General features: G+C 66.5%; 216 protein-coding genes, 1 other RNA gene and 3 pseudogenes (2 of these 220 only partly in view). 122 read left to right on the top strand and 98 right to left on the bottom strand.

Annotation, left to right across the window (positions count from 1 at the left end):
- Window positions 1-957, top strand: partial view of a gamma-glutamyltransferase gene (gene ggt / locus QFZ83_RS18740; protein ID WP_307508936.1) — the 3' end only. The gene continues 1089 nt to the left of window position 1, outside the view; the window shows 957 of its 2046 coding nt (coding positions 1090-2046); the start codon falls outside the window, past its left edge; its stop codon occupies window positions 955-957.
- 42 nt (window positions 958-999) lie between these two features.
- Here the strand turns inward: ggt (QFZ83_RS18740) and QFZ83_RS18745 are convergent, their stop codons facing one another.
- Window positions 1000-2451, bottom strand: a complete 1452-nt coding sequence (locus QFZ83_RS18745; protein ID WP_307508938.1) for a M20/M25/M40 family metallo-hydrolase — start codon at window positions 2449-2451, stop codon at window positions 1000-1002.
- An 86-nt stretch (window positions 2452-2537) separates the two neighbouring features.
- On the opposite strand from QFZ83_RS18745, the gene earP reads away from it, so the two are divergent.
- The 3 genes from earP to QFZ83_RS18760 all read left to right on the top strand — a co-directional run bounded on the left by earP (window position 2538) and on the right by QFZ83_RS18760 (window position 5374).
- A complete protein-coding gene (gene earP, locus QFZ83_RS18750) occupies window positions 2538-3647 on the top strand; it encodes an elongation factor P maturation arginine rhamnosyltransferase EarP (protein ID WP_307508941.1) in 1110 nt (369 codons plus the stop codon).
- 182 nt (window positions 3648-3829) lie between these two features.
- Window positions 3830-4384, top strand: coding sequence for an elongation factor P (gene efp / locus QFZ83_RS18755; RefSeq protein WP_013540402.1), 555 nt, complete (start codon window positions 3830-3832; stop codon window positions 4382-4384).
- Between the two features lie 126 nt (window positions 4385-4510).
- Entirely contained in the window at window positions 4511-5374 is an 864-nt protein-coding gene (locus QFZ83_RS18760; protein ID WP_307508946.1) for a TIGR00730 family Rossman fold protein, read from the top strand.
- A 117-nt stretch (window positions 5375-5491) separates the two neighbouring features.
- Here the strand turns inward: QFZ83_RS18760 and QFZ83_RS18765 are convergent, their stop codons facing one another.
- The 8 genes from QFZ83_RS18765 to pncB form a co-directional block, all read right to left on the bottom strand.
- Window positions 5492-6172 (bottom strand): TetR/AcrR family transcriptional regulator, encoded by a 681-nt coding sequence (locus QFZ83_RS18765; protein ID WP_307508949.1) that lies wholly within the window; start codon window positions 6170-6172, stop codon window positions 5492-5494.
- A complete protein-coding gene (locus tag QFZ83_RS18770) occupies window positions 6159-6446 on the bottom strand; it encodes a hypothetical protein (protein WP_307508952.1) in 288 nt (95 codons plus the stop codon). The genes QFZ83_RS18765 and QFZ83_RS18770 overlap by 14 nt, the downstream gene beginning before the upstream one ends.
- A 14-nt stretch (window positions 6447-6460) precedes the next feature.
- Window positions 6461-7990, bottom strand: a complete 1530-nt coding sequence (locus tag QFZ83_RS18775) for a DHA2 family efflux MFS transporter permease subunit (RefSeq protein ID WP_307508953.1) — start codon at window positions 7988-7990, stop codon at window positions 6461-6463.
- Window positions 7991-8098: 108 nt separating this feature from the next.
- Entirely contained in the window at window positions 8099-9262 is a 1164-nt protein-coding gene (locus QFZ83_RS18780) for an MFS transporter (protein WP_307508955.1), read from the bottom strand.
- Complete coding sequence (locus QFZ83_RS18785) at window positions 9259-10629, bottom strand: DNA recombination protein RmuC (protein ID WP_307512759.1); 1371 nt, start codon at window positions 10627-10629, stop codon at window positions 9259-9261. Before QFZ83_RS18785 ends, QFZ83_RS18780 begins: the two co-directional genes overlap by 4 nt.
- 30 nt (window positions 10630-10659) lie before the next feature.
- Complete coding sequence (locus tag QFZ83_RS18790) at window positions 10660-11646, bottom strand: D-glycerate dehydrogenase (RefSeq protein WP_307508957.1); 987 nt, start codon at window positions 11644-11646, stop codon at window positions 10660-10662.
- Window positions 11647-11657: 11 nt separating this feature from the next.
- Entirely contained in the window at window positions 11658-13070 is a 1413-nt protein-coding gene (locus QFZ83_RS18795; protein WP_307508959.1) for a sodium:proton antiporter, read from the bottom strand.
- 47 nt (window positions 13071-13117) lie between these two features.
- Entirely contained in the window at window positions 13118-14338 is a 1221-nt protein-coding gene (gene pncB, locus QFZ83_RS18800; RefSeq protein ID WP_307508963.1) for a nicotinate phosphoribosyltransferase, read from the bottom strand.
- A gap of 182 nt (window positions 14339-14520) precedes the next feature.
- Here pncB and QFZ83_RS18805 point away from each other — a divergent pair, with 182 nt between their 5' ends.
- Window positions 14521-14754 carry a CsbD family protein gene (locus tag QFZ83_RS18805; protein WP_124961423.1) on the top strand — a complete coding sequence of 78 codons (234 nt, stop codon included), beginning with the start codon at window positions 14521-14523 and terminating at the stop codon, window positions 14752-14754.
- Between the two features lie 56 nt (window positions 14755-14810).
- Window positions 14811-15218: a hypothetical protein gene (locus QFZ83_RS18810; protein WP_307508965.1), complete on the top strand. Its 408-nt coding sequence runs from the start codon at window positions 14811-14813 to the stop codon at window positions 15216-15218.
- 72 nt (window positions 15219-15290) lie between these two features.
- On the opposite strand, the gene QFZ83_RS18815 is transcribed toward QFZ83_RS18810, so the two are convergent.
- Window positions 15291-15740 (bottom strand): thioesterase family protein, encoded by a 450-nt coding sequence (locus QFZ83_RS18815; protein WP_013540391.1) that lies wholly within the window; start codon window positions 15738-15740, stop codon window positions 15291-15293.
- Entirely contained in the window at window positions 15737-16663 is a 927-nt protein-coding gene (locus QFZ83_RS18820) for a histone deacetylase (RefSeq protein ID WP_373457507.1), read from the bottom strand. Before QFZ83_RS18820 ends, QFZ83_RS18815 begins: the two co-directional genes overlap by 4 nt.
- Before the next feature lie 178 nt (window positions 16664-16841).
- On the opposite strand from QFZ83_RS18820, the gene QFZ83_RS18825 reads away from it, so the two are divergent.
- Together QFZ83_RS18825 and QFZ83_RS18830 are read left to right on the top strand one after the other, a co-directional pair.
- On the top strand, window positions 16842-17393 hold the full coding sequence (locus tag QFZ83_RS18825; RefSeq protein ID WP_013540389.1) for a phasin family protein: 552 nt from the start codon (window positions 16842-16844) through the stop codon (window positions 17391-17393).
- Between the two features lie 236 nt (window positions 17394-17629).
- A complete protein-coding gene (locus tag QFZ83_RS18830; RefSeq protein WP_307508968.1) occupies window positions 17630-18388 on the top strand; it encodes a 3-hydroxyacyl-CoA dehydrogenase in 759 nt (252 codons plus the stop codon).
- Here QFZ83_RS18830 and QFZ83_RS18835 read toward each other — a convergent pair.
- Window positions 18336-19289, bottom strand: coding sequence for a YihY/virulence factor BrkB family protein (locus QFZ83_RS18835; protein WP_306877608.1), 954 nt, complete (start codon window positions 19287-19289; stop codon window positions 18336-18338). The genes QFZ83_RS18830 and QFZ83_RS18835 overlap by 53 nt on opposite strands.
- A gap of 86 nt (window positions 19290-19375) precedes the next feature.
- Here QFZ83_RS18835 and dnaG point away from each other — a divergent pair, with 86 nt between their 5' ends.
- Entirely contained in the window at window positions 19376-21367 is a 1992-nt protein-coding gene (dnaG, locus tag QFZ83_RS18840) for a DNA primase (protein ID WP_307508969.1), read from the top strand.
- A gap of 182 nt (window positions 21368-21549) precedes the next feature.
- Here the strand turns inward: dnaG and QFZ83_RS18845 are convergent, their stop codons facing one another.
- A complete protein-coding gene (locus tag QFZ83_RS18845; protein ID WP_307508972.1) occupies window positions 21550-21825 on the bottom strand; it encodes a hypothetical protein in 276 nt (91 codons plus the stop codon).
- On the opposite strand from QFZ83_RS18845, the gene rpoD reads away from it, so the two are divergent.
- Window positions 21818-24004 (top strand): RNA polymerase sigma factor RpoD, encoded by a 2187-nt coding sequence (rpoD, locus tag QFZ83_RS18850; RefSeq protein ID WP_307508975.1) that lies wholly within the window; start codon window positions 21818-21820, stop codon window positions 24002-24004. The genes QFZ83_RS18845 and rpoD overlap by 8 nt on opposite strands.
- 106 nt (window positions 24005-24110) lie before the next feature.
- Here the strand turns inward: rpoD and QFZ83_RS18855 are convergent, their stop codons facing one another.
- The gene (locus tag QFZ83_RS18855; RefSeq protein ID WP_307508978.1) at window positions 24111-25286 is read right to left on the bottom strand and encodes a hypothetical protein; all 1176 of its coding nucleotides are present in this window, start codon (window positions 25284-25286) and stop codon (window positions 24111-24113) included.
- 138 nt (window positions 25287-25424) lie between these two features.
- Between QFZ83_RS18855 and QFZ83_RS18860 the strand changes: the two genes are divergently transcribed.
- The 3 genes from QFZ83_RS18860 (at window position 25425) to sugE (ending at window position 28319) form a co-directional block, all read left to right on the top strand.
- Window positions 25425-26660 carry a multidrug effflux MFS transporter gene (locus QFZ83_RS18860; RefSeq protein ID WP_307508981.1) on the top strand — a complete coding sequence of 412 codons (1236 nt, stop codon included), beginning with the start codon at window positions 25425-25427 and terminating at the stop codon, window positions 26658-26660.
- Between the two features lie 175 nt (window positions 26661-26835).
- On the top strand, window positions 26836-27966 hold the full coding sequence (locus tag QFZ83_RS18865; RefSeq protein ID WP_307508984.1) for an HPP family protein: 1131 nt from the start codon (window positions 26836-26838) through the stop codon (window positions 27964-27966).
- A 32-nt stretch (window positions 27967-27998) separates the two neighbouring features.
- A complete protein-coding gene (gene sugE, locus QFZ83_RS18870; RefSeq protein ID WP_198787642.1) occupies window positions 27999-28319 on the top strand; it encodes a quaternary ammonium compound efflux SMR transporter SugE in 321 nt (106 codons plus the stop codon).
- 10 nt (window positions 28320-28329) lie between these two features.
- Here sugE and QFZ83_RS18875 read toward each other — a convergent pair whose 3' ends face one another.
- The 3 genes and pseudogenes from QFZ83_RS18875 to QFZ83_RS18885 all read right to left on the bottom strand — a co-directional run bounded on the left by QFZ83_RS18875 (window position 28330) and on the right by QFZ83_RS18885 (window position 31496).
- Window positions 28330-29316: a tripartite tricarboxylate transporter substrate binding protein gene (locus QFZ83_RS18875; RefSeq protein ID WP_307508986.1), complete on the bottom strand. Its 987-nt coding sequence runs from the start codon at window positions 29314-29316 to the stop codon at window positions 28330-28332.
- A gap of 34 nt (window positions 29317-29350) precedes the next feature.
- Window positions 29351-30552: pseudogene (locus QFZ83_RS18880) on the bottom strand (CaiB/BaiF CoA transferase family protein).
- Window positions 30549-31496 carry a hydroxymethylglutaryl-CoA lyase gene (locus QFZ83_RS18885; protein ID WP_307508989.1) on the bottom strand — a complete coding sequence of 316 codons (948 nt, stop codon included), beginning with the start codon at window positions 31494-31496 and terminating at the stop codon, window positions 30549-30551. Before QFZ83_RS18885 ends, QFZ83_RS18880 begins: the two are co-directional and overlap by 4 nt.
- 109 nt (window positions 31497-31605) lie before the next feature.
- Here QFZ83_RS18885 and QFZ83_RS18890 point away from each other — a divergent pair, with 109 nt between their 5' ends.
- The 3 genes and pseudogenes from QFZ83_RS18890 (at window position 31606) to QFZ83_RS18900 (ending at window position 34254) form a co-directional block, all read left to right on the top strand.
- Window positions 31606-32523, top strand: a complete 918-nt coding sequence (locus QFZ83_RS18890; RefSeq protein WP_307508992.1) for a LysR family transcriptional regulator — start codon at window positions 31606-31608, stop codon at window positions 32521-32523.
- Between the two features lie 115 nt (window positions 32524-32638).
- Window positions 32639-33532: pseudogene (locus QFZ83_RS18895) on the top strand (MBL fold metallo-hydrolase); the annotation flags it as partial.
- Window positions 33526-34254 (top strand): DsbA family protein, encoded by a 729-nt coding sequence (locus QFZ83_RS18900; RefSeq protein WP_307508993.1) that lies wholly within the window; start codon window positions 33526-33528, stop codon window positions 34252-34254. The pseudogene QFZ83_RS18895 and the gene QFZ83_RS18900, both read left to right, overlap by 7 nt.
- A 7-nt stretch (window positions 34255-34261) precedes the next feature.
- Here the strand turns inward: QFZ83_RS18900 and QFZ83_RS18905 are convergent, their stop codons facing one another.
- The 9 genes and pseudogenes from QFZ83_RS18905 to QFZ83_RS18945 form a co-directional block, all read right to left on the bottom strand.
- A complete protein-coding gene (locus QFZ83_RS18905) occupies window positions 34262-35962 on the bottom strand; it encodes a tannase/feruloyl esterase family alpha/beta hydrolase (RefSeq protein WP_307508996.1) in 1701 nt (566 codons plus the stop codon).
- 32 nt (window positions 35963-35994) lie between these two features.
- Window positions 35995-36699 (bottom strand): ABC transporter ATP-binding protein, encoded by a 705-nt coding sequence (locus QFZ83_RS18910; RefSeq protein ID WP_013540373.1) that lies wholly within the window; start codon window positions 36697-36699, stop codon window positions 35995-35997.
- On the bottom strand, window positions 36692-37465 hold the full coding sequence (locus tag QFZ83_RS18915) for an ABC transporter ATP-binding protein (protein ID WP_307508999.1): 774 nt from the start codon (window positions 37463-37465) through the stop codon (window positions 36692-36694). The genes QFZ83_RS18910 and QFZ83_RS18915 overlap by 8 nt, the downstream gene beginning before the upstream one ends.
- Window positions 37462-38463, bottom strand: coding sequence for a branched-chain amino acid ABC transporter permease (locus QFZ83_RS18920; protein WP_307509000.1), 1002 nt, complete (start codon window positions 38461-38463; stop codon window positions 37462-37464). The genes QFZ83_RS18915 and QFZ83_RS18920 overlap by 4 nt, the downstream gene beginning before the upstream one ends.
- 1 nt (window position 38464) lies before the next feature.
- On the bottom strand, window positions 38465-39337 hold the full coding sequence (locus QFZ83_RS18925; protein ID WP_013540370.1) for a branched-chain amino acid ABC transporter permease: 873 nt from the start codon (window positions 39335-39337) through the stop codon (window positions 38465-38467).
- Window positions 39338-39668: 331 nt separating this feature from the next.
- A pseudogene (locus QFZ83_RS18930) lies at window positions 39669-40854 on the bottom strand (ABC transporter substrate-binding protein).
- A 232-nt stretch (window positions 40855-41086) separates the two neighbouring features.
- Window positions 41087-42073 carry a PDR/VanB family oxidoreductase gene (locus QFZ83_RS18935; protein ID WP_307509003.1) on the bottom strand — a complete coding sequence of 329 codons (987 nt, stop codon included), beginning with the start codon at window positions 42071-42073 and terminating at the stop codon, window positions 41087-41089.
- A 39-nt stretch (window positions 42074-42112) separates the two neighbouring features.
- Window positions 42113-42886 (bottom strand): GntR family transcriptional regulator, encoded by a 774-nt coding sequence (locus QFZ83_RS18940; protein ID WP_013540367.1) that lies wholly within the window; start codon window positions 42884-42886, stop codon window positions 42113-42115.
- The gene (locus QFZ83_RS18945) at window positions 42883-43992 is read right to left on the bottom strand and encodes an aromatic ring-hydroxylating dioxygenase subunit alpha (RefSeq protein ID WP_307509005.1); all 1110 of its coding nucleotides are present in this window, start codon (window positions 43990-43992) and stop codon (window positions 42883-42885) included. Before QFZ83_RS18945 ends, QFZ83_RS18940 begins: the two co-directional genes overlap by 4 nt.
- Before the next feature lie 147 nt (window positions 43993-44139).
- Between QFZ83_RS18945 and QFZ83_RS18950 the strand changes: the two genes are divergently transcribed.
- Genes QFZ83_RS18950 through QFZ83_RS18960 form a run of 3 tightly spaced genes read left to right on the top strand, consistent with a single transcriptional unit; the run spans window position 44140 to window position 47368 of the window.
- Window positions 44140-45261, top strand: coding sequence for a 5-methyltetrahydropteroyltriglutamate--homocysteine S-methyltransferase (locus QFZ83_RS18950; RefSeq protein ID WP_307509008.1), 1122 nt, complete (start codon window positions 44140-44142; stop codon window positions 45259-45261).
- A gap of 27 nt (window positions 45262-45288) precedes the next feature.
- Entirely contained in the window at window positions 45289-45954 is a 666-nt protein-coding gene (locus QFZ83_RS18955) for a glutathione S-transferase family protein (RefSeq protein ID WP_013540364.1), read from the top strand.
- Between the two features lie 34 nt (window positions 45955-45988).
- Window positions 45989-47368: a phospholipase D-like domain-containing protein gene (locus QFZ83_RS18960; RefSeq protein WP_307509012.1), complete on the top strand. Its 1380-nt coding sequence runs from the start codon at window positions 45989-45991 to the stop codon at window positions 47366-47368.
- Here the strand turns inward: QFZ83_RS18960 and QFZ83_RS18965 are convergent.
- Complete coding sequence (locus tag QFZ83_RS18965) at window positions 47346-48059, bottom strand: CerR family C-terminal domain-containing protein (RefSeq protein ID WP_307509016.1); 714 nt, start codon at window positions 48057-48059, stop codon at window positions 47346-47348. The genes QFZ83_RS18960 and QFZ83_RS18965 overlap by 23 nt on opposite strands.
- A gap of 99 nt (window positions 48060-48158) precedes the next feature.
- On the opposite strand from QFZ83_RS18965, the gene QFZ83_RS18970 reads away from it, so the two are divergent.
- Genes QFZ83_RS18970 through QFZ83_RS18990 form a run of 5 tightly spaced genes read left to right on the top strand, consistent with a single transcriptional unit; the run spans window position 48159 to window position 54794 of the window.
- The gene (locus QFZ83_RS18970; protein ID WP_307509018.1) at window positions 48159-49175 is read left to right on the top strand and encodes an HlyD family efflux transporter periplasmic adaptor subunit; all 1017 of its coding nucleotides are present in this window, start codon (window positions 48159-48161) and stop codon (window positions 49173-49175) included.
- Entirely contained in the window at window positions 49175-50974 is a 1800-nt protein-coding gene (locus QFZ83_RS18975) for an ATP-binding cassette domain-containing protein (protein WP_307509021.1), read from the top strand. The genes QFZ83_RS18970 and QFZ83_RS18975 overlap by 1 nt, the downstream gene beginning before the upstream one ends.
- The gene (locus QFZ83_RS18980; protein ID WP_307509024.1) at window positions 50971-52107 is read left to right on the top strand and encodes an ABC transporter permease; all 1137 of its coding nucleotides are present in this window, start codon (window positions 50971-50973) and stop codon (window positions 52105-52107) included. The genes QFZ83_RS18975 and QFZ83_RS18980 overlap by 4 nt, the downstream gene beginning before the upstream one ends.
- 17 nt (window positions 52108-52124) lie before the next feature.
- On the top strand, window positions 52125-53243 hold the full coding sequence (locus tag QFZ83_RS18985) for an ABC transporter permease (protein ID WP_307509026.1): 1119 nt from the start codon (window positions 52125-52127) through the stop codon (window positions 53241-53243).
- Window positions 53244-53258: 15 nt separating this feature from the next.
- Window positions 53259-54794: an efflux transporter outer membrane subunit gene (locus QFZ83_RS18990; protein ID WP_307509029.1), complete on the top strand. Its 1536-nt coding sequence runs from the start codon at window positions 53259-53261 to the stop codon at window positions 54792-54794.
- Here QFZ83_RS18990 and QFZ83_RS18995 read toward each other — a convergent pair.
- Window positions 54778-55869: an ROK family protein gene (locus QFZ83_RS18995; RefSeq protein WP_307509032.1), complete on the bottom strand. Its 1092-nt coding sequence runs from the start codon at window positions 55867-55869 to the stop codon at window positions 54778-54780. The genes QFZ83_RS18990 and QFZ83_RS18995 overlap by 17 nt on opposite strands.
- Before the next feature lie 109 nt (window positions 55870-55978).
- Between QFZ83_RS18995 and QFZ83_RS19000 the strand changes: the two genes are divergently transcribed.
- Entirely contained in the window at window positions 55979-57538 is a 1560-nt protein-coding gene (locus QFZ83_RS19000; protein ID WP_307509035.1) for a glycine betaine ABC transporter substrate-binding protein, read from the top strand.
- A 3-nt stretch (window positions 57539-57541) separates the two neighbouring features.
- On the opposite strand, the gene QFZ83_RS19005 is transcribed toward QFZ83_RS19000, so the two are convergent.
- The 8 genes from QFZ83_RS19005 to QFZ83_RS19040 all read right to left on the bottom strand — a co-directional run bounded on the left by QFZ83_RS19005 (window position 57542) and on the right by QFZ83_RS19040 (window position 66071).
- Window positions 57542-58978: an aldehyde dehydrogenase family protein gene (locus QFZ83_RS19005; RefSeq protein WP_307509037.1), complete on the bottom strand. Its 1437-nt coding sequence runs from the start codon at window positions 58976-58978 to the stop codon at window positions 57542-57544.
- A gap of 52 nt (window positions 58979-59030) precedes the next feature.
- On the bottom strand, window positions 59031-60128 hold the full coding sequence (locus QFZ83_RS19010) for an SMP-30/gluconolactonase/LRE family protein (RefSeq protein WP_307509039.1): 1098 nt from the start codon (window positions 60126-60128) through the stop codon (window positions 59031-59033).
- A 114-nt stretch (window positions 60129-60242) separates the two neighbouring features.
- Window positions 60243-61601 (bottom strand): glucarate dehydratase, encoded by a 1359-nt coding sequence (gudD, locus tag QFZ83_RS19015; protein ID WP_307509042.1) that lies wholly within the window; start codon window positions 61599-61601, stop codon window positions 60243-60245.
- A 15-nt stretch (window positions 61602-61616) separates the two neighbouring features.
- Window positions 61617-62603, bottom strand: a complete 987-nt coding sequence (locus tag QFZ83_RS19020) for a tripartite tricarboxylate transporter substrate binding protein (protein WP_307509045.1) — start codon at window positions 62601-62603, stop codon at window positions 61617-61619.
- Between the two features lie 12 nt (window positions 62604-62615).
- Window positions 62616-63071: a nuclear transport factor 2 family protein gene (locus QFZ83_RS19025; RefSeq protein ID WP_307509048.1), complete on the bottom strand. Its 456-nt coding sequence runs from the start codon at window positions 63069-63071 to the stop codon at window positions 62616-62618.
- A gap of 63 nt (window positions 63072-63134) precedes the next feature.
- On the bottom strand, window positions 63135-64046 hold the full coding sequence (gene kdgD, locus QFZ83_RS19030) for a 5-dehydro-4-deoxyglucarate dehydratase (RefSeq protein WP_307509051.1): 912 nt from the start codon (window positions 64044-64046) through the stop codon (window positions 63135-63137).
- 53 nt (window positions 64047-64099) lie between these two features.
- A complete protein-coding gene (locus tag QFZ83_RS19035) occupies window positions 64100-65089 on the bottom strand; it encodes a tripartite tricarboxylate transporter substrate binding protein (RefSeq protein ID WP_306877659.1) in 990 nt (329 codons plus the stop codon).
- A gap of 124 nt (window positions 65090-65213) precedes the next feature.
- Window positions 65214-66071 carry a FadR/GntR family transcriptional regulator gene (locus tag QFZ83_RS19040; protein WP_013540347.1) on the bottom strand — a complete coding sequence of 286 codons (858 nt, stop codon included), beginning with the start codon at window positions 66069-66071 and terminating at the stop codon, window positions 65214-65216.
- A 172-nt stretch (window positions 66072-66243) separates the two neighbouring features.
- Between QFZ83_RS19040 and QFZ83_RS19045 the strand changes: the two genes are divergently transcribed.
- The 19 genes from QFZ83_RS19045 to QFZ83_RS19135 all read left to right on the top strand — a co-directional run bounded on the left by QFZ83_RS19045 (window position 66244) and on the right by QFZ83_RS19135 (window position 88099).
- Window positions 66244-67071 carry an NAD(P)-dependent oxidoreductase gene (locus QFZ83_RS19045; protein ID WP_307509053.1) on the top strand — a complete coding sequence of 276 codons (828 nt, stop codon included), beginning with the start codon at window positions 66244-66246 and terminating at the stop codon, window positions 67069-67071.
- On the top strand, window positions 67061-67951 hold the full coding sequence (locus tag QFZ83_RS19050) for an SMP-30/gluconolactonase/LRE family protein (RefSeq protein WP_307509056.1): 891 nt from the start codon (window positions 67061-67063) through the stop codon (window positions 67949-67951). The genes QFZ83_RS19045 and QFZ83_RS19050 overlap by 11 nt, the downstream gene beginning before the upstream one ends.
- A 66-nt stretch (window positions 67952-68017) precedes the next feature.
- Complete coding sequence (locus QFZ83_RS19055; RefSeq protein WP_013540344.1) at window positions 68018-68995, top strand: TRAP transporter substrate-binding protein; 978 nt, start codon at window positions 68018-68020, stop codon at window positions 68993-68995.
- Window positions 68996-69138: 143 nt separating this feature from the next.
- Window positions 69139-69627 (top strand): TRAP transporter small permease, encoded by a 489-nt coding sequence (locus tag QFZ83_RS19060; protein WP_013540343.1) that lies wholly within the window; start codon window positions 69139-69141, stop codon window positions 69625-69627.
- Window positions 69628-69635: 8 nt separating this feature from the next.
- Complete coding sequence (locus QFZ83_RS19065; protein WP_013540342.1) at window positions 69636-70931, top strand: TRAP transporter large permease; 1296 nt, start codon at window positions 69636-69638, stop codon at window positions 70929-70931.
- Between the two features lie 19 nt (window positions 70932-70950).
- Window positions 70951-72528, top strand: a complete 1578-nt coding sequence (garD, locus tag QFZ83_RS19070; RefSeq protein ID WP_307509062.1) for a galactarate dehydratase — start codon at window positions 70951-70953, stop codon at window positions 72526-72528.
- A gap of 20 nt (window positions 72529-72548) precedes the next feature.
- The gene (locus tag QFZ83_RS19075; RefSeq protein WP_013540340.1) at window positions 72549-73310 is read left to right on the top strand and encodes an SDR family NAD(P)-dependent oxidoreductase; all 762 of its coding nucleotides are present in this window, start codon (window positions 72549-72551) and stop codon (window positions 73308-73310) included.
- A 72-nt stretch (window positions 73311-73382) separates the two neighbouring features.
- Complete coding sequence (locus QFZ83_RS19080) at window positions 73383-74366, top strand: tripartite tricarboxylate transporter substrate binding protein (RefSeq protein ID WP_307509065.1); 984 nt, start codon at window positions 73383-73385, stop codon at window positions 74364-74366.
- Window positions 74367-74376: 10 nt separating this feature from the next.
- Entirely contained in the window at window positions 74377-75441 is a 1065-nt protein-coding gene (locus tag QFZ83_RS19085) for a beta-propeller fold lactonase family protein (RefSeq protein ID WP_307509068.1), read from the top strand.
- Window positions 75442-75495: 54 nt separating this feature from the next.
- Window positions 75496-76488 carry a tripartite tricarboxylate transporter substrate binding protein gene (locus tag QFZ83_RS19090; RefSeq protein WP_307509070.1) on the top strand — a complete coding sequence of 331 codons (993 nt, stop codon included), beginning with the start codon at window positions 75496-75498 and terminating at the stop codon, window positions 76486-76488.
- Between the two features lie 112 nt (window positions 76489-76600).
- Window positions 76601-77452, top strand: coding sequence for an archaetidylserine decarboxylase (gene asd, locus QFZ83_RS19095; RefSeq protein WP_307512761.1), 852 nt, complete (start codon window positions 76601-76603; stop codon window positions 77450-77452).
- A gap of 179 nt (window positions 77453-77631) precedes the next feature.
- Window positions 77632-78045 (top strand): helix-turn-helix domain-containing protein, encoded by a 414-nt coding sequence (locus tag QFZ83_RS19100; protein ID WP_306877669.1) that lies wholly within the window; start codon window positions 77632-77634, stop codon window positions 78043-78045.
- Between the two features lie 78 nt (window positions 78046-78123).
- Window positions 78124-78474 carry an FKBP-type peptidyl-prolyl cis-trans isomerase gene (locus QFZ83_RS19105; protein WP_013540334.1) on the top strand — a complete coding sequence of 117 codons (351 nt, stop codon included), beginning with the start codon at window positions 78124-78126 and terminating at the stop codon, window positions 78472-78474.
- Window positions 78475-78629: 155 nt separating this feature from the next.
- A complete protein-coding gene (gene grpE / locus QFZ83_RS19110) occupies window positions 78630-79196 on the top strand; it encodes a nucleotide exchange factor GrpE (RefSeq protein ID WP_080559369.1) in 567 nt (188 codons plus the stop codon).
- A gap of 121 nt (window positions 79197-79317) precedes the next feature.
- Window positions 79318-81255 carry a molecular chaperone DnaK gene (gene dnaK / locus QFZ83_RS19115; RefSeq protein ID WP_013540332.1) on the top strand — a complete coding sequence of 646 codons (1938 nt, stop codon included), beginning with the start codon at window positions 79318-79320 and terminating at the stop codon, window positions 81253-81255.
- A 108-nt stretch (window positions 81256-81363) separates the two neighbouring features.
- A complete protein-coding gene (gene dnaJ, locus QFZ83_RS19120; RefSeq protein WP_013540331.1) occupies window positions 81364-82503 on the top strand; it encodes a molecular chaperone DnaJ in 1140 nt (379 codons plus the stop codon).
- 720 nt (window positions 82504-83223) lie between these two features.
- Window positions 83224-85146: a PrkA family serine protein kinase gene (locus tag QFZ83_RS19125; RefSeq protein WP_307509074.1), complete on the top strand. Its 1923-nt coding sequence runs from the start codon at window positions 83224-83226 to the stop codon at window positions 85144-85146.
- 48 nt (window positions 85147-85194) lie between these two features.
- Window positions 85195-86487: a YeaH/YhbH family protein gene (locus QFZ83_RS19130; protein ID WP_307509076.1), complete on the top strand. Its 1293-nt coding sequence runs from the start codon at window positions 85195-85197 to the stop codon at window positions 86485-86487.
- 61 nt (window positions 86488-86548) lie between these two features.
- On the top strand, window positions 86549-88099 hold the full coding sequence (locus QFZ83_RS19135; protein WP_013540328.1) for a SpoVR family protein: 1551 nt from the start codon (window positions 86549-86551) through the stop codon (window positions 88097-88099).
- Between the two features lie 10 nt (window positions 88100-88109).
- On the opposite strand, the gene aroQ is transcribed toward QFZ83_RS19135, so the two are convergent.
- Window positions 88110-88550, bottom strand: coding sequence for a type II 3-dehydroquinate dehydratase (gene aroQ / locus QFZ83_RS19140; protein WP_307509081.1), 441 nt, complete (start codon window positions 88548-88550; stop codon window positions 88110-88112).
- Window positions 88551-88620: 70 nt separating this feature from the next.
- On the opposite strand from aroQ, the gene QFZ83_RS19145 reads away from it, so the two are divergent.
- From QFZ83_RS19145 to QFZ83_RS19205, 13 genes are all read left to right on the top strand, one after another.
- Window positions 88621-89307: a Rieske 2Fe-2S domain-containing protein gene (locus QFZ83_RS19145; RefSeq protein WP_307509084.1), complete on the top strand. Its 687-nt coding sequence runs from the start codon at window positions 88621-88623 to the stop codon at window positions 89305-89307.
- Window positions 89308-89317: 10 nt separating this feature from the next.
- Complete coding sequence (locus QFZ83_RS19150; protein ID WP_307509087.1) at window positions 89318-90181, top strand: aromatic ring-hydroxylating dioxygenase subunit alpha; 864 nt, start codon at window positions 89318-89320, stop codon at window positions 90179-90181.
- Complete coding sequence (locus QFZ83_RS19155) at window positions 90178-90828, top strand: glutathione S-transferase family protein (protein WP_307509088.1); 651 nt, start codon at window positions 90178-90180, stop codon at window positions 90826-90828. Before QFZ83_RS19150 ends, QFZ83_RS19155 begins: the two co-directional genes overlap by 4 nt.
- A 61-nt stretch (window positions 90829-90889) precedes the next feature.
- Window positions 90890-91996 carry an S-(hydroxymethyl)glutathione dehydrogenase/class III alcohol dehydrogenase gene (locus QFZ83_RS19160; RefSeq protein ID WP_307509091.1) on the top strand — a complete coding sequence of 369 codons (1107 nt, stop codon included), beginning with the start codon at window positions 90890-90892 and terminating at the stop codon, window positions 91994-91996.
- Window positions 91997-92015: 19 nt separating this feature from the next.
- Window positions 92016-92936 carry an alpha/beta fold hydrolase gene (locus QFZ83_RS19165; RefSeq protein WP_307509093.1) on the top strand — a complete coding sequence of 307 codons (921 nt, stop codon included), beginning with the start codon at window positions 92016-92018 and terminating at the stop codon, window positions 92934-92936.
- Window positions 92933-93811 carry an S-formylglutathione hydrolase gene (gene fghA / locus QFZ83_RS19170; protein WP_306877686.1) on the top strand — a complete coding sequence of 293 codons (879 nt, stop codon included), beginning with the start codon at window positions 92933-92935 and terminating at the stop codon, window positions 93809-93811. Before QFZ83_RS19165 ends, fghA begins: the two co-directional genes overlap by 4 nt.
- 46 nt (window positions 93812-93857) lie before the next feature.
- Complete coding sequence (locus tag QFZ83_RS19175) at window positions 93858-94352, top strand: GNAT family N-acetyltransferase (RefSeq protein ID WP_307509096.1); 495 nt, start codon at window positions 93858-93860, stop codon at window positions 94350-94352.
- A 24-nt stretch (window positions 94353-94376) separates the two neighbouring features.
- Window positions 94377-94766, top strand: coding sequence for a VOC family protein (locus QFZ83_RS19180; RefSeq protein ID WP_306877688.1), 390 nt, complete (start codon window positions 94377-94379; stop codon window positions 94764-94766).
- On the top strand, window positions 94763-95203 hold the full coding sequence (locus QFZ83_RS19185; protein ID WP_307509099.1) for a TfoX/Sxy family protein: 441 nt from the start codon (window positions 94763-94765) through the stop codon (window positions 95201-95203). Before QFZ83_RS19180 ends, QFZ83_RS19185 begins: the two co-directional genes overlap by 4 nt.
- Window positions 95200-95820: a 3'-5' exonuclease gene (locus tag QFZ83_RS19190; RefSeq protein ID WP_307509100.1), complete on the top strand. Its 621-nt coding sequence runs from the start codon at window positions 95200-95202 to the stop codon at window positions 95818-95820. Before QFZ83_RS19185 ends, QFZ83_RS19190 begins: the two co-directional genes overlap by 4 nt.
- Window positions 95821-96129: 309 nt before the next feature.
- Window positions 96130-98526 carry a type VI secretion system Vgr family protein gene (locus QFZ83_RS19195; protein WP_307509104.1) on the top strand — a complete coding sequence of 799 codons (2397 nt, stop codon included), beginning with the start codon at window positions 96130-96132 and terminating at the stop codon, window positions 98524-98526.
- 12 nt (window positions 98527-98538) lie between these two features.
- Entirely contained in the window at window positions 98539-100701 is a 2163-nt protein-coding gene (locus QFZ83_RS19200) for a hypothetical protein (protein ID WP_307509106.1), read from the top strand.
- Window positions 100688-101257 carry a hypothetical protein gene (locus QFZ83_RS19205; RefSeq protein WP_307509109.1) on the top strand — a complete coding sequence of 190 codons (570 nt, stop codon included), beginning with the start codon at window positions 100688-100690 and terminating at the stop codon, window positions 101255-101257. The genes QFZ83_RS19200 and QFZ83_RS19205 overlap by 14 nt, the downstream gene beginning before the upstream one ends.
- A 45-nt stretch (window positions 101258-101302) precedes the next feature.
- Here the strand turns inward: QFZ83_RS19205 and QFZ83_RS19210 are convergent, their stop codons facing one another.
- A complete protein-coding gene (locus tag QFZ83_RS19210; RefSeq protein WP_307509112.1) occupies window positions 101303-102031 on the bottom strand; it encodes an alpha/beta fold hydrolase in 729 nt (242 codons plus the stop codon).
- A 155-nt stretch (window positions 102032-102186) separates the two neighbouring features.
- On the opposite strand from QFZ83_RS19210, the gene QFZ83_RS19215 reads away from it, so the two are divergent.
- Genes QFZ83_RS19215 through arsH form a run of 3 tightly spaced genes read left to right on the top strand, consistent with a single transcriptional unit; the run spans window position 102187 to window position 103699 of the window.
- Window positions 102187-102516 (top strand): helix-turn-helix transcriptional regulator, encoded by a 330-nt coding sequence (locus QFZ83_RS19215; protein ID WP_307509115.1) that lies wholly within the window; start codon window positions 102187-102189, stop codon window positions 102514-102516.
- A 45-nt stretch (window positions 102517-102561) separates the two neighbouring features.
- Window positions 102562-102993: an arsenate reductase (glutaredoxin) gene (arsC, locus tag QFZ83_RS19220; protein WP_307509118.1), complete on the top strand. Its 432-nt coding sequence runs from the start codon at window positions 102562-102564 to the stop codon at window positions 102991-102993.
- Window positions 102977-103699, top strand: coding sequence for an arsenical resistance protein ArsH (arsH, locus tag QFZ83_RS19225; protein ID WP_307509121.1), 723 nt, complete (start codon window positions 102977-102979; stop codon window positions 103697-103699). Before arsC ends, arsH begins: the two co-directional genes overlap by 17 nt.
- Before the next feature lie 8 nt (window positions 103700-103707).
- Here the strand turns inward: arsH and QFZ83_RS19230 are convergent, their stop codons facing one another.
- Window positions 103708-104697, bottom strand: coding sequence for a helix-turn-helix domain-containing protein (locus QFZ83_RS19230; RefSeq protein WP_307509124.1), 990 nt, complete (start codon window positions 104695-104697; stop codon window positions 103708-103710).
- A gap of 140 nt (window positions 104698-104837) precedes the next feature.
- On the opposite strand from QFZ83_RS19230, the gene gnd reads away from it, so the two are divergent.
- A complete protein-coding gene (gene gnd, locus QFZ83_RS19235) occupies window positions 104838-106259 on the top strand; it encodes a decarboxylating NADP(+)-dependent phosphogluconate dehydrogenase (RefSeq protein WP_307509125.1) in 1422 nt (473 codons plus the stop codon).
- 4 nt (window positions 106260-106263) lie between these two features.
- Window positions 106264-106836 (top strand): GNAT family N-acetyltransferase, encoded by a 573-nt coding sequence (locus tag QFZ83_RS19240; protein ID WP_307509127.1) that lies wholly within the window; start codon window positions 106264-106266, stop codon window positions 106834-106836.
- On the opposite strand, the gene QFZ83_RS19245 is transcribed toward QFZ83_RS19240, so the two are convergent.
- Complete coding sequence (locus QFZ83_RS19245) at window positions 106825-107265, bottom strand: DUF2000 domain-containing protein (protein ID WP_307509131.1); 441 nt, start codon at window positions 107263-107265, stop codon at window positions 106825-106827. The genes QFZ83_RS19240 and QFZ83_RS19245 overlap by 12 nt on opposite strands.
- Window positions 107262-108020 carry a TetR/AcrR family transcriptional regulator gene (locus QFZ83_RS19250; RefSeq protein ID WP_307509134.1) on the bottom strand — a complete coding sequence of 253 codons (759 nt, stop codon included), beginning with the start codon at window positions 108018-108020 and terminating at the stop codon, window positions 107262-107264. The genes QFZ83_RS19245 and QFZ83_RS19250 overlap by 4 nt, the downstream gene beginning before the upstream one ends.
- 282 nt (window positions 108021-108302) lie before the next feature.
- On the opposite strand from QFZ83_RS19250, the gene QFZ83_RS19255 reads away from it, so the two are divergent.
- The 6 genes from QFZ83_RS19255 (at window position 108303) to QFZ83_RS19280 (ending at window position 118548) form a co-directional block, all read left to right on the top strand.
- A complete protein-coding gene (locus QFZ83_RS19255) occupies window positions 108303-111533 on the top strand; it encodes an efflux RND transporter permease subunit (protein ID WP_307512763.1) in 3231 nt (1076 codons plus the stop codon).
- A 4-nt stretch (window positions 111534-111537) separates the two neighbouring features.
- Window positions 111538-112791, top strand: a complete 1254-nt coding sequence (locus QFZ83_RS19260) for an efflux RND transporter periplasmic adaptor subunit (protein WP_307509137.1) — start codon at window positions 111538-111540, stop codon at window positions 112789-112791.
- Entirely contained in the window at window positions 112788-114200 is a 1413-nt protein-coding gene (locus QFZ83_RS19265; protein ID WP_307509139.1) for an efflux transporter outer membrane subunit, read from the top strand. Before QFZ83_RS19260 ends, QFZ83_RS19265 begins: the two co-directional genes overlap by 4 nt.
- 74 nt (window positions 114201-114274) lie before the next feature.
- The gene (locus QFZ83_RS19270) at window positions 114275-116437 is read left to right on the top strand and encodes an ATP-binding protein (RefSeq protein WP_307509140.1); all 2163 of its coding nucleotides are present in this window, start codon (window positions 114275-114277) and stop codon (window positions 116435-116437) included.
- Window positions 116434-117051, top strand: coding sequence for a response regulator transcription factor (locus QFZ83_RS19275; protein WP_307509142.1), 618 nt, complete (start codon window positions 116434-116436; stop codon window positions 117049-117051). Before QFZ83_RS19270 ends, QFZ83_RS19275 begins: the two co-directional genes overlap by 4 nt.
- A gap of 153 nt (window positions 117052-117204) precedes the next feature.
- Window positions 117205-118548 carry an MFS family transporter gene (locus tag QFZ83_RS19280; protein WP_307509145.1) on the top strand — a complete coding sequence of 448 codons (1344 nt, stop codon included), beginning with the start codon at window positions 117205-117207 and terminating at the stop codon, window positions 118546-118548.
- 69 nt (window positions 118549-118617) lie between these two features.
- Here QFZ83_RS19280 and QFZ83_RS19285 read toward each other — a convergent pair whose 3' ends face one another.
- On the bottom strand, window positions 118618-119715 hold the full coding sequence (locus tag QFZ83_RS19285; protein ID WP_307509147.1) for a PA0069 family radical SAM protein: 1098 nt from the start codon (window positions 119713-119715) through the stop codon (window positions 118618-118620).
- Window positions 119716-119833: 118 nt separating this feature from the next.
- Here QFZ83_RS19285 and QFZ83_RS19290 point away from each other — a divergent pair, with 118 nt between their 5' ends.
- The 6 genes from QFZ83_RS19290 to QFZ83_RS19315 all read left to right on the top strand — a co-directional run bounded on the left by QFZ83_RS19290 (window position 119834) and on the right by QFZ83_RS19315 (window position 124020).
- A complete protein-coding gene (locus QFZ83_RS19290) occupies window positions 119834-120427 on the top strand; it encodes a GbsR/MarR family transcriptional regulator (protein ID WP_013540298.1) in 594 nt (197 codons plus the stop codon).
- 61 nt (window positions 120428-120488) lie between these two features.
- A complete protein-coding gene (locus QFZ83_RS19295) occupies window positions 120489-120920 on the top strand; it encodes a thiol-disulfide oxidoreductase DCC family protein (protein WP_307509152.1) in 432 nt (143 codons plus the stop codon).
- A 59-nt stretch (window positions 120921-120979) separates the two neighbouring features.
- The gene (locus QFZ83_RS19300; RefSeq protein WP_307509155.1) at window positions 120980-121936 is read left to right on the top strand and encodes a cyclopropane-fatty-acyl-phospholipid synthase family protein; all 957 of its coding nucleotides are present in this window, start codon (window positions 120980-120982) and stop codon (window positions 121934-121936) included.
- Window positions 121937-121968: 32 nt separating this feature from the next.
- A complete protein-coding gene (locus QFZ83_RS19305; protein ID WP_307509158.1) occupies window positions 121969-123018 on the top strand; it encodes an SRPBCC domain-containing protein in 1050 nt (349 codons plus the stop codon).
- A complete protein-coding gene (locus QFZ83_RS19310; protein WP_307509160.1) occupies window positions 123015-123665 on the top strand; it encodes a DUF4166 domain-containing protein in 651 nt (216 codons plus the stop codon). Before QFZ83_RS19305 ends, QFZ83_RS19310 begins: the two co-directional genes overlap by 4 nt.
- 7 nt (window positions 123666-123672) lie before the next feature.
- Window positions 123673-124020 (top strand): DOPA 4,5-dioxygenase family protein, encoded by a 348-nt coding sequence (locus tag QFZ83_RS19315; RefSeq protein WP_307509163.1) that lies wholly within the window; start codon window positions 123673-123675, stop codon window positions 124018-124020.
- Window positions 124021-124036: 16 nt separating this feature from the next.
- Here the strand turns inward: QFZ83_RS19315 and QFZ83_RS19320 are convergent, their stop codons facing one another.
- Together QFZ83_RS19320 and QFZ83_RS19325 are read right to left on the bottom strand one after the other, a co-directional pair.
- A complete protein-coding gene (locus QFZ83_RS19320; protein WP_306877717.1) occupies window positions 124037-124420 on the bottom strand; it encodes a DUF427 domain-containing protein in 384 nt (127 codons plus the stop codon).
- Window positions 124421-124585: 165 nt separating this feature from the next.
- Window positions 124586-125242, bottom strand: coding sequence for a glutathione S-transferase family protein (locus QFZ83_RS19325; RefSeq protein ID WP_307509165.1), 657 nt, complete (start codon window positions 125240-125242; stop codon window positions 124586-124588).
- A 92-nt stretch (window positions 125243-125334) separates the two neighbouring features.
- Between QFZ83_RS19325 and QFZ83_RS19330 the strand changes: the two genes are divergently transcribed.
- Window positions 125335-126552 (top strand): polyhydroxyalkanoate depolymerase, encoded by a 1218-nt coding sequence (locus QFZ83_RS19330; protein ID WP_307509168.1) that lies wholly within the window; start codon window positions 125335-125337, stop codon window positions 126550-126552.
- A 12-nt stretch (window positions 126553-126564) separates the two neighbouring features.
- On the opposite strand, the gene QFZ83_RS19335 is transcribed toward QFZ83_RS19330, so the two are convergent.
- Entirely contained in the window at window positions 126565-127533 is a 969-nt protein-coding gene (locus tag QFZ83_RS19335) for a LysR family transcriptional regulator (RefSeq protein ID WP_307509171.1), read from the bottom strand.
- Between the two features lie 95 nt (window positions 127534-127628).
- Between QFZ83_RS19335 and QFZ83_RS19340 the strand changes: the two genes are divergently transcribed.
- Both QFZ83_RS19340 and QFZ83_RS19345 read left to right on the top strand, forming a co-directional pair.
- Window positions 127629-128720: an adenosine deaminase gene (locus QFZ83_RS19340; RefSeq protein WP_307509174.1), complete on the top strand. Its 1092-nt coding sequence runs from the start codon at window positions 127629-127631 to the stop codon at window positions 128718-128720.
- 8 nt (window positions 128721-128728) lie between these two features.
- Complete coding sequence (locus QFZ83_RS19345) at window positions 128729-129706, top strand: tripartite tricarboxylate transporter substrate binding protein (RefSeq protein WP_206178116.1); 978 nt, start codon at window positions 128729-128731, stop codon at window positions 129704-129706.
- Window positions 129707-129728: 22 nt separating this feature from the next.
- On the opposite strand, the gene QFZ83_RS19350 is transcribed toward QFZ83_RS19345, so the two are convergent.
- Entirely contained in the window at window positions 129729-130184 is a 456-nt protein-coding gene (locus tag QFZ83_RS19350) for a CBS domain-containing protein (protein ID WP_013540276.1), read from the bottom strand.
- Between the two features lie 151 nt (window positions 130185-130335).
- On the opposite strand from QFZ83_RS19350, the gene QFZ83_RS19355 reads away from it, so the two are divergent.
- Both QFZ83_RS19355 and QFZ83_RS19360 read left to right on the top strand, forming a co-directional pair.
- Complete coding sequence (locus QFZ83_RS19355; protein ID WP_307509178.1) at window positions 130336-131646, top strand: O-acetylhomoserine aminocarboxypropyltransferase; 1311 nt, start codon at window positions 130336-130338, stop codon at window positions 131644-131646.
- Between the two features lies 1 nt (window position 131647).
- The gene (locus QFZ83_RS19360; protein WP_307509181.1) at window positions 131648-132463 is read left to right on the top strand and encodes an alpha/beta fold hydrolase; all 816 of its coding nucleotides are present in this window, start codon (window positions 131648-131650) and stop codon (window positions 132461-132463) included.
- A 6-nt stretch (window positions 132464-132469) separates the two neighbouring features.
- Here the strand turns inward: QFZ83_RS19360 and QFZ83_RS19365 are convergent, their stop codons facing one another.
- Genes QFZ83_RS19365 through QFZ83_RS19375 form a run of 3 tightly spaced genes read right to left on the bottom strand, consistent with a single transcriptional unit; the run spans window position 132470 to window position 134599 of the window.
- A complete protein-coding gene (locus QFZ83_RS19365; RefSeq protein WP_307509184.1) occupies window positions 132470-133498 on the bottom strand; it encodes a tripartite tricarboxylate transporter substrate binding protein in 1029 nt (342 codons plus the stop codon).
- Window positions 133499-133545: 47 nt separating this feature from the next.
- The gene (locus QFZ83_RS19370; RefSeq protein ID WP_307509187.1) at window positions 133546-134208 is read right to left on the bottom strand and encodes an NAD-dependent epimerase/dehydratase family protein; all 663 of its coding nucleotides are present in this window, start codon (window positions 134206-134208) and stop codon (window positions 133546-133548) included.
- Between the two features lie 16 nt (window positions 134209-134224).
- Window positions 134225-134599 (bottom strand): thioredoxin family protein, encoded by a 375-nt coding sequence (locus tag QFZ83_RS19375; protein WP_307509190.1) that lies wholly within the window; start codon window positions 134597-134599, stop codon window positions 134225-134227.
- A gap of 112 nt (window positions 134600-134711) precedes the next feature.
- Here QFZ83_RS19375 and QFZ83_RS19380 point away from each other — a divergent pair, with 112 nt between their 5' ends.
- Window positions 134712-135050 (top strand): Mpo1-like protein, encoded by a 339-nt coding sequence (locus QFZ83_RS19380; protein WP_013540270.1) that lies wholly within the window; start codon window positions 134712-134714, stop codon window positions 135048-135050.
- A gap of 9 nt (window positions 135051-135059) precedes the next feature.
- Here the strand turns inward: QFZ83_RS19380 and QFZ83_RS19385 are convergent, their stop codons facing one another.
- Window positions 135060-136271: a YihY family inner membrane protein gene (locus QFZ83_RS19385; protein WP_013540269.1), complete on the bottom strand. Its 1212-nt coding sequence runs from the start codon at window positions 136269-136271 to the stop codon at window positions 135060-135062.
- Window positions 136272-136327: 56 nt separating this feature from the next.
- Between QFZ83_RS19385 and QFZ83_RS19390 the strand changes: the two genes are divergently transcribed.
- Together QFZ83_RS19390 and QFZ83_RS19395 are read left to right on the top strand one after the other, a co-directional pair.
- Window positions 136328-136741 carry a DUF2069 domain-containing protein gene (locus QFZ83_RS19390; protein WP_306877736.1) on the top strand — a complete coding sequence of 138 codons (414 nt, stop codon included), beginning with the start codon at window positions 136328-136330 and terminating at the stop codon, window positions 136739-136741.
- Window positions 136738-138174, top strand: a complete 1437-nt coding sequence (locus QFZ83_RS19395) for an FAD-binding oxidoreductase (protein ID WP_307509193.1) — start codon at window positions 136738-136740, stop codon at window positions 138172-138174. The genes QFZ83_RS19390 and QFZ83_RS19395 overlap by 4 nt, the downstream gene beginning before the upstream one ends.
- Here QFZ83_RS19395 and QFZ83_RS19400 read toward each other — a convergent pair.
- The 3 genes from QFZ83_RS19400 to nthA are packed head-to-tail and all read right to left on the bottom strand — an operon-like array spanning window position 138171 to window position 139875.
- Window positions 138171-138536 carry a nitrile hydratase accessory protein gene (locus QFZ83_RS19400; protein ID WP_306877739.1) on the bottom strand — a complete coding sequence of 122 codons (366 nt, stop codon included), beginning with the start codon at window positions 138534-138536 and terminating at the stop codon, window positions 138171-138173. The two genes, QFZ83_RS19395 and QFZ83_RS19400, sit on opposite strands and share 4 nt — an antisense overlap.
- A complete protein-coding gene (nthB, locus tag QFZ83_RS19405; RefSeq protein ID WP_306877740.1) occupies window positions 138533-139198 on the bottom strand; it encodes a nitrile hydratase subunit beta in 666 nt (221 codons plus the stop codon). Before nthB ends, QFZ83_RS19400 begins: the two co-directional genes overlap by 4 nt.
- Window positions 139195-139875: a nitrile hydratase subunit alpha gene (gene nthA / locus QFZ83_RS19410; protein WP_307509196.1), complete on the bottom strand. Its 681-nt coding sequence runs from the start codon at window positions 139873-139875 to the stop codon at window positions 139195-139197. Before nthA ends, nthB begins: the two co-directional genes overlap by 4 nt.
- A gap of 63 nt (window positions 139876-139938) precedes the next feature.
- Here nthA and QFZ83_RS19415 point away from each other — a divergent pair, with 63 nt between their 5' ends.
- The 4 genes from QFZ83_RS19415 (at window position 139939) to QFZ83_RS19430 (ending at window position 142849) form a co-directional block, all read left to right on the top strand.
- Window positions 139939-140781, top strand: a complete 843-nt coding sequence (locus QFZ83_RS19415) for a thymidylate synthase (RefSeq protein WP_257858733.1) — start codon at window positions 139939-139941, stop codon at window positions 140779-140781.
- A 23-nt stretch (window positions 140782-140804) separates the two neighbouring features.
- Window positions 140805-141326: a dihydrofolate reductase gene (locus tag QFZ83_RS19420; protein WP_307509201.1), complete on the top strand. Its 522-nt coding sequence runs from the start codon at window positions 140805-140807 to the stop codon at window positions 141324-141326.
- The gene (locus QFZ83_RS19425) at window positions 141323-142447 is read left to right on the top strand and encodes an App1 family protein (RefSeq protein WP_307509202.1); all 1125 of its coding nucleotides are present in this window, start codon (window positions 141323-141325) and stop codon (window positions 142445-142447) included. Before QFZ83_RS19420 ends, QFZ83_RS19425 begins: the two co-directional genes overlap by 4 nt.
- Window positions 142448-142609: 162 nt before the next feature.
- Window positions 142610-142849, top strand: coding sequence for a hypothetical protein (locus tag QFZ83_RS19430; protein WP_307509205.1), 240 nt, complete (start codon window positions 142610-142612; stop codon window positions 142847-142849).
- 13 nt (window positions 142850-142862) lie between these two features.
- On the opposite strand, the gene QFZ83_RS19435 is transcribed toward QFZ83_RS19430, so the two are convergent.
- From QFZ83_RS19435 to QFZ83_RS19445, 3 genes are all read right to left on the bottom strand, one after another.
- Entirely contained in the window at window positions 142863-143864 is a 1002-nt protein-coding gene (locus QFZ83_RS19435) for a lysylphosphatidylglycerol synthase domain-containing protein (RefSeq protein ID WP_307509208.1), read from the bottom strand.
- A gap of 23 nt (window positions 143865-143887) precedes the next feature.
- Window positions 143888-144082 (bottom strand): hypothetical protein, encoded by a 195-nt coding sequence (locus QFZ83_RS19440; protein WP_307509211.1) that lies wholly within the window; start codon window positions 144080-144082, stop codon window positions 143888-143890.
- A 116-nt stretch (window positions 144083-144198) separates the two neighbouring features.
- Window positions 144199-145131, bottom strand: coding sequence for a LysR family transcriptional regulator (locus QFZ83_RS19445; RefSeq protein WP_307509214.1), 933 nt, complete (start codon window positions 145129-145131; stop codon window positions 144199-144201).
- A 108-nt stretch (window positions 145132-145239) separates the two neighbouring features.
- Here QFZ83_RS19445 and QFZ83_RS19450 point away from each other — a divergent pair, with 108 nt between their 5' ends.
- Genes QFZ83_RS19450 through QFZ83_RS19465 form a run of 4 tightly spaced genes read left to right on the top strand, consistent with a single transcriptional unit; the run spans window position 145240 to window position 149121 of the window.
- The gene (locus tag QFZ83_RS19450) at window positions 145240-146178 is read left to right on the top strand and encodes a dihydrodipicolinate synthase family protein (RefSeq protein WP_307509216.1); all 939 of its coding nucleotides are present in this window, start codon (window positions 145240-145242) and stop codon (window positions 146176-146178) included.
- 52 nt (window positions 146179-146230) lie between these two features.
- A complete protein-coding gene (locus QFZ83_RS19455; protein ID WP_307509218.1) occupies window positions 146231-147199 on the top strand; it encodes a tripartite tricarboxylate transporter substrate binding protein in 969 nt (322 codons plus the stop codon).
- Entirely contained in the window at window positions 147189-147917 is a 729-nt protein-coding gene (locus QFZ83_RS19460) for an SDR family NAD(P)-dependent oxidoreductase (protein WP_307509222.1), read from the top strand. The genes QFZ83_RS19455 and QFZ83_RS19460 overlap by 11 nt, the downstream gene beginning before the upstream one ends.
- 37 nt (window positions 147918-147954) lie before the next feature.
- On the top strand, window positions 147955-149121 hold the full coding sequence (locus QFZ83_RS19465; protein ID WP_307509226.1) for a mandelate racemase/muconate lactonizing enzyme family protein: 1167 nt from the start codon (window positions 147955-147957) through the stop codon (window positions 149119-149121).
- Between the two features lie 4 nt (window positions 149122-149125).
- Here QFZ83_RS19465 and QFZ83_RS19470 read toward each other — a convergent pair whose 3' ends face one another.
- Both QFZ83_RS19470 and QFZ83_RS19475 read right to left on the bottom strand, forming a co-directional pair.
- Complete coding sequence (locus QFZ83_RS19470; protein WP_307509228.1) at window positions 149126-149803, bottom strand: alpha/beta family hydrolase; 678 nt, start codon at window positions 149801-149803, stop codon at window positions 149126-149128.
- 37 nt (window positions 149804-149840) lie between these two features.
- Complete coding sequence (locus tag QFZ83_RS19475) at window positions 149841-150575, bottom strand: AP2 domain-containing protein (protein ID WP_144298955.1); 735 nt, start codon at window positions 150573-150575, stop codon at window positions 149841-149843.
- A 226-nt stretch (window positions 150576-150801) separates the two neighbouring features.
- On the opposite strand from QFZ83_RS19475, the gene xth reads away from it, so the two are divergent.
- Both xth and QFZ83_RS19485 read left to right on the top strand, forming a co-directional pair.
- Window positions 150802-151587, top strand: a complete 786-nt coding sequence (gene xth, locus QFZ83_RS19480; RefSeq protein WP_307509232.1) for an exodeoxyribonuclease III — start codon at window positions 150802-150804, stop codon at window positions 151585-151587.
- Window positions 151588-151601: 14 nt separating this feature from the next.
- Window positions 151602-152132 (top strand): hypothetical protein, encoded by a 531-nt coding sequence (locus QFZ83_RS19485; RefSeq protein WP_307509234.1) that lies wholly within the window; start codon window positions 151602-151604, stop codon window positions 152130-152132.
- Window positions 152133-152162: 30 nt separating this feature from the next.
- Here the strand turns inward: QFZ83_RS19485 and ntrC are convergent, their stop codons facing one another.
- The 12 genes from ntrC to QFZ83_RS19545 form a co-directional block, all read right to left on the bottom strand.
- Window positions 152163-153710 (bottom strand): nitrogen regulation protein NR(I), encoded by a 1548-nt coding sequence (gene ntrC / locus QFZ83_RS19490; RefSeq protein WP_307509239.1) that lies wholly within the window; start codon window positions 153708-153710, stop codon window positions 152163-152165.
- 24 nt (window positions 153711-153734) lie between these two features.
- Window positions 153735-154814 carry a nitrogen regulation protein NR(II) gene (gene glnL / locus QFZ83_RS19495; RefSeq protein WP_306877766.1) on the bottom strand — a complete coding sequence of 360 codons (1080 nt, stop codon included), beginning with the start codon at window positions 154812-154814 and terminating at the stop codon, window positions 153735-153737.
- 4 nt (window positions 154815-154818) lie between these two features.
- On the bottom strand, window positions 154819-155331 hold the full coding sequence (locus QFZ83_RS19500; protein WP_307509242.1) for a hypothetical protein: 513 nt from the start codon (window positions 155329-155331) through the stop codon (window positions 154819-154821).
- A 133-nt stretch (window positions 155332-155464) separates the two neighbouring features.
- A complete protein-coding gene (gene glnA / locus QFZ83_RS19505; RefSeq protein ID WP_093434476.1) occupies window positions 155465-156880 on the bottom strand; it encodes a type I glutamate--ammonia ligase in 1416 nt (471 codons plus the stop codon).
- A gap of 146 nt (window positions 156881-157026) precedes the next feature.
- Window positions 157027-157827: a molybdopterin-binding protein gene (locus QFZ83_RS19510; RefSeq protein ID WP_306877767.1), complete on the bottom strand. Its 801-nt coding sequence runs from the start codon at window positions 157825-157827 to the stop codon at window positions 157027-157029.
- Entirely contained in the window at window positions 157824-158711 is an 888-nt protein-coding gene (locus QFZ83_RS19515) for an EI24 domain-containing protein (protein WP_307509245.1), read from the bottom strand. The genes QFZ83_RS19510 and QFZ83_RS19515 overlap by 4 nt, the downstream gene beginning before the upstream one ends.
- Before the next feature lie 41 nt (window positions 158712-158752).
- Complete coding sequence (locus tag QFZ83_RS19520) at window positions 158753-159727, bottom strand: sterol desaturase family protein (protein ID WP_307509248.1); 975 nt, start codon at window positions 159725-159727, stop codon at window positions 158753-158755.
- A gap of 10 nt (window positions 159728-159737) precedes the next feature.
- Entirely contained in the window at window positions 159738-160544 is an 807-nt protein-coding gene (locus QFZ83_RS19525; RefSeq protein WP_306877773.1) for a polysaccharide deacetylase family protein, read from the bottom strand.
- The gene (locus QFZ83_RS19530) at window positions 160528-161535 is read right to left on the bottom strand and encodes a YncE family protein (protein ID WP_307509250.1); all 1008 of its coding nucleotides are present in this window, start codon (window positions 161533-161535) and stop codon (window positions 160528-160530) included. The genes QFZ83_RS19525 and QFZ83_RS19530 overlap by 17 nt, the downstream gene beginning before the upstream one ends.
- A gap of 91 nt (window positions 161536-161626) precedes the next feature.
- The gene (locus QFZ83_RS19535) at window positions 161627-162376 is read right to left on the bottom strand and encodes a pseudouridine synthase (protein ID WP_307509253.1); all 750 of its coding nucleotides are present in this window, start codon (window positions 162374-162376) and stop codon (window positions 161627-161629) included.
- 56 nt (window positions 162377-162432) lie between these two features.
- Window positions 162433-164169: a gamma-glutamyltransferase gene (ggt, locus tag QFZ83_RS19540; RefSeq protein WP_307509256.1), complete on the bottom strand. Its 1737-nt coding sequence runs from the start codon at window positions 164167-164169 to the stop codon at window positions 162433-162435.
- Window positions 164170-164223: 54 nt separating this feature from the next.
- Window positions 164224-165819, bottom strand: coding sequence for a class I SAM-dependent methyltransferase (locus QFZ83_RS19545; RefSeq protein WP_307509259.1), 1596 nt, complete (start codon window positions 165817-165819; stop codon window positions 164224-164226).
- 472 nt (window positions 165820-166291) lie between these two features.
- Between QFZ83_RS19545 and QFZ83_RS19550 the strand changes: the two genes are divergently transcribed.
- Entirely contained in the window at window positions 166292-166570 is a 279-nt protein-coding gene (locus tag QFZ83_RS19550; protein WP_307509260.1) for a hypothetical protein, read from the top strand.
- A 9-nt stretch (window positions 166571-166579) separates the two neighbouring features.
- Complete coding sequence (locus tag QFZ83_RS19555) at window positions 166580-166792, top strand: hypothetical protein (RefSeq protein ID WP_307509264.1); 213 nt, start codon at window positions 166580-166582, stop codon at window positions 166790-166792.
- A gap of 64 nt (window positions 166793-166856) precedes the next feature.
- Here the strand turns inward: QFZ83_RS19555 and ssrA are convergent.
- The 4 genes from ssrA to ompA form a co-directional block, all read right to left on the bottom strand.
- Window positions 166857-167243: a transfer-messenger RNA gene (gene ssrA, locus QFZ83_RS19560) on the bottom strand.
- Window positions 167244-167255: 12 nt separating this feature from the next.
- The gene (locus QFZ83_RS19565; RefSeq protein WP_307509267.1) at window positions 167256-167924 is read right to left on the bottom strand and encodes an HAD-IA family hydrolase; all 669 of its coding nucleotides are present in this window, start codon (window positions 167922-167924) and stop codon (window positions 167256-167258) included.
- Window positions 167921-168649 carry a bifunctional 2-polyprenyl-6-hydroxyphenol methylase/3-demethylubiquinol 3-O-methyltransferase UbiG gene (gene ubiG / locus QFZ83_RS19570; RefSeq protein ID WP_307509269.1) on the bottom strand — a complete coding sequence of 243 codons (729 nt, stop codon included), beginning with the start codon at window positions 168647-168649 and terminating at the stop codon, window positions 167921-167923. The genes QFZ83_RS19565 and ubiG overlap by 4 nt, the downstream gene beginning before the upstream one ends.
- Before the next feature lie 128 nt (window positions 168650-168777).
- Window positions 168778-169428 (bottom strand): outer membrane protein OmpA, encoded by a 651-nt coding sequence (gene ompA / locus QFZ83_RS19575; RefSeq protein WP_013540232.1) that lies wholly within the window; start codon window positions 169426-169428, stop codon window positions 168778-168780.
- A gap of 225 nt (window positions 169429-169653) precedes the next feature.
- On the opposite strand from ompA, the gene gyrA reads away from it, so the two are divergent.
- The 21 genes from gyrA (at window position 169654) to mnhG (ending at window position 191978) form a co-directional block, all read left to right on the top strand.
- Window positions 169654-172299: a DNA gyrase subunit A gene (gene gyrA / locus QFZ83_RS19580; RefSeq protein WP_013540231.1), complete on the top strand. Its 2646-nt coding sequence runs from the start codon at window positions 169654-169656 to the stop codon at window positions 172297-172299.
- Complete coding sequence (locus QFZ83_RS19585; RefSeq protein WP_041942827.1) at window positions 172296-172886, top strand: DUF2059 domain-containing protein; 591 nt, start codon at window positions 172296-172298, stop codon at window positions 172884-172886. Before gyrA ends, QFZ83_RS19585 begins: the two co-directional genes overlap by 4 nt.
- A 69-nt stretch (window positions 172887-172955) precedes the next feature.
- Window positions 172956-174023, top strand: coding sequence for a 3-phosphoserine/phosphohydroxythreonine transaminase (serC, locus tag QFZ83_RS19590; protein WP_373424066.1), 1068 nt, complete (start codon window positions 172956-172958; stop codon window positions 174021-174023).
- 25 nt (window positions 174024-174048) lie between these two features.
- Entirely contained in the window at window positions 174049-175170 is a 1122-nt protein-coding gene (pheA, locus tag QFZ83_RS19595; RefSeq protein WP_013540228.1) for a prephenate dehydratase, read from the top strand.
- 16 nt (window positions 175171-175186) lie between these two features.
- Window positions 175187-176080, top strand: coding sequence for a prephenate dehydrogenase/arogenate dehydrogenase family protein (locus QFZ83_RS19600; protein WP_013540227.1), 894 nt, complete (start codon window positions 175187-175189; stop codon window positions 176078-176080).
- A gap of 5 nt (window positions 176081-176085) precedes the next feature.
- Complete coding sequence (locus QFZ83_RS19605; RefSeq protein ID WP_307509277.1) at window positions 176086-178098, top strand: bifunctional 3-phosphoshikimate 1-carboxyvinyltransferase/cytidylate kinase; 2013 nt, start codon at window positions 176086-176088, stop codon at window positions 178096-178098.
- 197 nt (window positions 178099-178295) lie between these two features.
- Window positions 178296-179984 carry a 30S ribosomal protein S1 gene (gene rpsA / locus QFZ83_RS19610; RefSeq protein WP_013540225.1) on the top strand — a complete coding sequence of 563 codons (1689 nt, stop codon included), beginning with the start codon at window positions 178296-178298 and terminating at the stop codon, window positions 179982-179984.
- A 1-nt stretch (window position 179985) separates the two neighbouring features.
- Window positions 179986-180393 carry an integration host factor subunit beta gene (locus tag QFZ83_RS19615; protein WP_373424065.1) on the top strand — a complete coding sequence of 136 codons (408 nt, stop codon included), beginning with the start codon at window positions 179986-179988 and terminating at the stop codon, window positions 180391-180393.
- Between the two features lie 49 nt (window positions 180394-180442).
- Window positions 180443-180784, top strand: a complete 342-nt coding sequence (locus QFZ83_RS19620; protein ID WP_013540223.1) for a lipopolysaccharide assembly LapA domain-containing protein — start codon at window positions 180443-180445, stop codon at window positions 180782-180784.
- On the top strand, window positions 180774-181952 hold the full coding sequence (gene lapB / locus QFZ83_RS19625; protein ID WP_013540222.1) for a lipopolysaccharide assembly protein LapB: 1179 nt from the start codon (window positions 180774-180776) through the stop codon (window positions 181950-181952). Before QFZ83_RS19620 ends, lapB begins: the two co-directional genes overlap by 11 nt.
- A 140-nt stretch (window positions 181953-182092) precedes the next feature.
- Window positions 182093-182413 carry a helix-hairpin-helix domain-containing protein gene (locus QFZ83_RS19630; RefSeq protein WP_307509280.1) on the top strand — a complete coding sequence of 107 codons (321 nt, stop codon included), beginning with the start codon at window positions 182093-182095 and terminating at the stop codon, window positions 182411-182413.
- Window positions 182414-182556: 143 nt separating this feature from the next.
- Window positions 182557-183525: a TRAP transporter substrate-binding protein gene (locus QFZ83_RS19635; RefSeq protein WP_307509283.1), complete on the top strand. Its 969-nt coding sequence runs from the start codon at window positions 182557-182559 to the stop codon at window positions 183523-183525.
- 21 nt (window positions 183526-183546) lie between these two features.
- A complete protein-coding gene (locus QFZ83_RS19640; RefSeq protein ID WP_306877798.1) occupies window positions 183547-184056 on the top strand; it encodes a TRAP transporter small permease in 510 nt (169 codons plus the stop codon).
- The gene (locus tag QFZ83_RS19645; RefSeq protein ID WP_306877800.1) at window positions 184049-185350 is read left to right on the top strand and encodes a TRAP transporter large permease; all 1302 of its coding nucleotides are present in this window, start codon (window positions 184049-184051) and stop codon (window positions 185348-185350) included. The genes QFZ83_RS19640 and QFZ83_RS19645 overlap by 8 nt, the downstream gene beginning before the upstream one ends.
- Window positions 185351-185360: 10 nt before the next feature.
- Window positions 185361-185738: a fluoride efflux transporter CrcB gene (gene crcB / locus QFZ83_RS19650; RefSeq protein ID WP_307509285.1), complete on the top strand. Its 378-nt coding sequence runs from the start codon at window positions 185361-185363 to the stop codon at window positions 185736-185738.
- A 77-nt stretch (window positions 185739-185815) separates the two neighbouring features.
- Entirely contained in the window at window positions 185816-188758 is a 2943-nt protein-coding gene (locus QFZ83_RS19655) for a monovalent cation/H+ antiporter subunit A (protein WP_307509288.1), read from the top strand.
- The gene (locus tag QFZ83_RS19660) at window positions 188758-189120 is read left to right on the top strand and encodes a Na+/H+ antiporter subunit C (RefSeq protein WP_013540215.1); all 363 of its coding nucleotides are present in this window, start codon (window positions 188758-188760) and stop codon (window positions 189118-189120) included. The genes QFZ83_RS19655 and QFZ83_RS19660 overlap by 1 nt, the downstream gene beginning before the upstream one ends.
- Entirely contained in the window at window positions 189117-190826 is a 1710-nt protein-coding gene (locus QFZ83_RS19665) for a monovalent cation/H+ antiporter subunit D (RefSeq protein ID WP_307509292.1), read from the top strand. The genes QFZ83_RS19660 and QFZ83_RS19665 overlap by 4 nt, the downstream gene beginning before the upstream one ends.
- Window positions 190823-191314: a Na+/H+ antiporter subunit E gene (locus tag QFZ83_RS19670; RefSeq protein ID WP_307509294.1), complete on the top strand. Its 492-nt coding sequence runs from the start codon at window positions 190823-190825 to the stop codon at window positions 191312-191314. Before QFZ83_RS19665 ends, QFZ83_RS19670 begins: the two co-directional genes overlap by 4 nt.
- Window positions 191311-191589 (top strand): K+/H+ antiporter subunit F, encoded by a 279-nt coding sequence (locus QFZ83_RS19675; RefSeq protein WP_013540212.1) that lies wholly within the window; start codon window positions 191311-191313, stop codon window positions 191587-191589. Before QFZ83_RS19670 ends, QFZ83_RS19675 begins: the two co-directional genes overlap by 4 nt.
- Window positions 191586-191978: a monovalent cation/H(+) antiporter subunit G gene (gene mnhG / locus QFZ83_RS19680; protein ID WP_013540211.1), complete on the top strand. Its 393-nt coding sequence runs from the start codon at window positions 191586-191588 to the stop codon at window positions 191976-191978. The genes QFZ83_RS19675 and mnhG overlap by 4 nt, the downstream gene beginning before the upstream one ends.
- A 47-nt stretch (window positions 191979-192025) precedes the next feature.
- On the opposite strand, the gene QFZ83_RS19685 is transcribed toward mnhG, so the two are convergent.
- The 7 genes from QFZ83_RS19685 to QFZ83_RS19715 are packed head-to-tail and all read right to left on the bottom strand — an operon-like array spanning window position 192026 to window position 199705.
- The gene (locus tag QFZ83_RS19685; protein ID WP_307509297.1) at window positions 192026-193039 is read right to left on the bottom strand and encodes an XdhC family protein; all 1014 of its coding nucleotides are present in this window, start codon (window positions 193037-193039) and stop codon (window positions 192026-192028) included.
- 13 nt (window positions 193040-193052) lie between these two features.
- The gene (locus QFZ83_RS19690; protein WP_307509300.1) at window positions 193053-193703 is read right to left on the bottom strand and encodes a CoxG family protein; all 651 of its coding nucleotides are present in this window, start codon (window positions 193701-193703) and stop codon (window positions 193053-193055) included.
- A gap of 29 nt (window positions 193704-193732) precedes the next feature.
- On the bottom strand, window positions 193733-194947 hold the full coding sequence (locus QFZ83_RS19695) for a VWA domain-containing protein (RefSeq protein ID WP_307509303.1): 1215 nt from the start codon (window positions 194945-194947) through the stop codon (window positions 193733-193735).
- 28 nt (window positions 194948-194975) lie between these two features.
- A complete protein-coding gene (locus QFZ83_RS19700) occupies window positions 194976-195878 on the bottom strand; it encodes a MoxR family ATPase (protein WP_307509305.1) in 903 nt (300 codons plus the stop codon).
- Between the two features lie 58 nt (window positions 195879-195936).
- Entirely contained in the window at window positions 195937-196728 is a 792-nt protein-coding gene (locus QFZ83_RS19705; protein ID WP_307509307.1) for a xanthine dehydrogenase family protein subunit M, read from the bottom strand.
- A gap of 27 nt (window positions 196729-196755) precedes the next feature.
- The gene (locus tag QFZ83_RS19710) at window positions 196756-199194 is read right to left on the bottom strand and encodes a xanthine dehydrogenase family protein molybdopterin-binding subunit (RefSeq protein WP_013540205.1); all 2439 of its coding nucleotides are present in this window, start codon (window positions 199192-199194) and stop codon (window positions 196756-196758) included.
- Window positions 199195-199207: 13 nt separating this feature from the next.
- On the bottom strand, window positions 199208-199705 hold the full coding sequence (locus QFZ83_RS19715; protein WP_013540204.1) for a (2Fe-2S)-binding protein: 498 nt from the start codon (window positions 199703-199705) through the stop codon (window positions 199208-199210).
- Window positions 199706-199884: 179 nt separating this feature from the next.
- Between QFZ83_RS19715 and QFZ83_RS19720 the strand changes: the two genes are divergently transcribed.
- On the top strand, window positions 199885-201021 hold the full coding sequence (locus tag QFZ83_RS19720) for a helix-turn-helix domain-containing protein (protein ID WP_306877815.1): 1137 nt from the start codon (window positions 199885-199887) through the stop codon (window positions 201019-201021).
- 22 nt (window positions 201022-201043) lie between these two features.
- Here the strand turns inward: QFZ83_RS19720 and QFZ83_RS19725 are convergent, their stop codons facing one another.
- The 10 genes from QFZ83_RS19725 to QFZ83_RS19770 form a co-directional block, all read right to left on the bottom strand.
- Window positions 201044-201421: a nuclear transport factor 2 family protein gene (locus tag QFZ83_RS19725; protein ID WP_307509311.1), complete on the bottom strand. Its 378-nt coding sequence runs from the start codon at window positions 201419-201421 to the stop codon at window positions 201044-201046.
- Window positions 201422-201517: 96 nt separating this feature from the next.
- Entirely contained in the window at window positions 201518-201889 is a 372-nt protein-coding gene (locus tag QFZ83_RS19730; protein ID WP_306877816.1) for a DUF2845 domain-containing protein, read from the bottom strand.
- A 57-nt stretch (window positions 201890-201946) separates the two neighbouring features.
- Complete coding sequence (locus tag QFZ83_RS19735) at window positions 201947-203419, bottom strand: M81 family metallopeptidase (RefSeq protein ID WP_307509313.1); 1473 nt, start codon at window positions 203417-203419, stop codon at window positions 201947-201949.
- Window positions 203416-204537, bottom strand: a complete 1122-nt coding sequence (locus tag QFZ83_RS19740; RefSeq protein ID WP_307509315.1) for an ABC transporter substrate-binding protein — start codon at window positions 204535-204537, stop codon at window positions 203416-203418. The genes QFZ83_RS19735 and QFZ83_RS19740 overlap by 4 nt, the downstream gene beginning before the upstream one ends.
- The gene (locus QFZ83_RS19745) at window positions 204534-205814 is read right to left on the bottom strand and encodes a Zn-dependent hydrolase (protein ID WP_307509318.1); all 1281 of its coding nucleotides are present in this window, start codon (window positions 205812-205814) and stop codon (window positions 204534-204536) included. Before QFZ83_RS19745 ends, QFZ83_RS19740 begins: the two co-directional genes overlap by 4 nt.
- A gap of 34 nt (window positions 205815-205848) precedes the next feature.
- Complete coding sequence (locus QFZ83_RS19750; protein WP_307509320.1) at window positions 205849-206562, bottom strand: ABC transporter ATP-binding protein; 714 nt, start codon at window positions 206560-206562, stop codon at window positions 205849-205851.
- Complete coding sequence (locus QFZ83_RS19755) at window positions 206559-207329, bottom strand: ABC transporter ATP-binding protein (protein ID WP_257858665.1); 771 nt, start codon at window positions 207327-207329, stop codon at window positions 206559-206561. Before QFZ83_RS19755 ends, QFZ83_RS19750 begins: the two co-directional genes overlap by 4 nt.
- The gene (locus QFZ83_RS19760; RefSeq protein WP_307509324.1) at window positions 207326-208285 is read right to left on the bottom strand and encodes a branched-chain amino acid ABC transporter permease; all 960 of its coding nucleotides are present in this window, start codon (window positions 208283-208285) and stop codon (window positions 207326-207328) included. Before QFZ83_RS19760 ends, QFZ83_RS19755 begins: the two co-directional genes overlap by 4 nt.
- A gap of 7 nt (window positions 208286-208292) precedes the next feature.
- Window positions 208293-209153 (bottom strand): branched-chain amino acid ABC transporter permease, encoded by an 861-nt coding sequence (locus QFZ83_RS19765; protein ID WP_307509327.1) that lies wholly within the window; start codon window positions 209151-209153, stop codon window positions 208293-208295.
- Between the two features lie 26 nt (window positions 209154-209179).
- Window positions 209180-210385, bottom strand: coding sequence for an ABC transporter substrate-binding protein (locus tag QFZ83_RS19770; protein ID WP_307509330.1), 1206 nt, complete (start codon window positions 210383-210385; stop codon window positions 209180-209182).
- Between the two features lie 260 nt (window positions 210386-210645).
- Here QFZ83_RS19770 and QFZ83_RS19775 point away from each other — a divergent pair, with 260 nt between their 5' ends.
- The gene (locus QFZ83_RS19775; protein ID WP_013540193.1) at window positions 210646-211410 is read left to right on the top strand and encodes a FadR/GntR family transcriptional regulator; all 765 of its coding nucleotides are present in this window, start codon (window positions 210646-210648) and stop codon (window positions 211408-211410) included.
- A gap of 12 nt (window positions 211411-211422) precedes the next feature.
- On the opposite strand, the gene QFZ83_RS19780 is transcribed toward QFZ83_RS19775, so the two are convergent.
- Window positions 211423-212382 (bottom strand): LysR family transcriptional regulator, encoded by a 960-nt coding sequence (locus QFZ83_RS19780; protein ID WP_307509333.1) that lies wholly within the window; start codon window positions 212380-212382, stop codon window positions 211423-211425.
- A gap of 106 nt (window positions 212383-212488) precedes the next feature.
- Here QFZ83_RS19780 and QFZ83_RS19785 point away from each other — a divergent pair, with 106 nt between their 5' ends.
- Together QFZ83_RS19785 and QFZ83_RS19790 are read left to right on the top strand one after the other, a co-directional pair.
- Window positions 212489-213844 carry an aspartate aminotransferase family protein gene (locus QFZ83_RS19785; protein WP_307509336.1) on the top strand — a complete coding sequence of 452 codons (1356 nt, stop codon included), beginning with the start codon at window positions 212489-212491 and terminating at the stop codon, window positions 213842-213844.
- Window positions 213845-213866: 22 nt separating this feature from the next.
- Entirely contained in the window at window positions 213867-215384 is a 1518-nt protein-coding gene (locus QFZ83_RS19790; RefSeq protein WP_307509339.1) for a CoA-acylating methylmalonate-semialdehyde dehydrogenase, read from the top strand.
- Window positions 215385-215399: 15 nt separating this feature from the next.
- Here QFZ83_RS19790 and QFZ83_RS19795 read toward each other — a convergent pair whose 3' ends face one another.
- The 6 genes from QFZ83_RS19795 to QFZ83_RS19820 are packed head-to-tail and all read right to left on the bottom strand — an operon-like array spanning window position 215400 to window position 220975.
- A complete protein-coding gene (locus QFZ83_RS19795) occupies window positions 215400-215555 on the bottom strand; it encodes a hypothetical protein (RefSeq protein ID WP_307509342.1) in 156 nt (51 codons plus the stop codon).
- A 6-nt stretch (window positions 215556-215561) separates the two neighbouring features.
- A complete protein-coding gene (locus QFZ83_RS19800) occupies window positions 215562-216950 on the bottom strand; it encodes an FAD-dependent oxidoreductase (RefSeq protein ID WP_307509343.1) in 1389 nt (462 codons plus the stop codon).
- A gap of 9 nt (window positions 216951-216959) precedes the next feature.
- A complete protein-coding gene (locus QFZ83_RS19805; protein ID WP_307509345.1) occupies window positions 216960-217529 on the bottom strand; it encodes a phosphonate degradation HD-domain oxygenase in 570 nt (189 codons plus the stop codon).
- An 11-nt stretch (window positions 217530-217540) separates the two neighbouring features.
- The gene (gene phnY, locus QFZ83_RS19810; protein WP_307509348.1) at window positions 217541-218989 is read right to left on the bottom strand and encodes a phosphonoacetaldehyde dehydrogenase; all 1449 of its coding nucleotides are present in this window, start codon (window positions 218987-218989) and stop codon (window positions 217541-217543) included.
- A 29-nt stretch (window positions 218990-219018) separates the two neighbouring features.
- Window positions 219019-220245: a phosphonoacetate hydrolase gene (gene phnA, locus QFZ83_RS19815; RefSeq protein WP_013540186.1), complete on the bottom strand. Its 1227-nt coding sequence runs from the start codon at window positions 220243-220245 to the stop codon at window positions 219019-219021.
- A gap of 1 nt (window position 220246) precedes the next feature.
- Window positions 220247-220975 (bottom strand): phosphonate utilization associated transcriptional regulator, encoded by a 729-nt coding sequence (locus tag QFZ83_RS19820; RefSeq protein ID WP_306877836.1) that lies wholly within the window; start codon window positions 220973-220975, stop codon window positions 220247-220249.
- A 157-nt stretch (window positions 220976-221132) separates the two neighbouring features.
- Between QFZ83_RS19820 and QFZ83_RS19825 the strand changes: the two genes are divergently transcribed.
- The 3 genes from QFZ83_RS19825 to QFZ83_RS19835 form a co-directional block, all read left to right on the top strand.
- Window positions 221133-222170, top strand: a complete 1038-nt coding sequence (locus QFZ83_RS19825; protein WP_373424046.1) for a putative 2-aminoethylphosphonate ABC transporter substrate-binding protein — start codon at window positions 221133-221135, stop codon at window positions 222168-222170.
- A 181-nt stretch (window positions 222171-222351) separates the two neighbouring features.
- Window positions 222352-223491: a putative 2-aminoethylphosphonate ABC transporter ATP-binding protein gene (locus tag QFZ83_RS19830; RefSeq protein WP_013540183.1), complete on the top strand. Its 1140-nt coding sequence runs from the start codon at window positions 222352-222354 to the stop codon at window positions 223489-223491.
- On the top strand, window positions 223488-224582 hold the 5' portion of the coding sequence (locus tag QFZ83_RS19835) for a putative 2-aminoethylphosphonate ABC transporter permease subunit (protein WP_373457508.1). It continues 642 nt past the right edge of the window; 1095 of the gene's 1737 nt are visible here — the first part of the coding sequence; the start codon lies at window positions 223488-223490; its stop codon lies off the right edge, out of view. The genes QFZ83_RS19830 and QFZ83_RS19835 overlap by 4 nt, the downstream gene beginning before the upstream one ends.

The following is a 224582-nucleotide window of genomic DNA, read 5'->3' on the forward strand; positions in this document are numbered from 1 at the left end:
GGCATCGCGGTGGTGCAGGCGCTGGGCATCCTGGAGACGTTCAACATGGGCCTGTACAAGCCCACTGCCATCGACATCGAAGGCGGCAAGCCGACGGTGATGGGCGTGCACCTGGTGAGCGAGGCGGAGCGCTTGGCCTACGCCGACCGCGACAAATACGTGGCCGACACCGACTTCATCCCCCTGCCGGGCGGCTCCCCCGATACGATGCTCAACAAGCCCTACCTGCAGCAGCGCGCGAGCCTCATCAGCCTGTCCAAGAGCATGGGCACGGCAACGGCGGGCAATCTGGGCAGCGTGCCCCTGGGCATCGACAAGACCGAGGAGCACGGCACCACGCACTTCACCGTGGTCGACAAACAAGGCAACGTGGTGACGATGACGACCACGGTCGAAAGCACGCTCGGTTCGTTCCACATGACGCAGGGCTTCATGCTGAACAACCAGCTGACCGACTTCTCGGCCGACCCGAACGACACCAAGGACCCAAGCATCAAGGTCGCCAACCGCGTCGCCCCGGGCAAGCGTCCGCGCAGCACGATGGCGCCGACGCTGGTGTTCAAGAAGAACGGCGGCGGCAGCATGGGCGAGTTCGTTATGGGTACCGGCTCGCCGGGCGGCGGCACGATCATCCAGTACGTGGTGAAGACCGTGGTCGGCGCACTCGACTGGGGCCTCGATGCGCAGCAGGCGACCTCGCTGGTGGACTTCGGTGCGACCAACAGCCCCAACACCAACGTGGGCGGCGAGCACCCGGCCATCGACACCTCGAACTCGGGCAACAACGATCCGCTGATCACCGGCCTGCGCGCACTCGGCCACACGGTGAACTTCGGGCCGCAGTCCAGCGGCATCAGCACCATCATCCGCACGAACGTCGGCGGCAAATCGGTGCTCACCGGCGGCGCGGACCCGCGGCGCGAAGGCATCGTGCTGGGCGATACCTTCACGCCTTGACCGAACGAGGGGCGCTGCGATCGCAGCGCCCCTTTTTTCCGCTTACTTCGCGACTTCCGAAACGAGCCGGTACAGGAACTCCCGTCCGTCGTACAGCCGCTGGATCTCGATGCGCTCGTCCAGCCCGTGCGCCCGCGCATCGGCTGGCTCCAGGAACATGCCGGTCACGCCGTACATCGGGATGCCTGCATTGCGCAGGAAGCGGCTGTCGGTGGCACCGGTGCTCATCGCGGGCACCACAGGCACGCCCGGCCACATCTGTTGCGTGAGCGATTCCACTGTCTTCACGAGGTCGCCGTTCAGCGGCGAGGCCGGGCTGCGCAGCGGCTTGCCCATGTTGCGCACCACGATCTTGTCGTTGCCCACCGCCTGGGTCAGCAGGCGCTCGACTTCCTCGGGATCGTCGTGCGGCAGGATGCGGCAGTTGACCGTCGCCTTGGCCGACTGCGGCAGCGCGTTCTCGGCATGGCCGGCCTGCACCATCGTCGCCACGCAGGTGGTGCGCAGTTGCGCGTTGTAGGCCGGGTTTGCCGTCATGCGTTCGAGCACGCCGGCGTCGGGATTGCCGGTGCCGATGGCGCGCATGTCGTCGGCGAGCTGGCCGGTGGCGAACGGGGCGCTGCGCGCGAAGTAGGTCCTGGTGACGTCCGCGAGCTTGATCGGGAACGCGTAGTTGCCCAGCCGCTCCAGCCCAGCGGAGAGCGCGTAGATCGGATTGGTCTTCGTCGGCACCGAGCTGTGACCGCCCACGTCGCGCGCCTCCAGCATGTAGGTCGTGTACATCTTCTCGGCAACCTGCATGCGGTGCAGGTTCGGCTTGCCGCCGCGCAGTTCGCCGCCGCCCCCTTCGTTGATGCCGAATTCGGCCTGCAGCAGCTCGGGCTTGTTGCTGATGAGCCAGAAGGCGCCGTTGCTGAGCGCGTCGCCACGCTCTTCGTCGGCGGTGAGCGCCAGGATGATGTCGCGGCTGGGCTTGAAGCCTTCCTGCTTGAGTTGCCCCAGCACCGACACCAGCGCCGAGGCCATGGCCTTGTCGTCGATGGAGCCGCGCGCGGTGAAGTAGCCGCCGGTTTCCTGCAGCTTGAACGGGTCGGTCTTCCAGTCTTCGCGCCGGGCCTCGACCACGTCGATGTGGGCCAGCAGGAGCAGCGGCTTCTTGCTGCCGTTGCCCTTGAAGCGCAGCACGAGGTTGCCCTTCTTCGGGAAGGGTTCGAAGATCTGGATGTCGCCGGGCGCGAAGCCCGATTCGATCAGGCGCTTTTCCATGGCGCGCGCGGCCAGCGTGTTGTCACCGGTCGAATGGGTGGTGTTGATCTCGATCAGCTCTTTATATATGTCGTGGAAGCGCTGCTGCTGCGGCGTGAGCGATGCCGGCGCGATGCTCGTCTGGGCCGACGCACCGGTCATGCCGGCGATGCCGCACAAGGCCAGCGACAGAGCGAGCACGGTCCTGGCGGAACGAAGGGAAAACTGCGAACGGGTCTGCATCCTCATGGTCTTTCTCTCTCCGGGGTTGTTGTGACGGCCAGCATAGCAAGCCGAGCCCTGAATTGCCTCCCGGCACAGGCACACTCGCGACCATGGGCACGCACATGCAATGGGACATCTTCTGCAAGGTCATCGACAACCACGGCGACCTCGGCGTCTGCTGGCGGCTGGCCAGGCAACTGGCCGCGCTGGGCGAACGAGTGCGGCTCTGGATCGACGACGGGACGGCGCTGAACTGGATGGCGCCCGCGGGTTGCGATGGCGTGAAGGTGATCGACTGGAGCGACCCCGTCGCAGTGCGAGCGGCCGTGGCCGGGCCGGTGCCGGATGTGCTCATCGAGGCCTTCGGCTGCGAGCCGGCGCCGGAACTCGTCGCACGCTTTGCCGCTGGGGCCACGGCTGAAGGCGAGCACCGGGCGTGGATCAATCTCGAATACCTGTCGGCCGAGCCGTATGTCGAGCGTCTGCACGGCCTGCCCTCGCCGGTGTTCAAGGGACCGGGCGCGGGGCTGACCAAGCGCTTTTTCTATCCCGGCTTCACGCCCGCCACCGGCGGACTGCTGCGCGAGCCCGATCTCGCGGAACGCCAGGCCGGTTTCGATCGCGCCTCCTGGCTCGCGGCGCAGCAGATTCCCTGGAAAGAAAACGAGCGCCTCGTCTCCCTGTTCTGCTACGAACCACCCGCGCTGGCGGCGCTGCTCGCGCAGTTGGCAGAAGGCCCCGAGCCCACCCGGCTGCTGGTGACGGCGGGCCGCGCAGCCACCGCGGTGAAGGCGCACTTTTCGAATATTTCGCCTGAGAACCCCACCCTCCATGGGCATGGCGCGCTATCGATTTCATACCTCCCCTATCTCACGCAGCCGGACTTCGACCACCTGCTCTGGTCCTGCGACCTGAACTTCGTGCGGGGCGAGGATTCGCTCGTGCGCGCGCTTTGGGCCGGCGCACCGCTGGTCTGGCAGATCTATCCGCAGGACGACGACGCCCACCACGCCAAGCTGAACGCCTGGCTCGACTGGCTCGGCGCCCCGCCCTCGCTGAGGCGTTTTCACCACGTCTGGAACGGCTTCGACGACAAGCCCCTGCCGCCCCTGGAAACGCAGGGTCCGTGGCGGCAAACGGCTCGGGCGGCGCGCGACAGGCTGTACGCACAGGACGATCTGGTCGTCCAACTGCGGCATTTGATCGCCCAAAAAAGCTAAAATAGCGGGCTTTGCGGATTTCGGCCCGGGCCCTCAGGACCCGAGATGCTCTCCGCCAAACCTGCAAAACCGCCGCAAGACCTGTACCTCGGGGCCCGCCACACCGGCAAAAACGTTTCGAACGTCGCCGGATGTCGCAGAAGGCCCCGTGCACCGAGCGGCCAACATCCAGAGAACCTGTTATGAAAATCGCTCAAGAAATCCGCGCCGGCAACGTCATCATGCACGGCAAGGACCCGATGGTCGTCCTCAAGACCGAATACAGCCGCGGCGGCCGCAACTCCGCCACCGTGCGCATGAAGATGAAGAGCCTGGTGGCCAACTTCAACACCGAAGTGGTCTTCAAGGCCGACGACAAGATCGACCAGATCGTGCTCGAGAAGAAGGACTGCACCTACTCCTACTTCGCCGATCCGCTCTACGTCTGCATGGACGCCGAGTACAACCAGTACGAAGTCGAAGCCGAGAACATGGGCGACGCGCTGAACTACCTGGAAGACGGCATGGCTGTCGAAGTGGTGTTCTACGACGGCAAGGCCATCTCGGTCGAACTGCCGACCAGCGTCGAGCGCGAAATCACCTGGACCGAGCCGGCCGTCAAGGGCGACACCTCGGGCAAGGTCATGAAGCCTGCCAAGATCGCGACCGGCTTCGAAGTCGGCGTTCCGCTTTTCGTGGCGCAAGGCGACAAGATCGAAATCGACACGCGCACCGGCGAATACCGCAAGCGCGTCTGAGCGTTCCCGGCCTTCCGGCCCGTCACCGTCTCTCTGAAAAAGGCTCCGCAAGGGGCCTTTTTCGTTGGTCGGGCACGGCGGTTGCAACACTGCACAATCCATCAGGTCCTTCTGTCCGAGTCCTTCATGAACAACACGCACGATCTTCACGACAAACGCCTCGCCGATGCCTGGGCCACGCTCCAGTCCCATTCCGAAAAAGGCCTTCCGCTCGATCCCGATCCCTCGCGCATCGCCTTCGCGGATCCCGAGTTCCTGCTGCGCCGCGAAACCCGCGGCATCCGCATGCAGCTGGAGCTGATGAAGCCCGACCTCGAGCAGCGCGCCCATGGCATCGAGAACACGGTGGTGGTTTTCGGCAGCGCCCGCTTTCGCAGCGAGGAAGACGCCGCCGCGCTGATCGCCCAGGCCGATGCCGCCGGCGACGCGGTGGCCGCCGAGCGCTGGCGCCGCCTCGCACGCAGCTCGCACTACTACGAGAAGGCGCGCACCTTCGGCAAGCTGGTCGCGCAGTACAGCAACGGCAAGGAGCCGCAGGACAAGCTCTTCGTCTGCACCGGCGGCGGCCCCGGCATCATGCAGGCGGCCAACCGCGGCGCGCACGAAGGCGGCGGCATCTCGGTGGGCCTCGCGATCGCGCTGCCGATGGAAGAAGAAGCCAACCCCTACGTCACGCCGGCGCTGAGCTTCAAGTTCCACTACTTCGCGATCCGCAAGATGCATTTCATGATGCGTGCGAAGGCGCTGGTGGCGTTCCCGGGCGGCTTCGGCACGCTGGACGAGCTGTTCGAAGTCATCACGCTGGTGCAGACCAAGAAGTCCAAGCCGGTGCCGATCGTGCTGTTCGGCTCGGACTACTGGAAGCGGATGATCGACTTCGACTTCCTGGTCGATGAGGGCGTGATCTCGCCGGGCGATGTGAAGCTCTTCGAATACGTCGACGCGCCCGAAGACGCGTGGGACTACATCAAGCGCTTCTACAAGCTGTAGCCCGCCCCCAGGCTGCGCGCACTTCGTGTCGCTTCGCCACCCCCCTACCGGGGGCAACACCAGAGGCCCGGCAAAGCCGGTTCCTCGGTGTTGCACAAAGGAACACGGTCAACTCCTTCAGATGTCGGGATCAACGACGTCCGGGTGCAGCGCCTGCTCGAAGAAGCGCGTGAGCGCGCGGGCGCGGCGGCGGCGGTCGGCAAGGCTAGCAGCAGGGTCGCCGGCCGGCCCCATGGCCACAGCATCGTCGGCCACGCCGTGCAGCGCATTGAAGAGGATCACGGCCGTGAGCGTCGCGTCCTCCACTTCCCACACCCCCGCGGCATCGCCCTCCTTGAGCAAGCCGACGAGCTGCGTGATGACCGCGTTGTCGTTGCGCATGCGCCGGTCTTCGGGCCGGTATTCATGGAACACCACGTCGTGCAGGGCGACGTTGTCGAGGTAGGTTTCCAGGCCCGTCTCCACCCAGGCCTTCAGGCGCGCATGGTGGTTGCCTGGGCGATGGCGGTCCATGGCGTTCTGCAGACGCTCGCAGAAGGTATCGACAAAGCGCTGCTGCAGCGCGCCGAGCATGGCTTCCTTCGACGGAAAGTAAAGGTAGAACGTGCCCTTGGCCACCTGCGCGCCGGCCGCGATGTCGTCGATGCTGGTGGCGGCGATGCCCTTCTCGATGAAGAGGCGCTCGGCGGCATCCATCAGCGCGACGGCGCGGATCTCGGGCGCCTTGGTGCGCCGTCGCGGCGCGACTTCGGCCTCGCCTGCAGGGACGGAATCGGCGATCGGGTCACTTCGTGTCATTGCAAATCTCGGTGAACGGAGGGGGCGCGGTGTCGATGACCGTGTCGAGCTGCGGAACGCGTGGCACAGGCGCCTGCTCGCCGAGACCTGTGAACGCGTTGTCGGTGGCGGCGAAGACGGCGAGCGGGAGGCCGGAGCGTTTCTCGATTGTCAACTTGCGGATTTTCTCGTATTGCTCGGCGGGCAGCGCGCGCGCAGGGGCCACTGGAAGAAGGTGATCAGGTGCCGATCGAATTCGCGTGCGCAAGCGCACGGGCACAAGGGCAGCGGGCATGGCGTTGTGTAGCCTCAAGCCCGAACAGGCAACGCGGCAGCGCGTGGCCTGACGCGCACCAGCAATCCCGCAGCCAGCAAGCCCGCCACTCCGGCGCAGGCCATGGCCGCGTGGAACCCGCCGGCGAGTGCGCCGGCCAGCAGCGTCTGCGCCGTGTCCGCATCGAGCGAAGCCAGTGCGCCAAGGTCGTGCCGCAAAACGGCCGCCACCGCAGCCTGTTGCGCATCACGCAGCCCGGCCTGTTCGAGCGCGGTGGCCAGCAGCGTGGTCGCCCGCGTGCTCATCAGCGTACCGAGCAGCGCGATGCCGATCAGCATGCCGGCCTGGCGCAGCGCGTTCATCGTGGCCGACGCCATGCCCGAGCGCTGCGCGGGCACGGACGCCATTACCGCCATGCTCGTGGACGGCACCGCCAGACCCGTGCCTGCGCCGAGGAACACGAACAGGAGCGCCAGCAGCACATAGGGCGTGTCGGCCGAGAACAGAGTCAGCAGCAGCATCGAACCGCCGATGAGCGCGTAGCCCGCGACCATGAGCGTGTGCACGTCGTAGCGCCGCGCCAGCCGGCCGAACTGCGAGGCGATGAGTCCGGTTGCGACGAACTGCGGCACGAGCCGCCAGCCGGTCTCGCTGGGCGACCAGCCCTGCACCTGCTGCAGCAAAAGCGAGAAGAAAAACAGGCTCGCGTACGACGAGAAGCCAAGCACGAACGAGGCGAAGTTGGTGGCCGAGAAGCGCGCATCGCGGAACAGCGCGAGCGGCAGCAGCGGCCGCGCCACGCGTGCTTCCACCATCAGGAACAGCGCGAGGCCGATGGTTGCCGCCACCAGCGCGGTCGCGGCGCGACTGGAGCCCCAGCCGTATTCGCCGGCCGCGATCAGTCCATAGGTCAGCGCGCCGAGCCACAGCACGCTGAGCACCTGCCCGAGCGGATCGAGCGCCGCATGCTCGGGGTGCGAACTCTCGCGAATGCCCCAGAGCCCGAGCCCCGCGGTCAGCACGCCGATCGGCAGGTTGATGAGGAAGATGCTCTGCCAGCCCGCGTGATCCACCAGCACCCCGCCCAGCATCGGCCCGAGGATCAGCGACAGCGCCGTGAACGACGACCAGCCGCCGATCACCCGCGCGCGGCTGGCCGGTTCGGGGAACGCGTGCGCCAGCAGCGAGAGCGCGCCGGGAATCATCAGCGCGCCGGCGACGCCCTGCACCGCCCGTCCGGCGAGCAGCATGAAGAGGTCGCCGGCCATCGCGCACATCGCCGAGCCCAGCGTGAACACGATCACACCGGCGAGCCAGGCGCGCTTGCGGCCGTAGCGGTCGCCGACCGGCCCGGCCGAGAGGATGAAGGCCGAGAGGCACAGCGCATAGATGTCGATCACCCACTGCAGCCCGGCGAGATCGGTGGACAACGCGCGCTGCAGCGTGGGCAGCGCGACATTGACGATGCTCACGTCGAGCGTGGCGATGAAGCTGCCGAGGTACACCGCCGCCACGAGCGCGATGCGGCGGCGCGGATCGGTCGGGGCAGGATTCGGGGAGTCCATGGACGCCTTCAAGTCGTTGAAGAAGGCGCCGATACTGACCATGAGTCAGTTAAATGTCAATTCAGATGAGAATTGATCTTATTTGGAACGTGGATTTCGCACCTGCCGCTAGAGCTTCAAACCCCAGGTCGCTCGCGCTCCCAGCGCTAGTACGCCGCCCACGACCCAGAACACACCCGCGATCCCGATCAGCGCCCCGAGCGAGCCGAACAGCATCGGCATCGCCACGCTCGACGCATTGATGGTCATCAGCCGCAGCCCCAGCGCCTCGCCGTGCCGCGCGTGCGGGGTGATCTGGTGCAGCATGCTCATGACCATCGGCTGCACCGCGCCGAGCGCGAAACCGAGGATCACCGAGCACATGCCCATGGTCAAGGCCGAGTCGAGCAGCGGGTAGACCGCGAAAATCGCCGCCGTGACGATGGTGGAGCTCAGGATCACGCTGCGCTCCGAGGCGCGCGAGGCGATGAGCGGCAGCACCACACGGATCGCCGCCGCCGCGATGGCGAAGGCACCGAGGATCGACCCGATCACCGAGGCGCTGATGCCGCGGTCGTGCCCCAGCACGGGCAGCACGAAGGCGTGCACGTCCCAGCTCGACGACTGCAGCCAGTTCACGAACAGCAGGCGACGGAACATCGGCTCACGCAGCAGGTCCCAGGCGCGTGTCGGGGCGGCACCGGGTGTCGGCGCGGCACGCGGCGGCTCGTGCGCGCCGCGCGCAAGCAGCCAGCACAGGACCGGCAGGAAAGCCATGACCGCGAAACAGACGCGGAACGCCAGCATGTCCGCTGGCGCGCGACCCGCATGATCGATCAGCATGCCGGCGAGGAAAGGCCCTACGAAGTTGGCCACCGCAGGCGCGATGGCCAGCCAACTGAACACCCGCTTGAGCTGCGTCGCGTTGGTGGCGGAACGCCCCACGTGCCGCTGCAAGGCGATGACGGTCGCGCCGGTGGCGCCGCCGGTCAGCAGCGCCGCGACGCACATGGCCGGAAAGGTCGGAAAGACCAGCACGAGCCCCGCACCACCCGCTGCCGCGATCACCGAAAACCAGAGCGGCCGCTTGAATCCGTGCCGGTCGGCGAAGCGCCCTGCTGGCAGGGCCAGGAACACCTGGGTCAGCGCGAACAGCGCGATCAGTACGCCGACTGCCGCTGCGCTGTAGCCCTGTTGCAGCGCCAGCAGCGGTGTGGCCAGGCGCATGCCGGCCATCGTGGCGTGCAGGCAGACCTGGGCGCCGATGACACGCAGCAGTTCGGAGCCTTTCACGGGGTGTCGTCGCCCTCGGAATCGGTGTTGGCGGTCGGCGGCAGCAGCACCTGCGCCTCTGCCTCCGGCAGCGCCTCGACCTTGCGCAGCGCCAGGCGCATCTGCTTGGCGCGCGTGTCGGCCTTGTCGAGCGTGTCGGAGGCCTTGGCCACCTGCTCCTTGATGCGCGCGACCCATTCGCCGTAGCGCTCGAACTCGGTCTTGACCGCGCCCAGCACCTTCCAGACCTCGGAGGCCTGCTGCTCCAGCGCGAGCGTGCGAAAGCCCATGTGCAGGCTGTTGAGCATCGCGAGCAAGGTGGTCGGGCCGGCCAGCGTCACGCGGTGCTGGCGCTGGATGGCGTCCATCAGCCCGGGGCGGCGCAGCACCTCGGCGTAGAGGCTCTCGACCGGCAGGAAAAGAATCGCGAAATCGGTGGTGTGCGGCGCGGCGAGGTAGTTCTCGGCGATCGAACGTGCCTCCAGGCGGATGCGCGCTTCGAGCGCCTTGGCTGCGAGTTCGGCGGCGGGCGCGTCGGCGCGCTCGTGCGCGTCGATAAGGCGCTCGTAGTCGTCGCGCGGAAACTTGGCATCGATGGGCAGCCACACCGGCGCGCCGTCGTCGCCGCGGCCCGGGAAGCGGATCGCGAAATCGACGCGCTGGCCGCTGCGCGGCTTGGTCTCGATCTGCTTGGCGTACTGCTCCGGCGTGAGCACCTGCTCGAGCAGCGCTTCGAGCTGCACCTCGCCGAACACGCCGCGCGTCTTCACGTTGGTCAGCACGCGCTGGAGGCTGCCGACACCGACGGCCAGCGTCTGCATTTCACCCAAGCCCTTGTGCACCTGCTCGAGCCGGTCGGCCACCTGCTTGAAGCTCTCGCCCAGGCGCGCCTCGAGCGTGCTCTGAAGCTTTTCATCGACCGTCTTGCGCATCTCGTCGAGCTTGGCGGTGTTGCTCTGCTGGAGCTGCGCGAGCTGCGTTTCCATCGTCGTGCGCACTTCAGCGAGGCGCCGCGCGTTCGACTCGCTCAGGCCCTGCAGCTGGGTGTTGAGCGTGTCGACCAGCGTCTTCTGCAGCGAGGCGAGCTGCAGCGAGAAGGCGTCGAGTTGCGCGTTCTGCGTGCGCGTGGCCTCGGCGCCCTGCTGCACCAGCGACTGCTGGAAGGTCGCGAAGGCCTGCGCGGTTTCCTGCCGCGTACCGCGCGAGTTCTCGCCGATCTCGCGGCGCAGCTCGCGCTCTGTGCGCTCGTTGGCCGCTCCCATTGCAGCCAGCACGCCGAGCATTTCGCTGTGGTCCGGCCTGGGCTGCCGGCGCGCAAGCAGCCAGATCACCAGCACGAGCTGCACGACGGCAAGCGCAGCCAGCGCGAGAAGAATCAACTCAGTCAGTTCCAAGGAGAGTCGCTGCGTGTCGGTTAGTTACTTCGTGGCCGCTGGAACGGGCGTGACCGGCGTCAGCGGCCCCTTGCCACTGAAGTACGCGATGAGGTTGTCGGCCGCGAGGTCGGCCATGGCGCGCCGTGTGGGCACCGTGGCGCTCGCGATATGCGGCGTGAGCACCACGTTCGGCACGGTCAGCAGGTCGGGATGAACCTTCGGCTCGCCCTCGAACACATCCAGGCCCGCCGCCGCGATGCGCTTCTCGCGCAGCGCCACGGCCAGTGCCGCGTCGTCGACGATGCCGCCGCGCGCGATGTTCACAAGCGTGGCGGTCGGCTTCATCAGCGCGATCTCGGCGGCGCCGATGGTGTGGTGCGAAGCGGGCGAATAAGGCACGACCAGCACGACGTGGTCGGCGGTCTTGAGCAGCTCTTCCTTGCTCACGTAGCTGGCCTTGCAGTCGGCTTCGAGCGTCGCATCGAGGCGCGAACGGTTGTGATAGATCACCTTCATGCCGAAGCCATGCGCGCCGCGCTTGGCGATGCCCTGCCCGATGCGGCCCATGCCGATGATGCCGAGCGTGGCGCCGTGGATGTCGGAGCCCGCGAACATGTCGTAGCTCCACTTCTCCCACTTGCCGGCGCGCAGGAAATGCTCGCTCTCGGTGATGCGGCGCGCGGTCGCCATGAGCAGCGCGAAGCCGAAGTCGGCTGTGGTTTCGGTCAGCACGTCGGGTGCGTTGGTGCCGAGCACACCGTGCGCGGCCATCGCATCGACGTCGAAGTTGTTGTAGCCGACAGCCATGTTGGCGCAGATCTTCAGGTCGGGATTCGCGTCGAGCACGGCGGCATCGATGCGTTCGCTGCCGGTGGTGAAGGCGCCCTGTTTGCCCTTGAGCTTCGCAATCAGCTGCTCTTTGCTCCAGCTCTCGTCGGACTGGTTCGATTCGACCTCGAAATGTTGCGACAGGCGCTCGATGGTCTCGGGAAAGATCGCGCGGGCGACCAGGATCTTGGGCTTGCTCATGGTGTATTCACTCAGCGAAAGAAGAGGAAGGTGGTGATGACGAACAGCGGAATCAGGATGGCCACGGACCAAGCCATGTAGCCGAAGAAGCTCGGCATGGGCACGCCGCGGCTCTCGGCGATGGCCTTGACCATGAGGTTGGGCGCGTTGCCGATGTAGGTGTTGGCGCCCATGAAGACGGCGCCGGCCGAGATGGCGGCCAGCGTGCTCGCGTAGGTGGTCATGAGCGCCGCCGGGTCGCCGCCGGCGGTGTTGAAGAACACGAGGTACGTCGGCGCGTTGTCCAGGAAGGAGCTCAGCACGCCGGTGGCCCAGAAGTACATCGCGGGATCGGGCTGGCCGTCGGGGCGCGTCACGGCCGAAACGACGGCGCCGAACGGCCCTTGCGTGCCGGCCTTGAGCATCGCGATCACCGGGATGATCGTGAGGAAGATCCCCGCGAAGAGCTTGGCCACCTCGGCCATCGGGCCCCATTCGAACTGGTTGTCGGCGTGCACCTTCGGCGAGGTGAGCTTGAAGGACACGAGGGCGATCAGCAACAGTCCGACATCGCGCACAAGCCCCGGCAGCCCGACCGGGGTGCCGAACACGTCGAAGCTGATCGGCGATTTCCAGAAGCCGCTGAGCAACACCAACGCGACCACGCCGCCGAGCAGCCAGAAGTTGGCGGCGCCGTCGAAGCCCAGGCGCGGCGTGTCGGGCGTCGGGTCAACCGGCAGCACGCCTTCCTTGCGGTAGTAATGGCGGTCGATGGCATAGAAGAGCGCCAGCAGCACGCCGACGATGAAGAGCGTGTCGGGCAGGATGTTCTGCATCGTCCAGAAGAAGCTCACCCCCTTCAGGAAGCCGAGGAACAAGGGCGGATCGCCCAGCGGCGTGAGCGAACCGCCCGCATTCGAGACGATGAAGATGAAGAAGATGACCACGTGCGCCCGGTGCACCCGGTTGTCGTTGGCGCGGATCAGCGGACGGATCAGCAGCATCGATGCGCCGGTGGTTCCCATGAAGCTCGCGAGCACCGCGCCGATAGCGAGGATCGCCGTATTGAGCCCCGGCGCCCCGTGCAGGTTGCCCCGGATGTGGATGCCGCCCGCCACGGTGAAAAGCGCCGTCAGCAGGATGATGAAAGGGATGTACTCGGCCACCAGCGCATGCACGAGTTGCGTGCCAGCCAGCCCCGCGCCATAAGTGGCGGCAAAAGGCAGCAGGAAAGCCAGTGCCCAGGCGGCGGAAATCTTGCCGTAGTGGTGATGCCAGAAAGAAGGTGCGAGCAGCGGCAGCAACGCGATCGACAGCAGGATCCCGGCGAACGGCACGCCCCACAGCGGCGAGAGCGCGGCACCGTCGAAATCAGCGGCGCGGGCCAGGGCCGGAAAGAGCATGGGCAGCGCTGCGGCTGCGGTCAGTCGGAGTGTCTTTTTCATGGGTGCCGTACCGTACCAGACCGGGGTCGGGCCAAGCCGGGCCGAGGTCAGGCGGCCGGCTGCTCGATCTCGAAAACCTGGCGCAGATAGGCCAGGTATTTTTCGTCCTCGCACATGTTCTTGGACGGCGTGTCCGACAGCTTGGCCACCGGTTGGCCGTTGCAGTTGATCATCTTGATGACGATCTGCAGCGGCTCGTAGCCCAGGTCGTTGGTGAGGTTGGTGCCGATGCCGAAGGCCAACTGGCAGCGGCCACGGAACTGCTGGTAGAGCTCGATGGTGCGCGGCACCGTGAGGCCGTCGCTGAAGATGAGCGTCTTGGTGAGCGGATCGACCCGGTTCGCCACGTAGTGCGCCAGCATGCGCTCGCCCCACTGGAAGGGGTCGCCACTGTCGTGGCGGGCGCCGTCGAAGAGCTTGCAGAAGTACAGGTCGAAGTCGCGAAGGAACGCGCTCATGCCGTACACGTCGGACAGCGCGATGCCCAGATCGCCGCGGTATTCGCGCGCCCAGCTCTCGAAACCGAAGATCTGGCTGTCGCGCAGCCGCGGGCCGAGGGCCTGGCAGGCCTGCAGGTATTCGTGTGCCATGGTGCCCAGCGGGATCAGGCCGAGCTTCATCGCATAGAGCACGTTGCTGGTGCCCGCGAGTTGCGGCAGGCGCGCGCCGGGCTTGGCCTGCATCGGCGGCGGCGTGACGGCGCCCAGGCGCGAGTTCAGGGTGCGCAGCACCTCTTCATGCCAGTCCTTCGAGAAGCGGCGGCGCGTGCCGTAGTCGGCGATCTTGAGGTCTGCGAGGCCCGCGTCCTGCAGCTGGGTGATCTTGGTCTCGAGCCGGCGGCGGCCCTCGTCGATGTCGGGTTTCTTCTGCGTGTTGCGGAAGTAGACCTCGTTGACGATGGCCAGCACCGGGATCTCGAACAGGATGGTGTGCAGCCACGGCCCCTGGATACGGATCTCGAGCTCGCCCGAGGGCTGGGGAATGATGTTGATGTACTTCTCGTTGAGCCTGAAGAGCCCGAGGAAGTCGACGAAGTCGCTCTTGATGAAGCGCATGGACCGCAGGTAGGCGAGCTCGGCGTCGCGGAACTGCAGCGAACAGAGGCTTCGCACCTCGTCGCGGATCTGGCCCGCGAACTGCGCCAGGTCGACCCCGGGGTTGCGGCATTTGAAGCGGTACTCGACCCGGGCGCCGGGGAAGTGATGCAGAACGACCTGCATCATCGTGAACTTGTAGAGGTCGGTGTCGAGCAGGCTGTGAATGATCATGGTCGTCGTCGGTGCGCGGTGTCTCAAACTTTTCGGCGTCCGTTCGATTATCACGGGCAGCGTCGGCCTCTGCCTACTCGGCCTGCACAGCACGTCCTACCGTCAGGGTGAATGGACCACGAGACATTGATTTCACGGCGGCGACACAGCCCGCCGAATCAACCTCTCAAAGGAGATTCGCAATGAACAAGGACACCATCGAAGGCAACTGGAAGCAGCTCAAGGGCAAGGTCAAGGAGCAATGGGGCAAGCTCACCGACGACGACTTCGACGTCATCGCCGGCAAGCGCGACCAGTTGCTCGGCCGCATCCAGGAACGCCACGGCATCAGCCGCGATGAAGCCGAGAAACAGGTGAAGGACTGGGAGTCGCGCGATGGCCGCACCCCCGATGCCCTCTGGTACGAAAAGTACTGACCGGCACACCCACCCACAAACACAAACGATTTCAACAACCTCGAAGGAAAACTCCAATGAAAAAACACCTGCTCATGCTCGCCCTCGCTTCCACCTGCTTCGGCGCCACGCAAGCCAGCGCGATGACCGGTGACGAACACAAGGTCGCGAAGGAAAAGATCGAGGCCGACTACAAGGTCGCCAAGGCGCAGTGCGACACGATGAAGGACAACGCCAAGGACGTCTGCCAGAAGGAAGCCAAGGGCAAGGAAGACGTCGCGAAGGCCGAACTGGAACAGCAATACAAGCCGAGCGACAGCAACGCACGCAAGGTGGCCGAAGAGAAGGTGAAGGCCACCTACGAAGTCGCGAAGGAAAAGTGCGACGACCAGAGCGGCGACGCCAAGTCGGCTTGCGTGAAGCAGGCCAAGGCGGACGAGGAAAAGGGCAAGGCCGACATCAAGGCCATGAAGAAGGCGATGTAAGCCTTCGCGGCCAGAAGGCCGCATGACAAAAGACGACGGCGCCATCGGGCGCCGTTTTTCATGGTGCGGCGGTCAGGCTTTCAGCGCATCGACCACGCGTTGCAGGGCTTCGGGCAACGGCATCGGCCGCTGTGTGGCCCGGTCGACGTACACATGAACGAAGTGGCCCTGCGCGGCGGCGGTGTCCGCGCCCTCGGCGAACAGCGCGATCTCGTAGCGCACGCTCGACCGCCCGGCCTGCGCGACGCGGATGCCCGCCTCCACCGTCTGGGGGAACGCGATCGGCGCGAAGTAGTTGCATTGAGTCTCCACCACGAAGCCGATGGTCTGGCCGTGGTGGATGTCGAGCGCACCGCGCTCGATGAGGAGGGCATTCACCGCCGTGTCGAACCAGCTGTAGTAGACGACGTTGTTGACGTGGCCGTACATGTCGTTGTCGGCCCAGCGCGTCGGGATGCTGCGGAACGCGCGGTAGCTGCTGCGGGAATTCGGCGTGGGTTTGGCGGCGGAGGAGGAGCTCATCGCGCGGCATTTTGCCAGCGGCGCCAGTAGTCGAAGGCCACTCGGAAGGTGCCCAGTTGCACCTGCACGGTCTCGGCGATATCGCTGGCGTAGCCGCCGGCCATGGCGAAGGCCACGGGAATGCGGCGCTGCCAGGTCCAATCGAAGACCCGACGGTCTCGTGCCTCCAGGCCGTCGAAGCTGAGTTTCAGGCGCCCGAGGCGGTCGCGCTCGAAGGGGTCGGCGCCGGCGAGATAGATGACGAGTCCGGGAGAGAAGCGGCGGTCGAGTTCGTCCAGAGCGTGCTCCAGGGCAGTGAGGTAGTCGGCGTCGCCGCAGCCATCGGGCAGTTCGACGTCCAGGTCGCTGGCCTCCTTGCGGAAGGGAAAGTTCTTCTGGCCGTGCATCGAGAGCGTGAAGACGCTCGGGTCATTGCGGAAGATGCTGGCGGTGCCGTTGCCCTGGTGAACGTCCAGGTCGATCACCGCGACCTTCAGTTGCCGGCCGGTGCGGCCGTGCTCCGCCTGCATCAGCCGGGCCGCGACGGCCGCGTCGTTGAAGACGCAGAAGCCGCCACCCTTGTCGGCATAGGCGTGGTGCGTGCCGCCTGCCATGTTTGCCGCGATGCCGCCGGCGAATGCGGCCCGGCAGGCGGCGATGGTGGCGCCTGTGGAGCGGCGCGAGCGCTCGACCATCGCCTCGCTCCAGGGAAAGCCGATCTCGCGCATCGCCTGCGGGCTCACGCTGTCGTCGTTGATGGCGGCGATCCACTGGGGGGTGTGGGCCAGCGCCAGCTCGCCGTCGCTGGCGCGCGGAGCCTGGTCCATCTCGACGGCGGGCAGGTGCTCCTCGAGGCGGTCGCGCAGCAAGGCGTAGCGCGACATGGGGAAGCGATGCCCCGGCGGCAGGGGCAAAACGAACTGGCCGGAATAGAAGGCGCGCATGTCCGGCATTCTGCGATGCGGGCCGATTTAGAAAGCGACCTCTAGATTGCTGCACAGCAGCAAAAACCCCTTGATCGCAGAACTCAGCTGCCTATACTTGAGGCCATGCTGCACCGCAACAAAGACGACGAGGCGCAGCGCAACGTGAATCGACCACCATCCCTTCTGGAGATCCCAAATGGCCCTGACCGCTGACCAAATCCTCGCCGCCCAAAAAGCAAACCTCGAAACCCTGTTCGGCCTGACCACCAAGGCTTTCGAAGGCGTCGAGAAGCTCGTCGAACTGAACGTGACCGCTTCGAAGGCTGCCCTGGCCGAAGCCGCCGGCACCGCCCAAGCCGCCCTGAACGTCAAGGACGCGCAAGAACTGCTGACGCTGCAAGCCAGCCTGTTCCAGCCCCTGGCCGAAAAGACCGCTGCCTACAGCCGTCACCTGTACGACATCGCTCAAGGCACCGGCGCAGAATTCTCCAAGGCTTTCGAAGCCAAGGCCTCTGAAGCCCAGCAAGCCTTCGTCGGCCTGGTCGACAGCGCTTCCAAGAACGCACCCGCCGGTTCGGAAACCGCCGTTGCCGTCCTGAAGAGCGCCGTGGCTGCCGCCAACAACGCATTCGAATCGGTCCAGAAGGCTGTCAAGCAAGCCTCCGACGTCGCCGAAGCCAACTTCAACGCCGTGTCGACGCAAGCCGTCGCCGCCGCCAAGACGGCCACCGCTTCGCGCAAGCGCTAAGCACCAGCCACACCAGTTGTCTCCTTGGGTCCTCACGGATCCAATTCAGGGCCTCATCTTCGGATGAGGCCTTTTTTTTGGAGCTTTGTTGCTCGCCCCCAGGCTTCGCGCACTTCGTCTCGCTCCTCCCTCCCCCTACCGGGGGCAACATCAGCGGCCCGGCAAAGCCGGTTCCGCGGTGTTTCTCGCCGTTCGGGTGTCTTCGATAATGCATGCCTTAATTCAGGAGACTCTTCATGCAGATCGACGGCAAGGTTTTTATCGTGACCGGTGGCGCTTCGGGCCTCGGCGAAGGTGCGGCGCGCATGCTGGCCGCGAACGGCGGCAAGGTGGTGATCGCCGACATGCAGGCTGACAAGGGCGAAGCCGTCGCCAAGGACATCGGCGGGGTTTTCGTCAAATGCGACGTGAGCCAAGAAGCTGATGGCCAAGCCGCCGTTGCGGCCGCCACGAAGCTCGGCAAGCTGGTCGGCCTGGTCAACTGCGCGGGCATCGCGCCGGCCGAGAAGACCGTCGGCAAGAACGGCCCGCACGCCCTGGCCGTCTTCAGCAAGACCGTCACGGTCAACCTGATCGGCAGCTTCAACATGATCCGCCTCGCGGCCGACGCGATGAGCAAGAACGATCCCGAAGCCACCGGCGAACGCGGCGTGCTGATCTCGACCGCCTCGGTCGCCGCCTACGACGGCCAGATCGGCCAGGCCGCCTACAGCGCCTCGAAGGGCGGCGTGGTCGGCATGACGCTACCGATCGCCCGCGACCTTGCGCGCAACGGCATCCGCAACATGACCATCGCCCCCGGCATCTTCGGCACGCCCATGCTCTTCGGCATGCCGCAGGAAGTGCAGGACGCGCTGGCCGCCAGCGTGCCGTTTCCGTCGCGCCTCGGTACGCCCGAGGACTACGCCAAGCTCGCCAAGCACATCATCGAGAACGACATGCTCAACGGCGAGGTGATTCGTCTGGACGGAGCAATTCGACTCCCTCCACGCTGACACCGGGCACCGCAGGCGGCACGGCCGTGCTGCCGGTGCGGTCCAGCCGCTCGTACTGGGCGATCACCTGGGCGCCCAGCAGTACGAGCGTGGCGGCGATCTCCAGGCTCAGCAGCACCACGATCGCCGTGGTGAGCGAGCCGTAGACCACATTGACCTGCGACAAGGTCGAGAAGTACCAGATCAGCACTCGCCGCGTCGCCTCCCAGAGCAGCGCGGCGGTCACGCCGCCCAGCAGCGCATGGCGCAGCGACATGCGGCCGGCCGGCATCACGAGGTAGAGCGAGGTCAGCATGAAGATCTCGCCGCCCAGTCCCAGCAGGTACAACAGCAGCCCCGACACGCCGGAGAGCGACCATTCGCGCCCGAACAGATCCACGCTCTCCTGCCCCACCAGTTGCAGCGCGCCCGACACCAGCGTGACCAGGAGCAGCCCCACGCAGAGGCACAGGATGTAGATATATGGCATGGCCACCGAGACCAGGAAGTGGCGCTTGTGGTCGGCCTTGCGGTGGTGAAAGATCACCGCCATCGCGCTTTCGAGGATGCTGAAGGCGAGCGAGCTGAAGAAGATCATGGTCACCAGCAGCACCGGGCCCATCACGTCGCGGTGGTCGAGAAAGCTCGACAGCTCCGTCACGATCGCCTTCGATTGCCCCGGCAGCAGCCACTCGAGATACCGGCCGATGGTGCGCAGCAGTTCCGCCTGCTCGATCACGTGCGACATCGCGATCACGCTCACGATCAGGAGCGGCACGATGGACAGCAGCGCGTAATACGCCACCGCCCCCGCGAGCAGCAACCCCTGGTTGGCGCGGAAGGCCTTCAGGGCGTCCCAGAAGAATCGGAGCGGGTGGCGCAGCAGCGGTGCGACGTGTTGCAATGGGTTGGGCGTCGTCATGCGTATGGGAATCCGGATCGCGTTCAGTATGCCGCCCACCCACAGGAGGCCGGCCGCTTGCGTATGATTTGCCGCTCTTCGCCTACATGACCATCCCCGCTTCATTTATCCAGGAACTCATCGCGCGCGCCGATGTGGTCGAGATCGTCGGCCGCTATGTGCCGCTCAAGAAGGCCGGCGCCAATTTCATGGGGCTGTGCCCCTTTCACGGCGAGAAATCCCCCTCTTTTTCCGTCAGCCCGACCAAGCAGTTCTATCACTGCTTCGGCTGCGGGGTGCACGGCAACGCCATCGGCTTTCTCATGGAGCACGCGGGCATGGGCTTCGTCGAGGCGGTGCACGATCTCGCCGGCCAATACGGCCTGCAGGTGCCCGAAGACGACGCCTCCCCCGCCGAGCGCGCCCGCGCCGCCAGCCAGCGCCAGAAGCAGGCCACGCTGACCGACGTGCTCGAAAAAGCCGGCGAGTCGTACCGCAAGTCGCTGCGGCAGGCGCCCGGTGCCATCGAGTACCTCAAGGGCCGGGGCGTCTCCGGCGAAGTGGCCAAGCAGTTCGGCATCGGCTATGCGCCCGCGGGCTGGCGGGCGCTGGCCAGCGTGTTCCCCGACTACGACGATCCGCTGCTCGCCGAGAGCGGCCTCGTGATCGTGAACACCGAAGACGGCCAACTCGAGGCCAGCGAGGCCAAGCGCTACGACCGCTTCCGCGACCGCGTGATGTTCCCGATCCGCAACGTCAAGGGCGAATGCATCGGTTTCGGCGGGCGGGTGCTCGGCGACGAAAAACCCAAGTACCTGAACTCGCCCGAAACGCCCGTGTTCAGCAAGGGCCGCGAGCTCTACGGCCTCTACGAGGCGCGCGCCGCCTTCCGCGACCGCGGCTACGCGCTGGTCACCGAGGGCTACATGGACGTGGTCGCCCTCGCGCAACTCGGCTTTCCGAACGCAGTGGCCACGCTCGGCACCGCCTGCACGACCGAGCATGTGCAGAAGCTCTTCCGTTTCACCGAATCGGTGGTTTTCAGCTTCGACGGCGACGCCGCCGGCCGCCGCGCCGCGCGCAAGGCGCTCGACGGCGCCCTGCCCTATGCCACCGACGTGCGCAGCATCAAGTTCTTGTTCCTGCCTGCCGAGCACGATCCCGACAGCTTCATCCGCGAACACGGCGCCGAGGCTTTCGCCCGCTTCGTGGCCGAGGCCACGCCGCTGTCGCGCTTCATGCTCGAAGCCGCCCGCGAAGGCTGCGACTTGACCACCGCCGAAGGCCGGGCTCACATGACCAGCAACGTGCGCCCGCTCTGGAGTGCGATGCCGGACGGCGCGCTCAAGCGGCAGTTGCTGAGCGAGATCGCCACGCTGGTGCAGCTCGACGCGGCAGCACTTTCGGACCTGTGGGCCTCCACGCCCGGCCCGCGCAAGGTGGCGGCCCCGCCCGCACCGCGCCATAGCGAATCGGCAGACGACGACGGCGGCTACCCGGACATGCCGCCGCCCATGGAATACGAGGCGCCGCGCTACGAAAGCGATAGCAAACCGCGCAAATTCGTCAAGGGTAAGCGCTGGGGTGGCAAGTTCGAAGAACCCATCGAGCCACTGCGCGGACGCGGCAAGCCGCCAAGCCGGCCCGACGTGGCGGTGCGGCTGCTGCTGTCGAACATGGCGCAGTGGGACGCGCTCTCGCACGAGTTGCATCTCATGCTGTGCGACCTGCCCGGCTTGCATGGGGCGCTCTTCACCTGGCTCGACAGCCAGTTGCACGAGCACGGTGTGCAACCCTGGGCGGCGCTCCGCGAAGGCATGCGAGGGCTGGATTTCGAGGCGCTGGCCGAGCGGCTCATGAGCGTCGCCGATGCGGCGCCGGTGCCCGAGGGCGAAGAGGAACAGCATTTGGCCGACGCGGCCAAGGAGCTTTCCAGCGTGCTCGATTTCATGCTGGACGACCGCCTCAAGGCTCAGCAGAGCGAAGCGATCGCTGCGGTCGGGAAAGACCCGAAAGCGCTGGAGCGCTACAAGGCGCTCGAAGCTCGGCGGTTGGAATTACGCAACCGCCTGAGTCCGCGCGGTTCAGAAACTGCTTGAAATTTGTGCAATACGCTATAATGTAGGGCTTCGCAACTGGCGAAATCAGACAAGAGCGACAGCAGCACCTCCGGGCCGACCCCTAGCGCAACGCACTCCAACGGTAAATTCCGGCGGAAAGGGTCAATAACCGCAAGGACTGCACACCAAATGTTCGCCCGACATCTTGTCTGCCGAGGAATTTAATTCCTCGTTCCCAATTGTTTTATGTCCGTGCCTGTGCGCGGGCCGTGGTGGCGCTGCCTGAATAGCAGTGCGCCTGTGATTTCCGCTTGTCCATTCTTGTCGTAACGAGGTCGTATGCCCAGTTCAAAGAAGCCTGCTATTTCACTCGCCAAAAGCGTCGCCAAAAAGCCTGTAGCAGAGAAACCGTTGAAAGCCGGCACGACGCCGGCATCTAAGACGGGTGCCGCCGCGTCCAAATCGGCATCCGCAACGAAAGTGAAAACCGTGCCCACGAAAACGACCACCCTCGACGATCCCAAGAAAGTCGCCGCTCCCGCCGCCAAAAAAGTCGGCCGTCCCCCCAAGGCTGCCGGCGCCGCCGCACCTGCCACCGGCGCCAAGCGCGGCCGCAAGCCCAAGGCCGGCAACGACGCGCCCGAGAGCGATGTCGACCTGTCGGACATCGAGGAAGACCTGGCCGGTGACGAGCCGGCGGTTGCCACGACCACCGAAGAGAAGGTCAAGCCGCTGCGCATGAAGATCAGCAAGGCGAAGGAACGCGCCTTGATGAAGGAGTTCGGCCTCGACGAGACCGTGCTCTCCGAAGAAGACCTGGCCAAGCGCCGCTCGCGCCTGAAGACCCTGATCACGCTGGGCAAGACCCGCGGCTACCTCACGCACGGCGAAATCTCCGATCACTTGCCCGACAAGCTGGTCGACGCCGAGACCATGGAAGTCGTGGTCACCATGCTCAACGACATGGGCGTGGCGGTGTACGAGCAAACGCCCGACGCCGAAACCCTGCTGCTGAACAACACCGCGCCCACCGCCACCACGGTGGAAGAAGCCGAGGAAGAAGCCGAAGCGGCCCTGTCCACGGTGGACAGCGAATTCGGCCGCACCACCGACCCGGTCCGCATGTACATGCGCGAAATGGGCACGGTCGAGCTGCTGACGCGCGAAGGCGAAATCGAAATCGCCAAGCGCATCGAAGGCGGCCTGATGGCCATGATGGAAGCCATCTCGGCCTCCCCCGCCACCATCGCCGAAATCCTGCGCCTGGCCAATGAAATCCGCGAAGGCAAGGTCGTCATCTCGACCATCGTGGACGGCTTCTCGAACCCCAACGAGGCCGACGACTACGTGGCCGAAGAAGACTTCGACGAATTCGACGAAGAAGACGACGACGACGGCAAGGGCGGCTCCAAGGCCCTCACCAAGAAGCTCGAAGAACTCAAGCGCGACGCGCTCGAGCGCTTCGACCGCATCGCCGGCATGTTCGAGAAAGTCCACAAGATCTACGACAAGGAAGGCTACGGCACGCCCGCGTACGTCAAGGCCCAGGAGGCCCTGTCCGAAGAGCTGATGACCATCCGCTTCACGGCCAAGACCATCGAGAAGCTGTGCGACTTGGTGCGCACGCAGGTGGACGACGTGCGCAAGAAGGAACGCGAACTGCGCCGCATCATCGTGGACAAGTGCGGCTTCCCGCAGGACGAGTTCATCCGCGACTTCAGCGGCTACGACAAGAACGGCAATCGCATCGCGTCGAACCTCCTGAACCTGAAGTGGGTCGAGAAGCAGGCCGCAGCCGGCAAGCCCTGGAGTGCCGTGCTCGCGCGCAACATTCCGCCGGTGCAGGAACTGCAGCAGCGCCTGGCCGACATCCAGTCGCGCGTGGTGGTGCCGCTCACGCAGTTGAAGGACATCAACAAGCGCATGAACGAAGGCGAATCGTCTTCGCGCGATGCCAAGAAGGAAATGATCGAGGCCAACCTGCGCCTCGTGATCTCTATTGCCAAGAAGTACACCAACCGCGGCCTGCAGTTCCTCGACCTGATCCAGGAAGGCAACATCGGCCTCATGAAGGCGGTCGACAAGTTCGAATACCGTCGCGGCTACAAATTCTCGACGTACGCGACGTGGTGGATTCGCCAGGCGATCACCCGCTCGATCGCCGACCAGGCGCGCACCATCCGTATTCCGGTGCACATGATCGAGACGATCAACAAGATGAACCGCATCTCGCGCCAGCACTTGCAGGAGTTCGGCTTCGAGCCCGACGCCGGCATCCTGGCCGCCAAGATGGAGATCCCGGAAGACAAGATCCGCAAGATCATGAAGATCGCGAAAGAGCCGATCTCGATGGAAACCCCCATCGGCGACGACGACGATTCGCACCTGGGCGACTTCATCGAGGACAGCAGCAACACGGCGCCCATCGAAGCCGCAATGCAGGCGGGCCTCCGCGATGTGGTCAAGGACATCCTCGACTCGCTCACGCCGCGCGAAGCCAAGGTGCTGCGCATGCGCTTCGGCATCGAGATGTCGACCGACCACACGCTGGAAGAAGTCGGCAAGCAGTTCGACGTGACCCGCGAGCGCATCCGTCAGATCGAAGCCAAGGCGCTGCGCAAGCTCAAGCACCCGTCGCGTTCGGACAAGCTGCGCAGCTTCATCGATACGCTCTGATGAGCCAACGGCTTTGTCTGGCAGCAATGCCGGACGGGCTCAAAAAAAGGCCCGGAACCGCACATGCGGTTCCGGGCCTTTTTTTTGGCCGATGCGTCGTTCGTTCTCAGAGCGCCGCGAGCCCCTCCACCAGCGCTTCCCGGTTCAGCTTGCGCTGCTCGCCGCGCGACCACGAGAAGATGTCGTAGCCGTTGCTGTAGAGCACCGTGCCGTCCGGCGCGAGATCGAAGTGCGCCACGTGCGAGGCGACCACGCGCGGGCTTGCGCGGCGGCCTTCCTGCGCGATCAACTGCCACGAGCCCGGCACGAGATTGCCTGCGTACTGCGGGTCGTTGCGCACCTTTGAGAGTTCGATCATCCGGCCGTGCAGCCAGAGCTGGCCCAGGTCCTGGTCGAGCTCTGGGGTGCGCGGCCCGCCGGCCGAACGCAGCGGCTCCTTGCCGTAGATCATCGAGAAGAAGTTGAGATACCCGAAGACCGCCTTGCCCAGGCGCAGCGGCATCATCAGCGTGTCTTTCACCGCGCCGCCCGCACGCTCGTGGGCGGGCTTTTCCACCGGGCGACGGATGGCGTAGAGCGTTCCGTCGGCCGCGATGCGCGGGGCGATGAAATCCCATTCGGGGTCGTCCAGCAGGCTGTCCATCTGCGCGCTCTTGTAGTCGAGCCAGTTCACCGTCGAATGCGCCATCGCGACGACGCCGCCGTGGGTTGGATGCCGCGCCACGCCGCACGACTGATAAACCAGCGTCGAGGCCGAGCCCGGCATCACGGCCGGCGCAGCGTCCAAGCTGTCGCCGCCGGTGATCGCGCCCTTGGCGTTGCCCTCTTCGTCGAACACCTCCAGTTGCGCGGTGCCGTCGGGCAAGCCGACGGCCAGCACGAGGTGGCGAGTCTCGGGCACGTAGGTGAGGCCGAGCACCGGCGTTTGTTGCCGGTGGAAGAGCCGGATCTCGCGCTTGTCGTCGAGTTCGTAGCGGAAAAGACCGATGCTGCGTCCCACCGTCAGCACGTAATAGATGCTGCGCGGCCCGCCGCGGCAGACGTGCAGGAAACGCGCCGGCGCCATCGCCCCGCCCGGCCCGCCGCGGCCCCAGAGCGATGCGCCCGAGAGCATGCCGGTGGACTCCTCGCGCTCCGCGTGCTTCCATGACGTGGTGCGGCGGCTGTCGGCCTCGCGCTGGAGCAGTTCGCGCGCAAATGGCGATTCGATCTGCACCGGCGGGGCATCGCCGCTGCGCAGCCAGAGTTCGCCGCGGGTGATCGACAGGAATTCCGAAATCATCTTTTCCCTCCTTCTTCTTCAACGCATGCAGGCGCGCAGTTTAGTGGCCGGCCGGCGCCAGCAGCCCTTCGGCGCGTCTGCTACGCTCGCACTCTTTCGGTGCGTACCTCGCGCGCCATTCTTCTCTCCCATCACGACATGAATCCCGACGCCGACAAACTCTGGCAGGCCCCGCGTTGGGCGCTGGCCGTCCTGCTGGCGGTGCTCGGCATGCTCGGGCCCTTTTCCATCGACACCTACATCCCGGCCTTCTCGGGCATCGCGCAATCCATCGGCGCGACGCCCGCCGAGATGCAGCAGACGCTCTCGGCCTACCTCTTCGGCTTTGCGTTCATGAACCTGTTCCACGGGGCGCTCTCGGACAGTTTCGGCCGCCGGCCCGTGGTGCTGTGGGGCCTTGCGGTGTTCACCATCGCCTCGCTGGGCTGCGCGCTGTCGCAGACCATCACGCAGCTCGTGCTGTTCCGCGGGCTGCAGGGGCTGTCGACCGGCGCGGGCATCGTGGTCTCGCGCGCGGTGATCCGCGACATGTTCCCGCCCGCCGAGGCGCAGCGGGTGATGAGCCAGGTGACGATCTACTTCGGCGTGGCGCCGGCCATCGCGCCGATCATCGGCGGCTTCCTGTTCGTGCATGCGGGCTGGCACGCGGTGTTCTGGTTCCTCGTGGCCGTGGGCGTGGTGCTGTTCGTCGCCAACTACAAGCTGCTGCCCGAGACGCTGCACGCCTCGCACCGCCAGTCGTTCCATGTGCGCCACCTGATGCACGGCTACTGGGACCTGTGCTCCGATCCGCGCTTCCTGCTGCTCGCGCTCGCGAGCGGCGTGCCGTTCAACGGCATGTTCCTCTACGTGCTGGCCGCGCCCGCGTTCCTCGGCGACCACCTCGCGTTGCAGCCGCAGCAGTTCTTCTGGTTCTTCCTTCTGACCATCGGCGGCATCATGCTCGGCGCGCGCGCCAGCGGCCGCATGGCCGGCAAGGTCACGCCCAAGCGCCAGATCCGCGACGGCTTCCTCATCATGCTGGTGACCTCGGTGGTCAACGTGGGGGCCAACTTCTTCTTCGACGCGCACGTGGCCTGGGCGCTGTGGCCGCTCGCGGTGTTCGCCTTCGGCTGGGCGCTGATGGTGCCGGTGGTCACGCTGCTCGTGCTCGACCTGCACCCCGAGCGCCGCGGCATGGCCTCGTCGCTGCAGGCGGTGATCGGTTCGACCGCCAACGGCGTCGTCGCTGGCGCGATCGCGCCGCTGGTGATGCACTCCACGCTGGCGCTTGCGGTCACCTCCACGCTGATGCTCGCCATCGGCCTGGTCGCCTGGGTCTGGCTGCACGGGCGCTGGCCGGAGATCGGGCGCAGCCTCGCCAACGAAACCTGAGAAGGTGTGAACGAATCCGCCATGCCCGCTCATCCCGCCCAGACACACCCGCTCGGCGTTGCAAATGCTCGCCATAGCCCGAGCTATGGCTGCGCTTTGCGCCTTGATCGGGCGCGCCTGGGCGGGCTGCTCGGGCACGCCGAATTCATTCACACCTTCTGAAAGGAACGTCTCGATGCGGCTCTCCGCAGTCCTGACCTACGCGCGCGCCTGGCTGCCAGGCCGCACCACCGTCGACATGCGCGAGCGCCTGCGCGCCGTGTGCGGCGCGGCCATCGGCCTCTTCGTCACCGCGGTGCTGTGCCGCTGGCTGGCCGGACCGCTGGGCAGCGCGGTGTGGCTGATCGCGCCGCTGGGTGCGAGCGCCGTGCTGGTGTTCGCGGTGCCTGCGAGCCCGCTCGCGCAACCCTGGCCAGTGATCGGCGGCAACACGCTGTCGGCCGTGGTCGGCATCGCGAGCGTGAGCTTCATTCCCGATCCGGCCCTCGCCGCCGCCATCGCGGTGGCCGGCGCCATCGGCGTGATGTTCTTCGCGCGCTGCCTGCATCCACCGGGCGGCGCGGCTGCGCTGCTCGCGGTGCTCACGCACACCACGCATTTCTCGTCGGCGCTCTTTCCGTTCTTCACCAATTCGCTGCTGCTGGTGCTGGCCGGCGTGGCCTACAACTCGCTCACCGGCCGGCGCTATCCGCATGTGCAGGTGGCGCAGCCGCCGCGCGCGGACGCCCGCTTCAGCCAGGCCGACATCGACGCGGTGCTGGCCCGCTACAACCAGGTGCTGGACATCAGCCGCGACGACCTCGAATCGCTGATCCAGCAGACCGAGCTCGAGTCATACAAGCGGCGCCTGGGCACGCTCGATTGCGGCGACATCATGTCGCCCAACCCGATCTCGGTGGAGTTCGGCACACCGCTGCAGGAGGCCTGGGCGCTGATGCACGAGAAGCGCATCAAGGCGCTGCCGGTGACCGACCGCACGCGCCGCGTGGTGGGCATCGTCACGCAGGCCGACTTCTTCCGGCAGCTCGACCTGCAGCACCACGAGGGCATTGCGGGCCGGCTGCGCGACCTCATCCGCGCGACGCGCACCGTGGTGTCGAACAAGCCCGAGGTGGTCGGCCAGATCATGACGCGCCAGGTGCGCGTGGCCAGCGCCGAGCGGCCGGTGGTCGACCTCGTGCCGCTTTTTTCCGAAGGCGGCCACCACCATATCCCCATCATCGACGGTGAAAAGCGCCTCACCGGCATGATCACGCAGTCCGATTTCGTGCGCGCCCTCTACCGTGCCGTGCGGCCGGAAAACTGAAACCTCTTTTTTGTTTTCACCAAGGAGCGCACATGGCCTGGGTCGTATTGCTGGTGGCGGGTCTGCTTGAAATGGGATGGGCCATCGGCCTCAAGTACACCGAAGGATTCACGAAGTTCTGGCCCTCGGTCGGCACCGTGATCTCGATGATCCTCAGCATCGTGCTGCTGGGCTGGGCGATGCGCTCGCTGCCCGTGGGCACGGCCTACGCGGTGTGGACCGGCATCGGCGCCGTGGGCACGGTGATCCTGGGCATCGTGCTGTTCCACGAGCCGGCCAATGCGGCGCGGCTCGCGTGCGTGGGGTTGATCGTGGCGGGCATCCTCGGGCTCAAGCTCACGAGCCCTGCGTGAATCCGCTGGCTTATTCCAGCACCACGTTCGCCTTCTTCACGAGCGCCGCATAGCGCGCGGCCTCGCTGCGGAAATAGCTCGCAGCCTCTTCGGCCGAGGTGGGCTTGATGACGTTGCCCTGCTTGTCCATCGCCTCGCGCACCTCGGCCGTGGTGAAGGCGGCCACCACGGCGTCGTGCACGCGCTTGATGTCGGCGGCCTGCATCTTCGGTGGGCCGATCACCGCGAACCAGCCTTCGACCACGTAGTTCGGCAAGCCCTGCTCCGCGATCGTCGGGATGTCCGGCGCGGCCGGCGAGCGTGCCGGCCCGCAGACGCCGATGGCACGCAGCGCGCCGCTCTTGATGTGCTGCTGCACCGCAGGCAGCGCGACCACGCCGATCTCGACCTGCCCCGCCATCATGTCGGTCACCATCGGGCCGGTGCCTTTGTACGGAATGTGGCGCGCCTTCACGCCGGCCTCGTCCATGAACATCTCGCCGGCCAAGTGGATGATGGTGCCGTTGCCCGACGAGGCGTAGTTGTAGCCCTCGGGCTTGGCGCGCAGCAGCGCCACGAGCTCCTTCACGTTCTTGGCGGGCAGCTTCGGATTCACCATCAGCACCAGCGGCGTCGCGCCCACCACGCTGATCGGCGTGATGTCGTTGATCGCGTCGAACGGCATCTTCTTGAACACGCTCGGGTTGATCACATGGTTGTTCGACACCATGCCCAGCGTGAGCCCGTCGGGCGCCGCCTTGACGATGGCCGCGGTGCCGGTGATGCCACCCGCGCCCGGCATGTTCTCGATCACCACCGGCTGGCCGAAGGCCTTGCCGAGCGCCACCGAGGCGGCGCGCACGATGTTGTCCACGCCCGAGCCGGCGCTGATCGGCAGGATGAAGCGGATCGGTTTGTCGGAGCCCTGCGCGAGCGCGGGGAATGCGGCGAGCGCCGCGGCGCCAGCGCCCAAGCTCAGCATCGCGCGGCGGTTCATCGGAAAAAGGTTCGGGGTCATGGTCTTGTCTCTCGTATTGTTTTTGATGAAGCTATCAGGCGATGGCCGCGTCGGCCTGCATCGCCGCGATCTGCGCGCCTTCGTAGCCCAGTTCGGCCAGCAGCTCGCGCGTGTGTTCGCCCAGCGTCGGCGGATGCAATCGCACGCCCAGGCGCTCGCCGCCGAGCGTGATCGGGAACAGCGTGGTCTGCGCCATCTCGCCGGCGCGCTCGCCGTCGGGCAGGCGGATGTCCGCCAGGCCGCCGGTGGCCTTCAGGTGCGGATCGGCATACAGGTCCTCGGGCCGTGTGATCGGTGCGAACGGCAAGCCACGCGCCTCGAAGATCGCCGACAGCTCGGCCGCCGAACGGTCGGCGAGCCGGGCGCGCAGGTCGGCCAGCAGCGTGGGTCGCAGGCGCACGCGGTCGTTGTTCGTGCGCAAGGCCGGGTCGGCCTTGAGGTCGTCGAAGCCCAGCGCGTCGCAGAACACCGTCCATTGCGCGTCGCTCACCGCGGCCAGGAAGATCTGCTCGCCGTCCTTCACGGTGAACACGTCGTACAGCGCCCAGGCCGAGATGCGCTCGGGCATCGGCGCGGCCGCCTGCCCCGTGATCGCGTACTGCAGCATGTGCTGGCCGACCAGGAACACGTTGTTCTCGAACAGCGCCGACTGCACCTCCTGCCCCTTGCCCGTTTCGGCGCGCTGCATCAGCGCGGCGATGGCGCCGATGGCGCCGAACATGCCGCCCATGATGTCGTTCACGCTCGTGCCCGCGCGCAGCGGATCGCCGGGGCGCCCCGTCATGTAGGCAAGACCGCCCATCATCTGCACCACCTCGTCGAGCGCGGTGCGGTGCTCGTAGGGGCCGGGCAAAAAACCCGTGTGGTTCACGTACACAAGCCGCGGATTGAGCTTGCCGAGCGCGGCGTAGCCCAGGCCGTACTTGTCCATCGTGCCGGGGCGGAAGTTCTGCGCCACCACGTCGGCGGTGGCGCACAGGCGCAGCGCCGCCTCGAGCCCCTGCGGATTGCGCAGGTCGAGCGCGATGCTCTTCTTGTTGCGGTTGAACATCGGGAAGAAGCCCGCGCCCGCGCCCAGCAGGTGCCGCGTGCGGTCGCCGTCGATCGGCTCGACCTTGATCACTTCCGCGCCCAGGTCCGCGAGGACCATGCCGCAGGTCGGGCCCATCACCATGTGCGTGAACTCGACCACACGCGGATGCCGGTGAGCGGCAGGCGTTTTTCTTCCGTGCTCATGCCGCGACGCCTTCCGCAGGTGCAAAGGTCTTCGGGAAACCCGCGCGCCACACCGTGCCCTGCAGCGTCTCGCCGTCGAGCCAGCCGGCCACGCGTTCTCTCAGGTCGAGCAGCTTCGGCAGGTCGACGCCGGTGGCGACGCCCATGCTCTCGAGCATGAAGACGAGATCTTCGGTATCGACGTTGCCGCTCGCGCCCGGCGCATGCGGGCAGCCGCCGATGCCGGCCAGGCAGGCGTCGAAGCGCGTGATGCCGACCTCCAGCGCCGCGTAGACATTGGCGAGCCCGAGGCCGCGCGTGTCGTGGAAATGGCCGCACCAGAGCCGGTCGCCCGCGATGCGCAGCGCGCGTTCGAACAGACTGCGCACCATCGCCGGATCGGCATAGCCCACCGTGTCCGCAAGGCTCACGCGGTCGGCGCCAGCGTCGAGCAGCGCCTGCATCAGGCGCAGCACTTCGTCGGGGTCGACATGACCCTGGATCGTGCAGCCGAACGCGGTGCCCACGCCGCCGTCGATCAGCGTCTTCGAGCCCGCCGCATCGCGCGCGGCGCGCATGCGGCCGACTTCGGCCACCACCTCGTCGGGTGTCTTGCGCAGGTTGGCGAGGCTGTGCGCGTGGCTCGCCGAGAGCGGCACCATCATCAGATCGGCCTCGCCCGCGATGGCACGCTCCGCACCCTTGAGGTTGGGCACGAGCACCGAGGCGAAAAGGCCCGGCAGCGTCTTGGCATACGCCAGCAATTCGGCCGTGTCCGCCAGCTGCGGCAGCAGGTGCGCCGGCACGAAGGAGCCCACTTCGATCTCGCGCTGGCCGGCCGCGTGCGCATCGCGGATCCATTCGAGCTTGCGTGCGGTGGGCAGCACGCGGGCGATGCTCTGGAGCCCGTCGCGCAGGCCCGCTTCGCGAATGACCGCGCGCGGCGGCAGGAAAGCGTGAATCAAGTTTTGTCTCCGTCGTGAGGGGTACGGCGCCGATGTTAGAAGTTCCGATTTGGTCCAGAATGTATATTTTGGAAGCCAATTGCTTCCCAAACGGAACACCACAAACACCATGAGAGACCTCGACCTGACCACCCTGCGGCTCTTCGTCGCCGTCTGCGAAACCCGCAGCATCGCGCGCGCCGGCGAGCAGGCCAGCATCGTCGGCTCGGCGATCAGCAAGCGCCTCGCGCAGCTGGAAGACACGGTCGGCACGCCCTTGCTGCTGCGCAAGCGACGCGGCGTGGTGCCGACGCCGGCCGGCGAAACGCTGCTCGAACACGCCCGCGCCATGCTCGGCAGCGCCCACCGCATCGAGCGCGACATGGCGGCCTACGCCGGCGGTGCGCGCGGGCATGTGCGCATCCTGGCCTCGGCCTCGGTGATGGCGGAATCGCTGGCCGAGGACGTGGCCGGTTTCCTTCAGGACCCCGCGCACCGCAACATCCGCGTCGACATGGAAGAGCGCGTGAGCCCCGAGATCGTTCGCGGCATCCGCGAGGGCATCGCATCCATCGGCCTGTGCTGGGACGCGGCCGATCTTGAGGGCTTGGAGCGGCGCGACTACCGCTCGGACCACCTGGCGATCGTTGCCCACCCGTCGCACCCCGTCGCCCGCCACGACGCGGTGCGCTTCGAGCAGGTGCTCGACCACGAATTCGTCGGCATGCCCGCGCTGAGCGCCGTGCAGCTGATGCTCGCGCGCGAGGCGGCCGTGGCCGGCAAGCCGCTGGTGTACCGCGTGCTGGTGTCCAACTTCGACGCGGCGCTGCGCGTGGTGCGCGCCGGGCTGGCCATCAGCGTGGTGCCGGCGGAAGTGGCGCGGCCTTTCGCCGATGCGTTCGGCCTGCGCCTGATGCCGCTCACCGACGACTGGGCGCGACGGCGCTTCGCGATCTGTTTCCGGGGCGAGGCGGCGCTGTCGCCCTCGGCGCAATTGCTGGTCACGCACCTCGAACGGTGCGCGACGGACCGCAAGGCAGACGCCTGATCTGACCGATAACAGAAACGATCCATTGCGGCGGCGGTGGTTTTTGTTTCGTTTTCCGCAACCTAACATCCGGTCTGTTCGCTGTCACCCTCATCCAACCGACCGAAAGACCGCCATGTTCCGCAGAGCCCTGATTTCCGCCGCCGCCCTTTCCGCCACCTTGGCGCTCGCGCCGCTGGCGGCCAACGCCGCCGGGCCGCTCAAGCTCGATGTCTACAACCCCGGCACCAAGTCGATGTTCCCGGTGTCGTCCGAGCTCGTCACCGGCCAGACCGATGCCGTGCTGATCGACGCCCAGTTCCAGCGCAACGACGCCGAGGCGCTGGTGCAGAAGATCAAGGCCAGCGGCAAGAAGCTCACCACCGTCTACATCAGCCACAGCGACCCCGACTACTACTTCGGCCTCGACGTGATCCAGACGGCGTTCCCCGACGCGAAGATCGTCGCGACGCCGCAGACCGTGGCCAAGATCCAGGCTTCCAAGGACGGCAAGCTCGCGTACTGGAGCCCGATCCTGAAAGAGAACGCGCCCAAGGCGCTGGTCGTGCCCCAGCCGCTGGCTGGCGACAGCATCGAACTCGAAGGCCAGAAGATCCAGATCGTCGGCCTCGACGGCCCCACGCCCGCGCGCACCTTCGCCTGGATTCCTTCGCTCAAGACGGTGGTCGGTGGCATTTCGGTGCTGGCCAACACCCATGTGTGGGTGGCCGACACGCAGACGCCGGAATCGCGCCGCGACTGGATCAAGACGCTGGGCCGCATCGAAGCCCTGCACCCCAAGGCCGTGGTGCCCGGCCACTATCTGCTGAATGCGGATGGCAGCACGCCCTATTCGCTCGCTTCGGTGAAGTTCACCCGCAGCTATCTGCAGGCCTTCGAGACCGAAGCAAAGAAGGCCAAGGACTCGGCCGCGCTCATCACCGCGATGAAGAAGCGCTACCCGAAGCTGGAAGGCGACTCGTCGCTCGAACTGAGCGCCAAGGTCATCAAGGGAGAAATGAAATGGCCGCAGTGAACGACGCCCCGAGCACGGCAGCCACGCTGCACTACATCTTCGATCCGATGTGCGGCTGGTGCTACGCGGTCGCACCGCTGGTCGAGGCGGCGCGCGACGTGCCTGGCCTCCAGGTCGAAATCCACGGCGGCGGCATGATGACCGGCGCCAACCGGCGCCCGATCAACACGCAATGGCGGGAGTACGTCAAGCCGCACGACCTGCGGATTGCCCAACTCACCGGCCAGCCTTTTGGCGAGCGCTACCTCGAAGGGCTGCTGCGCGACACCGGCGCGACGATGGACTCCGAACCGCCGACCACGGCGATCCTCGCGGCCGAAGCGCTGCGTGCGGGCGGCGGGCTGGACATGGCGCACCGCGTGCAGCAGGCGCACTACGTGGAAGGCCGCCGCATCGCGGATGTCGATGTGCTCAACGCGCTGGCGGTCGAACTCGGTTTCGATGCCGAGGCTTTCGCATCCGCGTTCGCGCGCTTGTCCGGCGAGGCGACCGCGCAGCACATCGCGGCGAGCCGCCAATTGCTCCAGCGCTCGGGCGGCCAGGGGTTTCCGACTTTCGTGCTGGCGCCAGCCGACGGCCCCGCAAGCCGTATCGACATCAGCCCGTGGTTCGGGCGCGCGGACGAATGGAAGGCGCAACTCGCCACCTTCGTCGCGCCACCGCAGGCCGCAGGAGCAGCACCCACCGCTTGCGGCCCCGACGGTTGCGCGATCTAGGCCTTCGCTACTTGGCGCACTGGAAGCTCGCCGCCTGCGACGCATCGCCGCTCACATAGCGCGGCCACAGCGGCCACTCGCACAGCGGTCGCGCGCGGATGGTCTTGAACGGCGGCTGCACTTCCTGCTCGACGAGCTGCAGCCCGCCCGGCGCACGGCCGCGCTCGACCCAGTCGGCCAGCGCGCCGAGCATGTCGACATTGGCCGGCGCGCCGCTGCCCACGTGGTCCACACCGGGCGCGGTATAGAGGCGCATGAAGCGGTCGACGTTGTCGCGGCCCATGCGCGCCACCACCGATTCGTAATAGCGGATGCCGGCGAACGGGCTCTGCGCGTAGTCGGCCATGTGCTCCAGCATCAGCAGCTTGCCGCCGCGCGCGTTGAAGGCGGCGAGGTCGGGGTTGGTCGAATCCATCAGCTGCGACACGGTGGCGATGCGCGCGGCGAAGTCTTCGGCGCGGTAGTTGCGCACGTCGAGCGACGGATTGCGCGCGTAGAAATACTGCAACGCCCCGCTGCCGTAGAACCATGCGATGCCGTTGCTCGGCTGCGGTGGCACGGTCGGCGCGGCGGTGCCGGTCCACCAGGCGTTCCAGCCCCCCATCGAGGCGAAGGCCGGCGTGCCTTCGCCACCGATGCCCCAGCCGGGATATTCGGTCACGCCGTTGGCCAGCGGCACGGGCGAACGCCATGGCGAGCGCAGCGTGCGCACCGCCTGCACCTGTGCATCGTTGAGGCAGTTGTCGCCGCTCGTGCCGGCCGCGCAACGCAGGCTGGCCGGATCGAAGCGCTGCAGGCACGCGACCGGGTTCGACACGATGCGGTCGGCCACGCCGTCCGCGGCATCGCATGACGCGAGCACCGCGTTGTGCACCAGTTGCACCTGCGCGGGCCGCAGCCACCCTTCGCCGAAGGTGGCGATGCCGTTGCGCGTGCCCGCATGCTGCAGACCCGTCCAGTTGATGACCGGCACGCGGCTGAAGATGCCGTCGAAATCCTGCGGATAGCGCTGCGCCATGGTGAGCGCCTCGCGCCCGCCTTCGGAGCTGCCCATGAAGTACAGCCTCTGCGGCGCCTGCCCGTAGGCGCGCTGCATCAGTGCCACCGCCACGTCGCGCACCTTCTTGTACGAGGCGTGCGCAAAGTTGGTCAGCGCCTCGTCGTTGAGCGCGAAGGCTTGCGGCGGCTGGCCCTGCACGTTCTGATGGCCCGAGTCCGTGCCGTAGGTCACGTAGCCTTGCGCGAGCGGCGTGGGCTGGTCGAAGCGGCCGGCCGGCACCAGCGAGAGGCCGGTAATCAGCGTGCCGTTGAAGCCACCGCCGCCGTACTGCACGCTGCGCCCGTTCCACGCGAGCGGCAGGTTGACCTGGAACAGGATCGGCGGCGCGCTCGCATCGAGCGGCGCGATGCGGCCGAGCACCTTGCAGTGCGCGGGCGTCACCGGCGTGATGCGCGACGCGGGGCTGGGCCCGCGCTCCGCGACCGCCAGCGGGGATGCAGCAACGAGCGTTGCCGAGTCGATGGTCGCCGCGCCGCTCGGCAGGCCGATCGCAGCGGGCGCGATCGGCGAAGCGAGGGCGGCGCAGGACGTTGCAGGCTCACCGCCGAGCGTGAGCGCCCTCGGCCCGGTGGGAGTGCCGCATGCGGCGAGCAACGCGGCGGCCGCCAGCATGGCGCCCCCGCAAAACACTGTCTTCGGGGTCGTCATCTGTCTGTCTCCTTTGTTGTTCGCTGCGGCCGCTACCGCGCCACGCCCAGCAGCCGCTCCAGCACCTGCGGCTGGCTGCGCAGTGCCGCCGCGCTGTCGGTGTGAACGATGGTGCCGTGGTCGAGCACCACCGCGTGATCGGAAATCGCGAGGATCGCCTGCGGGTGCTGCTCCACGATGATCGCGGCCAGCCCCTCGTCCTGCGTGATGCGGCGGATGGCGCGCAGCAGCTCTTCCACGATGATCGGCGCGAGGCCTTCGAGCGGCTCGTCGAGCAGCAGCAGCTTGGGGTTCAGCACCAGCGCGCGGCCGACGGCCAGCATCTGCTGCTCGCCGCCCGAGAGCTGCGTGCCGAGGTTGGTCTTGCGCTCGGCCAGGCGCGGGAACATCTCGTAGACGCGCTGCGGATTCCACTTGCCCGGGCGCTCCACGGCAGTGAGGTTCTCGTGCACCGTGAGCGACTTGAAGATGTTGCGCTCCTGCGGCACCCAGCCGATGCCAGCGGCGGCACGCTGATGCGGCGCGAGCTTGTGCAGCGCCTGCCCACCGAGCGCGATGGTGCCGCCGTGCTGTCGCGTGGCGCCGGCCAGCGTGTTGATGAGCGTCGTCTTGCCCGTGCCGTTGCGGCCGAGCAGTGCGAGCGTCTGGCCTTCGCCGAGCGCGAACGCCACGTCGTGCAGCACCACGGCCTCGCCGTAGCCCGCGCTCAGGTTCTCGATGCGCAGCAGTTCAGACATGGGCGTTCTCCGTGCCGTGGCCCAGATAGACCTCTTTCACCTTCGGATCGTTGGCGATGGTCTCGGGGTCGCCCTCGGTCAGGAGCGTGCCGTTGACCAGCACCGTCATGCGGTCGGCGAAGCTGAACACCAGATCCATGTCATGCTCGATCAGCAGGACCGACACGTCGGCCGGCAGTGCGGCCACGGTCTCGAGCAGCTCCTCGCGCTCGCCGGCGGGCACGCCCGCCACAGGTTCATCGAGCAGCAGCACGCGCGGCTCGCAGGCGAGTGCGATGGCGATCTCCAGCAGCCGGCGCTTGCCGTAGGCCATGAACTTCGTCTGCTGCTTCGCGACGTCGGCAAGGTGGAACTGCTCCAGCAGTTGCCCCGCCCGCTCCGCGATCCCCTTGGTGCCGCCGAGCGGCCGCCACCATTGCGCGGCGATGCCCTTCTGCTGCGACACCACGAGCGCCAGCGTCTCCAGCGGCGTCATCGAGTCGAAGAGTTGGTTGATCTGGAAGGTGCGCACCAGCCCGCGCGCCACGCGCTTGTGCGGCGCGAGCGTGGTGATGTCTTCGCCGAGCAGCGTGATGCGGCCTTCGGTCGGCGTGAGCACGCCCGTCAGCAGGTTGATCAGCGTGGTCTTGCCAGCACCGTTCGGGCCGATCAACGCATGGCGTGCGCCGCGTTTCAGTTCCATCGTGACGTTGTTGGTGGCCGTGATGCCGCCGAAGCGCATCACCAGGCCTTGCGTCGAGAGCACGGTATCGGCGGTGGTGGTCATGCCGCACCGCCCTTCTTCTTGCCCATGCCGAACCACGTCCACGGCTTGAGCAGCCGGTCGCGTCCCACGAGCACCAGCAGCACGAGGATCAACCCGATCCAGAACATCCAGTACTGCGGCGTCACGGCCGAGAGCCAGTTCTGCAGCAGCTTGAAGACGATCGCGCCCGCCACGCCGCCATAGAGCCAGCCCACGCCGCCGATCACCAGCATCAGCAGCACATCGGCCGAGCGGTCGAAGGCCAGCACATCAAGCGATGCGAAGCCGGTGGTCTGCGCGAGCAGCGCGCCCGCCGCGCCGGCAATGCCTGCCGCCACGGTGTAGATGACCGCGAGCCGCGACACCACCGGGATGCCGATGGCCATGGCGCGCAGGCGGTTGTCGCGGATCGCCTTCAACGTCGCGCCGAACGGCGAATGCACCAGCCGGCGCATCACGAGGAACAGCACCAGCATCACCGCAAGCGAGTACCAGGCGGCGGTGCGGCCGTACAGGTCGAACTCGAAGAGGCCGAGCACCGGTCCCATCACCACGCCCTGCAGGCCGTCGGCGCCGCCGGTGAGCCAGTCGAGCTTGTTGGCCAGTTCGAGCAACAGCAACGCGGTGCCGAGCGTGACCATCAGCCGCGTGAGGTCGCTGCCGCGCAGGATCGTCACGCTGGCCACGAGGCCGAGCAACGCCGACAGCACGGTCGCGAACACCAGCCCGACGGTCGGGTCCGGCATCACGAGCTTGGCGAACAACGCGGCCGCATACGCGCCGAAGCCGAAGAACGCGGCATGGCCGAGCGAGACGATGCCGGTGTAGCCGAGGATGAGGTCGAGCGACATCGCGAACAGCGCGACGATGGCGATCTCGTTGACCAGCAGCGAGTGCGAGGGCATGACCAGCGGCAGCGCGAAGGCGACCGCCCAGACCAAGAACTCCCAAGGCCGCCAGCGCGCGGTGCGCAGCAAGGCCGACTCGTAGGTTGCGGAAGAGGAGGAAGGTGCGTTCATTTCAGCGGCCTCCCTTGCGCGTGAACAGCCCCTGCGGCCGCCACATCAGGATCAGGATCATCAGCAGGTAGACGGTGAACGCGCCCATCTTCGGAATGAAGTACTTGCCCGCCACGTCGGCGATGCCGAGCAGCAGCGCCGCCGCGAGCGGCCCGGTGATCGACGAGGTGCCGCCCACCGACACCACGATCAGGAAATAGATCATGTACTTGAGCGGAAAGGTCGGATCGAGCCCGAGGATTTCCGCGCCCAGCGCGCCGCCCAGCCCCGCGAGCCCCGATCCCACGGCGAAGGTCATGAGGAACACGATGTTCACGTTGATGCCCAGGCCCGCGGCCACGCGCGGGTCGTCGACCGCGGCGCGCAGCCGGCTGCCGAAGCGCGTCTTCGAAAGGATGAGCTGCAGCACGACGGTGAGCACCGCGCACACGGCAATGATGAAGATGCGGTAGTGGCCCATGCCCAGAAGGAACGCGCCGTCGCCGAACTCGCTGCGTCCGCGCAGCCATTCGGGCAGTTGCAGGTTCTGCTGCGACGAGCCGACGAAATAGTCGACCGCCGACACGGCCATGAAGGCAAGGCCGATGGAAAAGAGCACCTGGTCGAGATGCGGCTTGCCGTACATCGGCCGGTAGAGCGTGCGCTCGAGCAGCGCGCCGGCCAGCGCAACGACGATGAACGCGAACGGCAGGCAGGCCAGGAACGGCATGCCGAGCTTCTGCATCGCGAACACGGTGAGGTAGCCGCCCGCCATGGCGAAGGCGCCGTGCGCGAGGTTGATGAAGTTCATCAGCCCGAGCGTCACGGCCAGTCCCACGGCGAGGACGAAGAGCAGCATGCCGTAGGCGATGCCGTCGAAAAGAATGGTCAGCATGTCTGTTGTCTGCGTCTTAGGTGCGTTCGTTCTGGATGCTGTTGTTCGGGGTGGGTGCACAGGCCACCGGGTACTCCCCTCCGCGAATGTCCTCCGGCCTGCGGCCTCCCCCTTGATTTCGCTGCGGGGAGCACCCGATGCCCTGCGCACTTGGGCGCTCTGCTGGCATATCGCTGATCAACGACTGCACTGAAAAACGAGCATGCCGATGGGGTGCCTTGCGCAGCGAAATCAAGGGGGAGCCCGAAGGGCGGAGGACATTCGCGGAGCAAGGTACCCCGTCGGCGGGATCGCCGCCCTGAACGGCAACGCCCCACCGCGAGGCGCCGAATTACTTCGCCTTGCCCGGGTCCTTCACACCTTTGATCACATCGAACTCGACGTTGTAGAGCTGCCCGTCCTTCTTCTCGACCTTGCGCAGGTACACGTCCTGCACGATGTCGCGGGTCTGCGCATCTATCAGCACCTGGCCGCGCGGGCTCTCGAAGACCTGGCCCTTCATGGCCGCCAGCAGCGCTTCGCCGCCGCCCTGGCCCTTGGTGGTCTTGAGCGCTTCGTAGATCACGCGCATGCCGTCATAGCCGCCCACGGCCATGAAGTTGGGGCGCATCTTGGGGTTGGCCTTCTGGAAGGCCTCGACGAACTTCTTGTTCATCGCGGAGGGGTGGGCGGCCGAGTAGTGGTGCGAGGTGACCACGCCCAGCGCGCCGTCGCCCATGTCGTTGAGTTGATCGTCGTCGGTCACGTCACCGGTGGCGATCAGCTTGATGCCGGCCTTGTCCATGCCCCGTTCAAGGAACTGCTTCATCACCGCCGCGCCCGCGCCCGAGGGCACGAAGACGAACAGCGCATCGGGCTTGGCGTCGCGCACCTTCTGCAGGAACGGCGCGAAGTCGGGGTTGCGCAGCGGCACGCGGAGTTTTTCGATGACCTTGCCGCCGTTGAGCTGGAAGCGCTCGCTGAAGAACTTCTCGGCGTCGTTGCCGGGGCCGTAGTCGGCCACCAGCGTCACCACCGTCTTCACGCCGTTCTTGGGCGCCCAGTCGCCCATGACCACCGACACCTGCGGCAGCGTGAAGCTGGAGCGCACGATGTAGGGTGAGGCCTCGGTGATGCTCGACGTGGCCGCGGCCATCACGACCTGCGGCGTCTTCGATTGCGTGGCCAGCGCGCGCGGCGGCCAGCGCGGCCGGCGTGACGCCGAAGCCAGCGATCACGTTCACCTTGTCGTTGACGATGAGTTCCTGTGCGAGGCGCTTGGTGACGTCGGGCGTGGCCACGTCGTCCTTGACGATCAGCTCGATCTTCTTGCCGGCCACGGTGTCGCCGTTCTGCGCCATGTAAAGGCGCGCCGCGGCTTCGATCTGCCGGCCGGTGGAGGCCTGCTGCCCGGTCATCGGCAGGATGAGGCCGATCTTGAAGGTGTTGCTCTGCGCGCTGGCCAGCGGCAGTGCGAAGGCGGTGGCGAGCGCGATCGCCGAGAGGCCCGCGGTCTGGATGAGGTGGCGTCTTTGCATGAGGTTTTCCTAGGAGGGACGGAATGCGAAACCGGGGCTATTTTCAACACTTTGCAACATTCGACGGAGCAGGCAATCACCTAGCCGGCCCCTCTCACGGGCCTTTGTTGCGCGATCAATAAATGAACTGCGCGATGATCGCGCAGCTCCATTGCCGCCGCCGCGGTTCGGGCCGGGCTTTCGAAGCCGTATGCAAGGCTTCGACTAGCTCCAGCCCGAACGCCCGGGTGCATCAGCTGTCGGCCCGATAAGCGGAATCGAGCGTGAGCGTACCCACGGCGCGTGACACGCAGGCGCAGATGCGGGTGGTGGCCGCTTTCTCGTGGGCGCTCAGGAACACGTCGCGGTGATCGACTTCGCCTTCGACCGAGAGCACGTCCATGGCGCAGAGGCCGCATTCGCCGCGCTTGCAGTCCGACAAGGTCTGCACGCCGGCGGCGTCGAGCGCATCGAGCAGGGTGCAGTCGGCGGGCACGGTGATCGACAGGTCGTGCCGGGGGATGCGCACCGTGAAGGCCTGCGTCGCGAGCCGGCCGCTGCTGCCGAAGGTTTCGAAGCGCAGGTCCGCCGGGGCGCGGCCGGCCGCCTCCCAGGCGCGCTTGACGGCTTCGAGCATCGGCACCGGGCCGCAGGTGTAGAGCTGGCCGCCGGGCGGCAGCTCGGCGATGGCGGCTGGGAAGTCGATCGGCGCCGAGCCTTCGTGCGCGATGACGTTCTCGCCGAGTGCCTCCTGCAGATGCGAGAGGTAACCGAACTCGCCGGCATGGCGTGCGCCGTAGAGCATCTTCACCGGCACCCCGCTGCGCTTCGCATGGGCGCCGAGGCGCTGCGCCATCAGCACCAGCGGCGTGATGCCGATACCGCCCGCCACCAGCAGGTAGCCGGGCGCGGAAAGGTCGAGCGCAAAGTGGTTCTGCGGCGCGCTCACCTGCAGCCGGTCGCCGGGCGCCAGTTGCCACATCGCGAGCGAGCCGCCGCGGCCATCGTCCAGACGCTTGACCGCGATGCGCCAGCACTGGCCGTCGCCCTCGCCGACCAGCGAATACGAGCGCGTCTGCAGCCTGCCCTGCGCCGTCATCACCTGCACCTGCAGGTGGGCGCCGGGTTCATACGACGCGGCAAAGCCCGACTCGGGCCGGAGCTCGAACTCGCGCACCGTGGGCGTGACATCGCACAGCGCAACCACCTGCGCCTGCATCCATTGAAGATCGCTTTTCATCGGGGGACACCAACAAGGAAAGAGAGAGAACGGTCGCGATCAGCCGCGGCGGCGGATTAGTTGCACGCCGGGCAGCGGGCGCTGCTCGGCGGTCGGCGTGCCGTGCAGCGCCTCGCGCAGGTTGCGCCGCGCGATGCGGCTGTGCTCGCGCATCAGCGCCTCGGCGCGCGAGCCCTCGCCGGACTCGATGGCATCGAGCACCTGCAGGTGCTGGTCCTGCGCGATCACGAGCATGTCGCGCGCGGCCGGCGAATTGGCCTGCACGATGACGAAGCCCGACGGCGAGGCGAACGGCAGGTTGACCACGCGCTCCAGTTGCTGCGCGATGACCGGGCTGCCGGCCATCTCGCACAGCAGCGCATGGAATTTTTCGTTGTGCGTCACGTAGCGGGAGAACGCCGCGTCGTCGAGCGCGGGCTCGCGCAGCAGTTCGTCGATGCGTTGCAGGCAGGCGCGCGCTTCACGCAACACGACGGGCGCCGCGCCGCGTTCGGCCGCGAGACGGGCGACCAGTCCTTCGAGCGTGCCGCGCAGCTCGATGGCATCGGCCACGTCGCGCTCGGAAAACGTGCGCACCGCGTAGCCGCCGTTGGGCAGCGCTTCGAGCAGGCCTTCCTGTTCGAGCCGCATCAGCGCGCTGCGCACCGGGGTGCGCGAGACGCCGAGCTGCTCGGAGATCGCGACCTCGGCGATGCGCGCACCGCCGGGCAGTTCGCCCGCAAGGATCATTTCGCGCAGCCGCAACTGCGCCTTCACGGCCTGCGAGCTGCCGGTGTCGCCGGGTTCGATGGGGGAAACCACGGCGGCCTTCATGCGGCCTGCTTCTGGTCGACGGGCCGGATCGGGATTGCGGCGCGCGCGGGCTTTTCCTTCTCGACCATGCGGTCGATCAGTCGCCGTGCCCACATCGAGCCGGCGTCGATGTTGAGGTTGTAGAACTGGTGGTCGGGGTGGTCGTCCATTGCCTTCTGCTGGGCTTCGAGCACCAATTCGTCTTCGCGGAAGATGCCGGCCACGCCTTCGCGCAACTCGTGGGTGAGGCGCTGCTCGCCGAGGCAGTAGTTGCGCGCGAACGCCCAGAAGTAGAGGCAGGTCTTGTCGGTCTCGGGCGTGATGGTGTTGAGCACATAGCCGTTGACGCCCTTGCTGCGGTCGCCGGGGTTGTCGCCATTCGGCACCGCGCCGCTGCCCGCCTCGGCCACGCCGACGTCGATGTTCACCGTGCACGGTCCCTCGAAGCGAATGATCTGCCAGCGATCGACCTTGCCCGTGTAGCCGCGCGCATGGCGGATCTGGCCGCCCCAGAACGGCGGCGCGTCGATGCCTTCCATCCAGCGCGTGACGGTGGCCGAGCGGTCGCCGTGCGTGGCGACGAAGGGCGCCTCGGCGACTTCGCGGTTACCGATGGAGGAGCCGTGCACGAAAGTCTCGTGCGTGAGGTCCATGAGGTTGTCGACCACGAGCCGGTAGTCGCAGTTGACGCGGATCATCTTGCCGTCGCCGGCCCAGGCGGGGTCGTCGTTCCAGTGCATGTCGGGCACCAGCGCCGGGTCGGCCTTGGCCGGGTCGCCGGGCCAGATCCACACGAAGCGGTGCTTCTCGACCACCGGAAAGCTGCGCACGCAGGCCGAGGGATTGAGCGTTTCCTGGCTCGGCATGTGGGTGCAGCGGCCCTGGCTGTTGTAGACGAGGCCGTGATAACCGCAGACCAGTTCGTCGCCTTCGAGGCGGCCGAGCGAGAGCGGCATGAGGCGGTGCCAGCAGGCGTCTTCGAGCACTGCCACCTGGCCGTCGGTGCGGCGGAACAGCACCACCTTCTGGTTGCAGATCGTGCGGGGCAGGAGCGCGTGGCGCACTTCGACGTCGTAGGCGGCGGCGTACCAGGCGTTCAGTGGAAAGGCGGTCGTGGGCGTTTTCATGAATACCCAATGTATACAGAAATCATGAAATAGCCAGCCTGAAACGCCTAATCCAAGGGTAAATACCGACATCAACGTATACACACAAGTCACTTTCCAAGGCGATAGGATGCTCCGTTCGTTATCAGCCACGACGGAGTTCACCCCATGTCCCAGCACGCCGCCCTGCCCGCACGCTACGACCACGTCGGCAGTTTCCTGCGCCCCAAATACCTGCTCGAAGCGCGCGAGCAGAAGGCCAAGGGCGAGATCACGCCCGAGCAACTGCGCACGGTCGAAGACAAGGCCATCACCGAGATCGTCCGCTTCCAGGAAGACATCGGCCTCAAGAGCATCACCGACGGCGAGTTCCGCCGCACGTATTTCCACATCGACTTTCTCGACCAGCTCGGCGGCGTGAAGACCGACATTCCGGTCACCATCCGCAAGCCCGACGGCACCGAGGAACTGGCGCCGCCCGCGATGCGCGTGCTCGACAAGGTGCGCCACGTCAAGGACATCCAGCTTGCCGATTTCCAGTACTTGAAAAGCCAGGTTTCCGCGGGCCGCACGCCCAAGGTGACGATCCCCTCGCCGACCATGCTGCACTTCCGCGGCGGCCGCGCCGGCATCAGCAAGGACGCGTACCCCGAGCTCGATCCGGTGTTCTACGACGACGTGGCCAAGGCCTATGGCGACGAACTGCGCTCGCTGGCCGCGGCCGGCTGCACCTACGTGCAGATGGACGACACCAACCTCGCCTACCTCTGCGACGAGCACATGCGCGAAGCCGCCCGCAAGCGCGGCGACGACCCGAACGAACTGCCGCATCGCTATGCCGCATTCATCAACAAAGTGGTCGCGCAGAAGCCGCCGGGCATGCTGCTCGCGATGCACCTGTGCCGCGGCAACTTCAAGAGCACGCACGCCGCGGCCGGCAACTACGAGCCGGTGGCCGAGGCGCTCCTGAAGGAGATGGACCTCGACGCCTACTTCATGGAATACGACGACGCCCGCTCGGGCGACTTCAAGCCGCTGCGCTACCTGCCCAAGGGCAAGACGGTGGTGCTGGGCCTCGTGACCACCAAGTTCGGCGAGATGGAAGACAAGGACGAGCTCAAGCGCCGCATCGAGGACGCCGCCAAGTACGCGCCGCTCGAGCAGCTCGCGCTGTCGCCGCAGTGCGGCTTCTCCAGCACGGTGCACGGCAACAACATCGCGGTGGAAGCGCAGCGCAACAAGCTGCGCTTGGTGGTCGAGACGGCGCAGGAGGTCTGGGGCTCGACCTGACGCGCCGTTTCTGGTGAAGTCGGGGGCATGACGACTCACATCTATTCCGGCCCCCTCAGCATGTTCGGCGCCAAGGTCGAGATCGCGGCACGCGAAAAAGGCGTCGCCTTCGACCTCGTCATGGTGCCGTTCACCAAGGACGACGCCTACGAGCCGAAGCACCCCGAGGTGCTTCGGGTCAACGCCGTCAAGCAGCAGGTGCCCGTGCTGGTCGACGACGCGGTGGCGCTGTTCGACTCGACCCAGATCTTCGAGTACCTCGAAGACCGCTACCCCACTCCCGCCCTGTGGCCCGAAGGCATCGCCGACCGGGCACGGGCGCGGCAGCTGGAGCAGAAGGCCGACGAGGTGTTCTTCCCGAACGTCATCAAGCTCTTCGGCCTGCAGAACGACATGCAGAGCGCGCCGGCCGTCGCCGCGTGCGCAGCCTGCGCGCGCTACTACGCCGAGATGGAAGGCCTGCTCGCCGGACGCGAATACCTCGCGGGCCCCTACTCCTTCGCGGACATCGCCTTCTACATGGCCTGCATCTTTGCCGACCGCAAGGGCGCCGGCATGACCGATGCCACGCCGCGCCTCATCGCCTGGCGCAACCGCGTGCGCGACCGGCCCGCGGTGCACGCGGTGGTCGACCCGATGATGAAGTTCCTCGCCTCCGAGGGCCGCGAGGTGCCCGCCTTCCTGCAGCGCTGATCCATTGCAGGCGCGCTGAGGCATCATCGGCCCCATGCCGAATACAGGGTTCGACTGGCTGCCTTCTCCCTCGCAGCATTTCCTCGTCGTCACTTTTGCGCTGCTCGTCTACGTACTGACCACCCGCGCGCGCCGCGAGCAGCGCGCCCCCACCACCGCCATCGCGTGGGTGATGGGGCTGGTGCTGATGCCCTACCTGATCCTCCCGATGTACCTGCTGTTCGGCCAGCGCAAGCTGCGCCCGGCCGGCTCGCCGCGGCCGCCGCGCTCGGTGCCGCCGGGGCACTGGGCGGCCGACCTCATCGAGAGCTTCGGCCTCGCGCCGCCGGGGCGTTGCGCGGTGCGCCTGCATGCCGACGGCGAGCAGGCGCGGCTCGCGTTGTTCGAGGTGATCGACGGCGCGCGCGAGCGCATCGACGTGTGCACCTTCATCATCGGCGACGACCCGCTGGGCCATGCGGTGCTGGCACGGCTCGCGCAGCGTGCGCGGGACGGCATCAAGGTGCGGGTGCTGCTCGACGGCTTCGGCGCGCTCTCGCTGCCGCGCCATCACTTCGACCTGCTGCGCGCGGCGGGCGGCGAGGTGGCGGTGTTTCGGCCCTTCTTCAGCCTGCGCCGCACCGGGCCGCGCAACCTGCGCAACCACCGCAAGTTCACCATTGCCGACGACGGCTGGCTCTGGTCGGGCGGGCGCAATCTTGCGGGCGAATATTTCACCGGCAACGACAAGCACCCCGAGGCGTGGCGCGATCTTTCGTTCGACCTGCGCGGCAGCGTGGCGGCCGCTGCGGCACGCCAGTTCGATCACGACTGGCGCTCGGTGCGCGTGCGCAAGGCGCGCGCCATCACCTGCGACGACCTGCTCGAAGCCCCCGGCACCGCGATGGCCCAGTTCCTGCCGAGCGGCCCCGACCAGACCGAGGACACCGCGCACGCGCTCCTGATCGACGCGTGCTTCCGCGCCGAGCACCGCATCCTCGCGATCACGCCGTACTTCGTGCCCGGCGACGGCTTGCGCGATGCGCTGCGGCTGGCGGCGCGGCGCGGCGTGCAGGTGACGATCGCGATGCCCGCGCAATCGAACCACCGCCTGGCCGACTTCGTGCGCGCCCGCGCCATGCGCGACCTGGCGCGCGCGGGCGTGAGCTTTCGCATGCTGCCCTTCATGGCGCACGCCAAGGCGGTGGTGGTCGACAACGAGCTGGCGATGTGCGGCTCGATCAACCTCGACCTGCGCAGCCTGCTGCTGAACCACGAGGCGGCGGTCGTGTTCTATGGCGCGAACGAGATCGACTGGCTGGCCGAGTGGATCGACACCACCGCCTCGGCCGGCGAGCCTTACCGCGCGCGGCGCCCGGGCCTCGTGCGCGACGTGGCCGAGGGGCTGCTGCTTACCGTCGCTTTCCAGCTTTAGCCGGCGCTGCCACGGACTCGGCGGGCTCGGAGGCCTTGGCTTCCTTCGCCACCGCATCGAGACCGGCAAGCACGTAGCGCATCAGGTCGTCGGCCAGGGCCTGGGTGTCCTTCAGCGCCGGCAGCACCTTGTTGCTCAGGTCCTTGGGCGCCACCATCATCACGATGCACGGCAGCACGGTGAACAGCAGTGCGCGCTGCACCGCCGGATGGTCGTCGGGCAAGCCCACGATGGCGCCGAGCAGGCCGCGCAGCAGCTTGGCCTTGGGCAGCACCGCGCGCTTGATCATCATCGGCAGCGCCGGCGACGGCGACAGGGCTTCCCGCAGCACCACGCGAAAGCCCCAGGGCGCCTTCGGCTGGCTGCCCATCTCGATCAGGTGCGTGAGAAACGCACGCAGCTTGAGCCGCGGATCGCTCGATGCGCTGGCGAGGCTGGCCAGCTCGTCGATGCTCACCACCTGTCGATGCGCCTCGATCAGCACGGCCTCGTAGAGCCCGTCGCGGCCGTTGAAGTGGTAGTTGATCGCGGCCATGTTGGTGCCGGCGCGGGTGCAGATTTCCTTGCTCGTGGCATCGGCGAAACCGCGCTCGGCGAACAGCTGGCCCGCGGTCTCCAGGATGTGCAGGCGCGTGGTGTTGCCGTCGGTGCGCTGCGTGCGCACGGAAGTACTGGAAGAGCTGGTGGCCATCCGCCGAGGTTAATCGAATTGAAAAATAACTTCAAATTCAAATTTGAATTTGATAACATCCGGCCGCATCCGAGTCCGCAAACCGGCAGGAAACACGCCATGAACAAGAAACCTCTCATCGCCGTCGCTGTCGTCGCGCTGCTGCTCGCCGCGGCCGGCGGCTGGTGGTACGCCCACCGCTCGGCTGCGCCGTCGGACCAGCTCGTGCTCTACGGCAACGTCGATGTGCGTCAGGTCTCGCTCGCCTTCAACGCCAACGACCGCGTGGCCGAGCTCGCGGTGCGCGAAGGCGACCACGTCCGGGCCGGCCAGGTGCTCGGCAAGCTCGACACCCGCACGCTCGCATTGCGCGTGGCGCAGTCGCAGGCGCGCATCGGCGTGCAGGAGCAGGCTCTGCTGCGCCTGAAGACCGGCAGCCGCCCCGAAGAGGTGGCGCAGGCCGGCGCGCAGGTGGCTGCCGCGCAGGCCGATGCCGACCTCGCGCAGCAGCAGCTCGCGCGCCTGCAGGGCATCAGCCAGACGACCGCAGGCCGCGCGGTCAGCCAGCAGGACCTCGACAGCGCGCAGGCCAGGCGCAAGGTCGCCCTCGCCCAGCTCGACAACGCGCGCAAGGCGCAGCAGCTCGTCGTCACCGGTCCGCGCAAGGAAGACATCGCGCAGGCGCAGGCCCAGCTCGAATCCGCGCGCGCCGACCTCGCGCTCATGATCCACCAGCTCACCGAAGCGGAACTGAAGGCGCCCATCGACGCCGTGGTGCGCGCCCGCCTGCTCGAACCCGGCGACATGGCCTCGCCGCAGCGTCCGGCCTTCACGCTCGCGATCACCGATCCCAAGTGGGTGCGCGCCTATGTGGCCGAGTCTGATCTGGGCCGCGTGAAGCCGGGCCAGGCCGCCAGCGTGAGCACCGACAGCCAACCCGGCGAGGCCATCGCCGGCAAGGTCGGCTACATCGCCTCGGTGGCGGAGTTCACGCCCAAGACCGTGCAGACCGAGGAGCTGCGCAGCAGCCTCGTCTACGAGATCCGCGTGATGGTCGAGGACAAGCAGGACCGCCTGCGCCTGGGCATGCCGGCCACCGTGCGGCTGCAGTTCTCCGACACCACCGGCAAGCCCTGATGTCCGCCACCGAGCCGGCGGTTGCCGGACGCTCCCTGCACAAGCGCTTCACGCTCAAGTCGTCGAAGCAAGCTGTGCACGCGCTCGACGGCGTGTCGCTCGAAATCCCCGCGGGGACGCTCACCGCGTTAGTCGGACCGGACGGCGCGGGCAAGACCACGCTGCTGCGCCTGATGGCCGGCCTCATGCGAGCCGACGAGGGCGAGCTGCGTGTGCTCGGCATCGACGTGTCGGCCGACCCGCAGGCGGTGCAGGACCGCATCAGCTACATGCCGCAGCGCTTCGGCCTCTACGACGACCTGAGCGTGCAGGAGAACCTGGACCTCTACGCCGACCTGCACGGCGTTTCGAAGGACAAGCGCCGCGAGCGCTATGCGCGGCTGATGGAGATGACCGACCTCGGCCGCTTCACCGACCGCCCCGCCGGCAAGCTCTCGGGCGGCATGAAGCAGAAGCTGGGCCTCGCCTGCACGCTGGTGCGCTCGCCCGACCTGCTGCTGCTCGACGAGCCGACCGTGGGCGTCGATCCGCTCTCGAGGCGCGAACTCTGGCAGATCGTGCAGCAGTTGGTGGACGACGAAAAACTGTCGGTGATCGTGAGCACCGCCTACCTCGACGAGGCCGAGCGCTGCAGCCATGTGTTCGTGCTGCGCGAGGGCAAGCTGCTGGCGCAAGGCGCGCCGGCCGAGATCCGCGACCATGCGGAGGGCCTGTGCTTCATCGCCGCACCGCCGGAAGGCGAACCGCCGCGCCTGATGCAGGCCCGCCTGCTCGATGCAGAGCAGGACATCGTCGATGCGGTGCCGCAAGGCGGCGAAGTGCACTTCATCCGTCGCAAGGACACGGACGATACGGCGCTCGCCACGCTGCTGGCTGGCGCGCACGCGGAGCCGGTGCCGCCGCGGCTCGAAGACGGCTTCATGACGCTGCTGCGCACGCAACAGACATCCGCATCGAACACCACCCCAGCTACAACGACCAGCCCTGCCAAGGGTGACTCCGACGAAGTCGTCATCGAAGTGAAAGACCTCGTGCGTCGCTTCGGCGATTTCGTCGCCGTCGCGAGCACCAGTTTCTCGGTGCGGCGCGGCGAGATCTTCGGCTTGCTTGGCCCCAACGGCGCGGGCAAGACGACCACCTTCCGCATGCTCTGCGGCCTCTTGCCTGCGAGCGGCGGCCAGTTGCGCGTAGCCGGCGTGGACCTGCGCCATGCGCGTGCAGAGGCTCGACAGCGCATCGGCTACGTCTCGCAGAAGTTCGCGCTCTACGGCAACCTCACGGTGCGCGAAAACCTCTCGTTCTTCGGCGGCGCCTACGGCCTGCGTGGGCAGCGGCTGCGCGACCGCATGGACACGGTGCTGCGCCAGTTCGACCTCGAACGGGAACTCGACACGCCCAGCGGCCAACTGCCCGGCGGCTACCGGCAGCGCCTCGCGATGGCCACCGGCCTCTTGCACGAGCCCGAGATCCTGTTCCTGGACGAACCCACGAGCGGCGCCGACCCGCTCGCGCGCCGCGAGTTCTGGCGCCGCATCACCGCGCTGGCCGAGGGCGGCACCACCATCGTCATCACCACGCACTTCATGGAAGAGGCCGAGTACTGCGACCGCATCGTGATCCAGGACGCCGGCAAGGTGCTCGCCATCGGCACGCCGCAGGAAGTGCGCGCGCAAGCACTCGACGGCGAAGACAGCGACAAGCGCATCGACATGGAGCAGGCCTTCATCGGCATCGTCGAGAAGGCGCGGCGCAGGGGCAAGGAAACCCCGGCGAAGCAACCCGAAGGAGCCACGGCATGAGCGGCTTCTGGTCACGCCTCATCTCCCTCACGCGCAAGGAATTCCGCCAGTTGCTGCGCGACCGCAGCAACCTCGCGATCGGCATCCTGCTGCCGATGGTGCTGATCCTGATCTTCGGCTACGGCATGTCGCTCGACGTGAAGAACGCGCCGGTGGCCGTGGTGATGGAAGACGCCTCGCCGACCGCGCACGAAGCCATCGCCGGCCTGCAGCTCTCGCCCACCATCGCGCCGGTGCTGTTGGGTTCCATGCACGACGCCGAGGAACTGATGCGCGAGCGCAAGGTCGACGGCATCGTGCGCATCCCGAGCGATTTCTCGCGCGCGCTGGCCGCGGGCAACGCGCGCGTGCAGCTGATCGTGCATGGCGCCGACGCGGGCCGCGCGACCATCATCCAGGCCTACGTGAGCGGCGCCCTCGCCCAGACGGCCGTGCGGCGGGCCGACCGCCTCGGCAGCACGACGGGCGCCGACGCGCCGCCCGTGGGCAACGTCACCGTCGAGCAGCGCATGTGGTTCAACGCCGCGAACACCAGCACCTGGTACCTGGTGCCGGGACTCATCGTGCTCATCATGACCCTGGTCGGCGCCTTCCTCACCGCGCTGGTGATGGCGCGCGAATGGGAGCGCGGCACGCTCGAGGCGCTGTTCGTCACGCCGGTGCGGCCGGTCGAGATATTGCTGGCCAAGATCATTCCGTACTTCGGCGTCGGCATGCTGGGCCTGGCGCTGTGCCTCCTGGCGGCGCGCTTCCTGTTCGCGGTGCCGATGTACGGCTCGCTCGTCGTGGTGGTGTTCAGCTCGATGCTCTACCTGATCGTGGCCGTGAGCCTGGGCCTCGTCATCTCGTCGGTCACGCGCAACCAGTTCCTCGCGAGCCAGATCGCGCTGATCGCGACCTTCATGCCCTCGATGATGCTGTCGGGCTTTCTCTTCGACCTGCGCAACGTGCCCACGGCCGTGCGCGTCATCGGCCATGCGCTGCCGGCCACCTACTTCATGGACCTGATCAAGACGCTGTTCCTCGCGGGCGACGTCTGGCCGCTCATCTGGCGCAACTGCGCAATCCTGCTTTGCTACGCCGTCGGGCTGCTGCTGATCGCACGTGCCGTCACGCGCAAGAGCCTCGACTGAGGCGCGAAGGAAACACGATGATCGACTTCCTGCTGCGCATCGCCAACCTCTGCAAGAAGGAGCTGCTCGCGATCCTGAAGGACCCGGCGACGCGCACCATCCTCTTCGCGCCCGCGCTGCTGCAGAGCCTCATCTTCGGCTACGGCGCCACCTACGATCTTGCGAACGTGCCCTATGCGCTGCTCGACCAGAGCCGCACCGGCGCGGCAACAGAACTCATCGCGCGCCTGGACAGCACCGGCGTCTTCCAACGCGTGGCCACGCTGCGCACGCAGGCCGACATCCGCGAGGTGATCGACACCGAGAAGGCGCTGCTGGTGATCCAGATCGCGCCCGACTTCGAGCGGCAACTCAGCGCGGGGCAGCCCGCCGCCATCCAGCTGATCCTCGATGCGCGCAACTCCAACACCGCGGGCTCGGCAGCCGGCTACGTGAGCGCGGTGGTCGAGCGCTACAACGCCGAACTGCGCACGCGCGCGGGCGCACCGCCCGCGCCGCTGGTCATCGAATCGCGCGCCTGGTTCAACCCGAACCTGGAGACGCGCTGGAACCTCTTGCCCGGCATGATCGCCGCGCTCAGCATGCTGCAGACGCTGCTGCTCACCGCGCTCTCGGTGGCGCGCGAACGCGAGCAAGGCACCTTCGACCAGTTGCTGGTCACGCCGATGTCGCCGCTCGAAATCATGATCGGCAAGGCGCTGCCGCCGGTGCTGGTGGGCCTTGCGCAGTCGTCGCTGATCCTCGTGGTGGCGCTCTTCTGGTTCGGCATTCCGATGGCGGGCTCGCTGGTCACGCTCTACACCGGGCTCATCTTCTTCACGGTCGCGAGCGTGGGCATCGGCCTGTCGATCTCGGCCGTGTCGGCCAACATGCAGCAGGCGATGCTCTACACCTTCGTGCTGCTGATGCCAATGATGCTGCTGTCGGGCCTCACCACGCCGGTGCGCAACATGCCGCATGTGCTGCAGGTGATCACCATGGCCAATCCGCTGCGCTTCGCCATCGACCTGGTGCAGCGCGTGTACCTCGAAGGCGTGGGGCTGGGCACGGTCTGGCACAACCTGATTCCGCTTTCGATCATCGCGGTCGTCACGCTGCCGCTGGCGGCGTGGCTATTTCGCAATCGTCTCGTCTGATAACGGGAGCACCTCATGCCTCTCACTTTCCATTTCACATGCAACGCGGCCGCCGCTGCCGCGCTTGCGCTTCTCGTCGGCGGTTGTGCTGTGGGTCCAGACCACAAGCCTTCGGAACCGCGCACGCCCGCGGACTGGTCGAGCTGGCACGGCGGCTCGCCCACGTTGCTCGGTGCAGAACGCGGTGCGGCGCCCGCGACGGCATCCATCACTTCCGGCGACTGGAAGGCCTTCAACGATCCGGTGCTCGACCGGCTGCAGGCGGTGGTGCTCGCCGCCAACCCCGACCTGCAGACCGCCGCGCTGCGCTTCGCGCAGAGTCGCGTGCAGCGCGCCACCGCAGCCGCCCAGCGCGGCCCGCAGGTCAACGCGAGCGCGGGCGTCACGCGGCAACGGCAAAGCGAGAGCGGCGCGGCCACGCGGATGATCGATGCGCTGGGCTCCTCGGTTGCCAACAAGGATCAGTTGATCCGCACGCTCAGCGAGCCCTACAACCTCTACCAGGCCGGCTTCGATGCCTCGTGGGAAATCGACCTCTGGGGCCGCGTGCGCCGCGCCATGGAGGCTGCCGACGCGGATACGGCCGCGTCAGCCGCGATGCTGGAGCAAGCCAAGCTCAGCGTGCAGGCCGAACTCGCGCGCAACTACTTCGAACTGCGCGGCACGCAGCGCGAACTGCGCATCGCGCGCGCCGACATCGCGGCCGCCGCCGAGTCCCTCGAACTCGTGCAGGCGCGCGCCGATGGCGGTCTTGTCACCGACCTCGACCCGGTGCGCCAGCGCACCCTGCTGGCCGAACTGCGCGCGCGCATTCCATCGCTGCTGCAGCAGGAGGCCGATGCGATGAACCGCATCACGCTGCTGATCGGTGCGCCACCCGGCAGGTTGAACACGGAACTTGCGGACGCCGCCACCGACAGCGTGGGCGATGCGCCACCGCTGCCCGACCTCGCGCTCGGCCTCCCCGCCAACCTCGCGCGGCGCCGCCCTGACATCGCTGCGGCCGAGGCGCAATTGCACGCCGCCACCGCGCGCGTGGGCGTGGCCGTGGCCGATCTCTATCCGCGCGTCACGCTGGGCGCGGGCTTCGGTTACGAGTCGGTCGGCAGCGAACGCTTCGGCGATTGGGGCAGCCGGCAATGGCATGTCGGCCCTTCGCTCAGCCTGCCGATCTTCGACAACGGCCGCCGCCGCAGCACTGTCGACCTGCGCGAGCTACAGCAGCAAGAAGCGGCCGTCGCCTTCCAGCAGACGGTGCTCAAGGCTTGGCACGAGATCGATACCGCGCTCAACGCCTACAGCGCCGAGCGCCAGCGCCGAGCCGAACTCATCGAGCGCGAGTGCCAGAGCCGCGATGCGCTCACGCTCGCGCATGCGCGCTATGCGAACGGTCTCACCGATTTCAGCATCGAACTCGACGCGCGGCGTGCGCTGCTGCAGGCGCGCCGCGACCATGCGCAGAGCACGAGCCGGCTCTCGGTGAACCTGGTGGGCGTTTACAAGGCGCTCGCGGGCGGCGTGCCGCCGAAGGAACTCAGCGCCGGTTCGTGAAGCTCGCGTTTCCGAGCCCGGTGCCGATCGTCAGCACGCCCCAGTGCTGCACGTCGCGCATGAAAGGCAGCTCGCTCAGGCCCTGTACGACAGCGTCGTTGTGCATCAGCACCAGGGTCGGGCCGGAGCCGATCATCGGCATGCGGCGCCACAGTGCGCTCGGCAGATGGAAGGCGTGGCTTTCCCAGTCGCCCGGCAGGTTCTGCGCACCGCGCGCGATCGAGCCGTCGGGGCGTATGAGCCCGGGGCATCCGATGCCGATGAAGGGCGCGAGCCGGATCTTCTTGCGCTCGCTGTAGCGCACCATGTCCTCGAGCATGTCTGCGATGTGCTCGACCATGTTGCTGCGGTTCGGCTCGTCGTCCGCATGGCGCCATTTCTCGCGCCGCACCACCTTCGCCAGCGAGAAGTCGCGCGCCTTGCGGTGGCGGGTCTTGACGATGCCGCAGCGCACGTTGGTGCCGCCGATGTCCACCGCGAGGATGGCGTCGTGCCCCTTGAGCATCTCGCGCGGCGCCAGGTGCACCCAGCCGATCAGGCCGCCGTCGTCGACGTTGTGCGAGAGGCGCCCGAGCTGCACATGAACGCCCAGGTCTTCGAGGATGGCCCCGGTCTGCAGGACCGCCCGCTCGCCCACATGGCTCTCCGGAAAGCCGCCGCCGACGACGATCCGCTGCACGTTGTGCCACGAGGGCTGGCGCAAGAAGCGCTGGATCACCGAGGCGAGTTCTTCCGAGAATTCCGAAACGGCCGCGTGCATCACGTAGCCGGCGTCGAACTCCTTTTTTTCCTGCAACGCGAGGTCGAGTTCGCGCTTGCTGAGATCACGCGAGTGCTGGCCGCCGAGCGGGTCCTTGCCGTTGTTCTTGCGGCTGCGCTTGCGCCAGCGTTCGAGCAGTTCCCTGAAGGCCGTCTGGCTGGCCTGGTCGCCGACGAAGCCGTCCTTGTCGCGCAGCTGGAGGCTGTAGCCCTCGACCGTCAAACCGGGCAGTTCGCGCAGTCCGTGAACGTCGGGGCCGGGCAGGTTCTCTTTCGAGGTGCGGGTCGATTTCTTCTTGGCGGTCTTGGGCTTCATGGCGTTCACTATGGCCCGCGCGCGCCTTGGCATGCATCGGCTCCGCACACCACGGCGTGTAGGAGAGCGGCGGGTACGCCGAACGAGGTGTTCTCTATACACTGCCCCGATGCTGCACCTGCCCCGCCGCCTCTGGCGCGCCGCCCTGTTGTTCTCGATGGCCTGGATGGCCGCGGTCTCCGGCCCCGCGCAGGCCGCGGACGAGCCGCTGCGCGTCGGCTCCAAGCGCTTCACCGAGTCGTACATCCTCGCCGAGCTGCTCGCGCAGACGGCGGCGCCGCACACCGCGTCGCCGCCCGTCGTGCGGCAGGGGCTGGGCAACACGGCCATCGTCTACGAAGCGCTGCGCTCGGGCGCCATCGATCTCTATGCCGAGTACACCGGCACCATCGCGCTCGAAATCCTCAAGGGCTCGCCGGCGGACACACGCGAGGCGATGAACGCAGCGCTTGCGCCGATGGGCCTGGGCGTGGCGATTCCGTTGGGCTTCAACGACGGCTACGCGCTGGCCGTGCGTGCGGCCGATGCGGAGCGGCTCGGGCTTCGCACGCTGAGCGATCTTGCGAAGCACCCCGAACTCAAGCTGGGCCTCTCGAACGAATTCCTCGGCCGCGCGGACGGCTGGAAGGGCCTGGCCGCACGCTACGGCTTCACGCAAACGCCGACCGGCCTCGACCATGGGTTGGCGTATGAAGCGGTGGCCGCCAAGCAGATCGACGCGATCGACATCTACACCACCGACGCGAAGATCGACCACCTGGGCCTGCGCGTGCTGGAGGACGACCGGAAGTACTTCCCACGCTACGACGCGGTGGTGCTTTACAAGCTCGATCTACCCACGAGGCTGCCGAAAGCATGGGCCGCGCTGCAGACGCTCGAAGGCAAGGTCGACGAGCACGCGATGATCGCGATGAATGCGCGCGCCGAGTTGCAGAGCGTGCCCTTCGACGTGATCGCGCGCGACTTCATCGCGAGCACCGGCAAGACAGGAGCGGCGCCAGCGCAGGACACCCGCCGCGGTTTCACCGCCAAGCTCTTCGGCCCCGACCTCTGGAAACTCGCGCGCCAGCACCTGCTGCTGGTGGCGGTGTCGGTGGGCATCGCGATCCTGATCGGCGTGCCGATCGCGATCCTCGTGTTCTCGCATGTGCGGCTGCGCGCCGTGGTGCTCGGCATCGCGAGCCTGATGCAGACGGTGCCTTCGCTGGCACTGTTGGCGGTGTTGATTTCGATGCTCGGGGCGATCGGCGCCCTGCCCGCGCTGATCGCGCTCACGCTCTATTCGCTGCTGCCGATCATGCGCAACACGGTGACGGGTCTGGCCGAAGTGCCGAACGGGCTGCGGCTGGCGGGCACTGCGCTCGGCATGACGCCCCCGCAGAGCCTTCAGCTCGTGCTGCTGCCGCTGGCACTGCCTACGCTGCTGGCGGGAGTGCGGACGGCCACTGCGATTGCCATCGGTACGGCGACGATTGCGGCATTCATCGGTGCGGGCGGATTCGGCGAGCGCATCGTGACCGGATTGGCGTTGAACGACCGCGAACTGCTGCTGGCCGGCGCTCTGCCGGCTGCGGCGATGGCGCTGATCAGCGAAGGAATTTTCGAACTGATCGAATGGACGATGCGCCGTCGCCGACGCGCACCGCCCAGTTCGCTCCCGCTGGCCTGAGGATCAAGCCAGCGTGTAGGCCGTCTTCACAGTGGTGAAGAACTCCTGCGCGTACTTGCCCTGCTCGCGCGGGCCGTAGCTCGAACCCTTGCGGCCGCCGAACGGCACGTGATAGTCCACACCGGCCGTCGGCAGGTTGACCATCACCATGCCAGCCTGGCTGTGGCGCTTGAAGTGCGTCGCGTACTTGAGCGAAGTCGTCGCGATGCCGGCGGAGAGGCCGAACTCGGTGTCGTTGGCCGTGGCCAGCGCTTCTTCGTAGTTCTTCACGCGGATCACGCTCGCGACCGGGCCGAAGATTTCTTCCTTGTTGATGCGCATGCCGGCCGCCGATTCGCTGAAGAGCGCGGGCGACATGTAGTAGCCGTCGGTCTCCAGCTTCAGCAGTTCGCCGCCGGCTGCCAGCGTGGCGCCTTCGCCCTTGCCGATGGCGATGTATTCCATGTCCTGGTTCAGTTGCGACTTCGAGGAGACCGGGCCCACGTCGGTGCCCTGCGCGAGCGCGTCGCCGACCTTGATCTTGGCCATGCGCGCCTTCATCGCCTCGATGAACTTCGGGTAGATGCCTTCGGTCACGATGAGGCGGCTCGATGCGGTGCAGCGCTGGCCGGTCGAGTAGAACGCGCTCTGCACGCTGAGCTCCACGGCCTGCGCGAGGTCGGCGTCGTCGAGGACGATTTGCGGGTTCTTGCCGCCCATTTCGAGCTGCACCTTCTTGTGGTTGGTGACGCACTGGATCGCGATGTTGCGGCCCACGCCCACCGAGCCGGTGAAGCTGATCGCATGAATGCCGGGGTGGCTGACCAGCGCCTCGCCGATCACGCTGCCGCGGCCCATCACGAGGTTGAACACGCCCGCCGGAATGCCCGAGCGGCTGATGATTTCAGACAGGGCCCAGGCGCTGCCCGGCACGAGGTCCGCGGGCTTGAGCACCACGCAGTTGCCAAAGGCGAGCGCGGGCGCGATCTTCCAGGCGGGAATGGCGATGGGAAAGTTCCACGGCGTGATGAGGCCGACCACGCCGACCGGCTCGCGCGTGATTTCCACGCCGATGTTCGGGCGCACCGAAGGCAGCAGCTCGCCCGAAAGACGCAGGCACTCGCCCGCGAAGAACTTGAAGATCTGGCCCGCGCGCGTGGCCTCGCCGATGCCTTCGGCCTTGGTCTTGCCCTCTTCGCGCGCGAGCAGCGTGCCGAGCTCTTCCTTGCGCGCGAGGATTTCGGTGCCGATCTTGTCGAGCGCGTCCGAGCGTGCCTGGATGCTGCCCGTGGCCCATGCCGGGAAGGCGGCGGTGGCGGCTGCCACGGCGGCATCGACATGCGCTGCATCGCCCTGCGTGTACTGGCCCAGCACGTCGGCCAGGTTGCTGGGGTTGACGTTGGGGCTGTAGCTGTTGCCGGCCAGCCATTCGCCATTGATGAGGTTGTTGAATTCAGTCATCGTCGATGTCCTTGTTTGCCTGTTGGTGTGATGGTTTTTTGAAGTCGAAAGGCTAGGTGGCGCCTTCGGACTCCACGTAGAGGGCGTACAGCGAATGGCTGGCCGCCATGTAGAGGCGATTGTTCTTGGGGCCGCCGAACGTGAGGTTAGCGCAGCGTTCGGGCAGGCGGATGAAACCGATGGGCAAGCCTCGCGAATTGAAGATCTTGACGCCATCGAGGTCTTCGGACTTCGCCTGCGGCTGATAGACCTTCATGCCGTTGCCGGCATCGGTGGGTTCGGACGCCAACGCGCCGTTCCAGCCCCAGCCCATCCAGATATTGCCGTCGCGGTCGACACGAAAACCGTCGAGCGCGGCCGCGCCCACGCCGTCGATCAGCTTGGCCTTGTTCGATACGCTGCCGTCGGCCGCCACGTCGTAGCTCCAGAGGCTGCGGTTGGGCGTGCCCTTCCATTCGATGACGTAGAGCTTTTTCTCGTCCGGCGAGAAGGCCAGGCCGTTCGGGTTCACCAGGTCGGTGATCACCGCGGAGAGCTGCCCGTCGGGCGTGAGGCGGTACACGTTGGTCGTCGCCTGCTCGGGCGTGGCCCGGTCGCCTTCCCAAGTACCCGAGATGCCGAAGAGCGGATCGGTGAACCACACGGTGTCGTCCGACTTCACCACCACGTCGTTCGGCGCATTCAGCCGCTTGCCCTGGAAGCGGTCGGCCAGCACGGTCATGCGTCCGTCGTGCTCGGTGCGCACCACGCGCCGCGTCAGCGAATGCTCGCAACTGATCAGGCGCCCCTGGCGGTCGCGCGTATTGCCGTTGCAGTGATTGACGTTCGACTTGTGGACCTTGAACTCGCCGGTCTTTTCCTCGTAGCGCATCAGCCGGTTGTTCGGGATGTCGCTGCAAATCAGCCAGCCCTCGCGCGGCATGTACACAGGACCTTCGGCCCAGCGCATGCCCGTGCCGACCTGCTCGAGCGTGCTGCTGTAGAGGCGGTACTTGGCGAAGCTCGGATCGAGGATCAGCACTGCCGGGTCGGGGTAGCGCTGCTGCGGCTTGTAGGGAAACGATTGAGCGCCCGCGGCGGCAGCCACCGCGCCGAGCGCCGAGCCGGCCGCTGCCTGGAGCAGGCGGCGGCGATCCATGTGGTTGTTCATGCAGTCTCCTTGACGATGTCTTTGCTTGCGGCGCGGGACCGCATCCGTTCACGCTGAGCTTGTCGACGCACCGCGCGAGGCTTCGACAGGCTCAGCCCGAACGGCTGGTGCCAATCAACGGACCATGCAGGGCCGCTTGTTGTCGAAGGTCCAGTTCGGAATCAGGTATTGCATCGCCTCTGCATCGTTGCGCGCGCCGAGGCCGTGCTTCAGGTAGAGCTGGTGCGCCTTCTCGACTTCGGCCATGTCGAGCTCGATGCCGAGGCCACCGCGCGTCGGCACTTTCACGAAGCCCTCTTCGATCTGCAGCGGCGCCTTCGTCAGGCGCTGGCCGTCCTGCCAGATCCAGTGCGTGTCGATGGCCGTGACCTTGCCGGGTGCGGCAGCGGCCACGTGCGTGAACATCGCGAGCGACACGTCGAAGTGGTTGTTCGAATGCGAGCCCCAGGTGAGGCCCCAGGCCTGGCACAGCTGCGCCACGCGCACCGAGCCTTGCATGGTCCAGAAATGCGGGTCGGCCAACGGGATGTCGACCGACTGCAGCGAGAGGCTGTGCACCATCTCGCGCCAGTCGGTGGCGACCATGTTGGTGGCGGTCGGCAGGCCGGTGGCGCGACGGAACTCGGCCATCACCTCGCGGCCCGAGAACACGCCTTCGGCGCCGCACGGGTCTTCGGCATAGGCCATCACACCGTGCAGGTCGCGGCACAGGCGGATCGCGTCGGCCAGCAGCCAGCCGCCGTTCGGGTCGAGCGTGACGCGCGCCTTCGGAAAGCGCTCGTGCAGCGCGCGGATCGCCTCGACTTCTTCCTCGCCGCGCAGCACGCCGCCTTTCAACTTGAAGTCGGTGAAGCCGTAGCGCGCGTGCGTGGCTTCGGCCAGGCGCACGATGGATTCGGGCGTCATCGCCTCTTCGTGGCGAAGGCGGAACCAGTCGTTGTCCGCACCCGGGTCGGTTTCGTACGCCAGATCGGTCTTCTTCCGGTCGCCCACGTAGAAGAGGTAGCCGAGCATCTGCACCGCGTCGCGCTGCTGGCCTTCGCCGAGCAGGGCCGCCACGGGCACTTCGAGGAACTGGCCCAGCAGGTCGAGCAGCGCGGCCTCGACGGCTGTGACCGCATGGATGGTCACGCGCAGGTCGAAGGTCTGCTGGCCGCGGCCGCCGCTGTCGCGGCCGGCGAAGGCGCTGCGCAGGCTGTTGAGCACCGCGTTGTGGCGGCCGATGGGCTGGCCCACGATGAGGTCGCGCGCGTCTTCGAGCGTCTGGCGGATCTTCTCGCCGCCCGGCACTTCGCCCACGCCGGTGTGGCCGGCGCTGTCGGTCAGGATCAAGAGGTTGCGCGTGAAGAACGGGCCGTGCGCGCCGCTCAGGTTCATCAACATGCTGTCGTGGCCCGCGACGGGCACCACGCGCATGCCGGTGACGACGGGCGCGCCCGACACGACTTTGGAAACGGATTCAGGACTTGTCATCTTCGGGCTGGGGCCTCAGTCGGCAGTGATGTGGCGGGTATCGATGAGCGTCTTCCATCGCGCCCATTCGCGCAACTGGAAGGCGGTGAAGTCTTCGGGCGTGCTGGCGACGATTTCGAGGCCCTGGTCGAGCATGCGCTTCTTCGTCTCGGGGTCCTGCATCGCGGCGATGACCGCGTCGCTCAGCTTCTTCTTCAGCGCAGGCGGCAGGCCCTTCGGCGCGGCCATGCCCTGCCACGAATAGACCTCCGCGCCCTTCACGCCCGCCTCGGCCAGCGTGGGCACGTCGGGCAGCACGGGCGAGCGCTTGTCGCCGGTGACGGCAATCGCACGCAGCTTGCCCGCGCGGATGTGCGGCAGCACGGCATTCACGTTCTGGAACGAAAAGTCGACCTGGTTGCCCAGCAGGTCGTTGACTGCCGGCGCACCGCCCTTGTAGGGCACGTGCACGCCTTCGGTCTTGGTCTGCTGCCAGAAGAGTTCGGCCGACAGGTGATCGGAGGAGCCGTTGCCCGAGCTCGCGAACGAGACCTTGCCCGGCGTCTTGCGCAAGAGCGCGAGCACGTCGGCCACGGTGTGCTCGGGCCGCGCGACATTCGCGACGAGCACGTTGGGCGCCTGCACGGGCACGCTGATGTAGTCGAAGTCCTTCGTCGCGTCGTAGGGCACGCTCTTCTGCAGGTGCGGCGTGACGACGAAGGCGCCGAGCGACGACACCAGCAGCGTGTAGCCGTCAGGCAGTGCGCGCTTGACGAAGCCGGTGCCGATGGTGCCCGTGGCGCCCGGGCGGTTGTCGACGACGAAGCTGCCGCCGAGCCTGGTCTGCAGTTGCAGCGCCAGCGCGCGCGCCACCATGTCGGTGGAGCCGCCGGCGGGGAACGGCACGATGATGGTCACGGGTTTCTGCTGCGGCCATGCGTCGGCTTGCGCCGAGGCATGCAGGGGCAGCATCGCGGTGGCGGCGAGCACGAGGCCCGCCGCAAGAAGCGCTCGTCTCTGCATCCGTGCTTCCGATCAGGAGGGAAGGCGAACGGCTTGGCGCGCGAGCAGCTTCCAGTTGCCGCCCTGCTTCTGCCAGACACCGAGGATCTTCAGCGCGACCTTGCCGGGCTTGCCCGAGTCGTTGGTGTCGGCCGCGAGCGAGTGGCGCACGATGGCCGTGTTGGCATCGACCACCTTGATGGTCTGGTCGGTGATCGTGATGGTCACGAAGTCCGACTTGCCGTCGAGCAGGTCGCTGATGAAGCTCGCCTTGGTGTCGACCTTGCCGCCCGAGTGGCCGTAGCTCAGGTCGTCGGCCACCAGCGCGCCGAGCGCGGCGGCGGTCGGGTCGACCATGGCGACGCGCAGGCGCTCGGCGGCCGCGGCCACCGACGCCTGGTCCGACGCGCCACCGCCCGCGGGCATCATGGCGCAGCCGGTGAACACGATGGCCGAGGCGGCGATGAGGAAGAGTTTCTTGATGAGCATGTCGTTATCTCCTGTTGTTGTGAATTGGTGTCGTCGACGGCAAAGCGAAACTTCCGAGGCTTCTTACTGCGGGCCGAGCGTGGCGATCAGCGCCTTCAGTTCTTCCATCTCGGCGGGCTTGAGGTCGGTGAGCGGTGCGCGCACCGGGCCCGCGTCGTGGCCGACGATCTTGGCGCCGGCCTTGACGATGCTCACTGCGTAGCCCGGCGTGCGGTTGCGCAGCTCGAGGTAGGGCATGAAGAAGTTCTTCAGCAGGCGGTGCTGCGTGGCCATGTCGTCGTTGGCGACCGCGTGATAGAAGTCCATCGCCGTCTTGGGGATGAAGTTGAAGACGGCCGACGAGTACACCGGCGTGCCCATGGCCTTGTAGGCCGCGGCATAGACCTCGGCGGTCGGCAGGCCGCCGAGATACGCGAAGCGGTCGCCCATCTTCTGGTAGATCGCGACCATCGCCTCGATGTCGCCCACGCCGTCCTTGAAGCCGACGAGGTTCGGGTTGCGTTCGGCCAGGCCCGCGAGCGTGTCGGGCTTCAGGCGGCTCGACGCGCGGTTGTAGACGATCACGCCGAACTTCACGCTCTTGCACACGGCCTCGACGTGCGCGGCCAGGCCTTCCTGGCCGGCTTCGGTGAGGTAGTGCGGCAGCAGCAGGATGCCGTGCGCGCCGGCCTTCTCGGCCGCTTGCGCGCACTGGATGGCAAAGCGCGTCGGGCCGCCGGCGCCGGCAATGATCGGCACCACGCCGCGGCAGGTGTCGACGGCCGTCTGGATGATGCCGGGGTACTCGTCGCCGGTCAGCGAGAAGAACTCGCCCGTGCCGCCTGCAGCGAACAGCGCGCTGGCACCGTACGGCGCCAGCCATTCGAGGCGCTCGACGTAGCCCTTCTTGTTGAAGTCGCCGTTGCTGTCGAAGTCGGTCAACGGGAACGAGAGCAGGCCGGAGCCCATGATGGTCTTGAGTTCTTGCGGGTTCATCGGGAAGAGTCCAGTGAAGATTGGGATGAGGAAAAGAGAGAGTGGATGGCCGGTCAGTCGAGCTTGACGTTGGCCTCTTTGATCACTTGCGCCCAGCGCGCGCGCTCCTTGGCGAAGAACTGGTCCTGCTCGGGCGCGGTCATGGTCACGACCTCGGCGCCCTGCCCTGCCAGGCGGGCACGGATGTCGGGGGTGCGGATGATGCGGACCAGTTCCTTGTTGAACCGGGCGACCACCGCATCGGGCGTGCCGCGCGCGGCGACCACGCCCTGCCAGGTGCCCGACTCGTAGCCGGGCACGCCCTGCTCCGAGATGGTCGGCACGTTGCCGATCAACGGCATGCGCGTGGGCTTGGACACCGCGATCAGCTTGAGCTTGCCGCTCTGCACATGCGGGTAGGTGGCGAGCATGCCGTTCATCAGCACCTGCGTCTGGCCGGCGACGGTGTCGAGCACGGCCTGCACGCCGCCCTTGTAGGGCACGTATTCCCACTTGGCGCCGCTCTTGCGCTGCAGTTCGACGCCTGCCAGGTGCGCGGTGCTGCCACTGGCGGTCACGGCGAAGTTGAAATCGCTCTTCTTGGACAGTTCGACCAGTTCCTTCAGCGTATTGGCCTGCACCGAGGGATGCACCACCAGGAGGTGCGGCGAGTAGGCCAGCATGGCCACGCTGCGCAGGTCCTTGGTCGGGTCGAACGGCAGCTTGGGGTACAGCGACGGGCTGATGGCCAGCGCGCCGAGGTCGCACAACATGAGCGTGTGGCCGTCGGCCGGGGCCTTGGCGAGCATGTCGGCGCCCAGGTTGCCGTTGGCGCCCGCGCGGTTCTCGATCACCACGGGCTGGCCCAGCGCGTCCGACAGCGGCTGGCTGATCGAGCGCGCAATGATGTCGGACGAGCCGCCCGGCGGGTACGGAACGATGAGCCGGATCGGCTTGGAAGGCCAGTTGCCGCCGCCGCTCTGCGCAAAGGTGCGCGCCGGCAAGCTGGCGGCCAGGGTCGTGGCAAGGGCGGCGCCCAGTGCGCCGCGTCGATTGATGGTCATGCGGATGCCTCCAGTTGTTCGATGTGTGCCATGGCTTCGCCCGAGGTCGGGGCGAGAGATCAGTCATCGTACAACTACAAAAACAAGTTGTCCAGACTTGGTCCCAAAAAATTCCGCGAAGGGGTTAGTTGTCGGACGAAGCGGCGTCGCCGCCGCCCTTGCCAGCCGCGCCCGAACCTTCGGCTTTCGCCTTTTGCTGCTGCGCGGCCTCTTGCGCCATGCGCAGGCGCTCGCGGCTGTTGGTCAGGTGGATGCGCATGGCGGCGCGGGCCGACTCGGGATCGCGGCGCGCGATGGCCGCATAGATTTCTTCATGCTCGCGATTGACGCGGCTCAGGTACGCGCCGCCGTCCTGGATGCGGATGGCGCTGATGCGCGTACGCGGAATGATCGTGGTGCCCAGGTGCCGCATGATGTCGGCGAAATACGGGTTGCCGGTCGACTGCGCGATCTGCAGGTGAAAGCGGAAATCGGGCGCGACGGTGTCGCCGGCGATCGTCACGTTGTGCTCGAAATCATCGAGTGCCTGGCGCATGGCGACCAGTTGCTCCTCGGTGCGCCGGCTCGCGGCAAGCCCGGCGGATTCCGTCTCGAGGCTGATGCGCAGCTCCAGCACAGCCAGCACGTCGACCGAAGCGGCAATTTCGCCCGGATCGAGGCGAAACACCCCACCCGGCCGCGGCTGCAAAACGAAAGTGCCCACGCCATGCAGCGTTTCGACCAGCCCGCCCGCCTGCAATTTGGAGAGCGCCTCGCGCACCACAGTGCGGCTGACACCGTAGGCCTGCATGATGGCCGACTCGGTGGGGAGCTTGTCGCCCGGGCGCAGCGACTGGCTGCGGATCTTCTCGCCCAGGTCTTCCACCAGCCCGTGCGCCAGACCGCGGGCACGCTGGCGCGGCCGCCCCACGAAGGGAGCGCCACCGGCGACTTCCGTCGCCGCATCGGTTACCAAGGGATTACCCGCAGTCGTCTGGACCATGGCCACGATAATAATCTCCAATTAGTTGTACGACAACAGATAACTCATCACCTGGATTGCTCTGACGGCCGTTTCGTGACGTATTGCGACCTGACTGCCCCGGCATCGTAACGGCGGCTCCGGCGAAAGCATTCCACCGCTTCACCCCTTCATCACACCCGAAAAAACGTCGATGTCCCCACAAGCTTCTAACAACAAGCTCGATCGGCTGCTGCTGACCGGCGCGGCCGGCGGCCTCGGCAAGGTGCTGCGCGAGCGGCTCAAGCCCTATGCGAACGTGCTGCGCCTCTCGGACATCGCATCGCTGGCACCGGCCGCCGATACGAGCGAAGAAGTCGTGCCCTGCGATCTCTCGGACAAGGCCGCGGTGCATGCGCTGCTGGAAGGCTGCGACGCGATCGTGCACCTGGGTGGCGTGTCGGTCGAGCGGCCGTTCGAGGAAATCCTCGAAGCCAACATCAAGGGCATCTTCAACGTCTACGAAGCCGCGCGCCGCCACGGCGTCAAGCGCGTGGTGTTCGCGAGCTCCAACCACGTGATCGGCTTCTACAAGCAGACCGAGCACATCGATGCGCACGCGGCGCGCCGGCCCGACGGCTACTACGGCCTGTCGAAGTCCTTCGGCGAGGACATGGCGCAGTTCTATTTCGACCGCTGGGGCATCGAGACGGTGAGCATCCGCATCGGCTCGTCGTTCCCCGAGCCGCTCAACCGCCGGATGATGAGCACCTGGCTCAGCTACCGCGACCTGACGACGCTGATCGAGAAGTCGCTCTTCACGCCCGATGTGAAGCACACCGTCGTTTACGGCATGTCGGCCAACCGCGACGTGTGGTGGGACAACAGCGCCGCCGCGCACCTGGGCTTCGTGCCGCAGGACGGCTCGGAGGTGTTCCGCGACAAGGTCGAGGCGCAGCCGCCGGTGGCGCCGACCGATCCGAACGCCATCTACCAGGGCGGCGCGTTCACAGCGCAAGGCCCCTTCGGCGATGCAAGCTGAGCTCGTCCTCGACGCGCGCAACGGCACCGGCGAAAGCCCGGTGTGGCATGCCGCGGAGCAGGCGCTCTACTGGGTGGACATTCCCGCGCGCGCACTGAACCGCTGGCATGCGAGCGAGGGCCACGCGCAGTGGCATGCGGACGAAATGATCGCCTGCATCGCACCGCGCGCCGACCTGCCCGGCGCATGGATCGCAGGCATGGAAAGCGGCATCTTCTCGCTGCAGCCGCAGGCCGACGGCACGCTTGCAGCCACCTCGCTCGCGCCCGTCGCGCACGCCGCACCGGCCATGCGCTTCAACGACGGCCGCTGCGACCGCCAGGGCCGCTTCTGGGCCGGCACGATGCTGCTGGACATGGCCGCGGGCGCACGCGTCGGCCGCCTGTACAGCTATGGCAAAGGCAGCGACACCGCCACCCTGCAGCTGGACGATCTCATCGTGCCCAACGGCCTCGCCTTCAGCCCCGACGGCCGCACGATGTACCTCTCGGACTCGCACCCGGGCGTGCAGGCGATCTGGGCCTTCGACTACGACACCGAGACCGGCACACCGAGCAACCGCCGCCTCTTCGTCGACATGAAGCCCCTGCCCGGCCGCCCCGATGGCGCGGCCATCGACGTGGACGGCTGCTACTGGATCTGCGGCAACGACGCCGGCCTCGTGCACCGCTTCACGCCCGACGGCCACCTGGACCGCTCGCTCGAAGTGCCGGTGAAGAAGCCCGCGATGTGCGCGTTCGGAGGCCCGGCGCTCGACACGCTCTTCGTCACCTCGATCCGCCCCGGCGGCATCGACCTGGCCGACCAGCCGTTGGCCGGCGGCGTGTTTGCCCTGCGGCCCGGCGTACAGGGCGTGCCGGAACCGACCTTCGGCAGCTGAGCTTTTTTCCTTCCGCTTCCCCTTTCCTTTTTCTTTTTCGATAACCACCACCAGAGGACGAGACAAATGAAGTTCCACAAGACCCTGATCGCACTTGCCGTGGGCGCCGCAGCCGCGCTCACCACGCTGGCTGCCAGCGCCACTGAATTCCGCTCGGCCGACATCCATCCCGACGACTACCCCACCGTGACCGCGGTGAAGTTCATGAGCGAGCGCCTGAAGGCGCTGTCGGGCGGCAAGCACACCATCAAGGTGTTCAACAACAGCTCGCTCGGCAGCGAGAAAGACACCATCGAGCAGACCAAGATCGGCGCGCTGCAGATGGTGCGCGTGAACATCGCCCCCATGAACAACATCTGCGCCGAGACGCAGGTGCCGACCATGCCCTTCCTGTTCCGCTCGGTCGATCATCTGCACAAGGTGCTGGACGGCCCCATCGGCGAGGAAATCCTGAAGTCGTGCGAGAAGCAGGGCTTCGTCGGCCTGGCTTATTACGACAGCGGCGCGCGCTCGATGTTCACCGCCAAGAAGCCGGTGCGCAGCTTCGCCGACATGAAGGGCCTGAAGGTCCGCGTGCAGCAGTCCGACCTGTGGGTCTCGATGCTCGAAGCCATGGGCGCCAACGCCACGCCGATGCCCATGGGCGAGGTGTACACGGGCCTGAAGACCGGCCTGATCGACGCCGCCGAGAACAACTACCCCACCTATGAAAGCGCCCGCGCCTTCGAAGTGGCCAAGTACTACAGCAAGACCGAGCACTCGATGGCGCCCGAGATGCTGCTGTTCTCCAAGCGCGTGTGGGACAAGCTCTCCGCCGAAGAGCAAGGCTGGATCCGCCAGGCCGCCAAGGAGTCGGTGCCCTACATGCGCAAGCAGTGGGAAGAGCGCGAGATCAAGTCGCTCGCCACGGTGAAGGCCGGCGGCGCCGAGATCATCGAAGTCGACAAGGCCCCGTTCCAGGCCGCGATGAAGCCGGTGTACGACAAGTTCATCACCGACGCGAAGCTCAAGGATCTGGTCAAGCGCGTGCAGGACACGAAGTAAGCAAGTCAGTCGGTTGAATTGGCTCCTTCCTCCGCTGGGGGAAGGCCGGGATGGGGGCATGACAGCGCTGGCATCGAGACGCCGCTTGCCCCCACCCCCGCCCTCCCCCGGAAGGGGAGGGAGAAAGACAAAGAAGAACTCACATGTACACCAAACTTTGCCGCACCCTCGCCCGTGCCTGCATGTGGTTGGGCATCCTCGGTCTCGTCGCGGTGATCTGCGCGGTGAGCTGGCAGGTGTTCGGCCGCTATGTGCTCAACAACACCCCGACCTGGGCCGAAAGCCTTGCGCTGCTGCTGGTGATCTACGTCACGATGTTCGGCGTGGCCGTCGGCGTGCGCGACGCGGGCCACATCGGCCTGGAGTCGTTCCTCGTGCTCGCGCCCGACTGGCTGCGCCTGAAGATGGAATACCTGATCCACGCGCTCATCCTCATCTTCGGCCTGGCCATGGCCTGGAATTGCGCCTCACTCGCCGAATCGGTGTGGGACTACCGACTGCCCACGCTGTGGATTTCGGAAGGCTGGAAATACGTGCCCGCGTCGATCGCCGGCGTCTTGATCGTGATGTTCTCGATCGAACACATCATCGCTTTGGCCCAGGGCCGCGAAGTAGAACCCGCCTGGGGCTGAACCGAATCATGACGATCCCTCTCCTCATTCTTTGCCTCTCGTTCACGGTCTTCCTGCTGCTGGGCGTACCGGTCGCTTTCTCGATCGGCCTCTCGGCCCTGGCCACGCTGCTCTATGAAGGCCTGCCGCTCGCGGTCGGCTTCCAGCAGATGACCTCGGGCATGGGCATCTTCTCGTTCCTCGCGATTCCGTTCTTCATCTTCGCCGGCGAGCTCATGCTCTACGGCGGCATCGCGGACCGCATCGTCAACTTCGCGCGCAACCTCGTGGGCCATGTGCGCGGCGGCCTCGGCATGTCGAACGTGGTGGCCTGCACGCTGTTCGGCGGCGTCTCGGGTTCGCCCGTGGCGGACGTTTCGGCCATGGGCGCCGTGATGATCCCGATGATGAAGAAGGAGGGCTATCACGCCGACTACGCGGTCAACGTGACGACCCACGCAGCGCTTGTCGGCGCGCTGATGCCGACCAGCCACAACCTGATCATCTATTCGCTCGCGGCGGGCGGCAAGGTGTCGATCGCGGCGCTGATCCTGGCGGCGCTGCTGCCGGCGGCCGTGCTCACCATCAGCAACCTCGCGGCCGCCTACCTGGTGGCGGTGAAGCGCGGCTACCCGGCCGGCAGCTTCCCGGGCTGGGCCATCGTGGCGCGTTCGTTCGCAGCGGCGCTGCCGGGCCTCTTCATCGTGGTGCTGATCCTCGGCGGCATCTTGTCGGGCATCTTCACGGCGACCGAATCGGCGGCGGTGGCTGTGCTCTATGCGCTGGGCCTCACGATCTTCGTGTACCGCACGCTGAAGTGGGAGCACTTCATCAAGGCCGCGTCGAAGGCGGTGCGCACCACCGGGGTGATCCTGCTGCTGATCGGTATCTCGAGCACCTTCGGCTACCTCATCAGCCTGTACGGGGTGGCCGAGCTCACGGGCCAGATGCTCTCGCAGATCACGACCACGCCGTGGATGATCTTCCTGCTCATCAACATCATCCTGTTCGTGCTGGGCACCTTCCTGGACATGGCCGCGACGATCTTGTTGTGCACGCCGATCTTCCTGCCGATCGCCCAGCACTACGGCATGACGTCGGTGCAGTTCGGTGTCGTGATGCTGATCAACTGCGCGCTCGGCCTGAACACCCCGCCGGTGGGCACCACGCAGTTCGTCGGCTGCGCGATCGGCGGTGTGTCGGTGGGCACGGTGATGAAGACCATCTGGCCGTTCTACGGCGCGCTGATCTTCGCCCTCGGCGTGGTCACTTTTGTCCCCGCGTTCTCCACCTGGCTCCCCGGCCTCTTCATGGTGGTGAAGTAAGAAAAGAAAGGGCCCCACGATGGCCGAGACGAACACCCGCCCCCCGCTCTACATCCGCATCCATGCGGCCGACAACGTCGCCATCGTCGCGAACGACGGCGGCCTGAAGACAGGCGCGACGTTCGCCGACGGCCTCGTGCTGGTGGACAACGTGCCTCAAGGCCACAAGGTGGCGCTCGCCGACCTGGCCGAGGGCGATGCCATCGTTCGCTACAACGTGGTGATCGGCTACGCCCAGAAGGCGCTGCCGCGCGGCAGCTGGGTGCACGAGCGCGTGATGCGCATGCCGACGGCGCCCGAGCTCGACGGGCTGCCCATCGCGACGGTCAAGCCCCCTGCCCTGCTGCCCCTGGAGGGCTACACCTTCGAGGGCTACCGCAACGCCGATGGCTCGGTAGGCTCGCGCAACATCCTGGCCATCACGCAGACCGTGCAGTGCGTGGCCGGCGTCACCGAGTTCGCGGTGCAGCGCATCAAGGCCGAGCTGCTGCCGAAATTTCCGAACGTCGACGACGTGGTGGCGCTGGAGCACAGCTACGGCTGCGGCGTCGCCATCGATGCGCCCGACGCGATCATTCCGATCCGCACGCTGCGCAACATCAGCCTCAACCCGAACTTCGGCGGCGAGGTGATGGTGGTGAGCCTGGGCTGCGAAAAGCTGCAACCCGAGCGCCTGCTGCCGCCCGGCACCATTCCGATCACGGACCAGCGCGGCGAAGGCGCGACCGATGCGCCGCTCGACGTCGTGTGCCTGCAGGACGACGCGCACGTCGGCTTCATGTCGATGATCGATTCGGTGATGCGCCAGGCCGAGGTGCACCTCGCACGGCTGAACACGCGCCGGCGCGAGACAGTGCCCGCGAGCGAACTCGTGGTGGGCGTGCAGTGCGGCGGCAGCGATGCCTTCTCGGGCGTGACCGCGAACCCGGCCGTGGGCTTTGCGACTGACCTGCTGGTGCGCGCAGGCGCCACCGTGATGTTCTCGGAAACCACCGAGGTGCGCGACGGCATCGACCAGCTCACCTCGCGCGCCTCGTCGCCCGAAGTGGCCGAGGCCATGATCCGCGAGATGGCCTGGTACGACGCCTACCTGCAGAAGGGCCGCGTGGACCGCAGCGCCAACACCACGCCGGGCAACAAGAAGGGTGGGCTCTCCAACATCGTCGAAAAGGCGATGGGCTCGATCGTGAAGTCGGGCTCCGCGCCGATCACGGGCGTGCTCTCGCCCGGCGAGAAGGTCAAGCAGAAGGGCCTGATCTACGCCGCCACACCGGCCAGCGATTTCATCTGCGGCACGCTGCAGTTGGCCGCCGGCATCAACCTGCACATCTTCACCACCGGCCGCGGCACGCCCTATGGCCTCGCCGAAGTGCCGGTCATCAAGGTCGCCACGCGCAGCGACCTCGCGCGCCGCTGGCACGACCTGATGGACGTGAACGCGGGCCGCATCGCCGATGGCGACGCCACCATCGAGGACGTGGGCTGGGAGCTGTTCCGGCTGATGCTCGACGTGGCCAGCGGAAAGAAGAAGACCTGGGCGGAGCACTGGAAGCTGCACAACGCGCTCGTGCTGTTCAACCCCGCGCCCGTGACCTGACACATCGAAAGGAAGCATCCATGGAAGACCTCAAGGACAAGACCGCGCTCGTCACAGGCGCCAGCACCGGCATCGGTGCCGCGGTGGCCATCGCCTTCGCCGCGCGCGGCATGCGCGTGGCGGTGCACTACAACAGCTCGGCCGACGCCGCGAACCAGGTGGTGGAAACCATCCGCGCCGCCGGCGGCACCGCATTCACGGTAAAGGCCGACGTGCGCGACACCGGTGCGATCCGCGCCTGCGTGAAAGAGAGCGCGGCGCAGCTCGGCCGCATCGACGTGCTGGTGAACAACGCCGGCAGCCTGGTCAAGCGCGTGCCCATCGCCGAGTTCGACGATGCGCTGTTCGACGAGGTGATGCACATCAACGCGCGCTCGGTGCTCGCCTTCTGCCGCGAGGTGGTGCCGCTGATGCGCACGCAGGGCGGCGGCAACATCATCAACGTGACCTCGGTCGCGGCGCGCACCGGCGGCGGGCCGGCCGCGTATCTGTATGCGGGATCGAAAGGCTTCGTGAGCACCGCGACGCACGGCCTCGCGAAGGAACTGGTGGGCGACCGCATCCGCGTGAACGCGGTCGCGCCGGGCGTGATCCAGACGCCCTTTCAAGACCGCTTTTCGACGCCCGCAATGCTGGAGAACTTCAGGGCGAGCATTCCGATGGGCCGCATCGGCGAGCCCGAGGAATGCGTGGGTGCCTTTCTCTATCTCGCCTCGGAGCAGCTCTCGGGCTATGTGACGGGCCAGGTCATCGAGGTGAACGGCGGGCAGTACATGCCCTGAGATTTTTTGGAGAGACGGCCCTCGCCAAGGGGCCGTTCGAGGATCAGATCAACAACGGAGACAAGAGACATCATGAAAAGAAGCACCCTCGTTCGCGGCCTTGCAGCCATCTCGGCCACCGCCGCGCTCTCGCTCGGGCTGGCCCCGGCAACCTTCGCGCAGGCCGCCAACGACTTCCCGAACCGCACCATCGAACTGCTCGTGCCCTACCAGCCGGGCGGCGGCACCGACGGCCTCGCGCGCGCTTTTTCGGAAGCGAGCCGCAAGCACATCTCGCAGAGCATCGTGATCGTCAACCGCCCCGGCGCGGGCGGCGCCATCGGCTGGACCGAGGTGATCAACGCCAAGCCCGACGGCTACAAGCTCGCGGTGCTCACGGTCGAGCTGCTCACGCTGCCGCATCTGGGCCTGGCCAAGTTCAATTACGACGACTTCCAGCCGATTGCGCAGCTCAATGCCGATCCGGCAGCGATCACCGTGAAGGCCGATGCGCCGTGGAACACCATCGAAGAATTCCTCGCCGCCGCGAAGAAGTCGCCCGAGAGCATCCGCGTGGGCAACTCGGGCAACGGCTCGATCTGGCACCTGGCGGCCGCGGCGCTCGAAGACAAGACCGGCACCAAATTCGGCCACATCCCGTTCCAGGGTGCGGCGCCCGCGGTGCTCGCCCTCCTGGGCGGCCACATCGAAGCCGTGGCCGTGAGCCCGGCCGAAGTGACGACGCATGTGCAGGGCGGCAAGCTCAAGGTGCTGATGGTGATGGCCGACAAACGGGTGAAGGGCTTCGAGAAGGTGCCGACCGCCAAGGAGCGCGGCATCGATTTGTCGATCGGCACCTGGCGCGGCATCGGCGCGCCGAAGAACACGCCGCCCGAGGTGATGGCCAAGCTGCGCGAGATCACCGCCAAAACGGCCGCCGAGCCGCTGATGCACGAGGTGATGGACAAGCAGAACCTGGGCTACGTCTACACCGACGGCGCCGTGTTCAAGGAGACGCTGGCCAAGGACAACGTCTACTTCAAGCAACTGATCACCAAGCTCAACATCAAGCCCTGAGCACGCGGTCATGAAAAAAACCATCGCATCGCTGCTGTGGCTGGCCGTCGCCGGCCAAGCCTCTGCCGCCACCTGGGTCTACGTGTCGAACGCCGACAGCCAGGAGATCTCGGTGCTCGCGCTCGACCGCGACAAGGGCACGCTCACGCCGGTGCAGACGCTCGCGGTCGGCGGCACGGTGATGCCGATGGTGGTGAGCCACGACAAGCGCGTGCTGTATGCCGCGCTGCGCTCGCAGCCGTTCCGCGTGGCGTCGATGTCGATCGACGCCGCCACCGGCAAGCTGCAGAAGCTCGGCGAGGCGCCGCTCGCCGACAGCATGGCCAACATCGACCTCGACGCGAGCGGCAAGTGGCTCTTCGCGGCCTCCTACCAGGGCGGAAAAATCTCGGTGAACGCCATCGGCAAGGACGGCGCCGTCGGCGCCATCCAGCAACTGGTGCAGACAGGACCGAACGCGCACGCGATCCATGCGGATGCCGCCAATCGCTACGTGCTTGCGACCAGCCTGGGCGGCGACAACATTTCCAGTTGGCGCTTCGACGCCGAGAAGGGCCTGCTGTCGCCGAACGATCCAGCGCTGACGACGACCGCCGCAAAAGCCGGACCGCGCCACTTCGTCTGGGACAAGGCGCAGCGCCATGTCTACCTGCTCGATGAACTCGATGCGGCACTGCACGTGTTCGCGTGGGATGCCGCGCGCGGCACGCTGAAGCTGGAACAGAGCACGACCACGCTGCCCGCCGGATTCAGCGGCAAGCCCTGGGCGGCCGACCTGCACCTAACGCCGGACGGCCGCTACCTGTATGCGTCGGAACGCACGTCGAGCACGCTGTCCGCGTTCAAGGTCGACGCGGCCACCGGACAACTGCAGCCGCTGGGCCAGACGCCGACCGAGAAAGGTCCGCGCGGTTTCGCGATCGACCCGAGCGGCCGCTACCTGATCGCGGCCGGCCAGGAGTCGCACAGCATTTCGCTCTACGCCATCGATGCCGCGACCGGCGCGCTCGGCAAGCCCGAGCGCCTGGCCGTGGGCAAGAACCCGAACTGGATCGAGATCGTGGATCTGCCTTGAACGGCTGAAGTCCGCCCATCGCCCATCGCCTATCAACACACTGGAGACAAAGACATGCAACGCCGCACATTGATTCAAACCGCCCTTGCCTCTTCCCTTGCCACGGCATTGCCCGCGTTCGCGCAGAGCAGCAACACCTGGCCCACGGGCAAGGCCATCACCTACCTCGTGCCCTTTCCCGCGGGCGGCACCACCGACGTGCTGGGCCGGCTGATCGGGCAGAAGCTGGGCACCGTGCTGGGCACGAGCGTGATCATCGACAACAAGGGCGGCGCCGGCGGCAGCGTGGGCTCGGAAGTGGGCGCACGCGCGGCGCCCGATGGCTTCACGCTGGTGGGCGGCACGATCAGCTCGCACGCGATCAACGTGAGCCTGTATCCCAAGATCGGCTACGACCCGCAGAAGTCGTTCGCGCCGGTGACACTGATCGGCACCAACCCGGTGGTGCTGGTGGTGAACCAGGCGAGCCCCTACAAGACGCTGAAGGACGTGCTGGACGCGAGCAAGGCGAAGTCGGGCGGGCTCTCGTCGGCCTCGGCGGGCACCGGCACCTCGCAGCACCTGGCGCTGGAGCTGCTGGCCTTCAAGTCGGGCGTGAAGTTCACGCACATCCCCTACAAGGGCAGCGGCCCGGCGATCCAGGACGTGATCGGCGGCCAGGTCGACATGATGTTCGACACGACCGTGGTGGCGGGCCCGCACATCCAGAGCGGCAAGCTGCGCGCCATTGCGGTCACCTCCGCCAAGCGCCTGGCCTCGATGCCCGACGTGCCGACGGTGGCCGAATCGGGTATCCAGGGGCTGAAGGATTTCGAAGTGGTCTCGTGGCAGGCGATCTTCGTGCCCGCCGGTACGCCGGCGCCGGTCGTCGAGCGGCTGCACACGGAGATCCGCAAGATCCTCGCAACGCCCGAAATGCAGGACAAGCTCAAGGGCTTCGGCATGGAGCCGGCGGATCTCTCGACGGCGCAGATCGCGGCGTTCCAGAAGGCCGAGGTCGAGAAATGGGCCGGGGTGATCAAGGCTGCCGGCATCAAGGCGGACTAAGTAGTTCGCCGCCGGCCGGCACCCACGCACAACCGAGGGAAGCTTCCTACGCTTCTTGGGGAGGGCGCTTTATAGAATGCCCCTCCGATCCGCATTCGAGGCTTCCCACAACGTGTCCGACCGCTCCGCAGTTCTGCCCCAATACCTGTTCCCCAAGCAGGCCCTGACCAATTTCGCCGGCTGGGTCGCGGGGAAGGAACGCGGTGCCGTCACGACGTGGATCATTCGCCGCTTCGTCGCCAAGTACGACGTCGACATGGGCGAGGCGCTCGAGTCCGACATCGAGCACTACAAAAGCTTTAACCAGTTCTTCACGCGCGCGCTCAAGCCCGGCATGCGCCCGCTCGCGCAGGCCGACCTGGTGTGCCCCGTGGACGGCGCCATCAGCCAGTTCGGCGCGATCGAGGGCGACCAGATCTTCCAGGCCAAGGGCCACAACTACACGACCACCGCGCTGGTCGGCGGCGACGCCACGCTGGCCGCGAAGTTCGCGCACGGCAGCTTCGCCACGCTGTACCTGAGCCCCAAGGACTACCACCGCATCCACATGCCGTGCGACGGGCGGCTCGTGCGCATGATCCACGTGCCGGGCGACCTGTTCTCGGTGAACCCGACCACCGCGCGCGGCGTGCCCGGCCTCTTTGCGCGCAACGAGCGCGTGGTGTGCGTCTTCGAATCAGCACGCGGGCCGTTCGTGCTGGTGCTCGTGGGCGCCACCATCGTCGGCAGCATGGCCACCGTGTGGCACGGCGTGGTCAATCCGCCGCGCGTGGGCGAGTTGCGCGAGTGGCATTACAACGACCAGCAGATCGACATCAAGAAGGGCGACGAGATGGGCCGTTTCTTGCTCGGCTCCACCGTCGTCATGCTGTTCCCGGCGCCTGCATTGGCGTTCAACCCCGACTGGTCGCCCACCCGCGCGATCCGCCTGGGCGAAGCCATGGCCGACTACACGAATTTGTGAGGCTTTGTCTCACAGCCCGCATGCAGCATGCCCTTACAGCTATAAAACTAGTAGCATCCACATCGTTTGCGCTATAGTCGCCGGCCCGCAGGACGGTCCACAACCAATCACAAACAAGAGCGCGCGGCATCGGCCAGCCACAGGCCCGCAGCCCGCCCAGCTTCGAGGAGATGATGTCGATGAGTACCAAGGAAAACGCAGCCGTCAGCCAGTTGCTCGCATTGCTCGAAGCCCGCTACGCGCTGCGTGTGCTCTGGGCCCTGCGCGACGGCCATGCCCAGACCTTCCGCCTGCTGCAGGACAGCGTGGGCGGCATCACTCCCAACACCCTGAACACTCGCATCAAGGAACTGCGCGAGGCCGGCATCGTGAGCCACGGCAGCGACGGCTATTGCCTCACCTTGAGCGGGCAGGATCTGCTCAAGCGGCTGTCCGACCTGCAGGCCTTTGCCGGCAAATGGCAGCTGGGGCAGCTCAAGAAGGCGGCTGCACCGGCCGCTCCCGCGGCCACTGCGCCAGCCGCTCCCGTTGCGCCTCCGGCCTCCTCGCCGCCTCCCCCGCCCCCCGCACCGCCCGCCGACACGACGAGCTGAAGAGGCCGTCAGCCGGCATCGGTAAACTCCGCGCCTTCGATCCAATTCATCATTCATCGACGCAAGGAGCGTTTTCCCATGCCTACCACTCCCTCCGGCCTCCAGTACGAAGACACCGAAGTCGGCACCGGCGCCGAAGCCAAGGCTGGCCAGCACGTGCATGTGCACTACACCGGCTGGCTCTACAACGACGGCGTGCAAGGCGCCAAGTTCGATTCGAGCCGCGACCGCAACGACCCCTTCGCGTTCTCGCTGGGCGCAGGCCAGGTCATCAAGGGCTGGGACGAAGGCGTCGCCGGCATGAAGATCGGCGGCAAGCGCACGCTGATCATTCCCGCATCGCTGGGCTATGGCGCCCGCGGCGCCGGTGGCGTGATCCCCCCGAACGCCACCCTCAAGTTCGACGTCGAACTGCTCGACGCGCACTGATCGCTCACTGGCCACGGTTGGCGCACAGGCCCGATTTCGGGCCTTTTTCATGCCTCCACGGCCCCTTTTTCCGCATTTTTTCGCTTGAAATGCCTCTGGCCAGCCCCAAGTGGCTGGCTATCGTTTGTTTTCCGGCGCACGCCGTTCTTTGAAAAATGTCTGACCCGCAACAATCCGCACAGAATTCGCAAATGCTGCAAGGCGAGCCCAGTCCCGAAGAACTGGAGGCCGCGCAGGCCGCCAATGAAGCCGACGCCTTGGCTGCGGCGCAAGGCGAGCTGGCCGCGCTGCAAGCCAAGAACGCCGAATTGGCCGATCAATACCTGCGCGCCCAGGCCGACGTTCAAAACGCTCGCCGCCGCGCCGACGACGAAATCACCAAGGCCCGCAAATTCGCGGTCGAGGCCTTTGCCGAAAGCCTGCTGCCGGTGACCGACAGCCTGGAAGCCGGCCTCGCCATCAAGGACGCCACCCCCGAGCAGATCCGCGAAGGCGCCGAAGCCACGCTGCGCCAGTTGAAGAGCGCGCTCGAACGCAACAAGGTGATCGAAGTGGCGCCCGCCGCAGGCACCAGGTTCGATCCGCACCAGCACCAGGCCATCTCGGTGGTGCCCGCCCCCGAGCAGGAACCCAACACCGTGGTGAGCGTGCTCCAGAAGGGCTACACGATCAACGAGCGCGTGCTGCGCCCGGCGCTGGTCACGGTCAGCGCGCCGAAGTAAGTCGTCCGCACATCCGCACACACGATTCCCACAGGAAATCCCCGCTCCATCCCCTTGAATCGAGCCGGGTTATCCACAAGTTCATAACAACATTTTTTTCAGGCTTTCAGGAGTAAAGAACATGGCAAAGATCATCGGCATCGACCTCGGCACCACCAACTCGTGCGTGTCGATCATGGAAGGCAACACCACGCGTGTGATCGAGAACTCGGAAGGTGCCCGCACCACGCCGTCGATCGTCGCGTACCAGGAAGACGGTGAAGTCTTGGTCGGTGCCTCGGCCAAGCGCCAGGCGGTCACCAACCCCAAGAACACGCTGTACGCGATCAAGCGTTTGATCGGTCGCAAGTTCGAGGAAAAGGAAGTGCAGAAGGACATCGACCTGATGCCCTACACCATCGCCAAGGCCGACAACGGCGACGCATGGGTCGAAGTGCGCGGCAAGAAGATGGCGCCGCAGCAAGTCAGCGCCGACATCCTGCGCAAGATGAAGAAGACCGCCGAAGACTATCTTGGCGAAACCATCACCGAAGCCGTGATCACGGTGCCGGCGTACTTCAACGACGCCCAGCGCCAAGCCACGAAAGACGCCGGCCGCATCGCGGGCCTGGACGTCAAGCGCATCATCAACGAGCCCACCGCTGCAGCCTTGGCCTTCGGCCTCGACAAGCAGGACAAGGCCGATCGCAAGATCGCCGTGTATGACCTGGGCGGCGGCACCTTCGACGTGTCGATCATCGAAATTGCAGACGTGGACGGCGAGAAGCAGTTCGAAGTGCTGTCGACCAATGGCGACACCTTCCTCGGCGGCGAAGACTTCGACCAGCGCATCATCGACTACATCATTGCCGAGTTCAAAAAGGAACAGGGCGTCGACCTGAGCAAGGACGTGCTGGCACTGCAGCGCCTGAAGGAAGCCGCTGAAAAGGCCAAGATCGAACTGTCGAACAGCGCGCAGACCGACATCAACCTGCCCTACATCACGGCCGATGCCTCGGGTCCGAAGCACCTGAACATCAAGCTTACCCGCGCCAAGCTGGAGAGCCTGGTCGACGAACTGGTCGAGCGCACCATCGCGCCCTGCCGCCTGGCCATCAAGGATGCCGGCATCAGCGTGAGCGACATCAACGACGTGATCCTGGTCGGCGGCATGACCCGCATGCCCAAGGTGCAGGAAAAGGTGAAGGCCTTCTTCGGCAAGGAACCGCGCAAGGACGTGAACCCCGACGAAGCCGTGGCCGTCGGCGCCGCCATCCAGGGCCAGGTGCTCTCGGGCGACCGCAAGGACGTGCTGCTGCTGGACGTGACCCCGCTGTCGCTGGGCATCGAGACCATGGGCGGCGTGATGACCAAGATGATCACGAAGAACACCACGATCCCGACGAAGTTCGCGCAGACCTTCTCGACCGCGGAAGACAACCAGCCGGCCGTGACGATCAAGGTGTTCCAGGGCGAACGCGAGATTGCCTCGGGCAACAAGGCGCTGGGCGAGTTCAACCTGGAAGGCATTCCGCCGGCAGCGCGCGGCACGCCGCAGATCGAAGTGAGCTTCGACATCGACGCCAACGGCATCCTGCACGTCGGCGCGAAGGACAAGGGCACGGGCAAGGAAAACAAGATCACCATCAAGGCGAACTCGGGCTTGAGCGAAGACGAGATCCAGAAGATGGTGAAGGACGCCGAGCTCAACGCCGAAGACGACAAGAAGAAGCTCGAGATCGTGCAGGCCCGCAACCAGGGCGAAGCCATGGTTCACAGCGTGAAGAAGTCGCTGGGCGAGCACGGTGCGAGCCTCGAGGCCGCCGAGAAGGAAGCGATCGAAGCCGCGATCAAGGACGTCGAAGAAGCCCTCAAGGGTGAAGACAAGGCCGTGATCGAGGAAAAGACCAACACGCTGATGACGGCCAGCCAGAAGCTGGGCGAAAAGATGTACGCCGAGTCGCAAGCCGCGGCGGGCGCCTCGGCAGCGAGCGGACCGGCTGGCGCGGAAGCTGCTGCGCATGCGCAGGCCGACGACAACGTGGTCGACGCCGAAGTCAAGGAAGTCAAGAAGGGCTGATCGCCAGCCGCTTGACCAAGGCTGGATCACCCCACGGGGTGCTCCAGCCTTTCTCGCTTCAAGCCACCCGAGTTCCCGCTGCCTCCCGAGCCCCCTGATCGACCTGCCATGGCCACCAAACGCGACTACTACGAAACCCTCGGCGTCCCCAAGAACGCGAACGACGACGAAATCAAGAAGGCTTATCGCAAGCTAGCGATGAAGCACCACCCCGACCGCAACCACGGCGACACCAGCAAGGACGCCGAGGCCAAGTTCAAGGAGGTGAAGGAAGCGTACGAAATGCTGTCCGACGGCCAGAAGCGCGCGGCCTACGACCAGTACGGCCACGCCGGCGTCGACCCCAACATGCGCGGCGGCCCGGGCGCGGAAGGCTTCGGCGGCTTCGCGGAAGCGTTCGGCGACATCTTCGGCGACGTGTTCGGCGGTGCGCGCGGCGGCCGCCAGAGCGGCGGGCGCCAGGTGTTCCGCGGCAGCGACCTGAGCTACGCGATGGAAGTCACGCTTGAGGAAGCGGCCGAGGGCAAGGAAGCCCAGATCCGCATTCCCAGCTGGGACAACTGCGACACCTGCAAGGGCTCGGGCGCCAAGCCCGGCACCAAGCCGATCACCTGCACCACCTGCCACGGCGCGGGCGCGGTGCAGATGCGCCAGGGCTTCTTCAGCGTGCAGCAGACCTGCCCCACCTGCCACGGCAGCGGCAAGATCATTCCCGAGCCCTGCACCGTGTGCCATGGCCAGGGCAAGATCAAGAACAACAAGACGCTCGAAGTGAAGATCCCCGCCGGCATCGACGACGGCATGCGCATCCGCAGCACCGGCAACGGCGAGCCGGGCACCAACGGCGGGCCCCCGGGCGACCTGTACATCGAGATCCGGCTGAAGAAGCACGAGCTCTTCGAACGCGACGGCGACGACCTGCACTGCGTGGTGCCGGTCAGCGTGACCACGGCGGCGCTCGGTGGCGAGATCAGCGTGCCCACGCTCAAGGGCGCGGCGGCCATCGACATTCCCGACGGCACGCAAAGCGGCAAGCAGTTCCGCCTGCGCGGCAAGGGCATCAAGGGCGTGCGCTCGAGCTATCCGGGCGACCTGTACTGCCACGTGCGCGTCGAGACGCCGGTGAAGCTCACCGAGCACCAGCGCAAGCTGCTGAAGGAACTGGACGAGTCTCTGAAGAAGGGCGGCGACAAGCACAGCCCGACCGACAAGGGCTGGTTCGACAAGGCCAAGGAATTCTTCAGCTGATCTGAGAGAGAGAAGACACGATCCCGCCCAGCACCAAGGGTGTGCGGGAACGATCAGGCCTCGAGCCTCTGCGAGCACCGGTTGCTTCAGGGCCTCGGGGCTTTTCTTCGTCTGCGGGGTCTGCTTTGCCGTCTTTCCTTGCGACGCGCAGCCGCGCTTCATCAAGCCGGTGCATCCAGACCCTTGCAAGCGCCGTAGAGCACAGAGCCGGTGCCCGCCGCACCGTGACGGTACGCACCGACCGGGCACTGCGCTGCTTTCCCACGCCGGCATGCGCCAGCCGCTCATGAAAAAGTGGCGCGAGGATTGCTTTTAGATAATTTTCGGATGTGCAATAAACCAAACGACAGATCGCGCGTTATTGCAGGAGGGCACATTTTTTATTGAGCTACTGCGCTCAATAGGCGTTGTGTTCTCGGGAAAACACCAATGCCGTTCGATATAGGTATTTCACCCGGAGAGAATTGCGCAAGCGAGCCTTTTAATTTATCTGAGATTTTGAAAACTAGTTTGTATTTTTTTGGAACTTTACTCAGGAGCGGGGTCCCCAATAAATAAAACATTTGCCGCTTTGAATGTTTGCTTTATCCTGATTGTTAGCAGAATGTTGTAGGGAGTTTTTCACCGCATGCAGCGGGGGCGGGCACCTTTAAATGCGCGCATTGCCTTTGCTGCAGGCTCCGGGGCCAAAAGCCCCACTGACCTGATGGAGGCGTGACCATGGATGTGATCAGCAACTTTGCCGCCCGCTACGAGCGCACCCGCGAGGAGGTGATCTCCCTGCAGGAATACCTCGATATCTGCAAGCGCGATCCCACCGCTTACGCCACCGCCTCCGAGCGAATGCTCAAGGCCATCGGCGAGCCCGAGCTGGTCGATACCCGCAACGACCCCCGGCTTTCCCGCATCTTCGCCAACAAGGTCATCAAGATCTATCCGGCGTTCAAGGAGTTCTATGGCATGGAGGACGCCATCGAACAGGTGGTGTCCTATTTCCGCCACGCCGCGCAGGGGCTGGAGGAAAAGAAGCAAATCCTTTACTTGCTCGGGCCGGTCGGCGGCGGCAAGAGCTCGATCGCGGAGCGGCTGAAGCAGCTCATGGAGCACGTGCCCTTCTATGCAATCCATGGTTCGCCGGTGAACGAATCGCCCCTCGGCCTCTTCGATACGCTCGAAGACGGCGAGATCCTTGAAAAGGAATACGGCATCCCGCGCCGTTACCTGAATCGAATTCTTTCCCCCTGGGCCGTCAAGCGCCTGGAGGAATACGGCGGCGACATCCGCCAGTTCAAGGTGGTCAAGCGCTTCCCCTCGGTGCTCCGGCAGATCGCGGTCGCCAAGACCGAACCGGGCGACGAGAACAACCAGGACATCTCCTCGCTGGTCGGCAAGGTCGACATCCGCAAGCTGGAGACCTACGCCCAGGACGACCCCGACGCCTACGCCTACTCCGGGGGCCTCTGCCTGGCCAACCAGGGCCTCTTGGAGTTCGTGGAAATGTTCAAGGCGCCCATCAAGGTGCTGCACCCGCTGCTAACGGCCACGCAGGAGAGCAACTTCAAGGGCACCGAGGGCTTCGGCGCCATCCCGTTCGACGGCATCGTGCTCGCGCACAGCAACGAGAGCGAGTGGAAGGCCTTCCGCAACAACAAGAACAACGAGGCTTTCCTCGACCGGATCTACATCGTCAAGGTGCCCTACTGCCTGCGCGCCTCGGAAGAAATCAAGATCTACGAGAAGCTGGTTCGCAACTCGTCGCTGGCGCAAGCGCCTTGCGCCCCCGGCACCTTGCGCATGATGGCGCAGCTCTCGGTGCTCACGCGCCTGAAGGAACCCGAGAACTCCAGCACCTTCAGCAAGATGCAGGTGTACGACGGCGAGAACCTCAAGGACACCGACCCCAAGGCCAAGTCGATCCAGGAGTACCGCGACTACGCGGGCGTCGACGAGGGCATGAGCGGCGTCTCCACGCGCTTCGCCTTCAAGATCATCTCCAAGGTCTTCAACTTCGACAGTTCCGAGGTGGCCGCCAACCCGGTGCACCTGATGTACGTGCTCGAGCAGCAGATCGAGCGCGAGCAGTTCCCGCCGGAGGTCGAGCAGAAGTACATCAGCTACATCAAGGAGCTGCTGGCGCCGCGCTATGCCGAGTTCATCGGCAAGGAAATCCAGACCGCGTACCTGGAGAGTTACAGCGAGTACGGCCAGAACATCTTCGACCGCTACGTGACCTACGCCGACTACTGGATCCAGGACCAGGAGTTCCGCGACGTGGACACCGGCGAAGTGTTCGACCGCGCCTCGCTCAACGCCGAGCTCGAGAAGATCGAGCGGCCCGCCGGCATCGGCAACCCGAAGGACTTCCGCAACGAGATCGTCAACTTCGTGCTGCGCGCACGGGCGGGCAACGCGGGGCGCAACCCGGCGTGGACCAGCTACGAGAAGCTGCGCGCGGTGATCGAGAAGAAGATGTTCTCCAACACCGAAGAGCTGCTGCCGGTGATCAGCTTCAACACCAAGAGCAGCGCCGACGAGCAGAAGAAGCATGAGGACTTCGTCACCCGCATGGTCGAGAAGGGCTACACCGCCAAGCAGGTCCGCCTCTTGTGCGAGTGGTACCTGCGCGTTCGCAAGAGTTCATAACGACGCACCTGAATCGTTCTCTTCTTTGCAAGGAGCTTTGACACCATCGTGGCCATCCTGCAGCAGATCATCGACCGCCGGCTATCGGGCAAGAACAAGTCCATTGGCAACCGCGAGCGCTTCCTTCGGCGCTACAAGGGGCAGATCCAGGAGGCGGTGCGGCGCGCCGTGAGCGGCCGCAACATCCGCGAACTGGAGCAAGGCGAAGACGTGACCCTGCCGCGCCACGACGTGTCCGAACCGGTGTTCGGGCACGCTCGCGGCGGCGACCGCGAGTACGTGCATCCGGGCAACCAGGAGTACCTGAAGGGCGACCGCATCGCACGCCCCGACGGCCAGGGCGGCGGCGGTTCCGGGAGCGGCGAGGCGGGCGACAGCGGCGAAGGCGAGGACGACTTCGTCTTCCGCCTCACGCGCGAGGAGTTCATGCGCGTCTTCTTCGACGACCTCGCGCTGCCGCACCTCATCCGCACGCAGATCGCCGACGTGCCCGAGTGGAAGAGCCACCGCGCCGGCTTCACGAGCGACGGTTCGCCCAACAACCTGCACGTGGTGCGCTCGATGCGCGGGGCGCTCGCGCGCCGTATCGCGCTGGGCGGCGAACCACGCAAGGAGCTCAAGCGGCTGGAGCTGCATCTCGAACACCTGAAGGCGCATCCGCAGGCCGCCTCGGCGCTGATCCAGACGGAGATCCGCGAAACCGAAGCGCGCATCGCCGAGCTGCGCCGCACGATGCGGCACGTGCCCTACATCGACCCGATCGACCTGCGCTACCGCAACCGCGTGAAGACGCCGGTGCCCAGCGCGAAGGCAGTGATGTTCTGCCTCATGGACGTCTCGGGCTCGATGGACGAGGCGCGCAAGGACATGGCCAAGCGCTTCTTCATGCTGCTGTACATGTTCCTCACGCGGCACTACGAGAAGATCGACCTCGTCTTCCTGCGCCACCACACGCAGGCGCAGGAAGTGACCGAGGAAGAGTTCTTCCACGCGACCGAAACCGGCGGCACCGTAGTCTCGAGCGCGCTGGTGCTGATGGACGAGATCATCAAGGCACGCTATCCGAGCGGCGAATGGAACGTCTACGGCGCACAGGCCAGCGACGGCGACAACTGGCACCAAGACAGCGGGCGCTGCCGCGAGCTGCTGGTCAACGACATCCTGCCGGTGGTGCGCTACTACGCCTACGTGCAGGTGGCCGAGACCGAGCAGAACCTCTGGCAGGAATACGCGCAGCTCGAAGGCGTGCAGCCCAACTTCGCGATGCGCAAGGTCGCTGACGCGCAAGACATCTACCCTGTGTTCCGCGACCTGTTCAAGAAGGAAGGGGTCACCTCATGAGCGCCGCGCCGGGCCGCCCCAAGCAAGCTCGCACCGCAGTGCGAAGCACGGAGGTACTCCAATGAACACCACTGCCGCCACTGACCGCCCGCCCTCGGGCCTGAGGCTGGAGCGCCTACCCAGCCCCTCGGACTGGACCTTCGAGCTGATCGAGCAGTACCACACCGAGATCGCCAAGACCGCCAAGGGCTTCGGGCTGGACGTGTACCCCAACCAGCTCGAAGTGATCACCGCCGAACAGATGATGGATGCCTACGCGAGCGTGGGCATGCCGATGATCTACCGCCACTGGTCGTACGGCAAACAGTTCATCGCGACCGAGAAGAACTACAAGCGCGGCCACATGGGCCTGGCGTACGAGATCGTCATCAACTCCGACCCGTGCATCGCCTACCTGATGGAAGAAAACACCATGGCCATGCAGGCCCTGGTGATTGCGCATGCGGCCTACGGTCACAACAGCTTCTTCAAGGGCAACTACCTGTTCCGCATGTGGACCGATGCGTCGTCGATCATCGATTACCTCGTCTACGCTCGCCACTACATCGCCGAATGCGAGGAGCGGCACGGCCTCGACGCGGTCGAGGAACTGCTCGACTCGTGCCATGCGCTGATGAACTATGGCGTCGACCGCTATCGCCGGCCGCAGAAGCGGTCGTTGGCGCAAGAAAGCGCGCAGCGCGCCGACCGCGAACGCCACATGCAGCAGCAGGTGAACGACCTCTGGCGCACGCTGCCCAAGCGCGCCGAGCAGGCGGCCGAGTCCGACGCCACGCGACGCTTTCCCTCGGAGCCGCAAGAGAACCTGCTGTACTTCATCGAGAAGAACGCGGCACTGCTCGAACCCTGGCAGCGCGAAGTGGTGCGCATCGTGCGCAAGATCGCGCAGTACTTCTATCCGCAGCGCCAGACGCAGGTGATGAACGAAGGCTGGGCCACCTTCTGGCACTACACGCTGCTCAACACCATGTACGAGCGCGGCCAGCTGGCCGACGGCTTCATGATGGAATGGCTCAGCTCGCACACGGGCGTGATCTTCCAGCCGCCGGTGGGCCACCGCGCCTACAGCGGCATCAATCCGTATGCGCTGGGCTTCAAGATGTTCACCGACCTGCGGCGCATCTGCGAGAAGCCTACCGAGGAAGACCGCCGCTGGTTCCCCGACTTCGCGGGCACTGACTGGGTCAAGACGCTCGACTACGCGATGCGCAACTTCAAGGACGAGAGCTTCGTCGGCCAGTTCCTGAGCCCGAAGACGATGCGCGACTTCCGGCTGTTCGCGATCCGCGACTACCAGAGCGAGGCCGAACTCGAGGTGTCCGCCATCCACGATGACAGCGGTTATCAGTCGCTGCGCGAATCGCTCTCACGCCAGTACGACATCAGCAGCCGCGAGCCCGACATCCAGGTGTGGAGTGTCGCCACGCGCGGCGACCGGTCGCTGACGCTGCGGCACACGCAGCGCAACAACCTTCCGTTGCACGACGGAGCGGAAGAGGTGCTCAAGCACGTTGCGCGGCTCTGGGGTTTCGATGTGCACCTCGAAAGCATCGACAGTGCGGGGCGCATCAGCCGCAGCTGGAAGGCTACGGCGCCCAAGCAGATGTACTAACGGGTCAGGGTCAGGGAACCAGCGCGGCAATCGCCAGCGGGTAGCCCTTCACCCCCAGCCCCACGATGATCCCGCGCGCCGCGGGCGAGATGTACGACTTGTGGCGAAACTCTTCCCGCGCATGCACGTTCGAGATGTGCAGCTCGATCAGCGGCACGCTCGCGCCCTTGATCGCATCGTGCAGCGCGATCGATGTGTGGGTGTAGGCACCGGGGTTCATCACCACGCCGAGCATGTCGCCCGCGGCCACTTCGCGGCCCGCTTCCTGGATCCAGTCGATCAGCACGCCTTCGTGGTTCGACTGGCGGCATTCGATCTCGACGCCGAGCTTCGCGCCCGTGTCCTTGCACAGTTGCTCCACATCGGCCAGCGTGTCGCGTCCGTATTGCTCGGGCTCGCGCGTGCCGAGCAGGTTGAGATTGGGGCCGTTGAGAACGAGGATTTTCTTCATGGTGAATCGGGGTCTGGTCGAGGCGGAGACGACAATTATGGTCGCCCGACGGCCCTGCGAAATCCACCCCATGAACACTGACCCTGCTCCCCACGACATGCCTCGTTGGCACCCCGTGGCCCGTTCGGCCGATCTGCGCCCCGGCGCCAACATCGTCGCCGGCTTCGCGGAAGGCCAGGAGCTCGCGCTCTGGCGTTCGGCCGACGGTACGGCGCAGGCCTGGGACAACCGGTGCCCGCACCGCAGCGTGCGCTTCACGCTCGGCCAGGTGATCGAAGACCGCCTCGCCTGCGCGTACCACGGCTGGCAGTACGCCGCGGGCAACGGGCAGTGCGTGAGCATTCCGGCGCATCCGGCGATGCAGGCGCCGCGCAACGTCTGCGCCAAGGTGTTCGGCGCGGTCGATGCGGCCGGCATGTTGTGGGTCAATCTTGTGGCGCAGGACGCGTCTGCTGCGCCGCCATCGCTGGCCGATGCCGTAGCGGCCGGCTGGCACTTCTGCCGCACGCTGACGCTGCGTGCCGGCGCGCATGACGTGCGTGACGCCCTCGCACAGCAGGGCTTTGCGGCCGACGCGGCACCGGGCGCATTTCGCGGTGCGCTCGAAGAAGTGCAATCTGTTGCGCTCGTGCTCGACGCGCAGCCGCAACTCACTTTCGTCCATCTGTGGACCGAGGCACCTCCGGGGTCCGACGCGATGAAGACCCTGCACACGGCCGCGCGCAACCTGCGCAGCGCCATCGAAACTCAAGGCTGAAGGAGTCGCGTTGCCCTTCGTCACCGACGATCCCAACATGCTCGACGACTGGCTCGTCGTTGGACCCGCAAGCGCGCTCGCCGGCGCCTCCGAACAACGGCCGTACACGACCCGCCTGCTCGGCGAAACGCTGGCGCTCTGGGCCGATGCCGACGGCACGCCGCAATGCCGCCTCGCCGCACAGCCGCTGGCGGTGCAATCGCGCTACGGCTACCTATGGGTCTGCCCGAGCGGCCGCCCCGCACGCCCGCTCTTCGCGTTCCCCGAGTACACCGAGCCCGGCCGCCGCACCGTCGATTGCGGCGGCATCGGCGTTGCGGTCTCAGGCCTGCGCGTGATCGAGAACTTCCTCGACATGGCGCACTTCCCCTTCGTGCACGCCGACTACCTCGGCAAGGTGCCGCACACCGAGGTGGCGCCCTACCAGGTGGACATCGACCCCGCCACCAACGAGATCTGGGCGACCGACTGCCGCTTCTGGCAGCCGCGCGCCTCGGCCGCGCACGACAGCGGCGCCGATGTGCTTTACAAGTACCGCGTGATGCAGCCCTTGTCGGCCATGCTCTACAAGTCGAGCGCACGCCCCGGCGCGCAGGACGCCATCGCCCTCTTCCTGCAGCCGATCGACGACGAGCACGTGATCGCGCACACGATGCTCGCCTGCTTCGACGAGGTATCGACCGACGCCGAACTCATCGCCTTCCAGCAGACGATCTTCGGGCAGGACAAGCCGATCCTGGAGAACCACGCTTTCAAGCGCATGCCGCTCGAAGGCCGCGCCGAGACGCCGACGCGCGGCGACACCTCTTCGGTCACCTACCGGCGCTGGTTGCGCGAGCGCGGCATGCGCTTCGGCACGAGGGCCGCTGCATGACGACGATGCTGAAGCTGTACGACTACCCGCTCTCGGGCAACTGCTTCAAGGTCCGCCAGATGCTGGCGTGGCTTGGCGTGGCCTACGAAGCGGTGCCGGTCGATTTCCATCCGGGCCGCGCGCATAAGTCGGCCGCGTTCCTCGCGAACGTCAACCCGCTCGGGCAGCTCCCGGTGATCGAAGACGACGGCTTTGTGCTGCGCGACGCACAGGCCATCCTGGTCTACCTCGCGAGCCGCCACGACGCGCAGCACCGCTGGTATCCGGACGACGCAAAGCTGCGCGGCCAGGTCGCGATGTGGCTCGCCACGGCCGACGAAATCACCCGCACCGCGTCGGCCGCCCGGCTGCACGACGCGCTCGGCTACCACCACCTGGACATCGACGCTTGCCGCAGCGGCGCGCGCGCCGTGTTCCGCGTGCTGGACGACCACCTCGCCGAACAGGCCAGCGCGGGCCTGCGATGGCTGGCTGCGGCGCCCGAGCCGACGATTGCCGACCTCGCCTGCTTCCCGTATGTCGCACTGGCGGGCGAAGGCGGCATCTCGCTCGACGAGTTTCCCGCCCTCCGGAACTGGGTCTGGGATTTCCGACACCTCCCTGGGTTCATCGGGATGTCGGGTATCTTCCCTGCTGGCCCTGCCTGAGTATTCTTGGGCCCTCGCCTCCCTCACCCCCCTCTTTCTCCCTCTTTCCCCCGAACCCGCCATGAAAACCAAAGCCGCCGTCGCCTGGAAATCCGGAGCCCCGCTCACCATCGAAACCGTGGACCTCGACGGACCGAAGTTCGGCGAAGTGCTGGTCGAGATCAAGGCCACCGGCATCTGCCACACCGACTACTACACGCTCTCGGGCGCCGACCCCGAAGGCATCTTCCCCGCGATCCTGGGCCATGAAGGCGCGGGCATCGTGGTCGACGTGGGCCCCGGCGTCACGACGCTGAAAAAGGGCGACCACGTCATCCCGCTCTACACGCCCGAGTGCCGCCACTGCAAGTTCTGCCTCTCGCGCAAGACCAACCTCTGCCAGCTGATCCGCGGCACGCAGGGCAAGGGCCTGATGCCCGACGGCACCTCGCGCTTCAGCCTCGACGGCAAGCCGATCGCGCACTACATGGGCACCTCGACCTTCAGCAACTACACGGTCGCGCCTGAAATCTCGCTCGCCAAGATCCGCGAGGACGCGCCCTTCGACAAGGTCTGCTACATCGGCTGCGGCGTGACCACCGGCATCGGCGCGGTGATCTTCACGGCGAAGGTGGAAGCCGGCGCCAACGTGGTGGTGTTCGGCCTCGGCGGCATCGGCCTCAACGTGATCCAGGGCGCCAAGATGGTGGGCGCCGACAAGATCATCGGTGTCGACCTGAACCCCGAGCGCGAAGCCATGGCCCGCAAGTTCGGCATGACGCATTTCATCAATCCCAAGGACACTGAAAACGTCGTCGATGCCATCGTGCAGCTGACCGATGGCGGCGCCGACTACAGCTTCGAGTGCATCGGCAACACCAAGGTGATGCGCCAGGCGCTCGAATGCACGCACAAGGGCTGGGGCCGCAGCATCATCATCGGCGTGGCCGAAGCGGGCGCGGAAATCAGCACGCGGCCGTTCCAGCTGGTCACCGGCCGCAAATGGGAAGGCTCGGCCTTCGGCGGCGCACGCGGCCGCACCGACGTGCCGAAGATCGTGGACTGGTACATGGAAGGCAAGATCAACATCGACGACCTGATCACGCACACCATGCCGCTCGAAGACATCAACAAGGGCTTCGACCTGATGAAGCGCGGCGAGTCGATTCGCGGCGTGGTTCTTTACTGATCGACAGGAGGCGTTCGCCATGAACCGCATGGAGCCCCTCCACAAGATCGAGGCGGGCGTCCTCGAAGTCGCGTACCACGAAGCCGGCCCCGCGGACGGGCCGCCCGTGCTGCTGATGCACGGCTTTCCGTACGACATCCACACCTACGCCGAAGTCGCGCCGATGCTCGCCGACCAGGGCTGCCGCGTCATCGTGCCGTACATGCGCGGTTACGGCGGCACGCGCTTCCTGAGCGACGCCACGCCGCGTTCAGGCGAACAGGCGGCGTTCGGCGCCGACCTGCTCGCGCTGCTCGACGCGCTGAAGATCGACCGCGCGGTGCTCGCCGGCTACGACTGGGGCGGCCGCGCCGCCTGCGTGGTCGCGGCGCTGTGGCCCGAGCGCTGCGCGGGCCTCGTCTCGCTCAACAGCTACAACATCCAGAACATCGCGAAGGCGATGGAGCCTGACACGCCCGAGAACGAATACAGCCTCTGGTATCAGTACTACTTTCACAGCGAACGCGGCCGTGCCGGGCTCACGAAAGACCGCAAGGCGATCGCGAAGCTGCTGTGGAAACTGTGGTCGCCGACATGGCAGTTCGACGACGCCACCTTCGAGCGCAGCGCCGCCGCCTTCGACCATCCGGACTTCATCGACGTGGTGATCCACTCGTACCGCCACCGCTTCGGCCTCGTGCCCGGCGACCCGGCGTATGCGGACATCGAACGTCGCCTCGCCGCGCAGCCCGCGATCACCGTGCCGGCCATCACCTTCGACGGCATCGACGACGGCGTGCGGCCGCCGGCCGATGCATCGGCCCATGCGCACCGCTTCGGCGGTCCGCGCTCGCACCGCCTCGTGCCCGGCGCGGGCCACAACCTTCCGCAGGAAGCGCCGCGCACCTTCGCCGATGCGGTGCTCGAACTGGTGCCCGCACTGCGCAACGAAAAGACATGACCGATCACACCCCCAAGACCCTTTCGGAACACCCCTGCTTCGGCGGCGTGCAGAGCTTTCACGAACACGCCTCGCAAGAGATCGGGCTGCCGATGCGCTTCTCGGTCTACCTGCCGCCGCAGGCTGCGAACGGGCCGGTGCCGGCGCTGCTGTACCTCGCGGGCCTCACCTGCAACGAGGAGACCTTCGCCATCAAGGCCGGCGCGCAGCGCATGGCCGCGAGCCTGGGCCTTGCGCTGATCGCACCCGACACCAGCCCGCGCGGCCCCGCCGCCGAGTGCGTGCCCGGCGCGAAGGACGACTGGGACTTCGGCATCGGCGCCGGTTTCTACCTCGACGCCACGCGCGAGCCCTGGGCCACGCACTGGCGCATGGAGAGCTGGATCGTCCACGAGCTGCTGCCGCTGGTCGCGCAGCACTTCGCGATCGACGGGCAACGCATCGGCATCTTCGGCCACTCGATGGGCGGCCATGGCGCGCTCACGCTGGCACTGCGGCATCCGGGGCGATTCAAGTCGCTCTCGGCGTTTGCACCGATCTGCGCGCCCACGCAGTGCCCGTGGGGTGAGAAGGCGTTCGACGGATATCTCGGCGCACCCGGCGTCGACCGCGCGCAGTGGCTCGCACACGACGCGAGCGCGCTCATGCGCTCGCAGACCGTCGCGCCCTACCCTCAAGGGATCCTCATCGACCAGGGGCTGGCCGACAAGTTCCTCGCCGAGCAGTTGCATCCGGAGGTGTTCGAGGCGGCCTGCTTCGCCGCCGGGCAGCCGCTCACGCTGCGCCGGCACGCGGGCTACGACCACGGCTACTACTTCATCCAGAGCTTCATGGCCGACCACATCGCGCACCACGCGCAATCGCTGCACGCTTAGCGAGTCCCAATCGACTGCGGCGTGCACGCGCCGTATCATGAAACGCATGTCCGCCGCCCAAATCCCCGCCTTCCACCTGCGGTCGCGCGATGGCACCGCCGAAGAGAGCATCGTGCTGGCCGGCATCTGGCGGCGCGCATGGATCTCGGCCAACCGCAACGCCGCCTTCACCGAACCGATCTCGCACTGGCTCAAGCGCGTGCAGACCGAATTCGTGCCGCCGGCCGAAGTGGTGCTCGCGGAGCGCGACGGCCAAGTGCTCGCGTTCATGGTGCTGCTGGAGCGGCGCGAGTACGTGGCGCAGCTCTTCGTCGAGCCGCACCTGCGCAACCAGGGCCTCGGGCAGGCGCTACTCGATGAAGCTTGCGTGCGCATACCGACGGGATGGCGGCTCCATGTGGCCACCACCAACACCGCCGCGCAGCGCTTCTACGAACGCTACGGCCTCGTGCGCGGCACGGTCGACCGGCATCCGACCAGCGGACGCGAACGCATCGCCTACCATTGGTCGCCCTCCCGGCCGCCGTGGCGGATTGACTGAGCGGCCTCACCTTCTTCATGTGTCATGCGCATCGATCACATCGCACTCTGGACCACCGATCTCGAACGCTGCAAGCGCTTCTATGTCGATTACTTCGGCGCGACGGCCGGCGCGGGTTATGTGAATCCGGCCAAGGGTTTCGCCTCGTGCTTCCTGAGCCTGGGCGATGGCGCGCGCATCGAGGCGATGACGACCAGCACGCTCTCGCCCGTCGCCGCCGAGGCCGGCGCGCAGCGCATGGGCTGGACGCACTTGGCCATCAGCGTGGGCTCCGATGCCGCGGTCGATGCGCTCACGCAACGGCTGAAGGCCGACGGCTATCCGCTGCTCGACGGCCCGCGCCGCACCGGCGATGGCTACTACGAGAGCGTGGTGCTCGACCCGGATGGCAACCGCATCGAGATCACCGCATGAGCGATTTCGTCCAGAGCCTGCACGAGGTCTTCGAGCGCCTCGGCCGCATCCAGACGCGCCGCATGTTCGGCGGCCACGGCGTGTGGCACGAGGGCCGCATGATCGCGCTTGTTTTCAAGGACACGCTGTACCTCAAGTCCGATGCCGGCAGCGCCGAGCATTTCGACCGGCTGAATCTGCCGCCCTTCACCTATGTGCGGCAAGGCAAGGAGATGCCGATGTCATACCGGCAAGCCCCGGCCGACTTCTTCGAAGACCGTGAAGAAGCCGCGCGCTGGGGCCGCCTCGCGTACGAAGCCGCCTTGCGTTCGGGTCAGCCTCCGAAGCAGCCAAAGCCCAAGGCCGCAGCGAAGAAAACCACCGCGAAGAAGGCGACCACAAAAAAGACACCCGCAAAGAAAGCCCCAGTGAAGACCAAGAAAGCAGCCCCTCGGTGAGCGACGACACCTCCTCCTCCTCGTCATTGCAGCCCCTCCCCGAACGCGAGCAGATCCTCCTGCTCGAGCCCTTCGAGGGCCTGGACCTGAAGGATATCGTCGTCGTCACCACGCTGCAGGAGGCCGGGCACGCAGCCGCCACCTTGCTGGCCGCCGGCGTCGCCGGCTTCGACACCGAATCCAAGCCCACCTTCGCGAAGAACGAGGTCTCGGGCGGACCGCACGTGGTGCAGTTCTCCACGCGCGACAGGGCCTGGCTGTTCCAGTTGCACCGCACCGAATGCAACCCGGTGGTCGCCGCGCTGATCGCCTCGACCGAATTGAAGAAGGTCGGCTTCGGCCTCTCGACCGATCTCACGCTGATCCGCAACCGCCTGAACATCGAGCCGGGCGCGGTGTACGACATCGACAACGAATTCCGCCGCCGCGGCTACCGCAAGTCGGTGGGCGTGAAGACGGCGGTGGCGCTGGTGTTCGACCGCCGCTTCATGAAGTCGCGCAAGGCGACCACCTCGAACTGGGCCAACAAGCAGCTGACGGAATCGCAGATCCGCTACGCGGCGAACGATGCCTATGCTTCGATCCGCGTGTACGACGCGCTCTTCGCCGGCGGCTGACCCTTCCGCTGATGGAGGGGAAACTGGTCGCTACCGCGGTAGCCTGTTAGGCGACTGCAACCTACAGCGCGGGTTGTGCCCTCTGCTCCGCTCTTTGCAGCGTCGATCACCAGTTCGCAGCACAGCGGAGTCTGCAAACTACTCCGCACTCTTTTTGGGTTTGTTCGGTGATTGCCGTCGGGCGACCATTGTTTGCAAAGGTGCTGTGCATACAGGCCTCAGACTTTTTGAACGATCACTCGTCAAGGTCTGTGCGTGCCCTCTTCCATCTTCACTGTCTCGCGAACCATCTCCGTTGGCAGCCCCGCCATGCCCAATCTGCTGGGCAGCCCTGCGTTGGAATTCAAATCACTCGACGGTCGCGAGGCGTTGGGTGAACTCTTCGAATACACCGTCCGCCTGCAGACCCCGGACAGCCCGGCGCTCACCGAATACATAACCGCCAATATTCCGGTCAAGCAACTGATCGGCAAGGAGTTCGGCATCTGCATCGAACTGGACGGCAAGGGCTTTGCGGTCCGCATGGGCGCCGGTACGCGGGAGATCAACGGCCTGGTGACCAGCGCCCGGTTCGTGCAACACGAAAACCGCCGAGGCATCTACGAAATCACTCTGCGGCCGTGGCTGGTGCTGGCTACACGTACCAGCGACTACAGGATCTTCCAGAACAAGACGCCGTTGGAGATCATCGAAGAGGTCCTTGCGGACTACAACTTCCTCACTGAAAAGCGAGTGACCCATCGCTATCCCCAGCGGGTGTTCCAGGTCCAGTACGGCGAGACCGACTTCGAGTTCATCACGCGGCTGATGCAGGAGTTCGGCATCTACTATTTCTTCGAACACAAGGAGGGTGCCCACAAGCTCGTGCTGGTAGACGATGCCGGCGCGCACATGAAATTCGAGAGCAAGGCCTATCACACCATTCGCTACGACCCGCCCGGGCACAAGATCGACGAGGAATATTGCGACAACTTCTGCAGCATCGAAAACCTCGAATCGGGCCAGTGGGTGACCGACGACTTCGATTTCACCAAGCCGCGCGCCCGGCTCCAGCAGACCTCCCGGATGCCGCGCAATACGGGCAACAGCACGCAGGAGATCTACAAGTGGCCGGGCGACTACAGCGACCCGGACGAAGGCCAGGACCTGGCGCGCACGTGCATGGAGGCAATCGGTGCACCCGGCAGCCGCGGGCGGGGAAGCGGCAACCTGCGGGCCGTGGTGACGGGATGCACCTTCTCGCTGGTCAACTATCCGCAGGATGCGGCGAACCAGGAATATCTGGTCATCGCCAGTACCCTGCACCTGCACGAAAGCGGGCATGCCAGCGGCCAGGAAGACTACGTCTGCCACACCGCCTTCGAGGTTCAACCCGCCAACAAGATCTTTCGCTCACCGCAGACCCAGCCCAAGCCCAGCACCACGGGGCCGCAAACAGCTATCGTCACCGGCCCGAGCGGCCAGGAAATCTGGACCGACGAGTACGGCCGCATCAAGGTCAGCTTCCACTGGAACCGCTACTGCACCAAGGACGAGAACGCGTCCTGCTGGATCCGCGTGGCCTCCCCTTGGGCCGGCTCCCAGTTCGGCGGCATGCACGTGCCTCGCATCGGCCAAGAGGTCATCGTCGACTTCGAGAACGGCGACCCCGACCGACCCGTCGTCACCGGCCGCGTCTACAACCGCCTGAACATGCCGCCGAGGCAACTGCCCGGGCAGAAGAACCTCTCGGGATTTCGCAGCCGCGAGCTGAGCGCAGATGGCAGCGGCCTGGGTGCACGAGGCAACCACCTGGAACTGGACGACCATCCCGGCAAGATTCAGGCGCAACTCAAGAGCGATCACCTGAGCAGCAGTTTGAGTCTCGGACACATCGGGCGCATCGAAGACACGGCGGGCCGGAAGGACGACCGGGGCCAAGGGGTCGAGCTACGCACCGACGGCCATGGCGCCGTCCGCGCCGCCATGGGCTTGCTGGTCACCACCGAGGCCAGGCCCAACGCGCAGGCACACATCACAGACATGGGCGAGACCATCGTCAGGCTCACGCAGGCGCGCGATCTGCACGAGAGGATGAGCGAGATAGCGCAACAGGCCAAAGCGCACAAATCGGGCGATCAGGATGCCGTCACGAGGGTTCTGAAGGAACACAACGACGCGATCAAGGGCAAGGGCGGCGACAGGCAGGGAGGAGCGTTTCCGGAACTCGCCGAGCCACATCTGGTGCTTGCCAGCCCGGCAGGCATTCACAGCACTGCCGGCACGACGACGCACATTGCGAGCATTGAGCACACCGCGCTGAGCAGCGGCGGGCACACCAGCATCAGCGCAGGCAAGAGCCTGTTGGCCAGCGTCAAGGACGCGGTGCGCTTGTTTGCCTACAAGGCCATTCGCCTGACGGCGGCCACGGCCGGCATCGACATCGTGGCGCTGCAGGACAGCATCAAGCTCATGGCCAAGCTCGATATCAAGCTTGAGGCCAACAGGATCAGCATCACCGCCAAGGAAGAGATCGTGATCAACGGGGGCAGCAGCTACACGCGCTGGAATGCCTCGGGCATCGTGCATGGCACTCAAGGTGTGTGGCTCGAGCATGCCGCTACGCACAGCTTTGCAGGGCCTGACAGGCTGCCAGTTCCGATTACTTCCTTCGACTCACCCCAAGTGCTGCCGAAGAAGCACGGCAAGTTTCCTTTTTCTGTCTGAAGCCAGACGCACATGATCATCAGCCCTCCTTTTCTCTCGCTAAGCGACGTCCCCGTTTACGACGGGCAGTGCGTCAAGGACGTCATGCCTGGTGGCATCGTTGGCAGTGGCGCGTACCCCATCAGTCAGGCCATGGGCTGGCACGGAGGGCTTCACATCCGCGCGCCAACCAACATGGAGCCCGTGCGCGCCATCGCTGACGGCACCGTGGTTTTCAGGCGCGACGCGGGTAACGCGCGCTACGACAACGAGGACCACTCAACCGGTTGCGTGGTGATCCGCCATGTGACCGAGATCGGCGCACAAGGCACCACGCCCGTCGCTGTCACCTACTACTCCATCACCCAACACCTCCGGCAACTGGATCGCGATCTGCCCGCCGTCGGCAGGGCCATCTATCGCAAGGACAGGCTCGGACTGGCCGGCACCATCCACGGTGAGAGCGACCGCATTCATCTGGAAATCATCGCGGGCGACGTCGATACCCTCAAGCTCGTCGGCCGCAGCACAGGCGAATTGGCAACTGGCAGCAACGGTCGCTCGGACGCGGTTTACGGCCAGATGTATGTGCTGGTGCCCGCCAAGAGCCCGTGCTACAGCGCTCAGCCAGTCGGCGTTACCGCTCCCGCGGCCGCGGGGGACACTGGCAACGACGACTTGATCGTTGGCATTCGGTATGAAGCGGGGAGCGCCACGCTCACCACTTACAAGCTCAACGGTGACATCGTCGGCACGGCACCCCAAGAGACCGGTGCCGAATACAACCTTTACACCGAAGCAATCACGCGTCATGGCCGCCTGAGCGCGGCCGACCAACTCATCAGCAGCCCCAGTGGTTGGTATGAGCTGCTGCGCTTCGGTCGCAATCTGGGCATCGACCCGCTTCCCGCAAATGCATCCCACTGGCGCAAGGTCGTCGTGCCGGGCCAGCCAGGCGGCGTCTGGGTCAATCTGAATGCCGCCAACACCAGGAAATTCAGCGACGCCGATTTCCCACATTGGGCAGGCTGGAAGCTAATCGACGACGACGTTACCGACGACAACAGCCGCTGCGACTCAGCCGCGATCAACGCGATGCTGACCTCGCCGCCTCAACCCGGCGCCACGACGGCCCTCACAACAGCGCAGAAGGCGGCCGATCGCATGCGAAACCTGTGCAAAACCGACGTGCAGGAGAAATTGGCCAAGACCGTTTGCAAGTTTCCGACCGAATGGGCAAAGGATGAGGTGCGCAAGCGCTGGGCGTGGACGAGGGAGACCGGCAATCCTTCTATGCCGTATCCGCTGGAAGACGAAACCGACTTCACGGAAATGACGGACTTCGCGCAGAAGCTTTGCTTCTGGGAAGAACTGCCTGCCGAAGACAAGAGCCGTTTGACGATCAAGCACTGGCACTTCCACCCAAGGGAATTCATCAAGCACTTCAGGATGTGTGGGTGGTTGAGCAAGGCAGAGCTTTCAATAGCGCTCAGTGCCGCGCCACCTGCGGGGAGGACTCGTGCAGCCGCATTACGCGTCCCCATGAATGAGATGCTGCGCAAATACCGTGCGGCGAGCAGTCGCCAACGAACAGCACACTTTCTCGCACAAGTAGGTCATGAGACTGGATGGTGGCAGTTTCGAGAAGAACTCGGCAATGACAGGCATTTTCGGACCATGTACGAGGTAATTACCGTCTCGGAAGCGGCGGCGGGCTATCGATCTGGAATCGCCCAACGCTTCAATCTTGTCCAGAGCGGGGAGAGTGAGCAAGCGTACGCAGCGCGCAGACCTGGTGTCGTTGTAATCAAGGCCCAAGGCATGGATAACGGATTGGCAAGCTCGGCAACGGGTGGGCAGGCAGGAGATGGCCCTAGATTCCGGGGGCGAGGATTTCTGCAGATTACCGGGCGACGCAACTACACAAGCTACAGCACTTTTCGCGGTCGCAATTTCACTACCGACCCGAACCCTCTATCGCTAGCCTCAGATGATTTGAATGCTTGTGACGCATCTGGTTTCTACTGGGGGAGAGAACGTGCAAACGCTGAAGCAGATGCGGGCGTCGCACCGCGAAACGTTACGCGCGTAGGTGGGGTTGTCAATCGCGGCAGTGCGAACAGAGTCCCTCTGCATGGAGCCGAACGGCAAGCTGCATTCACCAGCATTTGGAGTCGTTTGAATGATGCAGTTTGACAAGGTATTGCTTTGCTTTTCACTCGTTCTTGTGACGCGCGCAACCCTTGCCGATTCGCATCTTCCGGCGTGCTCAGCTCCCCCTGCTATTTTGATCGACGGGCTTAGTCGGACTACTTGCGAAATTGCTCGTTCGGTCACGGTCGAGCATTACTCAGGTCCGAAGCCAGCTTCTCCTTACGCCAGCGAGCTCGACCGGCGCGAGGTGGCGATTGCACTCGGAAAGAAAGCCGAATCCGTCACCACAGTCGCTGGGATCAGGGTCGGGCCTCACGTCGTCCAAGTGCAAACCAGCTTGCTTCACCCCCCATTTGTTGACCAGATAGCCAAGCGATATCCGACGCCAAAGGCGCGCAGATATAAACACTGGGTGATTGCGTATGAGCAAATTGAGTACGGCGCTCAAGGCTCGGAGCAAGGATTCCCCCTGGAATGCGCAACCGCCGTTCACTCGACGACGCATGCAACGAAGATCGTTGCGGAGTGCTTTCCACTTGAGGAACGAGCCCGTTTCTTGAAAACATTGGACGCTGTACAAGCACTGCCCGGGCCTTGATACACGCAAGTCTGGCTATCCAAGGACTGCCGGTGAGCAAGCGTCTCAGTCCCGCCCCGCCTCCAGGATCGCCTGCGCGAGCCGCGCGGGATTAGAGAAGAACATCTCGTGGCTGCCGGGGCACTCCACCAGCCTGAAAAGCCCCAGCCGCTCCGACAGGCGCGGATGCCATGGCAGGCTGTGCGGCAGTGCGATGTCCTGCTGGCAATTGACGTAGGACTTGCCGAGCGCAAGGGCCGCGAGCGGCTGCTTCAGGCTGATCTTGTCGGTGAAGGTGCGGTACGCGTGCGGGTTCAGCTTGTCGTAGGCGGCCTGCGCAAGCGCGAGGTCGGCATCGTTGATGAACGCCTCGCGCCAGACCTCGAACGGCAAGGTCACGGCATTGCCGTTCGCGCCGGCGATGGCATCGAACATCGCCACGTAATGCGGCGGCACCATGTCGTTGAGCGATTCGCCATCGAGCGGCACGAAGGCGTTGATGTAGACCAGCCGCTTCAGCCGCTGCGCGATGCGGTCGGCCACGCCCGAGATCACCATGCCGCCGTAGCTGTGGCCTGCCAGGCGCACCTCGGTCAGATCTTTCTCCTCGATGTAGCGCACGGCCGAGGCGATCGCGTCTTCGAGGTTGGTCGTCGCGCGGTCGTCGCCCGGCCGGTTGCCTGCAAGCGTCGGGCAATGCACCGTGTGGCCGGCTTTGCGCATGTGATCGGCCACGGCTTCGATTTCGGCGCCGGTGTGCCAAGCGCCGTGGACGAGAACGTAGGTGTCGGGCATGGGTGTCTCCTTCTTGGTTGGGGGTGTGAGGCAACGCGACTGTAGGAACGCGCATGCGCCATGGATGGCCGATCCGCGCCAGCGCAATGGCCGATTCATGTCACGCGCAGGGCTGCAGGGTTGCCGTCATTCAATAATTCAAAGATACTTGAATAATGGAAGAAAACGACGTCGTCCGATCGCTGGCTGCCCTCGCCCAGCCCATTCGCCTGCGGGTATTCCGCGCGCTCGTGGTGGCCGGCCCCGCGGGCCTTACCCCCAGCGCGCTGACCGAGGCGCTGGAGGTTTCCGCCACGGGCCTGTCCTTCCACCTCAAGGAGCTGGTGCACGCGAGCCTGATCTCGCAGGAGCGACAGGGCCGCAACCTCATCTACCGCGCATCGTTCGACCGGATGAATGCCCTGCTGGGTTACCTCAGCGAGAACTGCTGCGAAGGCGAGGCCTGCGCGGTCGACGGCAGCAAGGCCGCGGCCTGCGATTGCTGAAACGACGCTCGCGGCACTGGCCTTCCGGTTGAACCTCTCCCTGCCATGAACGACATCACCATCTATCACAACCCCGCCTGCGGCACGTCGCGCAACGTGCTCGCCTTGATCCGCAACACCGGCGACGAGCCCAAGGTCATCGAGTACCTGAAGACCCCGCCCGACCGCGCCACGCTGACAGGGCTGATCGCGGCGATGGGCGTGCCGGTGCGCGAGGTGCTGCGCCAGAAGGGAACGCCTTATGACGAACTCGGCCTCGGCGATGCGAAGTGGAGCGACGACGAACTGATCGACTTCATGCTGCAGCACCCGATCCTCATCAACCGGCCGATCGTGGTGACGCCGCTTGCCACGCGCCTGTGCCGGCCTTCCGAAGCGGTGCTCGACATCCTGCCGCGACCGCAGCAAGGCGCGTTCACCAAGGAAGACGGCGAAGCCGTCATCGACGCGAAAGGCCAGCGTGTCGCCAAGCCTTGACGATCTACCCAACCTCGACGCCGGGGCCTTTCTCCAACCCGGGTTGCAGCAGTTGCTGCCGGCAACGCGCGCAACGCATGCGCCGCGCATCCTGCTGCTCTACGGATCGCTGCGCGAGCGCTCCTACAGCCGCCTCCTGACCGAGGAGGCCGCGCGCCTGCTGCGCGCGATGGGCGCCGAGCCGCGCATCTACGACCCGCGCGGCCTGCCGCTGCCCGATGGCGAGCCCGAAGACCACCCGAAGGTGCAGGAGCTGCGCGACCTCGCGCAATGGTCCGAAGGCATGGTGTGGACATCGCCCGAACGCCACGGTGCGATGACCGGCATCATGAAAGCGCAGATCGACTGGATTCCGCTGGCCGTCGGCTCGGTGCGCCCCACGCAGGGCAAGACGCTCGCGGTGATGGAGGTGTCGGGCGGCTCGCAGTCGTTCAACGCGGTGAACCAGTTGCGCGTGCTCGGGCGCTGGATGCGCATGGTCACGATCCCCAACCAGTCGTCGGTGGCGAAGGCCTTTCTCGAATTCGACGACAACGGGCGCATGAAGCCTTCGCCGTACTACGAGCGCGTGGTCGACGTGATGGAAGAGCTGGTGAAGTTCACGCTGCTCACGCGCGACTGCGCGGACCACTTGGTCGACCGCTACAGCGAGCGGCGCGAGAACGCCGAAGCGCTGTCAAAGCGCGTGAATCTGCGCAGCATCTAGGCAACAGATCAGCGCTGTCGCCGCAGCTCGCCCGGCGTGCGCCCCAGGTGCCTCCGGCACTGCCGCACGAAATGCGAGGCATCGCGGAGCCCGACACGAAACCCGATCTCCGCGACGCTCAACCGGTCGAAGCGCGCATCGGCCAGCATGCGCTGCGCCACCTGCATGCGAAAGCCCGTGAGCGCGGTCGCGAAGGTGGTGGCGCCATCGGCCAGGCAGCGGTGCAGGCTGCGCTCCGAAATGCCCAGCTCGCGCGCCACGCCCGCGGCCGTGAGGCCCGGCTCGGCATGGCGCTCGCGGATGGCGTCGAGCACGCGCCGGCGCAGGGCCGCGCGGCCGCCCTGGTCAGACGCCACTGTCGCCCCCGGCGTCTGCTGCCCGAACGCCAACGAGAGCAGGCCACCCAACTGATCGGTCAGCAGCGCCGGCATCAGCGGCGGCCTCGCGGCCGCCTCGGGCGTCAGTTGCTGCGCGAAGGCACTGAGCACGCCGCCCCAGCCGCTGCGCCCGTCGATGCGGCGCGCCACGAGGTCACCGGCATCGGGCAGCCACGACTCGACCCAGGCGGTCGGCAACTCCAACGAAAGGGTGTCGGCCGATTGCAGGAAGTGAAACGCATAGCAACGTCGCGAGTCCACCAGCACCACGTCGCCCGGCAGCATGCGGGCGGAGCGCTCTTCCTGCACGGCCACCCACGGCGAATCGGTCTTGCAGAGCAGGTAGTAATAGTTGCTGCGGCTGTGGGCGATCGCTCGGCGGGTGCGGTAGACGTCCTGCGCGGTGCCGCGCACCCGGTTCACGCCGATGGAACCGAGCGGCGCGGATTCGAGCGTCGCGCCGAACGCGCCGGCCTCGGTGCTGGTCACGTCCATTTCGAGAAAGCCCTCGCAGACGGCGCCGATCCAGTAGTCCAGCCGCTGCGACGGCGGCACGGCGTCGGTCGACCAGGCGTGGATGGCGACGGGCGCGGAAGCAGCGGCGGTGGCGGCGGGTGTCATCCCGCCGAACATAGCCAGCCCGGGCCCGTTTGCCAAGCGGGTATAGACGCGCTCGGACGCCGCCCTCCGGTGGCCCCGGCACAATGACCGCCACATCCAACCGTCATCAACCGCATACCAAGGAAGGGCTCCGGGAAAACATGAGCAAGAAAAGCGATTTCGGACTGATCGGCCTGGCCGTCATGGGCCAGAACCTGGTGCTGAACGTGGAAAGCCGCGGCTTCCAGGTCAGCGTCTACAACCGCACCGAGGCCACGACCGAAGCCTTCATCGCCGATAACCCGGGCAAGAAGCTGGTCGGCGCGAAGACGCTCGAAGAGTTCGTCCAGAGCCTCGAGAAGCCCCGCAAGATCCAGATCATGGTCAAGGCCGGCGCGCCGGTGGACCAGGTGATCGAACAACTCATTCCGCTGCTGGAGAAGGACGACATCGTCATCGACGGCGGCAACAGCCTCTACACCGACACCGAGCGCCGCGACGCCTACCTTTCGAGCAAGGGCCTGCGCTTCATCGGCGCGGGCGTCTCGGGCGGCGAGGAAGGCGCGCGCAAGGGCCCGTCGATCATGCCGGGCGGCCCGCTCTCCACCTGGGAGGTGATGAAGCCGATCTTCGAGAGCATCGCGGCCAAGGTGGACGGCGAGCCTTGCGTCATTCACATCGGCCCGGGCGGCGCGGGCCACTACGTGAAGATGGTGCACAACGGCATCGAGTACGGCGACATGCAGCTCATCTGCGAGGCCTACAGCCTGTTCAAGGCGGCAGGCTTCACGACCGAAGAGATGGCCGCGATCTTCAACGAATGGAACGACGGCGAGCTGCAGAGCTACCTCATCCAGATCACCGCCAAGGCGCTGGAGCAGAAGGACCCCGAAACGGGCAAGCCCATCGTCGACCTGATCCTCGACAAGGCCGGCCAGAAGGGCACGGGACAGTGGACGCTCATCAACGCGGCAGAGAACGCGGTGGTGATCAGCACCATCAACGCCGCCGTCGAGGCACGCGTGCTCTCGTCGCAGAAGAAGGCACGCGTGGCCGCCAGCAAGGTGCTGCAGGGGCCGAAGGTCGAACTCTCTCTTGAGAAGAAGGCGCTGGTGGCCAAGGTGCACGACGCGCTCTATGCGTCGAAGGTCGTCAGCTACACGCAAGGCTTCGACCTCATCAAGACGATGGGCGACAAGAAGGAATGGAAGCTCGACCTGGGCGGCATCGCGTCGATCTGGCGCGGCGGCTGCATCATCCGCGCGCGTTTCCTGAACCGCATCACCGACGCCTTCCGCACCGATGCGGCGCTCGCCAACCTGATGCTCGATCCTTTCTTCAAGGACCTCTTGAACCGTACGCAGCAGAACTGGCGCGAAGTGGTGGCGCTGGCGGTGAGCAACGGCATTCCGGTGCCGGCGTTCAGCGCATCGCTCGCCTATTACGACAGCTACCGGACGGAGCGGCTGCCGGCGAACCTGCTGCAGGCGCAGCGCGACTTCTTCGGCGCGCACACCTACGAGCGCACCGACAAGCCCGAAGGCCAGTTCTTCCACACCGACTGGCCCGAAGTCATCGGCTGATGCCATGCCGGCCGTCGGCTACCCCAGTCACCTCATCGAGGACTGGCACCTCGCCGACGGCACGCACGTCCGCATCCGCCCGATCCACGCCGACGACCTGCCGATGCACACGGCGTTCGTCGCGGGCCTCTCGAACGAAACCGGCTATCACCGCCTGCTTTCGCCGCGCAAGCCCCAGCCCGACGAGCTCTGGCGCATGACCCACATCGACTACGACCGCGAGCTCGCGCTCATCGCGACCACCATGGTCGATGGCGCGGAGCAGCAGATGGGCGTGGTGCGCTATGTGCGCGGCGAAACGCCCGAGACGGCGCACGTCGCCGAATTCGCCGTCGTGATCGGCGATGCCTGGCAGCACCGCGGCGTTGCCATGAAGCTGATGCGCAAGCTGATCGACGCAGCCGCCGAAGCTGGCGTGAAGCAGCTGGCGGACATCACGCTCTACGACAACGTCGGCATGCTGGCGCTCGCGCGCAAGCTGGGGTTCAAGGTGCAGCGCGACCCGGGCAATCCGAACGTCACGCGGCTGCGGCTGGCGCTCGATACGCCCGCGCGCTCCTCGCTCCTAGCCAAGTAATCCGAGCTTCGACACCACCTTGCCCAGCGGCTTGCGCTCGCCGACGAGCGCCACCGCAACGTAGCGGAGCGCCTCCCCCGGCACCGCAGCCACGGCGTCGCCGAAGGCCGCGTAGTTGGTGGTCTGCTGACCCTGCACGGGAAAGTCGACCACGTCGCACTCGGTGGTCGCCATGGCCTTGTGGCGCACCGCGGCCAGCTCCTCCTGGCTCGCGCCGAGCACGGCGATGCCGGTGGGAATGAGGCCGGGATGCACGCCGCCCGACGCGTCGACCAGCGGTGCGCCGACCAGCCCCGGATGGCGCTGGCCCACGGTGAGCGCCACCACGGCCGCGGCGTTGGCGGCGAGCCCGGCGGGCAGTGCGTTGTCGACGACGATCACGCAGCGTTCGGGCACTGCGGGCGAAGCAGAAGGTACAGAGTCGTTCATGAAGAAGCCTTGCGAGGCGTGGGAGACGATGAAGGCGATGGCGGCGACGAAGGGACAGCCGCGTCGAGCCGCCGCAGCGCATGGCCGACCTCGGCGCGGAACTGCGAGAGCGCATGCAGCGACGCATCGGCGGGCACGAAGGCGCTCCACAGCAGGTCGGTGAGCTGCGACGCGGTCTCCTCGATGTCGGGCTTCTTGCCGGAGACGACGTAGTCCCAGAGCACGTGCTCCATCGAGCCGAAGACCATGTCGCGCAGCAGCCGCAGCGGCACGCCTTCGCGCAGCTCGCCGGCGTCGCGCGCAGCGGCCAGCGCATGCATGAACGGCGCGATGTAGCGGCGCTTGAGGTCGGCGATGACGCCGCCGAACGCCGCGTCGGCCGTGCGCCCTTCGCTCAGCACCAGCGCGCAGATGCCGGCGCCCTCGCCCATCAGGTTGACCAGGTGCTTGCGCACGACAAAGGCCAGTTGTGCGCGCAGGCCGTTGATCTGCGGCAGTTCGCGCTCGACCTCGCCGGAGATCTGGTCGTACCAGCGGCGGATGACCTCCAGGCACAGCTCGCGCTTGCTGCCGAAGTAGGTGAACACGGTGGCCTCGGAGACGCCCAGGCGCTGGGCGATCTCCAGCGTGGTGGCGCGCTCGAAACCCTTCTCGGCGAAGACCTCCCTGGCTACCGCGAGCAGGCTCTCGATGCGGCGGCCGGATTTCTCGGTGCGTGCGGAACGCGGCGCACTGGCAGTGTCGTCTCGGGGCATGTCGAATGAGTTTTTGAGTGTTGCTTAATCATATTTCACTCTTAATGTCATTGCACACCATAATAAATTGAGCCTCGCTTAGATATCCTGGACTCGCTGCCGAAGATGACCAACACGCCGAAAACTGCGGCCGGCGCTGCGCCCCCTGCACCTCGCAGCCACCAGCCGAACGCCGCCTACATGCGAGCTTTTGGTAAAGCGCCACACCAAAGAAATGGCGGGAGCAAACTTAAATCTACTTCCTTATGATGCGAAACCTTTTTCCGCCGGAAGCAGAGAGCCCTGTCCATGGTCCAGCTCGCGTTGCGTCGCCCTTACACCTTCATCGTCATGGCGATGCTGATCGTGCTGGCCACGCCTTTTGTCCTGGCGCGCATGGCCACCGACATCTTTCCGGAGATCAACATCCCGGTCGTCAGCGTCATCTGGAACTACACCGGCCTTCCGGCCCAGGAGATGGGCCAGCGCATCTCGGGCCAGGTCGAGCGGGGCCTCACCACCACGGTGAGCGACATCGAGCACATCGAATCGCAGTCGCTCGCGGGCGTATCGATCATCAAGGTGTTCTTCCAGCCCACGGCCAACATCGAGATGGCGATCTCTCAGGTGGTGGCCTCCATGCAGGCGCAGGTGCGGCAACTGCCGCCGGGCATCACGCCACCGCTGGTCATCAAGTATTCGGCCTCCAGCGTGCCGGTGATCCAACTGGCGCTCTCCAGCCCCACCCGCTCTGAAAATTCGCTCTTCGACGCCACCGTCAACCAGCTGCGCCCGCAGCTCATCACCGTGCCGGGCGCGGCGATTCCCTTTCCCTACGGCGGCAAGAACCGGCTGATCTCTGTCGACCTGGACACCCAGGCGATGCAGGCACGCGGCCTCGCGCCGTCGGACGTTGTGAACGCGATCAACACGCAGAACCTGATCCTGCCCTCGGGCACCGCCAAGTTCGGCGCCACTGAGTACGGCGTGCGCATGAACGGCTCGCCCGACGCCATCGCGGGGCTCAACGACCTGCCGATCCGCACCGTGAACGGCGCCACCGTCTACGTGCGCGACGTGGCCTACGTGCGCGACGGCTTCTCGCCGCAGACGAACATCGTGCGCCAGGACGGCGTGCGCGGCGTGCTGCTGTCGGTGCTCAAGAACGGCGGCGCCTCCACGCTGGACATCGTGGCGAACATCCGCGCCATGCTGCCGATCGCCACGCAGTCGATGCCGCAGGACATCAAGGTCACGCCGCTCTTCGACCAGTCGGTGTTCGTGAAGGCTGCCGTCAAAGGCGTGGTGTTCGAGGCCATCCTGGCGGCCGCGCTCACGGCGGCGATGGTGCTGCTGTTCCTTGGCAACTGGCGCAGCACGCTCATCATCGGCCTCACGATTCCGCTGTCGATCCTGGCTTCGATCCTGGTGCTGTATTCGCTCGGCGAAACGCTCAACCTCATGACGCTGGGGGGCCTCGCGCTCTCGGTGGGCATATTGGTGGACCAGGCGATCGTGACCATCGAGAACATCGAGCGCCACCTGCACATGGGCACGCCGCTGCGGGAAGCCATCGAGGTCGGCGCCGGGGAGATCGGCAGCGCCGCCTTCGTTTCCACGCTGTGCATCTGCATCGTGTTCGTGCCGATGTTCTTTCTCTCGGGCGTGGCGCGCTTTTTGTTCGTGCCACTGGCCGAGGCGGTGGTGTTCGCGATGCTGGCTTCGTACCTGCTCTCGCGCACGCTGGTGCCGACGCTGGTGATGCTGCTGATGGGCGGCGTGCATGCGCAGCCGGTCGACGGTGCCGCAACCAGGAAGCCCAGCGCACTGCAGCGCGTCTATCAAAGCTTCGACCGCCGCTTCGAACGCGTGCGCCGCGCCTACACGCTGCTGCTGTCGGTGGTGCTCTCCAAGCGCGGCGGCTTCATCGGCCTCTTCCTCGGTTTCTGCCTGCTCTCTTGCCTGCTGTACCCGGTGCTCGGCCGCGACTTCTTCCCGACCGTGGACGCCGGCCAGATCCGCCTGCACGTACGCGCCCCCACCGGCACCCGCATCGAGGAAACCGCGCGCCTGACCGATCGCGTCGAAGTCGCCATCCGCGAGCTGGTGCCGGCCGACCAGCTCGAGACCATCCTGGACAACCTGGGCATTCCCAACAGCGGCATCAACCTCTCGTACAGCAACGCCGGCACCATCGGCACCTTCGACGCCGAACTCCTGCTTTCGCTGAAGGATGGCCACCGGCCCACCGAAGAGTTCGTCACGCTGCTGCGTGCGGAGTTGCCCAAGCGATTTCCGGGCATCGAGTTCTTCTTCCAGCCCGCGGACATCGTCACGCAGATCCTGAACTTCGGCCTGCCCGCGGCCATCGACGTGCAGTTCAGCGGCGCCGACATCGCGGGCAACGCGGCGCGCGCGGCCGAGCTCACGAAGGCGATCAAGCAGATTCCCGGCGCGGTCGATGCGCACGTGCACCAGCGGCTCGACGGCCCCAGCCTCAACCTGCAGATGGACCGCACGCGGCTGCAGCAGTACGGGCTCACGGCCGCCAACGTAGGGCAGAACGTACTGATCGCGCTCTCGGGCAGTTCGCAGACGGCGCCTGCCTTCTGGCTCAATCCGGTGAACGGCGTGGTCTACAGCATCGCGGTGCAGACGCCGCAATACAACATCGACTCGCTCGATTCGCTGCTCAACATTCCGGTGGGCACGGGCGGTACAGCGGCCGCAAGCGGCGCCTCGCAGCAGCTCCTCGGTAACCTGGTCGATGCGCAGGCGGCGCGCCAGCCGGCCGTGATGTCGCGCTACAACATCGCGCCGGTCATCGACGTCTACGTGAGCGTGCAGGGCACCGACCTTGCGAGCGTCGCCTCCAAGGTGCAGGTGCTGGTCGACGAGATGCGGCCCAAGCTCTCGCGCGGCAGCCAGGTCACCATTCGCGGGCAGGTGCAGACGATGCAGTCGTCGTTCATCGGCCTGGGCGTGGGACTCGCGATGGCGATCGTGCTGGTGTACCTGCTGATCGTGGTCACCTTCCAGTCGTGGCTCGATGCGGCCATCATCATCACCGCCCTGCCAGCGGCGCTCGCGGGCATCGCGTGGATGCTCTTCATCACCGGCACCACGCTGAGCGTGCCCGCTCTCACGGGCACGATCATGACCATGGGGGTGGCTACGGCCAACTCCATCCTGCTGGTGTCGTTCGCGCGCGAACGGCTCCAGGCCGGCATTCCGCCGCTCTCGGCCGCGCTCGAAGGCGGCGCCACCCGCATCCGACCGGTGCTGATGACGGCGCTGGCGATGATCATCGGCATGATCCCGATGGCCCTCGGCCTCGGCGAAGGCGCCGAGCAGAACGCGCCGCTCGGCCGCGCGGTCATCGGTGGCCTGCTTTTCGCCACGGTGTCGACATTGTTTTTCGTGCCCGCCGTGTTTGCGGGGGTGCACAGTCGGCTTGCGCATCGCAAGGCGGCACGCGAAGAAGCCGGCCATTCGGGTCACACGCCAGCGGGCGCAGCGCCCCAGGAGAACTGATTTCATGACGGAGCAACGCCACTCGGCATTGGCCATCCACCCCATCGCCGTCGAAGAGGGCGAGGGCGAACTGCTGCGCCGCCGGCAGATCGTGAAGCGCACGCGCTGGCTCGTCGTGATCGTGCTCGTGCTGCTGGCGCTCGGTGCGGCGCGCACGGTGTTCGTGCGCATCGCCAACGCGCGTGCGCTCGAAGCGGGCACCTCGGAGCGCGCCAAGCTCCATGTGCAGACCGCCCTGCCGCGCACACCCACCGCCGGCCAGACGCTGGCGCTGGCGGGCACGCTGCAGGGCTTCGTGCAGTCGCCGATCTCGGCGCGCGCGAGCGGGTACCTCAAGCGCTGGACCAAGGACATCGGCAGCCGCGTCGAAAAGGGCGAGCTGCTGGCGGAAATCGAAACACCGGAAATCGACCAGCAGCTCTCGCAAGCCGTCGCCGCGCGCACACAGGCCGCCTCGGGCCTCGCGCTCGCGCAGAGCACGGCCGAGCGCTGGGAAAACCTGCGCAAGAAGGACGTGGTCTCGCAGCAGGACCTGGACGAGCGCCGCAGCGCCGTCGCGCAGGCCACCTCGAACGTGGCAGCCGCCGATGCCAACGTGCAGCGCCTGAAGCAGACCGAGGGCTTCAAGCGCATCGTCGCGCCGTTCGCGGGTGTCATCACGCGCCGCAACGTCGACGTGGGCGACCTCATCGATGCGGGCGCGGGCGGCGGCGCCGGGCGGGCGCTCTTCATGCTGGCGCAGACCGATCCGCTGCGCGTGTACATCAACGTGCCGCAGGCCTACGCGCAGCTCGTGAAGGCCGGCCAGCCGGTGGTGGTGACGCAGGCCGAGCTGCGCGGTCAGAGCTTCAAGGGCGAAGTGGCGCGCACCTCGGGCGCCATCGACGCGACCACGCGGATGATGCAGGTCGAGGTGTCGCTGCCCAACCGCGACGGCGCGCTGCTGCCGGGCGCCTATGTGCAGGTGTCGCTGCCGCTGGCCGCGGCCCGCACGATCACGGTGCCGGCCAATGCGCTCTTGTTCCGCGCCGAGGGCACGCGCATCGCGGTGGTCGATGCGCAGGGCCGCATCGGCCTGCGCCCCGTGACGCTGGGCCGGAACTACGGCGAGAACGTCGAGGTGATCGACGGCCTCGGCACCAACGACCGGATGGTGCTCAACCCCTCCGACTCGCTGGCCGAAGGCGATGTGGTGACGGTGGCACCCGACGCACCACCCGCGGACCCGAAGGCGCCCGCCAAGAAGGAACCGGCGTGAGACTGCTGGTCATTGCCGCCGCGGCGCTGCTGGCCGCGGGCTGCGCGGTCGGCCCCGACTACAAGGCACCCGAGACACCGCTGCCCGTTAGCTGGAAGCTCGAAGCGCCCTGGCGCCAGGCCACGCCTAACGACGTGGCCGACAAGGGCGCATGGTGGAAGCGCTTCAACGATGCGCAGCTCGATGCGCTGCAGGACAAGGCCCTCGCCGGCAGCCCGACGCTGGTCATCGCCAACGCGCGGCTCGCCCAGGCGCGCGCCAACCTCGATGCGAGTTCGGCCAGCCGCTTCCCGCAACTGGGCCTCGGCGCCCGCGCCTCGCGCTTGAAGATTTCCGCCAACCGGCCGCTCACGAACTACGCAACCACCAACGCATCGACGGTGCAGAACGACTTCGCGCTGTCGCTCAACGCCAGCTACGAGCTCGACCTCGCGGGCCGCGTGCAGCGCACCGTCGAAGGCGCGACGGCATCGGCCGAGCAATCGGCCGCGGATCTGGCGAACACGCGCCTCGTGCTCACCGCCGACGTGGCGAACAACTATTTCAACCTGCGCTCGACCGACATCGAACTCGATGTGCTCGCGCGCTCCATCGGCTTGCAGCGCCGCGCGCTCGAACTGGTCACCGCGCGGCACGACCTGGGTGCCGTGTCGGGCCTGGACGTCGCGCAGCAGCAAGCGCTGCTCGAGACCACGCTGACGCAGGTCGATGTGCTGAGGAAGCAGCGTTCGCAGTACGAGCACGCGCTCGCCACCCTCACCGGCACGCCCGCGCCCAGCTTCGCGCTGCCGGTGGACCTGCGCGAGATCCGCCCGCCCGCGGTGCCGCTCGGCGTGCCCTCGGAAATCCTCCAGCGCCGGCCCGACGTGGCGTCGGCCGAGCGCTCGATGGCCGCGGCCAATGCGCAGATCGGCGTGGCGACCGCGGCCTTCTACCCGAGCTTCATCATCTCGCCGACCGTGGGCGTGGACAGCCGGTTGATCGAGTCGCTGTTCAACGGGCCGAGCCTGTTGTGGTCGGTGGGTGTGTCGGCCACGCAGGTGCTGTTCGACGGCGGCCGCGTGCGCGCGAACGTCGACTTCGCCAAGGCCGGCTACGACGCGACCGTGGGCAACTACCGCCGCACGGTGCTCGTCGCGATGCAGGAAGTGGAAGACGGCATCACCGGCCTCTCCGCGCTCGACAGCGCCACCACGCAGGCGCAGGCCGCCGTCGCAGCCGCGCGCCGGGTGCTCGACATGGCGACCAGCCGCTACGAAGGTGGCGCATCGACGTACCTCGATGTGATCACCGCGCAGCAGTCGCTGCTGACGGTCGAGCGGCAGGCTGCGCAGTTGCAAGGCCAGCGGCTGCTGACCTCGGTGTTTCTCGTGAAGGCGCTCGGCGGCGACTGGGACGCGCCGGCCTGAGCGGTCGCGGCGCGCGAGCGCCAGCGGGCGCGCGTGCAGAATCTCATTCGCCGCGCCCGCCGGCCCCGCTTCCCATGCCGCCTCTCACGCCTGAACCGCCGACTTCCCGCGCCCGCTCCGGCCGCCGCGCGTTGTTCGCCTGGGCAACGGCCATCACGCTGACCGTGGCATTGATCGCCGCCGCGGGCCAGTGGGCCGCGAACCGCGAAACGGCCTTCCAGACGGATTCGATCCGCCGCGCGATGGAAGTCCACGTGCTGGGCCTTCGCGACACCGCCGGCAAGTACGGCTACCTGCCGCTCACCGCGGGCATGCACCCCGACGTGCTCGCCGCGCTCGCGCATCCGCAGGACGCGGCCGTGCGCCAGCGCGCGAACCGCTACATCGAGGAAGTGAACCGCGACGCAGGCTCCGACGTGCTGTACCTGATCGACCCGCAGGGCTTCACGCTGGCAGCGAGCAACTGGGCCACGCCGCAGAGCTTCGTCGGCCAGTCCTATGCCAACCGGCCCTACTTCATCGATGCGCTCGCGGGGCGCCAGGGCCTCTTCTACGGCGTTGGTCAGACCACCGGCGAGCCCGGGCTTTTCGTTTCCGCGCCCGTGCGTTCGGAGAGCGGCGCGGTGCTGGGCGTGATGGCGGCCAAGGTCGTCCTGCGCCAGGCGGCGTGGGCGTTCCTGCGCGACCCGATCCTCCTGACCGACGCCCACGGCATCGTGTTCCTGAGCTCGGTGCCTGCGTGGATGTACCGCGCCACAAGGGCGCTGAGCGATGCGGACCTGGGCGAGGTGCAGCGCCACCAGCAGTACGGCGACCGCAACCGCTTCCCGGCGGTGCCCTGGACCGTGGAACGCGGCGACAGCGAGAAGCCCGCCTACCTCGTGCGCACGGACATCGAGGGCCGGTCGCGCCGCTTCCTCGCGGTGGACGAGGCGCTGCCCGATCTCGGCTGGACCCTGACGGTGATGGCCGACCACGACGAGGTGACCGCCGCGCGCGAGCGCACCTGGATGCTCGGGCTGCTGGGTGCCGGCGTGCTGCTGCTGGGCGGGCTGTACTGGCAGTTGCGAGAGCGCCGCTTCGCCGAGCAGCGCGATGCACGGCGCGACCTGGAACAGCGGGTGCGCGAGCGCACGCGCGCGCTGGACGAAGCGCACGCCTTCCGCAAGGCGATGGAAGACTCGCTCCTGGTCGGCATGCGCGCGCGCAACCTGGAAGGCCGGATCATCTACGTCAACCCGGCCTTCTGCGAGATGGTCGGCTACGGCGCCGACGAGCTGCTCGGGCGGCTGCCGCCCTACCCTTACTGGCACCCCGACGACGTGGCGCAGCACTGGCGCCACAACGACACCATGCTGAGCGGGCAGACCGATCTCTCGGGTTTCGAATCGCGCCTGCGCCACCGGGACGGCCACGAGGTGATCACCATGGTCTACACCGCGCGCCTCATCGATGCCGGCGGCCAGCACAGCGGCTGGATGAGCTCGGTGGTGGACATCACCGCGCAGAAGCGCGCCGAACTGCGCCAGCGCGAGAACGACGAACAACTGCAGCATGCGCAGCGCCTGGCCAGCCTGGGCGAGATGGCCTCCACCCTCGCCCACGAACTGAACCAGCCGCTGATGGCGCTGAGCAATTTCGCGAGCGCCGCCAAGGCCTTCGCGGAGCAAGGCAACCAGGCGCTGCTGGCCGACAGCCTCGACGAAACCGTGGCGCAGGCCCAGCGCAGCGCCGAGATCGTGCGGCGCATCCGCGGCTTCGTGCGCCAGCGCACGGCCGGTGCCGAAGACTGCGCGGTGAGCGCGCTGGTGGCGAATGCGATGGCGCTGCTGCAGGGCGAGATGCGGCTGCGGCAGGTGCGCGCCGAGGTCCGCATTCCGCTCGCGCTGCCCACGGTGCGCGGCGATCGCGTGCTGCTGGAGCAGGTGCTGCTGAACCTGTTGTCCAACAGCCTGCAGGCCATGCAGGCCACGCCGCCCGAACAGCGGCTGGTGGAGGTCGAGGCCGAGGTGGTCGAAGGCCGCGTGCACATCCGCGTGGCCGACTGCGGCCCGGGCATCGATGCGGCGCTGGCCGAGCAGGTGTTCGCGCCCTTCTTCACGACCAAGGCCGGCGGGCTGGGGCTGGGCCTGAACATCTGCCGCACGATCGTGGAGGCGCATCGCGGGCGGCTGTCTTTTGCGGACCGGCCCGGCGGCGGCACGGTCTTCACCCTGGAACTGGAGGTATCGACGTGAATGGCACCCTTGCCAACAACCTGTGCGTGGTCGACGACGACGAGGCCGTGCGCCGATCGTTGGGCTTGTTGCTGCTGTCGCGCGGCTACGCGGTGCAGACCTTCGCCTCGGGCGAGGCGTTCCTGGCCAGCGCCGACATCCAGCGCGCGGGCTGCGTCGTGCTCGACCTGCGCATGGAAGGCATGAGCGGCCTGCAGGTGTTCGACGCGCTGCGCGCACAGGACAGCCCGCTGGTCGTGCTGTTCCTCTCCGGCCACGGCGACATTCCGATGGCCGTCGAGGCGGTGCAGAACGGCGCATTCGGCTGGCTCGAAAAGCCCTGCAACGACGAGCGCCTGCTCGAGAGCATCGCCAAGGCCTTGCAGCAGGCGCAGGACATCGCCGTGCGCCGCCAGGCCCGGCAGGCCGCGCAGTTGCTGTGGGCCAAGCTCACGCCGCGCGAGATGCAGGTGGCCCGGCTGGTCGCCGAGGGCAAGCCCAACAAGAAGATCGCGCTCGAGCTCGCGCCGCTGGAGCTGCGCACGGTGGAGACGCACCGCGCCCACGTGTTCGCCAAGCTGGGCCTGTCGAACAGCCACGAGCTCGACCGCTTCCTGCGAGAGCACGCGCTGTAGCTGTCGCAGGAGGCTTCTAGGTATTTACCCTTGCGTACACGTACGTAGCAGCGCGACGGGCGGCTACGGACGACGGCACGGCGGCGGCGAAAGAGACTCCGGGGACAAGCTTCAAGCGGTCCCACGGGCCGCGCCCAGAGACAAGGACCTCCAATGACCGCCATCGCCAGCGCCGGTGCCTCCAGCCCGGACGCATCCGCCCCCGACACGTCTTCCACGCCCTACACCTTCGAGGAAAAGCGCAAGCGCATCTTCGCGATCTTCGCGGCCTCGTCGGGCAACCTCGTGGAGTGGTTCGACTTCTACGTCTACGCGTTCTGCGCCATCTACTTCGCGCCCGCGTTCTTTCCCAAGTCGGACCCGACGGCGCAGTTGCTCAACACGGCCGGCGTGTTCGCCGCCGGCTTCCTGATGCGCCCGATCGGCGGCTGGATCTTCGGCCGGCTGGCCGACCGCAAGGGCCGCAAGACCTCGATGGTGGTCTCGGTGACGATGATGTGCGTGGGCTCGCTGGTCATCGCCTGCCTGCCCACCTACGCCAGCATCGGCGCGGCGGCACCGGTGCTGCTCCTGGCCGCGCGGCTGCTGCAGGGCCTGTCGGTCGGTGGCGAATACGGCACCACGGCCACCTACATGAGCGAAGTGGCGATGCGCGGACAGCGCGGCTTCTTCTCGTCCTTCCAGTACGTGACGCTCATCGGCGGCCAGTTGCTGGCCGTGGTGGTCGTGGTGGTGCTGCAGCAGTTCCTGGACGACGCCGAACTCAAGGCCTGGGGCTGGCGCATTCCCTTCGTGCTGGGCGCGGTGGCCGCGGTGGTGGCGCTCATGCTGCGCCGCTCGCTCACCGAGACCGCCAGCACGGAGACACGCGCCGTCAAGGGCGCCGGCACCATGGGCGAACTGTTCAAGCACCACAAGCGCGCCTTCTTCATGGTGCTGGGCTACACGGCCGGCGGCTCGCTGATCTTCTATACCTTCACCACCTACATGCAGAAGTACCTGGTGAACTCGGCCGGCATGTCGATCAAGACGGCCAGCAACGTGATGACGGCGTGCCTCTTCATCTACATGTGCATGCAGCCGCTCTTGGGCGCGCTGTCCGACCGCATCGGCCGGCGCAGCAACATGCTGCTGTTCGGCGCACTCGGCGCATTGATCACCGTGCCCGTGCTGACCAGCCTGCAGAGCGTGACCAGCCCGCTCTTGGCCGGCATCCTGATCGTCGTGGCACTGGCCGTGGTGAGCTTCTACACCTCGATCAGCGGCATCGTGAAAGCCGAGATGTTTCCGCCCGAAGTGCGCGCGCTGGGCGTGGGGCTGTCGTATGCGGTGGGCAATGCCATCTTCGGCGGCAGCGCGGAATACGTGGCGCTGGGTCTGAAGTCGATCGGCCACGAGTCGTACTTCTACTGGTACGTGACGGCCATGATGGCGGTGGTGTTCGCGGTCAGCCTGCTGCTGCCGCGCCGCGCGACTTACCTGCATCACGACAAGTAAGAACAGAACACAGAAACGGCCTGATGCTCGAACGGCGCCGAGCGAAGGCCGCCACCGCGCGCAGATCCGCTAGAACAGGTTGCCCTGCCCCGCCGCCCCCGGCGGCCGGAACGCGGTGGTGTCCATCGGAATGCGCTCTCGATTGAAGCCCAGGCGATTCGTCGCTTTCTGGAAGCGCTGGTGGATCAGGTCGGCCCACAGGCCCGAGCCCTTCATGCGCGTGGCGAAATCGGCGTCGTAGTCCTTGCCGCCGCGCATCTCGTGGATGCGCGCCATGATGCGGTCCGCGCGCTGCGGGTAGTGCAGCGCGAGCCATTCCTTGAAGAGCGGCGCCACCTCCCACGGCAGCCGCACCACCGTGTAGAACGCGCTGCGCGCACCGGCCTCCCAGGCGGCTTCGAGCACGTGTTCCATGTCTTCGGTCACGAAGGGAATCTGCGGCGCCACGCTCACGCCCACCGGCACGCCTGCTTCGGCCAAGGTGCGGATGGTGCGCAGCCGCCGGTGCGGCGCGGCAGCGCGCGGCTCGAGCTTGCGGGCGAGTTCGCCGTCGAGCGTGGTCACGGTCACATACACCGCGGCGAGGTGCTCGGCCGCCATCGGCGCGATCAGGTCGAGGTCGTGCTCGACGGCGCTCGACTTGGTGACCAGCGCGAACGGATGCCGCACTTCCTGGAGCAACTCGATGACCGAGCGCGTGAGCCGCAACTCGCGCTCGATCGGCTGGTAGCAGTCGGTGGCGGTGCCGATGGCGATCTGGCTCGGCCGGTAGCTCTTGCGCCCGAGTTCGGCGCGCAGCACCTCGACGATGTTGCGCTTGGCGATGAGCTTGGTCTCGAAGTCGAGGCCGGGCGAGAGATTGAGGTAACTGTGCGTGGGCCGCGCGAAGCAATAGATGCAGCCGTGCTCGCAGCCGCGGTACGGATTGAGCGCGCGATCGAAGTAGATGTCGGGCGAGTCGTTTTCGGTGAGCACCGACTTCACGTCCTCGAAGCGCACCTCGGTCGCGAGAGGCATGAGTTCCCCGGCCTCGGCCACGCCCTCTTCGAGCGTGCCCCAGCCGTCGTCGAACGCGTTGCGCTCGTCTTTGGAGAAACGGTGCGCCAGCCGGGTGGCCGCACCTCGGCCTTTGATGATGTGAATGGGAACGGGGGATGCGGGTGGCATGGCAAATCCTCTCGATGAATTTACTGTGTATTCATACAGTATTTCACTATTCATCAGCGGCCGGTGATTTTTCTATTTCTCTATTGACAGAAATTCAGGAAATCCTAGACTCGACGCCATGGAACTCACAGAAATTCAACGCAAGTTCGTCGTCCACTGGGGCGAAATGGGCTCCATGTGGGGCGTCAACCGCACCGTCTCGCAGATCCACGCGCTGCTCTTCGCGCACGGCAAGCCGATGCACGCCGAGGAACTCTCCGAAACGCTGGGCGTGGCCCGTTCCAACATCAGCAACAGCCTGAAAGAACTGCAGGCCTGGAACCTCGTGCGCATCACCCACATCCTGGGCGACCGGCGCGACTATTTCGAGACCAGCGTCGATGTGTGGGAGCTGTTCCGCACCGTGGTGCGTGAGCGCAAGGAGCGCGAATTCGATCCCACCATCCGCGTGCTGCGCGAGCTGGTCTCCAGCCCCGATTTCCAGAAGGAACCGGCCGATGCGCAAGACCGCATCCGCTCCACCATGGAGCTCATGGACAAGCTCGCCACCTGGGCCGACGAGATGCTGCGGCTCTCGCCCGGCACGCTCGACAAGGTGCTGACGCTCGGGGCCAGCGTGCAGAAGTTCGTGCGCGGCGATGCGGCTCCCGCAGCACCAACCGGCAAAGGAGAAGACCCCGACGCGCACCACGCGAGCCTGCCGATGATCTGAGTTCTCCTTTTTTTGCCCATCTATTTCTGTTTTGACTGAAATATCGAGAGCGAAGAACACCATGAGCCGCCTAGCCGTTGCCGCGTACCCGCTGACCGTCTACTACGACGCTACTTGCCCGCTGTGCGTGGCCGAAATGGGCGCCATGCGCGCACGCGATGCGGCCGGCCGACTGAACCTTGTCGACTGCTCGCCCCCCGGCTTCGCTGCCGGCCCGGCCCCACGCGAGGCGTTGATGACGGCCATGCACGCGGTCGACGCATCCGGGCGCGTGCTCTCCGGCGTTGCAGCGATCCGCGCCTGCCGCGCGGCCGTGGGCATGCCGGCGGGAGGCGCACTGCTCGACCTGCCCATCGTCGGCGCGCTCGCCGACCGCGCCTATGCCCTGCTCGCACGCAACCGCTACCGGCTGCCGCGCTGGCTTGTCGCACGCCTCGCGGGCCGCGGCGCCATCGCGCCCACCACCTGCGCCGACGACCACTGCCGCTTCTGAACCGATCACGCTGTCACGCCCCCAGGGAATCACAAGAACCAACGCCAGAAGGACCCTCGATGCCCAACGTCTTCCAGCCCGACTTCCGCATGCCGTCCACTGCGACGCACGCACCCGTGAACACCACGAGCGCTCCGATCACGGCCGAGGACACGCAGGACTACTTCACCGAAGTCGCGGTCGACTACAGCGCTTGGAGCCCGAGCTACAACATGCACTTCGGCTTCTGGCGCGCGGGGCTCAACCCGCTGCGCCGCGAAGGCATGCTGGTGGAGATGAACCGTGCAGTCGGCCGCGCGCTGCGGCTCGATGAATCGCAACCCGCCGCGAGCCGGCAACGCCGCTGCGTGATCGACATGGGCTGCGGCGCCGGCGCCACCGCGCGCACGCTGGTCGGCGACGACGCATCGCTCTACGCGGTCACCGTCACCAACGTGCCCGTGCAGAACCGCATCGCCGCGCGGCTCGATGCCGCTGCCGGCGTGGCCGACCGCATGGCCCACATCGAAGCCGACTACACCCGCACCGGCCTGCCTGCCGCGCAAGCCGACGGCGCCTGGGCGGTGGAGAGCGCCTGCTATGCCGAAGGCACCGCCAAGGCCGACTTCGTGCGCGAGGCCGCGCGCCTGCTCAAGCCTGGCGCGCGGCTCGTGGTGGTCGATGGCTTCCTGCTGTGCAAGAACCCCGGCCGCATCGCCGCCTGGCTGCATCGCCTCTGGGCCGACAGCTGGGCCGTGCCCACGCTGGCCGTGCGCGACGACTTCACCGCGGCGCTGCGCGACAACGGCTTCGAGGACATCGAATTCAAGTCGCTCCGCTGGCGCGTTGCGCCGAGCGCGCTGCACATCCCGGTGCTGGCGACGCGCTTCACGCTGGCCGAACTCTGGAAGGCGCGCGGCAGGCTGAGCCCGTGGCGCCGCAAGCACATCGTCGCGAGCTATTGCGCGCTCGCGCTGGGCATGTTCTGGCGCGACTTCGACTACTGCATGGTGACCGCCAGACGCGCCGGCTGCTGAAAAAACAAAACACACGAGGAGAAGACGTTTCCATGAGCACCGAACCCGAAGAAAGCAGGCTCTCCGAGCTCGCTCCTCTGGACGCCCATCCGGACGAGAGGGAAGACAAACCCCGCCGCCGCATGCCCTTCGCGTGGTTCTGGCCGATCCTGGTCGGCGCGGCCGCCGCGCTCGTGCTGCGCATCGCCTTCAGCGGCGGGCCAGGCCGACCGTTCTCGGCGATGCTCGGTGCCTTCATCTACCTCGCGCCCGCCGTGTGCGGCGCCGTCACGGTGTACATGGCCGAGCGCATGGAGCGGCGAAGCTGGGGCTACTACATCTGGGCGCCGTGGGTGTCGACCGCGCTCTTCGTCATCGGCACGCTGCTGGTCTTCATCGAGGGAATGATCTGCGCCGTCGTCATCGTGCCGCTCTTCGCGGTCATGGGCAGCCTCGGCGGCCTGGCGATGGGGCTGGTGTGCCGCGTCACGAATTGGCCCAAGCCCGCGCTTTACAGCTTCGCGATGCTGCCGCTCGCGCTCGGCGCCATCGAGCCGCACCTGCCCAACCCGGACCAGTTCTCGAACACCTCGCGCACGCTCTTCATCGCCGCGCCGGCCGAGCGCGTGTGGCACGAGTTGAACAATGCGCGCGACATCCGGCCCGACGAAGTCGGCGATGCCTGGGCCTACCGCATCGGCGTGCCGATGCCCGTGGCCGGCGTGACGCACGAAACGCCCGAGGGCCGCGTGCGCCAGGTGCAATGGCAGAAGGATGTGCACTTCGAGGAACTCGTCACCGAGTGGCAGCCGCAGCAGCACATGAAGTGGCAGTACCGCTTCGCGCCCAACTCCTTCCCTGCGGGCGCGCTCGACGATCATGTGGTGATCGGCGGCCATTACTTCGACCTGCGCGACTCGGCCTTCACGCTGACGCCCCGCGACGGCGGCACCGAGCTGCGCATCGACGTGTCGTGGCGCGTGAGCACGCGCTTCAACTGGTATGCGGACCGCGTCGCGCAGTTCCTGCTCGGGGATTTCTCGGAGCACATCCTGCACTTCTACAAGGTGCGCAGCGAAGGCGCCGTGGCGGTGGCGGGATGACGCGCAACCACACGCAGCCCGTCTTCCAGCAGGCGCTCGGAGCAACCTGGGAAAAGCTCGGCGACGTGATCCGCCGCCACTACACGATGACGCCGTTCTCCGACGACTACGTGTGCGTCCGCGGCACCATGAACGAAGTGCATCACGCGCCATGGGCCGCGCTGCTGATGCCCTTCGGCCGCCTCTTCGGCGCGCTCGTGCCGTATACCGGAACCGACGTGCCGATCGAAGTGCACTACCGCTGCAATCCCGGCGATGCCAACCTGTACTGGGACCGCGTCTTCCACTTCGCAGGCCGCAAGCCTTTTCACTTTCGCTCGCACATGGAACACACCGCCGCGCACGGCGCCGAGGTGATCGAGTACGTGCGCTTCGGCATCGGCATGCGCCTGGCGGTGAGCTCGGAAGACGGCGCGCTGGTGTTCCGCGACAGGGGCTACATCTGGCGCGTCGCGGGCCTTCGCATTCCGCTGCCGCTCGGGCTCTTCATGGGCACGGCCTATGTCGAGGAACGGCCCGACCCAACGAGCCTCGAACACTTCACGATGAAGATGCTGCTGCGGCACCGCTGGTTCGGCGACGTGTTCCGCTACAGCGGGCGCTTTCACCTGCCTTCGTCCCCGGCATCGCGCACGGGATCACAATGAGCGCACCATGCCGCGCCGCCCCGAAAACCTTTACCCCCAGTACCACGCCCACGTTTACTTCGCCCCCGCCACGGTGGCGCAAGCGCGTGAGCTCTGCGAGCGCGCGGGCCGCGAACTGATGGTCGTCGTCGGCCGCGTGCACGAGCGGCTCGTGGGACCGCATCCGCATTGGAGCTGCCAACTGGCCTTCGATGCGGCCGAGTTCGATCAGGTGATTGGGTGGCTCGATGCCAACCGCAACGGCCTGGACATCTTCGTGCACGGCGTGACAGGCGACGACCTCGCAGACCACACGGCGCATGCGATGTGGCTCGGCGAGGAAAGCGCGCTCGATCTGCGGATGTTCCGGCGCTAAGCCCGGCCTCGACGCCTCAGGGCAGGCTGCGGATGCGCAGCGCGGCGGACGCGGTTTCGTCGAACGCCAGCCGGCCGGCGAGCGCCTTGTGCTCGTCGTAAGGCACTTCGTAGCTCCAGGCCACGTCCTTCGCATGCTTGTGGCGCGTCTCCGCATCGAAATAGCTGGCCTCGCCCTTGAACGGGCACTCGGTCACCGTGGCCGAGGGCTTCAGGAATTCCATCCGCGCGTCCTCGCGCGGAAAGTAGAAGCGCGGCGGATGGCCGTCCTCGTCCACGCGAATCACGTTGCGCGAATCGGCGACGGTCTCGCCGTCGATCTCCACCGTCATCCGGGCGTCGACGATCGACTCGTTCACCTGATGGTCGGGGGCGTTCTGGTGCCCTGGCGATTTGCTCATGGGTTTATTCCTCGGTCAGATTGCAAAGAATGGGTTTCGGGCAAGCCGGCACCCTTCGTTTTCAATCTCCGCGCAATGCGCGGCAGCGTCTGTCGGAAGCGACGCGTACGGGCGTAGGAATGATCGGACCCCGGCCGCCGATGCAGCGGCCCCTTCCTTTCCTTGTCAGAACTCCGCGTCGAGCTCGTCGATCTCTTCGGGCTCCTGCTTCGCCGCAGCCACCCATTCCTTCATCGCCGGCAGCTCCATCACCCGCTTGCAGTAGGCCGCGCAGGTGCTGTCGAGCGCCACGTCGTAGCTGAGGAACCGCGTGACCACCGGCGCATACATCGCATCGGCGATGCCCGGCTGCTTGCCGAACAGGAACGGCCCGCCGTAGGCCTTGAGGCATTCGCGCCAGATGGCGACGATGCGGTCGATGTCGGCCTGCGCGCGCGACCACACCTTGAAGTTCTTGAAGTGGGCCTTGATGTTCATCGGCAGCGCGCCGCGCATCGACGCGAAGCCCGAATGCATCTCGCCGCAGATCGCGCGGCAGTGCGCACGGGCCGCCGCATCGGCCGGCAGCAGCCCGGCCTTGGGCTTGATCTCGTTGAGGTATTCGCCGATGGCCAGCGTGTCCCACACCTTCACGCCGCCGTGCTGCAGCGAGGGCACCAGCATCGACGAGGAGAGCAGCAGCATCTCGGCCTTCATGGCCGGGTCGTCGGGCGGAATGATCTTCTCGCTGAAATCGAGCCCGGCCAGCCTGCACATCAGCCAGCCGCGCAGCGACCACGCGCCGTAGTTCTTGCTGCTGATGGTGAGAACGGGTTTGGCCATCGGGAAGCTCCTTGACGTTGCCTACGTCGCGTGCAAGCGCCATGCCACGTCGTACGCAGCTTGCTGGCCCGCAACTTGCCTGCACCCCGTGCATGCTTTACCGGGCCTACCAGAACCAAGCCGACCTTCTCTCGCCCTTGCGGCTCGCGGCGCAGTACTGGGGCAAGGCCCTCTGGAAAGACGACACCGACCGCACCATGGTGCGGCGCCTGGCCGCTCAGTTCGAGGTGTTCTCGCGCATGCGGCTGACCCATTCGCGGCCCGCCTACGGCATCGACTCGGTGATGGTCGATGGCACGCAAGTCGTTGTCCACGAAGAAAAAACGCTGATCTCGCCGTTTGGAACGCTGTTGCACTTCCGCAAGGACATCCAGGCCGTGCATCCACCCGTGCTGCTGGTCGCACCACTTTCGGGCCACTTCGCGACGCTGCTGCGCGAAACCGTGCGCACCCTGCTGCGCGACCACGACGTGTACCTGACCGACTGGCACAACGCGCGCGACGTGCCGCTGTGGCATGGCGGCTTCAGCCTGGACGACTACACGCTGCAGCTCATCCAGTTCCTCGAAACCATGGGCCCCGGCGCGCACATGGTCGCGGTCTGCCAGCCCTGTGTGGCCGCACTCGCCGCCACCGCGCTCATGGCCGAAGACGACAACCCCGCCACGCCGCGCAGCCTCACGCTGATGGCGGGGCCGGTCGATTGCCGCATCAACCCCACGGGCGTGAATGTGCTCGCCACCAGCAAGCCCATCGAGTGGTTCCGCCGCAACCTCATCAGCCACGTACCGTGGCCGCATGCGGGCGCGATGCGGCGCGTGTACCCCGGCTTCCTGCAGCTCTCGGCCTTCATGAGCATGAACCCCGAGCGCCACAAGAAGCAGTTCCAGGACATGTTCCAGCACCTCGTGGAAGGCGACGTCGAGAAGGCCCGCACCATCGGCACCTTCTACGACGAGTACCTCGCGGTGAACGATCTGCCGGCCGAGTTCTACCTGGAGACGGTGGAGCGCGTGTTCCAGACCTACGACCTGCCGCGCGGCGTGCTCACGGTGGGCGACCGCACGGTGAACCCCGCGGCCATCCGCCGCACCGCGCTGCTCACGGTGGAAGGCGAGCGCGACGACATCTGCGCGGTCGGCCAGACGGTCGCCGCGCAAGACCTCTGCAGCAACATCCGGCCGTATCTCAAGACGCATCACCTGCAGGCCGGCGTCGGGCACTACGGGGTGTTCAGCGGCAGCAAGTGGAATGCGCAGATCTATCCGCGGGTGCGCGAGACGATTCACGCGGCAGCGGAGTTGCACTGATTCGCTTCAGGCCTAAGGCTGGCGCCGCCCACGCGTACCCTTGGTCATGCGGCGCAGCGTCAGTTCCCCAGCCTGCGGCAACCTGTCGCGCAGAAACGCGATGAGTTCTTGTGCCACCACATTGCGCATTGGCCCCGGCAGGTAGGCCAGCACCACGCGGCGTTCGATGCGCGGCTTCAGCAGCGGCACCACCGCAAGGTCGGGATCGCGCAGCGACGCGGTGTACAGCCGCGGCATCAGCCCCAGCGCCTGGCCGCTGCGCACCAGCGCATAGAGGGTTTCGGAATAGCTCACGCGATAGGGCTCGGCGCCCTGCGCGAACTGCGCGCGCGCCGGGTTGCCCAGTGCCGGCATGCTGCCACTTTCGAACAGCACGAGGCGCTCCTTGCCGATGGCCTCCCAGTTCGCGTCGCCGGCCGCGGCCAGCGGATGGTCGCGCCGCACCACCAGCACAAGCGGGTCGCGAAACAGGTCGATGCAGGTCAGGCCGTTCGGCGGCTCGGTGATGGCGGCCACCGCCATGTCGAGCTGGCCGCTGCGCAGCTCTGTCAGCAAGGTGGTCGAGGGTGCATCGCGCCAGGCCAGTTCGACTTCGCGCTGCCCATCCTGTTGAAGGAATTCGCTCACGACGGCGGCCACGCGCGCGCTGGCCGAGGGAATCACACCCACGCGCACGAAGGCGCGGCCGCGCTGCACGGTGCTCTCGATGTCGCGCAGCGCCACCTCGAAGGTGTTGACGAGAAAGTCCGTGCGCGCCAACACCTCGGCGCCCACGGGCGTGAGTTCGAGGCGATGGGTGGATCGGGTGAGCAGTTCGACGCCGAGCAGTTTTTCCATCTGCTTGATGGCATTGCTGAGCGCGGGCTGCGTGATGGCCAGTCGCCGCGCCGCGCGGCCGAACTGGCCCTCCTCCACCAGCACCGAGAAGAACTGCAGCTGGCGCAGCGTGAGCGCACGCAGGGGCAAGGCGGCTGTGGCCATGGCATCTCCAGTCAGCGGTGGTTATTGATCCGGTGAATCAAATTATAGAAATTCAAAATTTTCCTTATAAGCCTCCGCTCCCTAGACTGGTCAGCATGACCAGCCCCATCCCGCCTGCGTTCACCCTGGAATCGTTCCTCCGCGCGATCCCCAAGGTCGAGCTGCACTGCCACTTGTTCGGCACAGTGCGCCACGAGACTTTCAAGCAGTTGAACCTGCGCGCCGGGGCGCCGCTGGCGGCCGACGAGATCGAGGGCTTCTACACGCGGGGCGAAAAACCGGTCGGCGTGTTGCGCGTGCTGCGCGCGCTCGACGCCCAACTGGTGCGCGGCCCAGGCGACCTCTACCAGCTCACGCTCGAATACCTGCAGGACGCGGCCTCCCACAACGTGCGCTACGCCGAGTTCTTCTGGAACCCGACCGGCACGGTGCACGGTTCGGGCATTCCGTATGCGATGGCGCAGGCCGCGATCGTGCGTGCGATACAGGACGCGCAGCAGGAATTCGGCATCACCGGCCGGCTCATCGCCGCCATCGACCGCGAGGCCAGCCCCGAGGCAGCGGTGGAGATGGTCGAGTGGGTCAAGGCGCACCGCTGCGACGAGGTGATCGGCATCGGCATCGACTACCGCGAGGTCGACCGGCCGCCCGAGCTTTTCACCGAGGCCTATGCCGCGGCGAAGAAGGCGGGCCTCAAGACCACCGCGCACGCCGGCGAGTTCGGCATGCCCTGGACGAACGTGCGCACCGCGCTCGATGTGCTGCAGGTGGACCGCATCGACCACGGCTACACGGTGGTCGACCAGCCCGACTTCGCGCGCGAATGCGCCGAGCGCGGCGTGCTCTTCACCGTGGTGCCGACCAACTCGTACTACCTGCGCACGCTGCCGCCCGAGCGCTGGGCCATCGACCACCCGATCCGCCGCATGCCCGGCCTGGGCCTGCGCATCCACCCCAACACCGACGATCCGACGCTGCACAAGGTCACGCCCACCGGGGCCTGGCTGATGATGGTGCGTGACTTCGGCTTCGGCCTGGACGACCTGCGCGGCTTCATGCACAACGGCCTCGATGGCGCATGGATCGACGACACCCAACGCCGCGCATGGCGCACGCAGTGGAGCGAGGCGTTCGACACGCTGCGCGCCCGCCTCGACACCGAACCCACGCCCCCCACCTTCGAATGAACCACGCCATGAACACGCCCCGTCGCCTCCTCCTCGCCGCCGCGCTCTGCGCTGCATTGCCCACCGCCGCACTCGCGCAGGCCTGGCCGACCGCCAAGCCCATCACGCTGATCGTTCCGTACACGGCCGGCGGCAGCGTGGACGTCAACGCGCGCCTCGTCGCCCAGCGACTGGGCGAACGGCTCAAGCAATCGGTCGTGATCGACAACGTGAGCGGCGCGGGCGGCGCCATCGGCGTGGCCAAGGCCGTGAATGCGGCGCCCGATGGCTACACCCTGGTGGTCGGGCCCGACAGCGCGATCGCCATCGGCAAGCTGGTGAACCCGACGGCCTTTCGCTTCGATCCGCTGAAGGACCTGGCGCCGGTCGGCCTGCTCAATACCGCGCCGATGGTGCTGGTCGCGCGGCCCGGCCTCGAGGCGCAGACCTTCGCCGACTTCGTGAAGCTCGCCAAGGCCAAACCCGGCCAGTACAACTACGCGACCTCGGGCGTGGGCACGGTGCTGCAGCTGGCGATGGAACTGCTCAAGGAGCGCAGCGGCATCTTCGTCACGCACGTGCCCTACCGCGGCGGCGCGCAGATCGCCACCGACGTGATCGGCAACCAGGTCGACCTCGCGATGCTGGTGAGCACCAGCGCCATTCCGCATGTGAACGGCAAGCGCCTGAAGGCGCTGGGCATCACCAGCAACAAGCGCCTGGCCGCGTTGCCCGGCGTGCCCACCTTCGACGAGATGCCGGGCTTGAAGGGCTTCGACATGGTGAGCTGGACGGGCATCTTCGCGCCCGCGAAAACGCCGCCGGCCGTGGTTGCGCAGATCAACCAGGAACTCAATGCGGTGCTGCAGGAGGAAGGGGTGCGCTCCAAGCTGATGGAGCAAGGCGCACTGCCGGGGAGCGGCACGCCGGAATCGTTCGGGAAGTTCGTGCAGGCCGAATACGCCCGCAATCAGAAGATCGTGCAGACCGCGAACATCAAAGAGTGATGGTTGCGGCCGCGCCGGCAGGTCAGCCGGTCTTGCTCTCGTCTTCCGCCGGCCAGTCGCGGATGTACGCCTTGAGCATCTTGTTCTCGAAGTTCTGGCTGTCCACCACGGCCTTGGCCACGTCGTAGAAGCTGATCACGCCCATCAACATGCGCTTGTCCATCACGGGCATGTAGCGCGCGTGGCGCTCCAGCATGATGCGGCGGATTTCGTCGAGGTCGGTTTCCAGGGTGCAGGTGACAGGGGCATCGTCCATCGCCTTGCGCACCAGCGTGGTCCCGACCTGGCCGCCGTTGTTGACGATGGCCACGATCACCTCGCGGAAGGTGAGCATGCCGACCAGATCGCCGTGTTCCATGACCACCAGTGAGCCGATGTCCTTTTCCGCCATGGTGGTGGCGGCTTCTGCCAGCAGGTCGTCTGGCGTGATGGTGAAGAGCGTGTTGCCCTTGACGCGAAGGATGTCGCTGACTTTCATCGTGTGCTCCTCTCGGACTCTCGAACTCTCTTGCTGGGCGGGGTGCCGATTTGAATATAGCCCACAATCGACGCCGACCTGAACGCCCCTGTCGCCCACGCATGCTTTGCAGACGTAACGGGGCTTTGCGAGAGACAACAGAAAGGCCCTCATGCCCGGTTATTCCGACCCCGGTTTCGACACCCTCGCGCTGCACGCCGGCGCCTCGCCCGACCCCGCCACCGGCGCGCGGGCGGTGCCGATCCACCTGACCACCTCCTTCGTCTTCGAGTCCAGCGACCACGCGGCCGCGCTCTTCAACCTGGAGCGCGCGGGCCATGTGTATTCGCGCATCAGCAACCCGACCAACGCGGTGCTGGAGCAGCGGGTGTCTGCCCTCGAAGGCGGTATCGGCGCCATCGCCACCGCGAGCGGACAGGCCGCGCTGCACCTGTCGATCGCCACGCTGATGGGCGCGGGCTCGCACATCGTGGCCAGCACCGCCCTCTACGGCGGCTCGCAGAACCTGCTGCACTACACGATGCGCCGCTTCGGCATCGACACCACCTTCGTGAAGCCCGGCGACCTCGACGGCTGGCGCGCCGCGGTGCGGCCCGAGACCAAGCTCTTCTTCGGCGAGACCGTGGGCAACCCGGGGCTGGACGTGCTCGACATCCCCGCCGTGAGCGACATCGCGCACGAAGCCGGCGTGCCGCTCCTGGTCGATTCGACGCTGACCTCGCCCTACCTCATCAAGCCCTTCGACTGGGGCGCCGACCTGGTCTATCACTCGGCGACCAAGTTCCTCTCGGGCCACGGCACGGTGATCGGCGGGATCGTGGTCGATGGCGGCGGTTTCGACTGGGAGAAGTCGGGCAAGTTCGCCGAACTCACGCAGGCGTACGACGGCTTCCACAACATGGTCTTCAGCGAGGAAAGCACCGTCGGCGCCTTCCTGCTGCGCGCGCGGCGCGAAGGCCTGCGCGACTTCGGCGCCTCGATGAGCCCGCACACCGCGTGGCTGATATTGCAGGGCATCGAGACGCTGCCGCTGCGCATGGAGCGGCACATCGACAACACGCAGAAGGTGGTCGAGTTCCTCGCGACACATCCGTTCGTCTCGCGCGTGGGGCATCCGCTGATCGAATCGCACCCCAGCCATGCGCTCGCGCAAAAGCTGCTGCGCCACGGCGCGCGCGGCGCGGGTGCAGTGTTCAGCTTCGACATCAAGGGCAGCCGCACGCAGGGCAAGGCCTTCATCGAGACGCTCAAGCTCTTCAGCCACCTGGCCAACGTGGGCGACTGCCGCAGCCTGGTGATCCATCCGGCGAGCACCACGCACTTCCGCATGACCGATGAAGCACTCGCGGGCGCGGGCATTTCGCAGGGCACGATCCGCCTGTCGATCGGCCTGGAAGACCCGGCCGACCTGATCGACGACCTGAAGCGCGCACTCAAGGCCGCGGAAAAGGCGGGTGCCTGACATGCACTACACCGTCAACGGCCACGCCACCTACTGCTACACCGGCGGCAAGCCCTTCGATGCGGCAAAGCCCACCGTCGTGTTCATCCATGGCGTGCTCAACGACCACAGCGTGTGGATCCTGCAGAGCCGCTGGTTCGCCAACCACGGCTGGAACGTGCTGGCGGTCGACCTGCCCGGCCATTGCAAGAGCGAAGGCCCACCGCCCGCGAGCGTGGAAGAGGCGGCGCAGTTCGTCATCGCGCTGCTCGACGCGGCCGGCGTGCAGAAGGCCGCGCTGGTCGGCCACAGCTTCGGCTCGCTGATCGCGCTCGAAGCGGCCTCGCGCGCGCCTGATCGCGTGACGCATCTCGCGCTGGTCGGCACGGCGTATCCGATGGTGGTGTCGCCCGCGTTGCTCGACGGTGCGCTGAACGATCCGCAACGTGCCATCGCGATGGTCAACACCTTCTCGCATTCGCTGCTCGCCCCGCCGCCCTCGTCGCTCGGCCCCGGCACCTGGCTCTACGGCAGCTCGCGCGCGCTGATGCGCCGCGTGCTCGCGAGCAACCGCGCGCACAACGTGTTCCACATCGGCTTCAAGGCCTGCAACGACTACGCGAACGGCGAAGCCGCGATGGAAGCGGTGCAATGCCCGGTGCTGTTCCTGCTCGGCGATGCCGACCAGATGACGCCGGCGCGCGCCACCAAGGCGCTGGTCGGCAAGGCGCGTCATGCGAAGGTGGTGACCGTGCGTGCCGGCCACGCGCTGATGAGCGAGGCGCCGGACGAGACGCTGTTCGCGCTGCGCGACTTCATGAGCGCAACGGCCGCCTGAGCGTCCTTACTCCACCGCGATGCCCGCGCGGTGCGCCAGCGCGCGGTAGCGCGGGATCTCTCTTTCGACCTGCTGCTGGAAGGCGGCCGCGCCGACCATCGTCGGTTCGATGCCTTGCGCGCGCAGTTGCGCCTGCAATGCGGGGCTGGCCAGCGTGTCGGACATGGCGCGCGTGAGCCTCGCGAGCACGGGCGCCGGTGTGTGAGCGGGCGCGGCAACGCCGTACCAGGCGTCGAAGCTGGCCTCGGGCAAGCCCTGCTCCGCCAGCGTGCGCACGCCGGGCAAAAGACCGGATCGCGCGGCGCCCACGATGCCCAGCGCGCGCACCTTGCCGGAACGCGCATGCGGTGCGACCGAGGCCACGGTGTCGATGCCCAGGTCCACTTCCCCGCCGATCACCGCCACCATCGCCTGGCTGCTGCCCCGGTACGGGATGTCCTGCAGCCGGATGCCCGCGGCCAGCGCGAACAGTTCGCCGGTGAGGTGCGACCCAGAGGCATTGCCGAAGGTGGCGTAGCGGATCTGCCCGGGGCGCGCCGTGGCCGCGCCCACCAGCTCGGAAAGCGAGTGCCACGGCGTGGTACCGCCCGCGAACAGCACCAGCGGCACCCGCGCGACGATGGCAATGGGCGCCAGGTCGCGCGACGGGTTGTAGGCGCGGGCGGCGCGCAGTGCCGGATTCACGCTGTAGCTGGTGGAGGCCGCCAGCAGCAGCGTGTAGCCGTCGGGCCTTGCGCGGGCCGCCATCTCGGTGCCGATGAGCGTGGAGGCGCCGGGCTTGTTGTCGATCACGACGGGCTGGCCCAACTGCTGCGACAGGGTGCGGCCGATCATCCGTGCCACGATGTCCGTGCCGCCGCCCGCTGCGAAGGGAACGACGAGGCGGATCGGCTTCTGCGGCCAGGTGTTCTGCGCTACCGCTGTAGCTGCGGCTGCCACCGCTGGATGCGCCACCAGCGCCGCGCCGGAGGCTCCGCAAAGAAGCAGCCGGCGCGAGATGCCGGAGGCAGTCTCTTTCAAGGCGGGGGCGGACATGGGCACGGAAGAACGCGGGTCCGCGGCCAGTCGCGAGGGTCAGTCGGTCAACGCAGCGCGTTGATGTCCGCCGGGTCGAGCACCACCTTCGGCGCGCCGCTGCGGGCCAGGGCCAGCATGGCGAGGCCGATCTGCTCGGTGGTCGTCACCTTGTCCGGCCGGAGCCGGTAGGCGAGGCTCAGGAGCGGCGCGATCACCACGTAGATGCCGTGGTACAGCGGCGTCTTGGAGCGCGCGCCGTGCAGCGGCTGAATCACGCCGGGGCGGAACATGTACGCCGCCTTGAACGGCAGGCGCAGCAGGGCGTTCTCGGTCGCACCCTTCACCCGTGCCCACATGCTGCCGCCGCGCTCGCTGCTGTCGGTGCCGGCACCCGTCACGTAGGTGAAGGTCATGCCCGGGTTGAGCCGCGCGAGCACGGTGGCCGCGGCCATCGTGAGGTCGTAGGTGACGCGGCGGTAGTCGTCTTCCTTCGTGCCGACCGACGACACGCCCAGGCAGAAGAAGCAGGCGTCGAAGCCCTGCAACTGCGGCTCGATGGCCGAATAGTCGTACATGTCCTTCACGACCACGTCCTGCAGCTTGGGATGCTGCTGCCCGGTCGCACTGCGCCCGACCGCGACCACGCGCTTCACGTCAGGCGCCAGCAGGCACTCGCGCAGCACGCCCTGCCCCACCATGCCGGTGGCGCCGAAGATGAGGATGTTCATGGAAGGAAGGGGCCGGTTAAACCGAGAAGGTCGCCGGCTTCTTGTTCAGCACGGCAAGCAGCAGATCGACGTCGAGGCTCGATGGCTGCGGCGATTGCAGCGCGCCGAGCATGCGCGACAGCATTTCGGCATGCGGCAGCAGCGGGCCCAGGAAGCGCGTGCCGTCGGCACCGGCGACCAGGAGCGTGGGGAAGGTCTCCACGTCGAAGCCGTCGGCGATGTCGGCGTGGTCCTCGATGTCGACCCAGCCGAAGCGCAGCTGCGGATGCGCGCGCGCCACCTGCTCGAACAGCGGCCGGTACTCGCGGCAGGTGCCGCACCATTCGGCGCACAGGCAGACGACCCACAACGGGTCGGCGGCGGAATCGGTGGCTGTGGGCAGGGCGCTCAAGGCTGATGCGTCAGTGGTGTGAAGGAGAGCCGGGGTGGTGCGGCCAGGGGGTCGTGGCTATTATGGACAAAGCCCGCACAAAAGGCGCTCCAGCGCCAAGGAGACCCGCACGATGACCACCACGACTGCCCCGGAATCTGCCGTCGATCCGCGCCGTTTCAAGAGCTTCGCGGAGTTCTACCCGTTCTACCTGACCGAGCACGCCAACCGCACTTGTCGCCGCCTGCACTTCGCGGGCTCGACGCTCTCGCTGCTGTGCCTCGTGGCGCTGGTGGTCACGCTCAACCCGTGGTGGCTGCTGGCCGGCGTGCTGGTCGGCTATGCCTTCGCTTGGGTCGGGCACTTCGGCTTCGAGAAGAACAAGCCGGCCTCGTTCAAGCGCCCGCTCTATTCCTTCATGGGCGACTGGGCGATGTACCGCGACATCTGGCTGGGCAAGGTCAAGATTTGAGTCGCGCTACTAGATCAGCAGCACGTCGCCGAGACGCAGCGACCTCAGCGGCCCCTTCTGCCAGAGGTCTTCGAGCGGCTCGGCCTGCGGCATCAGCAGTTCCTTGAGCAGCGGCTCGATCGGCGTCGACGGGTCGGCCAGCAGCACGTAGCGCGGGTCCTCGTTGGCGGGCTCTTCGGCCAACGGGGCGATCCAGTCGAGCGCCACCAGCGTCTCCAGCACCGGAAGGAGCTGCAGGGTGTCGACCCGCATGCGCGTCACCAGCTCGGTCGCCCCCATGCCCTTGGCCGGCGTGGCCTGGGCACGCGCCAGGTGCTGCAACGTTTCCATGGCGAGTTGCAGCGGCCAGCCGGCAGCACCGCCGCGGCGCGCCACCCCCGTCAGCAAACTCGGGAGGTACGCGGCAATCACCGCACCGAGCAGCACGATCACCCACGCCACGTAGATCCACACCAGCAGGATCGGGAAGGTGGCGAACGCTCCGTACAACACCGAATAGGTCGGCACCAGGCTCAGGTAATAGGCCAGCACGCGCTTGGCGATCTCGATGGCCGCCGCCACGAAGATGCCGCCGGCCCAGGCATGCGACCAGCGCACGTTGGTGTTGGGCACGTAGTGGTAGAGCGAGGCCATGCCGACCGCCAGCAGCGCGAATTCGAAGGTGTCGAAGAACAGCTTGACCATGCCGCGCCCCACCACGTCGCTCGTGGCCGAGACCACGTACGAGGTGGTCGACAGGCTCACCGCGAGGATGAGCGGCCCGAGCGTGATGGCGGCCCAGTAGATCAGCACCCGCTGCGCAAACGGCCGCGGCGTGCGCACGCGCCAGATGTTGTTGAGCGTCTTGTCGATCGTGAGGATCAGCGCAATGGCGGTGATCAGCAGCACGATCAAACCTGCGATGCCCAGGCCGCTCGCCTTGCTCGCGAACTGGTTCAGGTAGCCGAGCACCTGGCGCGCGATGTTCTCGGGGATCAGGCTCTCGATGAGCCAGCGCTGCAGGCGGCCCTGCATCTTGGCGAACATCGGGAACACGGTGAAGAGCGCGAGCGCCACCGTGAAGAACGGGACCATCGCGATGGTGGTGGTGAACGTCAGGCTGCTGGCGGTCAAACCGAGGCGGTCTTCGCGAAATCGCTCGCCCAATACCGCAGCGGTGTTGCGCCACGGAAAACGCGAAAGATCCCTCCAAAGCTGCCGACGATTCATGGCCGGTATCATGCCATCCGCTCTTCAATGCGCCGCCTTCCACCGGGCGCCCTCTCCTTCGTCGCACCGTGACCGCCACCCCGCTCCCGCCCTCTTCCGTCCGCGCCACCCGATGGCTTGCCGTGGGCAGCCTCGTCGGCCTGATCGTGCTGGGCCTGGCCTGGGAGTTGTGGCTTGCCCCGCTGCGGCCCGGTGGCTCGCTGCTGGCGCTCAAGGTACTGCCGCTCGTGATTCCGCTCGCGGGGCTCTACAAGAACCGCATGTACACCTACCGCTGGGTCAGCCTGATGATCTGGCTCTATTTCACCGAGGGCGTGGTGCGCGCCTGGAGCGACACCAACGGCGTGGGGCAGGTGCTCGCGCTCATCGAGGTGCTGCTGTGCTTGGTGCTCTTCGCGGCCTGCGCGTGGCATGTGCGCCTGCGCCTCCGCCATGCCAAGACTGCCGCTGCCGCCCGTCAACTGGAGACTTCCGCCCAATGACTTCTTCTGCTTCCGCCACCGCATTGATCGACCAACTGCGCGCCATCGTCGGCGCCTCGCATGTGCTCAACGAGGGCGACCTCACCGCCTACGAGCAGGACTGGCGCAAGCGCTCGCGCGGCAAGTCGCTCGCGGTGGTGCGCCCGGCCAATGCGCAGCAGGTGGCCGACGTGGTCAAGGCCTGCGCCGCGGCCGGCACGGCCATCGTGCCGCAGGGCGGCAACACCGGTCTGGCGGTCGGCTCCATTCCCGACGACAGCGGCACGCAGGTGGTGCTGAGTCTCCAGCGCCTGAACACGATCCGCACCTTCGACGCCGCCAACCTCACGATGACCGTCGAGGCCGGCTGCATCCTTCAGACGCTGCAGGAGGCCGCGGAGAAAGAGGGCTACCTCTTCCCGCTGAGTCTCGCGGCCGAAGGCAGCTGCACCATCGGCGGCAACCTCGCGACCAACGCGGGCGGCACGCAGGTCGTGCGCTACGGCAACACGCGCGAGCTGTGCCTGGGCCTCGAAGTGGTCACGCCGCAGGGCGAGATCTGGGAAGGCACCAGCGGCCTTCGCAAGGACAACACCGGCTACGACCTTCGCGACCTCTTCGTCGGCAGCGAAGGCACGCTGGGCATCATCACCGCCGCGACCATGAAGCTCTACCCGCTGCCAGCCGCGCAGCTCACGGCCTGGGCCGCGGTGCCTTCGCTCGACCACGCGGTCACGCTGCTGGGCCTCGCGCACAAGCACCTGGGCTCGGGGCTCACGGGCTTCGAGGTGATGGGCAAGTTCGCGCTGAGCCTGGTCGACAAGCACATGCCGCAACTGCGCGTGCCCTTCATCGGCGACGAAGCGGTGCCCTACTGCGTGCTGCTGGAGAACTCCGACAGCGAATCGGAAGACCATGCGCGTGCCCGCTTCGAGGCGCTGCTGGAGACCGCCTTCGAGGACGGCTGCGTCACCGACGCGGTGGTGGCCGAGAACCTCACGCAGGCGCACCAGCTCTGGCACATCCGCGAGAGCATTCCGCTCGCGCAAGCCGAGGAAGGCCTGAACATCAAGCACGACATCTCGATTCCGGTGTCGCGCATTCCGGCCTTCGTGGCGGAAACCGATGCGCTGCTGCAGCGCGAGATCGCCGGCGTGCGGCTCGTGAACTTCGGGCACCTGGGCGACGGCAACCTGCACTACAACGTGCAGGCGCCGGAGAACATCGACACCAAGGCCTTCTTGAAGAACGAGGAAGACCGCATCAACACGCTGGTGTACGACGCGGTCGAGAAGTTCGGCGGCTCGTTCTCGGCCGAGCATGGCGTGGGCTCGCTCAAGGTCGACAAGCTCGAGAAGCACAAGTCGCCGGTGGCGCTGGAAATGATGCGGGCGATCAAGCGCGGGCTCGATCCGAAGAACACGCTGAACCCCGGACGCGTGATCCGCGTCTAGCCCGGAAAGTCTTCGCCGCGCAACTCGATCGGCTGCCCATGCGGCGTCCGGTCGGCCGCGTGATCCCAGGCGTGGCGGTAGCGCGCGAGTTCGTCGCCTGAGCTCGCGCCCTTGCGGGCTACGAGGCCTTCGAGCGCGGCGAGCCAGTGGCGGTAGTAGGTGTCGCCGGTGTCGGGGTCGCCAGCGGCTTGCGCGGTGGAGATCTCCGCGGCGAGCGCCTCGGCCCACTCGACCCAGGTGAACAGGCCGCGTTCATGCAGCGCCAGCGTCATCGCGAAGGCCTGTGCTTCCCAGGGCTCCTTGAACACCGGGCCGTCGGCGTCGCGTGGCATGCCCGGCGCGAGCGGCATGTCCCCGGTCATGCGACCGCTTCCAGATAGCTTTCCCACGCATCGACCGACACTGAAAGGTTCTGTGGCGTCGCTTGCTCGCCCCAGAGTTCAGCCTCCTCGAAGACCACCGTGTACAGCCACTGCGGCTGTTCGCCCAGCCCTTGCGCATGTGCATCGGCGAACACATGCGCGCCGTGGACATGCTCGATCGTGCCGCGCTTGCCCTGCACATAGCCCGGCAGCCGCGTGTGATGGTCGACCTTGCCCAAGTGCATGCGCACCGCCTGCCCGACGGCGAAGCGCGCCGGGCCCGACTCGGGGCGTTCGGTGGGCGAGCCCTTGGCGAGCACGGTGGGCACGTTCGCGGCCGGCAGCACGCGGGCGACCGGCGCGGGCGGATGCTTCATCTCGCCGGACGCGATCTCGTCGGGGAATACCTGCGCGCGCTGCAGCATCAACTGCTCCAGCGCGCCGAGCCAGATCTGGTAGTAGCTCAGGTCGCGGTAGTTGGGCAGCGTCTCGCGCACGGCCCGGCTCGCATCGATGTTCCAGGAGCCGGTCGCGCCCATCGCCAGCGTGAGCGCAAGCGCGCGCGGCTCCCAGTCGGCGTGGAACAGTTCGCCCTCGGGCTCCGGCGTGACCGGCCCGAAGCCGGGCTGGCCGCCGAGGTCGGCATGCGTGACGTAGCTCATGCGGCGCTCCCGGCAGAAGGCGCTTCCACCAGCCGGGTGCCGATCATCGAATCGCGCGAGACCAGCGCGGCGAGCTCTTCCTCGCTCCAGCCCTCGGTGCCGGCGGGCCGCTGCGGAATCACGAGGTAGCGCACCTCGGCGGTCGAATCCCAGACGCGGATGCGCGTGGTCTCGGGCAGCGTGGTGCCGAAGTCGGCCAGCACGCCGCGCGGGTCCTTCACGGCGCGCGAGCGGTAGGGCGCGCTCTTGTACCAGGTGGGCGGCAAGCCGAGCACGGGCCAGGGGTAGCAACTGCAGAGAGTGCAGACGACCATGTGGTGCTGGTCGCCCGTGTTCTCCACCGCCACCATGTGCTCGCCCTGTCGGCCGGTATAGCCGAGCGAGGCGATGGCGGCCGTGGCATCGGCCATCAGCCAGTCGTGGAACTCGCGGTCGACCCAGGCCCGCGCCACCACCCGTGCACCGTTGCGCGGGCCGATGCGGGTCTGGTAGGTGTCGATCAGTGCGTCGAGCGCGGCGGGGTCGATGTAGCCCTTCTGCGTGAGCACGCTTTCGAGGGCGCGAACCCGCAGGTCCATCTCGCCGAGTTCGCTGTGGTCGTGGCCGTGTTCTTGGCCGTGTTCTTGGCCGTGTTCTTGGCCGTGTTCGTGGCCGTTCGTGGGGTGGTCTTGGCTCATGGCCGCCATGCTAAGCCCGGGCACTTAAAATTCGAAAACCCGCCTCTGAGAGCCCCTCTTGCCATGACCTCCACGCCCACCCGCCCCGTCCGCTCCCAGTACGAAGATTTCATGCGCCACGTGGACACCCACGGCGTGTTCAAGAGCGACCGCACCGGCACGGGCACCAAGAGCGTGTTCGGCCACCAGATGCGCTTCGACCTGAACGAAGGCTTTCCGCTGGTGACCACGAAGAAGGTGCACCTCAAATCCATCATTCAAGAACTGCTGTGGTTCCTGACCGGCTCGAGCAACAACAACTGGCTCAAGGAACGCGGCGTCAGCATCTGGGACGAATGGGCGCGCGAAGACGGCGACCTGGGCCCGGTGTACGGCGTGCAGTGGCGCAGCTGGCCCACGCCCGATGGCGGCCACATCGACCAGATTTCCGACGTCATCAAGACGCTGAAGACCAACCCCGATTCGCGCCGCATCATCGTGAGCGCCTGGAACGTGGCCGAGCTCTCGAAGATGGCGCTGATGCCGTGTCACGCGTTCTTCCAGTTCTACGTGGCGCCGCCGCAGGCTGAAGGCGAGCGCGGCAAGTTGAGCTGCCAGCTCTACCAGCGCAGCGCCGACATCTTCCTCGGCGTGCCCTTCAACATCGCGAGTTACGCGCTCCTCACGCACATGGTCGCGCAGCAGTGCGACCTCGACGTGGGCGACTTCATCTGGACCGGCGGCGATTGCCACATCTACAGCAACCACGCCGAGCAGGTGAAGCTGCAGCTGAGCCGCGATCCGTATCCGTACCCCACGCTCAACATCAAGCGCAAGCCCGATTCGATCTTCGACTACCAGTACGAAGACTTCGAGGTGCTCGACTACAAGCACGGCGATCCGATCAAGGCGCCTGTGGCTGTCTGAGCGACCCGAGCGACCCAAGCCACATGACCGAGCCCCGCATCAACCTCATCTACGCCCGCGCCGCCAACGGCGTCATCGGCGCCAACGGCACGATCCCCTGGCACTTGCCCGAGGACATGGCGCACTTCAAGCAGAAGACCGCCGGCGCGCCGGTGATCATGGGCCGCAAGACCTGGGACTCGCTGCCGCCGCGCTTTCGCCCGCTGCCGGGACGGCAGAACATCGTGGTCACGCGGCAGGCCGACTGGCGCGCCGAGGGTGCGCTGCCGGTGGGCAATTTGCGCGATGCGCTCTCGCTTTGCCTGGAGGCGGCATCGCCCGAGGTGTGGGTGATCGGCGGCGCGCAGATCTATGCCGAGGCCGAGCCGTTGGCACAACGCGCGGTCGTGACCGAAATCGCTCGCGACTACGAAGGCGATGCGCATGCGCCGGTGCTCGACGGCGCGGCATGGCGCGAGACGCAGCGCGAATCGCACGTCTCTGCCAAGGACGGCCTGGCCTTCAGCTTCGTGACCTACGAACGCACCGCGCCCACGCACGCATGAGCGACGAGCGCCCCGCCCTTCCGCCCGCGCCGCAATTGAAGCGCCGGTCCGTGGTGATGGGTGCGGCCTTGCTCGCAGGCCTCGCGCCGCTGCAAGCGCTGCAGGCCGCCGAACCCCTTGAGCCCGATGAAGAGGCGCTCTTCATGCCTGGTACGGCGCGCCCCACCGCCGACGGCCGGATCGAGGTCGACATCCACGCCTGGATCTTCGAGCGCGAGCGGCGCTGGGGCCTCAACGCCGCGCTCGCGCGCTACCTAGGGCTGAGCCTCAAGACGCTCTCGCCCGCGGCACGGCTGCGCTTCAACCAGCGCACCGCGCTGTTCCACACGGAGTCCGAAGAAGGCAAGCTGATCGACGTCGTCTTCGACGGCACGCAGACCCGCGTGAAGATGCCGCCTTCGACGGCGGACGGCCGCACCAACCTGCGCGTGGTGGTCGACGCGCCGCGCACCGCCGCGCCGGTGCAGTGGCTGCAGTTCCACGGCGTGACGGGGCCGGGCGAACTGCTGCACCGCTTCAGGGGCCAGGCGCTCGTGGTGCCGCCGGAAGGCGTGTCCGTGATCTCGGACATCGACGACACCATCAAGCGCACGCAGGTACGCGACCGCCGCGAGATGCTGCTGAACACCTTCGCGCGGCGCTTCGAGGCGGCACCGCGCATGGCCGCGTACTACCGCGCGCTGGCGCAGGTGCCGGACACGCGTTTTCACTACCTCTCGGCGAGTCCGATCCAGCTCTATCCGGCGCTCGCGGATTTCGTTCGCGACAACGACTTCCCGGCCGGCAGCATGCATCTGCGCGAGAGCACGACATGGCGCACGCTGATCCCCGGCGCCGAGGATTCGCGCGCGCACAAGCTCGGCGTGATCGACCGATTGCTCACCGAATTTCCGCAGCGCCGCTTCGTGCTCGTGGGCGATTCGGGCGAGGCCGATCCGGAAATCTACGCGCAGGTGTACCGCGCGAATCCGCAGCGCATCGACAGCATCGTGATCCGCGACGTGACCGACGAAGGCCGCCTCTCCGATCGCTACCGCGCGACCTTCGAAGGCATCGACGCGGTGCTCTGGCACATCCTCATGCCCGACACCACCGCGTGGCCGCTTCAGGCCAGCAGATAAAAACCTGCTGCACTGCAGCGGCAAACGGTTGCGCTTGTACTGCGCGCACAAAGTGAAAACTTCCGTACGAGCGTGAAAGGGCATGCCCACCGCAGGGATTAGCCACAGCTAATTGTTTGTGCGCACAATGTTCGAACCGCCATCAAGACAAGGAGACGGCTCATGTCCATGGAGTTTCTTCGGGTGATTTCCGAGCAGAGATTGCCCTACGTCGTTCACACGCCCGCAGACATCGACAGGCTGCGTGTGCTGCGTGCGGCCGATCTGGTCACTGCCTTCATACCGCCTTCCGAGCGTGCGCCGGATGAGCGTGCGATACGGCAACTGGCCCAGGTCGAATCGATCACCGCGAAGGGCAAGCTGGCACTGAACAAGGCCACGTCCGCATTCATCGAGTTGTGAACTCAGCAGCCTTTCAGGGCTGCGCATCCGCCAGCGGATGGCTGGCCGAATAGCGTTCCAGAAACAGATAGAGCACGATCCCGCCGGCCAGCGGCAACAGGTAGTAAAGCGCGCGATACGCGAGCACCGCGCCCATCACTGCGCCCTGCTTCACCGAACCCGAAAGCAGCGCGAGGTACACCGCTTCGAGCACGCCTAGGCCCGCGGGAATCGGCGTGATCACCCCCACGATCGATGCCGCCAGCAGCACGCCCAGCGTGGTCGTGTACGGCACCTGCTGACCGAGCAGCAGGTACATCGCAGAACCCATCAACGCCCAGTTCGATGCCGACAGCGCGAGCTGCACCAATGCGAGCCGTGCGGAAGGCAGCTTCAGCCGCCGGTGCCGCACGCGCCATTCGCGGCCGCGCAGGACCGCGCAGGCCACGACATACGCAACGGCCAGCAGGATCATCACGACGCCGATGGCGCGCAGCGCACCGGGACCGATAGGCGCCCGGCCCGGCGGCGCGATGGCGCCCGCCGCGAACAGGCCGCCCGCCAGCAGGCCGTAGCCGAGCCAGTTGGTCGCAAGGCTGATCCCGACGATCTGCGCCACGGTGGTTTCGTCCAGCCCCGCACGCGCATAGAGACGCGCCCGCATCGCGACACCGCCGACCAGCGAGCCGAGGTTCAGGTTGAACGCATAGCTGGTGACCGCGATGGCCCAGGTGCGCCAGCGCGGCAGCGCGTGGCGTGTGTGCCGCCGGCCGATCAGGTCGAAGCAGCCATACAGCGCATGGCTCGCGGTGGCGAGCCCCAGCACGCCGAGCAGCAGCCAGGGGGAATAGCGTTGCAGCGCATGCCATGCGCCGGCCCAGTCGACCTTGTGCGCATGCGACAGCAAGAGCCCGAGGATGGCGATGCCGACCAGCGGCAACACCCAGCGGCGGCTGCGCTGCCAGAGCGATGCCGATGTGGCGGACTCGCGGGAAGGTTCAGTGCTGGCGCTGGCGGTGGCTGCGTTGCCGTTCATGGGCGCGACCCTGGACCGCGGCGTCAGGACTTGCTCTCGCGCGATTTCTCCGCTTTTTGCGGCGTCTTGTCTTCCGCCGAGCCCGGGTCCTCGAGCTTGCGGTTGACCACCTTCTTCATCATCTCCTCGCCTTCGGTGTCTCGCCCGTCGCTGGGCACGGACTCCTCTTGCGTGACCTCGGGCTCCTCGTGGGTGGGGGCTTTGGTTCTGGAACTCATGGGAAATCTCCTGTGGAACACCCGAGTGTCCAGAGGCGCGGCGCCCGGTTCGCCAGCCGGCGACGACGGGGAATGCAGGACATCGCCCCGAGTGCGGGCCCCGCGAAGAAGGCTGGCTAAGGCGCGCCGGCGCCGCCGACCAACTGCCACAGCGCCTCGGCCACCGGCGTCATGACGGCGAGTTGACGGTACAGCCGGATGTCCACCGGCACCCGCCAGCCGCCCGCGCCCGCATCGACGAGGGCCCCGATGCGCAGGTCGTCCGCCACCAGGCTCATCGGCAGCCACGCGAGGCCGCGGCCTTCGAGCGCCATGGTCCTGAGCAGCGCGGCATGGTGCGCCGTGAAGACCACCGACAGCGAGGGCGCGAAGTCCTTGCCGAACTCGTTGTCCTGGATCGACCGCATGATCCGCCCGAGTCCCGAGGCCTCGCTGTAGGCCAGCACCGAAGGCGACTGCTGCGCGCCGAGCGCATGCCGGGGCGCACCGTCGGCATCGGGGGCCGCGACCGGCACCAGCACGTCATCGCTGAGGCGCTGCACCGGGTACTGCGCGTCGTCGAGCCGGCCCGGTGCGCGGGCATGGCCGTGGCACAGCACGAACTGCACGCGGCGCTGCAGCATCAGGTCTTCGCAGGCGCGAGAGCTGTCGGAGATGGTCTGGATCGGCCCCATGCTCAGGCCCGCCTCGACGCTCGCCAGCCAGCGTGGGAAAAAGGTGAGCGACAGCACATGCGTGGCGGCGAAGCTCAGGCTCGCCGCGGCCAGGTCGTGCGCAGCCCGGGTCTTGATGCGGGCCGCCTCGAGGCCAGCGAGCACCTCCTGCAGCAGCGGCTGGAAGCGCCTGCCCGCGGGCGTCAGCGCGGCCGGATGCGCACTGCGGTCGAACAGGTCGACGCCCACCCATTCCTCCAGCGCGCGGATGTGCCGGCTGAAGGCGGGCTGGGCAATGGAGCGCGCCTCTGCTGCGCGAGAGAAGTTGCCGGTCTCGGCCAGGGCCAGGAAATCTTCCAGCCATTCCATGTCGAGCGGTCGGTTGCCGGGGCCCATGCGCGGTGCGTTTGGATAGTTCTATGCAATTGGAGTATTGGACGGCCAGTGCCCCGCCGGGAAAGATGCACCCAGTTCTGCACCTTGACCCCAAAACGGAGACACAGCATGCCTTCCATCGCGAATTATCGCGGGATCATTCCCGCCATTTCCTGCCCCTTCACCGCCGACCACCGCATCGACGAACCGGCCCTGCGCAAGCTCGCATCGTGGCTCGCGGGTCATGACGGCGTGGTGGCCGTCATGACCAACGGCCACACCGGCGAGGTGTTTTCGCTCACGCCCGCCGAACGCGCCGAAGTGACCCGCATCGTCGCGGACGAACTGCGCGGCCGCATGCCGGTGATCTCGTCCATCGTGTGCGAAGGCCTCGCCGAGGCGGCCGAACATGCGCGGGCCGCGCAAGCCGCGGGCGCGGTCGCGCTGGACGTGATGCCCCCGCACCACTGGCTGCGCTTCGGCTTCACGAGTGGCCATGCGCTGCAGTACTTCGAAGCCATCCACCGCGCGGCGCCCGAGCTGGACCTGGTCTGCCACGTGTACCCGGCATGGACACGCGCCTCCTATTCGTCGCAGTTGCTGGCCGAACTGGCGCGCCTGCCCTACCTGCAGGCCTTCAAGGTCGGGCAGCGCGACATGAACAAGTACGCCCGCGACATCCAGGCGATCCGCGAGGCCGATGCGTCCAAGGCCATCCTCACCTGCCACGACGAATACCTGTTGGCCTCGATGGTGCAGGGCGTGGACGGCGCGCTGGTCGGCTTCGCGACCTTCATTCCGCAATTGATCATCGACCTGTGGAATGCGGTGAAGGCCGGCGACCTGAAGAAGGCGATGGCGGTGCAGGCCCTCATCACGCCGCTCAAGGATGCGGTCTACGGCGGCGGCGAGCCGACCGGCGAAGCGCATGCGCGCATGAAGGGCGGCATGTACCTGGCCGGCGTGCTCAACAACGCCACCGTGCGCCCGCCGACCGAGGCACCGAACGCGCGAGAGATGGATGCGCTGCGCGCCGCCGTCGAGCAGGCGGGCCTGTCCCGGCGCTGAGAAAGCCCGCGGGGCCGCCGGCCCCGATGCAAAACACAAGGAGACAAGAGACATGCAACGCAACCATTTCCTGCGGGCCGCACTCGCCGCCCTCGCGCTGGCGGCGGCGACCACCGGCTTCGCGCAGACCTGGCCGAGCCGGCCGGTGCGCATGGTGATCCCGTTTCCGCCGGGCGGCACGCTGGACACCATCGGCCGCCTGCTCGCGCAGAAGCTCGGCGAGCAGACCGGCCAGTCCTTCATCGTGGAGAACCGCGCCGGCGGCAACGGGATTATCGGCGCCGACCTGGTGTCCAAGGCGCCGGCGGACGGCTACACGCTGCTGTTCAATGCCTCGACCTTCACGACCGCGCCGATGACCATGAAGGCGGTGCCCTACGACGTGGTGAAGGACTTCGCGCCGGTCGCGCTGGTCGCCAAGGCGCCGCTGTCGGTGGCCATCAACAAGAACCTGCCGGTGACCGACGTGAAGTCGCTCATCGCGTATGCCAAGGCGCACCCGGGCAAGATGACTTTCGCGGTGGGCTCCATCGGTTCGGCGGGCCATCTGTCGACCGAACTGCTCAAGCGCGCGGGCGGCGGGCTCGACTACCTGATCGTGCCGTACAAGGGCACGGCGCCTGCCTTCCAGGATTTGATCGGCGGACAGATCGACGGCTTCATCGATCCCATCCTGGGTTCTCTGCAGTACCACAAGAGCGGCATGGTGAAGGTGATTGCCGTGACCTCGGCCACGCGCGCCACCAGCCTGCCGAACGTGCCCACCGTGGGCGAGAGCATCCCCGGCTACGAGTTCTACAGCTGGTATGGCCTCTGGGGTCCGGCAAAGCTGCCGGCCGCCGTCACGCAGCGGCTCAATGCCGAGGTCAACAAGGCGCTGGGCACCGACATGCGCGAGACACTCCAGGCGCAAGGCCTGCTGCTCACGCCGGGCAGCGTGGAGGAGTTCGTGAAGTTCCAGGCCGACGACATGGCGCGCTCGAAAAAGATCATCGTGGAGGGCAACATCCATGTCGAATGAGCCAGGCGCACATCCAGCGCATCCAGCGCATGCGCCGCATGCCGTGGTGACAGGCAGCAGCGGCGGCATCGGCCGCGCGATCGCGTCGCACCTGCTCGACCAAGGCTGGCGCGTGAGCGGCCTCGACCTCGCGGCGCCGACGCTGTCGCATGCGCACTTTGCGCATGTGGCGGTCGACCTGTGCAATGCCGATGCCATCGCGCGCGCCGCGGGCACGCTCGAGGATGCCGATGCGCTGGTGCATGCGGCCGGCGTGTTGCGCGTCGGGCCGCTCGGCGCGCTCGACCATGCCGGCGGCGAACTGATGTGGCGGCTGCATGTCGATGCCGCGACGCGGCTGGCCGACGCGCTCGTGCCCGCGATGGCCGTGCGCGGCCGGGGCCGCGTGGTGTTCGTCGGCAGCCGCGTGGCGCAGGGCCTGCCCGGGCGCGGCCAGTACGCCGCAACCAAGGCGGCGCTGATCGCGCTCGCGCGCAGCTGGGCGGCGGAGGTCGCGGCCCAGGGCGTCACCGTCAATGTGGTCTCGCCGGGCGCAACCCAGACCTCGATGCTGCAGGACCCGGCGCGCGCGGCCAGCGCGCCGCGCCTGCCGCCCATCGGTCGCCTGATCCAGCCGGAAGAAATTGCCGCGCTGGTCGCCTTCCTGTTGTCGGCAGAGGCCGCGGCCATCACCGGCCAGGACCTCGCCATCTGCGGCGGCGCGTCGCTGCACCGCTGAATCCGTCCACCCTCTTTTTTCCTCCAGCCCATCGACCATGAAAATCGTCAACATCCTCGAGTCCACGCGTCCGATCAAGTCGGACATCCGCAACGCCTACATCGACTTCTCGAAGATGACCCTGAGCCTGGTAGCCGTGGTCACCGACGTGATCCGCGACGGGCGGCCCGTGGTGGGCTACGGCTTCAACTCGAACGGCCGCTACGGCCAGGGCGGCCTCATCCGCGAGCGCTTCCTGCCGCGGCTGCTGGAGGCCGAGCCCGCATCGCTCCTCGACGAGACCGGAGAGAACCTCGATCCGCACAAGATCTGGGCCCGCATGATGATCAACGAGAAGCCCGGCGGCCACGGCGAACGCTCGGTGGCCGTGGGCACGATCGACATGGCCGTGTGGGATGCGGTCGCCAAGATCGCCGGCAAGCCGCTTTACCAGTTGCTCGCCGAACGCTACGGCAACGGCACGCCCGATCCGCGCGTGTTCGTGTATGCCGCGGGCGGCTACTACTACCCCGGTAAGGGCGTCGAAGGCCTGCAGCGCGAGATGACCAGCTACCTCGAGCGCGGCTACTCGGTCGTGAAGATGAAGATCGGCGGCGCCACGCTGGCCGAAGATTGCGAACGCATCGAGTCGGTGCTGAAGATCCTCGGCCCCGGCCAGCAACTCGCGGTGGACGCCAACGGCCGCTTCGACCTGCCCACCGCCATCGACTACGGCCGCGCGCTCTCGCAGTACCCGCTCTTCTGGTACGAGGAAGCCGGCGATCCGCTCGACTACGAACTGCAGGCCAAGCTCGGCGAGGTGTACGCGGGCCCGATGGCCACGGGCGAGAACCTGTTCTCGATGCAGGATGCGCGCAACCTTATCCGCCACGGCGGCATGCGGCCCGACCGCGACTGGCTGCAGTTCGACTGCGCGCTGAGCTACGGCCTCGTCGAGTACCTGCGCACGCTCGACATGCTGAAGGAACACGGCTGGTCGCCCTCGCGCTGCATTCCGCACGGCGGCCACCAGATGTCGCTGGCCATCGCCGCGGGCCTCGGCCTCGGCGGCAACGAGAGCTACCCCGACCTGTTCCAGCCCTACGGCGGTTTCCCCGACGGCGTGAAGGTGCAGGACGGCTACGTCACGCTGCCGCCGCTGCCGGGCATCGGTTTCGAGGGGAAGGCCGACCTGATCGCCGAGATGCGGGCGCTGGCGAGCTAGTTGCTCAGCCGATGCGCCAGGCCTGTGTCCACAGGGCCAGGCCATCGAGCGCTTCGTCGAGCGCGTCCTCGTTCGAGCGTCCGCTGCGCTTGGGCACGCTGAACGAGTGATCGGCGTCCTCGATCTCCATCGACGTCGCCAGTGTTCCCAGGCCGCGAAGCACGGGCCGCATCTGCTCGGGCTCCGCGAGCTTGTCGCGCGTGCCGTGCACGAACAGCATCGGCACCTCAACCTCGTACAGATGAGCGGCGCGATCGACGGACGGCGCGCCCGAGGGGTGAAGCGGGAAGCCGAGAAAGACCAGCCCCTCGACGCCCGGCATCGCATCGAGCGCCTGGGCTTGCGAGGTCATGCGGCCACCGAACGACTTGCCACCGGCGAACAGGCGAACGCCATCGAAGTGCTGCGAAGCGCATCGGACGGCCGCTCGCACGGTGGCGTGGGCGAGCACTGGCGAGTCCACGCGCTTCAGGCCTTTTTCCATGTACGGGAACTGATAGCGCAGCGTCGCGATGCGCCGCTCTGCAAGCCCTGCGGCGACGGCGTTCATGAACGGATGCGCCATGCCCGCGCCCGCACCGTGCGCCAGGACAAGGCAGGCCTGGGCATCCGCCGGTGCCACCGCCAAAGCCGAGACATCGACACCGGATGCGACGGAGATTGCGATCTGCATTGTTTTCATGGCAAAGCCCCGATCCTCGGCCACGAACGCATTCGCATCAAGCAGCCAGACGCTCGCGGCGCTTCTGCTCCAACTGGCGCCGGCGCTCCGCCACGGCCAGCGCCCTGGCCTTGTCGTGGCCATGCGCTGCCACCGAGAACGCCTTGCTCACCGTGCCCCTTCCCGCGATGTAGGTGATGGCCATCCAGTAGCCCGGGTGCCGGGGCCGGGGCGCTTTGAAGGTGACGCCGGAAATGCCGCTGCGGTTGTTCTTTCGCACGATCTCGGACGGCGGGCGTTTCGGCGAAAGCCCCTCGATCGGTTGCGAAGGCGCATTGCGGATCGCCTCTTCGGCCGGATGCACCTTCGCCAGCCCGGACATCTGCGCGAGCTGCCGCTCGCGTTCCCGGATCGCCATCGACCGCGCTGCACTGCCTTGGTCGCCTGCGAGAAACAGCGCCCGCAGGATCTGGTCGTGGGCGATGTAGGTCTTGGCGAGCCAGCCCAGCATCTTTCCGTGGGCCGACAGCAGGCGGAACACGCCGGGCACCCCGGTCTTGTTGTTGGGCCGGAGCTTCTCGGCCCGGGAGCGGCGCGTAGGCGGCGGCAGGCTTTTCACCAGCGCATCGCGCCACCGCTGCGCGTGCAGCAGCGCCTGCGAAGCGCCGCCGTAGCTGGCCTGGCCGAACCCCTCGCGATACCGCACGCCGGCCCTGACGATCGACACCTCGAAGCCCCAAGGCCGGCTGTAGATGCCGTACATGTCGGCCGAATTCGGAACACCTTTTGGCATGGGTTGAGCAGTGCGAAACGTGTATCGGGTTACCTATCGTAATAACGACCGGGGAGCAGCGCTTGCATTGGGGGTTGGGCCGTGGTCCGACACGGCGCGGTCCCCGCAGCAACGTACATTTCTGGTTCGGGACAGCGCCCCGCGGTTCCGCTGGACAAGCGTCTTTACGCGGATCCGGCGTATCGTTACGCGAACATCATCGAAACCAACAACTCGACAGCGATCCATGAAAATTGCCACCTGGAACGTCAACTCCCTCACCGCCCGCCTGCAGCACGTGCTCGACTGGCTGATTGCCAACCCGGTCGACGTGCTCTGCCTGCAGGAGCTCAAGATGACCGACGACAAGTTCCCGCTCGAGGTGCTCAAGTCGGCCGGCTACGAGGCCGCGGTGTTCGGCCAGAAGACCTACAACGGCGTTGCCATCCTGAGCCTCGCGCCGATGCGCGACGTGGTGAAGAACATCGGCGGCTTCACGGACGACCAGTCGCGCGTGATCGCCGCCACCGTCGAGACGCCCACGGGCCCGCTGCGTGTGGTCAACGGCTACTTCGTGAACGGCCAGGCGCCGGGCAGCGACAAGTTCGAATACAAGCTGAAGTGGCTGGATGCTCTGCGCGAATGGCTGCGCCAGGAACTCGTCGCGCACCCGAACCTCGTGCTGCTGGGCGACTTCAACATCACGCCCGAAGACCGTGACAGCTTCGATCCGGTGGGGCTGAAGGAAACCATCCATCACACGACCGAGGAGCGCGAGCATTTCAAGGCGCTGCTGGCACTCGGCCTCACCGACAGCTTCCGCATGTTCGAGCAGCCCGAGAAGAGCTACTCGTGGTGGGACTACCGCATGCTCGGCTACCAGAAGAACCGGGGCCTGCGCATCGACCACATCCTCGTGAGCGAGCCGCTGCTGCCGCGCGTGAAGGGCTGCATCATCGACCGCGTGCCGCGCAAGTGGGAGAAGCCGAGCGATCACGCCCCCGTGGTGCTCGACCTGGCCCCGGGCGCCTGAGCCCCAAGCCCGCCATGACCGAACACCTGCTTCTGCGACCCGGCCGCACCCTGGGGATCTTCGCGATCGCGCTGACGCTGGGCGCCTGCTCGATTCTCAAGCCCGCCGAGAAGACGGAAGACGGCAAGAGCGCCACGGCGCCCACGGACGAAGCGGCGCCGCCCGGCAAGAGCGACGTGCCGACGGTGCGCCTGATCACCGCGCAAACGCCCGCCGTGCGTGCCTACCGCAAGACCGGCGCGCGCCACATCTACAAGGCGTACGCCAACCGGATCTACAAGGGAAAGATTCCGCCGCTGGTCTACGCGGTGGTGGTGGTCGAGACGGACATCGACGCGGACGGCAAGGTGACCAACGTGAGCTTCAGCCGCGTGCCGAGCCATGCGCCGGAAGTGCCCCCGATGATTGCCGAGCTCATCAAGGCGACGTCGCCGCTGCCTTCGCCGGGCAAGCTGGGCGGCCACACATATGTCGATACCTGGCTCTGGGACAAGAGCGGAAAGTTCCAGCTCGACTCGCTGACGCTGGGCCAGCGGAGCCGATAGCCCCCGAGGCACGATGCCTCGGGCTCGCGCTTACTCGATGCCGAGTTCCTGGATCTTCCGAGTGATGGTGTTGCGTCCGATGCCCAGCTTCTGAGCGGCCTCGATGCGGCGGCCGCGGGTGCTGCCCAGGGCTGTGAGGATCAGGCGCGATTCGAAGCGGCGCGAAAGCACATCCCAGACGTCGGTGCGGCCGGCGGCCAGCAAGGCCTGGGCTTCGAGTTCCAGGCCGCTTTCCCAGCTGCTCACACCAACAGGCGCTTCCACGGCCTCGGGGACGGCGGAGGCCGACACCGATTCGCGCTCGACGCCCGGGACCGGCAGGCCCGGCGGGCCCGGCAGTGGCACAACCGACGGTTGTACAGCGGCGGCCACCGGTGCGGCGACGTCGGCCGCATGCGTGTCCAGGCCGACGGCCATCACCTCGGGCGGCAGGTCCTTGGTTTCGATCAGCTGCGCGGGCGCCATCACGGTCAGCCAATGGCAGATGTTTTCGAGTTGGCGGACGTTGCCAGGAAAACCGAAGGTGGCGAGCTTGGCAAGCGCCGCATCGGAGATGCGTTTGGGCTCGACGCCGAGCTGCCTTGCGCTTTGCTGCAGGAAGTGGCGCGTGAGCGCGGGCACGTCCTCGCCGCGTTCGCGCAATGCCGGCAGGCGAAGGCGGATCACGTTGAGGCGGTGGAACAAGTCTTCGCGGAAGCCGCCGAGCTTGACGCGCTGCTCCAGGTCCTGGTGGGTCGCCGCGATCACGCGCACGTTGGCCTTGACCGAGTTGTGGCCGCCCACGCGGTAGAAGTGGCCGTCGCTCAGCACGCGCAGGAGGCGCGTCTGCAGGTCGAACGGCATGTCGCCGATTTCGTCGAGGAAGAGCGTGCCGCCCTCGGCCTGCTCGAAGCGGCCGCGCCGCATGGTCTGCGCGCCGGTGAAGGCGCCGCGCTCGTGGCCGAAGAGTTCGCTCTCGAGCAGGTCCTTCGGGATGGCCGCGGTGTTGATGGCCACGAAGGGCCCGTTGGCGCGGGGCGAGTGCTTGTGCAGCGCACGCGCCACCAGTTCCTTGCCCGAACCCGATTCGCCGGTGATGAGCACCGTGACGTTGCTCTGCGACAGCCGGCCGATGGCGCGGAACACGTCCTGCATCGCGGGCGCCTGGCCGAGCATTTCGGGCGCGGCGACCATGCGCTCTTCGGAGACTTCCTCGCGCTGGCTTTCGTCGACAGCGCGGCGGATGAGCTCGACCGCGCGCGGCAGGTCGAAGGGCTTGGGCAGGTATTCGAAGGCGCCGCCCTGGAAGGCCGAGACGGCGCTGTCGAGGTCGGAGAACGCCGTCATGATGATGACGGGCAGGCCGGGGTGCTTGGCCTTGATCTTGTCGAGCAAATCGAGCCCGGAGCCGCCGGGCATGCGGATGTCGCTCACCAGGACCTGGGGGCCCTGCTGCTCGTCGTCGTCGGCCTGCTCCAGGGCTGCGAGCACCTCCCGGGTATTCGTGAAACTGCGGGTGGGCAAGTCTTCGCGCAGCAAGGCCTTCTCGAGCACGAAGCGGATCGATTGGTCGTCATCAACTATCCAGATCGGCTTCATGCATCTCCTTGTTGCCGTGCTGCGCTAGGGCAGCGGTATCAGTATCTTGAAATCGGTTCGGCCCGGGACGCTGTCGCACTCGATCACGCCGTGATGCTGTTGCACAAAGGTTTGTGCAAGGGTCAGCCCGAGGCCTGTTCCGCCCTCCCTGCCCGATACGAGCGGATAGAAGATGCGGTCCTTGATCGTGTCCGGCACACCCGGTCCATTGTCGATGACATGCAATTCCAATGCCAATCGATACCACTGCTTGTTGAATATCACTTGCCGGGCGATGCGCGTCTTGAAAGTGATCTGCGCATCGCCTGCCGCGCGGCGCTCGGCAAGCGCCTGCGCGGCGTTGTGCACGATGTTGAGGGTGGCCTGGATGAGCTGCTCGCGGTCGCCGCGGAACTCGGGAATCGACACGTCGAAGTCGCGCTCGATGTGCAGGTCGCGCGGAAACTCCGCAAGGATCACCGAGCGCACGCGTTCGCAGACTTCGTGGATGTTCACGTCGCCCACCACGTGCGGCCGGCGGTGCGGCGCCAGCAGGCGGTCGACCAGCGTCTGGAGCCGGTCGGCCTCGTGGATGATGACCTGGGTGTATTCGATGAGGTCGCGCGACTCGACCTCCATCTGCAGCAGCTGCGCCGCGCCGCGAATGCCGCCGAGCGGATTCTTGATCTCGTGCGCGAGGTTGCGGATGAGTTCCTTGTTCGCCTGCGCCTGGTCGATGAGCCGCTCTTCGCGGTCTTGCCGCACCTGGTGCTCGAGCGGCGACATCTCGATGATGAGTTCGCCCTTCTTGTCGCCGTGCGCGAGCGTGACCTGCACAGGCATCAGCTCGTGATTGACGCGCCGCAGAAAGGCTTCGTAGCGCAGCGTGGCGAAGTCGTTGCTGCTTGCGCCGTCGAGCGCGGTGCGCAGCACCTGCGGCTCGTGAAAACAGGCGCCGAACTGCGAGCCTTCGAGCGTTCGCCGCGAGGTGCCCAGTGCGTCTTCGAGGCCTGCGTTGGCGAACAGCACGGAGCCGTCGCTGTTGACCACGGCGATCAGCGTGGACAGCAGGTCGAAGGTTTGAAAGCGCGTGTTGGCGCCAACCGCCTTCTTCCCGAATGCCATGCGATTACTGGGGTTTGTTGGTGGGCAACCGGCCAATTTCCCGGCGGATGCCTGCGATGTCGCTCTCGTTGCGCGCGAGTTCGGCCTTCATTTCGGCCACGCGGTCGAGGTACTTCTGATAGTTGCGGCCTTCGCTGCCCTGCTTTTCGGGCTCGCCGTTGTTGTATTCCTTCTGCAGCTCGGCCTGGCGAGCCTCGGCCTTCTTGAGTTCGGACTCGAGCACCGAACGGGCTTCGCCGTCGCGGGCGCGCTGGTCGACGCCTTCGACGCGCGGGCTGCCGGCCGGCGCACGCGCGGCGGAAGCGCCCGACGAGCCGCTCGACGACGACTTCGTCGTGCCACCGCCACCCTGGACGACGGTGACGTTGCCGCCCTCCATGACCTTGCAGCCCTTCTGCTGGGCGATGGTGGCGTTGTTGGTGTATTCATTGCCGCAGCGCCACACGCGCTCTTGCGAGGACGCCGGCAGGGCGGCCAACAATGAACCGGCCAGGAAAATGAGAGAAGCAGTCTTCATGTGAATCGGTGGGTGGCGCGACAAAGGCGCATTTTCATGCAATTCCGCGCCACTGGTGACAAGATGTTCCGCGTCAAGGAAAAAGGACGGCCGAGGCCGTCCTTTTGTCTTACTTCCCCGCGAGGGGCTCGCTTTACAGCGAGTAGTACATGTCGAACTCGACCGGATGGGTCGCCATGCGGAAGCGGGTGACTTCCTGCATCTTCAGCTCGATGTACGCATCGATGTACGAATCGGTGAACACGCCACCCTTGGTCAGGAACGCACGGTCCTTGTCGAGGTATTCCAGGGCCTGGTCGAGGCTGTGGCACACGGTCGGGATCAGCGCGTCTTCTTCCGGCGGCAGGTGGTACAGGTCCTTGCTGGCGGCTTCGCCCGGATGGATCTTGTTTTCCACGCCGTCGAGGCCGGCCATCAAGAGCGCTGCGAAACCGAGGTACGGGTTCATCAGCGGATCGGGGAAGCGCGCTTCGACGCGGCGGCCCTTCGGGTTGGCCACGAACGGAATGCGGATCGAGGCCGAGCGGTTCTTGGCCGAGTAGGCCAGCTTCACCGGGGCTTCGAAGCCGGGCACCAGGCGCTTGTAGCTGTTGGTGCCGGGGTTCGTGATGGCGTTCAGGGCACGGGCGTGCTTGATGATGCCGCCGATGTAGTGCAGCGCGAAGTCAGACAGGCCTGCGTAGCCGTCGCCGGCGAACAGGTTCTTGCCGTCCTTCCAGACCGACTGGTGCACGTGCATGCCGGAGCCGTTGTCGCCGACGATGGGCTTGGGCATGAAGGTGGCGGTCTTGCCGTAGGCGTGGGCCACGTTGTGGATCACGTACTTCTGCAGCTGGACCCAGTCGGCGCGCTGCACCAGCGTGCTGAACTTGGTACCGAGTTCCATCTGGCCGGCGTTGGCCACTTCATGGTGATGCACTTCGACCGGGATGCCGAGGGCTTCGAGCACCAGGCACATTTCCGAGCGCATGTCCTGGAAGCTGTCGACCGGGGGAACCGGGAAGTAGCCGCCCTTGACCGCCGGACGGTGGCCGGTGTTGCCGTGTTCGTATTCCTTGTCGGTGTTCCACGAGGCTTCTTCGGAATCGATCTTCACGAAGCAGCCCGACATGTCGTTCTTCCAGCGAACGCCGTCGAACACGAAGAATTCGGGTTCCGGACCGAAGAAGGCGGTGTCGCCCAGGCCCGAGGCCTTCATGTACGCCTCGGCGCGCTTGGCGAGCGAACGCGGGTCGCGCTCGTAGGCCTTGCCGTCTGCCGGATCGATCACGTCGCAGGTCAGGATCAGCGTCGTTTCTTCGAAGAAGGGGTCGATGTTGGCGGTGTTGGGGTCGGGCATGAGCTGCATGTCCGAAGCTTCGATCCCCTTCCAGCCAGCGATGGACGAGCCGTCGAACGCGTGGCCCGACGTGAATTTGTCTTCATCGAAAGCCGAGACCGGCACGGTGACGTGCTGCTCTTTGCCACGGGTGTCGGTGAAGCGGAAGTCGATGAACTTGACCTCGTTTTCCTTGACGAGCTTGAGTACATCGGCGACGGTCTTTGCCATCAGTTTCTCCTGAGTTGGATGGTGGTTAGGAATACGGGAACGAAGGATGCAGTTTCTGTGCCATTGTCGCCTCACGGAATGAGACTTTATGGACGGATGCACCGCTTAAATACGTGCGGGATATCACCAAACTGGTGCATTGACTTTTATCGCACCAATTCTGGGCCAAGCTTGGCATCGAAAGTGTGCAACCCTTCGATCAGCTGGGTATAGGCCGCATCGAGCCGGCCGGGGTCGCCTTTGACGCCCAACTCGATGTGGCGGCCATATTGGGGGTGATCGACGCTCGGCAGGCTGAACACCTTGATGCCCGCATGGGTCTCCTCGATGGCCTGCATCAGGGGCGTGAGGGTGGCTTCCATCGCACCGAAAACGATCACCGACTTCTCGGCGATGGCATTGCGGGTGAAGAGATCTGCATAGCGGCTGTCGAGCACCGATTCGATCATCGGCCAGGCCATGACCGGGAAGCCCGGCACGAAATGCACATGCTCGACGCTGAAGCCCGGGATCTTGTTGTAGGGATTGCGGATGATCGTCGCGCCCTGCGGGAACACGCCCATGTTCAGGCGGTGGATGTTGTCGGGCCGGTCGGGCTCGTAGACGGTGCCCTGCTCCTTGGCCGTGTCCTGCATGCGTTCGCGGATCAGCACCTCGGCTTCGGGGTGCAGCGCGAGCGGCACGCGCAACGCCTTGGCGGCGCATTGGCGGGTGTGGTCGTCGGGTGTGGCGCCGATTCCGCCGGTCGAGAACACGATGTCGCCCGAGGCGAAGGCGCGCATGAGCGCGGCGGTGATGCGCGTCGGCTCGTCGCCCACGTATTCAGCCCAACCGAGTTGCAGGCCGCGCGCGGCGAGCAGTTCGATGACCTTGGGCATGTGCTTGTCGGCGCGCTTGCCGGAGAGGATCTCGTCGCCGACGACGATGAGACCGAATGCGCGTGTCATGGTGAACCCCATTGAGAAAGTGCGGCCTGGTTTGCTTCGGCCGCCTCGAGGGCGGGCGCGCCGCCTTCGGCCGAGGCCAGCGCCGCGGCGCGCTGCGTGCGCAGCTGGGCCAGGGCATCGAGGCAATAGTGCGCGAACCAGAGTGCCGAGAAGGCGAAGACCAGTGTGTAGATCCAGATCGCGATCGGCACCAGCACGAAGAAGGCGGCGGCAAACAACAACCCTGAAGCCCAGACGATGCTCGGCGCGGCGCCCAGGTAACCGCACAGCACGCCGATGCACAACAACGGCAACCGGTGCGTGCGCAGCAACGTGGCGCGCTCCTCAGGGCTCGCGTGCTCGGCCAGCGCATCGAAGCTCATGACCCGGTAGGTGAGCCAGCCCCAGATGAGCGGCGGAAGAATCAACACCAGCGGCGGAATGAGCCAAAGCGGCATCGAGACCACCAGCGCCAGCAGCGCGAGGAGGGTCACGCCCAGCGAACGCGCCACGCTGCCGAGGAAGGAAGCGCCCTTCTTCTGCTCCAGCGACGGAAAACGGCGTTCTCCCACCAGCTTGGTGAGCGCGGGGGACATCAGCCCCGCCACGATCAGCAGCGACACCACCACGATCAGCGGCGTGGCGGCGAACACCACGACCAGCGAGGCCAGCACGAAGGTCACGTCGCCCGAGAAAAGCCGCCCGATCCAGGCCCAGAAGCTCGCGAGCAGCGGCCAGGCGTCGAGCGCGCTGCGCGTCCAGGTGACGGCCGAATCCCAATAGAAATAGCCGAGCCCCGCGGCCAGCAGCACCATCAGGCCCAGCGGCAGCAGCGACAGCACGATCACGCGCGGCAGCATGCAATAGGCGACCGCGCGCCAGAAGGAGTCGAGGAGCAGGCGCATGAGGCAGCGAGGATAACGCCTGGGATCGGGCCCGGGGCGATTCAGCCGCGGCCCACCATGCGCTTGAGGCCCAGCCACTGCTGCGCCCAGAAGCCCCGGCCGTAGTCACGCGTGCGGCCGAGCGCGTCGGGCTCGACCTGGTCGCGGATGCCGGTCGGGTCGTAGCGGTCCTCGAAGTTCGCGGTGCGGAACAGCATGTCCCACCAAGGCAGCAGCACACCGAAGTTGTGGCCGCCCAGCGTGCTCTTGCCGCGCGACTCATGGCCGAGGCCGATGCTGTGATGCAGCCGGTGGAAGCGCGGGCTGACCCAGAGCCGCTCGCCGATCGCGCCGAAGCTCAGCCGCAGGTTTGCGTGCTGCAGGCTTTCGCTGAGCTGCGTGAAGGCGACGAAGGCAATGAACTGCCCCGGCGCCACGCCGATCAGTTGCGCCACGATGACGATGATCGCGTCGTGGACGATGTCGTCGACCAGGTGGTTGCGGTCGTCGCTCCACATCGTCATCTGGCGCTGCGAGTGGTGCAGCGAATGCAGGCCCCACCACCAGTTGAACTGGTGCTGGCCACGGTGGATCCAGTAGCCGACGAAGTCGAGCACCACGAGGTAGATGGCAAAGGCGACCACCGGCACGTCGGTCACGCCGGGCCAGACTTCGTCCAGGTGGAAGGTGCCCCACCCGGCCGTACGCAGGCTCCCCAGCGCATCGTCGAAGAAAGGCTGCAGCGTGAAGAAGAGCGCAAGGCGAAAGAGGCCCAGCTTGTGGATCAGCGTGTAGAGCACGTCGATGCGGATCGCGTGGCGGTCGACCACCGGTTCCACCGAGCGCCAGCGCTGTAGCGGCCCGATCACCGCGAGCAGCACGACGATCTGGATGAAGCCGACCAGCAGCCAGCCGGTGGCGTCGAAGGCGTCCTCGGTCCAGCCACCCAGGCCGACGGCGTACACCAGCGGCTGCACCACCGCCTCGAAGAACCAGCCCTGCAGGGCGGAGAAAAGGTCCGTCAACCAGTCGATCACGGCGTTAACCTCAGGGGTGGGATGCGATCCAGGCGCGGTAGTCGGGGTGCTGGCGCAGGGTCTGGAAGCAGAAGCCCTTGGCCTTCAGGCCGACGATCAGCGGCTCCAGGTTGGCCGGCGCCCACGGGTCCTTGCGCGACCAGATGCCCAGGTGCGCGAGCAGGATGTCGCCGGGGCGGATGGTGTCCAGCGCCTGCGTCAGCAGCTTCTCGTTGCTGAACTTCTCGCTCGGCAGCTCGTCGCCGAGAAAGCCTGCGGGCGCCCAGCCCACGTGCTCGAAACCGCAGGCCTTGGCGGCCGCCAGCAGCTTGGGCGAGGTCTTGCCGCCCGGCGCGCGGTACAGCGGCAGCGGCTTCTTGCCGGTGATGAGCGCCAGCCGCTCGGAGGCCTTGCTGATGTTGGCGCAGTACTCGGCCGCCGTCCACGTGAGCTCGCGGCCGGCGAACGCGCCCGCCGAGGGCTTCACGCGGAAGGTCGGCGTGGTGCCCTTCAGGTCGGCGCGCCAGTAGGTGTGGTCGTAGGTGTGCGAGGCGAACTCGTTGCCCTCGGCCGCCCTCGCCTTCCACCAGGGCGCCCAGTGGTTGTCGAGGCTGTCGCCGTCGGTCGTCGTGCGCTCGGCGGCGGCGAAGAAGGTGACGCGAACGTCCTGCCGCTTGAGCACCTCGGCCACCAGCGGGGCAATGCCCATGTGGCCGGTGTCGAAGGTCAGGTAGACCGGCTTTTCGCAGGTGCCGCCCTGCGCCCAGGCGGCGGGGACGACAGCAACGGCCATTGCCAGCGCGATAGCCCGCCGGGCGCGGCTAGATGCGCTTGGCATGGTCGAGGGTCCAGACGCCGTGTGGCGAACGGCCGACGTTGACTTGCCGAACCACCTTCTGCGTGGCCAGGTCGATCACGCTGAGCTTCTTGGCCCAGCGCGAGGTGACGTACAGCGTCTTGCCATCGGCCGACACGTCCATGCAGTCGGGGCCGCCCGGCACCGCGTAGGTCGCGCTGACCTTCAGCGTCGCGATGTCGATGCGGCTGATCGTGTTGGCCACCCGGTTGCTCACGAACACGCTCTTGCCGTCGCCGGCCGAGCGGAAGGCGTGGGCGCCCTTGCCGGTGAGGATCTTGCCGACCAGCTTGGGCTCGGTGCCCGCCACATCGAACACCTGCACGCCGTCGCTGCCGGTCAGGCCCACGAGCAGGGTCTTGTCGTTGTGAATGCCGTAGATGTCGGCCGGCATGGCGCCGGTGGCCACGCGCCAGCGGATGGTCTGCGTGGGCAGGTCGATGGCGATCATCTCGTCGCTGTCCTGCATCGTCACGTAGGCAATGGTGCTGGTGTTGTCGATCCAGATATGGCTGGGCGTCTTGCCCGAGGCGATGCGCTTGGCGAGCTTCAGGTCCTTGCCGTCCCAGCGGTACACGTCCACGTGGTTCAGCCGGTTGCCCGCGGTGACGAACCACTTCATGTCGCGCGAGAACTGCAGCTGGTACGGATCGATGATCCCGTAGACCACCCGCTGCACTTCCGCCGTCTTCGGGTTGAGGAACGTGAGCGAATCGCCCGCCGAATTGGCCACGATGACCGACTTTTCGTCGGGCGTCATGTAGATGTGGTGCGGCTCCTTGCCCGTGGGAATGCGCAGCTTCTCGGTCCAGTCGACCGGATTGATCACGCTGACATTGGCGTCCAGCGAATTGAGCACGAAGATGGGGGGAGGTTCAGCCGGCGCGGCGGTGGCGGCGTGGGCCACCAGGGCGGTCAGGCAGGAAAACAGGAAGGCCGCAACGCGGCCGTTCGGGCGGGCAGGAAGTCGCAAGGGGAAGGTTCCGGGAAAGAGCTGAGGATCTTAACGGCCAGCCCTGAAGGCTGGCTGACCGGTCCGGCGCTGTTTCTCTCCCCTTCTGCCTCTACTTTGGCGGCTTGGCAGGCTTCGTCGGCGCACGCAGCGCGGCCACTTCTTCGGCTGTCAGCCAGCGCCACTGCCCCGGCGCCAGGTCCGCGGGCAGCGACAGCTCGCCGATGCGCGAACGGTGCAGTCCCTCGACCCGGTTGCCCACCGCGGCCAGCATGCGCTTGACCTGGTGGTACTTGCCCTCGGTGAGCGTGAGCCGCAGGTGCAGCGGGCTGTCGGATTCGCAGGCCGCCGCGCGCACCGGCTTCGGGTCGTCGTCGAGAACCACGCCCGCCAGCAGCTTCGCGATCTGCGCCTCGTCCACCGGGTGCTTGGCAGTCACCTCATAAACCTTGGGCACGTGGTGCTTGGGCGAGCCCATCTTGTGGATGAACTGGCCGTCGTCGGTCATGAGCAGCAGGCCGGTCGTGTCCTGGTCGAGCCGGCCGATGGCCTGCACGCCCTGCACCGCGCCCTTGTTGGGCCGAAGGCGCAGCGGCGAGGGCAGCAGCGTGTAGATGCTCGGGTAGGTCGAGGGCTTCTGCGAGCACTCGGTGCCGGCCGGCTTGTGCAGCATCAGGTAGGCCTTCTCGTGGTAGGCCCACGGCGTGCCCTGCACGGTGTAGAGAAGGCCTTCGGGGTCGAGGTCGACGAAGGGGTCCGTCACGGCCTTGCCGTCGATGATCACGTGGCCTTGCTGGACCAGCCCCGCGCACACGCGTCGCGTGCCGAAGCCCTGGGTGTAGAGGATGTCTTGCAGATGCATGGGAAATGAAAAAGGCGGCCGCGCCAGCGTGGCACGACCGCCCTGAGTTTGCAGGATCAGTACCCGGCCGCCAGACCGGTGTTGCGGCGCGGATCGTTCGCGCCGTAGAAGCGGTTCGCGCCGACCGGCTTGCCGCCCAGCGAAGGCGCGCCGACGATGATCGCCGCCAAGTGGTTGGCCGGCTGCGGCACACCGAGGTTATGACCCATGTCGGTCAGGATCTTGCGGGTGTCGGGGCTGATCGCGAAGGTCTCGACGTTGGTGACGTCGGGCAGCCATTGCTGGTGGAAGCGCGGCGCATCGACGGCCTCTTGCACGTTCATGCCGTAGTCGACCACGTTCAGGATCGTGTGCAGCACCGCCGTGATGATGCGGCTGCCACCGGGCGTGCCGACCACGAACACCGGCTTGCCATCCTTGGAGACGATGGTCGGGCTCATCGAGCTCAGCGGACGCTTGCCCGGGGCGATGGCGTTGGCCTCGCCCTGCACCAGGCCGTACATGTTGGGCACCCCGATCTTGGAGGTGAAGTCATCCATCTCGTTGTTCAGCAGCACGCCGGTCTTGTCGGCCGTGACCTTGGCGCCGAACCAGTCGTTCAGCGTGTAGGTCACCGAGACCGCGTTGCCCCACTGGTCGGTGATCGAGTAGTGGGTGGTGTTGCTGCCTTCATGCGGCGCGACGCCGGGCTTGATGTCCTTGGAGACGCCGGCCTTCTTCGGGTCGATGGCCGCGCGGATCTTCTCGGCGTAGCCCTTGTCGAGCAGGCGATCGAGCGGGTTCTTCACGAAGTCGGGATCGCCCAGATAGCTGTTGCGGTCCACGTAGGCGTGGCGCATGGCCTCGATCTGGTAGTGCACCGATTGCGCCGAACGGAAACCCAGGTCCTTGAGCGGATAGCCCTCCAGGATGTTGAGCATCTCGCAGATGATCACGCCGCCCGAGCTCGGCGGCGGTGCCGACACCACACGATAGCCGCGGTAATCGCACTCCACCGGCGCGAGTTCGCGCGTCTTGTACTGGTCGAGGTCGGCCTGCGTGATGATGCCCTTGCCGGCCTGGCTCGATGCCACGATCGCCTTGCCGACCCAGCCCTTGTAGAAACCGTCGGTGCCCTTGGAACTGATTTCCTTCAGCGTCTTGGCGAGGTCCTTCTGCACGAGCTTCTGGCCGACCTGGAAGGGCTGCCCCTTGTTCAGGAAGATCGCGCCGGAGACCGGGTCTTTCTGGAAGTCGGCAGTGGAGGTCCAGAGCATGTCGATGTCGCCCTGCTCCAGCGCAAAGCCCTTGTCGGCCAGCTGGATCGAGGGGGCGAGGAGGTCGGCGCGCTTCATCGTGCCGTACTTCTCGCGGGCGTATTCCATGCCCGACACCGAGCCCGGCACGCCGACGGCGAGGTGGCCGTTGGTGCTCAGGCCCTTGATGACGTTGCCGTCCTTGTCCAGGTACATGTTGGCCGTTGCGGCCAGCGGCGCCTTCTCGCGGAAGTCGAGGAAGGTCTTGCGGCCGTCGGCCAGCTGCACGGTCATGAAACCGCCGCCGCCGAGGTTGCCCGCTGCCGGGTACACCACCGCCAGCGCATAGCCCACGGCAACCGCCGCATCGACCGCATTGCCGCCGCGCTTGAGCACGTCGACGCCGACCTTGCTGGCCAGGTGCTGCGCGCTCACGACCATGCCGTGCTCGGCCGCGATCGGCGCTTGCGAGGCCGCCTGCGACGCGCCCGCGGCAGTCAGCGCGAGCGCGGCTGCGACGGCGGCGCGCAATGTCGGCGTCCAGTGGAATTGCTGCATGGGAAGTCTCCTCTTTGAGTTGGATGAAGAACGAGGGAATGAAAACGGGAACGGTCAGGCCGTGAGCAGCGCCTTGCGCCGCAGGTCCTTCAGGGCCAGCGCCACCTGCTGCTGCGCGAATTCCTTCAGCGCCTCGGGTTCGGTCAGCGGTTTCTCGTCCTTGATGAAGCGCAGGCGATCAGCCCGCACTTCACCGGCCAGGTGCTCGGCGAGCGCTTCGTGCGAATGCGCGCCGTCGAGCAGCGGCAGCAGGCTGCGCTCCAGCAACGTGAGACCCACGGGCTCGTGCCACTGGTTGCAGGCCTGGGCATTGGCGCCGGCCGAGAGCGCGAGGCCGAGCGCGCCCCGCACGGTGGCCAGGGCCTGCGGAAGGCTGGACACCTCGGTCGCCGCCGATACCGGCGTGCGCCGGAACCGCAAGGCGCCGAGGATCACCAGTTCCTCGAGCATGGCCAGCACGATGCGTTCGACCGCATCGCGCGGCTCGCCGGTGAGCTTTGCCGCGGTATCGATCAGGGCTTCGGCCGACACGGACGCGGGATAGCGCGCCTCGAGCACCTGCGCCACGGCCTTGTGCGCGGGCAGGCGCAGCGTGACCTTGAGATTGCGCATCGCATGGCAGGGCTGCTCGCGTGCATCGAGCGTCAGCGCGCCGCCGTCTTCGGCGGTGAACACGCCGGCGAATTCGAGGGCGCGGATGCGCGCGGGATCGAGGCGGTAGCGGATGTCCCTGGCACGCTCCTGCTTGACCAGCAGGGTCTGGCGGAAGGTGCGGTTGACCAGGAAATCGAGGTACTGCTCCATCATGATCTGGCTGCCGCCGCATTCGCGCAGCAGCGGATCGCGCACCTTCTCGCCGTAGTTCTGCACGAACATGGTCGAGGGCTCCGCATCGCACAGGTAAGCCAGGCCGCGGGCGTCGGCACGCGTGGCGAATTCCTTGAAGTAGCAAGGCTCGTTGCAAGGCTCGAGGAATTCGTGCAGCAGGTAGGAACTGTTGGCGCCACGCACGATCGGCATGGTCTCCTCGAGCGTCTTCTTGAGCACGCTGTCGGGGCGCGCCGACTGCTCGAGGAACTCGAGCATGCCGCGCGCATAGGCCAGTTTTTCGTCGGGCGTGTCGCGCGGTCCGCCGCGCAGGATCATCGCGTCGCGGACGATCTCGCGCGCCTTCCAGCCCGGGTACACGTTGTAGCTCACGTAGGCCACACCGTTCGGCGCGAGGTTCTCGGAGCAGATGCGCAGGATCGCGTCCTGCACCGGCCCCGGCACCCAGCTGTAGACGCCGTGGCAGACGATGTAGTCGAACTGCCCGAACGAGGCGTCGATGTCGGCGATGTTGAACGCCTTCAGCTCCACATTCGACAGGCCCGCATGGGCGATGGCTGCAACGCCCTGCGACACCTGCACGGTCGACAGGTCGACGCCGAGGGCGCTCGCCTCGGGATGGCGTGCCGCGAAGGGAATCAGGTTGCCGCCGGCCGCGCAACCCAGTTCGAGCACACGGGCCGTGGCGGGCGGAGGAGCGTCGAGTCCGAACAAGAAGGCCAGCGCCTCCAGGTGCTCCATCGCGGACTGTGGGAACGGGTGCGAGTCGTAGGGCACCGTGTCGTAATAGCTGGTCAGCGTGGAAGTCAGTGAATCCGGCACGAACGTCCTTTGAGGATCTGCGAAGGTTCTGGGGGTTGCGCTGTGACAGCGCTGGCCGACTATAGCCTCGCGATCGGGCAAAAAAAACCCAGCGGTGACGCTGGGCTCAAGCCTTTCTGCTGGCATGGCATCAAGGACCCCGCACAGGCGGCTGGCGGGGGACGGCTGACCCGTCAAGGAGAAATCGGGAGGTGCGCTGGAGGGAACCGGTTGGGTGGAGCGGCCGGCCCCTGTGTCGAGGTTTCCGTGAGAGGACGAAGCCAATCGTCGGCGGCCTCCTCGGGCGGCATGGCCCTCAGCCGCGCATCGCGTCGAAGCGTGCGCGCAATGTCTTCCAGTTCGAAGACGTCGACCGAGTGCCAGCGCTGCCGCAGTCGATGCGCGCAGGCGGCAATCCAGAGGGTGGCTGGGATGTTTTCCATGCGAGGATTTTACTGTATATTTGTACAGTCATTTCATCAAGGATGTCGCAATGTCTACGACCGAAGATATGGCTCCCGCTCCCAATCACGCATTGACCGAGGCCTTGGCCTGGATCTCGAAGTTCGCGCACGCTTGGAAGGCCATCGAACCCGCCCCCAGGACTCTCAGCATCGACGGCTTCATCATCTGGGGACCGGTGCTCTACGATAAGCACAAGGGCGAGGACCCGGTGATGCTCGCACAGCAACTTTTCGGTAAGTCCGGTGCGTATTGCACGTACCTCTATCCCGGACGCACGTCCGCTACGGGCTCGAACCTCGCGTCTTAGAATGCCCCGATGAATTGGCGCACCCTCCTCCTTCCGCTTGCCTTGGTCACCACCGTCATCACCGGTTGCACGGCCCCGAACGAGATCGTGCCGTTCCGCGAAGGCGTGCTGCGTGCGCCGAGCTACACGCTGGCAGCGGACTACTGCAGTGCGAAGAGCCTGACGCCCAAGTGGATCGGCAGGGCACCGGCGGAATCCGGCGTGCTGTTTCAGTGCTACTGAACTTCAGAGGCTGAAGCAAGAAAAAACGGCAGTCGTTGGTGACAACGACTGCCGTTCTGTTGAGTGGTGGAGCTGGGGGGATTTGAACCCCCGTCCGCAAGCCTTCATCGCGCAGTTCTACATGTTTAGTGATCTGATTTGAGTCTCGCTTCCGGAGTCGCGCAGTCACACGCTAAACCGGACGCCAGCACCCTATTTTCTCGCCCCGACCCAAGGTACCCGGATCGGAGCCAGCCCATGTAATTATCTTTGCAGCCGGGAGGATTCAGATTGCTCTGTCACCCCCTTGCCCAGCCCATCGGCCTGCTGTTGCAAAGCTCACTGGCAATTAAGCAGCGAGTGCGAAACGTTCGTCGTTTGCAGTTAGTTTGTTTGAATCTGTTTTACGAGCGCATTCAGCTCGACATGCCCCGCTGCGACTCCGAACCCACGTCGAAACCAGTGCAGCCCCAAGTACTCTATTTTAGGCGCTATCGAGCAAATGCAAGAGCTCCATGGGCAAAGAGATTGAGGCGTCGGCCTCCCAGAGCGTGGCATCGGCCCGTGAACCCATGTAGCCATAGGTGGCGGCCACGGTCCGCATGCCGGCCGCACGGCCCGCGATGATGTCGCGCTCGTCGTCGCCCACGTAGATGCATGCTTCGGAGGGAACACCCAAGCGGCGCGCCGCTTCGTGCAGCGGTTCGGGATGCGGCTTGGCATACGGCGTGGTGTCACCGCTCACGATGGCGCCGGCGCGGGCGAAGAGCGGCATTGCCCGAGTCAACGGGTCCGTGAATCGCATCGACTTGTTGGTGACCACACCCCACAAGAGGCCGCGCGCCTGGATGGCGTCGATCAGCGCCTGGATGCCATCGAACACCTGCGTGTTGAGCAGCATGCGACGCTCATAGGCCACAAAGAATTCTTCTCGCAACTCGGGGAATTCGGGGGCATCGGGCGTGATGCCGAATGCCACGCCGAGCATGCCGCGCGCACCTGAACCTGCATGCGGGCGATAGCGTTCGAGAGGATAGGACTCGAGGCCACGATCCGTTCGCATCTTGTCGGCGGCAGCACCCAGGTCAGGCGCGCTATCGATCAGCGTGCCATCGAGGTCGAACAGCACGGCTTGCGTGAGTGCCCTCTTCATCGCTGCGAGCCCGGCAGCGGAGGCCTCTGCGTAGCAAACATGTAGTTGACGCTGGTATCGGCACTGAGCCAGTACCGGCGGGTCAGCGGGTTGTGCTCCATGCCGCGGGTGTGCCGCAGATCAAGGCCCGCCGCGCGACAGTAGGACGCAAGCTCGCTGGGGCGAATCAGCTTCGCATATTCATGGGTGCCGCGCGGCAGCATGCCAAGGATGTATTCCGCGCCAACGATCGCCAGCGCGAAGGACTTCAAATTGCGGTTGATGGTCGAGAAGAAGACCCACCCACCGGGCTTGACCAGCGTGGCACAGGCCTGAATCACCGAGGCGGGCTTCGGCACGTGCTCCAGCATTTCCATGCAGGTGACGACATCGAAGCTGCCGGGCTGCTCGGCGGCGAGTGCTTCGGCGCTGATCTCACGGTACTTGACGCCGCGCGTGCCGGCTTCGAGCGCATGCAGTTGGGCGACCTTGAGCGCCTTGCCCGCCAGATCGATGCCCAGCACGTCGGCGCCCTTTCGGGCCATCGAATCGGCCAGGATTCCGCCACCGCAACCGATATCGACAACACGGCGCTGCGAAATTGGCGCAATACCGTCAATCCATTCCAGGCGCAACGGATTGATTTCATGCAGCGGGCGGAATTCGCTCTCCAAATCCCACCATCGATGCGCAAGTTCTGAAAACTTGGCGAGTTCTGCCGGATCGGCATTCACGTTTTCTGTCATATGGCAATTATGAAGCGGGCAATGGATGACCCGTACCAAGCGATCTTGTCGAATACTTGCCAACGAATTCGACAGGCATAAAAAAACCCCGCCGAGGCGGGGTTTTCATCATCGATGGAATCGATTGGTTAGTTGGCGCGGGTGCCGACCACTTCGATTTCCACGCGACGGTTCTTGGCGCGGCCTTCCTTGGTGCGGTTGTCAGCCACTGGCTGCTTCTCGCCCTTGCCTTCGGTGTAGACGCGGTTGCGTTCGATGCCCTTCGAGACCAAGAAGGCCTTGACGGCTTCGGCGCGACGCACCGACAGACGCTGGTTGTAGGCGTCCGTACCGATGGAGTCGGTATGGCCCACAGCGATGATCACTTCGAGGTTGACGCCACGGATCTTCTCGACCAGGTCGGTCAGCTTGGCGCGACCTTCAGGCTTCAGAACCGACTTGTCGAAGTCGAAGAACGCGTCGGCAGCGAAGGTCACCTTCGAAGCAGCGACGGCCGGCGGTGCGCCAGGAGCAACGGGAGCTGCGCCAGGTGCTGCAGGTGCAGCAACTGCGGGAACCAGAGCGCCGTCGCAACCGGCGGCGGCGGTAGCCGGCGTCCAGTTGGCATCACGCCAGCACAGTTCGTTCGTGCCGTTCTTCCAGACCAGCTCGCCGGTGCCGTTTTGCCAGTTGTCGATCGTAGGACCGCCGTTCGCAGCGGTGACACGGGTCTGCGCGCCGGCGGCAGTGGCGAGCGCAGCGACTGCAAACATCATCGCCACTTTATTCAGTTTCTTCATGGTTCTCCTCTTGGGGAAAAAGCCGCAGCCGCGCTGCGAATCAAGGACGCTTTAAGTGACCACCACCCAAAACGTTGAGACGATTGTGCCATAGGGTCTTTGGCAAACAGGCCGCCGGACGCCCCCGAAGCGTAGGACGGAGGCGGAATAGCCGGCTTGTGTTGCGGCGGAGCGACACCCCTCACAGCGTAAAATTTCGCCTTCCTGCCGCCAGCCTCTCGCTCAATGACATCCTTCGCCAAAGAAACCCTGCCCATCAGTCTCGAAGAGGAAATGCGCAGCAGCTATCTCGATTACGCGATGAGCGTGATCGTGGGCCGGGCGCTCCCCGATGCACGCGACGGCCTCAAGCCCGTGCACCGGCGCGTGCTCTTCGCCATGCATGAGCTCAACAACGACTGGAACAGGCCGTACAAGAAGTCGGCCCGTATCGTCGGTGACGTGATCGGTAAATACCATCCGCACGGCGATCAATCGGTCTACGACACCATCGTGCGATTGGCGCAGGACTTCTCCATGCGCCACATGCTGGTCGATGGCCAGGGCAACTTCGGGTCGGTCGATGGAGACAACGCGGCCGCAATGCGTTATACGGAAATCCGGCTGGCCAAAATTGCGCATGAAATGCTGGCCGATATCGACAAGGAAACCGTCGACTTTCAGGACAATTACGACGGCTCCGAAAAAGAACCAAAGGTTTTGCCGAGCCAGTTGCCCAATTTGCTGGTCAATGGCTCTGGCGGTATTGCGGTCGGCATGGCCACCAATATCCCGCCGCATAACCTGAATGAAGTGGTGGACGCCTGCCTCCACCTGCTGCGCAATCCGCAAGCGACCATCGACGAGCTGATGGAAATCGTGCCGGCGCCCGACTTCCCCACCGCCGGCATCATCTACGGCATCAACGGCGTGAAGGACGGCTACCGCACCGGTCGCGGCAAGGTCGTGATGCGCGCCAAGTGCCACTTCGAGGACATCGACCGCGGCCAGCGCCAGGCGATCATCGTCGACGAGCTCCCCTACCAGGTCAACAAGAAGACGCTGCAGGAGCGCATGGCCGAGCTGGTGCACGAGAAGAAGATCGAAGGCATCAGCCACATCCAGGACGAGTCCGACAAGTCGGGCATGCGCCTGGTGATCGAGCTCAAGCGCGGCGAAGTGCCCGAAGTCGTGCTCAACAACCTCTACAAGCAGACGCAGCTGCAGGACACCTTCGGCATCAACATGGTGGCGCTGGTCAACGGCCAGCCCAAGCTGTGCAACCTGAAGGACCTGATCGAGGTCTTCCTGCAGCACCGCCGCGAAGTGGTCACGCGCCGCACCGTCTTCACACTGCGCAAGGCGCGTGAACGCGGCCACGTGCTCGAAGGCCTGGCGGTGGCGCTGGCCAACATCGACGAGTTCATTCGCATCATCCGCGAATCGCCCACACCGCCTGTCGCCAAGGCCGAGCTGATGACTCGCAGCTGGGACAGCAAGCTGGTGCGCGAAATGCTCACGCGTTCGCGCGCCGATGGTGGCGTGATCAACGCCGACGACTACCGCCCCGAAGGTCTCGAGCGCGAATTCGGCATGGGCTCCGACGGCCTCTACCGCCTCTCGGAAACGCAAGCGCAAGAAATCCTGCAGATGCGTCTGCAACGCCTGACCGGCCTCGAGCAAGACAAGATCGTCGCCGAGTACAAGGACGTGATGGCAGAGATCGACGACCTGCTCGACATCCTTGCCAAGCCCGAGCGCGTGTCGGTCATCATCGGCGACGAGCTGGGCACCATCAAGCAGGAGTTCGGCCAGAGCAAGCTCGGCGCACGCCGCAGCCTGGTCGAGCACAGCGCGTTCGACCTCTCGACCGAAGACCTGATCACCCCGACCGACATGGTGGTCACGCTCTCGCACAGCGGCTATATCAAGAGCCAGCCGCTGGGCGAATACCGTGCGCAGAAGCGCGGCGGCCGTGGCAAGCAGGCCACCGCCACGAAGGAAGACGACTGGATCGACCAGCTCTTCATTGCCAACACGCACGACTACATCCTGTGCTTCTCCAACCGCGGCCGGCTCTACTGGCTCAAGGTGTGGGAAGTGCCGGCGGGTTCGCGCGGCTCGCGCGGCCGGCCGATCGTCAACATGTTCCCGCTGCAAGAGGGCGAGAAGATCAACGTCGCGCTCGCCCTGACCGGCGAGAAGCGCAACTTCCCGGCTGACCAGTACGTGTTCATGTCGACCTCGATGGGCACGGTCAAGAAGACCGCGCTTGATGAGTTCAACAACCCGCGCAAGGGCGGCATCATTGCCGTGAACCTGGACGACGGCGACTATCTGATCGGCGCCGCCCTCACCGACGGCAAGCATGACGTGATGCTCTTCAGCGACGGCGGCAAGGCCGTGCGCTTCGCCGAAGACGACGTCCGCCCGCTGGGCCGCAATGCGCGCGGCGTGCGTGGCATGTCGCTCGACCCGGGCCAGGGCGTGATCGCCATGCTGGTGGCCGAGGACGAGCAGCAGAGCGTGCTCACCGCCACGGAAAATGGTTACGGAAAGCGAACAAGCATTACGGAATACACGCGTCACGGCCGCGGAACCAAAGGCATGATTGCGATTCAACAGAGTGAGCGCAACGGCAAGGTCGTTGCCGCCACCCTCGTGCATGCGGACGATGAGATCATGCTCATCACCGACAAGGGCGTGCTTGTGCGCACCCGGGTTGCCGAAATTCGTGAACTGGGTCGCGCGACGCAAGGCGTCACGCTGATCGGGCTTGACGAAGGCGCCAAACTCAGCGGGCTACAACGTATCGTCGAGAACGACGCGAACGGCGAAAGCGAGCCGGACGCGGACGATACTTCCTCATCTTCAACGGAGAATCCTCAGTGAAAAAAATCAAACTCGCACTTCTGACGGTAGCTTTGGCCAGCAGCTCGATGGCCGCCATGGCCCAGGACAAGGCCACGCTGATCAAGCAGTTCATCGACATCCAGCGCCCCGGCATCGAGTCGCTGGCGCGCGGCCTGGTCGAGCAGTCGAGTGCCCCGATCGCGCAAGCCGGTTCGCAGTACCTGCAGACGCAAGTGCCTGAGGCCAAGCGCGAATCGGCTGCCAAGGCTGCCGACGCCGAGCTGAAGAAGTACTTCGACGACGCCTACCCCCTCGTGCGCGACAAGGCCGTGCAACTGGCACCGGGCGCCCTGACCCCGCTGCTCGAGCAGAACTTCAGCGAAGACGAGCTCAAGCAACTGCTGGCCTGGATCAACTCCCCGCTCAGCAAGAAGTACCAGGACCTGAATCCGAAGATGCAGACCGCATTGACGGAAAAGCTGGTGGCCGAAACCCGCGCCTCGATCGAACCCAAGATGCGCGCGCTCGACACCAACGTTGCCAAGGCACTCGGCGCTCCGACCGATGCCCCGGCCCAGGGTTCCGCACCCGCCAAGGCACCAGCCAAGGCCTCCACCAAGAAGTAAATCAACGTGACTCAGCAGCAGACGCCGGCCGGCAAGCGCCCCTACAACTTCTCGGCCGGTCCGGCTGTCATGCCGGAGGCGGTGCTGCAGCGCGCCGCCGCCGAAATGCTCGACTGGCAGAGCAGCGGCATGAGCGTGATGGAAATGAGCCATCGCGGCAAGGAGTTCGGCGCCATCTGCACGCAGGCCGAAGCCGACATCCGCACGCTGCTGGCTATTCCCTCCCACTTCCACATCCTGTTCATGCAGGGTGGCGGCCTTGGCGAAAACGCCATCGTGCCGATGAACCTGTCGCGCGGCAAAACCGCCGACTTCGTCATCACCGGCAGCTGGAGCATCAAGTCGCACAAGGAAGCGCAGCGCTATTGCACGGCGCGCGTGGCTGCAAGCAACGCCGACGACCAGCACACGAAGCTGCCCGATCCCTCGACCTGGCAGCTCGCCAAGGACACCTCGTACGTGCATCTGTGCACCAACGAGACGATCAACGGCATCGAGTTCCAGCAGTTGCCCGACCTCGCCGCGCTCGGCAGCGATGCGCCGCTCGTCATCGATTTCTCGTCGCACGTGGCTTCGCGCAGCGTCGACTGGAGCCGTGTGGGCCTCGCCTTCGGCGGCGCGCAGAAGAACCTGGGCCCGGCGGGCCTCACGATCGTCGTCGTGCGCGACGACCTCTTGGGCCACGCCCTCGATATCTGCCCGAGCGCCTTCAACTACAAGACCGTGGCCGACAACAACTCCATGTACAACACCCCGCCGACCTGGGGCATCTACATGGCGGGACTCACGTTCCAGTGGCTGCTGCAGCAGACCGAAGGTTCGCTCACCGGCGTGGCCGCGATGGAGCAGCGCAACATCGAGAAGGCCAGGCTGCTGTACGACTTCATCGACGGTTCCGATTTCTACGCCAACCGCATCGATGCAAGCTGCCGCTCGCGCATGAACGTACCGTTCTTCCTGGCCGACGAAAGCCGGAACGAAGCCTTTCTGGCCGGCGCACGCGAAGCCGGGCTGCTGCAGCTCAAGGGCCACAAGTCGGTTGGCGGCATGCGCGCCAGCATCTACAACGCCATGCCGCTGGCAGGGGTGCAGGCCCTCGTGGGCTACATGCGAGAATTCGCGCGATCGCATGCCTAGGCGCATGCCCTAGCTGCTCGCACCGATGACCGCCTCCGCACCCACTCCGCCCTCCTCCAACTACAACTCCGAAAGCCTTGCCGATCTGCGCGTGCAGATCGACTCGCTCGATCAACGACTGCTGAGCCTGCTCAACGAGCGGGCCCATGTGGCCGAACTGGTCGGCGAGGTCAAGAAGCGCGAAGGCACGCCGTTCTTTCGCCCCGACCGCGTTGCCGCCGTCATCGACAAGATGCAGAAAAGCAATGGCGGCCCGCTCAAGGACCTCCATGTGGCCGCCATCTGGCGCGAGATCATGTCGGCGTGCCTGGCGCTCGAATCGCCCCAGCGCGTGGCCGTGCTGGGGCCTGAAGGCACCTTCTGCGAACAGGCCGCCATCGAATACTTCGGCGGCGCCGCCGACCTGATCTACTGCGCCAGCTTCGACGAGGTGTTTCACGCCACCGCCGCGGGCAGCGCCCAGTACGGTGTGGTCGGCGTCGAGAACTCGACCGAAGGCGTGGTCACCCGTTCGCTCGACCTGTTCCTGCATTCGCCCACCCATGTGGTCGGCGAAGTCAGCCTGCTGGTGCGCCACCATCTGCTGCGCAGCGAGAACTCGCTGGAAGGCATCGAAGCCGTGCTGGCCCATCCCCAGGCGCTTGCGCAATGCCAGACCTGGCTGTCCAAGCACCTGCCCAATGCTGAGCGTCGTGCCGTCTCGAGCAATGCCGAAGGCGCACGCCTCGCGGCTTCCAATCCGGCCTGGGCCGGGCTTGCCGGCGAACGTGCCGCCACCCGTTTCGGCCTGCACATCGTGGCGCATGCCATCCAGGACGATTCGTACAACCGCACCCGCTTCTCGGTGATCTGCCTGCCGCAGACGCTGGCCATGCCGCCGGCATCAGGCAAGGACTGCACGAGCCTGATCGTCTCGGTGCCGAACCAGCCCGGTGCGGTGCACGACCTGCTGGTGCCGCTCAAGGCCAACAACGTGTCGATGACGCGCTTCGAGTCGCGCCCCGCGCGCACCGGCCAGTGGGAGTACTACTTCTACATCGACCTCGACGGCCATCCCTCGCAGCCCAACGTGGCTGCGGCGCTGGCCGAGCTGCGCGGCCTCTGCGCGTTCTACAAGGTGCTTGGCGCCTACCCCGTCAAAGCCTGAGCCGGACAGACACACAATGTTCGAGCAACTGGGATTGATCGGCTGCGGCCTCATGGGCGGCTCCTTTGCGCTCGCGCTCAAGCGCGCGAAGCTGGTGAAACGCGTGGTCGGCTACAGCAAGTCGCCCTCCACCACCGAACGCGCACGCCAGCTCGGCGTGATCGACGTGGCGGCGCCCTCCGCGCTCTTGGCGGTGTCGGGCGCCGACCTCGTGCTACTGGCCGTGCCGGTGGCCGCTTCGGAAGCCATGTTCAAGGCCATCCGCCACGGCATCTCGAATGAGACACTGGTGATGGACGTCGGCTCGACCAAGGGCGACGTGATCGAAGCCGCCCGCAACGGCTTGCAGAAGCAGTTCGCGAACTTCGTTCCGGCGCATCCGATCGCCGGCAAGGAAGTCTCCGGCATCGAACATGCCGAAGCTTCGCTCTTCACTGGCCGCCAGGTCGTGCTGACGCCAGTGAAAACCACGCTGCGCTCGAACGTGCAGCGCGCCTCGCAGGTCTGGAGCGGCATCGGCGCCAACGTCGTCACGATGACGCATGAAGCGCACGACGCCGCCTTCGCCGCCGTGAGCCATCTGCCGCACCTTCTGGCCTTCGCGTACATCAACGCGCTGACCGCACAGCCCGACGGCGACCGCTTCCTGGACCTCGCCGGGCCGGGCTTTCGCGACTTCTCGCGCATCGCCGCCAGCGACCCGGTCATGTGGCGCGATGTGCTGCTGGCCAATCGCGAGCAGGTGCTCCAACAGTCGCGGGCCGTCCGCCAGGCGCTCGATGATCTCGAAGCGCTGATGACCGCTGGCGACCTTCAGGGGCTGGAGCAATCCATCGCCTCCGCCAGCAAGGCGCGCGCGCGATGGAAGCCGAATTCGAGCTCCGACGCCTCGGCGCAGCAGGACAGCTGACCCTCATGTTCTCGACCGCCTTCCTCGACCTCCCGCCCCTCGTGGGCGCCGCCGGCACGGTCCGGCTGCCGGGCTCCAAGAGCATCTCGAACCGTGTGTTGCTGCTCGCCGCACTCGCGAGCGGCACCACCACGATCCACGACCTGCTCGACTCCGACGACACGCGCGTGATGCTCGACGCCCTGCGCGCGCTCGGCTGCGGCATCCAGCCTTCGGGGAGCACGCTGCAGATCACAGGCCTTGGCGGCCAGTTGAAGTCCAGCGGGGCGCTGCTGCCGCTGTTCCTCGGCAACGCCGGGACCGCGATGCGCCCGCTGACGGCCGCGCTCTCGCTGCTGGGCGGCGATTTCGAACTGAGCGGCGTGCCGCGCATGCACGAGCGGCCGATCGGCGACCTGGTCGATGCGCTCACCCAGCTCGGCTGCAACATCGACTACCTCGGCAACCCCGGTTACCCGCCGCTGCGCATCCACCCTGTCGACCACGAGGACCTGGCGCTCCATGCGCCGATCCGCGTGCGCGGGGACGTCTCCAGCCAGTTCCTGACGGCCCTGCTGCTGGCGCTGCCCCTCGCAGCCCGCAACGACATCGTGATCGAGGTGGTCGGTGAGCTGATCTCCAAGCCTTACATCGAGATCACGCTGAACCTGCTGGCGCGCTTCGGCATCACGGTGCGGCGCGACGGCTGGGAGCGGTTCACCATTCCCGCCGGCAGCAGCTACAGCTCGCCGGGCGACATCCACGTCGAGGCCGACGCCTCTTCTGCTAGTTATTTCATAGCACTGGGCGCTATCGCCACGGGTGTTTCCGGCAAGACCGGCATCCGAATCGAAGGCGTGGGCGCCGATTCGATCCAGGGCGACATCCGCTTCATCGATGCGGCCCGCCAGATGGGCGCGGAAGTCGACAGCGGTCCGAACTGGCTCGAAGTGCGGCGCGGCGCCTGGCCGCTCAAGGCCATCGACCTCGACGCGAACCACATTCCCGACGCGGCGATGACGCTCGCCGTCATGGCGCTCTACGCCGATGGCCCGAGCACGCTGCGCAACATCGCCAGCTGGCGCGTCAAGGAAACCGACCGCATCGACGCCATGGCCAACGAGCTCCGGAAGCTCGGCGCCACGGTCGAGGCCGGCCCCGATTTCATCCGCGTGCACCCGCTCGCGCAGGCCGGCTGGCAGGCGGCGAGCATCCGCACGTACGACGACCATCGCGTGGCGATGTGCTTCTCGCTCGCGGCGTTCAACCCGGCGAGCGTGCCGGTGCGCATCCTCGAGCCGCACTGCGTCGCCAAGACCTTCCCCGACTACTTCGAAACCCTGTTCTCGGTCGCCGAGGCCGCCGAGGTGCCGGTGATCTGCATCGATGGCCCGACCGCCTCGGGCAAGGGCACGCTCGCGGCCGAAGTGGCGCGCCTGCTCGGCTACCACTACCTGGATTCGGGCTCGCTCTACCGCGTGACTGGCTTGGCCATGCGCCGCGCCGGTCTCAGCGCCGATGCGCAGCACGAGGCGCAGATCGCCGCGCTGGCAGCCGCCCTCCCCCTCCAGTTCACCGAGGGCAAGGTGATGCTGGACGGTGAGGACGTGAGCGACGAGATCCGCACCGAAGCGGCCGGCATGGACGCCTCGCGCGTCTCGACGCTGCCCGCGGTCCGCGAGGCGCTCCTGGCGCTGCAACAGCGCTTTCGGCAGCTCCCCGGCCTGGTCGCCGACGGCCGCGACATGGGCACTGTGATCTTCCCGGACGCCTCGCTCAAGGTCTTCCTCACCGCCAGCGCTGCCCAGAGGGCTGAACGGCGTCATAAGCAGTTGATTTCAAAGGGTATTTCGACTACACTCGACAGTCTTCGCTCCGACTTGGAAGCACGTGACGCCCGGGACTCCTCCCGCAGCGTCGCGCCTCTGAAGCCGGCGCAGGATGCCCGCCACCTCGACAACTCCCAGCTGTCCATCGAAAAATCGATCGGCACGGTGTTGGAGTGGTGGCAGCAAGTACAGCCCTTCAAGTCCGCTTGAAAGGCTCGCGCCAACCGGAATGTTCCGGCTGGCGCCTACCGCTCCAGCAGGCTCTTTTCGCGCGACAGCGCACCGGCCTTCTGGTTGTTCAACCAACCCGGGCACCAGCCCGCAAAACCGCCGTCTCCAGATCCACAGCAGCCGCACGCAATTTCGCAAGAGCGCCTGCCAACCCTGCCTGACGGAAGGAACCATAAATGTCTGAATCTTTTGCCGACCTATTCGAAGAGTCCCTGAAGCGTTCCGAAATGCGCACCGGCGAGGTCATCACGGCCGAAGTCGTGCGCGTCGAACACAACCACGTCGTCGTCAACGCCGGTCTGAAGTCCGAAGCGTATGTGCCGATCGAGGAGTTCAAGAACGACAAGGGCGAACTCGAAGTCCAGGCCGGCGATTTCGTTTCCGTTGCGATCGGCAGCGTTGAAAACGGCTACGGCGACACCATCCTCTCGCGCGACACCGCCAAGCGCCTCGCTTCGTGGCTCGCCCTCGAGAAGGCCCTGGAATCGGGCGACTTCGTCACCGGCACCACCAGCGGCAAGGTCAAGGGCGGTCTGACCGTCCTGGTCAACGGCATCCGCGCATTCCTGCCGGGTTCGCTGATCGACACGCGTCCGATCAAGGACCTGACCCCGTACGAGAACAAGACCCTCGAATTCAAGGTCATCAAGCTCGACCGCAAGCGCAACAACGTCGTGCTGTCGCGCCGTGCCGTGGTCGAAGCCAGCATGGGCGAAGAACGCGCCAAGCTGATGGAAACCCTGAAGGAAGGCGCTGTTGTCCGCGGCGTGGTCAAGAACATCACCGAATACGGTGCGTTCGTGGACCTCGGCGGCATCGACGGCCTGCTGCACATCACCGACATGGCATGGCGCCGCGTCCGCCACCCGAGCGAAGTCGTTCAGGCCGGCCAGGAAATCACCGCCAAGATCCTCAAGTTCGACACCGAAAAGAACCGTGTCTCGCTGGGTCTGAAGCAAATGGGCGACGACCCCTGGATGGGCGTTTCGCGCCGCTACCCGCAATCGACCCGCCTGTTCGGCAAGGTCACGAACATTGCCGACTACGGCGCGTTCGTCGAACTCGAACCCGGCATCGAAGGCCTGGTGCACGTCTCCGAAATGGACTGGACCAACAAGAACATCGCTCCGAACAAGATCGTCTCGCTGGGCGACGAAGTCGAAGTCATGGTCCTGGAAATCGACGAAGACAAGCGCCGCATCAGCCTGGGCATGAAGCAGTGCAAGGCCAACCCGTGGCAAGAGTTCGCGCAAAACACCAAGCGTGGCGACCGCGTCAAGGGCCCGATCAAGTCGATCACCGACTTCGGCGTGTTCGTGGGTCTGGCTGCCGGCATCGACGGCCTGGTTCACCTCTCGGACCTCTCGTGGAACGAAGCCGGCGAAACCGCCGTTCGCAACTACAAGAAGGGCCAGGAAGTCGAAGCGATCGTGCTGGCAGTCGACGTCGACCGCGAGCGCATCTCGCTGGGCATCAAGCAGCTCGACAGCGACCCGTTCACCACGTTCACCACCGTGAACGACAAGGGCCAGATCGTGACCGGCAAGGTCAAGACGGTTGACGCCCGCGGCGCTGAAATCGACCTGGGCGAAGACATCCTCGGCTACCTGCGTGCTTCGGAAATCTCGCGCGACCGCGTCGAAGATGCCCGCAATGTGCTGAAGGAAGGCGACGAAGTCACCGCCATCGTCGTGAACGTGGATCGCAAGACCCGCAACATCCAGCTGTCCATCAAGCAGAAGGACATGGTCGACGAACAAGGCGCCATGGCCAACCTGAGCCAGCAGTCGGCACGCGAAAACGCGGGCACGACGAGTCTGGGCGCCCTGCTGCGCGCCAAGCTCGACAACAACGACAGCAAGTAAGCTGAGTCCGAAGACAGAGCAGGCCAGGCGCTCAGCTTGGCCACTCTGTCTTTTTTTTCGTCCACGTTTTCTCTGCACTGGCCTTATGACCCGCTCTGACCTCGTCGAAGAACTCGCAGCGCGCTTTGCGCAGCTCACGCACCGCGATGCCGAATACGCCGTCAAGACCATCCTGGACGCGATGAGCGACGCATTGGTGCGCGGGCATCGCATCGAGATCCGCGGGTTCGGCAGCTTCTCGGTCAACCGGCGTCCGCCGCGCATCGGACGCAATCCGCGTTCGGGCGAGAGCGTGCAGATCCCGGAAAAGCGGGTGCCGCATTTCAAGCCAGGCAAGGCCTTGCGCGAGGCTGTCGATGCGAAGACCGCGGAGCTCGACGCCAAGGAAGCCAAGGGCCACAAGGCCTGATCCGCGTGGATGATGCAAACGTAGAATGCCTCCGGCAACGGGAATGGCAATGAAATACCTCCTGTGGCTGCTCAAGGCAGCCATTTTTTTTACGCTCTTCGCCTTCGCGCTGAACAACCAGCACGACGCGACCGTCTACTTCTTCTTCGGCACCCACTGGCGCGCACCGCTGGTGCTCGTCGTGCTCGCGGCCTTTGCCGGCGGGCTCGTGGTGGGCGCCCTGGGCATGCTGCCGGGCTGGTGGAAACACCGCGCCGCTGCGGCAGCACAAGCACCCTCGGCGACCGAAGCCCTCTCCACAACAACGGCATCGACGGCCGTGCCCGCCCCGGCCGCGGCACCGTCCATCTCCGCCACCGACCTTCCCGCCGTACGTCAACATGGACTTTGATCCCAGCTGGCTGCTGATCGGTCTGCCCGTCGCCTTCGTGCTCGGGTGGCTCGCATCGCGCTTCGACATCCGCCAGCTCAAGCTCGAGAACCGGCAGGCGCCCAAGGCGTACTTTCGCGGCCTGAACTTCCTGCTCAACGAGCAACAGGACCAGGCCATCGATGCCTTCATCGAGGCCGTGCAGAACGACCCCGACACGCAAGAGCTGCACTTCGCGCTCGGCAACCTGTTCCGCCGCCGCGGCGAATACCAGCGCGCCGTGCGCGTGCACGAGCACCTGCTCGGCCGCGGCGACCTGAGCCGCACGGATCGCGAGCGCGCGCAGCACGCACTCGCACAAGACTTCCTGCGCGCCGGCCTGCTCGACCGCGCCGAAGCCGCACTGCAGAAGCTGGAAGGCACGCGCTACGAGAACGAGGCGCGCCTCTCGCTGCTTGCGATCTACGAGCGTTCGCGCGAATGGGCCCAGGCCGCCGATGTGGCACAGAAGCTGGACGAGTCCGACCAGGCCAGCTACGCCACGCGCCGCGCGCATCACCTCTGCGAGCAAGCGACCGAACGCGTGGCAGCCGGCGACTTACCCGCAGCAGCAAAGCTGCTCGCGCAGGCCGTCGAGCTCGCCCCGCAAGCGCCGCGCCCGGCCATCGACACTGCCAACCTGCAACTGCGCAACGGCAACGCGGCCGCAGCCTTCGACACGCTCGTGGCACTGAGCGACACCGCGCCGCTCGCGCTGCCCCTGTACGCCGCGGCACTGCAACAGGCGGCGGTGGCAGCGCACCGCGAAGCCGAGGCGCTCGCGCTGCTGCAGCGGCGCTATGCCGACTCGCCATCGATCGATGTGCTCGAAGCGCTGATCGCACTCGGCGGCACGCCGTCGGCGACGGCCGCCGCCGATGAGCAACAGCCGCCCGCTCCGCGCGACGGCTATATCGCCCACCTCGCGCACCAGCCCTCGCTGGTCGCCGCATCGCGCTGGCTCGCGGGCGAAAAGTTCGAGCACGAGCAGTTCCATCCGCAAGTGCAACGCGCGCTCGACCAGGCCACCCGCCCGCTGATGCGCTACCGCTGCGCCGCCTGCGGTTTCGAGGCGCACCAGTACTTCTGGCACTGCCCCGGCTGCCAGGCCTGGGACAGCTATCCGCCGCGCCGCGTCGAAGAACTCTGAGCAAGGTTCCGACCACGTTTCGGAACAATGGTCACCAGGGCGGCGACCTCGTCAACGCCCCTTTCCCTGGCCTCGTTGAACGCCAGCCGACGTGTTTGTCGGCTGTCAGTCATACCAACAAATCAGGGAGTTTTTCAATCATGTTCAAGAAGATCCTGGCCCTCTCGGCCATGCTGTTCGCGGCCGCTTCGTTCGCTGCCGTCGACGTCAACAAGGGCACCGAAGCCGAGCTCGACGGCCTCAATGGCGTCGGACCCGCCATGTCCAAGCGCATCCTCGAGGCGCGCAAGCAAGGCGAATTCAAGGACTGGCCCGACCTCATGCAACGTGTGAAGGGCGTGAAGGAGAAGAAGGCCCAGAAGCTCTCGGCCGAAGGCCTCACGGTGAATGGCCAGGCCTTCGGCGGCGCGGCGCCCGCGGCAGCCAAGGAAGCGAAGGCCCCCAAAGCTGCCAAGCCCTGATCCCGCATATATAGCAACCGCAAAAGCCGCCCTCGAGGCGGCTTTTTCATGCGTGCACCAAGGCAGGGAAATGCCTCAGAGATGGCCCGGAATTTGCACGTATGCTCATTTTCGTTTTCACTTTCATACGTTCCGGAGCGCTCATGAATCACAAGTTCGGCATTGCCCTCGCTGGCCTGACCCTCGGCGCAGCAGCCTTTGCGCAGACCAAGTGGGACCTGCCCACCGCCTACCCGGCGAGCAACTTCCACACGGAGAACATCACCCAGTTCGCAAGCGATGTCGACAAGGGCAGCGGCGGCAAGCTCAAGATCACCGTGCATGCCAACGCGTCGCTCTTCAAGGCGCCCGAGATCAAGCGCGCCGTGCAAGGCGGCCAGGCGCAGCTCGGCGAGATCCTTCTGGTGAACTACCAGAACGAATGGCAGATGTTCGGTGCCGACGGTATTCCGTTCCTAGCCGACAGCTACGACGCCGCCTGGAAGCTCTACCAGGCGCAGAAGCCCGCGCTCGAGAAGAAGCTCGCCGAGCAAGGCATCCAGCTGCTCTACACGGTGGCGTGGCCGCCGCAGGGCATCTTCGTGAAGAAGGAAATCGCATCGGCCGCCGACCTGAAGGGCGTGAAATGGCGCGCGTACAGCCCCGCCACGGCGCGCATCGGCGAACTCGTCGGCGCGCAGCCCGTCACGGTTCAGCAGGCCGAGCTGTCACAGGCCATGGCCACCGGCGTGATCGAGTCGTACATGTCCTCCGGCTCCACCGGCTACGACACCAAGACCTTCGAGTACATCAAGAATTTCTACGACACCCAGGCCTGGCTCCCGAAGAACGCGGTGCTCATGAACAAGAAGGCCTTCGACGCGCTCGACAAGCCCACGCAGGACGCAGTGCTCAAGGCCGCGGCCGATGCCGAGAAGCGCGGCTGGGACCTCTCGAAGAAGAAGAACGTCGAATACCTCGACCTGCTCAAGAAGAACGGCATGACGGTGCATGTGCCCTCGGCGCAGCTCAAGACCGACATGAAGAAAGTCGGCGACACCATGATCAAGGAGTGGACCGAAAAGGCCGGCCCCGAAGGCCAGGCCGTGATCGACGCCTACAAGAAGATGTGATCGGGTCTAGAACTGCATCCGATGCGCAAGACGCTTGATCTTCTCTACATGAGCGCCGCCGCACTGGCGGCGCTTTTCATGATCGGCCTGCTGGTGATGGTGCTTCTGTCCATCATCGGCCGGCAACTTCACTTCAACATCCCGGGCATCGACGCCTACGCCGGCTACCTGATGGCCGGCGCGGGTTTTCTCGCGCTCTCGCACACGCTCAAGCGCGGCGAGCACATCCGCGTGACGCTGGTGCTGCAGCAGCTGCCGCCCGCAGCGCAGCGCTGGCTCGAACGCTGGGCCATGGGCGCCGCGGCGCTGCTCGCACTGCTCTTTGCCTGGTACAGCGTGCGGCTGGTCTGGCAATCGCTCGACTACCACGACATCTCCACCGGCAACGACGCCACGCCGCTATGGATACCGCAGCTGTCGATGGCGTTCGGCGTCATCGTCTTTGCCATCGCATCACTGGACGAGTTCGTGATCGAGTGGCGCGGCCGCCCCGCCAAGGCCGCAGACACGGAGGCGCTGCGCCATGAGTGACATCGCCATCGCGGGCCTCCTGATCGCCGCGCTCTTCCTCATCCTGGGCAGCGGCGTGTGGATCGGCCTCACGCTCTCGGGCGTGGCGTGGATCGCCATGCAGATCTTCTCGTCGCGCCCTGCCGGCGACGCCATGGCCGTGACCATCTGGGGCTCGGCCTCCAGTTGGACGCTCACCGCGCTGCCGCTCTTCGTGTGGATGGGCGAGATCCTGTTCCGCACGCGGCTTTCGCAGGACATGTTCAAGGGCCTCGCGCCCTGGATGCAAAGCCTGCCGGGCCGACTGCTGCACACCAACGTGGTGGGCTGCGCGGTGTTCGCCGCGGTGTCGGGCTCCAGCGCCGCCACCTGCGCCACCATCGGCAAGATGAGTCTGCCGGAGCTCAAGCGCCGCGGCTACCCCGACGACATGGTCATCGGCACGCTGGCCGGCGCCGGCACGCTCGGGCTCCTGATCCCGCCCTCGATCATCATGATCGTCTACGGGGTAAGCGCGGACGTGTCGATCGCGCGGCTCTTCATCGCGGGCGTCATCCCGGGCATCCTGCTCGCGCTGCTGTTCTCGGGCTACATCGTGTTCTGGGCACTGCGCAACCCCGACAAGGTGCCACCGGCCGACGCGAAGCTGCCCTTCAAGGAGAAGCTCAAGGCCTCGATGTCGCTGATCCCCGTGGCGCTGCTGATCCTGTCGGTGCTCGGCTCCATCTACGCGGGCATCGCCACGGCCACCGAGGCGGCGGCCGTGGGCGTGGTCGGCGCGATGGTCATCTCGGGCGCACAGGGGTCGCTCACCTGGCACAGCTTCAAGGAAGCGCTGCTGGGCGCCACGCGCCTCTACTGCATGATGGCGCTGATCCTCGCGGGCGCGGCCTTCCTCACGCTGGCCATGGGCTACATCGGCCTGCCGCGGCATCTGGCCGAGTGGATCGGCTCGCTGGGCCTCTCGAAGTTCCAACTCATCCTGATGCTGGCGGCCTTCTACATCGTGCTCGGCTGTTTTCTCGACGGCATCTCGATGGTGGTGCTGACCATGGGCGTGATCATGCCGACCGTGACCGCGGCGGGCATCGATCCGGTGTGGTTCGGCATCTTCATCGTGCTGGTGGTCGAGATGGCGCAGATCACGCCGCCGGTGGGCTTCAACCTCTTCGTGCTGCAGGGCATGACGGGCAAGGACCTGCTCTACATCGCACGCGTGACGCTGCCGATGTTCTTCCTGATGGTGGCGGCGGTGCTGCTCATCTACTTCGTGCCGCAGTTGGTCACGTGGCTGCCCCAGCAAATGGCGCCCTGACAATAAAGGGATGCTGCTTCCGATTCTTGCGATCTGCGTCGGCGCCTCCATCGGCGCCCTGGCCCGCTGGGGCCTGGCCCTCTGGTTCGGCGTTGGCGGGCTCATGCCGTGGGGCACGCTGGCGGCCAACCTGATCGGCGGCTATCTCATCGGCATCGCCATCGCCGCGTTCCAGTTGCTGCCCGACCTCGATCCGGTCTGGCGGCTCGCGCTGGTGACCGGTTTTCTCGGCGGCCTGACGACCTTCTCGAGCTTCTCGGCCGAGGTCACGACCATGCTGCTCGAAGGCCGGCTCGGCGTGGCCATGCTGACGGCCTCGGCCCACCTGGGCGGCTCGCTCTTTTGCACCTGGGTGGGCATCCGCACGGTGCAGGCGTTCTCGGCCTGATCGCCTCCAAAAACCGCCTTATGTCCTGCGGTTATAGATAAGAGCTTCCATAGGGGCCGCCGATAGAATCGACCGCAATGCCCCTGGTCTTTCTCGTCGCACTCCCCTTCATCGCCAGCGTGCTGGCCGCGTTGATGCCGTCCAACGCGCGCAACAGGGAGTCGACCCTCGCGGGCCTCGTCGCACTGGGCTGCGCCATCCAGGTTGCATGGTTCTTTCCGCAGATCGCGCACGGCAATGTGCTGCGGCAAGAAATCGAATGGATCCCCGCTCTCGGCCTGAATCTCGTGTTCCGCATGGACGGCTTCGCGTGGCTGTTCTGCATGCTGGTGCTGGGCATCGGCGCGCTGGTGGTGCTCTATGCGCGCTACTACATGTCGGCCTCCGATCCGGTGCCGCGCTTCTTCTCGTTCTTCCTCGCGTTCATGGGCGCGATGATGGGCGTGGTGCTCTCGGGCAACCTCATTCAGATGGTGCTGTTCTGGGAGCTCACCAGCCTCTTCTCGTTCCTGCTGATCGGCTACTGGCACCACCGGCGCGATGCGCGGCGCGGCGCGCGCATGGCGCTCACCGTCACCGGCGCGGGGGGCCTCTGCCTCCTGGCCGGCGTGCTGGTGCTGGGGCGCATCGTCGGCAGCTACGACCTCGACGTGGTGCTGGCCTCGGGCGACCTGATCCGCGCGCATGCGCTCTACCCGGTCGCGCTGGTGCTGGTGCTGCTCGGCGCCTTCACCAAGAGCGCGCAGTTCCCGTTCCATTTCTGGCTGCCGCGCGCCATGGCCGCGCCCACGCCGGTGTCGGCCTACCTGCACTCGGCCACGATGGTGAAGCTGGGCGTGTTCCTCATGGCGCGCCTGTGGCCCGTGCTCTCGGGCACCGAGCAGTGGTTCTGGCTGGTGGGCGGCGCGGGTGCGATCACGCTGCTGCTCGGCGGCTTCATCGCGATGTTCCAGCGCGACCTGAAGGCGCTCTTGGCCTACTCGACCATCTCGCACCTCGGGCTCATCACGCTGCTGCTGGGCCTGAACAGCCCGCTCGCAGCCGTGGCGGCGGTGTTCCACGTCATGAACCACGCGACCTTCAAGGCCTCGCTCTTCATGGCCGCCGGCATCATCGACCACGAGACCGGCACGCGCGACATCCGCAAGCTGAGCGGCCTGATGCGGCTCATGCCGATCACCGGCACGCTGGCCATCATTGCCAGCGCCTCGATGGCCGGCGTGCCGCTGCTCAACGGCTTTCTCTCGAAGGAAATGTTCTTCGCCGAGACGGTGTTCATCCAGTCCACGCCGTGGGTCGATTTCAGCCTGCCGGTCATCGCGACCATCGCCGGCATCTTCAGCGTGGCGTATTCGGCGCGCTTCGTGTTCGACGTGTTCTTCGGCCCGCCGTGCGGCGACGAAGTGCCCAAGCATCCGCACGAGCCGCCGCACTGGATGCGCGTGCCGGTCGAGCTGCTGGTGCTGATCTGCCTTGTGGTGGGCGTCGCACCGGCGTGGTCCGTCGGGCCGATGCTGGCGGCGGCCGCCACCCCGGTCGTCGGCGGCACGCTGCCCGAATACAGCCTGGCCGTGTGGCACGGCTTCAACCTGCCGCTCGTGATGAGCTTCGTGGCGCTCGCGGGCGGCGCAGCGCTCTACCTGCTGCAGCGCCGCCGCCGCGCAGGTGGCGGCCTCGAACACACGCCGCTTCTGCACCGCTTCGACGGCCAGGTCATCTTCGAGCACCTGCTTGCGCTCCTGAGCGAAGCCGGCCGGCGCAGCCGCCGCCTCTTCGGCACGCGCCGCATGCAGACGCAGCTTTTGCTGCTGGTGGTCGTGGCGGTGGCCGGCGCCTTCGCCGCGCTGATGCAGACACCCGCGGGCACCGGCACGCGCGAGTTGTTGCCGTTCTCGCCGATGTTCGCCATGACCTGGCTGATCGGCGGCGTCTGCGCGATCGCCGCGGCCTGGCAGGCCAAGTTCCACCGCCTCGCCGCGCTGATGCTGGCCGCGGGTGCGGGCCTGGTCTCGTGCGTGACCTACATCTGGTTCTCGGCGCCCGACCTCGCGCTCACGCAGTTGGTGGTCGAGGCGGTGACCACGGTGCTGATCCTCCTTGGCCTGCGCTGGCTGCCGATGCGCAGCAAGGACGTCATTCAACCCGCGCGCGCCCGCCTTCGCCCCTGGGGTCGGCGCGGGCGCGACCTGCTGGTGGCCATCGTGGCCGGCGGCGGCATGGCGGCGCTGGCCTGGGCCATGATGACGCGCACCTTCCCGCAGAGCATCTCGCCCTTCTTCCTGGAACGTGCGCTCACCGAGGGCGGCGGCACCAACGTGGTCAACGTGATGCTGGTCGACTTCCGCGGCTTCGACACCTTCGGCGAGATCACGGTGCTCGGCGTGGTCGCACTCACCGTGTATGCGCTGCTGCGGCGCTTTCGTCCGGCCGTCGAATCGATGGCGCTGCCGCCGCAGCAGCGCGCGCAGTCCGACGACGGCAGCAGCGATCTCTTGAATCCGCGCCGCGCCAAGGACACCGCCGTGGGCTACCTCATGGTGCCGGCCGTGCTGGTGCGCCTGTTGCTGCCGCTGTCGGTGCTGGTGTCGGTCTACTTCTTCATGCGCGGGCACAACGCGCCGGGCGGCGGCTTCGTCGCGGGGCTGGTGATGTCGGTGGCACTGGTTCTGCAGTTCATCGTCTCGGGCACCGAGTGGGTCGAGGAGCACCTGCGCATCTACCCGCGCCGCTGGATCGCCATCGGCCTCCTGTTCGCGCTCGCGACCGGCAGCGGTGCGGTGTTCTTCGGCTATCCGTTCCTCACCACGCACACCGCGCATCTGCACCTGCCGGTGCTCGGCGACATCCACGTGCCCAGCGCCCTCTTCTTCGACATTGGCGTGTTCGCGCTGGTGCTCGGCGCCACCATGCTGATCCTCACCGCGCTGGCCCACCAGTCCATCCGCAGCCACCGCTGGGCCGACGAACAGGCCGAGAAGGAAGCGCAGGCCGAATCCGAGGCTGTGGAGGGAGCGCACTGATGGAAATCGTGCTCGCCATCGCCATCGGCGTACTGACCGGTTCGGGCGTCTACCTGCTGCTGCGTCCGCGCACCTTCCAGGTGATCATGGGCCTCACGCTCATCTCGTACGCGGTCAACCTCTTCATCTTCAGCATGGGCCGGCTCAAGGTCGACAGCGAGCCGGTGCTGATCCCCGGCTTCGCGGCCACGCTCGCCAACACCGCCGATCCGATGCCGCAGGCGCTGGTGCTCACCGCCATCGTCATCGGCTTCGCGATGACCGCGCTGTTCCTCGTGGTGCTGCTGGCCTCGCGCGGGCTGACGGGCACCGACCATGTGGACGGCGAAGAACGCCAGGAACAGGAAGAGGCGCGCGAATGAGCGAACTCTTCCGCCTTCTCGACCAGTTGCTCGAATTCAGCATGCCGCACCTGGTGGCGGTGCCGATCCTGGTGCCGATGCTCACCGCCGCGCTGATGCTGCTGCTGGGCGAGAACCGGCGCCGCGCCAAGTCGTTCCTGAGCGTCGTCTCGGGCTTGGTGGGCCTTTTGGCCGCGCTCGCGCTGCTGCGCTGGGTGAACGCGGCCGACACCGGCGGCGGGGCGGGCTCCATCGGCGTCTACCTGCCCGGCAACTGGCGCGCGCCCTTCGGCATCGTGCTGGTGGCCGACCGGCTCTCGACCATGATGGTGGCGCTCACCGGCGTGGTCGCCTTCGCCGCGTCCATCTATTCCACCTCGCGCTGGGACCGCGCGGGCGTGCATTTCCATCCGCTGCTGCAGCTGCAGCTCATGGGCCTGAACGGCGCCTTCCTCACCGGCGACCTGTTCAACCTCTTCGTGTTCTTCGAGGTGATGCTGGCCGCCTCCTACGGGCTGCTGCTGCATGGCTCGGGGCGGCTGCGGGTGCAGGCCGGGCTGCACTACATCGCGATCAACCTCGCGGCCTCGTCGCTGTTCCTCATCGGCGCGTCGATGCTCTACGGCGCCACCGGCACGCTGAACATGGCTGACCTGGGCATGCGCATCGCCCAGATCGCGCCGGCCGACCGCGGCCTGGTGCACGCCGCCGCCGTCATCCTCTTCACCGCCTTCTTCGCCAAGGCCGGCGCGTGGCCGCTCAACTTCTGGCTGGTGCCGGCCTACAGCGCGGCGGTGTCGCCGGTGGGCGCGGTGTTCGCGCTGCTCACCAAGCTGGGCGTCTACACCGTGCTGCGCCTGTGGACCGTGCTGTTCGCGCCCGACACCGGCGACTCGGCGGCGTTCGGCCAGGTGGTGCTGATCGGCGCGGGCATCGCCACGCTCTTCGTCGCCGCCATCGGCATCGTCGGCACGCAGCGCCTGTCGAACCTCGCGGGCTTCAGCGTGCTGATCTCGGCCGGCACGCTGCTCGCGGCGGTGGGCCTCGGCCAACCAGCGGTGTGGGCCGGCGCGCTGTTCTACCTCCTGAGTTCGACGCTCGCGGTGAGCGCCTTCTTCCTGCTCACCGACATGATCGAGCGCTGGCGCAATGCCGGCATGAGCGTGGCGCCGCACGAGGCCGCGGGCAACGCGCCGTTTCTTGCGGAAGACTTGCGCGCGCTCGACGACGTGAACCTGGACGACGACGCGCAGGCGCTCTACGGCCGCGCCATCCCGGCCGGCGTCGCCTTCCTCGGCCTGAGCTTCATGATCTGCACGCTGCTGCTCACCGGGCTGCCGCCGCTGTCGGGCTTCGTCGGCAAGTTCGCGATGCTCTCGGGGCTCATGGGCGGCAGCGCGGCGATCAACGTCGCGGGCTGGACCTTCCTCGTGCTGCTGATCGCCTCCGGCTTCCTCGCGCTGATCGCGCTCACGCGCACCGGCATCCGCCACTTCTGGACCCAGCCGCACGGGAACCTGCCCTCGCTGCCCGCAGTTGAAGTGCTGCCCGTGGCCGGACTGATCGCCGCATGCATCGCGCTCACCGTGTGGGCCGAGCCGGTCATGCGCCATGCGATGGCCACCGCCGAGGGCCTGCGCACGGCCGGCGCCTACCGCGCGGCGGTGATGAGCGCGCGGCAGGTGCCGAATCCGCCGAAGGCCGACGTGAAGGGCGCCACGCCATGAAACGCCTGATTCCTTCGCCGCCGCTGTCGTTCGCGCTCTTCATCGTATGGCTGCTGCTCAACCAGTCGGTCGAGGCCAGCACGCTGGTGTCCGGCGTGCTGCTGGCCATCGTGGTGCCGCTGCTGACCAAGGGCCTGCGGCCCGCCACGGTGCGCATGCGCCGCCCCGGCGTGGCGCTGAAACTCTGGCTGGTCGTGCTCTACGACATGTCGCACTCGGTGTTCGCGGTCACGCGCGCGCTGCTCAGCCGGCGCAGCGAACAGATCCAGTCGAAGTTTGTCCTCATCCCGCTGGACATGCGCGACCCCAACGGCCTCGCGGTGCTCGCGATGATCATGTGCCTCACGCCCGGCACCGCCTGGGGCGAGGTCGCCTTCGACCGCAGCGTGCTGCTGATCCACGTGTTCGACCTGGAGGACGAAGCCGCCTTCATCGCGCAGATCAAGACCCGCTACGAACGCCCGCTGATGGAGATCTTCGAATCATGACGCCCATCCTCTTCTGGTCGCTCAAGTTCGCGCTGTTCCTGCTGGCGGTGGCGATGCTGTGCGCCCTCACCCGCCTCCTGATCGGCCCCTCCGCGCAAGACCGCGTGATGGCGCTGGACTGCCTCTACATCAACGGCATGCTGATGATGCTGGTGCTGGGCATCGTCTACGCGAGCGACGTGTACTTCGGTGCCGCCATGCTGATCGCGCTGTTCGGCTTCGTGGGCTCGACGGTGATGGCCAAGTTCCTGCTGCGTGGGGAGGTGATCGAATGACCGATCCTGTCCTGGGTCCGTTGCCGCTTTGGGCCGAGATCGTCACCGCGGTGTTCGTGGTGTTGGGCGCCGCGTTCGCGGCCATCGGCTCCTTCGGCCTGGTACGGCTGCCGACCTTCTTTCGCCGCATCCATGCGCCCACGCTGGGCGCCACCGGCGGCGTGTGGTCGATGACGGTCGCCACCATCGTCTATTTCTCGGTGCAGAGCCACGGCATCTTCCTTCACGCAGTGCTGATCGTGCTGTTCGTGGCACTCACCACGCCAGTCACCACCATCTTCCTGATGCGCGCGGCGCTGTTCCGCGAGCGGCAAAAGAGCGGCGACGTGCCTCCTTCTGCGCAGTCGGACCAGGCGCCGATCCCCAAACGGATGGCCGAGGAAGAGTAGAAGAAGGAGAAGAAGGAAGGGCTGGCGGGCCTGCGGCCAACGCCGTCTCAAGCGGCCAAGCGCTCCTTGGCGCGTGCCACTTCCATCTCGCGCGGCAGAGGCACCGTGTTCTTCACCGCAAGGATCTCGGCCATCACGCTGACCGCGATCTCCGGCGGCGTCTTGCTGCCAATGTAGATGCCGATGGGGCCGCGCAGGCGCGCGAGCGATTCGTCGGTCTGGTCGAAGTGCTCGATCATGCGGTCGCGCCGCGCCTCGGCATTGCGGCGCGAGCCGATGGCTCCCACGTAGAACGCATCGCTCTGCAAGGCTTCGAGCAGCGCAAGGTCGTCGAGCTTCGGATCGTGCGTGAGCGCGACCACGCAGCTGCGGAGGTCGGGCCGGAAGGCCAGCACCGCGTCGTCGGGCATCTCGGTCGTGATCGTCACGCCGGGCAGCGACCACGCGGTGCGGTACTCGGCGCGCGGGTCGCACAGCGTGACCGCGAAGCCGCTGAACTTGGCCATCGTCGCGAGGTATTCGGCGAGCTGGCCGGCGCCGATGAGCAGCATGCGGTACTCGGGACCGAAGGTGTTGGTGAGCTCGGTGTCGTCCACCTTGAGCTCGTCGGGTGCGGTGGCTTCGGTGAGCTTCACCGCGCCGGTCGCGAGCGTCACGGTGCGCTGCATGAGCCGGCCTTTTTCGAGCTGGGCCACGAGCGTGTCGAGCGCGGCGGCATCGGGGTCGTATTCGAGCAGCAGTTCCAGCGTACCGCCGCAGGGCAGGCCGAAGCGGTGCGCCTCGTCGGCGGTGATGCCGTACTTCACGAGTGCGGGCGGCGTGCCCAAGGGCACGCTCTCTCCGTTGCCGTGCGCGCGGCTGTAGCGCGCGATCAGGTCGTCCTCGATGCAGCCGCCCGAGACCGAACCGACCACCGCGCCATCGTCCGCCAGCGCCATGATCGAGCCGACCGGCCGGGGCGACGAGCCCCAGGTGCGCACCACGGTGGTCAGCAGCGCGCGCTTGCCGGCCTGCCGCCAGTCGCGCAGCGTGCGCAGGACCATGACGTCGAGGTTTTCCATGGCGTCGTTGCCTTCAGTTCGCGTCGTCCGATGCGGGATCGCCATCCTTCTTGCCCAGACCCATCTTCTTCATGAGGCCGGACATCATGCCGGCCTTCTCGGCTGGCGCCTCGGCCGCGTCTCCGGCAGCGGACGGCGGGGGGCCGTAGCGGCTCTGCATTTCGGCCTCGAAGCGCTTGAAGAAATCGTCGGCGGTCGACTTGGCGGCGCCGTCGATCAGGCGCTGGCCCAGTTGGGCGATCTTGCCGCCGACCTGCGCCTGCACGGTGTAGTCGAGTTCGCAGCCGGCCGGAGCCGGGGCGGCCTCGGCAGGGGCGCTGTCAGCGGGGGCGGCATCTGCGGCGACAGGCGCCTCGGCGGCACCGGCCACCGGCTTGAGCGTCACGCTAGAAGAACCCTTCGCAAAGCCCGCCACGCCGCCCTGCCCTTCGAAGGTGAGCTTGTAACCATCGGGCGCCACGATGTCCGACAGCACCACCTTGCCGCTGAACTTGGCCGACACCGGACCGATCTTCAGTGCGAGCCCCACGCTGTACTGGTTGTCGCCGGTGAGCTCGAACTTGTCGCAGCCGGGAATGCACTTCTTGAGCGTCTCGGGGTCGTTGAGCGCTTCCCAGGCCTGTTGTTGGGTGACGCCGAGGCGGCGGTTTCCGAGCATTTCCATGGTGGTTCTTCCTTGTTTTATTTGGGGGTCTAGCGACCGGACCGCATCAGCGCGGCGAGGCTGGCGGCCAGTTGTTGGAGGGCACTGAGATTGTGAACCGCGAGCATCGCGTCCGCGTAGCGGTGCAGCACGGTGGCCCCACGCGCCAGAGGGGCGTAGCCCTCGAAGCGCAGCAGCGGGTTGAGCCACAGCAGGCGGCGCGAATGACGCTTGAGCCAGAGCAATTCGTTCTCCAGCACGGCGGGTTCGCCGGTGTCCAGGCCGTCGCTGATCACCAGTACCAGCGTGCGCCGGCCCGTGAGGCGACGCGCATGGAAACGCCGGAGCTCGGCCAGCGAACTGCCCAGCCGCGTGCCGCCCGCGAAATCGTCGATGGCGAGGCTGGCCGCGCCGAGCATGGCGTCGGTATCGGCGAGCCGGAACGCAGGCGTCAGGTCGGTCAACCGGGTGCCGAAGGCGAACACGTCGCGCCGCCCGGCCCTTCGCGTGGACGCATGCAGAAACGCGAGCAGCAGGCGCGCATAGCGCTCCATCGAACCCGACACGTCGACCAGCACCAGCAGCGGCAGGGGTTGCTCCCGCCGAGACAGTCGCGGCAGGCGCAGGATCTCGCCGCCGGTGCGCGCGGCCTCGTGCAGCACGCCGGGCCAGTGCATGCGCGCATGCTGCCGGCCGGCATCGCCCGCCACGCGCAAACGGCGCGAAGGCAACGAGGGAATCGGCAGCGTCACGTCGCGCGCGAGCCGCTCGACCAAACGGTATTCGGAGGCGCCGAGCGCGTTGAAGTCCGCATGCTGCAGACGCTGGCGGCCGCTCGATGTCATGGCGGCATCGAACTCGATTTCCTTGTCAGGCTTGGCGGCCACCGCCGGCTTTGCGGGATCGCGCGGCGCGGTCAGCGCTTCGCGCACGCGCGGCCGGCGTTTGGAGGGCTCGGCCTTGCCCTCGGCGCTAGGCAGCATCTGGGCGAGCAGCTTGTTGGCCAGCTCCGGGTCGCGAAACCAGGCATCGAAGAGTTCGCGGAACACCATGCGGTCCTGCTCGCGGCTGACCATCACGGCTTCCATCGCGGCGCTCAGGTCGAGCTTGTCTTCCACGCCAACCAGGGTGACCGCTTCGGCGGCGAGCGCGATGCGCATCGCATCGGTGCGCACACCGGCACGGCGCAGCGCGCGGCCGAAGGCAGTGATGTTGCCGGCGAGCTTGCCGCTGCGGACGTCGCCGAGTTGCTGGATGCCGGCCATGCGCAACGGCCTCGGTCTGCGGCCGCGCTCAGGGCGCGACCGGCTCCTCGGGTTTCAGGAGGTCCGACGCCAGCTCGCGCGTGAGCGCCGCCACGTCGTCGCGCTGCTTGAACAGGATGCCGGCGGTGTCGACCACCACCTCGGGATCGAGCTCGACGGTGTCGAGCGCAATCAGCGCCCTCACCCATTCGACGCTCTCGGCGATGCCGGGTGCGCGCTGGAAGGCATTGATGAACGGCGCATCGCGCAGCCGCGCGACGAAAGCAGCGACCTGCGCCGAAAGCTTCTCGCCAGCCTGTGGCACCTGGGCCCGCACGATCGCCAGTTCGCGCTCGCGCTCGGGGTAGTCGAGCCAGTGATAGAGACAGCGCCGCTTCACCGCATCGTTGAGCTCGCGCGTGCGGTTGCTCGTGAGGATGGTGACCGGCGGCACGACAGCGCGCACCGTGCCGAGTTCGGGAATGCTCACCTGGTATTCGCCGAGGTACTCGAGCAGGAAGGCTTCGAAGGGCTCGTCGGCCCGATCGACTTCGTCGATCAGCAGCACGGCACCGGGTGCGGGCGTCTGCAGCGCCTGCAGCAGCGGGCGGCGGATCAGGTAATGCGGCTGATAGACCTCGGCTTCCACGTCACGTGCCGCACCGGTGGCTTCTGCCGCGCGCATGTGCAGCAGCTGCGCCGCGTAGTTCCATTCGTAGAGCGCCTCGCGTTGCTCCAGCCCGTCGTAGCACTGCAGACGCAGCAGCTCGCGGCTCAATGCCTTCGACAGCGCCTTGGCCAGCTCGGTCTTGCCGACGCCGGGCTCGCCCTCCAGCAGCAGCGGACGCTGCAGCTTGAGCGCGAGGAACACGGCGGTCGCCAGGCGGCGGTCGGCGAAATAGCCGGCCTGCATCAAGCCTTCGGAGAGGGAATCGATGGTCGGGAAGATCATGGCAAAGGGTAGCGGAAGACGCGAGCGCGTCGCGCCTTCCGGTGGGCGGCGGGTTGCTTCAGCCCAGCGCCTTCGTCACGGCACGCTGGGTCAGCACACTGATCAGGTTCGCGCGATAAGCAGCCGAAGCGTGCAGGTCGCTATTGAGATCGCTCGCATCGATCTTCACGGCCGCAGCGGCTGCCGCGGTGAAACTCTTGTTGAGCGCATCCTCGAGCCCCGCATGGCGGAACACGCCGTTGCCCGCGCCGGTGATGGCCACGCGCACGCCGCTGTCGTACTGCGCGAGAAAGATGCCGACGAGCGGGAAGTGCGAGGCCTTCTGGCGCAGCTTCTCGTACACGGCGCGCTTCGGGACAGGGAAGCGGATTGCGGTGATCAGCTCGTCTTCTTCCAGCGCCGTGGTGAACAGGCCCTGGAAGAAATCGTCGGCTGCAATTTCGCGCTTCGAGGTGATGACCGTGGCGCCGGAGCCCAGCACCGCGCTCGGATAGCACGCCGCCGGGTCGTTGTTGGCCACCGAGCCGCCGATGGTGCCCATCGCGCGAACCTGCCGGTCGCCGATGCGCGAAGCCAGGTCGGCCAGTGCCGGGTAGGCGGCTTTCACGTCGGCGTTGTTCGCCACGTCGAGGTGACGCGACATCGCACCGATGGTGATGGTGCCGCCATCTTTCTTGATGCCGGTGAGTTCCTTGATACCGCCCAGATCCACCAGTTGCTCGGGCGCGGAGAGCCTGAGCTTCATGGAGGCAAGGAGCGTCTGGCCGCCGGCGAGCGGCTTGGCGCCACCGGCAATGAGTTTGGCCGCATCGGCCACGGTGGCTGGCCGTTCGAGTGTGAAGGCGTACATGGGGTGTGATTCCTTCTGTGTTGTTGTTCAGGGAGCGGGACGGCCTTGGGTGCTGGCGGCGAGCGAGGGCGCTTGCGCGTCCTGCGGCGTGCCGCCCTTCTGCATGGCTTCCCAGACGCGGCTGGACGAAGCCGGCATGTCGAAATCCTTGACGCCCAGCGGCGCCAGTGCGTCGAGCACCGCGTTGATCACGGCCGGCGGCGAGCCGATGGCCCCCGCCTCGCCGCAGCCCTTGGTACCCAGCGGGTTGTGGGTGCACGGGGTGCACACGGTGTCGAGCTTGAACTGCGGAAAGTCGCCGGCGCGGGGCATCGCGTAGTCCATGAAGCTGCCGGTGAGCAACTGGCCCGTTTCGTTGTCGTAGACGCAGTTCTCCAGCAGCGCCTGGCCTATGCCCTGCACCAGCCCGCCGTGCACCTGGCCCTCCACGATCATCGGATTGATGATGGTGCCGAAGTCGTCCACCGCGGTGAAACGGTCGACCTTCACTTCGCCGGTCTGCTTGTCGATCTCGACCTCGCAGATGTAGGTGCCGCCCGGGAAGGTGAAGTTGGTCGGGTCGTAGAAGGCTGTTTCGTTCAGGCCGGGTTCGAGCTTGTCGAGCGGGTAGTTGTGCGGCACGTAGGCCGTGAGCGCCACCTGGCCGAAGGGGATCTTCTTGTCGGTGCCCTTGACGGTGAACTCGCCGTTGGCGAACTCGATGTCGGCATCGCTCGCCTCCATCAGGTGCGCGGCGATCTTCTTGGCCTTGGTCTCGATCTTGTCGAGCGCCTTCATGATGGCCGCGCCGCCCACCGAGATGGAGCGCGAACCGTAGGTGCCCATGCCGAAGGGCACGCGGCCGGTGTCGCCATGCACCACATCGACGTTCTCGACCGGAATGCCAAGCCGTGCCGCGACGACCTGCGCGAAGGTGGTCTCGTGGCCCTGGCCGTGGCTGTGCGAGCCGGTGAACACCGTCACGCTGCCGGTCGGGTGCACGCGGATCTCGCCGCATTCGAACAAGCCCGCCCGCGCGCCGAGCGCGCCTGCAATGTTCGACGGTGCGATGCCGCAGGCCTCGATGTAGCTGGAATACCCGATGCCGCGCAGCTTGCCCTTGGCCTCGGTCGCCGACTTGCGCTGCGCATAGCCTTCGACGTCTGCCAGCACCCGCGCCTTGTCCATGCAGGCATGGAAGTCGCCGGTGTCGTACTGCAGCGCCACGGGCGTCTGGTACGGGAAGGTCGTGATGAAGTTCCGCTTGCGGATCTCGTCCTGGCCCAGGTTCATTTCCCAGGCGCAGCGCGACACCAGTCGCTCCAGCAGGTAGGTGGCCTCGGGCCGCCCTGCGCCGCGGTAGGCGTCGACCGGCGCGGTGTTGGTGAACCACGCATCGACCTCGACGTAGATCTGTGGCGTCGTGTACTGGCCCGCGAGCAGCGTCGCGTAGAGGATGGTCGGTACCGCGGTCGAAAAGGTCGAGAGGTACGCGCCGAGGTTGGCGTCGGTGTGCACGCGCATTGCGAGGAACTTGCCGTCCTTGTCCATCGCCATCTCGGCGTGGCTCACGTGGTCGCGGCCGTGCGCGTCGGACAGGAAGCACTCCGAGCGCTCGGCAGTCCACTTGATGTTGCGGTTGAGCTGCTTGGCGGCCCAGGTGAGGCACACGTCTTCGGCGTACAGGAAGATCTTGGAGCCGAAGCCGCCGCCCACGTCGGGCGCGATCACGCGCACCTTGTGCTCTGGCAGGCCCAGCACGAAGGCCGTCATCAGGAGGCGTTCGACGTGCGGATTCTGGTTCGACACGTACAGCGTGTAGTCGTCGGTGCCACGGCTGTAGCTACCGATCGCCACGCGCGGCTCGATCGGGTTGGGAATGAGCCGGTTGTTGACGAGGTCGAGCTTGGTGATGTGCGCGGCCGTGGTGAACACGTTGTCGACCGCCGCCTTGTCGCCGAGCACCCACTTGTAGCACTGGTTGTCGGGCGCTTCGTCGTGCAGCGTGGTGCTGCCGGTCTTCTTGGCGGCATCGGCCACGCTCACCAGCGCGGGCAGCACCTCGTAGTCGACCACCACGGCTTCGGCCGCGTTCTTGGCCTGCTCGACCGTCTCGGCCACAACCATGGCCACGTGGTCGCCCACATAACGCACCTTCTTGATCGCGAGGATCGGGTGCATCGGCTCCTTCATCGGGGTGCCGTCGGGGTTGTTGATGAGCCAGCCGCAGGGCAGGCCGCCCATCTTTCCCTCGATGTCCTTGCCGCTGAAGATGCCGACCACGCCGGGCATCTTCGAGGCCTCGGCGATGTCGATCGACTTGATGACCGCGTGGGCGTGCGGCGAGCGCACGAAGACCGCATGGCTCTGGTTGGCCAGCGTGATGTCGTCGGTGTAGTTGCCTGCGCCGGTCAGGAAGCGATAGTCTTCCTTGCGCCGCAGGGCCTCACCGATATGGGGCAGGTTCGAGAAGTCGGAGGCACCCATGATGTTGCTCCCTTCACGCCGTGGCGGTGGTCTTGACCGGGGTGCCCGAGGCCATCGCCTCGCCGCCCATCTTCACGGCCTTCACGATGTTCTGGTAGCCCGTGCAGCGGCACAGGTTGCCGTCGAGCAACTCGCGAATTTCCGATTCGCTCGACTTGGGGTGGTGGGTGCACAGGTCGATGGCGCTCATGACCATGCCGGGGGTGCAGAAACCGCACTGCAGGCCATGGCATTCCTTGAAGGCCGCCTGCATGGGGTGCATGGTGCCGTCGGCTTCGGCGATGCCCTCGATGGTGGTGATGTCGGCGCCGGCCGCCTGGGCGACCAGCACGTTGCATGACTTGATGGCCCGGCCGTTGACGTGGACGGTGCAGGCGCCGCACTGGGCGGTGTCGCAGCCGACGTGGGTTCCGGTGAGGTGAAGGTGCTCGCGGATCGCGTGCACAAGGAAGGTGTTTGGCGGTGCGTCGACCGTGACTGCGCGGCCGTTGACCTTGAAAGCTACCTGCATGTGGCTGTCTCCGTGAAAGGTGATGGCTGGTTCAGCGAAAGGCATCTTGGATGCCCACCTTTCGCACTATCCTAGGCAAAACCCTCGACACTTGCGCAGTGCCCGCGAAATTCTCAAAATGAAACAGCTTGCCTTTCGGTGAGCCAGGAAAAGCGGGGCCACCCGCGCGAACCCACACGATGAATACCACGATCGTTTCGCCTCCCCCCGAGCGCTCCCTGGCCATTGCCCAAGCCCGGCGCGAACTGCTCCACGGCGATGCGCCGCACGCCCGGAACACGGTGCGCATCGATCCCTGGATCACCCGTTCATGGCAGCGCTGCATCGAGGCCGGACGCCGCCCGCAGCACCGGGTGAGCTTCGATCCGGTGAGCCGATCGGCCAGCCGCGAGGCAACCGAGCGCAACCGGGCGCTGGTCACGGCCGCCCGGCCGGTGATCGAACGCCTGTCCCGCGCCATTGCCGACACCCGCTATTTCGCGATCCTGACCGACGCCGACGGCATCGTGATCGACGTGGGCGCGCTGCCCGACGGCACCGACACCGCCAGCCGCTATGCGCGGGACATCGGCCGAATCGGGGTCGATCTTTCGGAATGCGCGATCGGTACTTCGGCCATCAGCACCGCCCTGGCCGAGCAGGAATCGGTGTGGCTGCACCGCGGCGAGCACTTTTTCGACGACACCAGCGTCTACAGCTGCGCCGGCGCGCCGCTCTTCGGGCCCCGGGGCGACTGCATCGGCATGCTCGACCTGAGCGGGGTCCAGACAGTGGAGCGGCCCGAACTGCGGCACCTGGCCACCCTCTCGGCGCGCAGCATCGAGAACATGCTGGTCATGCAGGACCCCTGCGAGCTGCTGCTGCACCTCGCCTGGCCCGGTCACCCGGGCAACGAGGCCACCGAGGGCCTGGTCTGCATCGACGCGAGCGGCAACGTCACCGGCGCCAACGCCGCCGCGCGTCAGATGCTGCACCAGCCCCTGGCGCGCGGGCAGCACGCCCTGCATTTCAACGACCTGTTCGCGCTCCCGCTGCACATGATGTTCGATGCCGCCCGCCGCGGCGACGCGGCGCTCGAGGTGCCGCTGTGGTCGGGCCTGCGGGTGCAGGTGCGGCCCCAGCGCGGCGGCAGCGGCGCGGGCGGGACGGTGCCCGATGCGCGGCCAAGGCTGCGCGATGTGGAAACCGCATTGATCCGCAAGGCCGTGGCCGATGCGCGGGGCAATGTGGCCGAAGCCGCACGTGCACTCGGCATCAGCCGCGCGACGGTGTATCGCAAGCTCTGGCGCGGCCGGCCGGCCGGTGCGCCGGACTGAGCGACCGGCGTCCAGCTTTCGTTCAAGCGCCGACCGGCACCTTGTCGAGAAAACCGGTCACCGACCGCAGCTTCCCCGCATCGAGCTGCGCGAAATCGGTGCCCTGGATCAAGTCTTCAGCCCCGCTCGGGCCCAGCGTCCACGAGAAGCGCAGGTTGTCGCCATGCGCCTCGGCCTTGCCCAGCAGGTTGAAGCGAAAGCCCGGATAGCGCTGATGCACCGCGCCGACCAGCGCACTGATCTGCTCGCGGCCGCTGGCCTGCGCGACGGGATCGACGTAGTGCGCATCGGCGGTCCAGCCGGCCTCGATCAGTGCGGCGCGGCGCCCGGGGTCGGTTTCGTTCCAGACGGCGATGTAGCGTTGGGCAATCGTGGTGGCGTCGTGTGCGGCGGTGTTCATGATGACCATTCCTTTTCGAGGGTTCGTTCGACCCGCAACATCGCGGGGTGAATGAATGGTCGCGCCGCGCGCGTCAGGCGTCGATGACGTGGGAGGTCATGGAATGCGGCTGCCGTAGCGGATGCTCGCGAGCGCGCCGTCGCGGAACAGCAGCATCGTCTCGAACTGTCCCGAGCCGGGGCGATAGGTCCACTCCTCGGCCTGGTCGCAGCGGTTGTTGTTGACGATCACGGTCTGGCCGCCGGGCGAGGTCGACGACGGCGGATTCACGATCACCTCGGGCTTGTTGCCGTCGGGCCTGGCGCAGAAGTTTTCCTTGAACACCGGCTCGCCGCACTTCTGCAGGATCGTGAACTTGGAGTCACCCCTCTGCGCGAAGTCGCGGTTGCAGTTCAGGGTCTGCGCCTCTGCCGGCACGACGGACGCGAGGGCCAGCCATGCGGCGGGAATCAGGAGGGATCGCTTCACGTGAATTTCCTTTTTTCAGGGAAGCGATGGTAGTGAGATTTCCTCTTTGAAATCGCCCTAAATCGCGTCGAGCGGAAAGACCGGCCGACGTACCTTGCTGAACGGGAACAGGCTGTAATCCGAACTGGTGACACCGGGACTGTCGCACTCCACCAGCGCCGCAGAGAGCGGCTCAAACACCGGCCGGCAGTACATGCGCGACTTGAGAAGAAGAAAGCGTTCATTGCGCGGATCGAGCCCCGCGCATTCGAAAACGCCGATGTCCCACGGCTCCTGCGTGCGCTCGGTCACCACGATGCGCGCCGCGCCGATGTCGAACAGCACCGTGCGGCCCATGCTGCTGCGCTGGCCGGTGTAGGTGGGGCCGGTGATCACGTACTCGCCGTTGCCGACGGTGCGCACGACGCCAGTCAACCGCACAGGCGTCTTCTGGAGGCCAATGCCTTCGAGCGAGACCTTGTTGCCGAGCGCGACCGTCACCTCGGCGCCCTCACCCGCCGCGATCAATTGGGCCACCGCCTCGGGGTCACACAGCGGACCGACGCCGATGCCATGAAGGCCCTGCGCGAGCGCTTCCTGCAGCACGTCCATCGTGTCGCAGCTGCCACCCGACATGCAGTTGTCGCCGTGGTCGAGCAGCAGCACGGGGCGCGTGGCGCCGTCCGCGATGAGCTTGGCGCGCGCGACCGATTCGGCCAGCGGCTCGCTGCGGTAGATGAAGGCTTCGCGCTCGGCCCACATCTGCGCGGCGATACGGTCGGCCGTGGCCTGTGCGCGTTCGGGCGACGTGGCATCGACCACCACCACGCTCATGCAGGGCGCCTCGATGTCCGACAGCGAGAAGCCCGCGAAGATCGAGACCGCGAGCGATTCCGACTTCTCGGCTTCGCGCGCCGCCTCGATGGCCCGCTGCATCGCGCCGGTGAACGAGGCGCTGCGCAGTGTGTGTGCCATCAGCGGCAGCGGATGCCAGCGCAGCGCGGGCTTGCTGCGCCCTTCGAGCAGGTCGAACAGCAGGCGGCCGGCGTGCTCGCCGGTCTCGTACATGTCGATGTGCGGATAGGTCTTGAAACCGACGATCACGTCCGCGTTGCCGACCATCGCGGGCGTCACGTTCGCATGCAGGTCGAGCGCCACGCCGATGGGCACACCCGGCGCCGCGGCGCGCAGCCGCACCAGCAGGTCGCCTTCGCCATCGACGCTGTTCTCGGCCACCATCGCGCCGTGCAGGTCGAGCAGGATGGCATCGCAGCCCGGCGCCGCATCGACGATGCATTGTGTGAGGGTGGTGTAGGCGCCCGCATCGACCGGCCCGCTCGGATTGGCCGAGGCCGATACCGGCGTGACCAGCGTCGCACCGGCCTGCTCGGCCAGTTCGATGAAGGCCGACATCGCGGTGCGCATGCCCTTGTTGTCCCTGTAGGCCTCGTCGCCGAAGGTCGGGCCGTCAGGCCCGAAGGCCGCGAGCGGCGTGGGCACCGGCGAGAAGGTGTTGGTCTCGTGGTTGAGACGTGCGATCAATACTTTCATTGGGCAAACTTTCCGGCGCTTCCCAGCATCGTGATGTCGCCGAAGCTGGAGCCGTTGCGGTTGTCGGGGCGGAACGCGACCTGGAAGCCATTCAGGTTCATGGCCGGCGAGTTCTCGATGGTGCGGCGCAGTGACTCGGTGGTGATCGGCCCCTTCACGCGTTGCAGCGATTCCGCAAAGGCCTTGGCCGTGACGTAGCCCTCCAGCCCCAGGTAGGAGCCTTCGCCTTCGCTGCCAGCGACCTTTCGCGCGCGCTGGTACTCATCGACGATGGGAAAGCGCGTCTTCCAGAACGGCGGCATCACCTGCGACAGCACGATGCCGCGGCTCTTGTCGCCGAGTTCCTTGTACAGAAGGAACGAGCTCGCCACCGAGTTCGTGTAGATCTGCGGATGGATGGGCGCGGCCACCAGCGAGCGGATGATGTTGATGGCCGGCGTGCCGGCCGCGATGACGTACACCGCCTGCGCGCCGCTCGCAATCACCTGCTGCGCGACGGCGGGATGGTCCTTTTCCTTCGGGTCGAAGCGCAGCGACAGCAACGCCGGCTGCTTGCTTTTCTCGAGCGCGGCCAATGCGTCCTTCTCGATGCCCTTGCCGTACGCGTCGTCGCTGGAGACGATCGCGATGCGCGTCAGGCCCACGGTCGTCAGGTGGTTCATCACGCGCGCGACCTCGTCGGCGTACGACTCCCGCACGTGGTAGATCGGCACCTTCGGCCCGCGCAGCACGGCCGCGCCGGTCAGCCCGCCGAAGATGAAGCTGTCGTACTTCGCCGCCACCGGCACCATGGCCGCGCCGATGCCCGTGCCCATGGTTCCGAACAGGCAGACGACGCGGTCGGTGCCGAGCAGCTTCTCGGCGTTGGCAGCCGCCTTCTCGGGGATGTAGGCGTCGTCGTAGGTGATCATCTTGACGGGCCGGCCGCCGACGCCGCCCGCCTTGTTCAACTGATCGAAGAACAGCGTCTGGCCTTCCATGAATGCGAGGCTGTTCGGCGTGAACGGGCCGGTGAGCACCGCGGACTGGCCGACCAGGATCGGCTCTCCGGCCGCCAGGGCGGCCGTCGATGCCGCGACCATGCCCATCGCCAGGAAGCGGCGAAGCGCGGCCTTCATGCGGCGACTCCTGCGCTCTGCAGCATTGCCTGCAGCAGCACGTTGCAGCCGGCTTCGAGGTGGGCAGGCTCGGCGTCCTCGATCTCGTTGTGGCTGATGCCGTCCAGGCAGGGTACGAAGATCATCGCCGTGGGGCACACGCGGGCGAGGTACACGGCGTCGTGGCCAGCGCCGCTGATCACGTTCATCCAGGTGAGGCCCTGTGCCTCCGCTGCGTCGCGCACGGCAGCCACGAGCTTGGGCGTGAAAGGCTGAGGCGGGAAGTACACGACCTGCTCCACCGTCGCCTCGACCTTGCCGGCGGCGGCGAGACGCTGCACGGCTTCTTTCAGCGCCGCATCCATGGCCGACAGCACCACGTCGTCCGCCGCGCGCAGGTCCACGCTGAGCTTGACGCGCCCCGGGATCACGTTGCGCGAGTTCGGGTAATTGTCGATCCAGCCGACCGTGCCGCGCGCATGCGGTGCGTGCGCGAGTGCGATGCGGTTGACCTCGATCACGAGTTCGGCGGCGACCAGCAGCGCATCCTTGCGCAGCTCCATCGGCGTGGGGCCCGCATGCGCCTCCATGCCCTGCACCACCACGTCGTACCAGCGCTGGCCAAGGGCGCCCTCGACCACGCCGATCACGCGCGCGTTGGCTTCGAGCACCGGGCCTTGTTCGATGTGCGCCTCGAAGTACGCGCCCACGGGCGATGCGGTCGCCGACGCGGGCACCTTGCCCGCGTAGCCGATCGCATCGAGCGCCTCCGCCACGCTCACGCCCTCGGTGTCGCGCTGCGCGAGCGCGTGCTCCAGCGTGAAGGCATCGACGAACACGCCCGAGCCCATCATCACCGGCACGAAGCGCGAGCCTTCTTCATTGGTCCAAACCGCCACTTCGAGCGGTGCTTCGGTGACGACCTTCGCATCGTTGAGCGCGCGGATCACTTCCAGCCCAGCGAGCACGCCGTAGTTGCCGTCGAACTTGCCGCCCGTCGGTTGCGTGTCGATATGGCTGCCCGTAGTGACCGGCGGTAGCGCGTTGTTGCGGCCTGCGCGGCGCGCAAAGATGTTGCCGATGGCGTCCACGCGCACTTCGCAGCCGGCTTCGCGCGCCCAGCGCGTGAAGAGGTCGCGGCCCTGGCGGTCGAGGTCGGTGAGCGCGAGGCGGCACACGCCACCCTTCTCGGTGGCACCGACCTGGGCGAGTTGCATCAGCGAGTCCCAGAGGCGCTGTCCGTCGATGCGGAGGGCGCGCACATCGGGTGCGGAAGAGGTTTCGATGGTTGTTGTCATGGTTCTGCGAATGAGGTCTTGAAGAGGCGCGCGTTCAGGCAAGGCCGACGCCGAGGTAGCGGTCTTTCACGTCGTGGTCGGCCATGAAGGCGGCATTGCCTGCCTCATGCACGATCACGCCCTGCTCCACGATGTAGTGGCGGTCCGCGAGCTGCACGCACACCTCGAGGTTCTGCTCGACCAGCAGGATGGCGACGCCCGCGGCCTTGATGGTTTTCAGCTGCGCAACGATCTCCTCCACGATCACCGGCGCGAGGCCTTCGACGGGCTCGTCCAGGATCAGGAGGCGCGGGTGGTTCATCAGCGCGCGGCCGATGGCCAGCATCTGCTGCTCGCCGCCCGATAGCTGCCCGCCGCCGTTGCGGCGCCGCTCCTTCAGGCGCGGGAAGATGCGGTAGATGTCGTCCAGCTGCCAGGGCGAATCGCGCCGCTGGCCGAGCAGCAGGTTCTCCTCGACCGTGAGCAGCTTGAAGATGCCGCGGTGCTCGGGCACGAGGCACACGCCGCGCGTGGCGATGCGATGCGGCGGCAGTCCGGCGATGTCGGCGCCTTGAAAACGTACGCGCCCTTTCGTCGGCGTGACCGCGCCGGCAATGCTCTTGAGCGTGGTCGACTTGCCCGCGCCGTTGCGGCCCAGCAGCGTGACGAGTTCGGCTTCGCCCACCGTCATCGACACGCCCTGCAGCACGTGGCTCTTGCCATAGTGCGCGTGCAGGCCTTCGACTTCGAGGATGTTCCCGCCGCTCATGCCTTGCCCCCGGTGATCATGTTGCCGAGGTAGGCCGAACGCACGCGCGCATCGGAGCGGATGTCGCCCGGCAGCCCTTCGGCCAGCACGCGGCCCAGTTGCATCACGGTCACGGTGTCGGAGATGTCCATCACGATGTTCATGTTGTGTTCGATCAGCACCACCGTGTGCGCATCGCGCAGGCTGCGGATGAGGTGCTTCATGTCGTCGAGGTCGTCGATGCCCATGCCCGAGGTCGGTTCGTCGAGAAAGATCGCCTTGGGCTTCGCAGCAAGCGCCATGCCCACTTCGAGCCGGCGCTGCTGGCCGTGCGAGAGCACGCTGGCGGCCGTGTCGGCCAGCCGCTCGAGGCCGACGCGCGCGAGCACCTCGGCCACGGTCTCAGCGCAGGCGCGGTCGCCGACCGGCGCGCGCCAGCAGTTCATGGCCTGGCGCGGTGCGATGCCCTGCGCCGCGACGCGCAGGTTCTCGCGCACCGAGAGGCTGGGGAACAGGCTGGTGACCTGAAACGAGCGCGCCATGCCGCGCTGCACGCGCTTGTGGTCGGGCTCGTGCGTCACGTCGTGGCCGTCGAACAGGATGCGCCCGCCCGTGGTGGTGCCGGTGCCCGTGAGCATGTGAAACAGCGTGGTCTTGCCCGCGCCGTTCGGGCCGATCACCGAGTGCACGGTGTTCGGCTTGATCTTCAGGTCCACGCCGCCGAGCGCCGCGAACTTGCCATAGTGCTTGGTGACGCCGATGGCTTCGATGAGGACGGGTTGCGTCATGCCTTTTCTCCCTGCGCTTCGGTGGTGGCTGCGGCGGAAGGCGTCTTTCGGAACACGCGCCGCCACACGCTCTCACCCAGGCCCCAGAGGCCGCGCTGCATGCCGATGCTCACACCGATCAGCAACAGGCCCAGCAGCAGCAGCCATCGCGGCCACAGCGTGGAAAGCCAGTCGGCCAGCAGCACGTAGAAGGCAGAGCCCAGCACCGAGGCGAAGAGGTTGCCGGTGCCGCCGATCACGGTGATGACCAGGATCATCTCGCTTGTGTGGTACTCGGCATTCGACAGCGGCGCGATGCCGGTCATCATTGCGTGCAGCCCGCCCGCAAGACCCGTGACGGCGCCCGAGATCACGAAGGCCAGCAGCTTGAAGCGCTTGAGGTTGTAGCCCACCGCGGCGGCGCGGTCCTCGTTGTCGCGGATCGCGAGCAGCGTGCGGCCGAAGATCGAATCGGTCACGCGCAGCAGCAGTGCGAAGGCAATGAGGAACATCACGGCGACGAAGGCGTAGTACTTCCAGGGCGTGTCCATGAACGCGGGGCGCGGCACGTCGAGCAGGCCGTTGTCGCCGCCCGTGAGGCCCGACGCGGTGTACGCCACGAAATAGAACATCTGCGCGAAGGCCAGCGTGAGCATCACGAAGTAAGTGCCGCGCTGGCGGATGGCGACCCAGCCGACCACGGCCGCGCCCACCGCGCCCATGGCAATGGCGGACAGCAGCGCGAGCGGCATCGGCAGTTGCAGCCGCGTGAGCAGGATCGCGATGGTGTAGCTGCCAAGGCCGAAGAAGATGCCCTGTCCGAACGACAAGAGCCCCGTGTAGCCCAGGAGCAGGTTGCAGCCCAGTGCGGCGAGCGCGTAGATCAGCACCTCGCTCGCGAGCGAACCCGAGCGCATGAACAGCGGCAGCGCGAGCGTGACGATCAGCGCCAGCAGGAAAGTGATTTTTCTTGGCATACGTTGTTCACCCTCTGCGGCCGAGCAGGCCATGCGGGCGCAGCAGCAGCACTGCGCCCATCGCGATGTAGATCATCAGGCTCGCCCCCGGCGGCCAGATGGTGCTCATGAGGCTCTGCACGATGCCGATCAGCACGCCGCCGACGAGCGCGCCGCCGAAGCTGCCGAGCCCGCCGATCACCACCACCACGAAGGCGACGCCGAGCGCCTCGACGCCCATGAAAGGTTCGGCGCCCCGGATCGGCGCGGCCAGCACGCCGGCCAACGCCGCGGTGGCCGCACCCAATGCGAACACCAGGCTGAACACGCGGAACACGTTGATGCCGAGCAGCGACACCATTTCGGTCGATTCGCTGCCCGCGCGCACCGCACTGCCCAGGCGCGTGCCTTCGAGCACCCACCACAGGAGCACCGCGAGCACGGCGGTGAAGCCGATCACGAAGAGCCGGTACTTGGGATAGACGAAGTCGCCCCACATCACCACGCCCTGCAGCAGGTCGGGCGTCGCCACGCTGTTGCCGAGCGGCCCCCAGAACACGATGACGATCTCCTGCACCGCGAGCGCAAGGCCCACCGTCACGAGGATGTGGAACTCATGCGGCTTGGCGTACACGCGGCGCAGCAACAGCTTTTCAGCGAGCCACCCGAGCGCGCCCACGAACAGCGGCACCAGCACCAGCGCGGCCCAGAAGTTGAGGCCCCACTGCATCACCTGGAAGCACAGGTAGGCGCCCAGCAGATAGAAGGCGCCGTGCGCGAAATTCACGAATCGCAGCAGGCCGAACACGATGGACAAGCCAACGGCCAGCAGGAAATACAGCATGCCGATGCCGATTCCGTTGATGGTCTGGAGGAGATAGACGGTCATGGGGCGCGTCGGTGTCCTTGGCGTGCTCAGGCCAGCTTGCAGCCGGTCTTGTCGATGGCAAGGAACGACTTGCCGGAGCTCACCACGTCCACGTAGTCGGCCGCATCCTTCATCTTCGACTTCGCCTTGCCCTTGAGCAGGTAGTAGTCCTTGATGACCTGGTGGTCGGCCTTGCGGATTTCCTCGGTGCCCGTGAGGCCGTCGTACTTCATGCCTTCGAGCGCGGCGATCACGGCCTTTTGGTCGACCGTGCCGGCTTTCACGATGCCGTCGATCAGGATCTTGGTGCAGATGTACGAGCCCGCGAGGCTGTAGTTGGGCACGATCTTGAGCTTGTCGGCGCTGCGCTTGACCAGGTCCTTGTTGAGCGTGGTGTCTGCTGTGTGCCAATACTGCGCCCCGAAGTAGACCCCGTCGCACAGGTCCGCACCAAGCTCATCGAACTGCTCGAGGCCCGAAGCCCACGCCATGAGGATCGTCATGTTCTTGTGCATGCCGAAGCTCACCGCCTGGCGCAGAGCAGCCGACGATTGCGCGCCGAAGTTCAGCAGCAGCAGCACATCGGGCTTGGCGGCCATCGCGTTGGTGAGGTAGCCGCTGAACTCCTTCTCGTTGAGCGAGTGGTAGCTGTTGCCCACGTGCTCGATGCCCTTCTCCTGGAAGATGTTCTTGGCCGCACTCAAGAGGCCGTCACCGAACACGTACTGCGGCGTGATGGTGTACCAGCGCTTGGCCTTCGGCATCGAGGCGATCAGCGGGCGCACCGTCTGCTCGATGGCGCCGAAGGTGGGCACCGACCAGCGGAAGGTGGCAGGGTTGCAGTCCTTGCCTGTGATCTCGTCGGCACCGGCGGTGGTGATGAAGAGGCCGCCGGCCTTCTCAGCTTCCTTGCCCATGGCGAGCGCTTCGGACGACAGGATGCCGCCCGCGAAGAACTTGGCGCCCTGCTGCTGCGAGGCTTCCTGCACCTTGCGCACGGCGGTGGCGGGCTTGCCTTCGGTGTCGAGCACCGTATAGGCCAGCGGGCGCTTCAGGACGCTGCCGTACTGTTCGATCGCCAGCTTCATGCCCAGATCGGCGAACTTGCCGTTGGCCGCAAAGGCGCCCGACATCGGGACCGGGCAGCCGAAGCGGATGGCGTCCGCCGATTGCGCGAAGACCGAGCGGCTCGCCAGGAGCGAAGCCGGGGCGGCCGACAGGGCGGCCAGCTGAAGAAGGTGTCTGCGTTGCATGGAAGTTTCTCCGGTCGTGGTGTGAAGTAAGTGAAACGGGTGCCTGCGAATGCCGGCGAATTTAAGCGGATAAATAGGATTAATATGTTGGTAAAAACCCGCTAGCAATCACCGTGCCAAAATCCGGCGCACGTCCCACGGTCCAATACCTGCATACAGGCTGCCATCTACTTTCTCCACTGCTCTGACCGCATGAATTCGTCTCCATCCGATCGTGAAATGAACCCCGGAGCGCCATGGCTGCCGCATGGAGCGTTTCAATGAAAGTGGGAGAGAACCGCCCCAAGCGGCAAAAGCTCTCGGACGTCATCGTCGAAGACGTCAAGCGATGGATCGTTGCCGAGCGAAAGCAGCCAGGCGACCGCCTGCCGAACGAGAAGGAACTGATCGAGCTCTTCGGCTATTCGAAGAGCACGGTGCGCGAGGCATTGAAGGCGCTGGAGGTGCGCGGCCTCATCTCGATCCGCACCGGCCCGGGCGGTGGGGCGTACCTGCAGCAGGTGTCGGTCGATCACGCGTCCGAGCCGCTGCGCAACTTCCTGCACTTCCATCACCTGGACGGGCATCACATCTACCAGTTGCGCAAGGTCCTGGAGCCCGAACTGGCCGTGAGCGTGGTCGGCCGGCTCACGCCCGAGCAGTTCGAACGGCTCGAAGACAACGTGCGCCTCTGCACCATCGAGCCGACCAACGAGGACGAGCTGCGCAAGCAGCGCGAGGCCGAGCTGGGGTTCCACATCATGTTGGCCGAGGCCTGCCCCAACCCGGTGCTGTCCTTCATGTGCCGCTTTCTCAACGATCTGCTGCGTGATCTCGTGGTCTACAAGAAGGCGCTGGACCATCACCACTTCGGCGAGGCCAACGTCGACTACCACACGCAGTTGCTCGCGGCCTATCGCAAGGAAGATGCGGAAGAAGTCCGCCGGCTGATGGCCGAGCACATGGTCGATGCGGAGGTGCACATGCACGAGATGGAGGCGCACATCGGCGCCAAGCACCTGCTGCTGCCGAGCGGGCAGCGCTAACCACCTGACCAACTAGCGCGCGTGCGCCTTCTCCAGGCACGCCTGAAACGCCAGTACCGCCCGTGATGGTTTCGGCGACCGCCGCAGCAAACTCACGAACCGGCACGCGTAGTTGAAGCGCGCCGGCAGCACCGCCTTCATCAGCCCGCGCTGCTCGAACACCTGCGCATAGTGGTCGGGCAAAAAGCCCAGGAAGCGCCCCGACAGAATCAGCGTCGCGATCGCCTCCTGGTCGAAGCCCGTCGCCTTGCGCGACAGCCGCGCGCGGTGGCTCAGTTCCATGTTCGGCGAGTGATAGCCGAGACCCGCGAAGTGGTGCTCGCCCAGCTTCGACCATGTGAGCTTCGCGTGCGGGCTGTCGAACAGCGGATGCCCTTTGCCGCAATACAGCAGCATCGTCTCGTCGAACAGGTCCGCATACACGAGGCTCTTGGAACTGCGATGCGCCGGGATGATGCCGATCTGAAAATTGCCCTCCAGCACGCCCTGCTCGATCGCGTTGATCGAGCCCACGTGCACCGCGAGGTTCACTTCCGGCGCGATCTCGGTGAAGCGCGCGATGGCCTCGCCGATGCGCGCCTTCGGGTTGGTCGCGGTCTTGTCGAAGAGCGCCACATCCAACTGCCCGCCCATGCGGTTGTGGATGTCGTCGATGCTGCCGCGGAAGGCGTCGACCGAGGCCAGCAGGCGCAGTGTCTCGTCGTACACGCGCTGCCCCTCGGCCGTGAGCGCGAAGCCTGCCCGCCCGCGCCGGCAGAGCACGAGGCCGAGGCGCGTCTCCAGGTCCTTCACATGCCGGCTCACGGTGGAGGTTCCGATGTTCAGCTCCAGCTCGGCCGCCGCCATGCCGCCGCAATCGACCACGCTCTTGAACACCTTGAGCAAGCGCAGGTCCATGTCGCTGAGCTGCCCCAGAACGGCGCGGTTTCGTGTGCTTTGAGCACTGTTTTGGGCTTCAGCCTTTACTTGCATGGATCGTCAAGTGAACATTGATATTGCGCCATTCTCCACACTGAACGCTCTGCGAACAATCGGCACATCCCATCACCCCGGAGCCCGCCTGCGTGCGGGAAGCGCCATGACCCTCGCAACGCCCGCCATCGAACCGACACCCACCGCGCGCACAGACGCCGCCTGGCTCGAAGCGCACTGGATGCCCTACACCGGCAACCGCAACTTCAAGGCCGACCCGCGGATCATCGTGGAGGCCAAGGGCGCCTACTTCACCGACAACGACGGCCGCAAGATCTTCGACGGCCTCTCGGGCCTGTGGTGCTCGGGCCTCGGCCACGGCCGCCCCGAGATCACCGAGGCGGTGAGCCGCCAGATCGCCAAGCTCGACTACTCGCCCGCCTTCCAGTTCGGCCATCCGCTCTCGTTCGAGCTGGCCAACAAGATCAAGGAACTCACGCCCGCGGGCCTGGACTACGTGTTCTTCACCGGCTCGGGCTCCGAGGCCGCCGACACATCGCTGAAGATGGCGCGCGCCTACTGGCGCACCAAGGGCCAGGCGAGCAAGACGCGCCTGATCGGCCGCGAGAAGGGCTACCACGGCGTCAACTACGGCGGCATCTCGGTCGGCGGCATCGCGGCCAATCGCAAGCTGTTCGGCCAGGGCCTGGAAGCCGACCACCTGCCGCATACGCAGCTCGCATCGAACGCCTTCACCCGCGGCATGGCTGAGAACGGCGCCGAGTTGGCCGACCGCCTGCTCGACCTGATCGCGCTGCACGACGCCTCGAACATCGCGGCCGTGATCGTCGAGCCCTTCGCGGGCTCGGCCGGCGTGGTGATCCCGCCCAAGGGCTACCTGAAACGCCTGCGCGACATCTGCACCGCGAACAACATCCTGCTGATCTTCGACGAGGTCATCACCGGCTTCGGCCGCTGCGGCGCACTCACCGGCGCGGAAGCCTTCGGCGTGACGCCCGACATCATGAACATCGCCAAGCAGGTGACCAACGGCGCGCAGCCGATGGGTGCGGTGGTCGCGAGCAAGGAGATCTACGACACCTTCATGGCGGCCGGCGGCGCCGACTACATGCTCGAGTTCCCGCACGGCTACACCTACGGCGCGCACCCGGTGGCCTGCGCCGCGGGCATCGCCGCGCTCGACGTGCTGCAGAAGGAAGACATGATCGGCCGCGTGCAGACGCTGGCGCCGCATTTCGAGAACGCGGTGCACAGCCTCAAGGGCAGCAAGCACATCACCGACATCCGCAACTACGGCCTCGCCGCCGGCCTCACGATCGCCGCGCTGCCGGGCGAGCCCGCACGCCGCCCCTACGAGATCGCGATGAACTGCTGGAAGAAGGGCTTCTACGTTCGCTACGGCGGCGACACGATCCAGCTCGCACCGCCGTTCATCGCCGAGAAGGCCGAGATCGACCGCATGGTCAACGCCCTGGCAGACGCGCTCGCCGAAACCAACTGATCCTCTTTCGAGATACCAAGACATGCAACACGACAAGAACGTCACCGCCACCATCGGCCATTTCATCGACGGCAAGCGCGTCGATGGCGGCACCCGCGTGCAGCCGGTGTTCGACCCGGCCACCGGCTTCTCGGACAAGAGCGTCGCGCTCGCCGACAAGCTCACGGTCGAGCAGGCCATCGCCTCGGCGCAGGCGGCCTTTCCGGCCTGGCGCAACACGCCGCCGCTCAAGCGCGCGCGCGTCATGAGCAAGCTCAAGACGTTGCTCGAAGCCAACGCCGACCGCATCGCCGCGCTCATCACCGCCGAGCATGGCAAGGTGCTGTCGGACGCGCACGGCGAGCTGCAGCGCGGCATCGAGAACGTCGAGTACGCGAGCTACGCGCCCGAACTCCTCAAGGGAGAGCACAGCAAGAACGTCGGCCCCGCCATCGACTCGTGGAGCGAGTTCCAGGCGATGGGCGTCACGGCCGGCATCACGCCATTCAACTTTCCGGTGATGGTGCCGCTGTGGATGTGGCCGATGGCTGTGGCCTGCGGCAACACCTTCGTGCTCAAGCCCTCGGAGCGCACGCCCTCCTCCACGCTGCTGCTGGCCGAACTCGCGCTCGAAGCGGGCTTGCCGCCCGGCGTGCTGAACGTGGTGAACGGCGACAAGGAAGCGGTCGACACGCTCCTGACCGATCCGCGCGTGAAGGCCGTGAGCTTCGTCGGCTCCACCGCCATCGCCGAATACATCTACACCACCGGCTGCGCGCACGGCAAGCGCGTGCAGGCCCTGGGCGGTGCGAAGAACTTCGCGGTCGTGATGCCCGACGCCGACATCGGCAATGCGGTGAGCGCGCTCATGGGTGCAGCCTACGGCTCGTGCGGCGAGCGCTGCATGGCGATTCCGCTGGTCGTGGCCATCGGCGACGACACGGGCGATGCCGTGGTGGCAGGCCTTTCGGCCGAGATCGCCAAGATGAAGGTCGGCCCTGGCAACGACAACGGCAACGACATGGGCCCGCTGGTCACCAAGCCGCATTTCGAGAAGGTCAAGGCCTTTGTCGATGCGGGCGTGGAAGCGGGCGCCAAGCTCGTGGTCGACGGCCGCGGCGTGAAGGTCGAAGGCCACGACGGCGGCTACTACCTCGGCCCCTGCCTCTTCGACGACGTGAAGCCCGGCATGACGATCTACCAGGAAGAGATCTTCGGCCCGGTGCTGGGCGTGGTGCGCGTGAAGACGCTCGCCGAAGCCATGGCGATGATCGATGCCCACGAGTACGGCAACGGCACCTGTCTCTTCACGCGCGACGGCGAAGCCGCGCGTTGGTTCAGTGACAACATCCAGGTCGGCATGGTCGGCATCAACGTGCCGCTGCCGGTGCCCGTGGCGTACCACTCGTTCGGCGGCTGGAAGCGCTCCCTCTTCGGCGACCTGCATGCCTACGGCCCGGATGCCGTGCGCTTCTATACCAAGCGCAAGACCATCACGCAGCGCTGGCCCTCGGCCGGCGTGCGCGAAGGCGCGGTTTTCGCGTTTCCGTCGAGCCGCTGACGCGATCCCCGCGGGTCAGAAGGTGGGAATGAATTCGCCGTGTCCGAGCAGCCCGCGCAGGCGCGCGCCATCAAGGCGCAAAGCGCAGCCGTAGCTTGGGCTACGGCGAGCATTTGCAACGCCGAGGGCGCGCGCCTGCGCGGGATGAGCGGGCATGGCGGGTTCGTTCACACCTTCTCAAGCCTTGTCGGCCTTGCCCGCGGCGTTGGCGAGCTTGCTGAGCATGCGGTCCACCAGCCACGGCTGGCGATCCTGGTCCTCGGCAAGTTCCTTCCGGCGGATCGCGTTGCGCACGACGATCGAGCCCACATAGCGCATCGGCTCCGGCGGAAAGTGGCCGAGCGGCCCGTTCGTGATCGGGCTGCGTGTCCATGCGTTGTCCTGGTCGAGCACCAGCGACGAAAGGATCTGCCCGCCCATGTAGGTCGGCCCGACGCCGTTGCCCGAATAGCCGAAGCCGTAGTAGATGTGCGGCGCGCCGTCGAGTTTTCCGAAGAACGGAAAGCCTGTGACTGACCGGTCCGACGGACCGTTCCAGCTCGCGGTGATCGGCGTTTCGCGCAACGCGGGAAAGAAGGAATGCAGGGCCTGCGTGAGCTCGGCTTCGTAAGGCGAGCGCTCGTCGAACACCTTGGCCATGCGCCCGCCCCAGGCGAAGGTGTTGCCACCTTTGCCCAGCATGATGCGGCCATCGACCGTGCTGCGGTAGTAATAGACGAAGGTGCGCGAGTCGAGCACCGACACGCCATCGGCCAGGCCGATCTGCCGCAGCAATTCGGGGCACCGCTCGGTGATGATCATGTCGCTCGACACGATGGCGATGGTCCGCTCGAACTGCGGGAACTTGCTCGCCATCCAGGCGTTCATCGCGAGCACCAGCTTCTTTGCGCGCACGCTGCCCGCAGGCGTGCGCACCACGACCGGATGGTCGGTGCTGAAGTCGAGCATCGGCGTGCGCTCGTGAATGCGGATGCCCATGGCCAGCGCCACGCGCCGCAGGCCGCGTACCAGCTTGCCCGGGTGCACGGTGGCGGCGATGGGCGAATACACGCCCGCCAGGTTGCGCGCGGAGCCCGAGCGCCGCGCGACCTCTTCGGGCGGCAGCGTGCGATAGGAGTGAATGCCGCGCGCCTCCAGCGCCCGCATCATCGGATCGAGCGTGCCGATCTGCGCCTGCGAGGTCGCGGTGTAGAGCGTGCCGTCCTGCCGCAGTTCGGCATCGATGCCGTGCGCGGCGCAGAAGTCGGCGATGTGCTGCACCGCGGCCTCGGACGCCTTCACGAGGCGCACCGCTTCGTCTTCGCCGAACAGCCGCCGCAGCGTCAGGAACTTGGCCGACCAGGTGAGCAGGCAACCGCCGTTGCGGCCGCTCGCGCCGGCGCCGCAGAGGTCGCTTTCGATGATGACGATGTCCAGCGCAGGCGCCTGCAGCTTGGCCTGGATCGCGGTCCAGAGGCCGGTGAAGCCGCCGCCGACGATGCAGACATCGGCGCTCTGTTCGCCTTGCAATGCAGGGGCCAGGTCGCCGTCGTTGAAGAGCGCCTGTTCGATCCAGAAGGGGCGCATCCGTGTGCCTTAAACGTTGCGAGCCTGCCGGTGCTCGGCGGCGCTGATTTCGAGATGGCGCAAGAAGTGCGCAAGATCGGGCATGTCGGCATCGGCCAGCTTGGCCGTGTCGTCCCATTGCCGCAGGCGCACCGCGTCCATTGCATAAGGCAGCGCCTCGAAGGCTTTCGCCTGCGCCTCGTCGAAGACGCCGCCCTGCAATTGCAGGCTTCGCTTCGAGTCGGGCGACAGCGCCTCCAGATAGCCTGGCACGCGCACGCACAGGAAGCGCTTGGCGTCCACGTGCAACCTGATCGGTTCCAGCGTGGCCGGACCGAACAGCGCGCGCAGGAACGGCAGGCAGCGGTACTGGTGCAGGTCGTCGAGCCCCTGCTGCGTCGGCGTGCCGCCGAAATCGTGCAGCAGGTGGCCCAGGTCGTGCAGCAGCGAGGCCGCGATCAGCGCGCTGCCCGCGCCCTCCTGCTCGGCCAGGTGGGCCGACTGCAGGGCGTGCTCCAGTTGCGTGACGGGCTCGCCGTCGTATTGCGCATGGCCCTTCGTCTCGAAGAGGCCGACGATGTCGTCAAGGCTCAGGCTCATGATTCTTGCGATTACCAGGGCAGCGAGTAGGTCTTGGTGTTGGTGAAGCTCTTCATCGCCTCGAGCACGCCTTCCTTGTAGCCCAGGCCCGAGTCCTTGATGCCGCCGAAGGGGGTGAGCTCCAGCCGGTAGCCCGGCACTTCGCGCACGTTGACACTGCCCACGTTCAGCTCGCGGATGAAGCGCGTGATGTAGTCGAGGCGATTGGTGCAGACCGCCGACGAGAGGCCGTAGGCCGTGCCGTTGGAAATGCGGATCGCCTCGTCGATGTTCTTGAAGCGGATCACCGGCGACACGGGACCGAAGGTCTCGTGCTTGGCCACGGTCATCTCGGGATCGACGTGGTCGAGCACCGTCGGCGAATAGAGCGCGCCGCGGCGTTCGTTGCCGTAGCGCAGCTTCGCGCCGGCGGCAATCGCTTCGTTGACCACCGCTTCGAACTGCTTGGCCGCGGCTTCGTCGATGACGGTGCCCATGTCGGTGTCGGGGTCCATTGGGTCGCCGTACTTCAGCGCGCGGGTCTTGGCGACCAGCAGTTCGACGAACTGATCAGCCACCGACTCATGCACCAGCATGCGCTTGACCGCCGTGCAGCGCTGGCCCGAGTTCTTGTACGAGCCGTTGGCGGCGAGCGTGGCGGCTTCCTCGACGTCGGCGTCTTCCATCACGATGATCGGGTCGTTGCCGCCCAGCTCCAGGATCTGGCGCTTGTAGACGGCCTTGCCCGCGATGTACTTGCCGATGGGCACGCCGCCGGTGAAGGTGACGAGATCGACGTCGGCATTGGTGAGCAGCTCGTCGGCGATCTCCTTCGGGTCGCCGGTGAGCACCGACAGCATCTGCGGCGGCAGGCCCGCTTCGTACAGGATGTCGGCCAGAAGGAAGGCCGTGAGCGGCGTCTTCTCGCTGGGCTTGAGCACGATGCGGTTGTTGGTCGCAATGGCCGGCGCCACCTTGTGGATCACCTGGTTCAGCGGATGGTTGAACGGCGTGATCGCGGTGATGGCGCCCAGCAGCGGCTCGCGCATCGTGTAGACCTTGCGGCTCTTGCCGTGGTGCGTGAGGTCGCACGAGAACACCTGGCCATCGTCCACCAGCGCCTGGTTGGCGGCGAACAGCAGCACGTCGGAGGCGCGGCCCACTTCGTACAGCGAATCCTTGCGGCACAGGCCCGATTCCATCGTGATCACGCGCGACATTTCATCGAGGCGCGAGGCGATGATCTCGCCCGCGCGCATCAGGATCTTGTAGCGCTCGTAGCGTGTGAGCGTGGGCTTGTAGTCGCGGGCGATGCGCAGCGCATTGCGCACGTCGTCCAGCGTGGCCTTGGGCACGGTGGCGATCACTTCGCCGGTGTAGGGATAGGTGACCTCGATGGTGCGGTCGCGGTGGACGCGTTCACCGGCGATGCGCAGGGCTTCGCAGTGGATGGTGCCTGGCTTCAGGATGGCTTGGCTCATGGAGTGCTCCGGGGACGTGTCTGTTCGGGTTACTGGGCGTGGTTCAGTGCAATGTCGAGCGCATCGAAGTTGCGCAGGCGCCGGCTGGCAGCGATGCCCGTCACCGGGCGGTTGCAGATGAGCGGCACGCGCTGTTCCGACACGCCGCCGTGTGAGCGCAGCGGCACTTCGAGCGCCGACAGATCGTGGCGGCTCGCCGCGGTGCCGATGACGGTGTTGCGCTCGCTCACCACCACGATGTCGCCGATGCGGTCGGGCGGCAGCTCGAAGCGCTGCGCGGCGTCCTTGCGCGAGAGCACGAGCTCCATGCCCGGCACGCGCTGGATGCGGTCGATCCAGCCCGCCACGCGCGCCTCGTCAGGTGCGTACACGGTCGCGAACGAACCGAGAGCGCCGTGGTGCACCACGTACGGGTCGGTGATCGGCAGGATCACGCGGGCCACGCCGGCGCCGTACCACTCATCGAGCACGTCCTGCAGGTAGATGACGTTGGGCGAGCCGTCGGCGCCGTGCTTGTCGTTCATGCCGTGGTCGGCGGTGACGACGATGGTGGCGCCCAGCGCATCGAGCTGCGCGAGGTAGCCGTCCATCATCGCGTAGAAGGCATTGGCCGCGGGGCTGCCCGGCGCGGCCTTGTGCTGCACGTAGTCGGTGGTCGAGAGGTACATCAGGTCCGGGCGGCGCGATTCCATCAGCTTCACGCCCGCCGCGAACACGAACTCCGACAGCTCCGCGCTGTAGACCGAGGGCACCGGCATGCCGACCATGCCGAGCACGTCGTCGATGCCGTTTTCTTCCATCGTCACCTGGTCCGACTTCTCCGACGAGAAGCAGATGCCCTTCATCTTGTGGCCCAAGAGCTTGCGCAGCTTGTCCTTGGCCGTGACCACGGCCACCTTGGCGCCCGCGTCGGCGAACGCAGCGAGCACGGTGCCGGCACGCAGGTACTTGGGGTCGTTCATCATCACTTCTTGGCCCAGCTCGCGGTCGAAGAAGTAGTTGCCGCAGATGCCATGCACCGCGGGCGGCACGCCGGTCACGATCGACAGGTTGTTGGGGTTGGTGAACGAGGGCACGACGCAATCGCCCAGCAGGTTGGCGCCGGACTTGATCATGCGATCGAAGTACGGCGCAACGCCGGCCGCGATGGCCGCATCGAGGTAGGCCGGCTCGCTGCCGTCCACGCACACGACCACGACGGGGCGTGCCATCCAGCGATAGCTTCGGGCATTGACTTCGAGTGTCTCCGGTGTCATTTCAGACTTCCTTCTGGGGTGGGTTGTTCGATGCCGCGGTCGCGTCGGAATCGGCGCGGCCGAAGGCCTTGTGCATGCGCGAGCGGCTGCCCGCGACGTGTTCACGCAACGCGCGCCCCGCCGTCTCGGGGTTGCCGCTGGCAATGGCCTCGACGATGTGGCTGTGCTCGTCGGCCGAGACGCGGAGGCCCCCGCCGCTGTCGAGCGCGCGCATTCTGAAAAGGTGCAGTTCCTTCACGAGGCGCTTGTAGGTCTCGGTGAGCTTCTTGCTGCCCGCGGTGTCCAGCAGGATCTCGTGGAACTGCAGGTTGAGTTGCGCGTATTGCTCCACGTCCTGCGCCTGGGCGGCCGAGCGCATGGCTTCGACCATGGCGCGCAGCCGCTCGATCGCGTCGGGCGCGATGGCCAGCGCCACCCGGCGGCCGATGATTTCTTCCAGCGCCTCGCGCAGTTCGTAGATTTCGTCGGCTTCTTCGAAAGCGATTTCGCGCACGAAGACGCCACGGTTCTTTTCGTTGCGCACGAGGCCGGCTTCCTCGAGCGCGCGCAGCGCCTCGCGAATCGGGCCGCGGCTGGTGTTGAAGCGCTGCGAGAGCTCGCTCTCGTTGATGCGGCTGCCCACGGGGAGCTCGCCCGTCATGATCAAACGCTCGATTTCTTCCTGCATCAGCATCGGCAACGAGCTGGATTGGAGAAATGCGAGGGCGGCGGAGTGATTGCTGGTGACCATGGGGCGTATTTTCCCGAAGAATTGAAAACTGTCAACAATCTTTTATTGACAGTCACCAATCGTCAATCTACATTCCGCTCACCGGACGGCGCTCGCCCCCTTGCGCCAAGCCAGCCCCTCACCTCTCAGTGACAGCCAGCCCTCTCAGGAGAAACAGATGACGATGAAACAAAGCACGCGCCGTCTCACGGCCGCCCTGTGTGTTGCGGCGCTCGGCCTCATGGCCGGTGCGGCGTGGGCGCAGAAGACCCCGCTGCTGGTCTATACGGCGCTCGAGACCGACGCCATGAAGCTCTACAAGGACGCCTTCGAGAAAGCCAACCCCGACATCGAAGTGAAGTGGGTGCGCGACTCCACCGGCATCGTCACCGCCAAGCTGTTGGCCGAAAAAGCCAACCCGCAGGCCGACGTGGTGGCGGGCCTGGCCGCCAGCAGCCTCGCGCTGCTGCAGCAGGAAGGCATGCTCCTTCCGTACGAACCCAAGGGCTTCAAGGAGCTGAACCCCGCGTACTCCGACAGCGCCCGTCCACCTGCCTGGGTCGGCATGGACGTGTGGGCCGCGACCATCTGCTTCAACCGCATCGAGGCGCAGAAGCTGGGCCTGCCCAAGCCCGAGAGCTGGAAGGACCTGGCCAAGCCTGTCTACAAGGGCACGATCTCGATGCCGCACCCGGCCTCCAGCGGCACCGGCTACCTCGACGTGTCGTCCTGGCTGCAGAACATGGGCGATGCCGAAGGCTGGAAGTACATGGATGCGCTGCACCAGAACATCGCGCAGTACGTGCACTCGGGCTCCAAGCCTTGCAAGCAGGCGGGCGCGGGCGAGTTCCCGATCGGCATCTCCTTCGAGTTCCGCGCGCACCAGGTGAAGAAGTCGGGCGCGCCGGTCGACCTGATCTTTCCGAAGGAGGGCCTCGGCTGGGACATCGAGGCCACCAGCCTCATGAAGACCAGCACGAAGCTGGAGCAAGGCAAGCGCTTCGCCGACTGGATGGCCAGTAAGGAAGCCAACCAGATCAGCGCGCGCTGGTGGGCCGTCGTTGCCTATCCGGGTGTCGTGTCGAAGCTCGAAGGCATTCCCGACAACTACGAAAAGCTGCTCGCCAAGAACGACATCAACTGGGCAGCGAAGAACCGTGAGCGCATCCTGGCCGAGTGGAGCAGGCGCTACGAAGGCAAGGCCGAACCGAAATAAGGCTTGCTCGCCCCCAGGCTGCGCGAACTTCGTGTCGCTTCTCCAACCCCCTACCGGGGGCGACACCTGCGGCCCGGCGAAGCCGGTTCCGCGGTGTCCCACGAAGCAACCCGATACGTCCACGGCCTTTTTCAAATCCGCGACGCCGAGCCCTGCGGCGCCCCAACGACGAGTGCGAAAAATGGACATGACCGACACCCGATTCATCACCAGCCCCGTGTCCACAGCCGCCCCCGCGGCGCTGGAGATCATTGGCGTCCGCAAGGACTTCGAGACCTTCAGCGCACTGCGCGATGTGCACCTGCGCGTGAACCCCGGCGAGATGCTGTGTTTTCTCGGCCCCTCGGGCTGCGGCAAGACCACGCTCTTGCGCATCATCGCGGGCCTGGAGACGCAGACCGCCGGCCAGATCCTGCAGAACGGCAAGGACGTCTCGTGGCTCTCGCCGGACAAGCGCGACTACGGCATCGTGTTCCAGTCGTACGCGCTCTTTCCCAATCTGTCGATTGCCGAGAACATCGGCTATGGCCTCGTCAACAGCCGCGCCAAACGCGGCGAGATCAAGGCGCGTGTCGAGGAGTTGCTCAAGCTCGTCGGCCTGCCGACCTCCGGCAACAAGTATCCGAGCCAACTCTCCGGTGGCCAGCAGCAGCGCGTAGCCCTCGCCCGCGCGCTCGCCACGCGCCCCGGCCTCCTGCTGCTCGACGAGCCGCTCTCGGCGCTCGACGCGCTGGAGCGCATTCGCCTGCGCGGTGAGATCCGCCGGCTGCAGAAGCAGGTCGGCATCACCACCATCATGGTCACGCACGACCAGGAAGAAGCGCTGTCGATGGCCGACCGCATCGTGGTCATGAACCACGGCGTGATCGAGCAGGTCGGCACCCCCATGGAGGTCTACGAACAACCTGCCACCCCTTTCGTGGCGGACTTCGTGGGCAAGGTCAACGTGCTGCGCTCGGTGGCGCTGGGCAACCACCGCTTCCAGGTCGGCGACATGGAACTCGAATGCGATGCCTGCGATGGCGCCTTCGATCCCGGCGAAGCCGTCAACCTCTACCTGCGACCCGAAGACCGCGCGGTCGAGCACCTGGGTGACGACACGCCCAACCGGCTGCAGGCCAGGGTCACCAAGGTCGAATTCCTCGGCGGCCTCTGCATCGCCGAGGTGACGGCCGATGCGCTGCACGGACAGGTGCTCGGCCTGCACTTCTCGCTCAACCAGTTGCACGACCTGGACATCCGCGAGGGCAACACCATCGACATCGCACTGCGCGCCAACCGCATCCGCGCTTTCTCGGCCGCACGCACGCCCAAGCCATGAACACGCTGGCCCACCCTTCCGTCGTGAAGGCCTCCTCGTTCGCCGCGCGGCCCGCGATGCGCTGGAGCCGCGACGAAACCATCGCGCGCGCCATCCTGTTCGTGGTGATGGTGATGCTGTTCGTGTTTCTCATCGCACCGCTGGTCACAATCCTCGCGCACGCGGTGCAGGACAAGAACGGCCGCTTCGTTGGCCTCGCCCACTTCATCACCTACTTCCAGACGCCGAGCCTGCTGCGCGCGGCCTGGAACTCGGTCTGGGTGTCGGCGGCGGTGGTGATGATCTCGGTGCCCATCGCCTTCGTGTTCGCCTACGCGCTCACACGCAGCCGAATGCCGGCGCCGCTGAAGGCGGTGTTCCGCCTCATCGCGCTGATCCCGCTGCTCGCGCCCTCGCTGCTGTCGGCCATCTCGTTCGTGCAGTGGTTCGGCAACCAGGGCGCGCTCAAGTTCCTTCTGGGCGGCATGTCGATCTACGGCGCGCCGGGGATCATCCTGGCCGAGGTCTACAACACCTTTCCGCACGCGCTGATGATCCTGGTCACCGCGCTGTCGCTGGCCGACGGCCGGTTGTACGAAGCAGCGGCCGCGCTGCGCACGCGGCCGTTCCGCCAGTTCATGACGATCACGCTGCCCTCGTGCAAGTACGGTCTCATCAGCGCGGCCACGGTGGTCTTCACCTACGTGGTGAGCGACTTCGGCGCGCCCAAGGTCATCGGCGGCAACTTCAACGTGCTGTCGGTCGACGTGTTCAAGCAGGTGGTGGGGCAGCACAACTTCTCCATCGGTGCGGTGGTGGGCATGTTGCTGCTCTTGCCCTCGATCGTCTCGTTCGTCATCGACTACGTGGTGCGGCGCAAGCTGAAGGCGCAGCTCACCGCCCGCTCGGTGCCCTACAGCCCCAAGCGCCGCAAGGTGGCCGACACTCTGCTCACGCTCTTCTGCACTGTCGTGTGCGGCCTCTTGCTGGCCACCATCGGCATGGCGATCTACACCTCGCTGATTTCGCTCTGGCCCTACGACCTGTCGTTCACGCTCAAGCACTACCACTTCGTGCTGGTCGAGAGCGACATGGCCGCGGCCTACGGCAAC

The sequence above is a fragment of the Variovorax sp. W1I1 genome, assembly GCF_030815625.1.
GTDB classification, from domain to species: Bacteria; Pseudomonadota; Gammaproteobacteria; order Burkholderiales; family Burkholderiaceae_C; genus Variovorax; species Variovorax paradoxus_C.

Bases quoted from the DNA above. Each gene is read 5' to 3' on its own strand.
- QFZ83_RS18810 (WP_307508965.1), top strand. From the start codon at position 14,811: ATGAAAAAACACCTGCTCATGCTCGCCCTCGCTTCCACCTGCTTCGGC.
- QFZ83_RS19025 (WP_307509048.1), bottom strand. From the start codon at position 63,071: ATGCTCATCAAGAAACTCTTCCTCATCGCCGCCTCGGCCATCGTGTTC.
- QFZ83_RS18865 (WP_307508984.1), top strand. From the start codon at position 26,836: ATGCGGCTCTCCGCAGTCCTGACCTACGCGCGCGCCTGGCTGCCAGGC.
- QFZ83_RS19425 (WP_307509202.1), top strand. From the start codon at position 141,323: ATGAGCGACGAGCGCCCCGCCCTTCCGCCCGCGCCGCAATTGAAGCGC.
- QFZ83_RS18830 (WP_307508968.1), top strand. From the start codon at position 17,630: ATGCAGATCGACGGCAAGGTTTTTATCGTGACCGGTGGCGCTTCGGGC.
- QFZ83_RS19385 (WP_013540269.1), bottom strand. From the start codon at position 136,271: ATGATACCGGCCATGAATCGTCGGCAGCTTTGGAGGGATCTTTCGCGT.
- glnA (WP_093434476.1), bottom strand. From the start codon at position 156,880: ATGGCAAAGACCGTCGCCGATGTACTCAAGCTCGTCAAGGAAAACGAG.
- rpsA (WP_013540225.1), top strand. From the start codon at position 178,296: ATGTCTGAATCTTTTGCCGACCTATTCGAAGAGTCCCTGAAGCGTTCC.
- QFZ83_RS19080 (WP_307509065.1), top strand. From the start codon at position 73,383: ATGAAAAGAAGCACCCTCGTTCGCGGCCTTGCAGCCATCTCGGCCACC.
- QFZ83_RS19280 (WP_307509145.1), top strand. From the start codon at position 117,205: ATGACCGCCATCGCCAGCGCCGGTGCCTCCAGCCCGGACGCATCCGCC.
- QFZ83_RS19685 (WP_307509297.1), bottom strand. From the start codon at position 193,039: ATGGAAAACCTCGACGTCATGGTCCTGCGCACGCTGCGCGACTGGCGG.
- QFZ83_RS19335 (WP_307509171.1), bottom strand. From the start codon at position 127,533: ATGGCCACAGCCGCCTTGCCCCTGCGTGCGCTCACGCTGCGCCAGCTG.
- gudD (WP_307509042.1), bottom strand. From the start codon at position 61,601: ATGACAAGTCCTGAATCCGTTTCCAAAGTCGTGTCGGGCGCGCCCGTC.
- QFZ83_RS19765 (WP_307509327.1), bottom strand. From the start codon at position 209,153: ATGACCGTCTATCTCCTCCAGACCATCAACGGAATCGGCATCGGCATG.
- QFZ83_RS19600 (WP_013540227.1), top strand. From the start codon at position 175,187: ATGTTCGAGCAACTGGGATTGATCGGCTGCGGCCTCATGGGCGGCTCC.
- QFZ83_RS19050 (WP_307509056.1), top strand. From the start codon at position 67,061: ATGCAAGCTGAGCTCGTCCTCGACGCGCGCAACGGCACCGGCGAAAGC.
- QFZ83_RS19400 (WP_306877739.1), bottom strand. From the start codon at position 138,536: ATGACCGGGGACATGCCGCTCGCGCCGGGCATGCCACGCGACGCCGAC.
- QFZ83_RS18915 (WP_307508999.1), bottom strand. From the start codon at position 37,465: ATGACCACCACCGCCGATACCGTGCTCTCGACGCAAGGCCTGGTGATG.
- QFZ83_RS18835 (WP_306877608.1), bottom strand. From the start codon at position 19,289: ATGACGACGCCCAACCCATTGCAACACGTCGCACCGCTGCTGCGCCAC.
- QFZ83_RS19760 (WP_307509324.1), bottom strand. From the start codon at position 208,285: ATGCCAAGAAAAATCACTTTCCTGCTGGCGCTGATCGTCACGCTCGCG.
- QFZ83_RS18805 (WP_124961423.1), top strand. From the start codon at position 14,521: ATGAACAAGGACACCATCGAAGGCAACTGGAAGCAGCTCAAGGGCAAG.
- QFZ83_RS19205 (WP_307509109.1), top strand. From the start codon at position 100,688: ATGATGCAGTTTGACAAGGTATTGCTTTGCTTTTCACTCGTTCTTGTG.
- QFZ83_RS19060 (WP_013540343.1), top strand. From the start codon at position 69,139: ATGTACACCAAACTTTGCCGCACCCTCGCCCGTGCCTGCATGTGGTTG.
- QFZ83_RS19260 (WP_307509137.1), top strand. From the start codon at position 111,538: ATGACGGAGCAACGCCACTCGGCATTGGCCATCCACCCCATCGCCGTC.
- QFZ83_RS19770 (WP_307509330.1), bottom strand. From the start codon at position 210,385: ATGCAACGCAGACACCTTCTTCAGCTGGCCGCCCTGTCGGCCGCCCCG.
- QFZ83_RS19360 (WP_307509181.1), top strand. From the start codon at position 131,648: ATGCACTACACCGTCAACGGCCACGCCACCTACTGCTACACCGGCGGC.
- grpE (WP_080559369.1), top strand. From the start codon at position 78,630: ATGTCTGACCCGCAACAATCCGCACAGAATTCGCAAATGCTGCAAGGC.
- QFZ83_RS19670 (WP_307509294.1), top strand. From the start codon at position 190,823: ATGAAACGCCTGATTCCTTCGCCGCCGCTGTCGTTCGCGCTCTTCATC.
- QFZ83_RS19380 (WP_013540270.1), top strand. From the start codon at position 134,712: ATGACCACCACGACTGCCCCGGAATCTGCCGTCGATCCGCGCCGTTTC.
- QFZ83_RS18875 (WP_307508986.1), bottom strand. From the start codon at position 29,316: ATGACCCCGAACCTTTTTCCGATGAACCGCCGCGCGATGCTGAGCTTG.
- QFZ83_RS18820 (WP_373457507.1), bottom strand. From the start codon at position 16,663: ATGCGCGCCTTCTATTCCGGCCAGTTCGTTTTGCCCCTGCCGCCGGGG.
- QFZ83_RS18815 (WP_013540391.1), bottom strand. From the start codon at position 15,740: ATGAGCTCCTCCTCCGCCGCCAAACCCACGCCGAATTCCCGCAGCAGC.
- QFZ83_RS19420 (WP_307509201.1), top strand. From the start codon at position 140,805: ATGACCGAGCCCCGCATCAACCTCATCTACGCCCGCGCCGCCAACGGC.
- QFZ83_RS19525 (WP_306877773.1), bottom strand. From the start codon at position 160,544: ATGCCAAGCGCATCTAGCCGCGCCCGGCGGGCTATCGCGCTGGCAATG.
- QFZ83_RS19350 (WP_013540276.1), bottom strand. From the start codon at position 130,184: ATGAAAGTCAGCGACATCCTTCGCGTCAAGGGCAACACGCTCTTCACC.
- QFZ83_RS19020 (WP_307509045.1), bottom strand. From the start codon at position 62,603: ATGCAGAGACGAGCGCTTCTTGCGGCGGGCCTCGTGCTCGCCGCCACC.
- QFZ83_RS18955 (WP_013540364.1), top strand. From the start codon at position 45,289: ATGACGACTCACATCTATTCCGGCCCCCTCAGCATGTTCGGCGCCAAG.
- QFZ83_RS19550 (WP_307509260.1), top strand. From the start codon at position 166,292: ATGTCTACGACCGAAGATATGGCTCCCGCTCCCAATCACGCATTGACC.
- serC (WP_373424066.1), top strand. From the start codon at position 172,956: ATGCCGGAGGCGGTGCTGCAGCGCGCCGCCGCCGAAATGCTCGACTGG.
- QFZ83_RS19355 (WP_307509178.1), top strand. From the start codon at position 130,336: ATGCCCGGTTATTCCGACCCCGGTTTCGACACCCTCGCGCTGCACGCC.
- nthA (WP_307509196.1), bottom strand. From the start codon at position 139,875: ATGAGCCAAGACCACCCCACGAACGGCCACGAACACGGCCAAGAACAC.
- QFZ83_RS19725 (WP_307509311.1), bottom strand. From the start codon at position 201,421: ATGAACACCGCCGCACACGACGCCACCACGATTGCCCAACGCTACATC.
- ubiG (WP_307509269.1), bottom strand. From the start codon at position 168,649: ATGACAGAAAACGTGAATGCCGATCCGGCAGAACTCGCCAAGTTTTCA.
- QFZ83_RS19155 (WP_307509088.1), top strand. From the start codon at position 90,178: ATGACGACGATGCTGAAGCTGTACGACTACCCGCTCTCGGGCAACTGC.
- QFZ83_RS19185 (WP_307509099.1), top strand. From the start codon at position 94,763: ATGAGCGATTTCGTCCAGAGCCTGCACGAGGTCTTCGAGCGCCTCGGC.
- QFZ83_RS19825 (WP_373424046.1), top strand. From the start codon at position 221,133: ATGACGATGAAACAAAGCACGCGCCGTCTCACGGCCGCCCTGTGTGTT.
- QFZ83_RS19750 (WP_307509320.1), bottom strand. From the start codon at position 206,562: ATGAGCGGCGGGAACATCCTCGAAGTCGAAGGCCTGCACGCGCACTAT.
- QFZ83_RS18975 (WP_307509021.1), top strand. From the start codon at position 49,175: ATGTCCGCCACCGAGCCGGCGGTTGCCGGACGCTCCCTGCACAAGCGC.
- QFZ83_RS19250 (WP_307509134.1), bottom strand. From the start codon at position 108,020: ATGCCCCGAGACGACACTGCCAGTGCGCCGCGTTCCGCACGCACCGAG.
- QFZ83_RS18745 (WP_307508938.1), bottom strand. From the start codon at position 2,451: ATGAGGATGCAGACCCGTTCGCAGTTTTCCCTTCGTTCCGCCAGGACC.
- nthB (WP_306877740.1), bottom strand. From the start codon at position 139,198: ATGAGCTACGTCACGCATGCCGACCTCGGCGGCCAGCCCGGCTTCGGG.
- aroQ (WP_307509081.1), bottom strand. From the start codon at position 88,550: ATGAAGAAAATCCTCGTTCTCAACGGCCCCAATCTCAACCTGCTCGGC.
- QFZ83_RS19645 (WP_306877800.1), top strand. From the start codon at position 184,049: ATGAGTGACATCGCCATCGCGGGCCTCCTGATCGCCGCGCTCTTCCTC.
- QFZ83_RS19270 (WP_307509140.1), top strand. From the start codon at position 114,275: ATGCCGCCTCTCACGCCTGAACCGCCGACTTCCCGCGCCCGCTCCGGC.
- QFZ83_RS19175 (WP_307509096.1), top strand. From the start codon at position 93,858: ATGTCCGCCGCCCAAATCCCCGCCTTCCACCTGCGGTCGCGCGATGGC.
- ompA (WP_013540232.1), bottom strand. From the start codon at position 169,428: ATGAAGAAACTGAATAAAGTGGCGATGATGTTTGCAGTCGCTGCGCTC.
- QFZ83_RS19695 (WP_307509303.1), bottom strand. From the start codon at position 194,947: ATGGCCGGCATCCAGCAACTCGGCGACGTCCGCAGCGGCAAGCTCGCC.
- QFZ83_RS19010 (WP_307509039.1), bottom strand. From the start codon at position 60,128: ATGAACAACCACATGGATCGCCGCCGCCTGCTCCAGGCAGCGGCCGGC.
- glnL (WP_306877766.1), bottom strand. From the start codon at position 154,814: ATGGCATTCGGGAAGAAGGCGGTTGGCGCCAACACGCGCTTTCAAACC.
- dnaG (WP_307508969.1), top strand. From the start codon at position 19,376: ATGACCATCCCCGCTTCATTTATCCAGGAACTCATCGCGCGCGCCGAT.
- QFZ83_RS19740 (WP_307509315.1), bottom strand. From the start codon at position 204,537: ATGAAGGCCGCGCTTCGCCGCTTCCTGGCGATGGGCATGGTCGCGGCA.
- QFZ83_RS19195 (WP_307509104.1), top strand. From the start codon at position 96,130: ATGCCCAATCTGCTGGGCAGCCCTGCGTTGGAATTCAAATCACTCGAC.
- QFZ83_RS19515 (WP_307509245.1), bottom strand. From the start codon at position 158,711: ATGCGCCTGCTCCTCGACTCCTTCTGGCGCGCGGTCGCCTATTGCATG.
- QFZ83_RS19035 (WP_306877659.1), bottom strand. From the start codon at position 65,089: ATGACCATCAATCGACGCGGCGCACTGGGCGCCGCCCTTGCCACGACC.
- QFZ83_RS19370 (WP_307509187.1), bottom strand. From the start codon at position 134,208: ATGAACATCCTCATCTTCGGCGCCACCGGCATGGTGGGGCAGGGCGTG.
- QFZ83_RS18935 (WP_307509003.1), bottom strand. From the start codon at position 42,073: ATGAAAAGCGATCTTCAATGGATGCAGGCGCAGGTGGTTGCGCTGTGC.
- QFZ83_RS19145 (WP_307509084.1), top strand. From the start codon at position 88,621: ATGAACACTGACCCTGCTCCCCACGACATGCCTCGTTGGCACCCCGTG.
- QFZ83_RS19745 (WP_307509318.1), bottom strand. From the start codon at position 205,814: ATGACAACAACCATCGAAACCTCTTCCGCACCCGATGTGCGCGCCCTC.
- QFZ83_RS19565 (WP_307509267.1), bottom strand. From the start codon at position 167,924: ATGAAGAGGGCACTCACGCAAGCCGTGCTGTTCGACCTCGATGGCACG.
- QFZ83_RS18900 (WP_307508993.1), top strand. From the start codon at position 33,526: ATGGCCGCAGTGAACGACGCCCCGAGCACGGCAGCCACGCTGCACTAC.
- QFZ83_RS18945 (WP_307509005.1), bottom strand. From the start codon at position 43,992: ATGAAAACGCCCACGACCGCCTTTCCACTGAACGCCTGGTACGCCGCC.
- QFZ83_RS18970 (WP_307509018.1), top strand. From the start codon at position 48,159: ATGAACAAGAAACCTCTCATCGCCGTCGCTGTCGTCGCGCTGCTGCTC.
- gnd (WP_307509125.1), top strand. From the start codon at position 104,838: ATGAGCAAGAAAAGCGATTTCGGACTGATCGGCCTGGCCGTCATGGGC.
- QFZ83_RS18775 (WP_307508953.1), bottom strand. From the start codon at position 7,990: ATGGACTCCCCGAATCCTGCCCCGACCGATCCGCGCCGCCGCATCGCG.
- QFZ83_RS19105 (WP_013540334.1), top strand. From the start codon at position 78,124: ATGCCTACCACTCCCTCCGGCCTCCAGTACGAAGACACCGAAGTCGGC.
- QFZ83_RS19300 (WP_307509155.1), top strand. From the start codon at position 120,980: ATGCCCAACGTCTTCCAGCCCGACTTCCGCATGCCGTCCACTGCGACG.
- QFZ83_RS19005 (WP_307509037.1), bottom strand. From the start codon at position 58,978: ATGACTGAATTCAACAACCTCATCAATGGCGAATGGCTGGCCGGCAAC.
- QFZ83_RS19605 (WP_307509277.1), top strand. From the start codon at position 176,086: ATGTTCTCGACCGCCTTCCTCGACCTCCCGCCCCTCGTGGGCGCCGCC.
- ggt (WP_307509256.1), bottom strand. From the start codon at position 164,169: ATGCAGCAATTCCACTGGACGCCGACATTGCGCGCCGCCGTCGCAGCC.
- garD (WP_307509062.1), top strand. From the start codon at position 70,951: ATGGCCGAGACGAACACCCGCCCCCCGCTCTACATCCGCATCCATGCG.
- QFZ83_RS18760 (WP_307508946.1), top strand. From the start codon at position 4,511: ATGAACAACACGCACGATCTTCACGACAAACGCCTCGCCGATGCCTGG.
- pncB (WP_307508963.1), bottom strand. From the start codon at position 14,338: ATGATCATTCACAGCCTGCTCGACACCGACCTCTACAAGTTCACGATG.
- QFZ83_RS19460 (WP_307509222.1), top strand. From the start codon at position 147,189: ATGTCGAATGAGCCAGGCGCACATCCAGCGCATCCAGCGCATGCGCCG.
- QFZ83_RS19100 (WP_306877669.1), top strand. From the start codon at position 77,632: ATGAGTACCAAGGAAAACGCAGCCGTCAGCCAGTTGCTCGCATTGCTC.
- QFZ83_RS19430 (WP_307509205.1), top strand. From the start codon at position 142,610: ATGTCCATGGAGTTTCTTCGGGTGATTTCCGAGCAGAGATTGCCCTAC.
- QFZ83_RS19290 (WP_013540298.1), top strand. From the start codon at position 119,834: ATGGAACTCACAGAAATTCAACGCAAGTTCGTCGTCCACTGGGGCGAA.
- QFZ83_RS19485 (WP_307509234.1), top strand. From the start codon at position 151,602: ATGACCGAACACCTGCTTCTGCGACCCGGCCGCACCCTGGGGATCTTC.
- QFZ83_RS18990 (WP_307509029.1), top strand. From the start codon at position 53,259: ATGCCTCTCACTTTCCATTTCACATGCAACGCGGCCGCCGCTGCCGCG.
- QFZ83_RS19000 (WP_307509035.1), top strand. From the start codon at position 55,979: ATGCTGCACCTGCCCCGCCGCCTCTGGCGCGCCGCCCTGTTGTTCTCG.
- QFZ83_RS19450 (WP_307509216.1), top strand. From the start codon at position 145,240: ATGCCTTCCATCGCGAATTATCGCGGGATCATTCCCGCCATTTCCTGC.
- QFZ83_RS19820 (WP_306877836.1), bottom strand. From the start codon at position 220,975: ATGGTCACCAGCAATCACTCCGCCGCCCTCGCATTTCTCCAATCCAGC.
- QFZ83_RS19245 (WP_307509131.1), bottom strand. From the start codon at position 107,265: ATGAACGACTCTGTACCTTCTGCTTCGCCCGCAGTGCCCGAACGCTGC.
- QFZ83_RS19075 (WP_013540340.1), top strand. From the start codon at position 72,549: ATGGAAGACCTCAAGGACAAGACCGCGCTCGTCACAGGCGCCAGCACC.
- QFZ83_RS19785 (WP_307509336.1), top strand. From the start codon at position 212,489: ATGACCCTCGCAACGCCCGCCATCGAACCGACACCCACCGCGCGCACA.
- arsC (WP_307509118.1), top strand. From the start codon at position 102,562: ATGAACGACATCACCATCTATCACAACCCCGCCTGCGGCACGTCGCGC.
- QFZ83_RS18985 (WP_307509026.1), top strand. From the start codon at position 52,125: ATGATCGACTTCCTGCTGCGCATCGCCAACCTCTGCAAGAAGGAGCTG.
- QFZ83_RS19315 (WP_307509163.1), top strand. From the start codon at position 123,673: ATGCCGCGCCGCCCCGAAAACCTTTACCCCCAGTACCACGCCCACGTT.
- QFZ83_RS19455 (WP_307509218.1), top strand. From the start codon at position 146,231: ATGCAACGCAACCATTTCCTGCGGGCCGCACTCGCCGCCCTCGCGCTG.
- QFZ83_RS19305 (WP_307509158.1), top strand. From the start codon at position 121,969: ATGAGCACCGAACCCGAAGAAAGCAGGCTCTCCGAGCTCGCTCCTCTG.
- QFZ83_RS18965 (WP_307509016.1), bottom strand. From the start codon at position 48,059: ATGGCCACCAGCTCTTCCAGTACTTCCGTGCGCACGCAGCGCACCGAC.
- QFZ83_RS19135 (WP_013540328.1), top strand. From the start codon at position 86,549: ATGAACACCACTGCCGCCACTGACCGCCCGCCCTCGGGCCTGAGGCTG.
- crcB (WP_307509285.1), top strand. From the start codon at position 185,361: ATGCTGCTTCCGATTCTTGCGATCTGCGTCGGCGCCTCCATCGGCGCC.
- QFZ83_RS18795 (WP_307508959.1), bottom strand. From the start codon at position 13,070: ATGAAAAAGACACTCCGACTGACCGCAGCCGCAGCGCTGCCCATGCTC.
- QFZ83_RS19640 (WP_306877798.1), top strand. From the start codon at position 183,547: ATGCGCAAGACGCTTGATCTTCTCTACATGAGCGCCGCCGCACTGGCG.
- QFZ83_RS19715 (WP_013540204.1), bottom strand. From the start codon at position 199,705: ATGCAGGTAGCTTTCAAGGTCAACGGCCGCGCAGTCACGGTCGACGCA.
- QFZ83_RS19395 (WP_307509193.1), top strand. From the start codon at position 136,738: ATGACTTCTTCTGCTTCCGCCACCGCATTGATCGACCAACTGCGCGCC.
- QFZ83_RS19655 (WP_307509288.1), top strand. From the start codon at position 185,816: ATGCCCCTGGTCTTTCTCGTCGCACTCCCCTTCATCGCCAGCGTGCTG.
- QFZ83_RS18980 (WP_307509024.1), top strand. From the start codon at position 50,971: ATGAGCGGCTTCTGGTCACGCCTCATCTCCCTCACGCGCAAGGAATTC.
- QFZ83_RS19700 (WP_307509305.1), bottom strand. From the start codon at position 195,878: ATGATCTTCCCGACCATCGATTCCCTCTCCGAAGGCTTGATGCAGGCC.
- kdgD (WP_307509051.1), bottom strand. From the start codon at position 64,046: ATGAACCCGCAAGAACTCAAGACCATCATGGGCTCCGGCCTGCTCTCG.
- QFZ83_RS19675 (WP_013540212.1), top strand. From the start codon at position 191,311: ATGACGCCCATCCTCTTCTGGTCGCTCAAGTTCGCGCTGTTCCTGCTG.
- QFZ83_RS19555 (WP_307509264.1), top strand. From the start codon at position 166,580: ATGAATTGGCGCACCCTCCTCCTTCCGCTTGCCTTGGTCACCACCGTC.
- QFZ83_RS18920 (WP_307509000.1), bottom strand. From the start codon at position 38,463: ATGAACGCACCTTCCTCCTCTTCCGCAACCTACGAGTCGGCCTTGCTG.
- QFZ83_RS18855 (WP_307508978.1), bottom strand. From the start codon at position 25,286: ATGATTTCGGAATTCCTGTCGATCACCCGCGGCGAACTCTGGCTGCGC.
- dnaK (WP_013540332.1), top strand. From the start codon at position 79,318: ATGGCAAAGATCATCGGCATCGACCTCGGCACCACCAACTCGTGCGTG.
- pheA (WP_013540228.1), top strand. From the start codon at position 174,049: ATGACCGCCTCCGCACCCACTCCGCCCTCCTCCAACTACAACTCCGAA.
- QFZ83_RS19055 (WP_013540344.1), top strand. From the start codon at position 68,018: ATGAAGTTCCACAAGACCCTGATCGCACTTGCCGTGGGCGCCGCAGCC.
- QFZ83_RS19295 (WP_307509152.1), top strand. From the start codon at position 120,489: ATGAGCCGCCTAGCCGTTGCCGCGTACCCGCTGACCGTCTACTACGAC.
- QFZ83_RS19085 (WP_307509068.1), top strand. From the start codon at position 74,377: ATGAAAAAAACCATCGCATCGCTGCTGTGGCTGGCCGTCGCCGGCCAA.
- QFZ83_RS18995 (WP_307509032.1), bottom strand. From the start codon at position 55,869: ATGAAGCCCAAGACCGCCAAGAAGAAATCGACCCGCACCTCGAAAGAG.
- QFZ83_RS18940 (WP_013540367.1), bottom strand. From the start codon at position 42,886: ATGAAGGCCGCCGTGGTTTCCCCCATCGAACCCGGCGACACCGGCAGC.
- QFZ83_RS19465 (WP_307509226.1), top strand. From the start codon at position 147,955: ATGAAAATCGTCAACATCCTCGAGTCCACGCGTCCGATCAAGTCGGAC.
- efp (WP_013540402.1), top strand. From the start codon at position 3,830: ATGAAAATCGCTCAAGAAATCCGCGCCGGCAACGTCATCATGCACGGC.
- QFZ83_RS19160 (WP_307509091.1), top strand. From the start codon at position 90,890: ATGAAAACCAAAGCCGCCGTCGCCTGGAAATCCGGAGCCCCGCTCACC.
- QFZ83_RS19240 (WP_307509127.1), top strand. From the start codon at position 106,264: ATGCCGGCCGTCGGCTACCCCAGTCACCTCATCGAGGACTGGCACCTC.
- QFZ83_RS19165 (WP_307509093.1), top strand. From the start codon at position 92,016: ATGAACCGCATGGAGCCCCTCCACAAGATCGAGGCGGGCGTCCTCGAA.
- QFZ83_RS19775 (WP_013540193.1), top strand. From the start codon at position 210,646: ATGAAAGTGGGAGAGAACCGCCCCAAGCGGCAAAAGCTCTCGGACGTC.
- QFZ83_RS19285 (WP_307509147.1), bottom strand. From the start codon at position 119,715: ATGCCACCCGCATCCCCCGTTCCCATTCACATCATCAAAGGCCGAGGT.
- QFZ83_RS18910 (WP_013540373.1), bottom strand. From the start codon at position 36,699: ATGTCTGAACTGCTGCGCATCGAGAACCTGAGCGCGGGCTACGGCGAG.
- QFZ83_RS19330 (WP_307509168.1), top strand. From the start codon at position 125,335: ATGCTTTACCGGGCCTACCAGAACCAAGCCGACCTTCTCTCGCCCTTG.
- QFZ83_RS18790 (WP_307508957.1), bottom strand. From the start codon at position 11,646: ATGAGCAAGCCCAAGATCCTGGTCGCCCGCGCGATCTTTCCCGAGACC.
- QFZ83_RS19215 (WP_307509115.1), top strand. From the start codon at position 102,187: ATGGAAGAAAACGACGTCGTCCGATCGCTGGCTGCCCTCGCCCAGCCC.
- QFZ83_RS18825 (WP_013540389.1), top strand. From the start codon at position 16,842: ATGGCCCTGACCGCTGACCAAATCCTCGCCGCCCAAAAAGCAAACCTC.
- phnY (WP_307509348.1), bottom strand. From the start codon at position 218,989: ATGAGCCAAGCCATCCTGAAGCCAGGCACCATCCACTGCGAAGCCCTG.
- QFZ83_RS19805 (WP_307509345.1), bottom strand. From the start codon at position 217,529: ATGAGCCTGAGCCTTGACGACATCGTCGGCCTCTTCGAGACGAAGGGC.
- QFZ83_RS19445 (WP_307509214.1), bottom strand. From the start codon at position 145,131: ATGGGCCCCGGCAACCGACCGCTCGACATGGAATGGCTGGAAGATTTC.
- QFZ83_RS19780 (WP_307509333.1), bottom strand. From the start codon at position 212,382: ATGCAAGTAAAGGCTGAAGCCCAAAACAGTGCTCAAAGCACACGAAAC.
- QFZ83_RS19090 (WP_307509070.1), top strand. From the start codon at position 75,496: ATGCAACGCCGCACATTGATTCAAACCGCCCTTGCCTCTTCCCTTGCC.
- QFZ83_RS19475 (WP_144298955.1), bottom strand. From the start codon at position 150,575: ATGCCAAAAGGTGTTCCGAATTCGGCCGACATGTACGGCATCTACAGC.
- QFZ83_RS18950 (WP_307509008.1), top strand. From the start codon at position 44,140: ATGTCCCAGCACGCCGCCCTGCCCGCACGCTACGACCACGTCGGCAGT.
- mnhG (WP_013540211.1), top strand. From the start codon at position 191,586: ATGACCGATCCTGTCCTGGGTCCGTTGCCGCTTTGGGCCGAGATCGTC.
- dnaJ (WP_013540331.1), top strand. From the start codon at position 81,364: ATGGCCACCAAACGCGACTACTACGAAACCCTCGGCGTCCCCAAGAAC.
- sugE (WP_198787642.1), top strand. From the start codon at position 27,999: ATGGCCTGGGTCGTATTGCTGGTGGCGGGTCTGCTTGAAATGGGATGG.
- QFZ83_RS19620 (WP_013540223.1), top strand. From the start codon at position 180,443: ATGAAATACCTCCTGTGGCTGCTCAAGGCAGCCATTTTTTTTACGCTC.
- fghA (WP_306877686.1), top strand. From the start codon at position 92,933: ATGACCGATCACACCCCCAAGACCCTTTCGGAACACCCCTGCTTCGGC.
- QFZ83_RS18765 (WP_307508949.1), bottom strand. From the start codon at position 6,172: ATGACACGAAGTGACCCGATCGCCGATTCCGTCCCTGCAGGCGAGGCC.
- QFZ83_RS19065 (WP_013540342.1), top strand. From the start codon at position 69,636: ATGACGATCCCTCTCCTCATTCTTTGCCTCTCGTTCACGGTCTTCCTG.
- QFZ83_RS19755 (WP_257858665.1), bottom strand. From the start codon at position 207,329: ATGACGCAACCCGTCCTCATCGAAGCCATCGGCGTCACCAAGCACTAT.
- QFZ83_RS19045 (WP_307509053.1), top strand. From the start codon at position 66,244: ATGTCCCCACAAGCTTCTAACAACAAGCTCGATCGGCTGCTGCTGACC.
- QFZ83_RS19320 (WP_306877717.1), bottom strand. From the start codon at position 124,420: ATGAGCAAATCGCCAGGGCACCAGAACGCCCCCGACCATCAGGTGAAC.
- ntrC (WP_307509239.1), bottom strand. From the start codon at position 153,710: ATGAAGCCGATCTGGATAGTTGATGACGACCAATCGATCCGCTTCGTG.
- QFZ83_RS18960 (WP_307509012.1), top strand. From the start codon at position 45,989: ATGCCGAATACAGGGTTCGACTGGCTGCCTTCTCCCTCGCAGCATTTC.
- earP (WP_307508941.1), top strand. From the start codon at position 2,538: ATGGGCACGCACATGCAATGGGACATCTTCTGCAAGGTCATCGACAAC.
- QFZ83_RS18905 (WP_307508996.1), bottom strand. From the start codon at position 35,962: ATGACGACCCCGAAGACAGTGTTTTGCGGGGGCGCCATGCTGGCGGCC.
- QFZ83_RS19040 (WP_013540347.1), bottom strand. From the start codon at position 66,071: ATGGTCCAGACGACTGCGGGTAATCCCTTGGTAACCGATGCGGCGACG.
- QFZ83_RS18860 (WP_307508981.1), top strand. From the start codon at position 25,425: ATGAATCCCGACGCCGACAAACTCTGGCAGGCCCCGCGTTGGGCGCTG.
- QFZ83_RS19340 (WP_307509174.1), top strand. From the start codon at position 127,629: ATGACCAGCCCCATCCCGCCTGCGTTCACCCTGGAATCGTTCCTCCGC.
- QFZ83_RS19690 (WP_307509300.1), bottom strand. From the start codon at position 193,703: ATGGAAATGCTCGGAAACCGCCGCCTCGGCGTCACCCAACAACAGGCC.
- QFZ83_RS19325 (WP_307509165.1), bottom strand. From the start codon at position 125,242: ATGGCCAAACCCGTTCTCACCATCAGCAGCAAGAACTACGGCGCGTGG.
- QFZ83_RS19630 (WP_307509280.1), top strand. From the start codon at position 182,093: ATGTTCAAGAAGATCCTGGCCCTCTCGGCCATGCTGTTCGCGGCCGCT.
- xth (WP_307509232.1), top strand. From the start codon at position 150,802: ATGAAAATTGCCACCTGGAACGTCAACTCCCTCACCGCCCGCCTGCAG.
- QFZ83_RS19440 (WP_307509211.1), bottom strand. From the start codon at position 144,082: ATGAGTTCCAGAACCAAAGCCCCCACCCACGAGGAGCCCGAGGTCACG.
- QFZ83_RS19470 (WP_307509228.1), bottom strand. From the start codon at position 149,803: ATGAAAACAATGCAGATCGCAATCTCCGTCGCATCCGGTGTCGATGTC.
- QFZ83_RS19210 (WP_307509112.1), bottom strand. From the start codon at position 102,031: ATGCCCGACACCTACGTTCTCGTCCACGGCGCTTGGCACACCGGCGCC.
- QFZ83_RS19200 (WP_307509106.1), top strand. From the start codon at position 98,539: ATGATCATCAGCCCTCCTTTTCTCTCGCTAAGCGACGTCCCCGTTTAC.
- QFZ83_RS19310 (WP_307509160.1), top strand. From the start codon at position 123,015: ATGACGCGCAACCACACGCAGCCCGTCTTCCAGCAGGCGCTCGGAGCA.
- QFZ83_RS18770 (WP_307508952.1), bottom strand. From the start codon at position 6,446: ATGCCCGCTGCCCTTGTGCCCGTGCGCTTGCGCACGCGAATTCGATCG.
- QFZ83_RS19125 (WP_307509074.1), top strand. From the start codon at position 83,224: ATGGATGTGATCAGCAACTTTGCCGCCCGCTACGAGCGCACCCGCGAG.
- phnA (WP_013540186.1), bottom strand. From the start codon at position 220,245: ATGACACCGGAGACACTCGAAGTCAATGCCCGAAGCTATCGCTGGATG.
- QFZ83_RS19635 (WP_307509283.1), top strand. From the start codon at position 182,557: ATGAATCACAAGTTCGGCATTGCCCTCGCTGGCCTGACCCTCGGCGCA.
- QFZ83_RS19500 (WP_307509242.1), bottom strand. From the start codon at position 155,331: ATGAAGACTGCTTCTCTCATTTTCCTGGCCGGTTCATTGTTGGCCGCC.
- QFZ83_RS19365 (WP_307509184.1), bottom strand. From the start codon at position 133,498: ATGTCCGCCCCCGCCTTGAAAGAGACTGCCTCCGGCATCTCGCGCCGG.
- QFZ83_RS19705 (WP_307509307.1), bottom strand. From the start codon at position 196,728: ATGTACGCCTTCACACTCGAACGGCCAGCCACCGTGGCCGATGCGGCC.
- QFZ83_RS19510 (WP_306877767.1), bottom strand. From the start codon at position 157,827: ATGACACGCGCATTCGGTCTCATCGTCGTCGGCGACGAGATCCTCTCC.
- QFZ83_RS19710 (WP_013540205.1), bottom strand. From the start codon at position 199,194: ATGGGTGCCTCCGACTTCTCGAACCTGCCCCATATCGGTGAGGCCCTG.
- QFZ83_RS19800 (WP_307509343.1), bottom strand. From the start codon at position 216,950: ATGCGCCCCTTCTGGATCGAACAGGCGCTCTTCAACGACGGCGACCTG.
- QFZ83_RS19735 (WP_307509313.1), bottom strand. From the start codon at position 203,419: ATGAAAGTATTGATCGCACGTCTCAACCACGAGACCAACACCTTCTCG.
- QFZ83_RS19830 (WP_013540183.1), top strand. From the start codon at position 222,352: ATGGACATGACCGACACCCGATTCATCACCAGCCCCGTGTCCACAGCC.
- gyrA (WP_013540231.1), top strand. From the start codon at position 169,654: ATGACATCCTTCGCCAAAGAAACCCTGCCCATCAGTCTCGAAGAGGAA.
- QFZ83_RS19415 (WP_257858733.1), top strand. From the start codon at position 139,939: ATGACCTCCACGCCCACCCGCCCCGTCCGCTCCCAGTACGAAGATTTC.
- QFZ83_RS19180 (WP_306877688.1), top strand. From the start codon at position 94,377: ATGCGCATCGATCACATCGCACTCTGGACCACCGATCTCGAACGCTGC.
- QFZ83_RS19345 (WP_206178116.1), top strand. From the start codon at position 128,729: ATGAACACGCCCCGTCGCCTCCTCCTCGCCGCCGCGCTCTGCGCTGCA.
- QFZ83_RS19230 (WP_307509124.1), bottom strand. From the start codon at position 104,697: ATGACACCCGCCGCCACCGCCGCTGCTTCCGCGCCCGTCGCCATCCAC.
- QFZ83_RS18890 (WP_307508992.1), top strand. From the start codon at position 31,606: ATGAGAGACCTCGACCTGACCACCCTGCGGCTCTTCGTCGCCGTCTGC.
- QFZ83_RS19720 (WP_306877815.1), top strand. From the start codon at position 199,885: ATGAATACCACGATCGTTTCGCCTCCCCCCGAGCGCTCCCTGGCCATT.
- lapB (WP_013540222.1), top strand. From the start codon at position 180,774: ATGGACTTTGATCCCAGCTGGCTGCTGATCGGTCTGCCCGTCGCCTTC.
- QFZ83_RS19435 (WP_307509208.1), bottom strand. From the start codon at position 143,864: ATGAACGGCAACGCAGCCACCGCCAGCGCCAGCACTGAACCTTCCCGC.
- QFZ83_RS19660 (WP_013540215.1), top strand. From the start codon at position 188,758: ATGGAAATCGTGCTCGCCATCGCCATCGGCGTACTGACCGGTTCGGGC.
- QFZ83_RS18925 (WP_013540370.1), bottom strand. From the start codon at position 39,337: ATGCTGACCATTCTTTTCGACGGCATCGCCTACGGCATGCTGCTCTTC.
- QFZ83_RS19665 (WP_307509292.1), top strand. From the start codon at position 189,117: ATGAGCGAACTCTTCCGCCTTCTCGACCAGTTGCTCGAATTCAGCATG.
- QFZ83_RS19790 (WP_307509339.1), top strand. From the start codon at position 213,867: ATGCAACACGACAAGAACGTCACCGCCACCATCGGCCATTTCATCGAC.
- QFZ83_RS19535 (WP_307509253.1), bottom strand. From the start codon at position 162,376: ATGCATCTGCAAGACATCCTCTACACCCAGGGCTTCGGCACGCGACGC.